The following is a 230686-nucleotide window of genomic DNA, read 5'->3' as shown; positions in this document are numbered from 1 at the left end:
GCTTCAAAATGGTAAGCTAAAAGGTTTTGGTGCTTCGATCGGTGGAACTTTCCTTGATGGACGTCAAACAGATACTTGGAGTCCAGGAGTTGTAAAACTTCCGACTTACTTTAAACTAGACGGTGGATTATCTTATGAAACCGGTAAATTTAAAGTGACTGCAAACGTGTTTAATATTTTAGACAGATATCTTTATAGCGGTTCGTACTACAGCTGGTTAAGTGCTTACTACTGGCAGACAGAAGCGCCAAGAAACTTTAGAGTTGGTGTTACTTATAAATTCTAAATCGATTTGTTTTAGTTGAAAAATTACAAATCACACAAAAAAGCATCTGACGATTATGTTGGATGCTTTTTTTTGAGTTGCTAAAGTAATGTACTGAGTTTACCTGCGTAAATTTAAATGCTTAACTAATAAAAAAAAACACTTTTTGTAAGAATGTTTTTAAATGATAGATAAAATTGATTTTACATAAAAGTATGTATGTATTTGGTAAGTTATTTCATTCAGAAAAAAAAAGATGCAAATTATCTGAAAATAATTTGCATCTTTTTTTTCTTATTAAATAATTAAAAATCAAATATTTAGTTTAATATAATGAAAAAAAAATAAATTACAATAAAATAATTGCTAAAATTTGACTTTGAGGTGTTAAAGTTTTGGCGTACATTTGCATCGTATGAATTTCCTAAATACTAGGCATCGGAAAGTTCATATTAATCCAAAGTATAACAAATAAATATTATCATTATGAAAACCAAAAATCATTTTCAAGACCGTGGCGACTCCGTAAGATGTCGTGATCATTTAATAAATTTAATAATATGTGTAAAAACAGAAAAAAGAAGTCCGCCCAAAAAGCGAAGAAAGCTAATAACCAAAAAGCTTTAGGTACTCAAAACAAAGTAGTATCAAATTCCTTGTCTTCCAATACATGGATTACTCTATTTAGTTCGCTAATTAGATTTATACCAAAAGAATCCGTTTATAGTGCTTGCCACACATTGATGGATTTTCTAAGTAGTATAATCAATTGACTTTTGATTGTCATTAAATAATCAGACTTGAAGCCTCATTTGTGTTCCTAGGCACATTTGAGGTTTTCTTGTTTTTATAAGAACATTGCAAATGTACAAAACATACTTTGATATTCGTATAAATTATACGAAAAAAAAGCGCTTTTTTTAACGGATATCCGTAAAATCAGGACTTCGCGAGGTATTGTTGATTGAAATTATGGATATAAAGATAAGGTTTTTATACGATTTTTCCAATTTGGAAGTAATATTTTGGCCTTAAAAACGCGAGTTATTATAACGTTTATACATTGTTTTATTTTTATAGGAATTTATTAGTTATTTTGTATAAATGATAAGAATTGGCGCAAATTAAGGACGAGAAAGTCTTTAATATTTGTTCTATATTTTCATTCAGTTTAAGCTAGATGCTATTCAATTTTAAAAAAAAATCTTTGCGTCTTAGCTCCCGATAGCTATCGGGAATTACGAGATTAATAATTTATCCCTTCTTAATTAAAGGAATCAATTTTGTGCCAATCAATTCAATCGCATTCATTAATTGTTTATGCGTTAATCCAGCATTATCCATTTGGAAGGTAAATCGATCTACGCCTCCAAGTGCTTCACTATGACGAAGAATTTTCTCTGCAGCTCTTTCCGGACCTCCGACAATTAAAACGCCTAGATCATCAATTAATCCATCAAATTTGCCTTTTGTTACTGGTGGCCAGCCTCTTTCGAATCCTAATTTAGTCCATAATTCGGCATAACCAGGATAGTATTCTTCAATTGCTTTTTCTGTTGTAGTGCCAACATATCCAGGCGAATGCAAACCGACTTTTAATTCATTTGGTTTATAACCCGCAGCTTTTCCTGTTTCACGATATAAATCAACTAAAGGTTTAAAACGATGTGTTTGTCCGCCAATAACAGCAACCATTAACGGAAGCCCAAGTGATCCAGCTCTTATAAAAGATTCGGGAGTACCGCCAACTCCAAGCCAAATAGGCAATTTCTCTTGTATTGCTCTCGGATAAACTGGTAAATTATTTATGGCAGGACGAAATTTTCCTTCCCAGTTTACAAACTCGTTGTCACGAATCTGCAAAAGCAAGTCTAGTTTTTCGCTGAAAAGCTTATCATAATCATTCAGATTAAATCCAAAAAGGGGATAAGCCTCAATAGAAGAACCGCGACCAACCACAATTTCGGCTCTTCCTTTCGAAATTAAATCTAAAGTCGCAAAACTTTGATAAACCCTAACAGGATCTGCAGCGCTTAAAACCGAAACAGCACTTGCCAGTCGGATATTTTTTGTTCTTGCAGCAGCTGCACTCAAAATAACAACCGTAGCAGAATCTAAAAACTCTTTTTTATGATGTTCTCCAATTCCGAAAACATCTAGACCAGCCTGATCTGCAAATTCAATTCGCTGCAGTAGCTGTTCCATAGCATCAACACTGCTCAGAGTATTGTTATCGCCATACATTGCCGAAGCAAAACTGTCTATTCCTATTTCCATATTTTTAAATTTCAATATTTAAATTCCAAATTCTACAATCTTAAATCTACAATCTACAATTTTTTTAATGTGAGAAACCAAAAGATATACTGATAATGATAATCAAGATTACAATTAATGTAATGCCAACGTATAAGTAATCTTTTTCCAATAAAAATGAAAATAACGAAAGCAATACACGTAAAACAGGTGTCATAAACAAGAAAATAATTCCTGTAAATATTAACGATTCTCCGTTTCCTTGAATTGCTCCGTTGTAAATTGCGGCGATTACTTCAAAAATATTTCGGTCGTTTTCTTTAAAAACAGAATAATCCTCAATCTGATTTCCGTTATGAATCAAATAAACAATTCCGCCAATGAAAGCTACCGATAACGAAATCCAAACTCCGTAACGAAGCAAGTTTCCTATAATTGTCTGAAAATCTTTTTCTCCAAATTTTTCTTCCTGTACCATATTAGATTTTTCCATTTAGTCCGTTATAAATCATATTGATTGCCAAAACAAAAATCAAGCAGGCAAAAAATATTCTCAATTTCTTCGGATTTGTTCGTACCAATATTTTGGCTCCAGCCATAGCTCCAAACAAAACTCCAATTACAACTGGCATACAGATTCCAGGTTCAATATATCCTTTCTGAATATAAATTACAGAACTTGCCATTGCCGTAACACCCATCATAAAATTACTGGTTGTGGTAGAAACTTTAAAAGGAACACGCATAATATTGTCCATTGCAATTACTTTAAAAGCACCAGAACCAATTCCGAGCAGTCCAGACATCATTCCGGCAACACCCATCATACTAAAACCGCCAATTACATTTTTGGTTCCGTATTTTACAACTTCACCGTCGTGAGTAGGATAAGTTCCGTCCAATTTTAGCTTTTTAGCCAGCGGACTAGATTCTAAAACAATATGTTCTTCTTTTTTTCGAAGCGAATTAATAGCAGAGAAAATCAGCGTTAAACCAAACAAAACGGCTATAAAAGAAGTTGGGGCAATAGTCGAAAGCAAGGCTCCGCAAACGGCTCCAATTGTAGTGGCGATTTCGAGAAAAATTCCCATTCGCATGTTGGTGATTCCTTCTTTTACATAAGCTGCAGCAGAACCCGAAGAAGTGGCGATAACAGAGACTAAAGCAGCTCCAATGGCATAATGAATATCGACACCGAGAATAATGGTGAGAAGCGGAATGATGATAATTCCTCCGCCCAAGCCTGATAATGAACCGATAAAACCAGCTAAAAAAGCTCCTAGAATCATTATAAGCGTAAAGGTAAGTATTGTCATTTAAGATATGTTTTTGTATTTGCTAATTTACGAATACAAATTTGTTAGAAACAGCTTTATGACCTTAAATATACCTTAAAAATTTTTTAGTATACAGTTTTCAGTCGCAGTCGCAGTGTTAAGTTTTTTAGTTTTCGGTCTCAGTTAGCTTTAGAGTCGAGAAGTTTTGTCAAAGTTTCAAACTTTTACAAAGACACCTGTTCTTACCGCAAAGACCGCAAACTGAGACTGTGACTGAGACTAAAAACTGCGACTGAAAACTAAAAAAAAGGTATATTTGAAATGATAATGATTACCAAAAAAAAGCAGTCTTGAAGAATAAAATCCTCACTTATTCCTTAACGCATCATAAGAGTTTGTTTTCTAATGCAGATCAGAAAGAGTATTTCTATATCCAGACAAGCGAGCATCCTTATATCAGCGAACCTTACCGTGCAGAAAGTTATGCAATTGAATTTCTGAGAAAAGGAAGCATAATCATGCAGACGGGACTCGAAAAAAAAGTCGTTCACGCACCAGCTCTTATTACTTTGGGACCATCAGTAATAAGAAGTTTTTCTAAAAATGATGACGAAATTTTAATTGATATTATATTTTTTAAGCCGCATTTTTTTCTCGAAAATCAGACAAATGTGTTTTTTCTTGCCCAATATGATTTCTTTGAAAATCATCATAGTCATTTGTCACAACTTGCCAAAACAGATGAAAATAAATTTGAACGCATTTTTAATTTAATTAAAGAAGCATCAGAAAACAGATCTAAGAATCAAGCTTCTATTTTGAGAAGTTATCTGTATATTTTAATTTTTGAAATTGACGCTATTCAGGAAGAAAAGAGCATTACAGAAACGCACAATTCTTTATTCGAACAGTTTAAAGAACTGCTATTTAAGGACTTTTTGAATTTTAGAACGGTACAGCATTATGCTGATAAACTAAATGTAAGCCGAAAATATTTGTCTGAAGTCATTAAAAAACACAGCGGTAAGACTGCGAGTGACTGGATTAGCGAAATGGTGATTCTGGAAGCCAAAGTTTTATTGCAGCATAAAAAAATGTCCATCAATCAGATAAGCGATTTACTCCATTTTACTGATCAATCTGTTTTTGGAAGATTCTTTAAAAACTACGAAGGAATTTCGCCTTTAGAATATCGGAAAAAACAAAACGATTAAAATAAGGTTTCCGACATTTTGCACAATTTTGAAGCCGTATCGCTCTTTTTTCAGACCTATAATCGGTACAACTTTGCTCTTTTATTAAAAAGGAAAAGAAATGAGTAAAATTGCAAAATTTGTTGTCATCATTAACGATAATGTCTCTTGGATGGAAGACAAAGCCGTTCAGTTTTATACCAATTTATTTAGGGAAAAAGATTTGGGAGAAAAATATGCAGAGCAGCATCTTTCTCAAAAAGAATTGTTTCGAATTCAGAATGATTTTTCGATCGAAATTCTAATGGCATATCTTGGTGAAGCACCACAATCTTATTTAAAATTGGATTCGTCGAGAATATTAAACGAAAATCTAGGAGCGTCAAAAGCAATTAATCTAAGTGAGATTATTTATTTTGATGAAGAAGATTTAAAAGCGCTTATTAAACGTTCAGAAGAAATTGCTTACCAGCGAAAACACGATCTAATCTGGGTGAAAACTTTTGCCGCAGATACTGCTTTAATTGACATATTACGATCATTAAATTACGAAGAATTTGATTTGGAAGAAAGTAGGGAAGATCAATTTCCAAAACGAATTTATTTCCGAAAAAAGATTTGAATTGATTTTTTTGGTTGATAGTTGATAGTTGATAGTTGATAGTTGATAGTTGATAGTTGATAGTTGATAGTTTTTGGTTGATAGTTTTTGGTTGATAGTGAAAAATTTTTAACCCATCAACTATCAACCAAAAACCATCAACCTAAAAAACTATATTCTATTGTCAACAGCGTAAGACGTTTTTCCAATATTAGCCAATAGTAAAGCTGCCGCACAACTTGTCCAAACAGAATAATCAAGAGGCGCTTTTACAGAAACGGAAACCGACATGGCAAAAGCAAAAAAGAACATTAAAATGGTAGTTCCTAAAGCGGCAAGTCTAGTTTTAAAACCAAATAATAGTAGAAGACTCAGTAAAACTTCAAAGAAAGTGGCAACTCCTGCCAGAATTTCTGCTGTGGCTTTGTTGGCAAAAGAATTTAGGGTTTGTGTGTAGATAACAAAGTTTTCCCAATTTCCCCAGGCGACTGCGTTAGATCCCGGTGCGCCCCAAACTCCAAATCGGTCTGCTACGGCCGAAAGCATTGTGATTCCTAAAACTATTCTTAAAATTAAACCTGCTTCTAATATTGTGATGTTTTTCATTCTATAATTAATTTTTGATTTGAAGATGTTCCAGGTTCTTCTTAACCAAAGTTTTGTTTCCAACTACTTTAAAACCAAGCTTTAAATACAGTTTTTTAGCACTCGGATTGTCCTCTTCAACCAGCAGACCTAAAACCTCTTTATTTTTATGAACGTATTTATCAATCAAAAATTGCAATAATTGAGAACCAATTCCTTTTCCCTGATATTTCGGATTCACGCCTAAAGAATCAATATAATATTCTCCAGCACGGGTTTCTAACTCTGGATCAAAGTCAGGATTGTAGTTTTTTCGAACGTATTCGATTATCGGTGCGCGCAATTCTTCGATGTCTGCACCGTTATAAATATTTACTGCACCAATGATTTCGTTATTCTCTTCTGCCACAAAACAGTTTTGATAAGAATACTGATTGTTATCACTTTCGACAAAATGCTGCAGAAAATCTTTCGCTACAGCGTAATCTTCCTTTGCAATAAATTTATAGATAATGTCTTCCATTGCTAATAATAATATAGGAGCAATATATTTTGAGTCTGATTTTTCGGCTTTTCTGATATTCATAGTGTAGTATTTTTAGCAAATTTAAGGCTTTAAAATTATTTTACGCTCCCGATAGCTATCGGGATTAAAAAGATATAAGCAGAATTGGCAGATTTTGAAAATGAAAAAAAACTATATCTCTATGCGCTTATTTTTTTCTCGCAGATTTTACAGATTGAGCAGATTTGAAATTAAAAAATCTGCTCAATCTGTAAAATCTGCGAGAGGATAAAAAGAATATTTCATGTGCGTTAAAAAAATTTGCCGAATATATACAAATATACACTCAATATATACCAATTAAGAGATTTCAACTCGTCTTATATTTGTAGTATAGTTTTAATTTAAATATTAAAAAGAAATGAAAGCAGTAGGATTTAAAACATCATTACCCATAGAAAACCCAGAAAGTTTTATCGAATTTGAAGCCGTAAAACCAATTCCAGGGCCACACGATTTATTAGTTAAAATTGATGCGATTTCAGTAAATCCAGTCGATTTTAAAATTCGCCAGAATAGCGCAAAAGATACGGTTCTTGAAACTCCAAAAATTATTGGCTGGGATGCTGTCGGAATTGTTCAGGCTGTCGGACAAGATGTTACTTTGTTTGAAGTTGGAGATCCTGTATATTATGCAGGAGATATTACCAAACAGGGGAGCAATGCCGAATATCAGATTATTGACGAAAGAATTGTGGGCCGAAAACCTAAATCGTTAAGCATCGAAGAAGCAGCTGTAATTCCGTTAACCGCTTTAACTGCTTGGGAAATTTTATTTGACAGAATCAGAATTACGGCAGATAAGGATAAAGGAAAATCGATTCTGATTATTGGCGGAGCAGGAGGAGTAGGCTCGATTGCCATTCAATTGGCTAAGAAAATAGCGGGTTTAACTGTTATTGCAACAGCGTCGCGTCCAGAAACAATTGCGTGGTGCAAACAGCAAGGAGCAGATTTTGTGGTAGATCATAAAGATTTAATTTCTTCTGTTCGAGATGCTGGTTTTGAGTATGTTGACTTTATTTTAGATTTTGTAGATACCAATGCTTATTGGGATACCATGGTCGAATTGATAAAACCTCAAGGACATATTGCCTCCATCACAGGTAGCAGCGATCCAGTTGCATTAACCAAATTAAAGAGCAAAAGCGTGTCTTTTTCTTGGGAATTGATGTACACCCGATCTATGTACCAAACTGAAGATATGGTAGAACAGCATAATATCTTAAATATCGTGGCAGATTTGTTGGATGATGGCATTTTGAAAACAACTTTAAATGCAACCTTAAATGGACTTTCAGCTGAAAATCTTAAGAAAGCGCACGAACTTTTGGAGTCTGGACGAACAATTGGAAAGATTGCTATCAAATTTTAAAGCTAAAATGAGCTTTGTGATAGCCTAAAAACGGTTATTTGGAATTGTTTTAAATAATATTGTTTTTAAATAGGAAATTTTTGTATTTTAGTCGGCTTACAAACCCAATTGATATAAATTTTTAACCTAAACAAAATTATTTATGATTTCAAAAAATACAGACCTTGGATTATTGCTATTGCGTTTAAGTACTGGTGGATTAATGCTCTTTCACGGTGTTTCTAAACTGATTCACGGAATTTCGTTCCTTGTAGAAAATATGGGCGCATTTGGCTATGCTGTTTACATTGGCGAAGTTTTAGCTCCAATTGCTATTTTATTAGGATTTAGAACTAGAATTGCTGCTGTTCTTTTGGCAATAACTTGTATCGTGGCAGTTGCAACAGCACATGCTCAGGAGATTTTCTCTATCAGCGATCATGGAGGTTATGCTTTAGAATTATTAGGGCTTTATTTGTTTGGTGCTCTAGCATTGTTCTTTACAGGAGCTGGTAAATATGCCGTTTCTAAAACCAATACATGGGATTAATTTTCTCAAAGTAAAAGGTTTCTATATAGAAAAGCTCTGAATTTTTGATTTAGAGCTTTTTTTATGGTTATTCTTTTAATTATGCTATTTTTGTGTTCATACTATCCCAATAATTATCAAAATAGCAATGAAGTTCTTATTCTCCTTTATCCTCTTTATTTTTTCTTTTGCAATTAATGCTCAATCTCTAAATGGTATTGTAAATGGTTCTGATGGAAAAGCATCATCAGAAGTTTTAATTCGAAATCTAAATTCTAAAACACACGCTCATAGTGATGCAAACGGAAAATTTACCTTAGAATCTGTGCAGGTAAATGATAGTTTGGTTATTACCAAAAAGGGATTCTCTACTCAAAAAATTAAACTTGCCTCATTAGATTTTCTTTCTATTCAATTGGAAGAAAAGCCATTTTTATTGGAAGAAGTTAAAATCAGTAATAATTTAAAATACCTGAACACGATTTCTAAAATCGATTTTGAAATTCAGCCTATTTCAAATTCTCAGGATTTATTGCGTAAGGTTCCAGGACTTTTCATAGGTCAGCATGCTGGTGGAGGAAAAGCAGAACAGATTTTTTTAAGAGGTTTTGACTGTGATCATGGAACCGATATCAATATTACCGTTGACGGAATGCCAGTAAATATGGTTTCGCACGCACATGGACAAGGTTATTCTGATTTGCATTTTGTAATTCCGGAAACGGTTGATAATATTGATTTTGATAAAGGTGCTTATTTTGCAGATAAAGGCGATTTTACCACTGCAGGATATGTTGGTTTTAATACCAAAAATGCATTGCAAAATAGCTCTATTTCTTTTGAGGGCGGACAGTTTGATACTTTCCGTACTGTTGCCATGTTTAATTTATTGAATAAAGAAAACCAGTCGGCTTATTTTGCGGGAGAATACATGATGACCGATGGATATTTTGATGCTCCTCAGAACTTTAATCGAATAAATTTGTTTGGAAAATACAATGCTAAAATGGAAAATGGGGATCGTTTGGCTATCTCAGTTTCGCATTTTAAAAGCCAATGGGATGCTAGCGGACAGATTCCAGATCGCGCTGTAAATGATGGAACCATTTCGCATTTCGGAGCAATCGATCCAAATGAAGGTGGAAATACCGATAGAACCAATTTCAATTTGCAGTATGATGCGAAAATTGACGAAAATACGCATATTAAAAGCAGTGCTTATTTAAGCAAATATGATTTTGAACTATATTCTAATTTTACTTTTTTCTTAAATGATCCTGTAAACGGAGATCAGATTAAACAGAAAGAAAATAGAACCATTGTTGGTTTTCAGTCAGAATACGATCAGAAATTAAACAATCAATGGCGTTTTAAATTGGGCGCTGGACTTCGAAATGATAATAATAAAGATGTAGAATTATCGCATACTTTAAACAGAAAAACAGTTTTAGAGTATTTGAGTTTAGGAACTGTAAATCAGACCAATTTATTTACGTATTCAAGTCTTGATTTTACATCTGGAAAATGGCTGGTAAACGGAGGTTTGCGTTTAGATTATTTCAAATTTGGTTACGAAGATCAATTGGCGGCAACCTACACGAATCAGACACAGACAAAAGCAATTGTGAGTCCGAAACTGAACTTTTTGTATACTCAAAATGATAAATTAAACTATTTCCTGAAATTAGGAAAAGGATTTCATAGCAATGATACGCGTGTAGTAGTGGCGCAAAAAGGGGAAAAAATTCTTCCAGAAACCTACGGAGCAGATTTAGGAATCAACTGGAAACCATTTCCCCGTATGATTATTAATTCGGCAATTTGGTATTTGTATTTGGCGCAGGAATTTGTTTATGTTGGAGACGAAGCGGTTGTTGAACCAAGCGGAAAAACAGAAAGAAAAGGTTTCGATTTTGGTTTCAGGTATCAATTGACCAATTGGTTGTTCTGGAATACCGATTACACGTATACGCACGCAAGAGCGATAGATGAGCCTAAAGGAAACGATTATCTGCCATTGGCGCCAAAAAATACTTTAATGAACGGAATTTCGGTTAAAGATTTAAAAGGTTTCTCAGGAAGTATAAGAACTCGTTTCTTAGGAGACAGACCAGCAAATGAAGACAATTCGGTTGTGGCAAAAGGGTATTGTATTACCGATTTCTCTGTAAATTATCAGATTAAGAAAGTTTCGATTGGCGTAAACATCGACAATATTTTCAATACCAAATGGAAAGAAACACAATTCTTAACTGAATCAAGATTGGCAAATGAAACCGATCCTGTAGAAGAAATTCATTTTACAGCAGGAACGCCGTTTAATGCACGTTTGATTTTGAAATATATGTGGTAGAAATTAGTCAATGTGTCAATTAGAAAATGTGCCAATTAGATAATGAGAGTAATTATCTAATTGGCACATTTTCTAATTATCAAATTCTATTATCGTCTAAAATGACATTTTCACCGAGCAGATCATGTGTTCTACCGATCACAATTTTAATTGATATACTCCCGATATACTTTTGATTCAAATTAAAACCTTAAAAATCAAAATTATGTCATTATTTACGCCTCTTCTTTGGATTTTGTTAATCGCTCCGCTTATTGTTATTGCGTATTTCAAATCGGAAAAACCAAACTTAAAGTATTTAGTATTTTTCATTTTATATTTCCTTGCCGATGTGTTTTTACAGGCTTCCGGGAAACAATTAATAGATCTTGATTTTCTAAACTTAAATTTCAATTGGGCAGGAAAAGTTCTGAGTTTAATTTTAGGTTTGGTTATTATCTTTTCGGTTTCAAAAGAAGAAAGAATCAAAATCGGATTTACTTCTAAAACCAATTCGCCAGCAAGCTTGAAATTTGGATTACTAGTTTTCTTTGGATTTACTTTGTTTGATATAATTTTTAAGCTCATTTTATTTCCAAAGGGAAATGCTTTTAATCTAGAAACCTTCCTTTTTCAAGCGACAATGCCTGGTTTAACGGAGGAAATCCTTTTTAGAGGAATCTCTTTATGGCTTTTAGACAAAGCTTTTGTGCCAAAATGGAACTATCGAGGCATTAGATTTGGCTGGGCGTTTGTTATTGTAACGGTTTTATTTGGAGTTTCTCACGGAGCGATTCTGGATCAAGATTTACATCTGAAATTTGATATTATTACAATGGTCTACTTAACATTAATTTCTTCTTTGAGTGTTGGTATTTTAAGACAGTTTTCAGGAAATCTTATTTATTCTATTCTAGGTCATAACACGATTAATTTGATCAATGCGGTTATTAGAATTTTATAAAACCTGCCAAATTAAAGTTATATTTGAAACTGCTTTACAAACCTATTACATGCCAAATACCACATCGACTTCGGGATATTTTTTAGATAAAATTGCTTCAATGAATTTTGATCGCTTTTTTACCAGAAGAAATCGAATTTTACTGCACGTTTTCATGTGGTTAGGTTTTTCCATTTTGCTTTTTTTGAGCTATGTAATTGGCTATAAATTAGTCTATTTTGATGCTGTTTTGCTAACAATAAGAATGGCATTAGTAAATATGATTGTATTTTATATGCTGTTTTATTTACTATTGCCAAAAATATTCTCAGGAAGCAAAACTCGAATTATAATACTGTTGCTATTGGTTTTTCCAGTTTCAATATTTGTCTGGATGGCGTCAACGTATTTTATTTCATTGATTTATTATGCTTTAGGTCTTGAAATTACTTTTGGAGAACTGAAAGGCGTCATTAAAATGAGTGCAAATCAAACTTTTCTGGAAGCGGTTTCTCCAAAAAGAATGCTTTCGCAAACCATAATTATTATTTCATTGCTTTCACCTTTTTGTTTTGCTAAAATATTGGTCGAAATCACGAAATTGTATAACACGAAATTCCAAATTGAAAGAGAAAAAACAGCTTTGGAAATTCAGAATATTCAAATTGAAAAAGACTTTCTAAAAGCGCAGTTAAATCCGCATTTTTTATTTAATACCTTGAATAATCTTTACGGACTAACGGTTAGAAAAGACCATCTGGCTCCAGAATTAATCTTGAATCTTTCTGATATTATGAGCTATACCCTCTATGAATCGAATACCGAAATTGTCCGTTTGGAAAAAGAATTGGATTTTATCAAAAATTATATCGCTTTAGAAAAAATGCGTTATGCCGATGATACCAATATTCACGTTACTATTGACGGACAAACTGCAGGACTTTTTGTTGCGCCACTTCTAACATTTACCTTCATAGAAAATGCTTTTAAATATGGTTTAAAAAGTAAAAATGCCTTTATAAAACTCGACATTAAGATTGAAAACAATACTTTTTGGTTCAGCTTAGAGAACGATTCGGAAGAAAGGGAAAATGATTCTGATTTTGGCGGAATAGGAGTAGAGAATGCCCGTAAACGTTTAGAATTGCTATATCCCGATCAATATAAATTAGAAATTGAAAGACTGCAAAATTCGTTTAAAGTCGATTTAAAAATAGTTTTAAGAAAATAATGGAAAAACTAAAATGCATTGTTGTTGACGACGAGCCAATTGCAAGAGATATTATCGAATCTTTTATTGCTGAAATTCCGTTTTTGGAACTAAAAGAGTCGTTTGCAGAAGCTTCTAAAGCTTTATTATTTCTACAGGAAAATGAAATTGATATTGTTTTCAGCGACATCGAAATGCCTAAATTTAATGGTTTAGAATTGGCGCAGTCGCTTACGAATGCGCCAGTTATTATTTTCATCACAGCACATCGCAATTTTGCTCTAGAAGGATTTGAAACCGGAGCAGCCGATTATCTCTTAAAACCCGTTCGTTTTGATCGTTTCCTGAAAGCGGTAAATCGTGCCAAAGAATATCTTTCGCTAAAGAAAACAACTTCGGTTCATCAAATCAATTCCGATCGAATTTTTATCAAATCGGAAGGAAAACTGATTAAGATTCTTTTGAGTGAAATTCTTTATGTAGAAGCCCAAGGTGATTATCTGAAATTCGTCATAAATGGCGGATCGTACACAACTTTAGGAACTTTAAAGTCAATGGAGGTAGTGCTGAAATTACCGATGTTCTTTCGTGTACAGCGTTCTTTTATTTTAAATTTGGAAGCTGTGAGAAGCCTCAACGGAAATGTGGTGGAATTGATTGATGGGAAAACTATTTCTGTTGCTTTGAATAAAAAAGAAGAATTGTATCAACTGTTAGGTATTAAATAATATGCCAATGAGTCAATTAGATAATTAGATAATGAGAGTAATTGACTAATTATCTAATTGACACAATATCTAATCATCTATTCGCATTGATATAATCTGTTGGCGACATATTAAAATGTTTTTGGAAATTTCGACCAAAGCTCGTTTGCGATTTGTAGCCTACCATTTCTGCGATTTCGTACATTTTGTAGTTTTCATTTAATAATAACTCCGCGGCTCTTTTTAATCGTACAATATTAATTAATTCGTTCGGACTCAGGTTTGTGATGTCTTTAATTTTTCGGTATAAAGTCGAACGGCTCATGTTCATGATTTCGGCAAGCGATTCTACACTCAAATCCTGATCGGTAATATTTTTAAGAATTTCGTCGTCGAGTTTTTTCAAGAACTTTTCGTCTGTTTTATTGTGAGCAATGCTTTTAATGTGCGAAAGGGGAGAACTCGCATAATAATTCATAATCTGTCTACGGTTTTCAATCAAGTTGTTTGCTTGAACTTTCAGATAATCCATAGAAAAAGGTTTTGCTACGTAAGCATCTGCACCAACTTCAAGTCCGTCGATTTGAGATTTTAGCGAATTTTTGGCAGTCAATAGAATCACAGGAATATGACTCGTTTCCAGATTGGTTTTAATCTTTTTACACATCGTAATTCCGTCCATAACGGGCATTGTGACATCTGAAATAACAAGTTGAATGTTTTCGTTATGAATGATTTTGAGTGCTTCTTCGCCATTTTCTGCTTTTAAAACAGTATAAGTTCCAGCCAATTCTGTGGTAATAAAGCTCAAAAGATCTTCGTTGTCTTCTACTACCAAGACCTGCGCTTTTTCGTTTTTAATTTCAACGACTTCTTTTGGCGTTTCATTTTCTGTCTGTTCTTTCTCTGCATCGGCATAAAGGATAAACTCTTCTTCCTGATGTAACGGAACAACCAATTCGAAGATATTGTAATTAGCATCTTCAATTAGTTCTAAACTTCCGTTATGCAATTGCGCCAAAGAATGTGCTAGCGAAAGTCCAATTCCAGTTCCTGAAGCCGTACTGCTATCATCAACCCTAAAAAATGGTTCGAAAATCTTATCTTTTAAATGAATCGGAATGATGTTTCCGTCATTTTTTACAATCAAATGCAGTTTCTTTTCATCTCTAAATAAAGAAATGGAAACCTTTTTGTTTGAATATTTAATAGCGTTGTTGATCAAATTGCTGAGAATCTTTTTAAAAGCTTCTTTATCGACAAAAGCATGAATGTCTTTTTCGCCCAATTCCAAGTCAAATTCCAATCCGCGTTCTTCAATTAATTGGCTGAATCTCAAATGAAAATTTCGAACCATCGAAGAAACATTCGCTTCGACGAAAGTCAATTTCAAACCTCCAATTTCCGATTTTCTAAAATCAAGCAATTCATTTACCAGTTTTAATAAGCGCGAAGTATTTTTTTTCATAATCGAAAGATGCTGAGGCACTTCTTCCGATTCGTATTTCATTCCTAAAAGCTTTTCTAGCGGACCTTTAATCAAAGTTAGAGGCGTTCTGATTTCGTGCGCTACATTGGTAAAAAAGTCAATTTTTGCCTGATAGATTTCTTTTTCTTTTTCGTCGTTTAGATGCTTTATTTTGCGGTTATTCTTAATCTGAGTCAGATTTTGAGAATAACGGATAATGTAATAAAATCCAGCACAGCACAATATAAAATACAAGATATAAGCATAAGTGCTGGCGTAAAACGGAGGCAGAATGGTAATTTTAAGTTTTATTTCTTTACTCCAAACCCCAAAACTATTCAATGATTTTACTTTAAAAACATAATCTCCTGGTGCCAGTTCGGTAAAGAAAACTTTGTTGTTTCTTCCTAAATAAACCCAATCATTATTGACGTTTTCGAGCTGAAACCAATATTCTGTCAATTCTGGCGCCGTATAATTTAAGGAAGCAAATTCCAGATTAAAGGTTGACTGATTGTTGTTGAGCTCCAATTCGTCCACAAACGAGATAGATTGCGAAATAGGAGAGTCGGGACTGTTAACCTCAATATCTTTATTGTTGATTTGTAGATTGGTAATGTAAATAAAAGGCGTGTATTTGTTTTTGCTAAAGTGCTTCGGATTAAAACTGATCATTCCGTTTAGGTTTCCAAAATACATATCGCCGTTTGCATCTTTAAAAGCCGAATTGTAATTGAACTGATCGCTCAGTAATCCGTTTGCGGTGGTAAAAATCTTGATGGTTTTATGATCTGGACCAAATTTCACTAAACCTTTAGAAGTTGTCAGCCAGAGATTTTTAGAATCGTCTTCCAAAATAGAATAGAAAACATTGCTCGGCATTCCGTTTTTGGTTGTGAATTTGGTAAAAGTATGATTCTGTCTGTTTACGAGATTCAATCCGTTTTCGGTGGCAATCCAAAGATTCTTAAAACTGTCTTCAAAAATGGCGTTGATAGTATTGTTGCTTATTCCATTCGGATTTTTATAATCATAGGTAAAAACCTCTTTTTTCTTAGTTTTCGGATTATAAAATAACAATCCGTCACGGTAACTTCCTGCCCAAAGATTGCCATCACTGTCTTCCTTCATATTGGTATAATGATACGTTTCTGGAAAGAACTTTAGTATTTCAAAATTATCGGCTTGTTCGTTGTAGCGGTAAAGTCCAGATGTTGTTACGACAATTAGCTCCTTGTTTTTCATTTCGTAGAAAGAAAAGATAAAATTGCTATGTAGTCCGCTTCGTCCATCATTTGCGCTGTAATGTTTTAAAACTGCACCAGAATTTCTATCCAAAACATCCAAACCATGCTCAAAAGTTCCCACCCAAATTTTGTCTTTTCGAGGCATTAGAGCATGAATATTATAATAGGAAACAGGATAAGATGTAAATTTTTGTGTTTTCGGATTAAAACGATTCACGCCAGCATCTTCGGTTCCGATCCATAAATCGCCATGATCGTCCTTATGAATTTCTCGAACTGCGCTTCCGCTAATGGAGTTTTGATTGTTCTGCGGAAAGTACTTTTTAAACTGTGTATATTGTTTTTGATGGTAATTGACACCGCCAAAATAAGTTCCAATCCAGATTCCGTTTTCTTTATCGATAGTAATAGAGTAGGCCGCATTGTCTGAAATCGCATACGGATCGTTGTAATTTTTCTTCAGATTTACAGCCGTTTTGGTTTTCAGATTATACACATAAACACACGATTCGCTCGCAATCCAAAGTTCGTCGTTTCCTTTTTTTCTGAATTGACGCACGAAAACCGGTTCTTTAATTCCAAATTTAAGTTCGCTTGTTGTTTTATCTTTTCTATTATATAGGAGTACACCGTGATCGAGTGTACCAATTACAATGTTTTCGCGATCAACAGCATAAATAACAGTGATTCTAAAATTGGCTTTATCAGCAGGTGGATTTAGAGTAATATTTTCGAAAGAAAGGTTTTCTTCAGAATAATGATAGATTTTATTTAAAGAAGAAGCCCAGATTTCACCTTTATAATCCTTTGTTATCGAAGTAGTAATAAAATATTTGTTCGGATTAAAAGTGGTCGTTTCTTTCTTTTTTGGTGCATACTTATACAATATGTTGCCCGAAACAAACCAAATGTTGTCTTTTTGATCGTGATTGATGTCATTGATACGATCATTTATGGCTTCGTTCAAAATCGTAAAGTTGTCCAGCTTTTTATCGTAATGATACAAACCTTTGTCCGTTCCAACCCAAATCGTGCCGTTGTGTTCATGCAGGGATTGTATATAATTGCTTCCTAAACTATGTATAGGGTCTCCATTGCTTCTGTAGGTTTTAAAACGATAGCCGTCAAAACGATTTAGACCATCTTTGGTTCCAAACCACATAAAACCATCATTATCTTGAATGGAGGTTAAAACGGTATTGTTGGAAAGTCCTTCTTCAACCTGAAAATGTTTAAAATAATAATCTTGCGCATTCGAAAAATTTATCGAAAAAAAGCTGAAACATAAAAAAAGAAAGAATTTACGCATAGGTCTATTTATAAGGCTTAAATCAATATTTCTGCATATCGTCTCAATATTCTACAAAATGTTGCATCTGAATGAAAACGGACTGTTTTTAATACAATTTGAATCATTTGAGAGAGATATTGACACAAATGAAGCATTTTATTTTGAATAAAAAGCGCCTAATTTGAATTTTCAAATAAACGATATTGATAAAATTTTAAGGTTAAAAATATACTATCAATAAAATAAAGTTTGAAAAATCTAACCATTAATAATTTTGAAACAAAATGAACAATTTATTACAAGTAAAGGATATTAGTTCTTTTTTTGCCCGTATTCCAGACGGATAAAAAAGAGCAATATTTCATTAAACCAAACCACAAAAAGAAATAAAACTATCTAAAATGCAAAAATCAATGAAAACAAAGTTCACTCACTTTTTAACGAAGAGATATTACCTCTTGGTTTTCTTTAGTTTATTACTGCAGTCCGCTTTTGCCCAGCAAATAAATGTTACAGGAAAAGTGACTACCGCAACTGGCGAATCGGTTCCTTTTGCGAATGTTTTAATAAAAGGATCCCAAAATGGTGCCGTTACAGACTTTGACGGGAGCTATAAAATTACCGCCAGTGGAAATCAGACACTAGTTTTTAGTTCGCAAGGCTACAAAACAATCGAAATTGCAATCAACAACAAAACTTCTTTAAATGTTACCATGGAAGAAGATGCCATGAAATTGGACGAGATAGTTGTTGTAGGTTATGGATCGCAACAGAAAAAAGACCTTACAGGAGCTGTTGCATTGGTTAAACCAGAAGAAATTCAGAAAAGACAAGTTACAACAGTTGCAGACGGACTTCAGGGCTTGGTTACGGGAGTTAAAGTTCGTGGTGGCGGACGCCCAGGACAAGAAGCCAATGTTGAAATTCGCGGACTTAAAAACCTTCAAAATACAAACCCATTATACGTAATTGATGGTTTGGTAACTTCTGCCAACAGAGACTTTAACCCAAATGATATCGAATCGATTCAGGTTTTAAAAGATGCTTCTGCAGCAGCAATCTATGGTTCTAGAGCGGCAAATGGTGTTATTATCATTACGACTAAAAAAGGTAAAAAAGGGCCGCTTCAGGTTGAAGTATCAGCAAAAAGCAGCTTTACGTCTATGCCTCGTTATGATTTAATGGGAACCGAAGAGTTTGCTAAATACAACAATATGGCGTATGACAATGCTGGACTTCCGAGACAAAACTTAAACATGGCTGTAAATACAGATTGGCAAGATGCTGTTTTTAAAACGGGAATGATGCAAGATTATAATGCTAGTTTTTCTGGAGGAGGCGAGAATTCTTCATTCTTTATGTCTGGAAATTATTTTGGAAATCAAGGTACTGTTATCGGAACTGATTTTGACAGAATTTCATTCCGTGTGAATTCAAGCGGTACAAAAGGAATTTTTAGCATTGGAGAAAATTTAGCCATTAGTAATTCTAAAACAGATGAAATGTCTGGAAATCCAATTATTGATGTATACAGAATGACACCTACAATTCCGCTTTATGACGCTTCTAACCCAGGTGGATACGGTTACGGAAAACAAGGAGTTGCCGATACTTTTGGAACAAACCCTTTGGCCTTGGCTGATTTTTCTAACACAACAAACGAAAACTTTAGAATTAGAGGTAACATTTGGTCCGAATTAAAATTTGTGCCTTGGTTGAAATACCGTTTCAATTTTGGTTATGAAACAAGTTTTGATTCTTATAAATACATGAGAAAAAAAGGAAGCTGGACTTTAAACCAGCCTCAAGATCCTTCTCAGACAGACCAAAACAAAGGAAGATCAGAAACTTTATTGTTCGAAAATACATTGACTTTCAAGAAAGAATTTGGAAAGCATGATATCACGGTTTTAGTCGGTCAGACGTATCAAAAAGACAATTACAATCAGATTTACGGAACGAAAAGAAATCTTCCGATGAATTCTGGAACTGGAGAATATTATGAAGTTTTAAACCAAGGAGATTCGCCAGTTGTTGGAGGTTTTATTAATGAAGCGGCTTTAACGTCGTATTTAGGAAGACTAGAATACAATTATGATAATCGTTATTTATTTAATGCCGTAATCAGACGTGACGGATCTTCAAGATTCAGCGATGGCAATAAATGGGGCAATTTCCCATCTATTTCTGCGGGATGGAGAATAAGCAACGAATCTTTCTTTAAATCAGAATTCATTAAAGATTTAAAATTAAGAGCAAGTTATGGAGAATTAGGATCTGGAAATATTGGAAATTACGAGTACAAAAGCTTCGTAAATAATTTTGGACAAATTGTATTAGGAAAAGACCAGACTTTATATCCTTCTGCAACTCAAGTAAAATTATCAAATTCTGAATTGCGTTGGGAAAAACTAAAACAAACCAACTTCGGATTGGATTTAGGAGTTTTAAATAATGATTTGCGTTTTACGGCAGATTATTTTATTGCTCGTACTGAAGATGTATTATTTGGTTTCCCAATTTTATTGACTACAGGAAACGACGGAGGAAACCCAATTTCTAACGCTGCAACTGTAGAAAATAAAGGTTTTGAATTGGAATTGGCTTATAGCAAAAAAATCAATGATTTCTCATTTAATGCTTCTGTCAACTTTACCAAAATAAACAACAAATTGGTTTCATTGGGTAACGGACAAAATGAAAACTACTCAGGAAATACCGTAACAAGAGCGGGTTTGCCAGTAGGAATGTGGTATGTATTGCAAACAGATGGATTATTCCAAAATCAGCAAGAAATTAATAATTACAAAAATGCTGACGGAAAAGTAATCATGCCAAATGCTGTTCCTGGAGATATTCGTTTTAAGGATAACAATGGAGACGGACAAATTACGAATGAAGATAAAACAATCGTTGGGAGTCCGTGGCCAGAATTTGAAATGGGTTTAAACGCTGGAGCTGAATATAAAGGCTTTGATTTTTCTATGAACTGGATTGCTTCTCATGGAGCTACTGTTTATGATGGATTTAGAAGTGTTGTAGATCGTTTTGATGACAATAGTAACTACAGAAGAGGCATTCAGCCTTGGACACCTGAAAATCCAAATACCGATTTTCCTAGAATTACAAAAGGTTCAACTTTAAATTCAAGAGGAGATACAGATCGTTTCTTAGAAAATGGTGATTTTATCAGATTGAAATATATCGGATTTGGATATAGCTTTCCGCAAAGTGTCTTAAAAGATTCAGGTATTTCGAGAGCAAGATTAACATTATCTGCACAGAATATTATTACGATTACTAAGTATAAAGGATTGGATCCTGAGTTTACCAACAGTAATATTTTTGAAAGAGGTGTAGATAATGGGGCATTCCCAAATCTTAGAACATATTCTTTGGGTGTAGAGTTTAGCTTTTAATTAAAAAAACAGCGTAATGAAAAAAATAATAATTATAACAGCAGCTTTTCTAGGTCTTGTTTTTACCGCTTGTGAAAACGAATTGGACTTGAATAGCCCAAATGATATTACAGTAGACCAATATTGGAAAACTGAAAGTGATGCACAAGCCGGTGTAAACTCTATTTATGCCATGTTTTATAAAGATGGTTTGTGGGCAAGATGGATTTATTTCCGTCTGGATTTAACTTCTGACGAAGGTTATAGCGTGAGTCCGTGGACAGAATTGGCAGATTGGACTAGATTCAATTATATCAATTATAATTTTTGGGAAGGAAATGCCGTAACGTGGAGAGATACTTACAAAGCTATTTTTAGATGTAATCAGGTTTTGGCTAATGTTCCGAATATCACTTTTCAGAACGAAGATGATAAAAAGAAAATTATCGCGCAGGCTAAATTCTTTAGAGCATTACACTACTATTATGCAGGTGTAATTTGGGAAGATGTGCCGTTGGTTTTAGATCCGTCTACGCCAGCAGATTTGCCAAAACAAGTAAAGGTAGACGAAATCTGGGCTCAAGTAGAAAAAGATTTGAATGAAGCTTTTGAAGATTTGCCAAGAGATTGGTCAGCTGACCAATTAGGAAGACCAGATAAAGGTGCCGCAAAGGCCTTTCTTGCCAAAGTATATATGCAACAGCACAAATGGAATGAAGCAAAAGGAGCTCTTGAATTTTTAATTTCTGGAGCAGGAGCGAAGTACAGTTTGGTATCTAACTACAGAGATAATTTTACGGATACAAATGAAAATAATGCCGAATCTGTTTTTGAAATTCAGTTTGGAGACCAAAGAAAAGGAGGAACTGATGAAGCGCAAAATGCTGCAGTTTCTAGTAACCGTTCTCAGTTTTTTGCGCCAAGAGGAATTGGATGGTCTGACGGACAAGCGCGTATTTGGTTAGTGGATGCTTTTAAACAGGAAAACAATAAAGACGGAAAATTGGATGAAAGGTTAAGATGGACTTTATTCTACCCTCAGTTATTAGCTGATTTCGGAGACAAAACATACGGAAGAAACTGGGAATGGAACAATAACGAAGCTTGGTTTAGAAAAGGAAGCCGCGATTATTACAGAAACAACGAAGATTACTACAACCAAGTAAACTACAGATTGGTTCGTTATGCTGATATTTTATTGCGCTACGCGGAAGTTTTAAACGAATTAGGAAATACTGCTCAAGCGTATCAGTATGTTGATTTAGTAAGAACTCGTGCAAATATGAATGCATTGGCAACAGCACATCCAGAAATTGGAAACGATCACGACAAATTCCTAGAACGTTTGAAAATGGAAAGAGTTTTGGAATTGTGTGGCGAAAGCGTTCGTTGGGAAGATCTAAAACGTTGGGGAGATTTAAATTCTCAAGCTTCTGTTGATAAAATTGCGCTTCGTGATCCAGATTTTAAAAACTTTACAGTTGGAAAAAATCACAGAATGCCAATTCCGCAAAGCGATGTAGATAATAATCCAAATCTAGAGCAGAACTCTGGATATTAAAACTGATTTTTTGAGGGGATCAGATGTAAAAGTCTGGTTCCCTTATCATAAAGAACGATTGTTCAAAAAAATAAAATTGAAATGAAGAAAGTAAAATTGTGTCTGACATTTATGTTAGCAGGACTCGTATTGCTTAGCTGCAACAATAAAAAAAATAATCCTGAAGAAAAGAAAAGCGAAGTCGCCTCAATAGAAAAAAGAGAAATCTGGACAAAAGATCAGGCCAATAAATGGTACGCAGAACAGCCTTGGTTAGTTGGGGCAAATTATTCTCCTAGCACAGCTATAAATCAGTTAGAGATGTGGCAGGAAGATACTTTTGATCCAAAACGAATTGATCAGGAATTGGGCTGGGCCGAAGGTCTTGGTATGAATGTAATGCGCGTGTATCTGCACGATTTATTGCATCAGCAAGATGCAGAAGGACTTTACAAACGCATGGATCAGTTTTTAGAAATTGCTGATAAACACCACATAAAAACCCTTTTTGTTTTGTTTGATTCTTGTTGGGATCCGTTTCCAGCTTTAGGAAAACAGCGTGCTCCAAAACCGCATACGCATAATTCAGGTTGGGTGCAGGCTCCGGGACAAAAGGCGCTTCAGGATAAAACACAATATCCGCGTTTAGAGAAATATGTAAAAGAAACGGTTTCTCATTTTAAAGATGACAAACGTATTTTAGGTTGGGATGTTTGGAACGAACCAGATAACATGACAGGACCATCTTACGAAAAAGTAGAAATTAAAAATAAAGTCGATTTGATTTTACCGCTTTTAAAAGATGTTTTTGTGTGGGCAAGAGAGAGCAATCCTTCTCAGCCACTGACTTCTGGAGTTTGGGTAGGAGATTGGAGCGACGAAGCGAAAATGAAACCAATGCATAAAATGCAGATCGAGCAGTCTGATATTGTTTCTTTCCACAATTACAACACGCCTCAGGATTTCGAAAAAGTAATCAAGCAATTACAGCGTTACGGAAAACCATTAATCTGTACAGAATATATGGCAAGACCAAACGGAAGCACTTTTGAAGGATTTCTTCCAATAGCTAGAAAATACAACATAGGAATGATCAATTGGGGATTTGTAGACGGAAAAACACAAACGAAATACGCTTGGGACAGTTGGACAAAAACATACACAGCAGAACCAAAATTATGGTTTCACGATGTATTACACACAGACGGAACACCATATATTAAAGCCGAAACCGATTTGATTAAGAAAATGACATCTGAAGCTAATAAGAAGAATTAGATAATTAGATAATGTGTCAATTTGGTAATTAGATAATTCTTGAAATGTGTTAATTGACTAATTTTCTAATTGACACATTATCTCATTTTCTAATTATCACATTAAAAAATAGCTTATGAAAACAACAAAGAACTTATTTTTTCTAATGATGATTCTGGTTGGATTTTCCGCGAAAGCGCAACAGCCAGATCCTCCTGGACAGGTAAAAGGAAGCGAAAAACCAAAAAACGAAGCCTATCTTTTTGCGCACATGACGCATAACGATTACGGCAGATTGTACTATTCTGTTAGTTTGGACGGACTTCATTGGGAAAATCTAAATAACGGAAAACGCGTTTTTGAAGATTATAAGGGACATCCCGATATCTGCAAAGGCCCAGACGGGAAATATTACATTGCAGGAAATACAGGAGACGATGCTAAAAGCATTAATATCTGGGTTTCGGATGATTTAATCACTTGGAAAAAACATTCTGATTATACTCCAGATTTAAAAAGCACGCCAGATTATTCTAACGCTTTACAGCGAATTGGTGCTCCGAAATTATATTATGACGAACCTTCTCAAAAGTTCATCATGACTTGGCACACGCCACATTTGGAAGGAACTAAAGAAGATGGAGAACGTTATTGGGCAAGTCAGCGTACATTGTATGTTTTGTCTAAAGATTTAAAAACTTTCGAAGGAACACCAAAACGTTTATTCGATTGGGATATGGGAACAATTGATGTTTTTATTCGTAAAGTTGGCGATTCTTACTACGCCGTGATTAAAGACGAGACGTATCCAACTTTGTATTGGACAACCGGAAAAACGATCCGAATTGCCAAATCAAAAAATCTTTTAGGACCTTATTCTTTGCCCCAGCAATCTATCAGTCCAAACTTTAGAGAAGCGCCAATGTTAATTCCTTCTCCAGATGACAAAATATGGTACATGTATTACGAACAATATCCAGGTGTTTCCTACGGATTATCGATTGCAGATAACCTTAACGGACCTTGGTTTCAAGCCTCAGGCTACACTTTTTTCTCAGATTGGGACAAATACAGTCTCCCAGAAAAAGTACGCCACGGCTGCATGATTACAATCTCTAAAAAAGAATACGACAGTTTGGTGAAGAAATTCGGAATTGTGAAAGATGTTAGAAGTAAAAAGTAAAAAGTAAAAAGTAAAAAGTAAAAAGTTGAGAAGTAAAAACTCAGTCCAACATTTTACATTTTCACATCTCACATTTCACCAATTAAAAAAATGGTTAGTTAAGTTAGTTTAGTTCAGTAATTATCGGGCTTATGTGGAGATGAGCCCGGTAATTCATTTTGATTTAGAAGAAAATCATGGCATTCATTAAATGCCTAAAAATATAAAACATGAAAAGAAAAAGTATCCTTTTTTTAGCCTTGTTATCCATGTTTGCTGCTAATGCGCAATGGAAACCACAAGGTGATAAAATCAAGACCAAATGGGCAGAGCAGGTTGATCCGAAGAAAACTTTACCCGAATATCCCCGTCCGATTATGGAGCGCGGCCAATGGAAAAATTTGAATGGTTTGTGGAATTATAGCATTCAAGAGTTTGGAAAAGCCGCGCCTTCAAAATATGACGGGCAGATTCTGGTTCCGTTTGCAGCCGAATCGAGTTTGTCTGGCGTGATGAAAGAAGTTGGTGCTAAAAATGAACTTTGGTACGAAACTCAATTTTCGATTGAATCGGGCTGGAACGGAAAAAATATCCTTTTGCATTTCGGAGCTGTCGATTGGAAAACAGAAGTTTTTGTGAATGATGTAAAAGTGGGTTCGCATACGGGAGGTTATACGCCGTTTTCGTTTGACATTACGCCATTCATCCAAAAAGGGAAAAATCAAAAGCTAGTTGTAAAAGTTTGGGATCCTTCCAACGATGGGCCTCAACCAAGAGGAAAACAAGTTAAGAATCCAGAAGGAATTTGGTACACGCCTGTTACTGGAATCTGGCAAACGGTTTGGATTGAGCCTGTAAATGCTAAAAACATTGCAGCATTAAAAACAACGCCAAATATTGATCAAAATACGATTAGTATAAAAGCTGAGGCAAATGGAGCAGAAAAAGGCGATTTAGTTGAAATTTTTGTTTTCGATAACGGAAAAGAGATTGCTAAAGAAAAAGCGGTTGTGGGCGAAAGTAATGATATTGTTTTGAATAATCCGAAATTGTGGTCGCCTGAAAGTCCGTTTTTGTATCAGACTAAAATTCGCTTAATCAGCAAAAACAAAGTGGTTGATGAGGTGAAAGGTTATTTTGCAATGCGAAAAATCTCGTCTAAACGCGATGAAAACGGAATCGTGAGAATGCAGTTAAATAACAAAGATTATTTTCAATTCGGACCTCTTGATCAAGGCTGGTGGCCAGACGGATTGTATACAGCGCCAACTGATGAAGCTTTGAAATATGATATTATTAAAACCAAAGAACTAGGTTTTAATATGATTCGTAAACACGTAAAAGTTGAGCCGGAGCGCTGGTATACGCATTGCGATCAGTTAGGGATTTTGGTTTGGCAAGATATGCCAAGCGGAGATGATCAGCCAGTTTGGCAAAATAGAAAGTATTTTGAAGGAACAGAATTACAGCGTTCAGCAAAATCGGAAGAAATTTACAGAAAAGAGTGGCGCGAAATTATGGATCATCTGTATTCTTATCCAAGTATTGTGGTTTGGGTTCCGTTTAACGAAGCTTGGGGACAATTTAAAACTGTTGAAATTACAGAATGGACAAAAAATCATGATGCAACGCGTCTGATTAATTCTGCAAGTGGAGGAAATCACTTTCAAACGGGAGATATTTTAGATTTACACAATTATCCTGGTCCAGATATGTATTTGTACGATGCCAGAAGAGTTACGGTCTTGGGAGAGTATGGCGGAATCGGTCTTCCGTTAGAAGGACATCTTTGGAGAGCAAATGACAACTGGGGTTACATCAAATTTAAAAATGAGGCAGAAGTTACCGCCGAATACAAAAAGTACGCGGAAACGCTTCGAAAATACGTTAAAACGGGATTCTCGGCTGCAGTCTATAATCAAACAACCGATGTTGAAGGCGAAGTAAACGGTTTTATGACCTACGATAGAAAAGTGGATAAAATGGATTTTAAAGCTGTGAACAAAATTAACACGGAGGTTATCAATGCTTTGAATTAGAATTACATTTATTTCTCCCGCAGATTTGGCAGATTACGCTGATAAAAAAATCTGTAAAATCTGCGTGAGAAAATTCAAAGACTAACAAAAAACTAAAAATGAAAAAATATCTAATCCTTTTCCTGTTCACAACGATAAGTTTCGCACAGCAAAAAACATTCACTAATCCAATCCTTCCATCGGGAGCAGATCCTTACAGCACGTATTACAAAGGCTATTATTACTATACGAACACACTTGGAAACAAATTGGTTTTGTGGAAAACAAAAGATCTTTCGGATATTAAAAATGCAGAAAGCAAAGTGATTTGGATACCGCCGAAAAACACCGATTATTCGGCAGAAATCTGGGCGCCTGAGTTTCATATTATCAACGGAAAATGGTATTGCTATTTTGCGGCAGATAATGGCGATAACAACAATCACAGGATGTATGTTTTAGAAAATAAATCTTCAGATCCGTTTAAAGGGAAATTTGAGTTTAAAGGCAAAATCGCTGCAAAAACCGATAAATGGGCAATTGACGGAAATGTTTTTGAATATAAAAAACAGCTGTACATGATTTGGGCAGGCTGGGAAGGAGACAAAAACGGTCAGCAGAATATTTACATTGCCAAAATGAAAAATCCGTTAGAGATTGATGGCGATCGCGTTATGATTTCTGCACCAACAAACGATTGGGAAACGCACGGAGCTTTGCATGATGAGGTGAATCCGCCACAGGTAAATGTGAACGAAGGGCCACAGTTTTTAGAAAGAAACGGAAAAATCTTTATTGTGTTTTCTGCAAGCGGCTGTTGGACCGATTTCTATGCTTTAGGATTGTTAACCTTTACGGGCACAGATAATTTGCTAGATGCAAATGCTTGGAAGAAATCTCCTGAGCCTATTTTCAAACAATCAGAAAAAAACAAAGTTTACGCGCCGGGACATAATTCATTCTTTAAATCTCCTGACGGAAAGGAAGACTGGATTTTGTATCATGCCAATTCAAACCCAGGAGAGGGATGCGGTAACAAAAGATCGCCAAGAATGCAAAAAATAGAATGGGACGCCAACGGTTTTCCAGTTTTGGGCGAACCAGTTAGTGAAGGAATGCCATTGGCTATTCCGTCAAATTAAAATCATTTCAAAAAAGATAAAAATGAAAAATATTCAAATTGCTGCAGTTTTGTTGCTTGTACTTTTCCAATTTAACTGTAAAGACAATAAAAAAGAAAATACAGCTTCAAAAGAAAACTTAGAAACCAAATCAGATTCTATAAAAACGGTTTTAGAGACTAAAAACTTCGATACGATAATCGATGGTAAAAAAGTCAGTTTGTATTGGATCGAAAATAAAGATATAAAAGCTGCTTTTACCAACTATGGCGGGCGATTAGTAGGTTTATGGGTTAAGGATAAAAACGGAAAACCAACCGATGTCGTAGTCGGAATGAATAGCGTAAAAGGCTTTAAGAATTCAACTGAACCTTATTTTGGTGCTACAATCGGAAGAGTTGGCAACAGAGTTGCATTAGGCAAATTTACGCTCGAAGGAAAACACTATCAGATTCCGCTTAATAACGGGAAAAATGCGTTACACGGTGGTGTAAAAGGGTTTCAAGACGTTGTTTGGAATGCTGAAAAGACAAATGAGAATACGCTGGTTTTTACGTATGCTTCGCCAGATGGAGAACAAGGTTTTCCTGGAAATTTAAACGTAAAAGTAACTTATTCTATTACAGATGATCATACGGTAAAAATGGAATATGAAGCTACAACGGATAAAACTACGATTGTCAATTTAACCAATCACGCCTTTTTCAATTTGAATGGAGAAGGAAGCGGAACAATTTTAAATCATGAATTACAGATTTACGGAGATAAATTTACACCAGTTGATGAAGGTTTGATTCCGACTGGAGAATTGAAATCGGTAAAAAATACACCTTTCGATTTTACATCAAAACATAAAATTGGCGAAAGAATAGAAACCAAAGACGAACAGCTGAAATTCGGAAAAGGTTATGACCATAATTATGTGCTTAATGGGGCTAAAAAAGACGGATTTATGCATGCGGCAACGATTAAAGGTGATGTTTCAGGTATTACTTTAGATATTTATACAGAAGAGCTTGGACTACAATTTTATAGCGGAAACTTCATGCAAAGCAAAAATACCTTTAAATCAGGCGCTAAAGATGATTTTAGGACTGCTTTCGCCTTAGAAACACAGCACTTTCCAGATGCGCCAAATCAGCCAAAATTCCCTCAAATAACTTTAAAGGCAGGAGAGAAGTATCATACGGTTTCTTTATATCAATTTTCGGCAAAATAGTAATGAGTTTTGAGCTGGAAATTAGGAGTTGAAAAGCGTTATGCGAAAGACTTTTTTGTGAAAAATAAAAAGGAGTTTTTTGAAGCGAAATAACGGATTTTTATCAAAATTAGCTTCATAGAGGTTTTCTATAGTGTTGTTTTAACTAATTGATTTTTAGTTTTTAAATTGATTTAATTAAATAAAAAGTTTAACAATGAAAATAAAAAAGTATTTTACGCTTTTAAGTCTGTTTTGTGCCTTTATTTGTTGTTCTCAAGATAAAGAAACGGTTAAAAAAACGACTTCAAAAGAGCAACCAATCTTGTTGGCAGATCCAACCATTTTTTACGAAAATGGAGTTTATTATTTATATGGAACGACGACAGGAGATTTTCCTAATGGAGAAGGTTTTCAAGTATACACTTCTTCCGATTTGAAAAAATGGAAAGGTCCTGTTGGAGCGCAAAATGGATTGGCATTAAAAAAGGGAGACGCTTATGGAACGAAAGGTTTTTGGGCACCGCAAGTTTTTAAAAACAACAATAAGTTTTATATGATTTATACTGCCGATGAGAATATTGCCATTGCAAGCAGCGATAGTCCGCTTGGGCCATTTAAAAACGATTCTAAGGCTTCAATGTTTAATTCGGGCAAACAGATTGATCCTTTCTTTTTTGTTGATCAGGACGGCAAAAAATACCTTTATCAGGTGCGTTTGACTAATGGAAACCGAATTTTTGTAGCTGAATTGAATGATGATTTCTCTGGAATAAAAGAAGAAACGCTTAAAGAATGTATCTCTGGTGTTCTTCCGTGGGAAAACAGCCAGAATGTTTCATGGCCGGTTACAGAAGGTCCGACAGTTTTAAAGCACAATAACCTGTATTATATGATTTATTCTGCAAACGATTTTAGAAATCCCGATTACGCAGTGGGTTATGCGACAGCTACAAGTCCAATGGGGCCTTGGGAAAAAGCAGCTGAAAGTCCGATAATCAGCAGAAAAGATGTTGGTGTAAATGGAGTAGGTCACGGTGATGTTTTCTATGATAAAAACGGAAAAATGAAGTATGTGCTGCATACGCATTTTAGCAATAGCGGTGTTTCTCCAAGAAAAGCGGCAATAATCGATATTGATTTTGAAGGAAATAAAATCAAAGCAGATGCGAAAAGTTTTGTTTTGCTAACAGAATAAAACTTGTGATTTTAGAGTTGATAACGTGGGCTGACTTGTTTTTAAGTCAGCCTTTTTTTAACATTTTAACCTGCTTTTAACACAGATGCCATTTTAATATTGTCTATTTCAGTTCAGATTCGTACATTGTTAAAAATTACAGACATGACTAAAAAAATAGAAGATTTAATTCCGCATCGTGCTCCCTTTCTCTTTGTAGATGAAATTATTTCTTATACAACAGACACAATCATTGGTTTAAAGACATTTACAGATAAAGATGCCTGGCTTCAGGGCAGTTTTCCCGATTTTAATTTTGTTCCGGGAACTATTTTGATCGAAGCTATGGCGCAATGTGGTGGTGCAGGAATAAAGCTTTTAGGAATCGCAGATGGCGTTTTTGGCTTAGTAAGCTTAGATAAAGTGGAATTTTTTGGCGGTGTTGAATTCAATAAACTCGTTAAATTTGTTGTAAAAAACATTCGTACAAGCGAAAAAATCATAAAACAATCTGGTGAAGCTTTTGATGAAGATAAATTGATTATGAAAGGCGAATGGATGTGTGTGAAGCTTCAGTAATGTGGTATAGAAGAGAGAAGTAAGAAGAGAGATGAAAGAAGCAAGATTATAGAAGTAAGACTATAGAAGTAAGAAGCTAGATATAGAATATCTAGTGGATGTATCGAAAAGAGGTTTTTTAAAGCTTCGGAGAAGCGAAATATTTATAGCTTGGGATAAAATTTTAAAGTAAAAAGCTCCGGAGGAGCGACATATTTCTTAGCTAGATATGTCGCTCCTCCGGAGCTTTTTCTATTTTTCTTACCGTAATTCTATAAATATTTCACCCCGCTGGGGTGTTGCAAATATTTTTTTTACATTTTTGTTATGATGAATTCGCTTCGGCGATTGACTTGATGTTGCGCTTCTGTACACGGAACGCCGTTAGAACAATTATTGATTAGCTGAGTTTCTCCGTAGCCTATTGCGCTTTCGATTCTTTCGGGAGCAACTCCTTGAGAAATGAGATAGTCTCTTGTGGCTTTTGCTCTTCTGTCCGACAATTCTAAATTGTATTGATCATTGGCACGAGAGTCGGTGTGCGATTCAATTTTTATAACAATTGAGTTATACTGATGCATTAAGAGAACTATTTTATTTAATTCTATTTCAGCATCATAGCGAATATCTGATTTGTTTAAATCAAAGAAAATAATTCCGATTTTTATTTTCAGGACCCCGTTTTCCCTAGCAATTAAAGCAGGATCCAAACCTACAAGAGCTTCTGTTTTTCCAGAGCTGTTTGCGGTAACAATTGCCTTGTTATTGGCGTTATAATTGTCTTTTGTAACCTCAATTGTGTAAGGAGTATTACAATTTACATTGTTATTAAAATCATATTTTCCGTCGAGCTGAGAAACGGTTTCTGCCACTTTTATCCCGTTTGCGTTTTTCAGTGTTACCATAGCACCTGCAATTCTGTTGTTTGAAATAGCATCGAAAACATAACCGCTTATGGCTTGGTTGCACGATCTTTCAAAAGAGTAAATATCATCATCGCCTTTTCCTGTTTTTCTATTTGAGCACACAAAACCCTTGTTAGTTGCTTCGTTAACGATATATCCAAAATCATCTCTATTGCTGTTTAAAGGCGCTCCGAGATTGGCTGGTGTGTCAAAAGCACCATTATTTATTCGGCTTTCAAATACGTCTAAACCTCCTAATCCTAAAAATCCGTCAGAAGAAAAATACAATGCTTGATCGGTAATGTATGGGAACATTTCACGTCCCGTCGTATTTATTTTTTCGCCTAAATTTTTGGGTTCCGAGAATTGATTATTGCCCAAAATATCCACTACAAAAATATCGGTAGAACCAATTGTTCCTGGCATATCTGAAACGAAATAAAGCTTTTTACCATCTTTGCTTACTGAAGGATGTCCAACTGAGTAATTGTCGCTGTTAAAAGGCAATTCTTTAATGTCAGTCCATTGTGTGGTGCCATTTTGGTTTTCTACAGCCGTTGCGGAGTAGATTTTTAGGTTATTAATGCCTTTGCTGTCACGTTTCAGCTTACCGTTATAGTTGTTTCGGGTAAAGTAAATTGTTTTTTCGTCTGGAGAAAAGGCAATGCAGGCTTCATGATATTTGGTGGTGATGTCTTTTCCGAAACGTTCTTTGAAAGTGACACTAGATTGCGTTTCGCTTATTTTTCCCAGTTGCATATTCAGATAAGGCTGATCGTTCCAGCCGTATTTATCTGTTTTCCAATACGAAGAGTCAGCAGTAGTGGAATACACTAAATCGCCTTTGTAATACATTGGTCCAAAATCGGAATTAGCAGTATTTATGTCTAAATTCTCCAGTATAAAAGAAGGTTTTATATTTTCGATATCTTCTAGAGTGACATTTTTAAGCGAAAAGTTCTTCGCTCTGGCATCGGTCGATTTTTGTTTTTCGGCGAAGCTTTTCATCCATTTTTTTGCCAGTTCGTAATTCTGAATTCCTTGCAGTGATTGTGCATAACGGAATAGATATTCGGCGGAAACTTCATTAGGATATTCATTAATCAGTTTTCCGTACCATTTTGAAGCACTGGACATTTTTGTATTGAAATAATAAGCGTCTCCAAGTCGCTGAAGTGTTTCTTTGGAAGCATCTCCATTGTTGATGGAAAGTTCATACGATTTTGCGGCTTCAACATAATACATCTTATCAAAAAGAGCATCGGCAGTTTTGTTTTTGGTTTGCGAATGAATCAGCTGTAAAACCAATAATGCGAGTATAGTAATTGTTCTTTTCATAGACTATCCGTATTAAAAGAATCTTGGTGATTTTAGTCCTTTTTTGCGTGAAACCAGTTCAAAACGAAGCATAATTTCGTGCGTACCGCTGTTGTAATTCTGCAAAGCGGTTGTAGTATAATCGTAAGCATAACCTGCCATAATCATTGGTGTGATTTGTATTCCAACAAGACCGCTCACAGAATCTGATGTACGATAGGAAACACCGAGTGTAAGAGCATTGTTGAACATAAAATTGGCAGATATATCGGCAATCATTGGAGCGCCAGCCACATATTTTAAGAAAAGAGCAGGTTTGAATTTGGTATGTGCCGAAAGGTCAAAAACATAACCTCCAATAAGATAAACGTGTATTCTCTGATTGACCAAATCTTCGCTGATATCATCGTAAGTATAACGTTCGCGGGTCATAAAATTCGGAATGGAAAGTCCGATATAATCTCTCTCTCCATGCCAATACAATCCAGCACCGATAACAGGAAGGAATTTGTTGGTAATGTTTTCACGAAATTGTACATCGGGATCTTTATAACTTCCTTTAGACCAGTCGATATTGATGACACGTCCGCCTCCTTTTACTCCAAAAGAAAGTTTATGATTTTCTCCAGATTTAATGGTATAAGAGAAATTGGCATCTAGATATTGCTCATCTGTTGGTCCGATTTCTTCGTTTACGATTGAAATTCCAAGACCTACATTTTTTCCGACTGGTGTATCCAAAGAAAAACTTTGGGTGTCTGGAGCACCTTGAATACCAACCCACTGCGTTCTGTAGATTCCTGTTATAGCTAAATGCCCCAACGAACCGGCATAAGCAGAGTTTACGGTGAGTGTGTTGTACATATACTGCGTGTATTGTGGGTCTTGCTGCGCAAAGGCTCCATATACCGAGAATAGAGTTATTATCGCGAAAACCTTTTTTATATTTTTAATCATAGCCAATTTTATTTTGGTTAATCCTATTCTTAAATTTTCTTTTTCTGGATGGTTTTATTTTAGGTAAACCCATCCAGAGGTTTTTTTAGATCCGTCTCCTAAATCAAGGATATAGAAATAGGTGCCTTCAGGAAGCGTTTTGGCAGAACCATCTGCTTTTCCGTCCCAAGTATTTTTATATCCTTTTTGGTAGTAAACCAAATTACCCCAGCGGTTAAAGATTTCGAGCTGATTATTTGGATATCTTTCAATACAATCAATGTAGAAGAAATCGTTTTGGCCGTCGTCATTTGGTGAAAACTCATTGTAGATTTTCAGACAGTTTGGCGAAACGGTAGCGCTATCCTGATTGTTTGCTGAATTGGTGTCTATCTGATCTAGTTTAACCAAATGAGCATTATTCAAATAATCATTAAAATCAACCACTTTAACAGTTAGTGTTAATGTTTGAGGAGTTCCTTTATTAATTGTTGGAATGCTCCAGATGCCTGTTTTCGAATCGTAAGTTCCAGAAGTTACCGCTGAGTTTACTAATAAATATCCTTTAGGCAATGCATCTTGAACCTCTACATTTGTTGCAGTTAAATTGCCTAAATTTTCTGCTGTTATGGTAAAGACTACTTGGCTATCCATCGGAACATCTGTTTTATCGACTTCTTTATTGATGGCTACGTCGGTAGAAGGAATGTTGATAGATTCAGAATCTTCATCATCTTCGCTTTGGTCTCCGTTATCATTATTTGGTGTCGAATCTGGATCAAATTGATTGCTGGCAGTTACTTGAGCGATATTAACATAATCAACGCTTTCAAGTCCCAACGGATTCGCTACAGTTGCTTCATAGGTTAACGTAATACCTCCCACAGGAACAGTTAGGTCAACCCATTTGATCGCATTCTTACTGAAAATACCTCCATTATTGATATTCGATATATTCTTGAATCCAAGCGGTATCAAGTCTTCAACAGCAACTCCGGTAGCGGTGCTCGGACCTTCATTGTTAAGCTGCAGGGTGAATGTAACTACCTCGTTTACATTTGCGTTTTTGTTGCTGGCTGTTTTCTCCAGACTTAAATCGGCAACTGCAACTTTGATTTGCAAACTATCATAATCGTCTTCTGTTGTCACTCCATTGTTTGGAGTAGAATCAGGATCAGGAAGATTGCTGGCAATAACCTCGGTTATATTGGTATATTCGCCTGCTATACCTTTCGGCTTATTTACTGTTGTATAAATATCTAGTGACTGATCGGTTCCAGTTGGAATGTTTCCGACATTCCAAACTCCAGTAACATAGTTGTATAAACCACTTGTAGGACTACTAGTCTGATAGGTAAATCCAGGTGGCAGCAAGTCTTTGACTCTTACACCAGAAGCATCTGCCGGACCATCATTGGTAACAGTGACAGTGAAAATAACTGTTGAACCAACATCATGAACCGCATCCTGATTAAGAGCTGTTTTCTTAATAGATAAATCTGCCATTACAATTACTGGCGTAACAGCAATACTATCATAATCATCTTCCGTTATAACTCCATTGCCAGGCGTACTATCTGGATCAAATTGATCTGCAGTCATAATTTCGGCTGTATTTAAGTATTCATCTGGAGTGCCTGTCGGACTTTTTACAAAAACATTTAAAAGCAAAGTATGGCTATTTCCAGCAAGTATGACTCCAGGAGTCCATATGCCTGTTGTAGGGTTGTAAGCTCCAGAAGTTGAATTATAGAAAATATAATCATATCCAGAAGGCAATACATCTTTTATAGTAACGCCTGTAGAATTGCTAGGTCCTGAGTTGGTTACCGTAATAGAGAATGAAATTTGCGATCCTACAGCAGGGTTAAGTATGTTGTTGATTACTTTTTTCTCAATAGAAAGATCGGCAACTGCAGGAACAGGAGTTAATAATAATGAACTCATATCGTCTTCACCGCTCACATTATTATTTGGTGTCGAATCTGGATCCAATTCATTAGAAGCATAAACTTCTGCAATATTTTGGTAAACACCAGTGGTATTTACTTTTGCACCTATTAGTAAAGATTCTGAACTTCCATTTGGTATAGTTCCAACATCCCAGATTCCAGTAGAATTATGATATTGTCCTGCTGTTGAGGCGTATACCACATAATCGTAACCGCTTGGTAGCATATCTATTACTTTAACACCTGTTGCGTTTTGCGGTCCGCTGTTTGTCACTGTTATCTCAAAAGTAACAGTTGCACCAAATATTGGACTTAAGTTACCGCCTACGATCGCTTTTGTAAGTGATAAATCGGCCATTGGAACAACAGGGACTGTTGCGACTTCGGCATAATCATCTTCTGTCTTGATTCCGTTGTTTGGAGTAGAATCTGGGTCGGGAAGACTGCTGGCGGTTACTTCTGTTGTATTTAAATAATTGCCAGAAGCATTTACTATAGCTGTTAACTGAAGTGTTTGAGAATCTCCACTGGCCAAAGATCCAATGTTCCATTTTCCGGTTGCACTCGTATAAGTCCCTTTTGTCGCTGTAAAATTGCTAAAAGTGTAACCAGAAGGCAGTAAATCGGTTACTTCAACTCCTGTTGCATTTTGAGGTCCCTGATTAGTTATGATTATTTCAAAAGTTACAGGAGTTCCAATTAATGGTGTTGGATTATTTACTGTTTTAGTTAAAGATAAATCTGCTGCTTGTCCTAAAGGAGAAGTGGTAGCTGTACCGTAATCATTTTCAGTAGGAACACCATTGCCAGGAGTAGAATTAGGATCTGGAAGACTGCTAGCTGTTACTTCAGCCACATTTGTATAATTTCCTGTAGCATTTACTATAGCGGTTATACGTAATACTTGCGAGTCTCCGTTTAAGAATGTACCAATTGTCCATTTTCCAGTTGTGGGATTGTAAGTTCCTTTTGTAGCACTGTAATTGGCAAAAGTATAGCCAGAAGGCAATAAATCGGTAACTTCAACGCCAGTCGTATTTTGAGGCCCATTATTAGTTGCAATTACTTCAAATATAACCGGTGAACCTACTAATGGAACTGTATTGTTAACTGTTTTAGTTAAAGATAAATCTGCCGCTTGTGCGTTTGGAGTAACTGTTGCCGTTGCATAATCGTCTTCTGTAGTAACTCCATTGTTTGGTGTTGAGTCAGGATCGGGAAGCGCGCTTGCGGTTACTTCGGCAACGTTTACATAATTTCCTGTCGGATTTACTAATGCCAAGATTTGTAAAGTTTCGGATTTTCCGTTGATTAAATTGCCAACGGTCCATAATCCAGTCGTTGGATTATAGGTTCCTGTAGAAATTGTGAAATTCGAGTAAGTATAGCCACTTGGAAGTAAATCGGTAACCGTCACGCCCGAAGTATCTTGAGGCCCGTTATTGGTTACAATCACTTCAAAAGTAACTAAAGAACCTACTAGCGGATTACTATTGCTTACTGTTTTGGTCAATGATAAATCTGCAGATTGTGCTGTTGGATTAATAGTGGCTGTAGCATAATCATTTTCAGTAGGAACACCATTGTTTGGAGTAGAATTAGGATCAGGAAGAGTTGCTGCAGTTACTTCGGCAATATTAAGATAATCACCAGAAGCATTTACTATGGCTGTAATTTGCAGTGTTTCAGATTCTCCATTAGCTAAATTACCAACTGTCCAAAGACCTGTTGTTGAATTATAAGTTCCTCTAGAAAGAGTGAAACCACTATATGTATATCCTGAAGGCAACAAGTCGGTTATTTGAACTCCCGTATTATCCTGTGGTCCATTATTGGTAACAACAACTGCAAAAGTTACTGGTGAGCCAGCTACAGGCGTAGTATTGTTTACCGTTTTAGTTAAGGATAAATCAGATGATTGCGTTACAGGCGTTGTTGATACTTCAGCATAATCATCTTCTGTCGTAACTCCATTATTTGGAGTTGAATCAGGATCAGGCTGATTACTTGCTGTAATTTCGGAAGTATTTGTGTAGTTTCCTGCAGCATTTACTACCGCTGTTATTTGTAAAGTATGAGTAACACCAATTGCGACATTTCCAACAGTCCATATTCCTGTTGCCGAGTCGTAGCTTCCAGCCGTTGCACTATAAGAAGCGTAAGTATATCCAGAAGGCAGTAAATCGGTAACTGCAACGCCATCAGCGGCTTGTGGTCCAGCATTGCTTATTTGAAGGCTGAAAGTTATCTGAGAACCTACAAGTGGGGCAGTGTTATTTACTGTTTTAGTTAATGATAAATCGGCCGATACTGGTACCGGAACTGTTGTTGCTTCGGCATAGTCATCTTCCGTCGTAACACCATTATTTGGAGTTGAATCAGGATCTGGCTGACTGCTTGCTGTAATTTCTGCACTATTAGTATAATTTCCAGAAGCATTTACTATAGCTGTTATCTGTAAAGTGTAAGAATCTGAAATAGGCATGTTTCCAACTGTCCATAGACCTGTCGTCGGATTATAACTTCCTGTTGTTGCGCTATACGATACGTAGGTATATCCAGAAGGAAGTAAATCGGTAACAGTAACTCCATTGGCTTCCTGCGGACCAGAATTAGTTACCTGAATACTGAAAGTTACTTGCGAACCAACAAGCGGAGCAGCATTATTTACGGTTTTAGTTAAAGATAAATCTGCTGATGTAGGAATAGGAACTGTTGTAGCTTCGGCATAATCATCTTCTGTAGTAACTCCATTGTTTGGTGTGGAGTCTGGATCTGGAAGATTTGCAGCGGTTATTTCAGCTTTGTTGGTATAATCGCCGCTCGGATTTACTTTTGCCACAATTTGAAGCGTTTCTGCATCGCCCGTTACCAAATTACCAACATTCCATATTCCTGTAGCGGTGTCATAAGTTCCTGTAGAAACGGTAAATCCAGTAAAAGTATATCCTGACGGTAGTACATCTGTTACTTGTATGCCAAGATTATCTTGTGGGCCATTATTGGTTACAACCACTTCAAAAGTAACTAGAGAACCCACTAACGGTGTAGCATTATTAACCATCTTAGCCAAAGATAAATCTGAAGACTGTTGGATAGGAGTAGTAGTCGCCGTTCCGTAATCGTCTTCTGTCGGTACTCCGTTATTTGGAGTTGAGTCTGGATCAGGAGTATCACTATTGGTAACTTCTGCAATATTAGTATAATCTCCCGTTGAGTTGACTATTGCATTTATCTGTAAGGTTTCGGACTCACTGTTCTTTAATATATCCAGAGTCCATAAACCAGTTGTGCTGTCATAAGTTCCGCTTGTTGCATTAAAAGTGGCAAAAGTATAACCTGAAGGCAGTAAATCGGTTACTTGGACTTGAGCGGCGTCTTGTGGACCGCTGTTTTTAGTGATAATAGTAAATGTTACAAGAGAACCAACCAGAGGAGTAGTGTTACTTACCGTTTTAGTCAATGATAAATCTGCAGATGGAGGTATAGGAGTTAATACCACATTATCTTCATCATCTTCACTTTGATCTCCATCGTCATTATTTGGTGTACTGTCAGGATCAGGAAGATCACTGGCAGTAACTTGTGTTATATTTTTATAATCTCCTGTTGGCAATACTTTTGCATCAAGAATAAGTGATTCAGTAACACCAGTATCAACTGTACCAACATCCCAAATTCCAGTGGTGCTGTCGTATGTTCCGGCAGACGAACTATAATTTACGTATTGAAAGCCAGAAGGCAATAAATCTGTTACTTGCACTCCAGTTGCATTATTTGGACCGTCATTTTTTATTTTAAGTTCAAATGAAACTTGGCTTCCAACTACAGGACTTGTATTACCTGTAACTACATTTTTGGTTAAAGATAAGTCGGCAGAAGGCCCGATAAAAGTTATTTCAGCATCATCTTGATCATCTTCAGATGGAACATTATTATTTGGCACACTATCGGGATCAGGTAAATCGCTAGCTGTAATTTGTGCAACATTTAGATAATTTCCTAAAGGATTAACAAACGCATTAAAAGTCAGATTGACATTAGAGTTTGCAGGTATTAACAGATTTTTCCATTCAAGTGTTGCTGTCGCAACCTGATAGGTTCCGCCAGCAGATACTGATCCTGGAATAAGTGTGTATCCCACAGGAATAACATCTTTTACTGCAACTCCAGTCGCGTTTCCAGGTCCTCTGTTAAGCACATTAATTGTAAAAGTTATTTGATCTCCAGCTGCGGCAGAAGTTGGAGTTACCGTTTTAGTAAGTTCTAAGTCAGCTTGTTTTAAAGAAACTGTAGCGCTGGCCATGTCATCTTCAGGTAATCCGTTTCCTGGGGTACTATCGGGATCGAATTGATGTGCGGTCTGAATTTCTGCCGTATTAAAATAATCGCTCATTGATGTCACAACATTTACCTTTGCTGTGATTTGCAAGGCAAGAGAGTTTCCATTATTCAGATTGCCAACATTCCAAATTCCAGTGGTATTATTGTATTTTCCACCTCCATTATCGCTTACATACGTATATCCAGGTGGCAGATTGTCTGAAACTGTAATTCCAGTAGCATTATTAGGACCACTATTGGTAACTCTAATTGTAAACACGACGTTATCGTTTATACTTACAGTAGCAGGTGAAACGGTTTTCTGTAATGATAAATCGGCCACATCTAGAACTACTGTTGCGCTATCCTGATCATCTTCTGCAGGATTTTGATTGTTAGGTGTGCTATCAGGATCGAATTGATCTGATGCGACAACTTCTGCAGTATTAACATAAGATCCTCCGCCCAGAATTGTGGCTTTAAAAGATAAACTTAAAATACTGCCACTCGGAATTGTTATACCACTCCAAGTAATGGTATTGTCTCCAACATTGTATACTCCTCCCGAAGTAACCGTTCCAGCAACAAGTGCAAAACCGAACGGAATGAAATCACGTATGGAAACATTAGTTGCGGTAGCGGACCCACCTAGTGCGTTATTATTGAAAACGTTGATATTGAAAGTAACTACATCGCCAATACTTCCTGTTGTTGGTGTTACTGTTTTAGTTAATTCAAGATCAGCAATCGATAAAATGGTTAGGTTCATAGTGTCTGATGAAACGGCACAATTACCATTACTTACGGTCCATTGCAAAGTATATATTCCAGGAACAGTTCCCGTAATGGCTGTCGTAGGTGAGGTTGGATCCATAAAACCTACCGTACTTGGTCCTGAAACCTGAGTCCATTCTCCAGTACCAACTGTTGGAGGAGTTGCATTCATATTTACTGCTGTAAATTGAGGAACTCTTTGATTTGGACCTGCTTCTGCAGTGGATGGATTTGCATAAATTGTAACTTGAACAGTATCTTCAGAAATACATCCGGTTGTGGTTATTGTCCATTTAAATATGTATGTCCCAGGAATTAAAGTTAACATCAGCGAGTTTGGATTATTTGGAGCTGATATTGTAGCCGTATTAGGTCCAGAAACTTGAGTCCAAAGTCCAGTGCCAATAAGTGGAGTATTCGCAGCCATAGTTGCTGTAGTAACATTACACATTTCTTGATCAGGACCTGCATTGGCTACGGTTGGTGGATTATCGTTAAAAGTAATATTGACTGTGTCTGAGGTTGGCTGACATAACGAAGGGTTGGTAAAAGGACCGTTTGTAACTGTCCAAGTTAAGACATAAGTCCCTAAAACATTAATATTGGATAATGTAGTAACTGGACTGTTTGGATTATCAATTACAGCAGCTCCTCCCGGAGGCTGAGAAGCAAATGTCCATGTACCAATACCTACCGTAGGTGGTACAGCTGCAGTTTTGTAAGTAGTCTGACAAGCTACTGTGTCATCAGGGCCAGCATTTGCACCACTTGGAGGTGCATTCATGACGATTCTCACAATATCAGACAATGTTCTACAAGAAGGGCTTTCAAAAACCCATTCCAAAATATATAAACCTGGCACTGTTAAACCTGTAACTGTTGTCAGTGGAGCAGTAGGAGTTGTGATTACAGCTACACTTCCAGCAGGTTGAGATGCAAAACGCCATTCGAAGGTAGCAACGTCTGGTGGAGGTATGTTTCCTTGTAAAGTTGCGGTTCCGTTAACATCAGAAATACATAATGTTTGATCTGGACCTGCATTTGGTGGTATACTCGCTCCGCTGAATATTTCAACATTTACAGAATCAGAGGATCCTGGACAAGTTGATCCGTTAGGAAAATTGGCACTAGATGTGGTGTAGGTAAAAACGTAGCTAGTCCCAGGAACAACAGTAGCATTTGCAATATAACTGTTAGGTGGAGATTGGGATATATGAACATCTGCTGGATTTCCAGAAGTGCTAGTAAGTGTCCAGGTTCCAGTTGAATTTTTATTTCCTGTTAGCTGAATGCTGGTAACATCGCAATAAGTTTGATCAGGTCCTGCATCTGCCGCTGGAGTAACCACTACAACCATATCATCAAAAGTTCCTTGGCATAAGAAAATACTTTTTGCAGTTATAGTCCATCTAAAGGTATAAGTTCCCGCTACAAGCCCGTTAATTACAGTGTTTGGATTAGTCGGATCAACAATATTGGGCTGGTTTGGTGCGCCAGTTAATACAGACCATTGTCCAGTTTCAAAAAAGCTGTCATAAGCGCTTCCAGCCATTGTAACGCTTGTACTAGCGCAAATATTTTGATCTGGCCCCGCAATAGCTTGGTGAGGCGGAATACCTATTGTTAAATTAACGTCGTCGAATGCCTGACCGCAGACCGCAGCATCTACTGTCCATCTAAAAATATAATAACCACTATAGGTAAAAGTAAAAACCGCATTCGGGTCATGAATATCACTTATAGTATAGTCTCCAACACCAGAAATTCTTGTCCAAGTTCCAACTGCTCCACTGCTGGTTGTAGCGGCCATTGTAATGGTAGATGCACAGATTTCTTGATCAGGACCAGCATTTGCCGCAGGAGGAGTATTGGCAATTGTAACCGAAACATCACTTTTATTGGGTGTGCAAAGTCTTGTTATGGTTTCTATAGACCAGGTAAAAACGTAGGTTCCGTTTCCTGGAACAGTTACCAATGTATTTGGATCACTAGTATCCGCAAAAACAACTCCTGCAGATGGTGTTACCGACCAAAGTCCTATTTCAAAAAAACCGGGAGTATTACCGCTAAGATTAAAAGAAGTTGTTCCAGAAGGATAACAGGCATCTGGACCAGCATCTGAAGTTGATGATGCAGTAGAATTATTAGTAATGATTAGCACGGTATCTGAAACAGATGAACTACAAGATGGACCGGGATGAAGATAAGAAACGGTCCACTGTAATTCATATAGTGTTGAATTTAATGTAAAGCCTTTGGCTATCGCATTTGGATCATTAATATTAGAAAATGTAATAGGATCTGGTCCCGAAATTTGGCTCCATGTGCCTATTTCTCCACTTTGTACAGGTGCCGCTGCAAGTTGAACTTGAGAATTGGCACAGACAACCTGATCCGGTCCTGCATTTGGAGTTCCTAAGTTAGTATCGGATACGTAAATAGTTACTGTGGCAACTGAAAAACCACAGGTTGCACCGCCTCCTTTGGTTATGTATTGAAAAACATAAGTTCCAGGAACAAGTCCAGTTACCTGAGTATCTGTGGCAAAATTATCTGCAATTATAGCCTGATTTGGTCCGCTAAGCTGGCTCCAAAAATGCATGCCTTCGCCAGTTACAACTCCAGAAAGCATTGTACTGGTATCACCGCAAGGCAAACTTACATCAGATCCTGCATTAGATGGAGTAGGATCACCAGAAACTAGAATATTTAGAGTATCAAAACCATAATCGCAACCAGCAAGAATTGATCCGTTTTGGCTTCTAATAAATTCGACAGTATATTCTCCAGGTGTAGTAAGCGTTAAAGTCAAAGAATTCCCGGCATCTTGTAATGCAGTAGGAAAAGGAGCGAGCGGAGAAGTGTCTGGTCCTGTCACAATTCGATATTGATTTACTCCAGTTCCTGTAACAGTAAGTGGTATTGTAAACACAGTTGCATTACAGCTTCCAACCATATCATCACCATTATTGGCAACAATAGTTCTTGTTGCTCCGTTATACTCGACATGATAATCTTTAGTAAAAACGCAACCTGTATTGTTATTGGTAAGTGTATATCTAAACGTATATGGATCACCAGCATCAGATATATTTGTAACTAATGTAGTAGGGTTTGTTGGGGAAACAATCACAGCACCAGAATCTCCGGCTATTTGTGTCCATTGAACAGTCTCGCCAGCATATAATGGAGTTTGTGCTACTAATGTTACTTGATTAATATTGTTGTCGCAAAAGAAAATATTTTCATCGCCACCAGGAAGAGTCGTAACATCTTGTGTCGCAGCAGGAACATTAATTACCACCGTATCATTGCCAGAAGCACAAGGACCAGTTACAGTCCATCGAAAAGTGTAAGTTCCCTGAACGAGATTTGAAACTCCTGTATTATTAGCGCTAGGATTGGCAATTGTTGGCGTATTGGGACCGCTTACAAAAGTCCATTGTCCATTTTGTCCATTAAGTCCGCAACCGCCATAAGTTGCATCAAGATTGGTGCTTTGTGTAGTGGTATAACAATTGCTGAGTGTTTGATCTGGTCCTGCTGAAACTGGTTTTACACCTCCATAATTGGTTACGGTTATTTGAGAAGTAGTTCTACAGCGCTGTCCTGGAGCATATTCAGGACCTTCAATAACCCATTGAAGAGTTGTAACACCACAGCTTGTTGTAGGTAAAGTTATAGTTGAGGTTGGCAGGTTAGGAAAATTAATTACGACTCCGGCATTATTAGCCCCGACGATTTCCCAATGACCTGTTTCGCCTGTATTTTGAGGCGCATTTGCTGTAATAGATAAATTTCCAGAACTATTTGGACAGCTTGTTATATTGCTTCCTGCAATTGCAGTAGTAATAGGCTTAACATTTACCACTTTATCCTGATAGGCTGTAATTCCATCTGCACAGGTTGCGCTATATCTAAAAATGTAAGTATTTCCTCCTGTATAGCCAGAAACAGTTGTGCTTGGACTTGTTGGTGAATTGATGGTTACTGCTGGACCAGAAATTTGAGTCCATTTGACTGTGCCAATAATGGGGCTCGGATTATTTCCGGTTAAAACCATTGCATCAGTGGCGCAAATGGTTATATTCAATACTCCGGCGTTTACAGTACAGTTTTGTGCATTTGATTGAAAAGTGAGAAAGATTAATAATGCAGCAAAAGCTAGTTTTTTTGATAAAATGCAAGTTCTCCAAGAAAAATAAAATTGTGCCATAAGCAATCAGGAATGAAAAGGCAGCACAGCAAATTTATAACTACCTTAAATTAATAAATTGATTTTGAGCATTAATCGTAGTTAAGATTTAGAATATATTTTGGGGTTACTTCAAATTTAAAGAAAGATAGTTATGATTTTTTTTTTTGTATGTTGCAGATTATAAAATGAAACATAAAAAATAGGTTTTGAAACAATAAACTGCTTTATAATAGCGTCAGTAAGCGTTTACTGTAATAGTGGACTTAGTCTTATTTTTACAAAAAAGTTTGAGTAGAGTGAAATATTTTAATCAAATTTAGTTTTTAAACTATCAAAAAAGACTTAGAAAAGAGATGAAGAATGTGATATGATATAAATAAGAAAGGGCTGCCTTTTTAAGACAGCCCTTCGTTTTAATCTTTTCCTGAAAATTAAAAAGCTTCACCAATTCTAAAATAAACTCCCCAATCTCCTTTACCAACCGCACCGTCTAAACCAACATTGAATTTTGATTTTTTGAATGGATTGTATCGATATCCAACACCACCACCAGGATACATTTTCCAATCAAAGCTTGGAGTGTCCGAACCATAAATAGTGGCAATACCAAAAAAGCCAACCAATCCCATTTTCTGTCCAAAGTTGTATCGGTATTCGCCTTGAATATCCATTAATCCTGCACCTCTATATTTTCCTTCAGAATAACCGCGAATATCTGTTCCTCCAATTGTGCTTTGCTGTTCAAAAGCGACATTTCCAAGTCCAAATTTGCCAAAAGCACGAACTGCGATGACATCTTTTTTATCTCTAGTTGGAATATATCTATTGGCTTGAAAGGATATTCTGTTAGATGCCAGATCATTGTCTAAAAAATCGGGATAAGTAGACCAGTCCAATTTAATTTTATATCCTGTTGTTGGATAATAAACGGCATCTCTAGTATCATATAATAAGTTTACAACTAAGGCATTACTATGTGAAACCGACGATGGAGAAATATTATCTTGATATACTGTGTTGTAATGGGAATAGGTATACGATAGACCTCCATAAAATTTCCCAACAATTTTCCGCTGTCCACCAATGCCTAAAATAGTTGTTTTGGTTCCATAATCATAAAAATCAGGCTGATCTACATCATCAACATAAAATTGAGAATTCTGATTTCCTGTAAAAAAGAAAAGTTTGAAACGCCATTTGTCTTCTTTTAAATACCATCTATTAAAGAAAGCCAAAACATAAGATTTATTGGTCGTATAAATGGCCGACATTCCAGACAATGATTTAGGAGAAATAGTATCGTTGTGATTGACTTTATACATCGCCATTGGAATAACCCCAAACATAAAATCAAGATTTCTGTTATAACTCAAATATGGCATTACCCTTAATTCAATTTTCTTTTCTTTAGGTTTTTCGGTAACAGAATCTTTAATTTTTTGACCGAAACAAGAAGATATAAAAGCTGTAAAAAAGAATAGGAGTAGAAGATGCCTCATTGTATAAATTTGTTTGGTGAAACTTATATTGGCGTATAATTACTTAAAATTACGCTTTTCCGATACTTGTAAATTTAAGTAAAAAATGTAAGTGTTTGAAATAAAAATAATTAAGTTTTGTTCTGTCGGTTAAATATTACAAGCAATCTTTCCAGAGCATCTTTAGAATGCAGCTGTTTGCCATTATTTAAAGTATCCTCTAAAGCCTTTGCCGCTCTTTTTAGCATTCGTTTTTCAAAGTATGAAATAGCAGTTTTTATATCAGAAAATGGATTACTGGTTAAAGATTCTGCCAATTCCAAAGCATCAAGCATGGCCAAATTGGCACCTTTTCCCGCAAAAGGAGGCATTCTATGCGCTGCATCTCCAATCATGGTGATGTTTTCTTTTGTTTGCCAAGATTGATCTTGCGGGAAATAGTATTGCGGGCGAGGTGTAAAATACAGATCATTACTTTTAAAAAGTTCATGCCATTCTGTGCTCCAATCCTGGTAAACTTCTTTAAACCACTCAAAAATTTTCTGATTGTCTTTAAAATCCAAATCATTTTCGATGATCCAATTTTCAGGAATCTTGCTGCTAAGTAAAAACATTAATGAACCGTCTCCTTTTGTACCGTACATAATGGTTTGTTCCTTTCCGAGGGCAAGAACTTTTCCGCCTTTGGAAAACTCAAAAAGATTTGGAGCATTTTCTCTTGCATTATAAATAGTACCTTCAATCATCGTGATTCCCGAATAAATGGGCTTTTCTATGCTTATATAAGGACGTACTTTAGAATTTGCACCATCTGCGGCAATAACCAGATCGGCATAAACAGTTGTTCCGTTTTTGAAATATAGTCTCCAGCCTTCATTTTCTTTTTCCATAGAAATAAATTGACTGTCCCAAACAATGCTTTCGGGTAGGAGAGAATTCAATAAAATATTGCGAAGAACCGAACGATCTATTTCTGGACGCGGTTTTGAAATGGCTTGAAGCGAATCTTGATTGCTTTCTGAGTTTGTATGAGAAACGCCTTTCTGAATAGCATGTTCGTCAAATTTTAATTCAAAATTCTGATTCACAATTCGAGCTTTGCTGGCATTCGGGCGAATGTTTTGATAGAATTCAGTCAATAAATTAGCTTCCTTCATGGCTTTTAAACCCGAATCCTCGTGTAAGTCTAAAGGAGAACCTTGAACACGTACTTCTGAGTTGAGGTCTCTTTCGTAAACTTCAACATTAATATTTTGCAGCTGTAAAAGACGGGCTAAAATTAAACCGCCCATTCCGCCGCCAATAATAGCGACTTTCTTATTTTTAAGTAACATAGTTTTCTATTTAAAATCTATGTTGCAAAATTATTGTGATGAAAGAGCTGATAATAGTATAAATCGGTCGTTTTTGTTTTGAAAAAGTTCCTTTGGAAGTGAGCCCGATATTTTCTTAACTTCTTTAATAAAATGAGTCTGATCAGAAAAATTCTCTTCAGGAAACAATTTCCCTTTTGCAATATGCTCCAATGAAGCGCGAAAACGAAGAATCGAACAATACCCTTTCAACGAAATTCCAAAATACTGATTAAAATACCTATTAATCTGACGGCTGCTCCAGTTAGATTGTTCCGATAATTCTTTTACAGTCATTGCTCCATGAGTTTCATAAATAAGGTGGAATAGCTTTTGCTTTCGGCTATCAACTTCCTTTATTAATAAGGAGTTGATTTTTGAAGCAGCTTTTTCGCAGAACAATTCAAAATTTTCCAGATCACTTTCTTCGAAATCCCAAAAGCCAGACTCCAGTATTTTTCCAGAATTTATAAGATCTGCAATGCTTTCATGAAAAATATATTCGGCTGCAAGAAGTTTAAAACTAATAACAAACGTTAAGCTGTTAGCAGGAATTATTCCTTTTTCATATTGCTGCGTTCCTAAACCCAGAAGTCTGATTTGAAAAGGATTTTCAGCTGTTTTTATAAGTGATAAATCAATTCGTCCGTCGGGAAGGCCAATTGTTTCCAGTGTTTCACCCGATTTATTTTCCATACACCAAAAACTATCCACAAAATCTGAAAGGTTTTTGTTGGGTTTGATGTATTGATAGGATAAATCGTGATGCATTTTATCAAATTTTAAAGTGAAATTAAACAAAATGTACTTTATTTCTATTAAAAGTATCGCTCATAGAAAGCTTATAAGAGACTTTGTAATTTGATAAAAAGTGTGATAAAAAACTTAACATTGGGTAAGTTGTTGTTTTTTAGTATCTTAGAGGTGGTTTTTTCTTGCAATGAAAAACTTAACATTGGCGAATGTCTTTTTCAATCTATCTTTGTTTATTATTTTTTGATGTTAATTTAATGATTTAATAACATTAAAAATTAGTTTAATTAAAAATAAATTTAATCAATTTCTTAAAATTAACAGAATAATGGCAAAAGAAATACTTGTTGATGAAATCAATCAGGAGGCAGAAGCTGTTTCGGTTATTTCAAATGACGAAATCGAGCAAAAAGAGGCTCCAGTTCTAGAATCTGCTGAAACTCCGGAAGTAAAACCAAAACCTAAAAGAGCTCCAAAAAAAGTAGCAGAAAAAGAGGATAATGCAGTTGAGGAAATAGTGCAAGAATCATCACAAATAGAAGAAATTTCATCTGAGGCTGAAGAAGAAACATCTGAAGAAAACGAAAATCAGCCAAAATCTAAAAAGAGTAAAAAAATGAAAGAAAAAGAAAAGGAAAAAGAGAAAAAAGAGAAAAAGAAAAAAGCTGTTGCTAAGAAAAAAGAAAAAGCAAAAGACAAAAAGAAAGAGAAAGCTAAAAAAGCAAAACTAAAAGCTAAAGCTAAAAAGAAAGCAAAAGCTAAAAAAGCTAAAGAAAAAGCTAAAGCAAAAAAGATCGCTAAAAACAAAGCAAAAAGATCTAAAGCGAAAAAGAATAAAAAGAAATAATAATTGTGAATTGTGAATGGTTAATTGTAAATTTTTCCAAAGCAATTGTAACAATAGAATTATAGAGCCACAGATTACAGGATTAGCGCTGATTTAAAATCATTTTAATCTTGTAATCTGTGGCTTTTTTATTCAAAAGTTTTTTCATCTCACATCTCACGTTTCACATTTCACATTTCACATCTCACCATCATTCAGCTTTTGCTTTTTTTTCTGCATGGCAAGTTTATCTATTTTCTGAAGAAATTCGGGGTCAAATTCGGAGTAAGCTCTTAATCGATATTTCTCATCTCTAATTCTCATTACCAGACGTATTTTCTGAACCATCAGCCAGATTGGTTCGTATCTTTTATGTCCAAGTAAATATTGAATTTTAAGAATTGACATTTTTCTGTGCGAAAGCGTCATCAATTCAATGCAGATCATCCAATATCGAATAGGAAGATTAGAATTTTCCATTACAGTTCCAGAACGAAGACTAGTGCGGCTGCCGCATTTTCGGCATTGAAATTTTAAATCATTTTGTCTGAAAGAATGTACGTCATGTCCGCATTTCCTGCATAAAAGACCATTTTCTAAACGTTTGTTTTTGAGCTCTTCAATACAGGTTGCTTCATCAGAATATTTTTCGAAATAAGCGCGTAATTCCATTTATACAGTTCCTTGTTAACATTTCGAAATATAGATTATTTTAACAGAACCGAATAACAATTTATATAAAAATAGAAAGGTTTTTTGTGATTTCTTGAATAGGTGTATTTCTAGAAAAAGATTGTTTCTATTTTAGAAGAGCCTCAGTTAGGCGATATATTTATGGAAGGAAATAGCGTAAAGAATATAAAGCTCCAGAGGAGCGACAGATTTTAAAATAGGTCTAAAAAATAAAAAGGAACATTCAAGAGCTGAATATTCCTTTTTATCAGGGGCAAAATTGTGTTATAATTTAGCTGCGATTTCTTTTTTATACTTATTAAGGATAGATTTTGTCATACCTAAATTAGCTTTAGTTGAGTCTACCGCTAAGTAAATAAAATATTCCTGATTATCAGAAACATCAATAATGTGAATTTGAGAACTTAAGGTGATCATGATATTATCAATAACCTGACCCTTTAATCCTAGAGCTTTAATAGCATTCATTTTTGCTTTAACTACTTCAAGGTTGTATGCAGATGCCAATTCTGGATCAAAATCTGCGACAACAGACTGAGAATAATAGGACATACCGCTCGCGATTTCAGCTACCGAAACGGCAATAAAACCTGGGACGTTCTTTTTTAGGTCTTCCCCAAATTGCGTTAAAAAATCAGACATAATGTTAGAATTTTAAATGTTGTAAATAAGATTGAATTGTTTTGGATAAAAGCAAAATTAGGGATACAATATTATTTAATTATCCGTATTGCGTACCTTTTTTTATACAATAATTAAAAAATAATATTAGCGTTCTAAAACCCGTTTTTTATTCTTGCAAACTGAGTTTGTTTTTGTTTTGAAAATGAAATATTTAAACTGAAAATGCTTCTGAAAAAGCACGGTCGTGCCATTCCAAAAGCATTTTTATTTAAGCAAAAATTAATTTTTTACTTGATTTCTGTTATAAATTCTTCTTGAGCAGTTCTTACTTTTTTAAGATTTACCAACCAGTCATTTGCATCATCTCTATAACCAAGAGGTAAAATTAAAACGCTTTTTAGACCAAGTTCGCCTAAACCTAAAAGTTTATCTACTTCAGCAGGAATAAATCCTTCCATTGGAGTTGAATCTACTTGCTGTTCGGCAGCAGCAGCAATTGCAATACCAAACGAAATATAAGCTTGTTTTGCAGCATGGTTAGCATGCCATTCTTGTCCAAGAGGTTCGTACATTCCCCAAAGTCTTTGTTTGTACTCGTCCATTGCATCAGCAGGAATTCCTCTTTCAGCAATTGTTTTGTCAAATACAGCAGAAATTTTCTCTAAATTATAACCATCCCATGCAGCCCAAACCAAAACGTGAGAAGCATCAGTAACTTGGCTTTGGTCGAAACTTACCGCTCTAAGTTTTTCTTTAACTTCTTGGTTTGTAATAACAAAGATTTTATAAGGCTGTAAACCAGAAGAAGAAGGAGCTAGCTTTGCAGCTTCAAGAATATAATCTACTTTTTCTTGCGGAACCGCTTGTCCGTTCATTTTTTTTGTAGCGTAACGCCACTTTAGTGCATCTATTAAGGCCATTTTTTTTAATTGATTAAAATTGTATTCAAATGTAAAAAAACTTAAGTGTATTTTTGTCATCTGATTACCAAAAGTAACTGTAACATCGAGGTAACTTACTAATAGAACATGATAAAAGAACCAATACACGATAAAAAATCTTGCAATCAGCATATTATGGCAGTACACGACGCCATGTATATTTTAAACGGAAGATGGAAAATTTCTATTATAGCATCGTTATGCTTCAATACATTGAGGTTTACCGACTTATTAAGAGAAGTGGAAGGCATTTCTGGAAAAATGCTTAGCAGGGAATTAAAAAATCTAGAAGAAAATCAATTGGTTACAAGAACTGTTCTAAATACACAGCCCGTTACAGTTGAGTATAAGTTAACAGAATATGGACATACTTTAAAAGAAGTGATAGATTCTCTAGCAAAGTGGGGACACAACCATAGAAAGAAAATTACAGGAAAAGATTAGTCTTTGTCTTTTAGTTCAATTGCTTTTTGAAAAAAGCTTTGGCGCGTCAAATTATCTTCTGCTTCTTCAATTGCTCGAAGAAGGTTATTTTGAGGATTGGTAATTTCGTTTAAAGCTTTGGCCATAATCGTCCAAACCGGTTGCATTTTAGAAACCAATTCTTTTCCTTTTACAGTTAAGATAATCAATCTTTTGCGTTCGTCTTGTTTGTCTTTTTTAGAACTGATAAGTTTTTCTTTTTCTAATTCCTTTAATAAACTGATGGTTGAAGGATGGCTATAACCAATTTCGCTGGCAATTTCGACCACACTCAGCATTTCTTTTATATGCAAGGTGTAGATTACGGGGAACCATTTCGGTTCAAAATCTATATTGAAATAACTATAAATCTGTGCACCGTCTTTGCGCAATTGTTCGCTCAAGCGCTGCAAGCGAGTTGATATGGCCAAAATGCCAATTTCGTCAATTATATTCATTGCTATGGATTTAATTTTAAATGACAAAAAACATTATCAGGTTTCATTAACGGAAAATCTACCGGAAGCGTTTCCTTTGGTATAGTAACAAAATTGTTCCTTTCGTAAAAACGCAATGCTGCCTGCAAAATAGTAACCGTTCCTAAATATAAGTCTTTAATTCCGTTTTCTTCACTGTATTTTACTAACTGTTCTAATAACTGTTGGGCAATATTAAATTCTTTTCCTCTAAACTCTTTTTTTACAAACATTTTTCTGATGGCTCCAGCTTTGGCATTAAACTTTACCAAAGCAATCGTTCCAACAAGTTTTTCGTCTATAAACGCACCCAGAAAAATCCCGCCTGGCTTATAGTAAAAGTTTGCAATATCCTGTAAATCGGGCTGATCTTCTAGAGTAATAGGAACATTAAATTCCTTTTGCTGAATGTTTAAGATTAAATCTACGATCTGGTTTTCGTACTCATTTTGTATTGGCTGAATCTGCATGGTATTTCAAAAATTAAATAACAGTACAAAACTACGTAGTTGACTACATATATGCAAGAAAAAAACTGCCGAACTTAGCAGTTTTAAGTGTTTTTTATGATTTATTACAATTTTTTATTTCTGATTTTATTCTTTAACTAATACAATAACAGCTTTATATCCCGTTCCAACATTCCATTCGCTTGACGAAATAACCTGGCCTTTATCATCATAAACCTTGAATTCGGCTGTATTTGGAGAAGCAAAACCTTCGTTTAAAGCTTCGATATCAATTTTATTAATTCCTTTTTCCAAATTGATTTTGACGCTTTTAAAATCTCCGTTTAAAAAGACTTCAGGCTCAATAACTTTATCGTTCAAATATACTTTTATTTTATCGCCGTCTACAAAAGCGGCATCACGGTACATTATAGTAGAAGTTACTGCAGTTGTGTTGAAATTGCCTAAGAATTGATTTCTTCTATAAAATATCCCTTCAACATTAGCTTCTGGCTTATAAAGATTTGTGTTTTTAAATAATTCGTCTGGATTAACCTGTAATGGTGCAGGCTTTTCTATAGGCGCTGGCGGATTTTCTTTCGGAGCAGCTTCTGCTGGCGGAATAACTTCTTTTACTGGAGATTTTTTTGCCGGAATCGATTTGAATTTATTATCAAGTTCTTGAGCAAAACTATGCAGTGAAAAGGAAGCAAAGGCAATTATAAAAAATATTTTTTTCATGTTTTTATACTATTAATCTTGTGTGGTATTGATTAAAAAAATTAGATGCATCATAATCTTTTATATATAAACATTTTATGAAACCAAATATTGCATCGTTAAGATTTTTTTGTCGAAAAATTAACTTCTTTGCGAGTAAAAATCTAATATTTTCTGCTGAAACTGACTTATCTTTATGTTCTCTTGAAGTTTTGAAGATTCTATCTTTTAAAAGATTCTCTTCAAACAATAAAATCAAATATCATGGAATGGAAAAATGTTCTGACCGATTTATTTAAAACGGATTATCCGATAATACAAGCGCCAATGTTAGGCGTTACAACTCCAGAAATGGTTGCGGCTGCAAGTAACGCTGGAGTTTTGGGATCATTGGCATTAGGTGATCTTCCCGCAGAAAAATGTATTGAATTAATTAGGACTACAAAGAAATTAACCAATAAACCTTTTGCCGTAAATATTTTTGTCCATACAATAGATCCAATTACACCAAAATTGGAAGCTGATTATGCTAAAACGAAAAATCATTTGGAAAAGTTTGCTGAGAAAACAGGAATTAAAGCCGATTTTCCAAATATAAACGAAATCAAACTCACTGATTATCACAATCAGATTGAAGCTATAGTATTGGAAAACTGCAATATCGTGAGTTTTACTTTTGGAAATTTGGATAACGAAAGTATTTTGACTTTAAAAGAAAATAAAGTGCTTTTAATTGGAACCTGTACGTCGGTTCAAGAGGCTATTGCATTAGAAAATAACGGTATTGATATTATTTGTGTACAAGGTATTGAAGCAGGAGGCCATCGCGGAAGTTTTATAGAAGAAACCATTCCGCAGATTGGAGGATTATCACTACTTTCGCAAGTAACCGAAACGGTAAATACCCCCGTTATTTATGCTGGTGGAATTTATAACGCAAAAACGTTGCTAGCATCTAAAACTTTAGGCGCAGATGGTTTCCAGATTGGAAGTTTGCTTTTAGGATCTGCTGAAAGTGCCTTGCAGGATTTTGAAAAGCACCGTCTTAGAAATTTAAAAGAAAATGAAATTGTATTAACCAAAAGTTTTACAGGAAGATACGCGCGCGGTATTCGAAATGCTTTTATAAAAGAAATTGAAAATTCTGAATTTGTGTTGCCGTATCCGTATCAAAATAAGCTGACTGCGGAGTTGAGAAAAACAGCAAAACTGGAACAAAAGACTGATTTTGTTAGTATTTGGGCGGGACAGTCAATTGGCAGTTATAGTGAAGTTTCCACTGAAATTATCATCCGAAACTTAATAGAAGAAACAGAAAGCTTTGTCTGAAATTTTAGTTTAGAAATGATTCAAAATCGTACTATTTGTCATTTCGACGAAGGAGAAATCTTCACGAGAAACTCGACAAAGATTTGTGACTTTTTTTAAATTATTTAAAGAATGAAAAATAATTAATTGGAGTTCTTTTTGTATCTATTTTATTTGTAAGTTATTGAATAATAATATTTTGTATATTAGTTGTTCAATTAAATAAGCCCAAATATGAATAGGTTAAGTTTTATCTTTTTCCTTTTTGCATTCAGTGCTTTTGCTCAGGGAAATAAAATCGATTCGGTTATTAAAAAACAAATTGAAGAGTACAATTCTTCATTTGCCAGCGCTTTTATAAAAGGAAGTAGGGGCGATTTGGTAAATGCTTATACCGATCAAACCATATTTATGCCAGAGCATAGTAGACAGCGAGTGGGCAGAAAAGCGATTGAAGATTTTTACAAGCAATGGCTGACTCAGGCAAAAATTGCTTCTTTCGAGAGAAAAATTCTGGAATTGCAAGATTTTGGAAACTATATTCTGGAAATTGGAACTTTTGATGAAACCTTAAATCTAACCGAACAAAATCCGTTCTCATATATTGGAAAATATGCGGTTTTATGGAAAAAACCTTCGCAAAGAAGTCTTCCTTTAACAATTGCTACTGAAATATGGGGCTCTACAAGTTATTTTGATGACAAAAATATTCCTGATATTAACGACAGTTCTGTTCCAAAAACGGAAGAATATAGTGTGTCAGACAAATTAGCATCAGAGATTAAAGAACAAAATAAGGCTATTAAAGATTTTGTTCAAAATAGGCAAGGAGCAGAACATGCCAAAATGTTTATGCCAGATGCCATGTACCTGACATATTATACTCCGATTCTTTCTGGTGAAAAGGAAATTACAGACTATTTTACCGAACATGAAAAACCAGGAACTTTAAGTATTGATAAGATTTCGATTCTAACTTCTGGAATTATCTATGCTAGAACAGCAATTATAGAGTTTGGTTTTTATAGTGTAGATTGGCATGACGGCGAAAATCACGGAAATGTAAAAGGTAAAAGCATGAACGTTTGGAAAAAAAATAATGATGGAGCACTACTGCTTTTTCGCCAAATCGTAAATCATGATTAACTTTTTAGTTTTTTCATGATATGGTTTATTTCTTCTATTTATTATTAAATGCTAGTAATTTTATATAATTTTGAATCCATCTTTATGATTTTTATACACGATGGGTCGATTACTTTGCATATTTTTTATTTTCACTACTTTTTATATTTATCCGCAATCTTCAACAAAAGAATGGATTGATAGTCTAAATATTACTGACAGCCACGAGAAAAAGGTTGACTTAGCCCTAAAAATCGCTTCCAAACTTAAGGATACTGATTGGGACAGAGCCATAAAATATATAGAGCTTGCTGAAACAGAGGCAAAAAAAGTAGACAAAGCCGATTTAGCTTTGGCTAAAGTTTATTTATCTGCAGGAGGAATTTATAGTTCAAAAGATGTCTTTGATATTACCTTACAATATTATTTAAAGGCTTATGAAATTTATAAAAGCAATAATATTGAAGATGAAATTGTTCAGGTAGAAAATAGTCTTGCTATTATTTATGGAAAAACCAATAACCAAGAAAAAGCGCTTAAATATTTCCTGAATGTATATCGTTATGAGAAAGCTAAGAATAAGCCAGATAAACTAGTAAAAATCTTAAACAATATTGGTACAGCTTATCTCGGTAAAAGTTTAGATTCTTCGTTGCATTATTATCATAAAGCCGATGCAATTGCAAAAAAACTGAAAAACTATACCTTAACGGTTTATGTATACACCAATTTGGCTAGGGCTTATAGTTTAAAAAAAGATAAAAAAAATGCTGATTTATATTTTGAAAAAGCTTTTTCATTAATAGATACTCCTATCGATAATTCATTAAAAGCCTTTGTTTTCGAATCGTTTTCTGAATATAAATTGCAAGAAAAAAAACTAGATGAAGTCATTCTAAACGCAAAAAAGTCGTTAGAATATTCCAAAGAAAATCTATTTGGTTTTTCGAGCATGCGTTTGAACAAAATGCTTTATGATGCCTATTTGAGTAAAGGAGATTATAAAAATGCAGTGTATTATTTTCAACAATACAATAAAATAAGCGACAGCATTAATATCGAACAAAAAGCGGTAAATCTGGAGAGGCTTAAACTAGAGCAAGATTATAAAGTAAGAAGCCAGATAAGAACATTGGTAGAAGAGAAAACAAGATTTAAGTATTATGTAGTTGGGTTAATATTGATTGTCGGAATCTTGGTTCTCATTATTTTACTGATTAAATATCGCAATAAACACATCAAAAACCAGCTCGAACAAGAGAAATTAAGAGCAAAGCAGCAGGAGCTCAACCAAAGTCTAGAGGCTAAAAATATGGTTTTGGTTGGAAAAGCTATGGCTGAAATTCACCGTACTGATAATATTAATGAAATCTTGACCGATCTTAAAATGATCAAACTCAAAACGCCTAACAAAGAATTGCAGCAGGCAATTGATATTGTTTTAAAGCGTCTGGAGAAAGATTTGAATACAGATATCTGGAAAGAATTTGAAATCAGTTTCGAGCAGGTTCATAAATCTTTCTTTGATAAACTAACTATCGATTACCCAAGTCTTACCCCAAAAGAGCGTCGACTTTGCGCACTGCTTTATTTAGATTTAACTACAAAAGAAATTTCTCAAATTACAGGACAATCGTTTAAATCGATAGAAAATGCGCGAACCAGATTGCGTAAAAAGTTCGATTTAACCAACGAAAAAGTTAATCTTTCCACTTATTTAAACAGTTTTAAGGCAGAATCCATTTAAAATAATTTTTACTGTAACTAATTGGTATAGTTTATTTTATTTTAAAATGAGTGCTTAATAAGTGCTCCTTTTTTACCCGTGAGTGTTTTTGCATTAGTCCTTTTTTTTTGAGCAAAGAATCCCCATTCTATTTTTACCAGACGATTGCAATAAATACGTTTGATGAATACCACAAAAAAAGAAGAACCTAATAAAAGTTTAGAAGAACTTTTAGAAGAAACCAAAACTAAGAAGAGCGCTCTCTTAAAAATTCTACAAAAAATAACAAAAACAAATTCTAAGAATCAACCGCCAAATTGATTCTAAGGAAATTGCCTATGTGGTTTTCTGTAAAAGCTTTTGCGCTATTAACTCGAAGCCTTAATACTAATTTTAAATTAAAAAGAATGAACCAGATTTACCCTAAACCGAGGTATTTGTTTCTTTTGTTAGGTTTACTGACCTATTCTGCTGGAATGGCTCAGTCTCCTTTGCCAAAGAACAAAACCGCAAATGTGCAGACGACATTAGGATCGTCTGGCGCAAATCAGAAAAATGATCAAGTTTTTAAGAAAGCTTCTGATCCAACCCTCAATCAAGAAGATAATGTTAATCCTTTTTTAACTCAGAAAAGTGTAAATGGCATAACACTTTCGCAGGAAGAAAGTGACGCTGTCAATAAAAGAATGAAGGAAAGCCAAAAGCTTTTGAGTTCAAATCAGAGTTCAGCAACGGCTAGAACTATTCAGGTTGCTTCAGATAGCACTAAAGTGAGATCTTTTGCCAAATCTTCTAATTTGACATTACGAAACGTGTTTGAAGTTAGGAAAGAAGATTTTGAACTGTCGAATGCAGACAAAATGCAGTTGAAATCGGTTTCAGAAAAACATGGCAGAAAGCTGGCAACTTATCAGCAACTGCACAATTCTGTTCCTGTAGAAGGCGCAATTTACAAGGTTAGAGAAAATAAAACTAAAATTGATGCTTTTGGTGAAACTTCTAAAAAGCTTCCAACAAACAGCAATTACAAAGTAAGTGCTTCGCAAGGATTAGAGAATGCTTTAAGAGAGGTAAATGCAAAAGAATATGTTTGGCAGAGTAAAAAGCTTTCGCCATTAGTTCATAAAAAAATAAGCACAAAACCTCAAGGAGAATTAGTTTATGTAGGCCCAAATTTTTCTTCAGAATTAAAAGAATACTATTTGGCTTGGAAATTTGATGTTTTTGCTACAAATCCACAGTCAAGCCAGACAATTTATGTAGATGCAAATACTGGAAAAATCATTCTAAAAATTGATTTAAACAGAGATCTTCGTTTGTCTTCTGCATCTGTTGCTGATGGAAGAGCAGCTATCGGTAAAGGAAAAGCGAGATTTTCTGGAGATGTTACTTTTGGAACCACTCAATATAGGGAAGGTTATAAGTTGGAAACTTTAGAAGGAAAATATAAAGTGCCTATTTATACTTTAAACATGAATCATGCCGAGCACGCATCTGATGAAGTGCTTACAGAATATATCGATGAAGATAATAACTGGAATGATTTATATAATAAAGATCACGATGAAGTAGCAATAGATATTCATTGGGGGTTACAAAAGACTTTGAACTATTACGAAGAAAAATTTGATCGCAATAGTGTTGATAATGAAGGAATGACCATTTTTGGACTAGCGCATTTAGGAACCAATGTTCAAAATGCTTCTTGGACAGGTGGATGGGCACAGTTTGGTGATGGAGATAAGCAGCCTTTTGTAAGTTTAGCAATTACAGGTCACGAAATGACACATGCTGTAACGCAGTTTTCTGCTGGATTGATTTATCAGGGAGAATCTGGAGCGATGAACGAATCTTTCAGTGATATTTTTGGAATTTCGATTGAGCTTTATGCTGGAAAAGATTCTAAAAATGATATCTGGATGCTGGGTGATGAATTGTACAAACACGGAAGTTTAAGAAGCATGTCTAACCCAAAAGCAGCTGGACAGCCTGATACTTATGCAGGTGAATTTTGGACTAATCCAGCAAACATCCAAGACGACAATGGTGGAGTGCATCAAAATAGCGGAATCACCAATTATTGGTATTATCTTCTAGTTGAAGGTGGCAATGGAGTTAATGATTTAAATAATAGCTATAGTGTAAAAGCAATTGGTCTTGAGAAAGCAGAAAAAATTGCTTATGCTACGCTTACCGAATATTTATCGCCGTCTTCGAACTTTATGGCAATGCGTCAGGCAAGTTTATTGGCAACTGAAGATTTATATGGATTAGGTTCTGAAGAATACAAACAAGTTACAAATGCTTGGTATGCAATTGGCGTAGGACCTGCGTATGGAGATAAACAAGTGCTTTTGGTTTCTTATGAAAATCCATCTGTTCCTTGCGGTCCTTTAAAAGGAGAAGAACCTTTTTATGTGAAAATTAAAAATACAGGAAGCACTGTCATTAAAGCAGATGAAAATTTAAACTTCAAATTGAGAGCAATGGCAAGCGCTCTAGGAAGAATGATTACTTTTTATACTTATGATGGTACAACTGCTTTTGGAAAAGATTTAAAACCAGGTGAAGAAGCTACGCTTGCTTTAAAAAGTAAAATTCCGTACCAAACAGGAGGAGCAATAAATTATGTAGAAGTAAAAATAGATTTAAATCCGATCGCAGAATTTGGAGCAAAAGAAGGATATACCTTTATTTCACAAGTAGTTGTTCCAACGGCTCAAAAAGATTACGATCTTAAAGCGACCGCATTAAGCATGCCTTACTATACTGGAGATGCGCTTTCTTCAAGTTATCAGTCATCAATTACAATTTTTAATTTAGGTTGCGCAGCTATTCCAGCAGGAACTGTGCTAAAAGTAGGATATGCTGATACAGCTCCTGGAAGTACAACCGTTTGGAAAGACGTTACTTTAGCCGCAGATTTCAAAGGAAATTCAGAAATGACAATTGCTTTTGATAGTACTTTCGATTTATCTGGACTTGGCTTGCATACTTATGAAGGATATGTAACATTGGCTCAAGATCCAGTTACAACCAACAACAGTGTTTTGAATGCCGCTTACAGTGGTATTGTAACTCAGCTTCCTTACAGTGAAGGTTTTGAAAGAACACCTGGAGGATGGAATACAAGGTCATTAAATGATGTAAATCAAAAGTTTGTGTTTCAAAACTATCCAGGATCTTTTAGAGATATAAAATCACAATACAATTGGGCAACAGTAGACTTTAGATCAAATGAAAGAATGGCTCTTAATTCTGATTTTGTATTAGAATCTCCAATATTTGACTTTACGAATGTAGCTTCGCCGTACATTGAATTCGATTTGTATTATTTGTTCCATGCTGGATATGACGGATTAATTGTTGAATATTCAGAGGATAAAGGTAAAAACTGGAAAAAAGTAGAAAATATTAATTATCCGCAAACTGTGCATTATGATGAATATGAATCATTTGGTGGACCATGGTTTACAGGAGTAAATACGGTTCTTAAAAAAGATCCTTATCAAATGCGTTTAAACGACTTGGCAGGAAAAAAAGTAGCAGTTCGTTTTCGTATCAAAACAGACGATTATAATGATGGTTTCTTAGGAGGGTTTGTTGACAATATTAAAGTGAGCGATGCGCCTTACGATTTGGCATTGTTATCATCAAAACTAGAAGCAGGAAAATGTACTGTAGATAATAATAATGTAACAATAGTTAGTAAAATCAGTAACAATTTTCCAACAACAAGTCAGCGTGTAAATGTTACAACTAAAATTCTAGATGCGGCTAAAAATGAAGTTTTCTCTAAAACAGAATTAACAACTTTAAACTTTACAAAATTTAAGGATACTATTAGTTTTTCTACTCCAAATATTAGTTTAAAGACTGTTGGAACGCATACTATTTCGGTTTCTGTTTTCCCAGAAGATATGACTAAGGATGTAAAACAAGGTAATAATGCTTTGACCTTTACGTATGATAATTGGAATAATGAAGACTTAAAAGTTTCTGTTCTTCCTTATAAAATGGACTTTGAAGACGATAGTAAATACAAGGGCTGGAGAACGTATGAAAATAATGGTTCTGCAGGATGGAATCACGGTGTGCGTGCAGATTTAGGTTCTCCGGGCTGGTTTATTGATGATCATACGAAGTTCATGGCGAGTAACGATGATAAATGTAATTGTGATGAAGGAAATGATATGTTGGTTTCGCCTGTATTTGACTTAACAAATTACAAAACAGCACACTTAACTTTTGACGGCTTTGGTGATGGTCAGCACCTTTCAGATGGATATGTAAAAGTAAGTACTGATGGTGGTGAAACTTGGAAAGAAGTATTCCACATGCCTTATTATGGAGCTTGGTGGGAATATGGTGTAGATTTGACTGAGTATGCAGGAAAATCTTGTGTAATGGTAGCATTTGTACATAATGATAATGGATATTTTGCAAATGGTTTTGCAGTAGATAACATTGAAATTAAAGAAACAAAATCGAATGTAAGGCTGTCAAATCTAAGTGTTGCAGAAAATGTATACGAAGATTCAGCTTCACACGAATTTGTAGTAAGCGCTAGAAATTCAGCTTATAAACCAATTAATAAAGTTACAGTTGAGTATCAGATTTCTCAAAACGGAACTGCCATTGGAGCACCAGTTTCTTTAGAAAAAAATGATGAAATATTAGTGGGTCAGACCATTACCTATAAAATTGATGGTTTACCGAAATTGGCTGCAGGAAATTATGAAATTGCTTTAAAAGCATTTACGGCAGATGAACCAAAAGATCAGGCTCAGGTGGTAAAAGGTTCTTTCCAAGTTGCTGCAAACGCTCCAGAATTAAGTGTTGAAACTTTTTCAAATCTGCCAGCTGGTTCATTATTGGGACAAAAAGGATTTGTTTCAAGCCAAAGCGATGATAATTATCCTTGGAGAGCTGTAACTACTCCTGATAATGTGAACTTAACTGTTCCTAAAAAAGATCATACTGGGGATACAGCAAAAACATTGCTTTATAGCCAGTTAGAAGGATTGTCTTATTATGGCGAATTAATTTCACCAATGTATAAATTGTCTGAAAAAGCTTCTGCCGTAGAGTTTTATTATGCAATGCAGAGTAATGCAAATGATATTTTCTTAGTAGACATCAAAGTTGCCGGTGGAGAATGGACAGAACTTTGGAGAAGAAATAAAGAAGGCATGTATGCAGATGCAGATTGGAAACGAGCATCATTGAATATCAGTAAATACAAAGGTAAATCGGTAATGTTCCGTTTTAGACATGCAAAAGCGGCAGGGTATTCTTATATGGTTTTAGACGATTTAAAAATCTTCAACGAAGAGATTACAGACGTTGCTATGCAGATTTTATCGCCAAAAGATGTTTGCGGAAGTCAAGAGTATAAAGTTAGATTGACTAATGAAGGTCAGGTTGCAATCAAAGAAAATACAGTTCAGGTAGAAATACAATATGTAAATACTTCTGAAACTATTTCAGAAACAGTAGAAGCAGGAATTCCTGTTGGAGAGAGTATCGAATATATCTTCAAAAAACAGCCAAAATTAGACGATATGGGAGATTCGCATGTGTTTAATTTTACAGCCAAATTGGAAGGTGATATTGTTGATCAAAATAATACTATCGAAAACTATTACTACCAAGGGGTTTCTGGTGATTTCAAATTATTTGATAATGCTTTGATTCACGGTTATGCAGGTAAAAGTGTTTACATTAATGCTCAAACCAATTTACTGATTAAAGAGCTTGATGCAGTTTCATACAAATGGAATACTGGAGAAACAACGAGCGATATTGAAGTGACTAAACCGGGCGATTATATTGTTACGGCGGTTCTTGAAAACGGATGTACGATAACAGAAAAAGTAACAGTAACATTTGACACTTTCGACTCTGATCTTCCAAGCGGTGATGTATGCGGACCTGAAGTAGTTTTAAATCCAGGGAATTATGCTGCTTATGAATGGTTTGATGGTTCTACAGATCCGACTTTCACTACAACAGAAAGCGGTGAATATTACGTAACGGTTTACAACGAACATGGATTAGGTAAAATTTTCATTACAACGATCAATGTTCTTGAGAATACAGTTCCAGAAATTCAGGCATTAGAAGGAAACAAAATAACTGCTTCTGCTGATGCGGCTGGTTACCAATGGTATTTGAACGGAAAACCTTTGCCAAATGCAACCGAAAAAATGGTTTCTACAATTTGGGAAGGAAGCTATAGTCTTCAAGTAACTAATGCACATGGCTGTACAAGTATGTCGGCTCCAATTGATTCTAAAGGTCTTCTTATTGGAAAACTGACAAACTCTTTCAGAGTGTTTCCAAATCCAGCGGCAGACAATGTAAATATCTTCTTGGCTGAAAAAGCAGAAGGTCAAGCAGAGATGAAAATTTATTCTATGGAAGGTAATGCAGTTTGGAGTAAAACCTATTCTGCTGTTCCGTCAAGCGTAAATGTAAGTCAGCTTACAACCGGAGTTTATATTCTAGATTGTACTGTACAAGGTAAAAAGTACACGGCTAAGATTATTAAAAAGTAACAAATTACAGATAGAAACGGCAGTTCTCGCGTAGAACTGCCCTTCTAAAAAACAAATACATACGATGAAAAAATCAAAGCTGATAATTTGTGCACTAATGATGTGTGCAGGTGCAATGGCTCAAACCGAAAAGGTTAAACTGGGCGTAAAAGCAGGATTAAATGTTGCGAGCCTTACATTTGATGAAAATGAATTGAACTCATCTGCAAAAACAGGATTTACTGCCGGTTTAATGGCAGAGATTCCGTTGGCAAAAAACTTCGCAGTACAGCCAGAATTATTGTACAGCCAGCAGGGAATGAAATTATCTTATTCAGATCCAGACGTTCAGAATTCGCATTACAAAAGTACTATTGCCTTAAACTATTTAAACATTCCCGTAATGTTGAAGTATTATGTTGTAAAAGGTTTGAGCTTGCAAGCAGGACCACAAGTTGGAATTTTACTTAAAGCAAACAACAAATATCAGGACAACTTTTTGGGTTATGAGAATAGCGAAAAAATGAATTTGTCAGACTATTCAAATGGAGTAGATGCTTCTGTAAATTTCGGATTGGGTTACCAGTTTAAGGATAAATTTTATGCAGATGCAAGATATAATTTGTCTTATACCAATGTGTTTAAAGACGTAACAGCAAACACCAATTATATTATAAACAGCGATATGAAGAATAAAGTTTTTCAAATAACAATCGGTTATTTTTTTAATTAGAGTTAGTAACCTTCATCACTGTTAAAAACCACTCTTTTTTAAGAGTGGTTTTTTGTTTTTTGTAAAAAATCAAATTCTAACTTGCAGACACCATACCTGAGTTATATCTTTACCCTCAGATTTTGGTCTGCTTTTTCAAACCGAAAAAGCAGTTAAAAGGGAATCAGGTGCAAATCCTGAACAGACCCGCTACTGTAAGTTCTACACAAAGTCTTTAAACATTACCAATGCCATTGTTCCGTTTTGAGGGATGAGAAGGCCGTTTAAAGATAGAATAAGTCAGGAGACCTGCCACGATCACATAGTTTAAAACTTTCGTGGTATGAAGTTGATGACAAGAAATAACCTGCTATTGCATAGCGGGATTACTACTGTTATATAATTACGGCATCACGCAAAGTTTATTTAATTAAATCGTGATGTATAATTTTAGAAAAACGCTTCTTGCAACTTTTGTTTTATTGATTCCTTTTTTGCTTCATTCCCAAGCAGTGACCGATAGTTCGCGGGTTTTGAAAGAAGTTATTCTAAAAGGAAAGCCTTATCAGGAAGTTATTCCTGTTCAAAGCCTTTCGGGTGTTCTGCTCGAAAATCTTTCCAGTCATAATGTTGCCGATGCGCTTCGTTATTTTGCGGGAACACAAATCAAAGATTATGGAGGTGTTGGTGGACTCAAAACAGTTGATGTTCGTAATATGGGAACGCATCATGTTGGTGTTTTTTATGACGGAATTCAGCTGGGAAATGCACAAAACGGCGTAACCGATCTAGGAAAGTATTCGCTTGACGATATGGAATCGCTTACGATGTACAATGGCCAGAAAAGCGAAATTTTCCAGTCAGCAAAAGACTTTGCAGCTGCTTCTACCATTTATTTGCGAACCAAACGTCCTGTTTTTATTGGCAATAAAAAAACGAATCTACTGGTTCGTTACAAAACAATGTCCATTAATTATCATGATCCTTCTTTTAGATGGGAACAAAAGCTGAGCGATAAAGTAAGTTTAAGCGTAAGTTCTGAATACATCAAATCAAACGGACAGTATAAATTTAGATACAAAAGAAAAAACCAAGACGGAAGCATTGCCTACGATACCACAGCTACTCGATGGAACAGCGATATAGAAGCATTCCGATTTGAATCTGGTTTGTATGGAAAAATAAACAAGGGAACGTGGGATGCTAAAGTATATTATTATGATTCTGAACGTGGTGCACCGGGAGCAATTGTAGAAAACAAGTTTAAAGACGGTTTCAGACAATTTGATAAGAACTTTTTCGGACAGTCTTCTTTAACTAAAGATGTTTCAGAAAAATATAAATTCCAGATAAAAGGAAAATTCGCTTACGATTATACCCATTATATTGCACGAGATACGACTAATGTTTTAGGCGAAACCGTAACCGAAGGAGCACAATCTGATGACAGTTATTTTCAACAGGAAGCTTATTTCTCTGCAGTCAATATGTACAGCATTTTACCCACTTGGGATGTTTCGCTGTCGACCGATTTTCAATACAATAAACTAAATGCGACAAGAAGAGGAATCCAAACACAATTCTCTTTTCCACAACGTTATACAGCGCTTGTTTCTCTAGCAACTTCGTATCGATATGAAGGTTTTAAAGTTTTAGGAAATGTATTAGGAACCCGTGTCATTGAGGAAGTAGAATACAATGCCAAAGCTCCCAATAAAACTGAATTTACGCCCGCTATATTTCTAGGCTACACGCCTTTTAAAAAATATGATTTCAATTTAAGAGCATTTGCCAAACGTATTTTCAGAATGCCAACTTTCAACGATTTGTATTATACCATGATTGGTTCGAGCACTTTGAGGCCAGAATATATGAATCAGTACGATGTTGGTTTTACGTATAATTTCCCGGTAAGGGAAAGTTTTTTCGACAAATTTTCTTTTCAGGCAGATGCTTATTATACCAATACAAAAGACAAAATTGTTGCGGCTCCGACTGGAAATTTATTTCGTTGGATGATGACTAATATCGGACAAGTAAAAGGAAAAGGAATCGAAACGGTTCTCAATATGGGAACTCATTTTAATAAGTTAAAATTAGATGCCAACTTAACCTATACGTATTCTCAAAGTCAGGATTTTACAAAAATTGTCGGTTTAGAAATGTCTTCTTACGGAGATCAGATTCCGTACACGCCTTGGCATAGCGGATCTGGGATTTTGAATGCCAATTATGAATCTTGGAACTTCAATTACAGCTTCATTTATGTCGGAAAGCGTTACAACGGAAATGTCAATAATATTAAAGTAAACGAAGTACAGCCGTGGTACACACACGATTTGGCGGTTCAGAAATCTTTCGCATTTAAAAATTACAAATTAAACGGAACGATTGAAATCAACAACGCTTTTAATCAGCAATATGAAGTGATTTACAATTACCCGATGCCAGGGCGAACATTCAAATTTATAATCAGTTTTGAGTTATGAAAAAGAGCTTTTTAAAAATACTATTTGTTTTAGCCGTAACGGTTTTGATGATTTCCTGCCGTGAAGATGAAACTGTATTTCTTTCTTCCGATACTGCCGTTGCCGCACCCAGAAGTGACGGAAATATTGAAGGTTTCTATCTTTTAAACGAAGGAAATATGGGAATGAATCGTGCGAGTCTGGATGTTTTTAATTACCGAACAGGAAATTATACCACAGATGTATATTCAGAACGAAACCCTAGTGTCGTAAAAGAATTGGGAGATGTTGGAAACGATATTAAAATCTACGGGAATAAGGTTTATGCAGTTATAAATTGCTCCAACAAAGTGGAGGTTTTAGAAAAGTGGACGGCAAAACGCATCAAAAAAATAGACATTCCGAATTGTCGTTATATGGCTTTTTATAAAGACAAAGCCTATGTGAGTTCTTATTCGGGACCAGTTGCCATTAATCCGAATGCAGAAATCGGTTTTGTGGCCGAAATTGATACCACTTCATTAGAATTAAAGAGAAAAGTAACCGTTGGTTATCAGCCTGAACAAATGGTTGTTCATAACGGAAAATTGTATGTCGCAAATTCTGGCGGTTACAGAGTTCCAAATTACGATAGAACTGTTTCGGTTATTGATCTGGCGACTTTCACAGAAATCAAAAAAATAGATGTGGGCATTAATTTGTACAGCATGCAGATTGACAGCCGCGGTGATATTTACGTCAGTTCGCGAGGCGATTACTACAACACGCCATCTAATCTTTTTGTGATTGATACACAGACAGACGAAAAGAAAATGCAGCTCGATATTCCTGTTTCTGGAACCTGTCTCGTTGACGATTTGTTGTATTACTACAGCGTTTCTTGGAGTTACTTATCAGGCAGTAATAAAGTGAGTTATGGGATTTTGGATACTAAAACCAAAAAAGTAATTACCAATCAGATTATCACTGATGGAACCGACAAAAAAATCATGATTCCGTATGGACTTCAGGTTAATCCTGAAACCAAAGAAATCTACATTACCGATGCGCAAAACTACGTTGTAACAGGCTATATCTACTGTTTTACGCCAGATGGAAAACTAAAATGGAAAACAACCGCAGGAAATATTCCCGCTCATATTGCTTTTATAACTAAAAATTAAAAAATGATGAATAAAGCTTTTTTTAAAATCGCTCTGTTTTTAATTCTTTTCGTAGGATTTGTTTCTTGCGATAAGGATAATGACAATGAAGAAAATCTGCTTCCAGCAGAAGTGCTGAAGGAAAACTACACAATTGATCGTTTTAAAGTTCTGAATATTGCAACAGATCTTCCAAGTACGGCAAAACTGACTTGGAGCATTAAAGATTCGATTATCTCAGAAAATGCCGATTTGGATTTTATAAGTCCGTTTCAAAAAAGTTATCCATTGACTTTAAAAGTTGAAGTAAATGGAGAAACCAAGATTTATAACGCATCCATAAATGTGATAAAAGAAACAGGAACATACAGTAAATATATTTCTAATGTATTTGATTTTCGTCCCGCAGTTGGACAATTCACAAACGAAATTCCACTATATACATCAGGAAATACAGAAGCCAGCATAATTTCTGCAGCGAAAAAAGCAATTGTGGGTTCCAACACCACAATGATTTCGCTAGGTGGTTTTGGCGGTTATGTGGTTTTTGGTTTCGATCACACCATTCCGAACATGAACGGACGAGATTTTAAAGTTTTAGGAAATGCTTTTTGGGGAAATGAAGCCAACGAAGCGCGTGCAGGATCTTGTGAACCCGGAATTATTATGGTGGCTTACGACAAGAATAAAAATGGAAAACCAGACGAAGACGAATGGTATGAAATTGCTGGAAGCGAATACTTTAAAAATACGACTACAAAAAATTACTCGATTACTTATTTCAAACCAGATCCAAACAAATTGCCAGCTGCAGGAAACGAGTTTTGGCAGGTTAACACCGAATATATCAAATGGCAGGACAATGCTGGAAATTCAGCTTATAAATCACAAAATGTGTTTCATGACCAAAGTTATTACCCGCTCTGGATTGTCGATACGTCTTATACTTTAAAAGGAACGCGAATAGCCGATAATTTCTACGATCAAAGTGGCGAAGGTTCATATTGGGTAGGCAAATCTTTTGAATTTGGTTATGCCGATAATGCACCAAATAATGATGAAGCTTCGAATATTGATATTTCTTGGGCAGTCGATAAAAACGGAAAATACGTAAAACTTCCTGGAATAGATTTCGTAAAAATATACACTGCAATCAATCAGGAAGCAGGCTGGCTTGGCGAAGTTTCTACAGAAGTTTCAGGCGCTTACGATTTACATCTTAACTAATACAACACTTTAAAATCAATACAATTATGAAGAAAAACTACTTTATAGTAATAATGCTATTTTTTGCATTTCTAACCCACGCACAAATAAAAGTGCAAGGCGTTCCTAGAAATGACATCAAATTAAAAACAGCGACGCAACAGCAACTAACAGCAAAAAGTGCCAATGCAACCACTTTTGATGATATTCAGTTTTGGGTTGGTAGCGGTGCCAATAAAGCAGCATTTGCCGTGCAATGGAATGACGGAAAAAATGCAGACGCACTAATCTGGGGATTTAAATGGGATGGAAATGCAACTGGCGAAGATATGATGAAAGCCATTGCCAAAGCTGACCCTCGTTTTTATACTCTTTTATTGCAGGGAACACAATTTGGAACTGCAATTGGAGGATTCGGTTTCGATTTGGATGGAACCAACACAATCGGATTGTACAAAAGCGGAAACCTAACCTATCCTTATTATCCTGTAAGTGGTATTGTAAATACAACCGTTTATGATTTTGACGAATATACACCAATTGATGCATCAGATCACTGGCAGTCTGGCTGGACGGCTAAAGGATACTGGTCTTATTGGGTAAGAGATGATGTGAATAACGGTTTTGATTATTCTGGTTTAGGCGCATCGAGCCGAGTTTTACAAGATGGTTCTTGGGACGTCTGGAATTTTAATGTTTCGTTTGCAGAAGAACCAATTGCAGCATTTACTCCTGTCACACCGTATTCGAATGCCGTAGATTTTACAAAAGGGTATTTCATGGTAAACGAAGAATGGTTTGGCCACACCAATGGATCTGTAAATTTTGTCACCAATGACGGGAAAATTAATTATAGAGTGTATAGTGATGTAAATGAAAATAAAGCTTTTGGTGCTACAACGCAATACGGAACTATTTATGGAGATAAATTTTATTTTGTTTCTAAACAGGCTAAAGATGGAGGTGATACACAATATACTCCTGGCGGAAGACTAGTTGTTGCCGATGCTTTAACGATGAAAACCCTTGCAGAGTTTGATAATATTGGAGGAGGAGACGGTCGTTCTTTTGTTGGAGTTGATGAAAAAACGGGATATATAGGCGCTTCAAATGGAGTTTTTACTTTTGATATTGCCAATATGAAAGTGGGAACTCTCATTGCAGGAACAGGAGGAGGAAGTCAGTATGCGGGGCAGATTGGAAACATGATTCGTACTTCTCAATATGTATTTGCAGTAAAACAAAATGGTGGAATTTTGGTCATTGATCCTAAAACAAATAGTGTCGTAAAAACGATTACAGGCGCGTTTCATTCTGTTACACAATCTAAAGACGGTAGCATCTGGGGAATCCAGAATAAGAAAATAATTAATATTGATCCGTTGACTTTTGCAACTATTGAATATGCCATACCAACCACTCAATATTTAGGCTCTTGGGGAGCATGGAATGCTGGTAGTTTTACGTATAGCAATAAAGAAAATGCTTTGTATTGGATGAATTCTGTTAACGCATTTACTTCGGGCGTTCAAATTATAAAGTTTGATGTGGCAACCAAAAAATTCAATGAAAGTTTTGCTACACTTCCGGGACAAACGGGAAGCTTTAAACAAATTCCTTATGGAGCAGCGTTGAGAATCGATCCTGTTTCAGATCAGATTATTGTAAACACAACAGAAAGCGGTTTTGGAGCACATTACCAAAAAAACTGGATTCATACTTTTGACAATACAGGAAAATTGATCGATACAAAAACGTTAAACGATTATTACTGGTTTCCTGCCATGACGGTATTTCCAGATAATGCAGCACCAGTTGTAAATGCAATTCTGCCATCGCAACTTTCAACAGGAAGTCCAACAATCATTGATTTAAAAACAGTAGTTTCAGATGAAGACAATTTATCTGCAGCGATTGTAAAAACGATAAAATCAAACAGTAATGAAACTATTGTTTCAGCAGAAATTAATACAAACGAAGAACTGATTTTAACACCAAAAATAGGAGGAACTGCGACAATTGTAATCAGTTTTAACTCAAATGGTAAAATAGTCGAAAAATCGATTTTGGTTGATACAGCGGTTTTAGGCAGAGATGAATTCACGAAAGTGCAATTATCAATTTATCCAAATCCAGTTTCAGATTATCTAAATATCAGTACTGAAGATGAAATTACAGATGTTGTGATTTATGATGTTAATGGAAGAACGATCAATACCAGATTAAATAACAATCAAATTGACGTAAGTAATTTTGCCAAAGGATTTTACATCATCAATATTGCAACCGATAAAGCGAAGTATACACAGAAATTTATTAAAAGATAAAATTCTAAAATTAAATAACTTAAGGCTGTCACTTTGGAGACAGCCTTTTTTTTGGGGAACAAAATGCTTCGGAGAAGCAAAATATTTATAGCAAATAAAATAACGAGAGAAAAAGCTCCAGAGGAGCGACATATTGGTAGACGTTTTTTTCAATGAAAAGATCATTATATTTACAATACAAAATTCCGAACATTATGAAAGCATTGGTAATTGGAGCCACAGGCGCAACAGGAAAAGAGCTGGTTGATCTTCTTTTAAAAGATAATAATTATACGGCAGTTTCAATTTTTGTGAGACGTTCAACAGGAAAATCACATCCAAAATTGACCGAGCATATAGTTGATTTTTCGAATATAAATTCATTTCAAAGCGCCATTACTGGAGATGTGCTTTTCTCTTGTTTAGGAACTACTTTGAAAGATGCGGGGTCCAAAGAAAAACAATGGAAAATCGACTACGATATTCCTGCTGAATTCGCAGCTGCTACAAAACAAAATGGAGTTAATTCTTTGGTTTTAGTTTCTTCTTATGGAGCATCAGCAAAAAGCAACGTATATTATTCTATGATGAAAGGAAAATTAGAAGACCATCTTCAAGAGCTTCATTTTCCGCAATATATTATTTTCAGACCTGGGCCTTTAATTCGAGAAAATACAGATCGTTTAGGCGAAAAAATTTCAGTCAAAGTCATAAAATTCTTTAATGCAATTGGGCTTTTCAAAAATCTGAAACCAATTACAACCGCATTTTTAGCCAAAAAACTAGTAAAAGCGCCTAAGGTACTTTCAACAGGAACAACAATATTAGAATTGGATCGAATTCTGCAGCTTTAACTTGTAATCTTTTTATAGCATCGAGAATGAATTCGGTATCTTTTTAAATAAGAATTCTTGCTAATTAAGGGTTTTAGACGAATTTGCCTTACCTTTATACCTTTACCACGCCAAAGAAATGAATAAAGATTACCCCATTCCAGAAAACGAACTACAGCGTTTAGCAGCCCTTAAACGTTATAACATACTAGATACGCTTCCAGACAATGCTTTTGACGATGCTACAAAGCTTGTTTCTTATATCTGCGGCGTACCAATAGCCCATATTTCTTTTATCGATGAAGACAGGCAATGGTTTAAATCGGAGATTGGAATTGGAGTTTCGGAAGTGCCCCGTGAAATCACTTTCTGCAATTACACTATTTTAGATACAGAAATTGTAGAAATTAATGATACACATGTCAACGATAGATTCAAAGACGATCCAAATGTTACGGGAGGTTTCAATGTGAGATTCTACGCTGGTGTACCACTTACAACGCCAGACGGTTATAATATTGGAACATTGTGCGCTATTGATCATGTAGCAAAAGAACTGAATGAGAATCAGCGTAATGCACTTTCTATTATTGCAAAACATGTTATTGCACAGCTGGAATTAAGCACAAAAAACAATCAGTTATATACACAGAGAAAAATTGCCGAACGTGCCGTTTTGGCGAGAGATAGTTTTTTGGCTAATATGAGCCACGAAATTAGAACGCCATTAAACGCCATTATCGGATTTACAGATTTACTTGCGCAGACCGAACTAGATGATACACAGCGAGATTATATTGCAAGTGTACAAATTGCAGGCGAAAATCTGCTTCTGATTGTAAATGATATTCTAGATCTTTCAAAAATTGAATCAGGAAATTTACCTATAGAATCTGAGCCATTTAATCTAAAGAAAACACTTAAACATGTTTATAGTTTACTCAAAGTAAAAGCACAGAAAGACGTTGAGTTTAATCTTTTTCTTGATGCCGAATTGCCAGATTTGGTTGTTGGCGATCAAGGAAGATTAAATCAGATCTTGGTAAACCTTATCGGTAATGCGCTTAAGTTTACAAATGAAGGAGAAGTAACCGTCTCGGTAAAGAAAATAGAGGAAACGGAAGACAGTTACTCGTTTAAGTTTTCTATAAAAGATACCGGAATCGGAATCCCAAAAGATAAACTCGAAACTATTTTTGAACGTTTTACACAAGGCGAAGAAAGTACTACAAGAACATTTGGCGGTACCGGACTTGGACTGAATATTGTAAAACAGTTAGTAGAGCTTCAGAAAGGAGAAGTTCACGTAAAAAGTACTCTAAATCGTGGTTCAGAGTTTTTCTTTACCCTTTCGTACAAAAAATCAAACTTTGAAGAAACAACGGTAAAAACGGTTTCTAAAAATGATTTAGGAAATCTTAAAATATTGCTTTGCGAAGACAATGTTTTAAACCAAAAGCTTGCAAAAAGCGTAATTAATAATTTTGGCTTCGATTTGGATATTGCACAAAACGGTGAAGAAGGCATTGAACTTTTGTCTCAAAATAACTATGATTTGGTTTTAATGGATTTGCAGATGCCTGTAAAAGATGGCTACCAAACCACAGAATATATCAGGAATGAAATGAATTCCAGCATACCAATTATTGCCATGACAGCACATTCTCTAGTAGGAGAGCAGGAGCGATGCTACAAAGTGGGAATGAATGCTTATGTACCAAAGCCTTTTAAACAGTCGATACTTTTAAAAGCCATAAAAACGGTAATGACACCAGACAGTGATGCACATCATAAAAGAATTATTGATTTGTCTTTTTTGGATGATATGTCTGGAGGCGATCCCGAATTTAGGCAAGATATGATAGGTCTTTTTATTGAAAAGATTCCAAGTCAGTCGGCACAGTTAGAAGAAGCCTTTAAAAATACCGATTACGACAGCGTAAAAAAATTGGCGCATAATATGAAATCAAGCATGGATATTTTTATGCTGCAAGATTTAAGTAATTGTTTGTCGATTATCGAAGAAGAAGCGTCATCTGGCGAATTTACTGCCGAAACATTAGATAAAGTGAATATTTTTCATTGCGGAATTGAAGAAGTCGTTAAAATTTTGAAAGAGCTATGATATAAAAGAAATATGCAGTAGCTTTATAATAAAGATGTTTAAATTTTGAATATCCCCCAGATAAAAAAATAAAAAATGAGAATTATTGTAGCCGAAGATAATGATATCCTACGCAAATCGTTATCTTTTTTCTTAGAGTCTAAAGGATTTAGTGTTGACCAGTTTTCTGACGGAAAAGAGGCGCTTGAAGCGATCGAAAAAGAAAACTATGATTTAATATTGACTGATATAAACATGCCGGGTGTTAGCGGAATGGAAATTACGCAGCACGTACGAGAAAACCTTAAATCTGATATTCCTGTAATTATATTGACTTCTTCGGGCGTTGAGCAAACTGAGCTCGATTCTTTTGATATCGGAGCAAATGAATTTATTGCTAAACCAGTAAGTCCGGCAGTACTTTTAGTGAGAATTAATAAATTACTAAAAACCCGAATCTGATGAAGTTTATTTATTATTCTATTTTCCTGCTTTTTATTTCTTCTGTTGCAATTGCGCAAGAAATCAATATAGACGAAGCTTTAGCTAATGTGAAGCGCGAGGTCGAAAAAGAAAATTTTGATAAAGCCTTATCGATTATTGAGCCTCTGCGTGCCAAATATCCTGAAAATGAAGATATACAGACATACGCAGGACGTATCTATAGTTGGAAAAAAGAATATAAAACTGCCATAAAGATTTTGTCTCCAATGGCAGACAGAAACAATCCAAATCCTGAAGCTTTGCAAGCACTTCTAAATGTTTATTTCTGGACCGAAGATTACGAAAAATGCATTTCTTACTGTGATAAATATCTGGCTATTGATCCAAAATCTATTGATGTTTTAAAGATTAAAGCCACTTGTCTGGAGAAACTAAATCGCGATCAGGAAGCTTTAGATTTAATCGAAAAAGCATCTTATATTGATAATAGTACTCAAGCTTTTAGCGGAATACGCACACTTATTGGACGTAAAGTCAAAAATACAGTTTCGGCTTCCTATTTAAATATCTCAACTTCAGATTCTGGACAGCAGCCATTTCATTATGGATATGTAGAGTATTCGCATAAATTCAGCAAATCGGCAATCGTAGGAAGAGCAAATATTGGAAATATTGGCAATGAAACTCAAATGTTGTTTGAAACCGATTTCTATCAGACCTTTTCAAACAAAAGCTATTTGTATGCAAATGCTGGCGTATCAACAGGAGAAACAATATTTCCTGTAGCCAAAGCAGGTTTAGAATATTATTTTAAGCCACAGAAAAAGTTTGATTTTTCGCTTGGAGGACGATTCATGCATTTTGATACAGACGATATTACGCTGCTAACAGGACAAGTTGCCTATCACGCCGGAATTTACAGTTTTGCTTATAGACCTTATTACGATATTTCGAACGAATTGTTTTCTCATGTTTTGAGTGTTCAGCGAGTAAATGAAGAAAAAGAGCGCTTAATAAGATTGGAATTGCAATACGGAAATGTTCCTTATCTCTATTTATACAATAATTTTACGCAACCGCTAAAAGCATATCGTGTTGGAATTCAGTATCAGCATCGTTTTGGCGATTCGTTTTTTGTGCGTCCGATTTTCCTTTACGAATACGAAGAATATATTCCAGGAGAATATAGAAACAAGTTTAATGTCCAGTTAATTGTAACGAAACGTTTTTAATATGACAGAAATCTGGAATCTATATAAAAACGGCCAATGGGAAGTGCCTTTTCTTACCTTTTCTATTTATCTGTTCGTTGCGGCTTCACTTGTTCTATATCTCGTTATTGTGGCCAGCAGAAACAGTAAAATTAAAAAGGAAAGACTTAGTAAAGAATACAGTGTTATAATAGATAAAATATTGTCGGCCGTTATTTTTGAAGATGTTCCTTTTTCAAAAATTAAAGGAGACGAGAATTTTCAAATGCTTTTTGATACACCTTTTTTTCGAGAAGTTTTGACAGAATCTCTTATCAATCTGCATAAAAACTACGAAGGTGTTTATGCTCAAAAACTAGAGCAGTTTTATAAAGATTCCCACTTGATAAAAGTTTCTTTTCGAAAACTTAAAAGCCTAAAATGGGAAGTAAAATGTAAAGGGATTACCGAATTGGCAGAATTTAATATTAAAGAAGCATTTGTTCCAATTGTATCCTGTTCTAAAGCCAGAAAAAAAACACTAAAGATTGTTGCTCTAAGTGCCGCTATCAAACTTGAAGGAGGACGGAGCATAAAATATTTAGTAAAGCATTCAGACCCTATAGACGATTGGATGCAGCTGAATATTATTGGAGCTTTCAAAAAACATGATATTGGCGATACGGAAGGAGTTGAGCATTTATTAGAATCGCAAAACACAACAGTAATTGCACTTGGTTTAAAACTTATAAAAGAACTTAAGCTAACACAGAAGCTTCCTTATGTGGCTCATTTGGCAGAACATACTTCAAACACTGTAATTAAATACAAAGCCCAGAGTCTTTTGCAGACATTAACGGTATAATTGAACAAGAAATGACTTTTTTTAATACAGAAATAACGTGGTTTTTAGAGGCATATATACTCTTTATTCTCGGTTACGCCATACTTATCATGTCTTCGTACCTAATCTTGGCTTATCTTTCTACAAAAGAGCTGAGAAAGTATCTTAAAAGAAACAGTTTTGTCGATTATGATGTTTTGTTGACTAGTGAATTTGCTCCTCATCTTTCGCTAATTGCTCCGGCTTACAATGAAGGTCTTACGATTGAAGAGAATGTAAAATCGCTGCTTTCGCTGAATTACAATAATTATCAGGTTATTGTGGTTAATGATGGAAGTAAAGACAATTCAATGGAAATCTTGACTAAAACCTACGATCTTGTTTTGACTGATTTGGAATTTCATCCGAAAATTGAAACCAAAAAAATCAGAGGAATTTATACTTCAAGAAATGCGGCTTTCAAAAAACTGATTGTCGTTGATAAAGAAAATGGAGGTAAAGCCGATGCCTTAAACGTCGGACTAAATATTGCGCAAAATCCGTATGTTGTTTGTATTGATGTCGATTGTATTCTCGATAAAGATTCGCTTTTAAAACTCGCAAAACCATTTTTAGAATCGTACGGAAAACGTATTATTGCAACTGGAGGAGTAGTTCGAATTGCCAACCAATGTATCATTAAAAACGGACGTTTGGTCGAAGTAAATGTTCCAGATGTAATGCTATCGAGAATTCAGGTTTTAGAATATCTTAGAGCTTTTCTATTAGGAAGAATGGCTTGGGGGAAACTAGATGGATTATTGCTGATAAGCGGTGCCTTTGGAGCTTTTGATAAAGAAATTGCTATACTTTCTGGTGGTTACAGTACCAAAACGGTCGGAGAAGATATGGAGCTCATTGTAAGAATGCGCCGCTTTATGTTGGATAATAAACTGCCTTATTCGGTAAGTTATATTCCAGATCCGTTGTGTTGGACCGAAGCGCCTGAAGATTTCAATATATTTAAAAAACAGCGTTCTCGTTGGATGCGAGGAACGATAGAAACATTGAGCATTCATCGTGGAATGTTCTTAAATCCAAAATACAAATTATTAGGAATGTTAAGCGTTCCATATTGGACTTTGTTTGAATTTCTGGCTCCTGCAATAGAGTTTATTGGTTTGGTTATCACTGCAGTGTTTATAATATTAGGTTTGCTAAACTGGTATTTTTTCTTTTTACTGCTGCTTTTTGTATATACCTTTGCAGTGTTCTTTTCGGTGATTGCTTTGTACAGCGAAGAAAAAACCTATCATAAATATCCCAAACAAACCGATTTTTTTAAGTTGCTAATGGCGGCTTTTATAGAACCGTTTTACTTTCATCCGCTTACGGTTTATGCAGCGTTAATTGGTTATAAGGAAAAAATTATGGGAACCAAAGGCTGGGGCGAAATGACCAGAAAAGGATTTACCAAGAAATAATGAAAATGACAAAGAAGATTTTAATAGTAGATGATCATTTGGTGGTGCGAAACGGAGTTGCTATGATTTTGGAAAGGCAATTTGAAGATGTTGCCATTTCTAATGCTGAAAATTTCTTTGAAGCGATTACACTTTTAAAAAATCTGCCTTTTGATTTAGTTATCTTAGATATTAATATTCCGGGAGGAAAAAATACCGATATGATAACCGACATTAGAGCGATTCAGCCCGATGTCAAAATATTGGTTTTCTCGGCTCATGAAGAAGAACAATATGCTTTAAAATACCTTTCTTCTGGTGCCAACGGTTATGTAGATAAACTATGCAGTGAAGAAAAAATCATGTTTGCTATTACTTCCATTTTTGAGTCTGGGACTTATATTTCTTCAGAACTGGTTAGCAAATTAGTCAATATTAAAACAAGCAAAAAAACTTTAAATCCGTTAGAAGGGTTGTCTAAAAGAGAGCTTCAAATTACAGCCCTTTTAGTGGAGGGAAATGGCAATTTAGAAATTTCAAATAAACTCAACATTCATATGTCTACTGTGAGTACCTACAAAGCAAGAGTTTTTGAAAAACTAAAAGTCAATAATCTAGTAGAACTCATTAAGTTATATAATACTTTCAAAAGTTAGTTGTATTCGACCATAATCTCGATCGTAGTTCCTTTATCAATATCACTAATAATATTGATGTTTCCCTCGATAAGAATAAGAAGCTCAATAATCATATGAAGTCCGAGATGATAATTTTTTGAAATCGGATTTTTATAAAAATTGTGATAATAATCAATAAGCTCTTTGCTCATTCCTTTACCATTATCTATAATTTTTAAGATTAGAAGAGCCTTTTTGGTTGTACATAAAAGCTCAATTTTTCCATTTTTGGTATTTTTTATGGCGTTATCAATTAAATTATGAATGATAATCGAAAGTGCTGTTTTGTTTGTTCGTACGTGAAAATCTTTTTCTACATTATTAAAAATGGAAATGTTTTCTGCTTCGGCAATTTTTTCAAAAATCTGAATTCGTTCCTCAATCAATTCATACAAAGAATAACTTTCATTTTCCAGTTTTTTTCCTTCAATAAAAATAGAAGAATATTTGATAAGATTTTCTACATATTCGTATAATTGAGAGGTAGAAGTCTGCAAAGTTCCCAATTGCTGTTTAAGTTTCTGATCTTCTTGAATGGTATTGTTTTCAGAAAGATGTTTAATAGAAGAAGACAAGAATTTCAGCGGGCTTTTGATATCATGGCTCATGCTTTTAACCAACATTTCGTGCTGTTTAATTTTTTGTTTTAAGTTGTTTTCTGCTTTTTCTAGTTTTTTAACGGTAGAAGCTAATTTTTTTGTTTTTTTAGCAATTACTTCTTCCAGCTGTCTTCTTTTCATTCTTTGGTAATACAATCGTATATGCCAAAGTGAAATTACAAAACCGGCGGCAAGAAAACAGCAAAGAACAGCAAACCAAATGGTCTGATAAAATTTTGCAGGTACAACAAGAATGACAGTTTTATAAGCATAATTGGCATCAAAACCAGATAAACTCCTAAAGGTAAGCGTATAAGTTCCAGGTGGCAATGTCGTAAAAGAAATTGATTTATCGGCTTTCAATCGTTCCCAGCGATCACTTCCAATTCTGTCCATTTTTGCTTCGATGGCTACATTTTTTGGATTTCCGTAATAAGGATACGAAACCAAAAAACTTACGCGTTGAAAATTGTTTTTTAAGACAATAGTATCTTTCGGAGTAATTATTTTCTGGTCGAGAACAACTCTGTCAATAAAAAGGTCTTTGCCAGGAAGTAAAGGAGATACTTTATACGGATTAAAAAAAACAATTCCATTCATAGATGGAAAAACAATATCATTGTTTTTTAGAAAATTCCCGCAAGGTTGGCAGCCGCCGTTAAATTCATTAATCAGAAAACCGTCTGCTTTATTGTATTGATGGTAATATATAACCGTATTTTTATTTTTGTAATGGTGTAGCAACGCTTTTCTAGAAACCTGAAAAAGTCCTTTGTTGGTTGATATCCAGAAAAATTCGTTTTTGTCTTCAATAATACAATGAGCAGAATTAAGATAATGCTCTTCGTCTGTTGGAAAAGAATACAGTTTCTGGTTTTCATAAAGAAAGAAGCCTTTTTCATATGTTGTAAGCCATACTTTTTGCTTGCTGTCTATAAAAACGCTTCGAATGTTTATGTTTTTAGTGTTTTTTGCAAAATGTAGTTTTTTAGTTTTTAAATCATACAAAAACAGTCCGTTATCTCCAGCCAAATACAAAATATTGTTTTGCTGAACGATATAGTTGATGTTGTTTTTAAAAACGGCTTCAAGCTTTACAATTCCGTTTTTTATAGCATACAATTTAGGTTTATGAAACTCGTCTATTCCTAAAGAGACCCAAATGGTATTGCTATTATCTTTAAATATGGTTTTCGGATTTTGATCAAAAGGGTAGGTGACATATTTTTTGTATCCCGATTTTTTTAGATAGCAAAGTACTTTCATGGCTCGGCTGATCCATATATTTTTTTCATCGTCGAGAGCAATATTTAGCCGTTCATCCAAAAAAACACTTTTAGGAAAAGGAATGCTGTCAATCACTTTTTTGTCGTTTATAATCAATCCTTCAGAAGTGATTACGGTACTATCGCTAAAAGTTTGCGCAGCGTAGTAAACTTCGGTTCTCTCTTTACTTTTTTTTATGGTTTTAAAAGTAGGAAAAGAAATAATGCACAATCCGTTTGTGCCGCTTCCTAAGTACAGTTTTTTATTTTTCGGATCAAAATAAACTGCGATAATATTGCTTGTTTCAAAATCTTTGTATTCGACAATTAATTGAGCAGTTAATTGGTCATTTTGATTTTTTAACTGATAAATTTTATTCTTTACAGATAGAAAAACCTGACCTGTTGTGATGTTCCAGAATAACTTACGATTCTTAGTTGGTATTATATTCAGCTTTCCTGAAGATTCAGCTTTTTGAGAAAAACAATGATAATAGCCGTTATCGGTTAGGTAAAAAAGAGAATTGCTGATTGCGAAAAAATTAAAAATATTATCGTTTTTAAAAGGAGTTTTAGAAATGCTTTTCATTTTAGAATCGCATAATTCAATGGTTTGGTTGTCTATAAAGAATATATTTCCATTAGATAATCTGATATAATAAGGCTCATGCTGATTAATAGAATAGTTGGATGGAAGACCATCATGAAAGAAGAAATGCCTTCCGTTTCGCACCAAACTAGATTTTGGAGCATCTTTTTTAAGTATCTGGACTTTGGCATTTTTAATGAAGACAAGTTCTTTTTTGCTTTCATTATAACTTGTGAGACTGTCTTTTTCAATGCTTCCAAAAATATCGGTAAAACGAGTATGTTCTAAAGAGGTATTGGAAGAATTAAAAACAAGAAAATTATTTCCATCATAACGAACAATACCATTTTCGGTAGTCATCCATATAAAATTGTGTTTGCCTTGAACTATTGCTTTTATACTATTCTGTTGCAGTTCATTATTATCCGCAGTATACCATCTCGCCAAGTAGTTTTCTTGGCAGATCATTTTAGTTGTAGTAAGCAACAGCAGAAAACAACAGTAACGTAAAATATGAACCGCTATTTTTGGCATCTGACTAAAATTATAAGACAAACTTAGCAAACATAAATCAGAAATCACGGTTTGTAGTTTTAAATCTACAACGTTGTAGATTTATTGAGACAGACAAGACAAGCTTTCTAATAGTCTATAAGACTATATTTGTCTTATAAGGTTAAAGGCAAAGTTTAGAAGTATGAAAATAGGAGTAATAGGTTTATGTAGTTTTACAATGGATTTTGTGAGCCGTGCAGTCGAGGCAGGACATCAAGTATTATTGAGTTCGACCCGCGAAAATAGCCAGTTTAAAGATATAGCTAAAACCTTAGGAAAGAATGTAAAATTGGTAAGTAAAGACGAAGCCGCAAAAGCCAGTATTTTAATACTCTTTATTCCACGTGAAGATGTTGGATTATTCCTGACAGACTTGCCAGACATGAATGAGAAAGTGCTAATACATTCCAGCAATCCAATTTTTAGTTTAGAATGTCTGGAGCCAAATGCAAAATCATCATCTGAAATAATTGCATCACTTTTGCCAGAAGCTCATGTGATTAGGGTGCTTAATATAGTGAATCCAGAAGTGCTTTCGATGGTAAACCAAGAGCAAAATGGCAATGAAATATTTTATACAGGATTGAATAAACAGGCAAAAAATAAAGCCAAAATATTTTTTAAAAGCCTAAATCTTACTGGGATCGATTTTGAAGAATTGTACCAACTTCCAATGCATTCTTGTTTCATGAGTTAAAAAAGAAATATTACGATACCAGCTTTGAATAATTAGAATTGTTCAAACCCCCGAAATGTTCCCAGAAAAGCTAACTTTCTGGGACATTTCTTTTTGGATTTTTTTAATTTTTAATCTAAATCTGTTTTTAAGACAGCTCCAGTACTAGCATTAGTTACTAACGCTCTGTATTGTGAAAGCCATTTTGAGTTTAATGGTTTTTTTAATGGTTTAAAAGCTGCTCTTCTTGTTGCGATTTCTTCATCACTTAAATTAACAGACAAAATATACTGATCTACATCAATGTGAATTTCGTCTCCGTCTTTTACCAAACCAATCATACCGCCCTCAGCAGCTTCTGGAGAAACGTGTCCGATTGAAGCTCCTCTGGTTGCACCGCTAAATCTTCCGTCAGTAATTAAAGCTACAGAACTTCCAAGTCCCATTCCCATAATTAAACTCGTAGGAGAAAGCATTTCTTGCATTCCAGGTCCGCCTTTTGGCCCTTCGTAACGAATAACCACTACATTTCCGGCTTTCACTTTTCCCATCATAATTCCTGCAATCGCTTCGGCTTGACCGTCAAAACAGACTGCGCTACCAGTAAATACGCGATCTCCAGTTAATCCTGCAGTTTTAATAACTGCACCTTGCTCAGCAAGATTTCCGTATAAAATGGCCAATCCGCCAACTCTACTGTACGGATTATCGATAGTATGAATAATTGTAGTATCTTTAATTTCGGCATTAGCAATTTTTTCCAATAAAGTTTCACCACTAATCGTAAGATTATCAATTAAAACGCCTGAACCTCTTTTGTTTATTTCCTTCATAACCGCATTTACACCACCAGCTCTGTTGATATCTTCCATATGAACCGTGCTTAAACTTGGTGAAATCTTAGCAATATGCGCCACATTTCCAGAAATGGTATTAATGTCTTTTAATTTAAAATCAACATTAGCTTCGTTCGCAATTGCAAGCATATGAAGAACAGTATTTGTACTTCCGCCCATTGCCATATCGACAGCAAAAGCGTTGCGAACGGCATTTTCGTTTAAGATATTTTTCAGTTTGAATTTTTCAATAGCCTGCTGATCTTTTGCAATATCACAGATTCTTCTTGCTGCTTCGCGGTACAATTGTTCACGTTCTGGAGTTTGAGCTAGAATAGTACCGTTTCCAGGAAGTGCAATTCCCATTGCTTCCATCAAAGTATTCATAGAATTTGCGGTAAACATTCCAGAACAGCTTCCACCGCTTGGACAGGCATTACATTCAATATCATATAATTCTTCGTCAGAGATTTTTCCTGCTTCGTGTTTTCCGACTGCTTCAAAAGCTGTAGCTAAGTCAATTGCCGTTCCATTTTTAGTATAACCTTTAGACATTGGGCCTCCGCTTACAAAAATGGTTGGAACATCTACACGTAAAGCACCCATGATCATTCCGGGAACAATTTTATCACAATTTGGAATTGCAATCATCGCATCCAGTTTATGCGCATTCATTACACTTTCTATAGAGTTGGCGATAATTTCACGGCTCGGAAGCGAGTATAACATTCCGTCATGTCCCATTGCAATTCCGTCATCGATTCCGATTGTATTAAACTCAAACGGAACACAGCCATTGGCACGAATTTCTTCTTTGATAATTTCAGAGACTTTGTTTAGGAAAAAATGTCCTGGAATGATTTCGATAAACGAATTTGCCACTCCAATAAATGGTTTGCTGAAATCTTCATTTTTCAAGCCCGTAGCTCGCAATAAGGATCTGTGAGGAGTTCGCTGAACACCTTTTTTTACTTCATCACTTCTCATGATAGAAAATGTTTTTTAATGTTGTTTTTTGTTTTTTTTGATAGTTAACAGATTATAATTAAATCTGTGATTTTATTCTGCTTAATGTTTCTGGCGAAATATTAAGGTATGCCGCAAGATTGGCATTGGACAATCTCTGAATGAGTTCGGGGTTGTTTTTAAGAAGATTTCTATACCGTTCAGCTGCATTTTGTGTCAATAGGCTGCTAAGTTTAGAAGTAATCACCGTAAGACCATATTCGAGAATATAGATGTACATTTTATCCCATTGCGGAATGGTGTTGCGAAGATGAAAAAAATCTTCATAAGAAATAGCCAAAAGCTCTGAAGCCTCAACCGCTTCAATGTATTCAGTGCTTGGTTCTCTAGAAATAAAACTGACAATCGAAGTTAGAAATGTACCTTCAAAAGCCATAAAACGTGTAGTTATATTATGATCTTCTGTGCTGTAATACAATCGCAGACAGCCTTTTTTTATAAAAAATATTTTATTCGCAACGGTTCCGCTTTTAAGTAACTGCTCATTCTTCTTTACTTGTATTAATTTAAAGCAGGATAAAATGGTGTTAAGTTCATCATTTTCCAATTGTAATCTACTCTGAATTAAAGCCTCAAGTTCACTCATCATTTCTCAAAAATTAATCATTATCAAAAGTAAAGTTAATCAAGGAAAAAAACATTGACGAATGTCAAAATCGGTTTAAGAATGAATATAAATAACTTTGCGTCTTTGCGACTTTGCGAGCAATTTTTCAAAGAATGGAAAAAGATACTTAAAATATAATCTAGCAAAGTCGCTAAGACGTAAAGTTTTAAAGTTTTAATCTGCTCAAATCTGCAGAATCTGCGTGAAACAAAAACAAATCTGTAATTTAGTAAAATGAAAATCGAACTGAAACAATCTTCTTTTCTTGAAAAGGCAATCAACGAACCGTATTACAACATTTTAATGTTTGATGGAGAAGCGGCTTTTTCTGTTGATTTAACTGATTACGAATGTAAAGGAAAATGTCTTTTGTTTTTAACACCGTATCAGTTATTGCAATGGAAAAATTCGACAGCACCTTTCCTAAATATTCTCAGTTTTCATGGAGATTTTTACTGTATTGAATACCATAAAAAAGAAGTGGCTTGCAACGGAATTTTATTCAATGATATTTATAGCGAACCTTTTGTAGCTGTTTCCGATTTTATTTACGAGGAAATCACGAGCATTATGGAAAGAATGAAAAGGGTAGAAGACTCAGAAATGGATTATGATAATTCGATTCTAAAGTCTTATCTGCAGGTTATTCTAGCCTTGAGCAGTAAAGAAAAACAGCTCAAAATGTCACCAAAGATTCAGGAATCTATTGGAAACGCTGACATTTTGAAGTTTCAGCATTTGTTGGATTCTCATTTTTTAGAGGCAAAAGAAGTCGCTTTTTATGCCTCAAAATACAACTTGAGCGTCAATACTTTCAGTAAAAGAATCAAAAAACATTTCGGGAAATCGCCTTCTCAGCTTATTCAAGATCGCATTGTTTTGGAAGCTAAGAAATTGTTGCATTTGACAACCAAAACAATAAAAGAAATTGCAGACGATCTTAATTTTGAAGACGAATTTTATTTCAGCCGATATTTCAAGAAAAGTGTGGGCATTTCGCCTAAAGAATTCAGAAAAGAAGTTGGCATTTCTATCGTGGCAAAATAGTCCATGAAAACTCCTTTACGTCCATTTTTATCCAGATAAGCATAAAGTAATTTTGATTTGTATTTAAAACAGAATCAAAATGGAAAAATTTATACGATTTATTGCGGGTGGACAAAATAACTTTATTCACTTTTTAAGAATTGCCATATTTGTTGTAATGGCATGGATTGGCGGATTAAAAGCCTTTAAATATGAAGCTGACGGAATTGTTCCGCTGGTTGCGAATAGTCCGTTTATGAGTTTCTTTTATAAAGATGCTAATCAACAGGTTGTAAATGATGAAGGTAAAACAGTAAAAGTGTACACACTTTACAAAAACGTTGAAGGTAAAACTGTTGAGAAAAACATCAAATGGCACGAAGCCAACGGAACTTATATTTTTTCTTACGGACTAGGAACTGTTATTGTCACAATTGGTTTGTTGGTTCTTTTGGGAATCTGGTTTCCTAAAATGGGCTTTTTGGGCGGACTTCTGACATTCGGAATGGCGTTTGTAACTTTATCATTTTTAATCACAACGCCAGAAGTTTACGTTCCGAATTTGGGTGGAGATTTTCCAACACCAGAATTTGGGTTTCCGTATCTTTCTGTAGGAGACCGTTTGGTTCTCAAAGATATTATCATGATGAGTGGCGGATTGATCGTAGCTTCAGACAGTGCAAAGAAAATTTTAAAACGATTTTACGCTTAATCGAAAATAAAAAATGCTGCGCAAGGGCTCAGACTTGCACAGCTTTTTACAAAAACTCAAAACTAACTTATTCGTATTTTAAATATTTCAGCACATCGACTTTTGTTGCTTGATACGCTTTTGCTAAAACAATGCATAGCGTTAAAAACAATAAAAGCAAAAAGGAAAGTAGAAACGGCAGCATCGGAATTTCGATTCTAAAGGCAAAATTATTCAGCCATTTCTGCAATAAAACATAGGCAGGAAATACAGCAATAAGGAAACCTATTGCACAATACACTACATATTGTTTAGACAGTTCTTTCAATAAGATATTAGTCTCTGCGCCCAAAGTTTTTCGAATCGCAATTTCTTTCATTCTTCTTTGAATGGAATAAGATGCCAGAGCAAAAAGTCCAAAAAGGGCAATAAGAATCACAATAACATTGAGCAGAGAAAACAAATTTTTCTGCTTTACATAAGACTCGTAAGTTCGGGCATATTCTTTATCGGCAAAATCATATTGAAATGGATATTCGGTATCGACTTTTGTTTTCCAAAATTTTTCAATTGCAGCAATACTACTTTGAATCTGATCTGCTTTTAATTTTACATAGATTCGATTCATTTCATCGGCCATATCTAGAGATTTTATATGATAAAAAGTAATCGGTGGAACATCGACTTCTGGACTTAAAAGATTAAAATCTTTTACCACGCCAATAATCCTCATTTTCTGATTTCCAATTTTGATCTCTTTGCCAATAGGATCTTTTATCTGCATTAAACTCAATGATTTTTCATTAACTAAAACAGAATTTATAGTGTCTGAAGCTATGTTTGGACTAAGATTTCTGCCTTTTATTACTTTTATATTTAGCAGATTTAGCATATCATAATCAAGTCCAATTGCTTTTTGTTTGAAAAGCACATCTCGATACCAAATTGGCCATTGTGAATCATCTTCTCCATCAAAAGAAAGAAGACCAGTTGAAACTTTTTCAACGCCTTTAATTTTTGAAAGTTCCTGTTTTATAGTGTTATATCTTTCAAAAATATTCTTTCCAACATTTTCTCCCTGATAATAGGAAGACGGAAGATTTAACGAAATGGCCATAACCTGATCGCCTTTAAAACCAAGATCTTTATTGTTTAGATATTTAATTTGCTGATAGACCACTACAGAACCAATAATAAAAAAGGAAGCAATGGCAAATTGAAAAATCAGCATTCCATTTCTGATCCAAACGCCGCTTTTACTTCGAGCATAATTGCCTCTTAAAACTTTTAAAGTCTCAAAATTAGCAACATATAAAGCTGGAAATATTCCTGCAAATACAATGGTTATGAGAAAAACTAGTATCAACTGGAGATAAAATTGACTTTCGATTATCCTTAAGTTTTTCTCTAAAAAAGAATTGTAATAAGGAAGAGCAATTTCTACAATCATTAACGCTAATAAAACCGAAAAAGCAGTCATCAAAACGGTTTCAAAAATGAATTGCCAAACAATCTGTTTTTTGGAAGCGCCCAATATTTTACGAACTCCAACTTCTTTGGCTCTTTTAATCGAATTTGCTGTTGCCAAATTGATATAATTGACAATAGACAGAATAAGAATTAAAACCGATAAGCAAGCCATAATTACCAGAAACTGATAATTTCCTCTTCCCTCAGGATATCCATCAATAACAGAATGCAGTCTGGCAGATGAAAGCGGTTCCATCAAAACTTTGAAACTTCCCATTTTCTTGACCATTTCGGCAGGTGTAAAACCCGCTTGTTTGGCAGTTCTTACAATAACCTCGTCATAAAATACTTTATCAAGCATTTTTCTGGTCGATTCTACTTTTGATGGATCTTTTAGTTTTACCAATACTTTTAAAACAAATAGGCCAGGGTTTTTGTCAGGATCTGCCAAGTCTTTCATGCGGTTTATCACTATGTTTGGTGCGATCGATGAATTTCCTGGAATGCGATAAACACCTGAAATTGTAAACGTAGCATCCAAACATTTGATTTGTTTGCCTATTGGGTTTTTATTTCCAAAAAAGCGTTCTGCAAGTTTCTCTGAAATGGCAATACTGTTTTCGTCTTTTATAGCCGATTTGGCATTTCCATAAATAAATTCAAACGGAAAAAGAGAAAAGAAATCTTTTTCGGCATTTACGATTTTATCTACAAATTCCTTTTGGCCATTGTAAACCACTTTGTCTTTTTGATACCATTCATCTGCATAAACAACAGCTTCTACGTTGGGGTCATTTTCTAAATGAGGTTTTAAACGTACAGGATTATTTGCAGTTACAGGCATATCGCTCAATTGCGCTAAAACCTGATAAACTTTATCTTTTTCTGGATTCCAAGCATTGTAGCTGTGTTCGTCGTTCCAATAAAGAAGCGCGAAAATTAAACCCGAAATTCCTATTGATAATCCGAGAATATTGAGAGCAGTAAAAAGCTTACTGTGTTTGATTTGATAGATAAATATATTGATCCAGTTTTTTAGCATTTTGTTGGTGTTTTTTTGGTTTTGGAGTTAGTTTACTCGTATTTTAAATATTTTAAAACATTTACTTTGGTCACTTGGTAGGCTTTTGCTAAAACAATGGTCAGCGTTAAAAACAACAGTGATACAAAAGCAACTAAAAATGGCAAAAACGGAATATCAATTCGAGAAGCAAAGTTTTCTAACCATTTCTGCATCAATAAATAAGCAGGAACAATTCCGATTAAGAAACCAATTACGCAGAAAAGGACGTACTGTTTAGATAATTCTTTTAGCAAAATATTGGTTTCCGCACCGAGTGTTTTTCTAATGGCGATTTCGCGCAATCTTCTTTCCATAGAAAAAGAAGCCAAAGCAAATAATCCAAAAACAGCAATTAATATTACGACCACATTCAGTAAAGCAAACAAGTTTCTTTGATCTTGATATTTTTTATAAGTTCGAGCAAAGTTTTTATCTACAAAACCATATTCAAACGGATATTCCTGATCGACTTTAGTTTTCCAGAATTTTTCAATTGAAGCAATCGTTTCTGGCATTCCGTCAGGTGATATTTTAACCGTAATAAACTGTAAATAATTTTCCATCCAGGAAACAGATTTAATGTGAAAGAAAATCATAGGCGCCACGTTATATTCCATTCCGATATAATGAAAATCTTTAACGATGCCAACAACTTTATATTTTTGACCGCCGAAAGTAATTTCTTTGTTTATAGGATCTTTTACCATAAGAGTTTTTGCAGCAGTTTCATTCAATAATGCACTTGTAATACTATCTGTTGCCAGTTTGCTGCTTAAATCTCTTCCTTTAACTATTTTAATTCCTAGTAAATTTAATTGGCCAAAGTCAAGTCCCAATTGCTGTGTAATAACTTCTTTATTAGATTTATAATGAAGCCCTTGCCAAGAATTGAGATTGCTTCCAATGGAAAAAACTCCAGTAGAAACAGCTTCAACACCTTTAATTTTTGAAAGTTCCTGTTTTATAGTTTTATATCTTTCATACTGAATTTTATCTTTTACAGGTCTAAAAGCAATGTCCATAACCTGTGCACCATCAAAACCTAAATCTTTGGAAATCATGTAATTTACCTGTTTATGAACAATAAAAGATCCGATGATAAAAAGAGTAGCAATAGAGAATTGTAAAACAAGCATTCCGTTACGAATCCAGACACCGTTTTTACTTCTTGAAAAATTGCCTTTTAAGACTTTCAGTGTTTCAAAATTTGCAATGTAAACAGCAGGAAAAACGCCCGAAACGATAATTACAAAGAAGAAAATTAAAATAAGTTGGAAGTAAAATTGATTTCCAATTAGCATTAAGTCTTTGTTTAAAAAAGCATTATAGAAAGGAAGCGAAAGCTCTACGATTACCATTGCCAGTAAAACTGAGAACAAGGTAATAAGTGTGGTTTCAAAAACAAACTGCGTAACAATTTGCGATTTCGTAGCACCGACTATCTTGCGAACACCAACTTCTTTGGCTCGCTTTACTGCATTTGCAGTAGCCATATTAATGTAGTTTACAACCGAAAGTATTAAAATTAAGATGGATAAACCCATTACAATTTTTAGAAATTGCAAATTGGCATTCTGTTCAGGAAATGCATAATTTCCTTGACGAAGCCTTGCTTTTGAAAGAGGAAGAAGCCTTGATTTTATAGGATCTCCATATTGTTTTATAAACTGTTCAATAGATAATCCCTCAGCTTTTGCCTGTTTTTTGTAGTTGTCTTCAAGAAATATTTTGTCTAATTTTTGAATAACTGCTGTAGTGTCGATTGGCTTTTTGAGCTTTAACATTAATCCGTAACTGAAACCCCAGTTATCTTTGTTTTGTTCTAATTCCTCTTCTACAACAGGAGTAATTACCGAAGGCATTACTGATGATTTTTCAGGCATTTTATATACACCGCGAACAACAAAAATTCGATCTGCGTATTTGACCTGTTTTCCCATTGGGTTTTCATTCTTAAAAATGCGCGCAGCAGTTTCTTTAGAAAGAACCATGCTGTTGCGGTCGCTAAAAGCTGTCTTAGCATTACCTTGAATAAATTCAAAAGGGAAGAAAGAAAAGAAACTCCTTTCGGCTGAAAAGATTTTGTCAACCAATTCGATTTTTCCATTATACTGAATAGTTTCCGTGGTATAGTTTACTCTGAAATAACAGTATTTATCCAAGTATGAAGTAGTTGCATTAAGCATTCTACCTGGAATTGGAGAATTTGTTGTCCAGATATTTCCACCTCCAAAATCATTCATTGCAATAAAAATTTTATCTTTCTCAGGATTCCATTGATCGTAAGAATGTTCGTCGTTCCAGTATAGAATTGCAAAGATTAAACCTGCAATTCCTATACTCAAGCCCAATATATTTAGGGCTGTAAAGAATTTGTTGTTCTTTATATGATAAACAAATATGTTTGTCCAATTCTTCAACATGACTTTAGCAGTTAGAATTAACTAAAACATCAACATTTCTATGATTTACTTTTTCAGAAAGGATTTCGCCATCTTTCATTAAAATTGTTCTTTGCGAGAAAGAAGCATCGTAATCTGAGTGTGTTACCATTAAGATTGTCGATCCGCTGGCATGAAGATCGGTCAACAATTCCATTACTTCATTTCCGTTTCTGCTGTCTAGGTTTCCTGTTGGCTCATCGGCTAGAATAATTTTCGGATTATTGATTAAAGCTCTTGCTACGGCTACACGCTGCTGCTGTCCGCCTGAAAGCTGTTGCGGAAAATGCTTCAATCTATGAGCGATTCCCAAAATTTTCGCCATCTCATTTACTCGCGATTTTCTTTCGGCAGAAGGAACATTGTTATAAATTAAAGGCAGTTCGATGTTATCAAAAACCGATAATTCGTCAATTAAATTGAAGTTCTGGAAGATGAATCCGATGTTTTCTTTTCTGGCTTGCGCTCTAGACTTTTCTTTTAAGCCAACCATTTCCTGATCCAAAAGCTGGTAACTTCCGCTAGAAGCGCTATCCAGAAGTCCAATGATGTTCAATAAAGTCGATTTTCCGCTTCCAGACGGTCCCATAATCGATACAAAATCGCCTTGATTGATGGTCAGCGAAACGTCACTTAATGCTTTGGTTTCTAATTCCTCAGTTCTAAATACTTTTGAAAGTTTTGTAATGGTAATCATAATTTGACTGTTTTAATTTTTGATTGATTTTCTTTTAAAATTTTTATGCCCTTTGGAAATGATAGAAACAAGTCTGAAAATTAAGATAAATTATTTTTAATTTATCGCTATTTATTTTGTTATTTGTACTTCCGAAAGAGGTTAATTATTAATGATTTACAAGTTTTAATGTGATTTTCGTGCCAGTAAATTAAACCTTGTAAATACCTTGTTTTTAAGGGATTATTTTTCTGAATAAATTTAAACTGTCCATAAGTGGACACCTTTCGTCCAAAACTGAACAATAATGAAAAAGACCAACGCATCTATTTTAATCATCGACGATCAGGAAGACATTCTTTTTGCATCAAAAGTCTACTTGAAAAAGTATTTTGAAAACATTTATACGCTAAATAATCCGAAAAACATTGTCGAATTATTGGCAAAAAATGCCATTGATGTCGTCCTTTTGGATATGAATTACAGATTAGGATTTGAAGATGGGAGAGAAGGTTTGTATTTATTGAAAGAAATAAAAACGCTTTCGCCTAAAACGGTGGTAATTTTAATGACCGCTTTCGGAAAAGTAGAAACAGCTGTTGAAGGCTTAAAATCGGGTGCTTTTGATTATATTCTGAAACCTTGGGAAAATAAAAAGCTTTTAGAATCGGTAAAACAAGCTGTAGATAAAGCTCGAAAAGAACAGAAGAAAAACAAAGAAGTAGAAGTAAAAGAAGAATTCTTTGTTGGCAGTTCTGAGATTATAAAAAAGGCATATTCTTTAGCAGATAAAGTCGCAAAAACTGATGCCAATGTTTTGATTTTGGGTGAAAACGGAACAGGAAAATTTGTTCTAGCGCATCATATTCATACCCAATCAGAAAGAAAAAGCCAGCCATTTATTGCAGTTGATTTGGGCTCTTTGAATTCGAATATTTTCGAAAGCGAATTGTTTGGTTATGCCAAAGGTGCTTTTACCGATGCCAAAACCGATACAGCGGGACGTTTTGAAATGGCGCAGAACGGAACCATTTTTTTGGATGAAATAGGAAATGTACCGCTTCATCTACAATCAAAACTTTTGCAAGTTATTCAGACCAAAACCGTAACAAGATTAGGAGAAACTAAAGCAAGACCTTTAAACGTTAGAATTATTACAGCAACAAACTTGAACTTAAAACTAGAAGTTGCCGATAAAAACTTCCGAGAAGACTTGTATTATCGCATCAATACAATGGAAATTGTTTTGCCTCCACTAAGAGAACGTCATGAAGATAAGATTCCGCTTGCCGAATATCTTTTGGATAAAATGATTGAAAAATACGGCCGTGACGAAATCACTTTTGATAAAAAAGTCTTAGAACAAATTGAAAAACACGCTTGGAACGGAAACATCCGCGAAATGGAGAATAAGATTGAACGTGCTGTTATTCTTTGTGAAAATAACACCATAACTGTTTCTGATCTTGATTTAGAAACGATAACACCTTACGAGGAAAACTCAGATGATATTCAGCTTTCTTCTGTTGAAAAAGCAACGGTTGAAAAAGCACTGCTTAAAAACAACAACAATATCAGTAAAACTGCCGAAGAATTGGGTTTGTCAAGAGGTGCATTGTACAGACGTTTGGAGAAATTTAATATCAATATCGACTAATTATGCTAAGGACTTTACAAACTTATAAACTCCTTTTTCTGCGATTAATTTTTATTGTAATCGGAATCGAATTGTCGCTGTATTTCTTTAGAATTGGTTTGCTTTTTACGGGAGTTTTTGGTCTCTGCATGGTTTTTCTACTAGGAAGGGAAATGTATTTTTATGTTAGAAATATGGTTTTGATTTATAATAAAACCATCTCTTCGATATTGCAAGATGATTTTAGTTCCGATTTCTCAAAACATAAATTCAATAGTACATATAACGAGCTTTTTACCTTATATGAAACTTTAAAAAGTAAACAAAACGAGCAAGTTACTAGAGATATTATTTACCGTTCGATTTTAAACAATATAGAATCGGGTGTAATTATTTTGCAGAAACAAGAAAGCGATTGGAGTATTTTTTTGATGAATGATTATTTCTCGAGTCACTTTAATGTTCCGAAAGTTTCAAAATGGAAATATCTTAAAAATCAGCTGCCCTCTTTGTGCGAAATTATCGAAGAAGATGATTTTCATGAAATTAAAACTTCAATCGAACTTAGTATAAACGAACAAAGCAAACAGACGTTTGTTTTGCAGGCTTCACGAACCGAAATTTTTGGGCAGGATTATTTTATTGTTCTATTAGATTCCATTCAGAATGTAGTAGAAAAGAAAGAAAAAGATGCGTGGATTAATTTGATGAAAGTGATTTCGCATGAATTGCTAAATTCCATCACGCCAATTCGTTCGATTTGCCAGAATTTAGAAGATTTAGTAGAACAAGATTCGCTTTCGACAGAAGATTTAGAAGATATCAAACACAGCGTACATACAATGCTGAGACGAAGTGATCATTTGCAAAAATTTGTAGAAGGTTATAGAAAATTGGCAATGCTTCCTTCGCCTAAAAAAGAAAAAACTTCACTGCAGCACATAACTGAAAACTGTATTCAGGTTATGAATCCGTTGTTTAGGAAAAATAATATTGAAGTTACCAATTCCGTTACTCAAAATTATCTAATAAATATAGATTCGCAGCAGATAGAGCAGGTATTAATTAATTTATTGACCAATTCGATTAATGCTTTAGAAAATAGCAATACGAAACAAATTTCGATTTCGGCGGAAGCCAAAAATAATCGCATTTTTATAAAGGTTTCAGATTCTGGAAAAGGAATTGAAAAAGAAATTGAGGACAAAATATTTCTTCCGTTTTTCACCACCCGCACGGAAGGAGCGGGAATTGGATTGACTTTATCTAAAAATATTATTGAAGCACACGGCGGTTATATTTCGCATAAAAACGAAAATGGAAAAACGACTTTTGAGATTTCTTTGATTGAGGATTGATAGATATAATCTAAAGTTAGTTTGCGCATTTTTGTCATTTCGACGAAGGAGAAATCTCCGTTTGAAGCTCGACAAAGATTGGAGAAATTCGGCACGGAGTTTCTAGTGTGATTCCTCGTTCCTCGGAATGACAAACAATGGCGGAACTTTGACAAAGTTTATGCTGATCTACTTAAAAAACAGTTTAGATTTTTTCACGCAGATTCAGCAGATTTAAAAAGATTTATTAAAATAAAAATCTGCGTTGATCTGCTTAAATCTTTTTAAATCTGCATGAAATATTTTAAAATATTAGTTTTTTCTAATCAACAGCTTTAATTTTTCGCTTTTAAAATTGACTTCAGAAATAATTGTAGCAGAAAAAATCAAAGTTCCGCCTAAAAGTAAACGCCATGAAAGGTTTTCACCTAAAATGAAAAAGGCTCCAATTGCCCCAAAAACAGGCTCAAACAAATAAATAACCGCTACACGTTCTGCCGATAAATAACGCTGCGAAATGTTTGAAACCGTATACATAAAAGCGGTAGAAAACAAAGCACAGTAAATTACGCCCATCCAAAACGTATTATTTTGAGGCAACCATTCTGATGAACTGTCTGTTAACGCTATAAAAAATGTAAAAAGCGCACAAAATGCAAACATTGGTACAATAGAATACAAAAGGTTTTTGGTGGCCGAATGTTTTTCGACAGCAATCAAATAAACTGCAAAAGCAAAGGCTCCTGCAATGGTAAATAAATCCCCGAAATTTATGGTAAATTTATCCTGAATGGCAATAATAAATAACCCAGTTAAAGCCGTCAAAGCGGCAATCCAGATTTTTAGTGAAGCGTTGGTTTTATAAATCGCTAGTTTTAATAACGGAATAATAATTACGGTTAATCCTGCAATAAAAGAGCATTGTGAAGCATCTGTATATTTAAGTCCAACTGTTTGAAGCTGAATGCCTAAAAACATGGGTACAGCAAGCAAAAAGCCTGTTTTAATAGCTTCTCGATTAATATCTTTGACATATTTCCAAAAAATAATACTCAATACCACAACTGCCAGCAGGAAACGATAAAATAAAAATACGTTTAGCGAATAGTGGCCAATTGCCATTTTGGTAACGGAATAGGATACTCCCCAAAATGCAGTGCCAAGAATTAATAAAAACAATAAAAGCTGTCTTCTTTCCATTTTAAATCAATACTTTTTTCATCATTAAATCGGTTTGCTCGTCGTCTCCTAATCTAAAAATATGCGTGTCAAATTGTACAAAACCATTTTTAGTGTAGAAACTTACAGCTCTAAAATTCTTTTCCCAAACACCCAACCACATGTACGTAGCTTTTATTTCTTGGGCAATTTCTTCTGCTTGAGCGTATAGTGCCTGCGCGACTTTTTTACCATGAAATTCCTTTGCTACATAAATACGTTCTATTTCTAAGGCATTTAAATCTTCTTTTTCGGTTTGTGCATCAGCTGTATTCAATTTTAAGTAACCGACTATTTTTTCATCTAAAACAGCTAAATAGAAATAAGAGGAAGAATTGTTTAATTCTGCTGTCAGTTTTGCTGTAGCGAAGCTTTCGTCCAGATATTTTTTCATGTTTTCTTCGCTGTTGACATCGGCAAAGGTTTCAGAAAAAGTTTGTCTGCCAATGGATTGCAATTTTAAAGCATCTTCAGCTGTGGCTTTGGTTATTTTTAGCGTATTCATTTTTTATTTCTCTAATGCATTAAATGCTGTGTTTTGTTTTTGATAAATGCGTAAATTGCATCAATGGATTTACAGCAGATTAAATATTTTTTGGCTCTTTCGCGAGAACTTCATTTCTGGAACACCGCCGGAAAGATGAATATTACACAATCAGCACTTAGCCGTCAAATTCAGTCTCTTGAAAATCAGCTTGGCGTGCAGCTGTTTGAGCGTAATAAACGCAACGTTAAACTTACTGCTGCTGGCCAGTTCTTAAAAGAAAAATGGGAGGTTGAATTGAGTAAACTAGAGTTTATTCATCAATCTGCCCGTCAGATTCAGCTAGGAGAGAGCGGTACCATTACCATTTCTCATCCCGATTCTATTTCGGCTTCTCTTATGCCCGAAATTTTGTCGCGTATTTCAGAAGCTTTCCCAAAACTAAAAATCAAACTGGTTCAGGTGCTGTACGAGAATCAGCAGGATTTTCTGCGAAATTATAAAATAGATCTGGCGATTACCAGAGATATCAATAATTCAAAAGATATTCAATCTCAAAAAATCTATACCGATCACTTAGCAGTTGTTGTTCCAGAAGATCATCCATATCAAACGCCAGAGGATTTTACTAAAGAAACCCTTGCTTCTCAAAAGTTTATTTTGCCAACCAATGACGAAGGCAGCAGTTACAGCGACCTTATTCAGAGATTATTCAATTCTTTGGAAAACGCGCCAGAAGCTTATCTTCAGTCTGAATTTGGTTCTTCTATAATCGCTTTGGTTCGTAAGGGACTCGGAATCGCCATTTTACCCGATTCGTATGTCTTTCATGAAATCCCTGGAATCCGATTTATAAAATTGCCTTTAGAAACCGATCTTTATGTCAATTGGAGAACCGAAGATCATAATCCCGTGTTGGCCAATGTTCTGAAATTGATTATTCCGTAAATCGTTAAGCTCTCAGCATTCCAATATGCGGAATTCCGTCTTCATCATACACTTCTCCTTGTTCTACAAATCCTAAAGATTGATAGAATTTGGATAAATGGTATTGTGCACTAATTCTAATTGGACCTTTTCCGAATTTCTCTTCGCAACCTGCAATTGAAGCTTCCATTAGTTTTACTCCTAAACCTAATCCGCGATGCGATTTTGCAATTACAACTCTTCCTATTGAAACCTCGTCATACGATACTCCTTTAGGAAGTAAACGCGTCACACCTGCCAATTCGTTATCGACGTAATACAATAAATGAAAACCTTTTTGGTCTTTATTGTCTAAATCGAGATAAGGGCAGTTTTGTTCGACTACAAAAACGTCGCTTCTTAACCGAAGCATATTGTACATTTCGTGATTGGTTAATTCGTCAAAAGATTTAATGGAATGGCTGAATGTCATTTTTTATTTTAGGCTTTAATTTTTTTGCAAAGATAAAGGAGTGAATAATGATTAAAAATGCTATTTTTCTATCATGTGATGCTGGAATTGCATTAGTTGTTTCAAGGATTAACTTTGTCAAAGTTTTAAACTTTGACAAAGTTCTGCTAACAGCTTGTCATTCTGAGGAACGAGGAATCACACTAGAAACCCCACGCAGAATGCCTACAATCTTTGTCGAATTCCGCGTGTGATTCCTCCTCCGTCGGAATGACAAGATTGGGGTAATTTCTATGTGTTTAAAACAAAAAAACTTTGTCAAAGTTTGAAACTTTGACAAAGTTGTATCCAATTCGTATAATATATTTTTAGTGAGAAACCGCCTTTAACCCAACAATAGAACCAACCAATGTCGCTAAGAAAAACAATCTCCAGAACGCTGCAGGTTCTTTAAAAACAAAAATACCAACTAACACAGTTCCCACAGCTCCAATTCCTGTCCAAACAGCATAAGCCGTTCCTAGCGGAAGGGTTTCTGTAGCTTTCATTAATAAAAGCATACTTACAGTTAATGAAATAAAGAAACCAATATACCAATAGTACATTTCAGTTCCAGTAGTTGCTTTTGCTTTTCCAAGACATGATGCGAAGGCTACTTCAAATAGACCCGCGATGATTAAAATAATCCAGTTCATATAGTTAAAATTTTGTGATGCAAAGTTCTTTTATGGAAATCAGAAAAAAATTAACAAATGATAAAAAATGAAGTTATTTTAATCTGTTTTGCTGAACAATTAAAATCTAATTTGATCTGCTAAAATCTTTTGTAATCTGCGTGAAATACTTTTGTGTATGATTTTTTCACGCAGATTTACACAGATTAAAGCAGATTTAAATATAATTAATTGGATAGAATTGAAAAAAAAATCTAAACAGGTTATTTTATTTCTGCACGTATTCTGCTTAAACTGACTTGTGTAATTCCTAAATAGGAAGCAATATGTCCTAGTTGAACTCTTTGCAATAATTCGGGATGGTCTTTCATTAATTCTAAATAACGTTCAGATGCATTTTTGAATTGTTTAGAGATCAAACGTTCTTCGGTCTTAATTAATTCTTTTTCAGCAAATTTTCGTCCCCAATTGGCGATGTGAACATCTTCATTAAAGAGTTTTCTTAGATTTTCCGTTTTGAGTTCGTACAATTCGCAGTCTTCCAAAAGCTCGATGGTTTCATATCCAGGCTGATCTTCCACATAACTTTTCATCGAAATAATGGTTTCACCTTCTTTTCCAAACCAAAACGTAACTTCATTATCTCTTTCTACATAAGCTCTCACCAATCCTTTCTTTATAAAATAAATATTCGATTCTACTTTATTGGCTTTTAGCAAAATATGCCCTTTAGCAAAAGCAATTTCGGTGACATTGTTTTGCAAAGCAAGCTTAGATTGCTCAGGAAGTTCGTGTATGTAATCGAGAATTTTGGAAATATCCATCAACGGAATTTTAGTATTTTGGAATAAAGGTAAAAAGTAAACGGTAAAATGAGTGTTGGTTTTATAAAAAAAAATCCCGTTTCAAAATAGAAACGGGACTTAAAAACAACCTCTGCGATGAGCTATTATAAACAGAAGCCATTTTTGACCAACATATAAACTAATTTATTCCTCCGCCTAAAGCTTTGTACAGCAATACTTGTGAGTTTGCATTTCGAAGTTGGATATCAACAAAATCCAATTCGGCTTGCAATTTATTTTTTTGCGCATTGATGATTTCCAGATAATTGGCATAACCGCTCAAATACAAATCGTTTGAGACATTTACGGCAATTTCTAGATGATCAATTTCGTTTAATTTATATTTTAAAACATCTTCATAAGCTTCATTTCTGTGCAATAAAGCACTTAACTCATTGAAAGCTGTTGTAACAGCATTTTGATATTGAAGAAATGAGATTTCCTGTCTTCTATTCGAAACATAAAATTCCTGCTTGATCTGTCCTTTATTGAAAACTGGAGCTGTTAAACCGCCCAATAATTGCCAGGCAAAAGAACCAGCATCAAAGAAAGTATTGAACGAGAATGAGTTGAAACCCGCGTATCCGCCTAGATTTACTGTTGGAAAAAAGGCAGCGCGAGCCGATTTAGCATCTGCGTTACTTGCTAATAATTCGAAGTAAGCTTCAGACACATCTGGTCTTTTATGAATGATAGAATCTACGCTTATTTTTTGGTTTAAAACTTCTAAATGTCCAGCCAAAAAGTCGTTGCTTCGGTCAACTTTTCCGCCGTATTCTCCTAAAAGTGTCAATAAAGCTTTCTCAGTTTGATCGATGCTTAATTTTAATTCTGAAGCTTCGGCATGAATGTTATTGTTTTGTGCATTAAATTGTTGTACTGCCAATTCTGTAGCTTTACCAACAGATCTTTGTGCCGATACAATATCAAGAGCTCTTTCCTGTGTTTTCAAGTTATTATCGTAAATCGCAGCTTGTTTGTCTAAAGCAATCAGTTTGAAATACAAGTCGGCAACATCACTTAAAAGACGCGTTTGTAATAATCGCATTCCCTGCTGAGAAGCAAAAAATCGCTGTTGCGCTGCTTTTTTGCGATTGCTCAGTTTTCCCCAGATATCCGCTTCCCAAGAAACTTTCGCGCCTAAAAATAAGTTTGGAGTTACATTTTCGTTGATTCTTTGTTTTTCAGTAATATTTTGAGAAAAGTTAGTATCAAAGTTACCAACTCCATCCATCGTATATTTTCCGTAATGTGTTCCAGAAGCATCGGCAACAAAATCTAAAGAGGGAAGAAGCGCCAGTTTTGCCACTTTTAAATGCGAATTGGCAATCAGGATTCTTTCCTGCATGATTAAATAATCAGGATTCTTGGCAATGGCTTTCTTTAATAAAGCTTCTAGTTTTGGATCTTTAAAAAAGGTTTCTGTTTTTAATGGAATAAAAGTCTCACTTGATGCTTCTTTTCTTTGTGCATCAAAATTTTCTGGAAGCTTTGCAGCGTCTAGTTTGGTGCTAACTTTTGGTGCAGAACAAGCTGTCAAAAGTAAAATTCCGGTTATTACAACGGCACTTTTGGTTGTCCTTAGAAACTGCACATCAGCATTTTTATATTGATTTAATATCTCTTTCATTGTTTAATTTTTATTCATTCGTTTTTCCAATTTCGCAAACAGTATGTAAAGTCCAGGAATGATTAAAAGACCAAACACTGTTCCGATTAACATTCCTCCCGCAGCTGCTGTTCCGATTGAACGGTTACCAATTGCACCCGCACCAGAAGCGATACACAACGGAATCAATCCTGAAATAAAAGCAAAAGAGGTCATCAAAATAGGACGGAAACGAAGTCTTGCTCCTTCAATTGCTGCTTCGACAATATCTCGTCCGAGCTTATTTTGTGCCATCGCAAACTCAACAATCAGAATGGCGTTCTTGGCGAGCAGACCGATCAGCATGACGAGTGCTACTTGGGCATAGATGTTATTATCGAGTCCAACCATTACAAGTGCAATATAAGAACCGAAAACTCCAACTGGTAAACTCAACAATACTGGGAACGGAAGCAATAAACTTTCGTACTGCGCAGCAAGCAATAAGTATACAAAAAGTATACAAAGCGCAAAAATGTAGATGGTTTGGTTTCCTGATAAAATCTCTTCACGCGTCATACCAGACCATTCCAATTCGAAACGGCTTGGGAGTTTTTCTGCAGCAATTTTTTCAACAGCGGCAATGGCATCTCCAGAGCTGTAACCTTCAGCAGGTTCACCGTTAATCATAGCCGACATGTACATGTTGTAACGCGTTAAAACCTCAGGACCGTAAACTCTTTCTAATTTGATGAAAGTAGAAAACGGAACCATTTCGCCTGCTTCATTCTTCAAGTACATATCCAAAATACTTTCTGGATTTTGACGGAATTGCGGACTTGCCTGAACCATTACTTTATACATTTGAGAGAAACGAATAAAATTGGTTGCGTAAAACGAACCTAACATGGTTTGTAAAGTCGACATGGCATTGTCTACCGAAATTCCTTTTTTGGCAGCCAAATCGTAATCAATATGAATTAAATACTGCGGGAAAGTGGCATCAAAACTCGAGAAAGAGTTCTGAATCTCTGGCGAAGCATTTAGTTCTTTGATAAATTCTTTGGTTACTTTATCGGTATTGGTAATACTTCCTCCAGATTTATCCAGTAAACGAAGCTCAAAACCACTCGTATTACCAAAACCAGGAACGGTTGGCGGTGCAAAAATCTCGATTTGCGCGTCGGTAATATTTTTGGTTTTTTCTGTAAGTTCCGCCATAAATTCGGTTACCGAAATATCACGTTCGCTCCAGTCTTTTAGGTTAATCATTCCCATTCCGTACGAAGCTCCAGCGATTTCGGTTACAATACTGTATCCCGCAAGAGTCGTTACGTTGTCAACACCTTTAATTCCTTGTGCAATTTTAGTTACTTCGTCTAGAGCTTTTTCAGTACGTTCTACTGTTGCTCCTTGTGGCGTTGTAACACTTACGTAAACCATTCCCTGATCTTCAGTTGGTATAAATCCAGATGCTAAGAATTTTGTTGTCCCCCATGTTAAAATGCAGAACAATACCAATAATCCAATAGTTACAGTGCTGCGATCAGCAAATTTTACTAATACTTTGATGTATTTTGAAGTAATATTATCAAACCAATGGTTGAATCTGTGGAAGAAACGATCTAAAAGCGATTTTTTCTCTTTGTTAGGATCATGCGCTTTTAGCATAATCGCACAAAGGGCAGGAGTAAGGGTAAGTGCGTTAATACCAGAAATTACGATACTTATTGCCATTGTCAATGAGAACTGCCTGTAGAAAACTCCGACTGGACCGCTCAAGAATGCAACTGGAATAAACACGGCTGCCATTACAATCGTAATTGCAATAACAGCTCCGGTAATTTCTTTCATCGCGCTAATGGTAGCTTCCATTGGTGACATATGCTCTTCGGAGATTTTTACGTGAACGGCTTCGACGACGACAATCGCGTTATCGACCACGATTCCGATCGAAAGTACTAAAGCGAAAAGCGTTAATAAGTTGATCGAGAATCCCATCATCGACATAAAGGTAAACGAACCAATAAGTGCCACAGGAACTGCCAATACTGGAATTAAAGTCGATCTCCAATCTTGAAGGAAAAGGAAAACTACAAATGCTACCAAAAGAAAGGCTTCAATCAAAGTTCTCAATACTTCATGAATCGAAGCGTCAAGGAAACGCGAAACGTCGTAAGCAATATTAAATTCCATTCCAGGAGGAAAAGAAGAACCTTTCAGTTCGGTCATTTTTTCTTTTACGCTGGCAATAACTTCAGACGCATTAGAACCTGGACGCTGTTTTAACATGATTGATGCCGAAGGTTTTCCATCTGTTTTAGAAACCATTCCGTAACTCATCGCGCCAAATTCAATTTTCGAAATGTCTTTCAATCTTAAAATAGTTCCGTCTGAATTGGCTCTTAACGGAATTTCCTCATATTGTTTTGGTTCGAAGAATTTTCCGCCGTACTTAATTACGTATTGCAGCTGATTGTTCATTTGTCCTGAACCTTCACCCACTTTACCTGGAGCGGCAGAAATGTTTTGTTTTTGAAGTGAAGCAATAACTTCATTTGCCGAAATATTGTACGAAAGCATCTTTTCTGGATCTAACCAAACACGCATCGAATATTCTTTCTGACCCATGATTTCGGCACGTCCGACACCATCAATACGCTTTAATTCCTGAAGAATATTAATATCGGTAAAGTTGAAGATAAACTGCTCGTCCTGAGTTTTGTCGGTACTCGTAATGTTCAAGTACATCAACATACTGTTTACCTCTTTTTCGGTGGTAACCCCGGCGCGAATTACCTCTTCTGGAAGTTCATCCAAAATCGTGGTAACCCTGTTCTGCACATTTACGGCAGCTAGATCGGGATCAGTTCCTACTTCAAAGAAAACCTGAATTAAGGTTAAACCATCGTTGGAAGTTACGGTTGACATATATGTCATTCCAGGAACTCCATTTATGGCTCTTTCTAACGGAAGGGCGACGGCATTGGCCGAAACCTCTGCATTTGCTCCTGTATATTTTGCTGTAACGGTTACAGACGGTGGTACAATATCTGGGAATTGGGTAATAGGAAGCTGAAACAACGCCAGCAATCCCAGAAGGACTATCATAACCGAGATGATTAATGACAATATTTTCCTCCTGATAAATAACTCTATCATTTTAAATGTTTTAGATAAATAATTAAATAACTGTTTTTACAGATTGATAATCTACATTTGTTTCATGTTGATTTTATCGCCGTCTCTCAATGATTGTGTGCCTTCTTGTACAATCAGGTCATCGCTTTTTAGACCATCATTTAAGATATACACATCATCTAGAGTCGTTTCAATGGTAACATTCGTCATTTTAACTACTCCATCTTTGTTCACGCGGAAAACGTATTGTTTGTCTTGGATAGAAAAAACAGCTTTCTGCGGAATTAAAATTGCATTGGTTTTTGGCTCAGAAATAATCAGTTTGCCAGAAGTTCCGTGTTTGATAAATCCTTGCGGATTGTGAAATTTTGCTTTGTATTGAATAGAACCTGTTTGTCTGTCGATATCTCCATCGGCAGTTCTTAATTCTCCTTTTTGATCGTAAACTTGTCCGTTTGGTAACACCAATTTGATATCGCCTTGTGTGTTTAAGGTTTTGTCTTCCATCATTTGGAAATAGGTATTCTCAGGAATTGAGAAATAGGCGTACACATCGTCTAATTGAGAAACGGTTGTTAGTAATGAACCATTTTCTACTAAACTTCCTTCCTTAAACGGAATACGGTCAACTGTTCCGTCAAATGGCGCGCGGATTGTGGTAAAGCTAATCTGTTGGTTGATTGCTTTTCTTTCTGCAGCAGCATGAGCCAATTTTGCAGAAGCGGCATCATTTTTTGCTTTAGATAATTCTAATTCTTTATCTGCAATTACTTTTTTATTGAAAAGAGTTTGCGCCTGTTCTAGTTCTACAGTTGCAATTCTTAAATCGGCTTTTGCACTTTTGTAAACGGCTTCGGCTTTTAGCAATTGGATCTGAAGTTCAACATCGCTTATTTTAAAAAGGATTTGCCCTTTTTTTACTTTTTGTCCTTCACTAACATATACTTTGTCTAGTAGACCTGGAATACGAACGTGAATTTCTACATTGTTTTTAGCATGTACATCGGCAACAAATTTGCTCGAAACTATGGTGTCTTTTAGAGTTACCTTATAAACGGGAACTGTTTTTATGTTGTTTGAATCTTTTTTTGCTTTATCACCGCACGAGACTAAAACGAATAAAGCCAAGGTGCATAAAAGGAATGGATTTTTATAAATGCTCATCATTAGGTTTAAATTTTTGAATAAATAGATGTGCTCCCTTGATACTAAAATATCGGGAGTCTGAATTTGGATTTTATTTTCGATAAAAATCGAAACAGAAAATAAAAATGGATTAGGATGCTTCTCTTTTAGAAAAGTACCGTTTAGAGGTGTTTTTATAGCAATAACAGCTCAATCACATACGTAAATGAGGGATTGTTCCAGAATACTAGAATATAAAAACAACGAAATACATCAGTCTAGAATAACTGGTACAAATGTAAGTGGGGATGTCTTTCAATATGGTATATTGAAGCGATACCATAGATTAAGCTTTCTTTATAAAGCTTGAAGTTGACTAAATTGCTGAAATATGGAGCTTTGATCGTACTTTGTTCTAAAGTAGTCGCTCTGCATTTCATTTTCTTTTTGAGCTTATAATGAACTTCTAGATTTTTAGAAGAAGAAAAGTCAGAAGAAAAAATCTGCGTGTCGTCTGCCGCAACGCTATCTAAAGTAATACAGTTGCTGAAAGTATAAATTGGCGAATACGTTTCGGTGCCTCTGAAAAAACAAAGCAGCGAAAGTAAAACGATATATATGAACTTAGTGGGTTTCATACAACTACAGCAGGAATTACAATTTTGTTTCTTAGAAAGTGGGTTAATTATTCTCTAAAGTGCGCCAAATATAGTAATTTGAAAAGCAAGGTTTCTTAAAATTTTTCTAAAAACCATGAGATTTAAAAATTTGATAATAATTGGGGGTGGTTTTTAGGGGTTTGGTTTTTTAGTGTGTTACTTATTAAAAAGTTAGTATTGATTAGATTTTGAGAATTCTGTAAAATAGTAAACTTCTTTATTGTTATTTCTTAAAAGAATTAATGATTTAAGTGGAAACAGTGCAAGTGTCTTTCTGACTTCGCACTGTTTTTTAGCATTCTTACAAAAAGAGAAATTAAAATTAGATTCTTTTTTGGCTTATGAAGAAGCTATTGTCACTTCAGTTTATATTCTATAAAAATGTTCCAAAATGAGGAAAGCCGTAAAGTTGTTTTGTATTTATTTTATTAGTTTGTTTAGGATAATTATTTTTGATTTATTTGTAGGAAAAAAGCTTTTTTTGTTAAGATATATTTGAAGATAGTTATAAAATTATAAGTAAAATTAATTTGATTGAAAGAGACTATGAAAAAAAAAGTTTTTTTTGTTAAGATATATTTGAAGATAGTTATAAAATTATAAGTAAAATTAATTTGATTGAAAGAGACTATGAAAAAAAAAGTTTTTTTAGCATTTATTATATTCACTGCGTTCAAGAGTGTTTCACAAAACAAAATAGAATTAGTAGGAAACGTGGGAATAGGAACATTAGCTCCACAAAGTAAACTTCACGTAAATAATGGTGATAATTCATACGGAACAATTTTGGCAACAAGCAGTGAATCAGAGTTTTCCTTATATGCTAAATCTTTATATACACAGCCTGTTTACTCAGAAGCTTTTAGATTAGGATTAAAGCATAATAATACTGAAGAAAACGGCTTTATCTCATTCTATCGAGGAAACTCTACGAGGGGTGGTTTTTTAGGGTTTTCGACAAATGGTTTTGAAAGATTGAAAATTGATGTGAATGGAAATGTAGGTATTGGGACAAGTTTACCAAAACAAAAGGTAACAATTGTTGGAGATCAAATTGCAAGAGATCAAGGAGGTCCTGTAAACGGACAAAACTCAACAGCTCTTTTAAGGCTTCAATCTTCTCCAGGTGGAGCAGGAGAAGTATTAGATTTTGGAATGAATATAAAAAGTTATGGATGGATACAGCCACAAGATTTTAATGATCCGAATGCTTTTTATGATTTAATTCTAAATGCTAAAGGAGGTAACGTAGGTATTGGAACAATAAATCCCAATTCGAAATTAGCAGTAAACGGCACAATCCATTCCAAAGAAGTAAAAGTAGATATGAAAGACTGGTCAGATTTTGTATTTAAAAAAGAGTATAATCTGCCGACTCTTGAAGAAGTAGAAAAACATATTGCTGAAAAAGGACACTTAAAAAATATTCCAAAAGAAGAAGAGGTGTTGAAAAACGGAATTAATCTGGGAGAAATGAATGCTAAGCTTTTGCAGAAGATTGAAGAATTGACACTTTATATAATTGAAATAAAGAAAGAAAATACTCTTTTAAAAAATAATCAGATTGAATTTCAAAATACAATTTTAGAATTGATTAATACTAAGCAAAAATGAAAATGATCATATTAATTTTTGGAGTATTTATATATACTTCTATTTCTAATGCGCAAGCAGCGGCGACAATAACTATCAATGATACCAGATCAGTGAATGACGCGCCTAATTTTTCGAGTTATTCCATCAGAGCAGATTTTAAAGAAAGAAGTATTATTGGTTTGCCAGGAAGCGGTTTTTATTCAACAAGTTTAACTTTTTCACCATGGGGAAGTACTGAGAATAGTGGGGATAAAAATCATCAATTGAATTTTAATAATGACGGTATTTTTTACAGAAATGCTTATCCGTTAGATTCACAATGGGGAGGATGGGGACAATTATTAATGACAGATGCAAATGGTAATACGAGAATTGGCAGTATGATTGTAAAAAAAAATCCTGGTACAAATGACTCTCATATTTATTTTGGAGATCTTGTTGCGGTCTCGGGACAGCCTTCCTCAAAAATTTGTTTTGGAGGATATGGAATCCAGAATGCTGGATTTGTATGGATTCCTAACAGCTCATTAGATAAAGGGAAATTATTATTAAGTTTTGGAGGTTCAGATGGGGTAATTGGGAATGAAGCAAAAGTGACTTTTCAGTCTAATGGCCATGTTGGTATAGGTACGACAAATCCAAAGAATGAACTTGATGTTAAAGGAACCATACATTCCCAAGAAGTAAAAGTAGACATGAAAGACTGGTCAGATTTTGTATTTAAAAAAGAGTATAATCTGCCGACTCTTGAAGAAGTCGAAAAGCATATTGCAGAGAAAGGTCATTTAGAGAATATTCCAAATGAAGAAGAGGTTTTGAGAAATGGAATTAATCTGGGGGAAATGAATGCTAAGCTTTTGCAGAAGATTGAGGAATTGACTTTGTATATGATTGAGATGAAGAAGGAAAATGTTGAGATGAAAAATAGATTAATAAAACTTGAAAGTAAATAGAGTTATGATAAAAAAAATATTTCCAGTAATACTTATACAATTTTTTATAACCAGTATTGATGCACAGATCGCAAGTAGCTTAGATGTAATAGATACTAGAGCAGTAAATGATATGCCGAATTTTTCATCACATAGTTTAAGAGCAGATTTTAAACAAAGAAGTGTTGTTGGAGTTCCAGGCGATGGGTTTTGGTCAACAAGTATAACTTTATCGCCATGGACGGATCTGGATAATTCTGGTGATAAAAATCATCAGTTAAATTTTAATAATGGCGGTATTTTTTATAGAACTGCATTTCCTAGAGATACAAAATGGGGTGGATGGAAAAAATTTGTGATAACAGACGAAAACGGAAATGTTGGTATAGGTAATTCGGATCCGTTAGCGAAGTTAGATGTTAGTGGAGATTTAGTATTGCGTAATTATGAAAACTATGGGGGAAAAGGTAATAAAATTATTTTTACAGCTTATGGAAATGACTTGCAAGGTCCACAAATACGAAGCTATTTAAGTTTTGCATCGGGTACAAATTCGCGTATGGGATTAATCTTAAGTTCTTATTCTAAAGGCTATAAAGACGAACTTTTTCTTATAGATGGGAATGTTGGAATTGGTAAAGAGAATCCATCAAATAAGTTAGACGTAAACGGCACAATTCATTCCAAAGAAGTCAAAATAGATATGTCTGGCTGGGACTGGCCCGACTTTGTATTTAAAAAAGAATACAATTTACCAACATTAGAAGAAGTAGAAAAACATATAGTAGAAAAAGGCCATTTAGAGAATATTCCAAGTGAAGAAGAGGTGTTGACAAACGGGATTAATCTTGGAGAAATGAATGCTAAGCTTTTGCAGAAAATTGAAGAATTGACTTTGTATATGATTGAGCAAAATAAATCAATTGAAAGTTTGAAACAGGAGTTAAAAAATATTAAATCTAAAGAAAAATAATTTATTATGAAGAAATTTTACATTCTAGTTTTCCTTCTAATTGCAATTACTGCTGTTTCCCAAATTAATTCACCTAATGGAAATAACATTTTTGAGTATGATGGCGCAGCTGACGTTACTTTTAAGTACCCATTAAGGGGATCTGGTGGAAGAGCTTTTGTTCATTATCCTAACAATATATTAAGTTTAAACTATAACGAAGATTTTACTGGAGGAACATTGATTGGGAAAAGTGTGTTTTTTAAAGATAATGGCAATTCATACATATCTTCAGGAAATTTCGGAATTGGAACAAGTGGTCCAAATGCTAGACTTTATGTTAATGAGGGAGATATTGTAATTAATAAAAATGGGAGTGGTATTTTAAGAGGAGATAATTATAATTACGGTTCGGGAGGTGCAATTAAAGTGAGTTCATCAAATACTATTTCTGACCAATATATTCAGTTAGGAAGAGCTTTAACGGGTACAGGTGAGTTTTTTCCACATTTGACTGTTATGTCAAATAGTGGAAATGTTGGAATTGGAGTTTTTAACCCAACTCAAAAATTAGAAGTATCTGGAGGTGCTCTGTTTCAGGGAGTGCTAGCTAGTACTATTTCGGATAATGGAGGAGGTAAAATAGAACTACGAAATCCATCTAAAGCTTTAAATGGAATTGCTAGTACTTGGGCAATTTACAATATGACCGGAGTTTATGGAAACAGCCTTCAATTCTGGGCTTATGATAATTTAGGCTGTGGTAATGGATTATGCAATAATCGTTTTACAATTATGGATAATGGCAATGTTGGTATTGGACAAACAAATCCAAGTAATAAACTTGATGTAAACGGTACAATACACTCCAGAGAAGTAAAAGTAGACATGAAGGATTGGTCAGATTTTGTATTTAAAAAAGAGTATAATCTGCCGACTCTTGAAGAAGTAGAAAAACATATTGCTGAAAAAGGACACTTAAAAAATATTCCAAATGAAGAGGAGGTTTTGAAAAACGGTATTAATCTAGGAGAAATGAATGCTAAGCTTTTGCAGAAGATTGAGGAATTAACTCTTTATATTATAGAAATTAAAAAAGAGAATCAAAGGCAGAACGAAAAGCAGAACGAGGAAATAGAAAATCTTAAAGGAATAATAAAACTTAAAGACAAGTAAAGTGATAAAAATACAATTTATACTATTACATATATTAGTGGCTGTTACCATTCAAGCACAAAGTTTAAATCCTACTTCTGAGATATCTGCACCAGGTTATGCTGATGCGTTCAAAGGTGGATATACATTTTCGTATGCAACATCTGGGACTCCTTGGAATGGAGCGCTAATAAGTTTTGGCGGTTTTCAATACAATAATTACGATTGTCAAATTAGTTCAGATTATGGACCAAATGGGGGTAATCATATATCGTATAGAACTAAAAATGGAGATAATAATACATGGAATTCTTGGAATGAATTAGCAACACGCGGAGAAAATATTTTTGCAGGGAAACAAATTATCAATGGAGTTGTTGGTATAGGAACAGAAGCACCAAATAGTCTTACTATTTTGGATGTAAATGGAAGAGCTATGGTAAGATCACTATTTTATGTCAATGATATTATGGGAGGTGATGGAGGTGATATAAGAATTGGACCAAATACAGGTAATCCCTCTTCTACAATTTTTCTGGTTGGAGGTGTAGATGCTTCAGAAGTAATGAGGGTTAATTATAATAAAAATGTTGGTATTGGAATAGTTGATCCTAAAAATAAATTAGATGTAAACGGCACAATTCATTCCAAAGAAGTAAAAGTAGACATGACAGGCTGGTCAGATTTTGTATTCAAAAAAGAATATAATTTGCCAACATTGGAAGAAGTTGAAAAGCATATTGCTGAAAAGGGACATTTAGAAAATATTCCAAGTGAAGAGGAAGTGCTAAAAAGTGGAATCAATCTTGGAGAAATGAATGCTAAGCTTTTGCAGAAGATGGAAGAAATGACTTTATATATGATTGAACAAAATAAACGTATAAATAAAATAGAAAAAGAGAATCAAGATTTAAAAAGTAAAATAGATTCAATAGATAGATGATTAAAACATTTAAAGTATGAAAAATATTCTAATAATAATAGTATTCATTACACAAACCAACTTTGCACAAAGTATTTTTCCTGTTGATGGTGGGAATGTTGGGATTGGAACAACTTCACCAACTCAAAAATTAGATGTAAGAGGAAATGGTTTATTTAACGGTATTATCTTGAGTTCTATCTCAGATGTTATAGGTGGTCAGATTCAATTAAAAAATCTATCTAAGGTTTCTACTGGCGAAGCAAGTACTTGGACAATTTATAATATGACAGGAGGATATGGAAATAGTTTGCAATTCTGGGCTTATGATGATTTAGGCTGTGGCGGTGGGCTTTGCGCTAATCGTTTTACTATTATGGATAATGGTAATGTTGGTATTGGAGCAGCTACTCCATATGCTCAGTTGACATTAAACAAAGTTTCAGGAATTCTTGGTGATCCACAAAATTTAATATTATATAATGATAGTAGTAATAGTGTTAGATATGGTTTTGGAGTTAATGGGGCTGCAGGAGGAATGGATTTTTGTGCAAATCAGGCGGCTGCAAGAACTGCATTTAGATGGTATGGAGGGGCAGATGCATCTACTCCAAATCAATTAATGGCTTTATTGGGGAATGGAAATTTAGGAATTGGAACCAGAGATCCTCAAAATAAACTTGACGTTAATGGCACAATCCATTCTAAAGAAGTAAAAGTAGATATGACAGGCTGGTCAGATTTTGTATTTAAAAAAGAATACAATCTGCCAACGTTAGAACAAGTTGAAAAACATATTGCAGAAAAAGGACATTTAGAGAACATTCCAAGTGAAGAAGAGGTTTTAAAAAACGGAATTAATCTTGGGGAAATGGACGCTAAGCTTTTGCAGAAGATTGAGGAATTGACTCTTTATATGATTGAAATGAAAAAAGAAAACCAAGTCTTGAAGAATGCAGTTGAAAAACAAAATAAAGAAATAGAGCTATTAAAGTTAAAAAGACAATAATCAAGAATGAAACTAAAATTAGTCATAATAACAATCTTTATCAATACTTTTTTTTCTTATTCTCAGCAAATAGGAAATGGATATGCAACACACTTAGTAGATTTTACGACTCCTTTATTTTCCGGAGTATATGGAGGTCCAAATTCTATTGGAAAAGCACCAGATAATAGCCATGATTGGCAGCATTTATTTGTCATAAGGCACGCAAATTCTGAAAATAATTATCAATTACAATTATCTTCTACCTATAGTGAGAATGATAAATTGTTTTTTAGGAAAATAGATAATTCAACAAACTCAAAATGGTATGAATTAGCAACAAGAGGAGTAAATACTTTTACAGGAAATCAAACTGTCGTAGGAATTATGCAATTATGGGATACAAATGAAAGCCGACCAAATGGACAAAATGTTGAAAGTAAATCAGTTTTAAAGTTTTCGCGATCTGGAACTAATGGTTACAGCTGGAATGAACATGCAGAATTCAGAATTGGTCACGGAGGAATAGGAACTACTGGAAGTAAACTAGAACTATTTATTAATGGTAATGAAAATACAACCTCGATACCAGATCAGCAAGTGATGACATGGAATTATAATGGAAATGTCGGTATTGGACAAACAAATCCTAAAAACAAACTCGATGTCAATGGCACAATCCATTCCAAAGAAGTAAAAGTAGATATGACAGGCTGGTCAGATTTTGTATTTAAAAAAGAATACAATCTGCCAACGTTAGAACAAGTTGAAAAACATATTGTAGAAAAAGGACATTTAGAGAACATTCCAAGTGAAGAAGAGGTTCTTAAAAACGGAATTAACCTTGGAGAAATGAATGCTAAGCTTTTACAGAAGATTGAGGAATTGACTTTGTACATGATTGAAATGAAAAAAGAAAATGAAAAGAAAGTAAAGGAAATAGAAATTATTAAAAAAGAAAATGATGGGCTTAAATTAGGTTTAGAAAATTTGTCTAAAATTGTGCAAAAAATAAAATAATTATAATGAATAGAAAATTAACGCTTATAGCATTACTAATTTTTACATCGTTTGTAAAGGCACAAATATATATGCCAATAGAGCAAGGATCATCAGGGAATAATAATGTAGGAATTGGAAATTCGAATCCAAACGCTATGTTGACAGTGGGAGGTGGCGCACCTCTATTTTTAAATCAGGGCGCTAGCAGCACTACACCTTTTTTAGCAGTTTTGAATTCAGCGTATCCAACTGATGCCAGATATGGCTGGGCATTTTATGATAACTCTACAAATGGGAATTTAGATATTTTTAGAAGAAATGGAACCTCGCAAGGAATACAATTCATGAGTTTTAATAGAAATACTGGAGATGTCGCTATTGGGGAAAGTAGCCCTCTGTTTCTTAATCACGGGTCTAGTAATTCTACACCTTTTTTAGCAGTTTTGAATTCAGTAAATCCAACTGATGCCAAGTATGGTTGGGCATTTTATGATAATTCCACAAATGGAAATTTAGATATTTTTAGAAGAAATGGCACCTCACAAGGAATAAAACTCATGAGTTTTAATAGAAATACAGGAGATGTTGCTATTGGAGAAAGTACTCCTTTATATCTTAATCACGGAGCTAGTAATTCTACACCCTTTTTAGCAGTTTTGAATTCAGTAAATCCAACTGATGCCAAATACGGTTGGGCATTTTACGATAATCCAATAAATGGGAATTTAGATATATTTAGAAGAAATGGAACAAGTCAGGGAATACAATTGATGAGTTTTGATAGGAATTCAGGTGACGTTTCTATTGGTACGAGTAATTCAAATGGAAATAAGCTAGCAGTTAGAGGTACTATTGGTTGTGAAGAAATTGTAGTGAAATCTGCTAGTACTTGGAATTGGCCAGACTATGTTTTCTCAAAAGACTATAAATTAAAATCATTACAGGAAGTTAAAGAATATGTTGAAGAGAATCATCATTTGCCTGAAATTCCTTCAGCTCAAGAAATAGAAAAAAAAGGTTTCATGCTGGCAGAGATGAACATGAATTTATTGAAGAAAATAGAAGAACTGACACTTTATATGATCGATCAAGAGAAAAAAACAGAACAATTAAAATCAATTATTTTGAAGCAAAATGAAATTATTCTAAACCAAAGTAAGCGCTTAGAAAAGCTTGAAAATAAATTATAAAGATAAAAATCACTCCACAATACTAGAAGAATCCTTAATCTCAAAGTCAGCATATTGCCAAGCATCATCAAAATAGGTTTTAATTTTTAAAGTCTCTTTTTCTTTTTTCTGTAGTCTTAGAGAATTATAAAGTCCGATTAAGGCGAAGCCGTTTTTTGGGAGCGTTTGCAAATCTTGTTTGTAGATTTTTTCAGCTTCGGCGTATTTTCCAGCTTTAAGCAAAACTGAGCCTAAATAATGTCTAACGGAGAAAAACCAATCTGGTGGTTCGTTGTAGTTTAATTGATCTTCGATTGCTATTGCTTTGTTTAAAAGAGAAATCGCTTTATCTAAATTATTCTTTTTGGCTTCAACTCCTGCTGAAAGAACGTTGGCAGCAATCTGAACAAGATCATAAGTGGTATTGATATTCCAAATGGTAACCTCTTTTAAGGTTTTATCTTTTGCTAATTGGTTCAGAGAAGCAAGCTGTTTTTCGGCATTGGCGATATCATTTTTCCCAAGATAAGCCATTCCTCTTGCATAATGCCAAATGGCGTTTGGATATACGAGATCCTTTTCAGGTTTCGGAATCTCCATAATTTTATCCCACATCGAAAATTTTACAGCTATGTAATACGGAATGCTATAATAATGCTGTAAAGTTCCCCAACCGGCTTCACGCATGATTTTAGGAGACATATGCTGCTGTAATATCTGTGCCGATTCCCAAGCCAATTTTGAATTTCCTTCTAAAGCCGCTGTAGCCACCAAGAAATGATAATTGTGTGGATAATAGGCAAGAGGATAAGCACCTTGTGCATTACAGGCAGTAGAATACAAACTATCAATTCGAACAGCCTCAATATTAGAAAGTGTGCCTTCATGATAATTTCCTGTGCGAATGTAAATATGAGATGGCATGTGCACCAAATGTCCCGATCCTGGAACTAAAGTTTCTAGTAATTTAGCACTTTTAAGTCCGTTTTCTGGATGTGCTGAAGCTTCAACCGCATGAACCAAAAAATGATGCGCACCTGGATGTTTCGGATTTTTTTTAATCAGTTCGTTTAAAACAGCGAGTATTTCTGGAGTCCATTTTTTAGGTATTCCGGTGTCTTTTTCATACAAATCCCATGGATGGAGATTCATTTGAGATTCCGCGTAAAGCGCACCAATATCTGGATCTAAAGGAAACTGCGTATATACTTTTTTCATCGCTTTGGCATACGCAATGTCGAGCGGTTTTCTATCAGCAGGAGGATTTTTAGCATAACGCGTTAATAATGCATCAATTATAGCCATTTCTTTGGGAGAACATTTCGCAGAAAGCTTTTTAGCTTTTTGAGCCGCATCATAAGCACGCTGAAAATTATCTTCTTCCATTCCGGCATTGTAATTCGGACCTAAAACATAAGCAAATCCCCAATATGCCATAGCACAATTCGGGTCTAAACGCGAAGCTTCATAAAATGACCTTGCTGCTTCGGCGTGATTAAATCCGTACGCCAACATCATTCCCTGATTGAAGTATTCGTGCGCTTCGGGATTATTGGTTGTAATTTTAAAGTTCACACCATCAAGACCTTTAAATTTTGGTGCTTTTTTGTTTTGGGTGTACCAATCTTTATCGTTCGTTTTCGGAATATAACATCCTTGAGAAGCTTTAACTGATTTGGGTTCGGTGTTTTTTTCTTTACAGGAAATAAAAAGAAGAAAAACAGCCATTAAAAAGTAATTATATTTCATTGCAAAATGGATTTGAAATTATATAATCAGTGTAAAAGCTCGAAAGAATAAAAATGATGCTTATAGTATAATAGTTTGATACGGAGAGTATTAAACAAAATTAAATAAAAAAGAAATAGGTTTTGTAAATATTTGTTTTTCAGTGTTTTGCGGTCGGTTTTTGAATTGCTTTAAGCATATAGTTCTCTCGCAGATTTAGCAGATTCAGCAGATTTTTTTAATTATAATATCTGCCAAATCTGCAAGATCTGCGAGAGAAAAAAAACAAAAAAATTAAGGTCTACACTTTTCAGCATAGACCTTAAATTATATGGGAATAAATAATTTATTAGTTTGTTCCGGCAGCAACTTTATCCACCAAAAACAATAATTCACCAGAAATTGGTTTAATCAATTGCATTGGATATAATGTTGGATTGTATTCGCCCGTCGTAACTTCTTTCAAAGCATGAACTTTCTTTTCTCCAAAAGCCACTACTACAATCTTTTCTGCTTTATTGATTATTGGAGCCGTAAGCGTGATGCGATACATTTTTTGTGGAGCCAAATAATAAGCGTCAACCCATTTGGTTTGCTCTTCTAGAACCGCTTCACCAGGGAAAAGAGAAGCCGTATGTCCGTCATCTCCCATACCTAAGAGAATCAAGTCAAATTTACCTTCTTCACCTAAAACTGTTCTAATTGACTTTTCGTATTCAGCAGCATATTCTTCTGGTGTAACTCCGTCTTTGTACATTTCAAAAATGTTCTCTTGCGGAATAGGAACGTGGCTCAATAAAGTGGAGTAAGACATTTTAGCATTGCTCAAATCATCGTTAAGCGGAACCCATCTTTCGTCACCCCAAAAAATATAAACTTTACTCCAGTCTATTTTGTTTTTGTAAGCATTAGAAGCTAATAATTTGTAAATCCCAGCAGGAGAAGAACCCCCTGTAAGTACAGCTGTAAATTGGCCATTTGCAGCTATTGCTTTTTGCGCCGATTCTACAAAAAGATCTGCTGCTGTAGTATTAATTTCTTCTGTGTTATTATAAATCTGTATCATTTAAAACTTCTTCTTTTGTTTGTGTATTCGGAATCCATTTGTGGCCTTGACGTGCTAACAATTCATCAGCTTCTTCAGGTCCCCAGCTTCCTGCTTTGTAATTTGGGAAATTTTTTGGAGGCGTTGTTTTCCAAACTTGCTGAATCGTTTCAATTGCATCCCAAGCTTCTTCCACCTGATCCCAACGCATAAATAGGGTAGGATCTCCCAATAATGCATCTGCAATTAAGGTTTCATAAGCTTCTGGCGACATTGTAGAACAAGAAAAATAATCAAAAACCATTTCTGCAGGTCTTAAAGACATCGATAAGCCTGGTTTTTTGGTCATAAACTGCAGTTTAATGTCCATTGAAGGTTGAATGTTGATAATCAATCGGTTTGGTGTCATACCTTCTTTTCCGTATGAGAATGAAGAATGTGGCACTGGTTTAAACTGAATAATGATCGAAGACTGTTTTTCTTCCATTCTTTTTCCTGAACGCAAGTAGAACGGAATTCCCTGCCATCTCCAGTTGTCCAAATAGATTTTCATTGCTACATAAGTTTCTGTATTAGAATCTGGCGCAATGCCTTTATCTTGACGGTAACCTGGAACAGGAACTCCTTTTATTTCTCCAGCATCATACTGACCTCTTACAATATAATGATCGACTTCTTCTGGTTTAATACGACGAATTGACTTTAAAACATCTGCTTTTCGATTACGAATGTCATCAGCATTTAAAGAAGCAGGCGCTTCCATAGCCGTCATACATAAAATCTGAAACAAGTGATTCTGAATCATGTCTTTCAATGCACCAACACCTTCGTAGAATCCACCGCGTTCTTCAACGCCAACTTCTTCTGCAACGGTAATTTGCACAAAATCAATGAAATTACGGCTCCATAAAGGCTCAAACATTGAGTTTCCAAAACGGAAAGCCAAAATATTCTGAACCGTTTCTTTTCCTAAATAATGATCGATTCTGTAAATCTGCTCTTCTTTGAAAGTCTGCGAAAGCATTTCATTCAACTCAATTGCAGAGGCTTTATCGTAACCAAATGGTTTTTCGATAATAATACGATCTTGTTTCGGATTTGCAGCAAGTCCGATTTTCTTGATGTTGCTTGAAATCGTTGAAATGAAAGAAGGCGTAATCGAAAGATAGAAAAGACGATTAGAACGTTCACCAAAGGCAAGGTCAAAATTGTTTATTTTTTCATTTAATCCAATGTACGACTCTTCTTTATCGATATCAAGACTGTGGTAAGAGATGTGCGAAAGAAATTTTTCTGTTTCTGGATCATCAATTCCTTTTCTTCTTGAGAATAGATTTAGATTTTCTGCTACATAAGCTCGAAAATCTTCATTGGTTTTTTCAGCTCTTCCAAGAGCAATAATCTGAAACTTTTCAGACATACGTCCGTCAAGATACAGATTTTGAAAAGCGGGGAATAGCTTTCTCTTTGCTAGATCTCCAGTTCCACCAAAAATAACAATGATTGTTGGATTCTTTAGTTTATTTTTAGTCATTGTGTAGTTTAGTTGTGTTGTTTTTTTAGTTGTCTTATTCAGCCCATTGGGTATGGAAAACACCTTCTTTGTCGATACGTTCGTAAGTGTGTGCTCCAAAGAAATCACGTTGTGCCTGAATTAAGTTTGTTGGCAGATTTGCAGATCTGTAAGCATCATAATAAGCCAGCGAATTCATTAATCCTGAAACAGGTAATCCTTTTTGAACTGCAAACTGAATTACAGCACGCATTCCTGCTTGATTTTCGGTTAGTTTTGAAGCAATTCCATTATCCAAAAGTAAGTTTGGTAAATCTGATTTTGCAACATAAGCTTTTCTAAAATCTTCTAAAATGGTAGCACGAATGATACATCCGCCGCGCCAGATTTTAGCAACTGTTTCTAAATTTAAGCCGTAGTTGTATTCTTTAGAAGCCGTGTGTAGCTGTGCTAAACCTTGAGCGTAAGTTACTACGATAGAAAAGAACAAAGCTGATTTTAAAGATGCAATTGCTTCGCTTTGAGAAACATTCTTTTCACCAGCGTTCCAAACTAATTTTGTAGCCGCTTCAATTCTTTCTGGTTTAGTTTTAGACATATCGCGCATGTTAACCGCTGCGTCGATTGTCGGAACTGGAACTTGTAAGTCCATTGCATTTTGCGAAGTCCATTTTCCTGTTCCTTTAGATCTTGCCCAATCCGAAATTTTATTGATTAAAAGACCTCCGTCTGTATCTTCTTGTTTTAGGATTTTTCCAGTGATTTCAATCAGGTACGATCTCAAATCATCAGTCTGGTTCCATTCTTCAAAAGTTTTCTGAATCGTTTCGTCGTCTAAGTTATAACCTCTTTTCATTAAGTCATAAATCTCAGAAATCAACTGCATAATTCCGTATTCAATTCCGTTGTGAACCATTTTTACATAGTTTCCAGCAGAACCATTTCCTAAATATTCTACGCAAGGTTCGCCATCTACTTTTGCTGCAATTGCTTCAAAAATAGGACGTAATCTTTCATACGCTTTCTGATCTCCTCCTGGCATCATAGCAGGACCGAAACGAGCACCTTTTTCACCGCCCGAAATTCCCATTCCGAAGAAGTGGATTCCTTTTTCAGACAATTCGATAAATCTTCTGTCAGTATCAGTAAAATAAGTGTTTCCACCATCAATAATAATGTCTCCTTTATCTAAGTGAGGCAATAAACTTGCAATAGCGCTGTCTACTGGTTTTCCAGCAGGAACCAATAACATAATCGCTCTTGGCTGCTGAATAAGCTCTACAAAATGTTTTACATCTGTCGTCGCTTCAATAGTGTGATTAGCATCGGCTTCTTGTTGAAGAGAATTGACTTTTTCGGTGTCTAAGTCTAAACCTGCAGCCGCAAAGTTATGGCTGGCGATATTTAAAAGTAAGTTACGACCCATTACGCCGAGTCCTACAATTCCAAAATCAAATTTGCTCATAGTTTTCAATTAACTAAATTATTAGAAGAAATGTTTTTGCAGCAAAAAGTAAGAGAAAGTATGGTAATTCTTTTTCATTCAATGTTTTGCAGCAAAACAATGGTTATTTTAATCTTACATTTCAAAATGTAGAGCGCTAAGTTAGAGAAAAATGCTGAAAAATAAGGGGTAAAATCGTTCACTTTTGGTCTTTATTGTGATACTTTTTATGTGTAAAAATTACGCTTATTAAGACTATTTTTCAACTAAATCGTTGTAATACTGCTAATGTCAATTGTGAACTACTTTTATTGGAAGCCGTTTACTGTTCGTAAGAAAAAAGAAGTAAAAAAATATAAAAATGTTTATTGAAAATATAGGAATTGAGGTAATTTTGGAAACCCAATCACTGGATCCAAGATTTAATTCATTAAAGTATTATATCCTTTTTATGCCAAGAAACATAAAGTTTGTTTTTACAGCCATCTTTTTAACCCTTACTTCGGGTATCTTTTTTAAAGCAAATGCACAATCGGTACTAGAAAATGAAATTTCTATTCAGGCAGATAAGAAGCCATTAGGCAGTGTTTTGGATTTAGTGGAAGAGAAAGGAAATTTTAGATTTGCTTATTATGGCAAACTAGCTGTAAAAGATAGCGTCGTTAGCATTCATACCGATAATAATACCATAAAAGGAGTTCTAGATCAGTTGTTAGGTGCCAAATATGAATTTAAAGAATCGCCAGGATTTGTTATTGTTCGTTATGCGCCTTTAGAACTTGCTTTAGTGTTAGAAAAAAACACTGTTATGAGTGACGGACAGCAAATTGTTATTGGTTATATTGTAGATACACAAACCAATAATCGTATTGAAAATGTGAGTGTATTAGAGAAGAATGCACTAGTGTCTACATTAACCAATAAAGATGGTTTTTTTGAACTTCGATTAAAAAATGCACCTCAAGCTATAGAACTTACAGCGGTTAAGGAGAATTATAAAACGGTAACGATGGTATTTCTTTCTGAAATTAAAATTCAGATGGGAGACAAAAAAAATAAAACAGATTATATTGATGGAGATTTCTCTGCAATTGAAAGATCAGGAATTGGCCGTTTCTTTATTTCTTCCAAACAAAAAATACAAGCGCTCAATCTAGGAGGATTTATTTCTAAGGTTCCTTTGCAGGCTTCTTTAATTCCGAGTATCAGCACTCGAGGAATGCTGAATACGCAGATTGTCAATAATTTTTCGCTAAATATATTAGGAGGTTATAATGCTGGAGTTCGCGGACTTGAAATGGCAGGACTTTACAACATTAATCGTATGAATGTTGATGCGCTTCAAATAGCCGGAATATTTAATACTGTTGGTGGATCTGTTAACGGAGTTCAGTTAGCCGGAATCTATAATAATGTTTTTGGCAATTTAAGAGGATTGCAAGTAAGCGGTATTCATAATAGTGTAAAAGGTTCGCAAGTCGGTTTGCAAATGGGCGGTATCTACAACAATGTATATAAAGATTCTAAAGGACTTCAAATTGCAGGAATTGGGAATACAGTAAAGGGTTCTCAAAACGGATTACAGCTTTCGGGAATTTACAATATTGGAAAAGATACCGTGCGAGGCGCTCAAATTACAGGTCTTTTTAATTATGCCAAAGAATTAAATGGAGTACAATTTGGATTAGTCAATATAACAGATTCACCGTATGGTTATAGTTTTGGTCTGTTAAACTTTAAAAAAGGCGGATATAAAAAAATCAGCATAACAAGCAACGAAATTTCAGATATAAATCTTGCTGTAAAAACAGGAGATCATAAAATGTATACCATTTTAATGGCGGGAAGAAGCGATAGAAACGATGAAGAAAAACTATTCTCTTTTGGAATCGGATTAGGAAAGAACATTCCGTTAGGGAAACGTTTCACTTTTAATCCCGAATTTAGCACACAGTATCTTTATTTAGGAAATTGGGACATTTATAATTCGTTATCTAAATTTGATTCTTCCTTTTCTTTTCAATTGTGTAAAGGCGTAGCGATATCTGCAGGACCGTCTTTAAATTTTTATTGGTCTGAGAAACAAGATAAAAACGGAAACGTAAATACTTCTACATTCGTTCAGGATCGTACGAAACGCTACACTATAATCAACAATAATAGCAAAGATATTCTCGGATGGATAGGATGGAGTTTTGGATTGACGTTGTTTTAAAAAATGATAAAAAGCCTGTAAACATTAATTTTACAGGCTTTTTTTAAGCTATGTGTTTAAATCCCATTTTTTAAGGATAAATCATCAAAAACATATAAGCAAACAAATTGACTAAAAGTACAACGCCGTAAACGATATTCGATTTTCCTTTGCTAAGAGAAAGCATTACGGTAAAAACAGACAGCGCCAAAAGGACAATAGATTTAATATCAAGCCCTAAAACAATAGGAATTCCCAATAAGATACAAACTAACGCAACAGTTGGGATAGTTAAACCAATACTGGCAAGTGCAGAACCTAAAGCAAGGTTTAAACTCGTTTGCAATCTGTTCTTTTTGGCTGCAATTATCGCTGCGATCGCTTCTGGCAATAAAATGATGATGGCGATTATAACCCCAACCAAAGATTTTGGAAGATTGTGACTTATAATTATAGTTTCAATAGTAGGCGAGAGGGTTTTGGCTAGTAAAACCACAATTCCTAAACTCACTAGTAGAAAAAATAGGCTAGTGTAAAATGTTTTGTTATTAATTTCAATTGGATGTGTTTTAGATTCGTCTTCGTTTGTAGTATTGGTTAGAAAATATTGGCGATATCCTTTGGTTTGCGCAAACAAAAAAGAACCGTAAATAATCAGACAGGCAATCGAAGCAAAAATAAGCTGAGGCGTTGAATAATAAGAACCGTGGACACTTTCTGTAAATGTTGGAAACACTAAAGTGAATACAATAATCGAAATAAGCGAAACCAAACCAATGGTTACCGAAGAAGGAGAGAAATTCTGTTCGTAATGTTTGATGCTTCCAATAAGAAGACACAAGCCTATAATTCCATTTAAGATAAGCATTGTGGCAGCATAAACCGTATCTCTGGCCAAAGAAGCTGCCTCTGAACCTTCAGAAAGCATTAAAGAAACAATAATAGAAACTTCAATTACAGTGATCGAAATAGCCAAAATAATCGTACCATATGGTTCTCCAACACGTTCTGCAATAATTTCTGAATGATGTACAGCCGACATCACACTTAGAATAAGCAGAATACTTGCAACGATTTGAAAAATAGTGCTGTTTTCTATCAGTCCGCTAAATAGGAGCGCCCATGATAGAATAGGAATTATAATGGTCCACTGTAATAATTGTTTCATTTTTTGTAGTTTTTAGAATATAGGACAAAAGAACAGGCGTTCGCCTTTTTTGTAAGATAGAACTTTTATAGCTAAAAATGATTAAAAACTACATTTTTAAGCGCTTTTTAAGTTTATTTGAGCGTTTTTTGACTCAAAAAACAGATTTTGACCAAATAAAATTACAACTTTATTTAAGAATTTTTGAATGATTTCTTTGGTTTCGATTTTCCTAAGCTGTTTAAACTTTGTCAAAGTTTCGAACTTTGACAAAGTTGGCTTCGTGTTTAAACAATTTTATCGATTCTCTATTTTTTCTCTCGCAGATTCAGCTGATAAATCAGATTTTTTTTATTTGTATAATCTGCAAAATCTGCGAGAGAATATTTTAAGAATTTCGAATAATCTCCTTTCGATGCGATTTTCCCCATTTGATCATTTCTTCGATTACAGGACCAAAAGATTTGCAATAAGGCGTCGATTCATATTTGACCTGAATCTCAGCATCGCGATCTTCGGTTCTTTTAATCAGCATGTTCAATTCCATTTCTTTGAGTTCTCGCGAAAGCATGCGTGTCGTAATTCCCGGAATACTGCGTTCAATTTCTCTGAAACGATGATTTCCGTTGCAGATCGAATTGATGATCGGCAAACGCCATTTTCCGCCCAAAACATGCAACGTGTCCTGAAGCGCCTGTACTTCTTCTTTCTGGTTTCTTTCCATTTTGCTTAATTTTTATCAAAGTTTTTCCCCCACGACTCGACCGAAGGGACAGACGAAGTAATTCACGAAGTTTTTCTTTTCAAAGTTTTTCCTCACGAATTATATTGATATTCAATCAATACAATTCGTATAATTAATCACATTTTTAGGCATAGATTATAAAAATAAATTCGTGCATTCGTGGCTATAATTTTTTCCATTGAAGAATCAAATTAATTAGTTTGGTATACTCCATGATAGTGGTTACAAAGTTATACCAATTTGAATTTAAATTTGCTAAATAATTTTTAAATAATCAAAAAGATGGAAAATCTAAAAAATAAAACAGCCGTTATAACAGGCGGAAACAGCGGAATAGGGTATGCAACAGCCAAACAATTAAAAGAGCAAGGCGCAAACGTAATTATTACAGGAAGAAGAAAAGAAGCCATAGAAAAAGCAGCTTTAGAACTAGGCGTTACGGCCATTACAGCAGACCAATCGAATATTTCGGATATCGAAAAACTGGCTGAAAAGGTAAAAGCCGATTTCGGTTCGGTTGATATTTTGTTTATCAATGCGGGAATCGCGGGTTTAGGAACAATTGAACAAACTACAGAAGAATTGTACGACAATATTATGAATGTAAATCTAAAAGGTGCTTTTTTCACTTTAAGCAAATTTATTCCGATTCTGAAAGACGGTGCTTCGGTGGTATTTCTTTCTTCGAATACTGCGAGTATGCCAGGTCCGGGATCTTCAGTTTATTCGGCGAGTAAAACCGCTTTGAATTCGTTTATGAGATCGGCGGCTTTAGAATTAGCGCCAAGAAAGATTCGTGTAAATTCGGTTAGCCCAGGACCAACCAAAACCAAAGTCATGAACAAAGTAGGCTTAGACGAAGCCACTGTAAAAGGGATTATGGATGTCGTAGTAGAAAAAGTCCCGCTAAAACAAATGGGAAGGGCGGAAGATGTCGCTAAAATGGTTTCGCATTTGAGTAGTGAGGCTGCGATTTTTATGACTGGAGCGGATGTTATTATGGATGGTGGGATGAGTTTGGGGTGATATTGGTTCTTTGAATTTGATGAAGATCAATAAAAAAACACTAAAAAGTTGATCAAATATCAGCCGAGCGTAATTTGTAAATAATTATAATAATGAGCTCGATTCATTCGAGCTCATTATAATTTATATTTGTCTAAAACTATTTACCTATAAGATATTATTTCTTCGATTAACATTCTATTATCTTTATCACTTATGCGATTTAATCTTTCATTTAATAAAGTTCTAGCTCTTAACATAGTCATTTGTCTATCATCCCAGCCAAAAAAATCAATTGTGTTATTACCTAATACAGAAGAATTTATTCTATCAAAATAAATTTTATCAGTATCTTGATATAATATTTCTGCATCTGGATTATGTATTAAAGGATGCACTATATTAAATGTACAGAGTTTATAATTATTATTTATTGGCGCAACCACTGTTATTTTTTGCCCTTTTCGGACAGAAGAATTGCAATATGTACATGAATAAAATAGATTTATTGTATTAAAAGTAAATTGAGGGAAATTAGATTTATTTACAAAATGATCTATTTGATTTCCAGTACCTAATAAAAGTCTTTCACAATAGACACAATATGGGTTGTGATGAAATAATAGTTTCCTTGAAATCTCATTTTTTACAGATTTATTAATTTCCGACCAAGTTTTAACTGTAAATTCTCCTTTTTCTCTTTTTAACTTTTTAATCAATTTTTTTGATTTTTTAGACAGAGATATTCGATTGATTATATTAAGCATTTTTAATATATTTTTGAGCTTTTTCAATTATTATATTTAATGGATCTCCTTCACTGATTACTATTGAAGAAAATTTTTGGAGAATTTTTTTTATTTCATTATAATCATTTGAATTGTTATTAATAAGGGATATCATTTTATTTAAATCATATTCTAAAAATGTATTTCTTGTTGATCTAACATTAAAAACACTATACAGTACTTCTTCAGCAGACCAGCAAAATGTATCTGCAAGTAAAAGTTTGGCCTGTATATCGCCAGTTTCATTATCCCTGTTAAGAGCAGTTATAGAAGAACTTTGCCCCTCTAAATCAGACACTATAAAATGAGAATGAGAAGTTAAAATGAAATGGCAGCTTTGGTATTTTGAGAATACTTTTTTTAAGAATGAAATGTATTGCATTTGCCAATTTGGATGTAGGCTAATTTCAGGTTCATCAATAAGAATTAAACAATTATTTTCTATTTTAGAAAATATCCCAATCATTGAAATTATTAAATGAAATTCTCCAGAACTAATGTCACTTAAAGAAAGTACCGAATTATTTTTATTAATAATTATTCCATCAATATTAATTATATCTAAATACTCCAATTGACGAATAATTTCAAATTCTTCTTCACTCAAATTATTATCAAACAAATCTATCGATAAGATTTTTGAAGTTGAACGAGCTTTATGTATTAGCTTATTTTTTGCTACATGATTAAGGTATTCGACAGTATCTGAAATTTTTTTATCATTATTTCGGAAATTGTTATTATAGTGCGGAATACTCCATAAAGGATTGTTTTGATTTCGTTTAGAGTAACTAAAATCATCATGCCACCATTCTTCAAAATATCTTTTAAAATTTGTTTCAATTAATTCACCCGAAAAAAAAAGCTTATTAATTTTTGTACTATAGTTTATTTTTAAGCTTTTTTCAAAACCTAAGAACTCTAATAGTTCTTTTAGGTTATTTTTGAAATCAATGTTACTTGAGCTAGCATTAAATAAATATTTAATAGTTTTTCGTGATGATGATTTTGTACTAGATGTCGAGCTTGTACTTCTAGCTCCTAAATATTGATAAAAATCTTCCGGTTTACTATTTTTAAACAAAAAACGATCAGTTTGCAATATAGAATTTACTATTACATATTTTGGAAACTCTAATTTTTGGAAAGGGATTTTATACTGGTCAAATTTTTTGTTTACAAAAAAGCTATTTTCTATGGTAAATGGACGATTCATATAATACTCATAACTTCTAATTTTTGTTCTGCCATTTGTAATTATAAAACTTGAAATAATTTCATAGTTATTTCCTTCGAGGAAATATCTAAGTTGAAAACTATACGGAAGATTAATTTTTCTGATTTCAGAAGTTTTAAAAATATTAAACTGCATTAATATGTCTGAAATAGTTCTAAGAATAAAACTTTTACCTGTTCCATTTGGACCAATAATAACGGAAGTATATGGTTTTAAATTATTGTTTAATTCTTCAATATCAGAAAGGAATAATTCAATTTCTCCTAATTGAGGATGATCTGTTAACTTTAAATATTCTATTCTAAACATTCTTTTTTAAGATTTTAAATAATTATGTAACTTTTTAGTATTCTTCAGAAAGTTCTTTCGTAGATAGATCAAATGTTTGGAAATAAATTGGAAAATTAAGTTTAGATCTTAAATTTCGAATATATATTTTTGCATCTTCTAAATCTCCAAGTTTTTGAGAAATAACAATTAACTTACTTGCATTGTTATTTTCTGTCCAAAAACAATATTCAAATAATTGACCAATTGCTTCTCTAATAGATGTGCGTGTTGAATTATATGCTTTAATTTCATAAAATATATATTCAGTACCGCTTTTAACTACCATATCAATTCTATTGTTTCCATATCCAGCCTGATGTTCTGTACTGACATTTTCAGATCCGTATTGTTCTTTTAGTTTCATTTTTAAACCGTTGCAAATTGCTTGATGAACATGTGTAACTTCAATTGCTTTTGGTAGTCTATCATAAGTAGAAGAGCTAACTGTACTATCAAGACTATCAGGATTTTCATTTGTTTCTTTATCAGAATTGAAGACAAAATTTTTAGTTATCTTTTTTGGAATTAAATCATCAGTGAAATTTGCGAAAGTATATCGAGATTGTTCATAAATTTTATTTTCTCGTGGTAATTCAAAATATTCACTATTAAACTTAATGTCAAGAGGTGAAAATCGTATATTAAACAAATCAACGCCATTATAGTTAGAAAAACCATTTGCATTTGCTCCACAATTAGATATTTGAGATTCCATTTCTTGATACCATTTCCTTTCAATATAATCAAGTTTAATTTTTTCAGCTTGACTATTATCGATCACTTCTACATTATTAATTTCTCCTATCCAAAATCTTTTTTTACTAATATTGTCAATCGTATATAACCAAACATTATAATTATTACCAATATAGGCTTGTTGTTGTTTCCTAATCGGTTCCAAAAAGCCATAATGATAACCGTCTATTAATTTACTGGTATCAAATAACCACTCTTCATGGCCATAACCAAATTGACCTTCATGAGTATCTACATTCTTACTTTTTCCTTCTGGACCTGATGGCTTTACCCATCCATTTTTATTCCATGTCAATCTAGCAATTCTCTTTTCAATTTTATTTTTTCCAAATTCTATTTTTTCATATGCAATAATTAAGTGGTCAAATGAAGTAAGGACAATATGGATGTCAGAGATATTTATTTCATCTAATTCTTTATTGATAAATTTGCCGATGAATATGAAATTTTCGGCTTGAAACATTAATTCATCGATTGGTTTGACATTATCAAAATACTCACCGAATTTCCCATTCGAATAATACCACATTGAATATCCTTCAAAATAAGTTGGGTTATCTAAAACGAAATTATTAAAACGTTCAATCTTAGGTCTAAATTCTGCCTTTGCATCATGTAATGTTTTGTCTTCTTTTAAAGAAAAAGCAAGACCGTGTCTAAAAACTGAATTCCCTTTAATCCAATCTTGTGCAATATTAAATTGAAATTCCTTTCTTCCGCCTGAATGAAAAGCATAGTTTTCTTTATCTTTTACTGATCTTTCAGAAAATATATGCCATGTATTTGGAGTAATTTTTAAATTTTTGGATCTTATTGTTTGTAATTTTGAAACAGGTCTTTTTTCTTGTAAAGCTATATTACTTATCTTATATGCAATATCTTTTATTGTCATTGTGAAATGTTGTTTCTACTGAAAAATACGACGAATACTAATAACCAGCATCTGCAAGTACGCCATCTAGGTCAGGCATATCGTCATAAGTTTTTCCATTTATAAGTCTTCCAGTTTTCTTTTTATTTGCTCCACCCCATTGTTTAAAGAAAAATCGAACGTCAGCTTTTTTACATTGCTCCATAATATCAAGAGCCCAGTCGGCTTCCATTATTCTAGATTTTGGACCACTTTCACCTCCAACAATTACCCAATCAATCTTTTTAAGATTTAAGTTAGGAAGTGGACCAATCAAGGGTTCGCATGAAAGAAATTTTACGCGAGCTTTTGTTTTTCTTAAATAATCAATTCTATTAATTACTTTATTGTCTTCCACAGAAACTCCCATCCATACATTATGAGGCCATTTACCCTTTAAAACGTTTTTATCAAAATCTAATAAACGTTCAGCACGTTTAGTTAAAATTTGATATACATGTTCTGTATTTTTCATAACTTCAAAAACCTTTAATATAAATTCATTGGAAATTTCTTCATGAAATAAATCGCTCATTGAGTTTACAAAAACGACTTTTCTTTTTTTCCATTTATATGGTTCATTTAATGAATCAGGATGCTCAGTTATTTTAAAAATATTTTCATATTTTTCTACTCCCATCGCATGTAAACGTTTAGCCATTCTTTCTGCATAACAGTTTTTACAACCTTGAGATATTTTATCACATCCAGTTGTTGGGTTCCAAGTTAGTTCTGTCCATTCTATACTAGATTCTGCCATGATTTAATTTTTTAGACTTAAATAAAGTTTTACAGGTTGATCTCTTTTATATTCTTTGTATCCTAAATAAAATGATGATTTTCTCCCAGCGGAACCATCAGGATTATTAGTTACTAAACTTTTATCATCTTGCCACTTTTTCAATATTTGATTTGTATGAGTAGTTAAATGACCATTTCTAAGTGTAAATTCATAGACTTCCTTATTGTTTTTCTTTTGCCCTTTTAGAAATGTGCACAAAGCATCTTCGAATTTCTTTGTATTTGGTTCTTTTTCAATGCAAGAAAACAAATCGTCAGAAGAAGCATTATATTTCCAGCCTCTTCCATCTTCTTCATCTAATTTCCATTTTGCATCTAACATTCTGTCAAAACCATAAATATGACTAGTGAAAAAGAATAAACAGAAAAATTGATTTTTCTCTCTACTAATTACAAAGGTATCAACAAAAAATGAGCTGCCTAAGTATTTCTTAAAAGCCTCTTTTAGATTATCGATAAATTCTAATCCTGTTTTACTTTCAGGCCATTCATTTTCAGGTACTATTTCTGTAATAAAGTCATATAAACTTTCAGGTGTTCCATTTTCACTAAAGCGAAACATAAAATGAGTAGGTAAAAATAAAAGAACTTCTGATTTGCCATTTTCTAATAATGATTTTATGTCACTAATTCTTATTTCTTTATAACCGTATGGATCTATGAATATAAAAGCTTTTTCATTTTTTTTGATGCTTTTTATTCTATTGCTTATCTCAGGGCATAAAACTTGATAATCTTTATTGTCGAAATTAATAAAACCAATTTCGGGATAATGTAATTTATGTTTCTCAATATTACTTTTTAAAGTATTTATTTTTGAAATATCTATATCATTGAATAAGCAATGAAATTTTCCAGACTGTCCATTTCTGTTTTTTGAAGCATAAAAAGCATTTTTAATGGCTTCTAATACAATTATAGGGCTTCCTTTTCCTCCATTTGAATAAATGCCTTCGGCGCAAAATAGATCATAATAGTGAATATCGCCAATAAATTTTGAATTATTAAGAATGTTAAAATACCTTTGAAGATAAGTCTGTAATAGTTTTACTTTGACTTCGGAATGTTCATACATCGTTGTTTGGGATTCTTTCTTTGCCATAATTCACAATAATTAAGATTTAATGCTTGGTTGATAATTAATAAGTTGAAAAACAAAGGTTGTGGATTTAGTAATGTTTTTATTACGGAAAACCATAATTGTAAAAAACATTTCAGCAAGAATAACAATAATCCAAATTCAAGACAATAAGTATTTATACGGTATTTTCAAAAAAAAACAAAACCCTCAATCTTCTTTCAAAGACCAAGGGTTTTAATTTTCTCAAAAAAGCACAAACCTTTTTACTCCAAATCCAGATAAGGATCTAAAATTTCGGCTAGTTCATTGAGCCAATAGAAGCTGTCTCCAAGTTTGGCAGCGTTTAACTGAATGTTTTCTTGATCGTTTAGAACGCCCAATGCGAGGGTTAAATTTACCTGTCTTATAGCTCTCGCCATATCGAGTGGGTCAATTCTGTCGTTGAAGAAATTCATTAGACCGATTTCGGCTTCTTTTGAAAGGGTTTTGGTACTCATAATCTTAACTTTTAGGGAAATATAAAACCCGCGCAGGTTAGGTGTCCTACGCAGTTAAGAACGCGTTGCAGTTGTTTCCAATACCGCCACCATACCACACGGGCAAACTTTTTTTCTATAATCATGTCTTAACTTTTAGGACTGCAAATATATTAAAAAAGAAGTTGGTTTAATAGTATTAAAAGTAGTAAAATTCTTAAATATTTATTTTCCTGATAGCGCACATTTTCCAACCGTGCCCGTAACAATAACACACAACACAAATTATCAAGACAGAAGCTATAAAGAATCATACAGCTTTTATTTTGTATTTAAAATAGAGAACCAAACCGATCTTTGAGTGCACGGATTGTAAATCCGCATCGGGTATGTTTCTTTTAGTAAGAAAAATATAAGTTCCTTTTATTTTAACGCAACTTTTCCATATATGGATTTTCTACGACCTCTAGGATATATTTATTAACTTCTATTATTGTTAACACTTTGGATTTAATTTGATTGCCAGTAATTTTTCCTGTTTTTAAAAATCTTTCAAAAAGTAAATAATATAAACCGATGAAGATTCCAAACAGAAATACTAACAAAAAATTTAATAGGCTAACCTCGTTTTTCTGAATTTTAATATATTCGTCTATTTGTGCAGCGGTTATGTTTGGATATTCATCTAGTCTTGCCGCTAAATATTCTGAGTTACGATCAGCGGCTATCTTTTCAATTGTTTCTATATTGCGATTGTGAATAAAAATAAATTCTCTTCCCGAATTTATATTATTCACATTGTCTCCAAAACTATTAATAAGTAAAATCGATTTTTTCAGTATGTTAAGTTCTCTCTCTGTAATCATTGTTTTATATTAATATCTTTTGCAGGCATGAACATCATGCTCACAAGCACATTATTATTTTAATCTACTAGCACGAAAAGGTTATCAAACTAGAGTTTAACTATTTTGTTAATTATTAGTCTTTGAAGTTTACTTACCGGGACCACCTATTCCAGCTTTATTCCATATTTCTTCATCTAAAAAATCGCCATTTTTATCATATTTTCTAATTTCCGTAGTGTGGGGAGTTTCAATTGTTATTATTTTCTCACCATTTGCTGTAATCCTCACTATTTCAATATTATCTCCACAATAATAAACATCACTGTCGTGAATTAAACTATTCTTAGAATCATATAAAGTAGCTTTGTCTACAAAGCCATCTGTAACTATGTATTTAATCGTATATGTTTCACCACGCTTCATAAACTTTTCATCAAGTTTTCCGTCAATTTTGCCAGCTTTATTTATTGAAAATTTTGTAAAAAAATCGTCATATTTAATTATGTAATTTCCTTCTTTTAATATTGTGTCTCGAGCGAGATCATAACGGTTTTTATATTTACTAGCCAGAACAGAAAACTTATAAGTTACTGAGTTAAGTCTAACTTGAAAATTCTCTTTATTTAAGGGTGCGAAATCAATATCTTTTTGTTGAGAGAAAACGAACTGTTGTGTTAAAAACACAAATACAATTATAAATTTCATATTTTTTAGTCTTTAATTTATTTTGCAAAAAAAAATAGGTTACTATAATTTTGCCGAATTGTTGTTAATTCTGCTTAGTAGCATGATAAATTTTAGGTAGCCTTTTACCAATTGATTTTTTTTGAAGTATAAAAATTCTCATCCTTATCTCTCATTGCCTTAAAATCAATTGAATCTTGAACTTTATTTAAACTATTTATTATATCCTTGTTTTCAATTCTAAATTTATCATACGTTACTAATTTTACAGTGTCACCAATTTTTAAATGATCAATTGACTTATTAATTTTATACTTTTTAAGTAAATTATTAGCTTCAACTTTAGAAATTAGACGATTTCTTTCTTTAATGATTATATCGATAAACTCGTCCTTTGGAATTTCATCAAAATTTAAATTATAAATTAGTTTTAATTTGTTTTTTTTATTGCAAACCTGATAATCAGTAATGTCATCTAGAACAACTTTCCCATTTGCACGATAACGCCAAACTATGTAACCCACATTCGAAGAATTTATAATAATTCTAAATTCAGTAGGAATACTTAAAACTACGCTGTCTTTCATTGAAGGATTTTTCAAACTTGGTATAAGTGTTACCATTTCTTTTGAATCTATTTGTTTGATTTCTATAGGTTTTTTAGTTTGACAAGAGACTAATAATACCAAGAGAATTAAAAGTGAAAATCTATGTCTTGTTTTCATAGTTCTGTTTATTAGTTTATAAAAATAGTATCTACGTATGTTAAATATTTATGGGTGTTTTCATCTTCTTTTGTGTAATGCAATAAGGTGAATATAAATTTACTTTTGTCGTAATTACTTTCTATATAATGTTTCTCTTTTAAATCGGTCAACTCTTTTAAAGTTTTGATTTCACCCTTTAATAATTTATCTAATATTTTTTGGTCAATTTCTAAACACTTATAATCTCCATATCTATCTGTATTAAACATTTCAGAACGCGCTAACTCATAAATACCTCGAATTCCTATGTCTTTTGCTTTTTCAACATCATGTACTACTATATTATCCCAAACTTTTTCAATAGGTTTACTGATGCTTGGATAAACCACCGCATTTAAAAAGTCCAAAGGAACGAACATCGTGGTGAGGGTTTCCATTTTTCCATCCATTCCAAATTTGACTATATCTATACTATTTATAAAGAAGTTCAATTTTTCAGCATTTTTTAATATTGCATTACGTACCCCAACCTGTTTAAAATAATCCAATTGGCTTATGCCCTTAGTAGTTATAAGTTTTCCTTCTTTTTTATAACCAAAATTGGCCGCTTGGGTAATTTCATACAATTCACCGCCATTGTCAAATACAGGTTTAGTGTAGATTCTACGACTGTATTCTAACTTGCCCATATTATTTACAAGATGTCCTTTTTTAAGTTGTTTTATTGCAATAGAAAATCTAAGTTTATCACTATACTTAACCATTTCCTCTCGCAATTCGAACATCGCATTGTTTTTTATATTCTCACAAATCTTGTCCATTACATTCTCAAGTTCTTTTGATGGCTCTTCGGTGGCTACTATTCCTGCTGAGAACACTATTATCTCTCCGTCTGCGGATCTGATTTCGGGAAAACCATACCCTTCATAAGCTGGTTTTATAAACAAAGTTGTTTTAGAAGGATATACATCTAGTATATTGTTTTTAGATTTCCAATAAGTGTTATGATATTTCCATGTCCAATAAAATTCAAGGCATCCATTTATGCTTGCTTTTTCATCTTTTTTAATATCAATTTGCCATTTTGGGTTCAAGTATAGTTCTATTGTTATTCTGTGCTGTCCATTTACTTCTCTAACCATTGCCGTTTTGAAAACGCTTTTCCCATCAAATTTTCCATCATCAAAAATGGTCAGATCATTAAAAGGGTTGTCTTTATCCCAAAGCTGAAAGGTTATGCTTGTTCCAACAGGAATGCTTTCACTTACATTTAACTGAAAATAAACTGTTTCTTCCAAATAGGCTTTTGGCCAATTAGCATCTTGTTCAGGTATGTTACTTATTCCTTCATAATCAGGACTCCACCAGCCTGAAAAAGCTTTTTGAGGTTCTTTTGTAATGGGTCTTGCTTCAGGTTCGCCATAGGTATATTCAGGCGCATTATATTCAATGCGCCCATTTGAGTTTATTTCTATTTCGTTGGCAAATTCTTTTGTAGTTCCTCTTACTATGTAAGTTGCATTACCGCCAACACGTCTTGTTTTGGTCATTTCTTGAATTTGTTATATCCTGTCAATTTAATTTTGTCTTGTATCTTCTGAACTATTGTTTTTTATAGTTGTATCTGAATGAAATTCATGTCCATTTTCACTTTGATTAATGCTTTTTCCAGAAACTATGTAATTTTTGTCCTTTTTGATATCTGAATTTAAATCACCCTCAATATTTTCATCATGATTACCACCCACATAAAACATACTATTGCCAGTAACATTTGTGTGCAACATTCCGCCAACCATTGTAGATTTATCTACTGTAGCATTTTCAGAAATATTTACTCCTGCATTTGTCGTAACACTCTCAGAAGCATTTATAATTAGATTTTTACAGTTAAGGGTTAGTGTTTCAGGCACAGTGATCGTTGTACTTTTAGTTTCTTCATTCATATTTAGCTCATTCCCACTCGGGTCAGAGAGTATGATGCACACTTTTTCAATAAATTTGAAAAGCTGTCCAAAAGGGAGTTTCCAGCCTTTAATTCGGTTTTTGTCATCAAAGAAATCGGGCATTTCTTTTCCGTTGTAATAGGTTCCAGAAACATACGGGCGTTCTGCATTGCCGCCTTCAAAACTTACCTGAACTTCTTCGCCAATTTCGGGTCTAAAATATAGCCCTTTTCCAGAGCCAGAGTAAGGCTGTACTACACGCATCCAATCGCTTTTAGTTGCCCAGCCATTCCAGAAGAAATCCACTTTTATGCGTCCCATTTTTTCGGGATCGTTATTATCAATTACTATTGCGGGTTGGCTTTCGGCGGGAGCAAATGCATTTACGTCTGTGTAGTGTGGCGCTGCAACATCGGCAGGAATTGCTTTAAATTTGCAGGTGTAATTTCCGTTTACTTCAGAGCAATGTATAATTTCAATTGCCAGTAAATGATGTTCTACGTTTTTGTTTTCAATAGAAAAAGTCTGTCCCAAGCCTATTGGCAAATAGGAGGTACCGCTGTAGAATATGCTGTTGGCATCGCGTCCTGCGGTTTGCATTTTCACCATTTCATCAATTTCTTCTTTATTTTGAGCGTTGCTGGTGTACGCGCCGTTTTCGAGCCCTGGTCTTACTATGTAAGGCTGTTTAAAGACGGCTAGCGTGGCAAATCGGTCTCGGCTTCCTTCGGAGGTTTTTTCTGCACCATTTTTTATATTAGAAGCATTTTTGTAGTCATAACTGCTGAACGAAGTTTTATGAGAAACTAAATTGGCTTCAATGCTAAAGTTATGCAGCGAAGATTCGTTTATAAGTTTTATTTCGGTGTTTTTAATCTGACCAAATTGCATGCGCATTCCGTCAAAATAAAACCATTGGGCATAACGTGCAGAAAGGCGTTTAAGGAAATCAAAGCTTGTTTCGTTGTACTGAGTCTTAAAGCTGAATTCTTTTGTATAAGTAGGCACAATGGCTTCTCTCTGATAGAATTCTCCCGAACTTTCTTCTGCAAAAATTTCGAGCCCAATCTGCTGAAGGTTTTTCTCGCGAAAGATTCTGGATTTTGGCATATCATCAAGAGCAATAGTGTGGCTTGTTCCTGTTACGTGCAGTCCAGCTGGGCTTCCATTTAGATCGACAGAACCTAATTTTGTAATTCGTCCTTTAGACATCAGTCGGATGCCTTTTACTTTAAAGGTAAAAATGACTTCGCTGCCAATATAATTGCTAAATGCCTTTTCCTGATCTTGTGGGGCAATAATAGGTTTTCCTGTGTATTGCCAAAAGAAAGAAAAATGATGATGGTCTGCCATTTTTTGAGAAAGCTCAAGATTGTAGTAGATAACATTTTGGGTAAAGCCTTCTATGGTAATATGTACCTGTTCGGAGAATTTTGACATTTTTTAGAAATTTAAATAAGGTAATGATTGGTTAAATTGAAATCTATTTTTTAAAGAACTTGGTATTGCCAAAAACCGATTCTTTGGCGGTCAGTTCTATTGATATGAGCATTGTTATTTGCTCAAACTCTTACATTCTTCTTTGTTGATTTGTGGTTTGTTAGAAAGCTCATTCTGATTGTTTTAAGGTTAATTTGATGCAATAGTTTTGCGATCCTTTATTTTGATATAGAGGAGAATAGTTGGATTTCTAAAATGTAGTTGGATTTACTGCTGGTATATTCGCAGTATTTTTAGTGTAGTATTATGGTAAATATAGCTAGGGAGAAATAATAACAAGAGCCCCTAAAAGACAAAAAAGTAATAGAATGGGGTATTTTGCTATTTCAATTTCCCAAAAACTTCCTTTTGAAAATGAGTGTCCTAGCCCTGATAGTAGCGGCATCCTTTTTCTTGCTTCTTTAGCAAGGAAAAGATATAGCGGATAGCAGGAATTAGCTCCTAATCGATATCAATGCTTCAATTTAGCTCAATTTATGGGTTCAGATTAAAATTTTGGTTCTATAAAAGAAGGATCATTTAGGCACTTATTTGGTTTCAAATTATAATCTGAAACAAAGTAAGCGGCTGATTTGTAGTTTTATTTATTCGGTGAATTTAATTTTATAGGAAAGAATTTTATACGACGATCGAGAAAATAAATTTTCAATGAATAATCTAACTTTTAAATTTATGAGAAATGCTTTTCTAATAATTGGAGTTTGTTTGAGTGCAATTTTGTTCTCCTGCAAAAAAGATAAAAATACGGAGCAGTCAAGTTCTGAAACAGGAAAGTCTGAAACTGCCGACTCGACATTAATTGCAGATCGAGGTTGGCCTCGCGAAGCCGAAAATAACGGGACAAAACTGGTTTATTATCAGCCTCAGGTAGACGACTGGAAAGATTTTAAAGAACTTACAGCTCGAGTGGCTTTTTCGCTGACTCCAAAAGACGGAAAACAGGTTTTGGGCGTGGCTTCTTTGAAAGCGGAAACTTTGGTAGACAAAGATAACCGAAGCGCTTTTATAAAAAATATTCAAGTAACTGATGTGCGATTTCCTGCTTTGGACGAAAAGAAAGTTCCTGAAATGGAAAAGCTGTTTAAAGAAACGTTGCCTCAGAGCGGAGATCCTATTTCGGTAGATCGTATTTTGGCAGATTTAAGTCATACCAAAAGTCCGCCAAAAGGAATTGCGGCTAAAAACGATCCTCCTGCGATTTTTTACAGTACGAGTCCGTCGATTTTGCTTATCGTGCAAGGCGAACCGGTTTTGGTGCCTGTAGAAAAAACGGATATTCAATATGTGGTAAATACCAATTGGGATTTGTTTTTTGATAAAACAACAAAAGATTATTATTTATTGGTGGAGAATATTTGGCTGACTTCGAAAAATGTCGCGGGCAAATGGACCAAAACAACCAAATTGCCTTCGGGTTTAAGTAATCTGCCTTCGGGTCAGAATTTTGATGATGTTAAGAAAATGATTCCGCCTCCGTCTTCTGGCGGAGCTCCAGAGGTTTTCTACAGCAATAAACCTGCTGAGTTGATTGCGATAAACGGAAGTCCGAAATTCGTTAAAATTCCAGGAACTAAATTGTTATATATTGACAATACTGAGAATGATGTTTTTGCCGATGAAAACAAAGGTCAGTATTATGTACTATTGTCTGGAAGATGGTTTAAGTCTAAAGAACTAACTGGACCGTGGAGCTATGCTAGTAACAGTCTTCCTGCAGATTTTGCTAAAATTCCGAAAGATTCTCCACGTGCTAATGTATTGTCATCTGTGCCAGGAACGCAGGAAGCGAATGATGCTGTGATGTTATCGCAAGTTCCGACAACGGCTATTTTAAAGAAATCGGATGCTGAGGCAAAAGTAAAAGTATCGTATGATGGCGGAACACCACAATTTAAACCAATTGACGGAACTAAAATGCAATACGCAAGCAACACGCAGGAGAAGATTATAAAAGTGGGCGATTTGTATTATTTGTGTTTTCAGGCGGTTTGGTTTATGTCGACTAGTCCAAACGGACCTTGGAAAACATGCGATTCTGTTCCGAAAGAAATTTATACAATTCCGCCAAGTTCGCCAGTATATAATGTTACGTATGTAACGCAAACGACAACCGATACAACGGTAGAAAGTAGCGCAACAGCGGGTTATTTGGGTGCTTTTATTATTGGAGCAACATTTGGCGCTATTTTGACTTATGGCACAGGATGGTATTATCCGCCTTATATGTATTACGGTGGACTGTATCCAATTTATCGTCCGTGGCCTTATGCCTACGGAGGAGGAGCAGTCTACAATCCGTGGACGGGTGGTTATGCCGCCGGAAGACGCGTTTACGGACCTTATGGTGCAGCTGGAACTTCGGCTTGGTATAATCCTGCAACGGGAAGATACGGTCGTTCTGCAAGTGTGCAAGGCTGGTATGGCGGACGCACGGCTGCAAGTACATACAATCCGTGGACGGGAAATTATGCGAGAACAAATCAAGGGCATAATGCATATGCACAATGGGGACATTCGGCTGCGACAAACGGGAATCAGTGGGCGCAGACAGGACATATTACTACACGACGCGGAACAGCAATTGGTTATGAAACTTCTGGCGGAAATAAAGGCGTAATTACACACAGAAGAGGTGGAGGAACTACAATTCATACCAATAATAATCTCTATGCTGGTCACGATGGACATGTTTATAAAAGAGATGCCAACGGAAACTGGAGCCATTATAATAACGGAAACGGTGGCTGGACGCAAGCGGGAACTTTAGGTTCATCCAAAAAAACAGGCGAAGGGATTCAGAATAGAGAGAATAAAGGACTTGGAGCGAATGGAGCGGGAGAACGAATTCAGCGTGACAGACCTAATGATGGACTTGGAGCAAATGGTGCAGGTGAAAGAATTCAACGTGATAATTTGCCAAAAGCTGGTCAGAATCTAGGAGGCGAAACCCGAATGGGAGACGGAATTCAGAGAGATAATTTCCCAAAAGCAAATCAAACGCTCGGACAGCCCAATAAACCGCTTGGAGAGCCAGGACGTCCTGACATTACAAACGATCTTGATCGTTCGGCTATGTCAAGAGATCGCGGTGAAATGCAAACCAGAAATTTCCAAAATATCCAAAGAAGCGGAGGTGGATTTAATGGCGGTGGCTTCGGCGGTGGTGGTTTCAGAGGCGGCGGAGGCGGCTTTAGAGGAAGAAGATAAAAGTGAAGGTTAATTTTAATTCAGAAAATCAGGACGGCGGTAAAATGCTAATCCTGATTTTTTTTTTGCTCATTTTGCCACAAAGGCGCTAGGGCACTAAGTTTTCTTTTTAAAATTTTGTGAATTTTTATTTTATTCAAAAGATTTATTTCACGCTCCCGATAGCTATCGGGATTAAATAATTTAAGCAGATAAAGGCAAATTGTTTTCTAAAATCTCAAAAATTAAATCTGCTAAAATCTGCTGGATCTGCGTGAAACAAAAATCCTTTTTAATCCTTTTAATCTGTGGCAAAAAATAAAGACAAAACTTTGCGATTTCACGTCTTTGCGAGATTAAAAAGACTTGGCTCCCGATAGCTATCGGGATTGCGGTTAAACCTCAAACATTTCACATCTTACAAATCACAACTCACGTGCTGTCCAGTTCACCGTAGAGTTTGTCCGTTTCACCTATTTTCTCATTTCGTAAAAAGGGTTATCGAAATACTTTTGACAAAGAAATTAACGAAAACAAATAATTTAAATCAGAAGTTATGGAAACGAAAAAACAAAAAACATGGGTTATAATCGCAATTATTGTTTTAGGAATTATTGCCTTTTTAGTTCCGAATCAGATTGCGGCACAAGGAGTAAAACGCGTCGATTTGCAAAAACATGATCTAAGTACTCCAGGAAAAGAAATGGTTCAGGCACGAATCGATTTTGAAGGACATTCTGCTTTCGGGAAACATTCTCATCCTGGCGAAGAAGTGATTTATGTGGTTGAAGGTTCGCTGGAATATCAGATTGAAGACGAAAAGCCAGTGACACTAAAAGCAGGCGAAGTACTTTTTATTCCGGCAGGCGTAGTGCATTCGGCTAAAAATAATACAAATGCTAAAGCATCAGAACTGGCGACTTACATTGTAGAAAAAGGGAAACCGATACTTGTAATGAAAAAATAGTTCCAAGTTTAAGGTTTCAGGTTGAAATGCGTATAGTTTTTAACGCAAAGATCACAAAGGATTTTCGCAGAGTACACGAAGTTTTGTTTAAGGAGAATGTCAATAGACATTAAGTTCGCAAAGCTTTGTGTTGAAAGTTTAGCCACAGATTAAATTGATTTTCACAGATTTTAATCATTATAATCCTTTATCCCGATAGTTATCGGGAGTGGCAAAAAATAGCAAAGTTTGGTAGATAAATCTTTGTGAACTTAAAAGAAACTTAGTTTCAACTCAAAAAACTTTGTGTACTCTGCGAAAATCCTTTGGGCTCTCTGCGATACAAAAACAAGGCTTGTCCATTTCACCCTCAACTTTGTCCAGTTCACCTTTTTTTGCCTTTTAAAACAAGCATTGTCAAAATACCTTTGATGAAGAAATTAACTGATAATCAACTAATCAAAAAATAAAAATTATGAAAACACTATCAAAAATTCTAATCGCTATTCTTTTTATGAATGTTGCTTTAACTCAAGCACAAACTTCAAAACAAAAAGCAATTGAAGTAAACAGTTCTTTAGGAACTTTAAAACAAATCAATGCTGGATTATTAAACGTAGGTTATACCGAAGCAGGTCCGTCAAACGGAACACCAGTAATTTTGCTTCACGGGTGGCCTTACGATATTCACAGTTACAACGAAGTCGTTCCGATTTTGGTTGCAAAAGGATACCACGTTTTCACACCATATTTACGCGGATTCGGGACAACGACTTTCCTCTCAAAAGAGACTTTCAGAAACGGTCAACAGGCAGCTTTAGCAAGTGATATTATCGCTTTTATGGATGCACTAAAAATTGACAAAACTGTAATTGGCGGTTTCGACTGGGGCGCTAGAACGGCGGTTGTAGTATCGGCACTTTGGCCAGAACGCGTAAAAGGTTTGGTTTCGGTAAGTGGTTATTTGGTGGTAAATCTAGAAGCAAACTTAAAACCGCTTCCTCCAACAGCTGAGTTAGGATGGTGGTACCAATATTATTTCGCAACCGAAAGAGGAAGACAAGGTTACACTCAAAATACCTATGATTTTAATAAACTAATATGGAAAATCGCTTCTCCGTTATGGAATTTTGACAAAGCAACTTACGATCAAACGGCTCAATCTTTTGATAATCCAGATCACGTAGCAATTGTGATTCACAATTACAGATGGAGACAGTCTCTAGAAGCAGGTGAAGCGAAATACGATAATTTAGAAAAACGTTTGGCAGCAAAACCAGAAATTAAAGTTCCAACGATTACAATAGGAAGTGATTTTGATGGCGCTTTCGCGGATGGAAAAGCGTACGCAAACAAATTCACCGGAAAATACGAACACAGAATTTTAAAAGGAATCGGACACAACGTTCCGCAAGAAGATCCAAAGGCATTTGCACAAGCGATAATTGACGTATCTAAATAATGGTGAATTGTAAATGGTGAATTATTCTCGCACATTTCACTTTTACATTCCACAAAACAATAGCATTGAGCATATAAAAATTTACAATTAATAATTCGCAATTAACAATTAATAACATGGAAACAAAAGTTTTATACACAGGAAAAACACACACAACAGGCGGTAGAGAAGGAGCTTCTCAAAGTTCAGACGAACAATTGAATATCAAATTAAGCGCTCCGGGATCTTCACGTCCGGGAACAAATCCGGAGCAGTTGTTTGCTGCGGGATGGTCAGCTTGTTTTATTGGAGCTTTGGGAATTGCGGCTTCTAAACTTGGCGTTAGACTTCCAGCAGAAACCGCTGTAGATGCCGAAGTCGATTTGTGCGTAACTGAAGGGGAATATTCGCTTCAAGCAAGATTAAATATAAGTCTTCCTGGAATTGATACTTCGACAGCAGAAGCTTTGGCGGCGCAAGCGCATCAGACTTGTCCCTATTCTAAAGCAACAAGAGGAAATATAAACGTTGAGATTAATATTCTATAATAGTTTTAAGTTATGAATTATGAGTTGATTCGAAAACTCTACTCTTAACAAACCTGACAGGTTTTTAAAACCTGTCAGGTTTAATAAATACAATTATGAAAAAGATAAAATTATTAAGTAGCTTTTTAATGCTGTTTTTTTTAATTGGAAACAGCGTTTTTAGTCAAAACAATTCAAAAGGTTTTGCACTTTTAGAATTATACACTTCAGAAGGCTGTTCGAGTTGTCCGCCAGCAGATGAATTGCTGGGTAAAATTCAGAATGAATACCGTGATAAAAACGTTTATGTATTAGGGTATCATGTAGATTATTGGGACAAGCAAGGTTGGAAAGATATTTTCAGCAATGCCGATTTCACCAAAAGACAATACGATTATGCTCAATTTCTAGGAAAAGAACCAATCTACACGCCTCAAGTAATCATTAACGGAAAAACTGATTATATAGGTTCTCAGGAAACGAGTCTGCGAAACGGAATTAAATCGGCACTTTCTAAACCAGTTTCAGCAAGTTTAAATTTAGAGGTAAGTCAAAATGAAAATTTAATTTCTGTAAATTATAATGTCGAAGGCACTTCAAAAAACAGCCGTTTATTGCTTGCAGTTATTCAGAAAGAAGCCAAAAGCAATGTAAAAAGAGGCGAGAATGCTAATCGAGTTTTATCGCATTATCAAATTGTTCGTAATCTGCAATCTGTAGATTTAAATAAAAACAAAAAAGGAACGGCATCTGTTCGTCTTCCTAAAAATTATAATGGACAGGATTTCGAAATAATCGGGTTTATTCAGGATATGAATTCAGGCGCTATTTTGGGAGTTAAGAAGGCTTAGATTAATTCTCTCGCAGATTTTGGAGATTAAGCAGATAAAAATAAATCCGCTAGATCAGCTAAATCTGCGAGAGAAATTCACCGATTCAAAGAACCTAGTTTTTTACTCCTAGTTTTTCCACACAGTTTGTCATCCCGAGGAACGAGGGATCTCCACAAGAAACTCCGCAAACAAAATCGACAATCTTTGTAGAGCTACTTGCGGGGATCCCTCGTTCCTCGGGATGACAAAAATGAGAATATAAAGTTTTGCGAGATTAAAATTTATCTGCACTTGTCTCCTAAAATCCTATAAAATCTGCGTGAAATCTTTTTCAAATAAACTTATCTTTGATCATAACAAACCAATTACAATATGGAAAAAACAAAACGTTTTCAGGTTTCACTCAAAGTCATTTGGGGAAGTTCAATTGCATTGGCAGTTATGGCTTCGATACCTAAATTATTTGATGCCGATTCGACACCTGGAGATCTTATTATAAATTCTTCAATTACACTCCTGTTTTCCCTTTTTATATGGTATTACAACATTTATAGTTTGCCAAAGTTTTCTGCTAATCATGCCAATAAAAGTCTCTTTAATTGGAAACTTTTACTAAGTGTTATTCTGGGGATTGTCTTAATGGTAATTCTGGTAATCGCGCATCAAGAACTGTTTCAGGTTTCAAAAATGGATGCGCCAATTATGTTCGAACTTCGCGGAGTTTTGATCAACTTGATTGTGTATATGTTCTTGCATTTGCTTTTTCAAAATTATCAAACACAGCAAATGGGAGTTGAGCTAGAACGTACAAAAGCCGTAAACCTTGGTGCTCAATACGAATTATTGAAACAGCAGGTAAATCCGCATTTTTTGTTTAATAGTTTGAATACGCTAAAATCTATGGTCGATATCCAAGATCCGCAGAGTTCTGATTTTATCTTGAAATTATCTGATTTTTATCGTTTTACACTAGAAAGCCGAAAAATGGATTTGATTCCGCTTCGCGAAGAACTACAGATTTTAGATTCATATGTCTACCTGCTAAAAGCACGTTTTGAAGACGGATTTGTCTTAGAAAACGAAATTGATTCCAAACAGTACGATTCGGCAATTCCGCCTTTCACATTGCAATTATTGATTGAAAATTGCATCAAACACAATGTCGTTTCTTTAGAAAAACCTTTAAAAATAAGACTTTATACAGAAAACGAGTTTTTGGTAGTTGAAAATAAAATTCAGCTCAAAAGAGGCGCCGTGTCTACAGGTGTTGGTTTAGATAATATCAACCAGCGTTTTATGCACCTGATTCATAAAGAAATTGAAATTAACAAAGACGAAACTACCTTTAAAGTAAAAATACCACTTAATTATGACTATCATAATAATTGAAGATGAAGTAAAAACAGCCAAAGCACTTGGTCAATTAATTCTGAGCATTAGACCCGATGTTCAGATTTTGTCTTATATACAAAGCATTGACGGCGCAGTAGATTATCTTTTAGAAAACGATCAGCCAGATCTTATTTTTATGGATATTCAGCTGGCAGACGGTCAGTGTTTTGAGATTTTTAAGAATGTTGAGGTTTTGTCGCCTGTAATTTTCTGCACTGCTTTTGATGATTATGCGATCGAAGCTTTCAAATCAAACGGAATTGATTATGTTTTGAAACCTTTTTCGAGAGATAGTATTTCACAAGCTTTAAAGAAAGCGGGAGAACTGAAAAACTTCTTTCAGAGAAACAAAAAAGTCATGCCCGATTTTGATTATTTGTTGACTAGAACTGGTGAAAATAAAGGGAAAAGCAGCTTTTTAGTTTTCAAAAACAATAAATATCAAACCGTTTTAACCGAGAATATTGCGTTTTTCTTTATCAAAAATGAAACGCCGACAATTATGACTTTAGATAAAAATGAATATCCGTTAACACAGTCGTTAGATGAGATTCATAAGCTTTTATCGCCAATTCAGTTCTTTAGAATCAACAGACAGTATTTGGTTAATTTCTCGGCCATTCGCGAAGCAGAACATTATTTTTCGCGTAAAATAATCGTGAAATTAAGTGTTCCGACAGAAGAAAAAATATTGGTAGGAAAAGAAAAAGCAACTGCATTTTTAAGTTGGTTAGAAAACCGATAAAACCAATTAATTTATCTTTTCTCAGACAAACTAATTGGCTTGATTTTACAATCCAGGAAACATAAAACAGCTTATGAAAAACAAAGCTGAAAGTATAAAACAGAGAATTAGAATGATCTTTTTCATTGGAAAGAATTAGGTTTAAATAAAAATTTTAAGAGGCTGTTTTAGCATCTCTTTTTTGTTAGCTTCAGAGAAGCGAAATATTTATAGCAAAGAATAGTGTTGTCATTATAAAGCTCCATAGGAGCGACATTTTTTTACAAGCTAATATATTCCGCTCCGCTGGAGCTTTTATTCAATAGTCTTAATCGAATTCTATAAATATTTTGCTCCTCTGGAGCACTTTTGTAAAATAATTTCTACTTCCTTACAAGTTTTCTGAAGATGGAGTATAAGTTGCTGTATACAGTTTTCTGTACATAACATATGTTACGCTTACCATTACAAAGGCAATAATCGCATCTGTCGCAGCGCCAAAACCTAAGACCGCAATTTTTGAAAAGAAAGCAAAGATGATATCGAAAAATACGCCTGCGAAAACCCATTCTTTCAATCGTAATAATTTGTTCGGAATTAAAAGTGTAATGACTCCAGCTACTTTAAAAACGCCAAGGATATAAATAAAATGTGCTGGATAACCCAATTGTTGTGTGATTCCCCAAACCAATGGATTGTTTGTTAATTCGAAGAAACCGCTTGCGCCAAACCATAAAGAAGTTAACACTGCGCCTGTCCAATAGATAATTTTTGTTGTTTTTGAGTTCATGATTTTGATATTTAAAGTTATTTAACGGTACAAATGTGCGTTGAAAGCCTTAAAAACGAAATCGGAATTTTGGTGAAACGGACAAACTTTAGGGCGAACTGGACGGGGAGCGAGTTGGTGTTTTTTAACGCAAAGTTCGCTAAGGTTTTTTTTATATAAATGCTGGTGAATTTAAGTTCGCAAAGGTCCTACTAGATGTAATGCTTGTGCTTAAACTTAATTTTGCAGAGTTGCAAAGTTTTTTTGTCTCTCGCAGATTTGGCAGATTCAGCTGATTTTTTTTTCATATTAAAAATATAATCTGCTGAATCTGCCAAATCTGCGAGAGAAGAATCCTTTTAATCATATTAATTGTGGCTTTAAAAATATAATTCTTTATAGCTTCGCTCCCGATAGCTTTCGGGATTGCGAGCAATTTGCATCAGTTTTATAGATGCAGCTTTGCGATCTTTACGTTTTTACAAATTCCAACGGGTAAAAAACCTTGCGTGCTTCGCGGTTAAATCACACCTGCATTTTATCGTTTTTAAAGTAAGAAACAAAAAAGGAAAGCCTATTTTTTCAGGAATGATATTTTACGGTTGGGTCGTGAAAATTGATTATTCAGTTATATAAAAAAGGTCTAAAGCATATAATTGAGCAATTTTGCAGAAAGCTTAATCTTATTTTTATGATTTCACCTCTTACTATAATCGCCGCAACAAATTTTTCTGATATTGCAAATAACGCCGTTGCCTACGCAGCTGGACTAGCAAAAGCTACTGGCGCAAAATTGGTTTTGTTTAATTCGTTTTCTTTAAGTGTACATAGTGCCAACTCACATATAACTGCAGATGCAATGCAAAAGCAGATTGACAGAGCTATTTCTAAGCTTGAGAATGCAGCCAAAGAAATAGCCGATTCGTATCAAATTGAAACTGCTTCAATTTGTACTTATTCTTTTTTGGAAGATGAACTTCCGATAATTATCAAAGAAACAAATGCAGATGTTGTGGTAATGGGAATGGCAGAACGTTCTTTTGAGCAGGAATTATTGGGTAATTCAACTACAACAGCGATTAAAAGTTTGCTTATTCCAGTTTTAGCTGTTCCAGAAAATGCACGTTTCTTAGATATCAAAAAGGTATTATACGCTTGTGATAGCTTAAGTTTTTCGGCTATTAAAAAGTTTAGCTGGATCAAAAATGCTCTTGGAGATTTTGGCGCGGAAATTGAGTTCTTTAGCGTAGACGATAAATTAGACGATTTGAAAGAAGAACAGCACAGAATTTTAATGAATTCAAATATCGAAAAAGAATTTGAAGACGTAAAATACATGTATAAAACGGTAAGATCGAATGCCGTTATTAACGAAATTAGAAAAGAAATTAAAAATTATGAGGCCGATTTGCTGATTATGGTGCCTCAAAAGTATGGTTTCTGGGATTCTTTAGTCCACAGAAGCAAAACTAGGATTCTGGCAGCAGGTCTTGATATCCCATTATTGTCGTTTCCGAATTATTAAAGATTGATTTGATTTAAAAATAATGATATAAAAATTACAAGGTTTTTTTGAGGAAATTTTATCAAAATAAATTTTAACAGATTTTTTTTGATTTTAGGGATTCTATAATTTTGAGGGTTGATTGCCGAATTTCAAAAGTATATTTTAACATTTAAGGCAGTTTTGTTAATTATTCTTAATTGTCTGCTTGTTTCAGATATTTTTAAATTAATTTTGTGGCACTCTAAAAACTTAATGCAGATAGGTTTTTTTATCAGTATGGCAACAGCTAAAAATGGGGAATTATCTGCAAACTGAAATCGCATTGTATGATTTTAAAAATAAAATAAATTAAAGGTTCTGTACCGAGTACGACCGAGAGAACGCTTTGTATAGGTTTTTAATTTATTTTAATTGGATTTTGTATAATGTTTTTAGTTTGTTAGGATTTTTTTTAAAACATTATTTCTCAGAAAAAGTTATTACCATCAGATTTAATTAGCTTTTAAGGAATACTGGTGCAGTTTCCTGCGATGGCTCAAAAAGATTTTATTCCTAAATATGAGCTGTCAAAAAGAAGAAAAAGGTATAAGCATTGGGTTCTAAGAGTACAAAGCTTAAAAAAAACAAAAAACAATGAGCGCAGTAATTACAGCTATAGGTGGTTACGTACCATCATCAATTCTGACCAACAAGAAAATTTCAGAAACAGTTGATACATCGGAGGAATGGATCATTAAAAGAACTGGAATTAGAGAACGTAGAATCGCAGACGACGATACAGCAACATCTGATCTTGCCGCAGCGGCGATTGAAAATCTTATCGAAAATTATAATGTAGATCGCGAAGAAATAGAAGCTTTATTAGTAGCTACAGCAACTCCAGATCACATTTTGGCGCCAACAGCAAGTATTGTTTGCGATAAAAGCGGACTTACAAATGCTTTTGGAATTGACATGAATGCAGCTTGCAGCGGATTTTTGTATGCACTAGAAATGGGAGCAAACATGATCGAAAGCGGTCGCTACAAAAAGCTAATCATCGTTGGAGCAGACAAAATGAGCTCTATCGTAGATTATGAAGATCGTAATACTTGTATTCTTTTCGGAGATGGAGCAGGAGCAGTTTTATTAGAAAAAACAGAATCTGATGCAGGTTTAATGAAAACGATTCTTAAAACAGACGGAAGCGGTGTTTCTTCTTTGGCTGTACCAGCTGGAGGTTCTAGAAATCCAACTTCTATGCAAAGTCTTTTGCACAGAACACACTATTTAAAACAAGACGGAGCTTTTGTATTTAAAAGAGCGGTGGCTGCAATGAGCCAAGTTTCGCAAGATGCTTTGGCAAAAAATGAACTAGAAGCAGACCAAATTGACTGGGTAGTTCCACACCAAGCTAATTTGAGAATTATTACTGCTGTAGGCGAAAGTTTAGGAATTGATTTTGAAAAAGTAAAAGTAAATATTGATCGTTACGGAAATACAACATCTGCAACAGTTCCGTTGTGTTTGTGGGATTTCAAAGACGATTTTAAAGAAGGACAGAATGTATTGATAACTACTTTTGGAGCAGGATTTTCATGGGGAGCAACTTGCTTGAAATGGGGTGTTATGCGTGAAAGAAAATCAGTTGAAACTATTACAGCCATCAATAAGGCAGAAGGTGTTTTAGTAGAGCACTAATAAGTAGGATTTTTCAATTTTTACAAGTTGGGTGAATTAATGGGTAGAAAGAACCAAAATAAAAAATCGAGCAAGAATTTTTTCTATAAATACTACAGGGTTATAGTAATTCCAGCCGTTTTTTTGGTCTATCTTTCGTCTTATTATTTCTTGAATCCGTATAGAAATTTTGAAGAGGAAGGTTTGCTCGACTTAGATCAGACCTTCGATATCTTCATTATTTTATTGTATTGTGCCATACTTACAGAACTTACTTTGTTTGTTGGCCGAAAATTAAACTATTACATAAGTTGGGAACAAAATCCAGCTTTTAGGGCTATTGCCCAATTTATCTGCTTAATTGCAGGAAATATACTTTTAAATTACTTTTTTTCATGTCTTTGGGATTATTTATATCCATGTACAGCTTTAGAAGTAAATGATTTGGTTATCATTTGGCAGTCTAAAATTATGGCCGCCATTATTTCGCTTTTCATAAGTGCTATTCATACCGGAATATTTTTGCTGAACAGATGGCGTTTAAATGCTATAGAAACGGCTGAATTAAAAGTTAAAGCGTCAGAATTGCAAGAAGCAGTAACGCGCTCGAAATTAGAATCTTTAAAAATGCAGTTAGATCCGCATTTTGTGTTCAATAATTTCAGCACATTGACAGAGCTGATTTATGAAGATCAGAAAGAAGCGGCTTCGTTTTTAGAAAATATAACGAGAGTATATCGTTATATGATTTCGAATTCTAATAAAGATACTATCACCGTAAAAGAAGAATTAGAATTTCTTAATGCTTATTTTTATTTACTAAAGAAAAGACTCGGAGATAAAATCGATTTGAAAATTGAGGTTGATTCTCCTTCTTTAGCACTTCATTTACCGCCTTTAACCTTGCAGTTGTTGGTGGAAAATGCTGTAAAACATAATATGGCAACATTGGCCAATCCGCTTACTATTACTGTTTTTTCTGATTCTGGGGATATTATTGTTCGTAATAACTTGCAGCGAACTGCTGGAAAAAGTTTGGTTTCAACAGGAATAGGAAATAAAAACATCGAATTTCGTTATAAAATTTTATCCGAAAGAATGCCGATTTTTAATGAATCAAGCAGCTATTATGAGGTACGTCTGCCATTAATTTAAAAGTTATGAAAATTTTAATTGTAGAAGATGAAAGCATTAACGCCAGCCGTTTAAAAAGACTGCTTGAAGAACTGGAACCCAATTGTGAAATTTTAGGCATTATTGATACAGTTGTAGATACTGTAGCTTGGTTAAAGTCAAATCCAGCTCCCGATTTAATCACGATGGATATTCGTCTCGCGGACGGATTAAGTTTTGCAATTTTTGACGAAATCAATATTACTTGTCCAGTCATTTTTACTACCGCTTATGACGAATATGCAATTCGTGCTTTTAAGGTTAACAGCATCGATTATTTGATGAAACCTATCGAAAAAAACGAATTGGAATTTGCCTTATCTAAATTTAAATCCTTAAATAAAAACGAAAGCAATGTTAGCAATATTGCTGGAATTCTAAAAGAACTGATTCAGAAACCAGTTTTCAGAATGCGCTTTTTAGTAACGTATCGCGACGGTTATAAAAGCGTAGATGTTTCAGATATCGACTTTATATATTCTGAATTCAAAACCAGTAATTTATTCCTTAAATCGGGTGTCATTATCTCGATTCCACAAACCATGGAAGAGCTAGAGCAGGAACTAGATCCGAATCTCTTTTTCCGTGCCAACCGTCAATTTTTCATTCGTGCCGAAAGCATCAAATCTATTGCGAACTACTTCAACGCAAAACTCAAAATTCAACTAAAACTAGATCCCGAACGCGAGGTGATTATTAGTCGTGAGAAAACTCCTTTCTTTAAGCAGTGGATGGATCGCTGATTTTAAGGTGCTAAGGTTCTGAGATGCTGAGATTCTAAGGTTTTTAGGTGCAAAGGTTCATAGAGACAAAGGTTCAAAGGTTCTTCTTTTCTTCAAAAAGTGTGATTTACATCCAATTTGTCATCCTGACGAAGGAAGGATCACACTAGAAACTCAACAAAGATTGTCCGTCATACTTTGCGTAATTCCGTGTGCGATCCTTCCTTCGTCAGGATGACAAAGAATGCATCAAAATCTGTTCAATCAGCAAGAAATAATCCTTTTTAATCCTTTAATCTGTGGCAAAAAAAAATCGTGCCTCAACATCTTTGTAGTAAAAATTCGAGAAATTGTATCCACAGTATTTCATAAAACAATTTTAATTAGAGAAAATTCGTGAATTCGTGGCAGAAAAAACTTCGCGCCATAGCGCCTTTGCGGCATAACAAAACCTATCCGTTTCAGTATCAAAATATGTCGTTTGGGTAAATTTCTTCCTTAAAAAAACGGTTTTACGCTGTTATTTTGCTGCCAAATTTGAGGTAATTCATTTAAAAATGAAAAGTAAAATGACAAAACAGTTTTTTAAAAATAATAAAGCAATTGGCAGGATTGCAATTTTATTGATAACCATTTCTCTTGCATCATGCGGAAAAAGCGGAGAGGCACAAATGGCTCCTCCAAAGCCAGAAGTAGACTTTCTTCAGACCAATTCGGTTACAGGAGAAGTAGAAAAGAAATATCCAGGAACAGTCGAAGGTACTGTAAACGTTGATATAAAAGCTCAGGTATCAGGTTATTTGGAAGCTATTTATGTGAAAGAAGGAGACTATGTAACCAAGGGGCAATCTCTTTTTAAAATTAAAGGCGATGTTTACGCAGAGCAGGTAAATAACAGCCGTGCAGCTTACAAAAGCGCTTTGGCTAATCAGGCGAATGCGAAATTGGAAGTAGAGAAAATCAAACCTTTAGTTGAAGGAAAAGTTTTCTCAGATATGCAGTTAAAAACAGCACAAGCCAATTACGAAGCCGCAACAGCACAAGTAGCACAGGCAAAAGCCGCTTTAGGGTCATCTCAGTTAAATGCCGATTTCTCTTTGATTAAAGCTCCTGTAAGCGGTTATATTAGCCGTATTCCAAACCGTATCGGAAACTTGGTTACACCAAATGATGCCGTTCCATTAACGACACTTTCAGAGATTAATAGCGTATTTGTATATTTTTCTTTGACAGAAGCAGATTATTTGGCTTTTTCAAAAGATGCAAAAAGCAATCAAACCGTGAGTTTAATTATGGCCGATGACAGTAAGTACGATCAAAAAGGAAAACTGGAAGTTGCCAGCGGGAACATCGATCGTGCAACAGGAACAATTGCTTTAAAAGCCATATTTCCAAACCCTAAAAAAGAATTGCGTTCTGGAGGTTCGGCAAGAATTGTCTTAAACAAAAGTTTGTCATCTGTGATTACAGTTCCGATGGCGAGTGTAAAAGATATTCAAGATAAATTCTTTGTTTTTGTTCTAAAAGAGGGTAACAAAGTAGCCATGGTTCCAATTGAAATCGCAGGAAGCGCTGGAGCAGATTATTTTGTAAAATCTGGTTTGAAAGCTGGAGATAAAGTGGCACTTAATAATATCGATGTCCTTTATGATGGTATGGAAGTCGTTCCAAAAATCGCTGCTAAAAACACCAGCAGTAAATAATTTTTCATTCAATAAAATAACATTTCCATGTTAAAGAAAATAATAGACAGGCCAGTATTGGCCACAGTTATCTCTATTGTACTGGTTATACTGGGGATTATAGGTCTTACCAGATTATCGGTAACGCGATTTCCAGATATTTCGCCACCAACAGTTATGGTAAGTGGTTCGTATCCGGGAGGAAACAGTGAAACCGTTATTCGTTCGGTAGTAACGCCTTTAGAAGAGCAGATTAACGGAGTTGAAAATATGCAGTATATTAAATCTACTGCAAGTAATGATGGATCTTTCTCGATCAGTGTCATTTTCAAACAAGGTGTAGATCCAGATCAAGCTGCTGTAAACGTGCAAAACAGAGTGCAGCAGGCAACTCCAAAACTGCCTCAGGAAGTTATCCGTATGGGATTAACGACTTCGAAACAGCAAAATAGTATGATTGTTATTTTCAACTTGTATACAGATGATAATAGCAAATACGACGAGTTGTTTCTGCAGAATTATGCCAATATCAACTTAGTACCTCAAATGAAACGTGTTCCTGGAGTAGGGCAGGTTCAGATTTTTGGGGTAAAAGATTATTCGATGCGAATCTGGCTTGATCCTCGTAAAATGGCCAATGCAGGTTTGGTTCCGTCAGATGTTACTCAAGCTATTGCGGAGCAGAGTTTAGAATCGGCTCCCGGAAAATTGGGAGAAGAATCTTCAGCGGCATTAGAATACGTAATACGTTACAAAGGGAAAAAGAACAAACCAGAACAATATGAAAATATTGTGGTTAAGAATGTGGGAAGTAATGTTCTAAGACTTAAAGATGTAGCGAGAGTAGAATTTGGCTCGATTTCGTACAGCGGTGATAATAAATCGAATAGTAAAAATGCTGTTACGATGGCGATTTTACAAACTTCGGGTTCAAACGCCAATGACATCGAAATCGGAATCAACAAAGAAGTAGAACGATTGTCTAAATCTTTTCCTCCGGGTATTAAATACGTAAACGTAATGAGTACCAAAGAGAGATTAGATGAAGCAACTGGACAAGTAAAATCAACCTTGCTAGAAGCCTTTATTCTGGTATTTATTGTAGTGTTTATTTTCCTTCAGGATTTTCGCTCGACGATTATTCCGGCTATTGCGGTTCCAGTTGCGATTGTGGGAACGTTTTTCTTCCTGCTGGTTTTCGGATTTACGATTAACATCTTGACGCTTTTTGCATTGGTATTGGCGATTGGAATTGTGGTCGATGATGCGATTGTGGTTGTCGAAGCCGTTCACAGTAAAATGGAAGAAGATGAAGGAATTTCAGCCAAAGAAGCGACACATAGCGCCATGGCAGAAATTACGGGAGCGGTTATTTCGATTACTCTGGTTATGTCAGCGGTATTTATTCCGATTGGATTTATGACAGGATCTTCAGGAATTTTCTATAAACAATTTGCTTATACATTGGCGATTGCGATTATCATTTCTGCTGTAAATGCTTTGACGCTTACACCAGCATTATGTGCGCTTTTGCTAAAAAATCATGGACATAAGCATGGAGATAATAATGAGCATAAAACAAGTTTCAAAGATCGTTTTTTCGTTGGATTCAATACAAGCTTCAACAATTTAACGGGAAGATATATCAAAGGAGTTCGTTTCTTAATTGGAAGAAAATGGCTTGCTGCAGGAGTAGTTACAGGAATTACTGTCATTGCGGTATATACCATGATGTCTACGCCAAAAAGTTTTGTGCCTCTTGAAGATGATGGTTTTATGGTATACAGTTTATCAATGCCGCCAGGAACGGCTTTAGATCGTACAACAGCTGTAATTCAGATATTAGAGAAAGAATTGGCTCCGATAGAAGCGATTGATGTTAATACGAGTATTACAGGATTCAATATTTTGAGTAATAGTGCCAGTCCTGCCTATGGATTAGGTTTTATTAAACTGAAACCAAAGAAAGACAGGGGAGCAGTTAAGGATATTGAAGAAATTATGAATATCGTAAGCGGAAAACTGGCAAAGATTAAAGAAGGTCAGATTATGGTTTTCAGAATGCCTCCGGTAGAAGGTTTTGGTGTAACGAGTGGTGCTGAGATTGTGTTACAGGATAGAATGGCGAGAAGCCCAGAAACTTTAAAAGCCATGTCTGATAAAGTAATCGCAGAGATTATGAAACAGCCTGGAGTGCAATATGCTTACACGACTTTTAGGGCCGATTATCCGCAGTTGGAATTGGAAGTTGACGAAGATAAAGCGCGTCAAATGGGAGTAAATATCAAGGAACTCTTAGGAAATATTCAAACGTATTTTGCAGGAGATCAATCAGCTGACTTTTCGAGATTTGGTAAATTTTACCGTGTGAATGTAAAAGCCGACGGTATTTTTAGAATGGATGAAGATGCGTTTAATGAAATTTTTGTGAGAAATGCTCAAATGCAGATGGTTCCAGTAGAATCAATTGTGAAGTTCCATAAAGTATACGGTCCAGAATCAGTAAACCGTTACAACCTTTATAATTCGGTAAACATTACAGCGATGGCATTACCTGGTTATAGTAACGGACAAATTATGGGAAATCTGGAAAAAGTTTTAGATAAATTACCATCTGACTATACTTACGAATGGACTGGTTTAAGTCTTGAGGAAAAAGCAGGAGGAAGCCAGACAGTTGCCATTTTTGGGTTGTGTCTATTGTTTGTATTCTTCCTGCTTGCTGCTCAATACGAAAGTTATTTATTGCCTCTTGCGGTATTGCTTTCTATTCCGACAGGAATTTTAGGAGCTTTCGCCGGAATTAAAGCGGTTGGTTTAGACAACAATATTTACGTGCAGGTCGGATTAATAATGCTTGTCGGACTTTTGGCTAAAAATGCCATTTTGATTGTCGAATTTGCTTTACAAAGACGTTTGGCTGGATTAACGATAGTTGAAGCCGCAATTGAAGGATCAAGATCGAGGTTGCGACCAATTATCATGACTTCGCTGGCTTTTATTGCAGGTATGATTCCGTTGATGTTTGCATCAGGAGGAACTGCAGTTGGTAACCGATCTATCAGTGTGAGTGCTGCTGTCGGAATGTTTAGCGGTGTTGTACTGGGCGTTTTCGTGATTCCGTTGCTTTTCATTGTATTCCAATATTTACAAGAAAAAGTATCAAGAAAAAAGATCGCGACTCAAGTTCAAACGATAAAAGAATAATAATGAAAACACTATATAAAATCGGAATTGTTTTATTTACCGGAGCGATTATGACGTCGTGCGTGGTAGGAAAAAAATATTCCCGTACAGATTTAAATGCTCCAGAAAAATACCGCGAGGAAATCGCGGTAACTGGAGATACGGTTTTACTTCCGTGGAAAAACTATTACAAAGATCCTCTTTTGGTTGCTTTGATTGAAAAGGCTTTGGTTAAAAATAATGAAGTTATCATTGCCATGAAAAGCATGGAACAGCTTGACCTGAACTATAAACAAGCCAAATTGTCTCTAATGCCAACGCTTGATTTTGATGCAGGTGCAAGCCGTGCTTATCCGTCAAAAAACTCTTTGAATGGATCTTTGAGCCAGCAGTTTATTGGTAAAGATTATATGGATGATTACAGTGCTAATCTTCGTCTTTCTTGGGAAGTAGATATTTGGGGAAAAGCAGCAATGCAGAAAAGAGATGCAAAAGCAGCTTATTTTGCTCAAAAAGAAAATCTTTCGGCATTAAAAACCCGAATTATTGTTCAGGTAGCGCAATCTTATTATAATTTGTTAGGTTTAGACGAACAATTGAAAATTGCAGAGAAAAACATCGAATTGAGTACCAATACTTTGAATATGATGCAATTACAGTATAAATCAGGTTCAATTAGTTCTTTGGCGGTAAATCAGACAGAAGCTCAGAAGAAAACAGCTGAATTATTGGTGCCTTTAGCGAAAGCGAATATTGCGGTTCAAGAAAATGCTTTGCAGATTTTGTGCGGAGAATATCCAGACAAGATTGAAAGAGCAGGAAACATTGATGCAGCAGAAGTTGCTGTGGTTTTTCCAGCAGGAATTCCTGCTTCGCTTTTGAGCAGAAGACCAGACGTAAAAGCCAGCGAATATGCCGTGATGTCTGCTAACGCTAAAACAGGATTGGCAAAAGCAACTATGTATCCAACTTTAAGTTTGAATCCGTCAATTGGTGTTAATTCGTTTGAATTCGAAAACTGGTTTAATTTTCCAGGTTCTGTCACCAAAACGATTGCAGCCAATTTAGCGCAACCAATTTTTAGAAAAAAAGCATTGCGAACGGCTTACGAAGTGGCTGTTATTGAGCAAGAAAAAGCGGTTGTACAATTCAAGCAGTCTTTTATAACAGCAGTTGGAGAAGTAAGCGATGCTATGTCTCGATTAAAATATGCCGATGAACGTATGATTTTAGCGAAAGATAAAGCAGAGTCTCTAGACAAAGCAACTTCTGATGCTTCTTTGCTTTATAAAAGTGGAATGGCAAATTACCTTGAAGTAATCGCGGCTCAGAACAGTTCGCTTCAAAACGAATTGGATCTGGTAACAATAAAACTCGAAAAGCTGAATGCAGCAATTAACCTGTACCGTGCTTTAGGCGGCGGAGTAGAGTAACACTTAATTTTTGATGATTCACCATTTCTATTAGCAATTATAGAGGTGGTGAATTTCTTTTTGAATTGAATTTACTGATTTATGGACAAAATTACTTTTACCCGATCAGAACTTTATGGTTTGGTTTGGAAATTTCCGATTCCACAGATTGCAAAACATTATGAAGTTTCCAGTATGGGAATTAAAAATGCGTGCGAAAAAATGAAGATTCCGCTACCAAAAAGCAGACATTGGGTTGGGCCAGAATATAAGAGAAAAATCATCCCGCAGTTACCGTTAGATTTTGACGGAAATAATGAGATTGCTATTTTTAAAAAGACGTACGAAATGCAACTTAGAGTTCCTTCTAAATCTACACCTTTACTTGATTTAACTCAAAGCATAAAAAATGACTCTCAAGCTCCTTTGACTATTGATGTAAAGCTCGATAAGTCAATTGATATTATCACCACGACTAAAGAGTATTGGGAAAGTAAAATTTTAAATGATGACGTTCTAGCCGATAAATTGGAGATTTTGGATTTGAGCGTTTCTGTCGAAAACCTGAATCGTGCCTTGCTGTTTATGAATGCTTTTATAAAACTGGTTCGATACCGTGGGCACGAATTTAGAAAAGGTCTCGACGGATTAGATACTGTGGTTTTTAAAAACGGAATTGAAATAAAAGTTGATTTAAGAGAAGCACAAAAAAGACTAATCAAAAATGGTTTAAGAGAAACTTGGGGTTACTTTTTTACAGGCGATTTTATTTTTAGAATTTCAAGAGGATCAAATAAAAAAGAATGGCGTGATGGAAAAATTAAACTTGAAAATAATCTTGCATTGATTATGGCTAAACTAGAATTAATGGCTGCAGAAGATTAGATAAATGGGGTAATAATATGTCGCTCCTCTGGAGCTTTATGTTGTAAACGGCTATACTTTGCTATAAATATTTCGCTTCTCCGAAGCTTGCAGAAAGAGATTGCCTCAAAAAAGCAATAGGATGAATGAAAGAAAGCCCCAGCGGGGTAAAATATTTATAGAATTTCAATAAGACATATGAAGAAAGCTCCAGAGGAGCGGTATATTTTTTAACCTAACTATATATCGTTCCTTTAAGGCATACACATAAAAAAAGCCGTCCAAATTAGGACAGCTTTTTCAAATAGTTGTGTTACGGTTTAAAACAAACCGGCTTAGTTTTTAAATTAATTGATTTTAACCAAGTGAGCTTCGATAGCAGCTCTTTGAGGTTCGTATTGAGCAGGAAGTTTTAAATTCTGACCTAATTCTTCTAAGCTTTCGTCTACAGTAAATCCAGGATTATCAGTTGCAATTTCGAACAAAACGCCTCCTGGTTCTCTGAAATATAAAGAGTGAAAATACTGTCTGTCAATTTGTGGTGTAATAGACAATCCGTAATCTTCGATTTTTTCTCTGAATTTCATCAAAATTTCATCATTTGGAACACGGAATGCTACGTGATGAACAGTTCCGTTTGCATTTAAACCACGTTTTTCCTCTGGCAATTCTACCAAGTCAACAATGGCAGCGCTTTCTACAGCATCTGTTGCGTAACGGTAGCGATTTACTTCCTGATCGATTAATTTGTAACCGAATATATCTGTTAAGATTGCAGCAGTTGCTTTGATGTTATTTAAAGTCAAAGTAATGTTATGAAAACCTTTTGTAGCTACATCTGCTTTTACTTCGTCAGTTTCCCAAGCTTTTCTGTTATCGTCTGTTTTAGATTCGATTAACTCTAATTTTAGTCCGTCTGGATCAAGGAAAGTCAGATATTTTTCTCCGAACTTTTCAGCTGGTTTATTGTAAATTACATTGTATTTTTCAAAACGTTTCTGCCAAAAATCCAAACTTCCTTTTGGAACAGAATAACCAATTTCGGTTGCCATTCCAGACCCTTTTCTTCCTTGTTGGATTCCTTCTCCCCAAGGGAAAAAAGTTAAAATAGTTCCAGCGCTTCCTACTTCGTCACCAAAGTAAAAATGGTACGTTCCAGGATCGTCAAAGTTTACTGTTTTTTTGATGAATCTTAATCCTAAAACTTTTGAATAAAAGTCAAAATTACGTTTAGCGTCGCCTGCAATAGCAGTAATATGATGTAAGCCTAATATTTTATTTTCCATGGTATTTGTTATATTAAATTGTTGTTTGATTTTCTTTTACAAATTTACGTCCGTTATGCTTCTGCATCGATTAACCTAGATTAAGAAATGAAATACGATACAGTTTTAAATTTTTCAAAGAACAACCAAATCCTATTCCATTTGATTAAACGCTTTGTTTTCAAGGTTTTTATGAAAAAATCAATTTGATATTACACGATATATCGTGATTTTAAAAATGGGGAATGTATATTTAGAGAATCAATAAAAAAAGAAAATTTTTAAGATTGATATTTTTCACGCTCCCGATAGCAATCGGGATAAAAAGATTTGAGCAGATTTAAATTAATTTATTAGTTTATTTTAGAAAAAAACTTTGCGACTCTGCGTCTTTGCGAGATTCCTTTTTATTATTCTTTAAAAGAAAACTTTGTGTCTTCGCGTCTTCGTGGCAAAAAAAATCCATTGAATCCTTTTTCCCGACAGCGATTGGGAGAGGTGCTTTTTAAAATTACAATTTTATAAATATTGATTTTCGAAGCTTTGTTTCAATATTTTTAGTTTTATGCCCTTTTCCAGTAGTGTCTTCAACCAATAAAATTGAACCAGTTGGGAATGTTCTTTTTTCTCCCAGTGAAGTTTCGATTTCTACGCCTCCTTCCAGTAAAACAATATACTGGCGGTCTGGCGCATTATGAAAATCGTAATCGTAAGATTGACTTACTTCTCTAAAAACAATAGATTGGACAGGCTCATCCTCAGATAAAAATCCGATATCGCCATTGTTTTTCAGCGGAACTTGAAAATCTTCAAAATGACTTTCTCCGTTTGAATCGCTGTAAACACGAGTTATGGTAATCATTATTTTTTATTAAAAATCAATGCGTTAGCACAATCTACTTCATCTTTACTGATGGTATGTCCCATATTTGGGTAGATTTTTTTAGTAACATCGGCACCCATTTTTGTCATAAGCGCTTCGGTATCATTAACTCTTTCTACAGGAACGTGAAAATCAGGATCACTTGTACCAATAAAAACTGGCGTATTTTCAAAGTTTCCAGAATAATGATTTTCATATACTTTGTCGCCAATTAATCCGCCGGTAAAAGCTACAATTCCGCCATATTTTGCAGCGTTTTTGGTTGCAAATTCCAAAGCAAGACAAGCTCCTTGAGAAAAGCCTAAGAAATAAATATTCTCTTTCTCAATTCCGTTTTGCTGAATCGCGACAACAACCTGATGAATTGCTTCTAAAGATTTGGAAAAAGAAGGTTCATTTTCGTTTAGTGGCGCTAAAAACGAATACGGATACCAAGTTCTGTTTTCTGCCTCAGGTGCAACCAGAGCAAAATCTTCAACCTTAAGATGTTTTGCAATCGAAAGAATATCATGTGCGCTTGCACCACGTCCATGAATCATAATTAAAGCTTTTTTCGCTTCATTTAAAGGAACACCGTCTGTTAATATTTCTGTATTCATAGTTTTTAATCTTTACTTTTTAGTCTAGAGATTGGAGTCTTTCGTCTTTATTCTTTCATCTTTTTTACTTCTTCCAAATATCAGCATACTCATCTGGATGTCTTTTAAATTGTGCGTGAACATACGGACAAAGTGGTAAAACTTTCAAATTATTTGCGCGAACATAAGAAACCATTTCTTCTAAAAGCTTCTTAGCATATCCTTTTCCTTCAGCTTCAGGTTCAACTCCAGTATGATAAACCGTTAGTAAATCAGGTTTAATACTTACCGTCATTTCGCCTAATTTTTTATCATCAACATAAAGATTAAAAGCGCCATGTTTTTTTTCGTCTAATTCTAATTTTATTGTTTCCATATATTTTTGATTCAATTTTTTGAGAGAAAATTATTTAGTTGAATTTAAGAAAATTAAACTGTCTATAAAAATAGTTCTACAGACAGTTTAATTAAGTCTTTCTGTATCTATTTATTTTATAAAATTAAGAATATCATTATTGATGGTTTCTGCTTCTGTCGTTGGCATACCGTGCGGAAAGCCAGGATATGAAATCAATTTTCCGTTTTTCAACAATTTGGCCGCTCTAGGCGCTTGATTGTAAGGAACAATCTGATCATCTTCTCCATGCAGAACTAGAACAGGAATATCTAAACTCTTTAAATCTTCGGTAAAATCAGATTCAGAGAATGCTTTAATTCCTTCGTAATGAGACAAAACAGAACCCATCATTCCTTGACGCCACCAGTTTTGTTTGATGCCTTCCTGAACGGTTTGTCCTTCGCGGTTCCATCCGTAAAACGGAATCGGGAAATCGTAGAAAAATTGTGCTCTGTTAAATCCAGTTCCATTTCTAATTTCATCAAAAACAGATAATGGCACACCTTCAGGGTTCGATTCGCTATGTATCATAATTGGAGTTACAGCACTAATAATTACAGCTTTTGCAACACGACCTTTTCCGTATTTTGCAGCATAGCGAATTACTTCACCACCTCCAGTTGAATGTCCAACGTGAATCGCATCTTTTAGATCTAAAGCTTCAGTCAATTCAGCGATGTCTGATGCATAAGTTTCCATGTTGTTTCCTTCAGAAGCTTGACCAGAACGGCCATGTCCGCGGCGATCGTGTGCAATAACTCTATATCCTTTTTGAAGAAAAAACATCATTTGTGCATCCCAATCGTCACTTGACAAAGGCCATCCGTGGTGAAAAACAATTGGTTGACCTTTTCCCCAATCTTTGTAATAAATCTGTGTTCCGTCTTTTACTGTAAATGTGCTCATAATTTTTTGATTTTAAGATTAATTTGTTTTATAATTTTAAGTATAAATTTGTTATTGGTTTAAAATTTAAACTCGTAACTTGTTTTTTGTTTTATTTTGTTTGATTATGGTACAAATGTATTACAGAATAAAATCTGCATCTATTAATCTAGATTAAGAACTGAAAGTTTTAAGTTGATAAGCACTGTTAAATTAATGAATTTTTGATATAATTTGTTGATTTTTAGGTTTTTATAAAATTACGTTTTTTAGTTTCTTTATTTGGAAAGAATTTCATTTTAGTATAAAAAAAATGCTAAACGGAATTGTTTAGCATTTTAGCAGTTAATCTTGTTGAAATGATTTTAGACTTCCATCATCATTAAATTCTATCGAATAGCGTTCTCGGCTTCCGCTTATAGATGACGGATGCCAACTTATTTTATTATCCCAAATAGAAATATAAACACTTGTGGTAGGTTGTGCGCCTTCAACTTCCTTTGTTTTTTCATTATAAACCTGAGCCACTTTTGCCGCATTTATAAAACTGATTTTATTTAAAGAAACCAAACGTCCTTTAACATCATCACGAACAGAAAGCTGAACTGGTTTTGGTCCAGACCATTTTTCATCATTAAATTCATAAATGTCTACATATTTTGGATTTTCGGGATGTTGCAGCATCGCATTTATTCTTCCATCATTGTAAAAGTATAAGATCGAGTAAATAAAGATTTCTTTTCCATTGTATTGAGGAAGGTTTTTCAGTTGTTCTTCTGCTTTTTTTAATATTTCGATATTAGTCAATAGATTAATTTCCTTTTTTTCGTTTTGCAAAGGCGTGGAAGTGACGTTTTCGGATTTTTTATTTACGATTGTATCATTAGGTTTTAAAGTTTCATCTATACTTTTTGAGATCTTTTCACAGCTTAAAAATAAAGTGCAAAACAGCATCGAAATAACTATCTTTTTCATTTGCTATATTTTGTTTAAATCATTTGCAAAAGCAATTTGGTTTGGATTTTCGGGATTATAAAAAATATCAATAAATTGTTTTTTGGTCATTTCTAAATCTAAAATTCCAATAACTTTTTTCAAACTATTTTGATGCACTAGATTTTTTGTGTCTTTATATTCTAACTCAAAACGCATCATTGGTTGTTCGTTAATATATGTTCCTGTTTGGCTTACCTTAATTAATTTGGCTTGAGTTTTTATTCCTTTAAATTTGAGTGCAAGCGAATTTTGATCTATGCCAGTTAGTTTTTTAAATATAAATTGAACCAAAACGCGATAGAACAATAGTACTAACGGAATGATTACTAACGGATGTCCAAAAGACATAAAACGCCAACCCATGCCATGACTTTCGGTTTGATAGGAAAAGAAATAATAGCCTACAACGATAAACGTAAAAAATAGCCAACCTAAAATTCTAATTGTTAAATTCCCGATACTTAGAGTTGGAGTAGCAGATGAAATCACAAAATAAGGAGGTTTTTTCATATGCTTGTCTAGTAATAAACTGATATGTTTTCCAGCTTCGAAACGTTTTTCACTGGGTTTGGTGTCTGTAATATCGGTATTATGAATGATTTCGGTATTTGCAAGATTTTTAAAACACAGTTTGAGTTGGTAATTGTCAAATTTAGAATTGAATTTAGAACTTTTCTTCGAACTAATTATTTCAGCTTCGCGACGTAATCCGTTTAATTTTATTTTTTCCAGATTATTTTTATTGACAAAAACCTGAATGATCCATTTATATAAATAACCAATTAAAAGGATCAGCCAGAGAATTACAGACAATAAAACAACGCCTAAAGCCCAATAAGGATCTTTGGTCTTTAAATCGTTGATATCTAAATCGCTATTGATTGCATAATACAAAATCATTGGAAAAGCAATTGCAAAAAAGAGCATGTAGAGTACCCAAAAGGTAATGGCTAAGTTTTTTTTCATTCGCTGTAAATTGGGGTTATTTAGAAGCTATATTAGAATTAAAATGTCTTAAAAAAACGACAATACTCAAATTTAGATAAAATATAGAAAATATCAAGGTTGTTTATGTTAAAGAAATTTTTTACGAAATCAAGAAATGATTCAGAAATAAAAACAACGTCTTCTTTAAATGAAATAAAAATTGCATTTCGTTAAAATAAATACAAAATAGTGTGTACTTTTGCCAGCAAACTATTGAACAAGCACTTGAAAAGGTTAATCATCATAGCACTTTCTATTTTAATTCTCTCGCCATCTTTTGGCAGCTTGTTCGTTTATGCTTCTTTTAAAATCAACCAGAAAGAAATTGCTAAAACGATTTGCGTTCAGCGTAAACAAGCATTTAACAGTTGTAACGGTCGTTGTGAACTTCAAAAAAGCATTAAAAAATACTCAGATAACGAACGAAAAATGCAAGACAGCCTAAAAGATAAATTAGAGCTTGTATATGTTCAAAATACTGCTGAAATCAATTTTAGCACAATTCCTGTTATCGAATCTAAAGATAATTCTTCCATTTTATTTGATAAGAAACCAATCGGGGCTTCTAATCTTACTTTTCATCCTCCGCTCCATACAGTGTAGAGGTCAATCTTTTTTAAGTCCTATATTCTCTCGAATTCCAATTTTTTATAATTGAAATTTTGAATGTCTTATTGCTTGCTTACGCGGATTTTAAATCCAAATTTGAGTAACAAATCACATAGTTTATTCTTTTAAAACGATATTGATCTTCTTTTGTAATTGAAGAGAATAACAATATTCTAACTTCATTTACTTTCGCCATTTTCTTGGCTTTTTCACTAGCATTTCGGAATTTTTGATATTCAAAAATTTATAGCTTTATGCTAAATTTTAAACGTTTTTTTATAACATCATCAAATGAAATCTTTTAATTTTTGGATTATCGCAGTATTGTTTGCGATTAGTTCCTGTACAATTGATAAAACAGATTACGAAGCTGAAACCGGTTCTGAAGTTCCTGAAAACTATATTTTTAAAGAAGCTGTTTCCTTTACCAGCGGTAACTATAAAATCACTATAGATGCCTTAAACGGAACATTTTATAAAGGATATAATGAACTTCACTTAAAAATTGTGAATACTCAGAACAATCAAGAACTGACTTCTTCTGCTGTAACTTTTCTACCCATATTAAGCAACGCTGACGGAAGCAAAAGTTCATGTCCGCATGAGTATAATATGGTGTACGACGCTACTAATAAATATTATAGCGGTTATTCTGTTTTTACTGGCGAAAGTTCTACAACTGCTAGCTGGAAATTGTACATCAGTTTTACGGCAGATAATCAAAAGCAGGAGATCAATAAAGATGTAGTAGTTGAAAAACAAACCAATAAGAATCTTAACATGACTGCTTTTGCAGGAAATGATGGCGAACAATATATAATTGCGCTTGTTTCACCACAAAAGCCTACAGTTTCAGAGAATCCGCTTGTGGCCGGAGTTTACAAATACAACAAACCAACAACTCCTGCGGGAACTTTTCCAGATCCTACGCAGTTTTCTTATTCAGAAGTTGCTGGATATACTTTAAAGTTAGATCCGAGAATGCCTGAACCTTCTATGGGGAATCATTCTTCGCCAAATAACAAGGATTTGGTTCAGGAAAATGATGGTTTGTATCATGGTGTTGTTAATTATACCATGACTGGTAACTGGACCTTGAATTTAATTATGATGAATCAAAACGGACTAATCATAAAAGGAACCGTAGTTTCAACGGATCACACGCCAGGAGTAGAAGGTGTGAAAAGCGAACTATATATTGATACTTTATTCTAATTACATGAAATATATTATAATGCTGCTTTTTTTGGGATTGTCGGTAACAGCACAAAATCAGCATGCACATCACGACAGCATTAAAAACTTAGAAGAAGTAACTGTAAAAAATGCCACAAAAAAGAAAATAGAAACCGAGATGAAAATGGCAGTTTCTGTTGATGAATTTCTATCATCATCGGATAATATCAGTTTTATAAAGCGTGGAGCTTATGCTTGGGAACCTTTATTGAACAATATGAGCACCGAACGTTCTACGGTTACTATTGACGGAATGCACGTTTTTGGCGCTTGTACTGATAAAATGGACCCGATTACGTCTTATGTAGAGAGCAATAATCTAGCGGCAATTGATATTAAATCGGGACAGGAAGGAAGTCTTCATGGTGCAACGATTGCAGGAAGCATCGATTTAAAACGAAAAAGTACGCCGTTTGGTCTTCAAAAGAAATGGAATGGTGTTTATCAAACAGGATTTGAGTTTAATAATAAGCAGTTTTTCAATTTGGGGAATATATCTTATTCAGGAACTAAGTTTGTGGCAGACGGAAGTATTTCGTACCGAACAGCCGATAATTATCATGATGGAAATAACGATGAAGTAAAGCATTCGCAATACAATAAATTCAATACTTCATTGGGATTGGCGTATAAAACAAGCGATTTGTCTTCGTTACGATTAGACGCGATTTTTGATGTGGCAAAAGATGTAGGTTATCCTGCTTTGCCAATGGATTTGTGGCTTTCGCGCGCACTGATTACTTCGGCTTCTTATAAGCAATTGTTTGAAGAAGGTTTGGTTAGGGTAGTGGACACAAAAGTATATTTTAATGCCATTGAACATTATATGGATGATACAACGCGACCAGAAAATTTAGTTCATATGGATATGCCGGGCTGGAGCACAACTTACGGATTGGTTTCTAAAGCCAATTTGAAAAGGAATAATTATTCGTCTGAAATTCAGTTGAATGCTTATGATAATTTGTCGATTGCAGAAATGCGCATGTATCCGCAAGATAGAAGTGAGAGAACAATGTTTGCTTACAGCTGGCCTTGGGTAACGACTCGTTTTGCTGGACTTTCAATGAATAATTCTTGGGAACTTTCGGAGAAAAGCACGGTAAATCTGGGAGGTTCTTTGGGAGTAAATTACAATTATTCTAAATATATAGAGTTCAACTGGATTTTTCATCCTGGAGCGCCTCAGGAAAAAACGAGATTTCTGCCAAGTTTAAATGCTAGTTACCAATTAAATATAGATCAGTTTAATTTCTCTGTAGGAACGGGTTATGGCCATAGAGCGCCTTCTGTTTCTGAAGGTTACGGATATTACATTTATAATAGTTTTGACCGTTATGATTATATTGGAGATCCGAATTTGAAAAATGAAATTTCGTATGAAGGAAATGCAAGCGCAGGTTTTAAAAACGAAAGATTAAGCATTCAAGGAAAAATTAATTACTTCTACATTGATAATTATATTATTGGTAAAATCCTGAGTTTAGGAAGTCCGATGAATTATCAATCGGTTGGGGTAAAAGGATATACATCTTTAGATTATGCAACACTTTTGAATATGTCTGCGAATGTGAGTTATGATATTTTGGAACATCTTCACTGGAAAGGAACGCTTACTTATGCCCGTGGAATGGATAATAAAGGAGGAAATCTACCTTTTATTCGTCCGTTAAGTTATGTGACTTCATTGCATTATATGTATAAAAATTTCGGAATCCAGACTTCTGTAAATGGCGATTTTGAACAGATTAACTATAGTCCGGAATATGGTGAAGATTTAACGGCAGCTTATGCAATTTGGAATATTTCTGCCAATTATTCTTTTACAATCAATAAAGTTAGAAGCACAGTACAGATTGGCGCAGAGAATTTATTAAACAAATACTACAGCACATATGCCGATTGGGGAAATATCCCGAGAATGGGACGTAATATTTTCACATCTTTAAAATTGAATTTCTAGTAAATAAAAATGAAAAAAGTTTTTAGTATCACAATGACAATTCTGTTCCTGCTGGTTTCATTCCAGCAGGCGCTTATCATTGTGCACTTTAAACTGAATCAAAATGCTATAGAAAAAGAGTTTTGTGTCAATAAAGCCAAGCCAGAATTACAATGTCATGGTAAATGCCATTTAAAGAAAGAGCTTCAGGAAACGGAAAAAAATACAGATTTAGAATTGAGAAGTATCAGCAAGAAGATTGATATCGCTTTAATTTCCAATATCGAATTTGCTGTTTCTGTTCCAAAAGTTATACATTCTAAAAAAGTTACTCTTTATAAAGAAACCGATCAGACAGAACCTTGTCTCGAAATTTTTGTGCCACCGCCTATTTTGTAATTACCCCTTGTCAATTATAAAAATAGAATACCTTACAAAAATTTAAAATCATATAATGGAAACTTTAAAAAAATACCTTTTATTATCAGCAGCTGCTTTGGCATTTGCATCTTGTTCAAACGATGATAGCACTCCTGCAGCAAACAATCTAACGCTAGAATTTAATAATACTTTCAAAGACAAGACAATTGTTTTAGGAGATGCGACTTCAGCTTCTGCAACTACAAATACTTCTGCAGCAGGGCAAATTCATCACTTTTCTGAAGTAAAATATGTGATCAGTAACATTCGTCTTATAAAAGATGACGGAAGTGAAGTGCCTTACAATGTAAATGATTTAGATAAAGGTGCAACGGTTATCGATCAGGCAAAAGCAGCTTCTTTGAGTTATGTTTTGAATAATGTGCCATCTGCAACATATAAGCAGATTAAATTTGGTTTAGGAATCAAGACAGAACAAAATACTTTAGACCAAACAAGATTTCCTAAATTTTATGCAGCAGCTGGAGCCAATGATACAGCAATGATGTGGGAATGGGGAACAGGATATCGTTTTACAAAAGTAGAAGGTTTTTATGATACTGATAATAAAACGATGTCTATTCACACAGGAAGCACTGTTGCTGGAACTGAAGGTGCTTATACACAGGGTGTAAATGCTTATAGAGATGTTACATTAAGCCTTACAACAAATGCAGTGGTTGGAAGTAAAGCTCCAAAAATCAAAATTAAAGCTGATTTTGATAAATTATTGAGCGGAAAAATCAATACAATTACATTATCAACAGGAACTGGTATGAGTGACAATGCTACTCCAAATGTGCATACTGCAGCTCAAATGGTAAAATTTGTGGATAATTTAGGAGGAAACGGAACAAACGATATTTCAGGAATGTTTTCTGTAACTAGTGTAGAAAACTAAGTTAACTCTTTGATAGAAATCTAATTTAATCTGCTTAAATCTTTTAAAATCTGCGTGAAATATTTTTGCGCATAGATTTTTTCACGCAGATTTAAAGAGGATTGAGGCAGATCTAGGCAGATTAAATTAGTCTGTTGATAATTATATGAGCCGTCTGAAATTAAAAGACGGCTCTATTTTAAAACTCATTAAAATGAAAAAAATATTTGGCTTCATTATAACCGTAATCTTTTTCACTTCTTGTAGCAGTAGTGATTCTGATGAGACTTATTTTGATAATCCTGAGCTTTCATTACATATTCCCACAGATTTTCCAGAAGTAAACAATTATGTGAGTTTGAACAAGCCTACAAAATATGGAGCTGAATTGGGCGAAAAGCTTTTTTCTGATAAAAGATTTAGCGCAGACAATACAATTTCATGTTCAAGCTGTCATATTCAAGGAAATGCTTTTGCAGATCATAATGCACGAGCAATTGGTATTGAAGGAAGAGTCGGACTGAGAAATGCACCACCACTTCAGAATTTAATGTTTTTAAAGTTCTTTAATTGGGATGGAAGCAGACTCCAGTTGGAAACACAACCTTTAGTTCCTATTATTACACACGAAGAAATGGATTCTTCGATTCTAGAAGTGATCGGAAAAATTAAAGACGATGCTTCTTATAAAGACTTATTTAAAAAAGCTTTTGGAGATCAGGAAATTACAGCTGATAGAATTTATAAAAGTATTGCTCAGTTTGAATACACTTTAATTTCTGCTAATAGCAAATACGATAAAGTAAAACGAAAAGAAGGTCAGACGTTTACAGAAAGTGAAGCGGCGGGTTATGCGACATTTCAGCAAAAATGTGCTAGCTGTCATAGTACGGAATTGTTTACAGACCAGAGTTTTAGAAATATTGGATTTCCGCTAAATACAGATTCTAATGAGGCAGGAAGAGGAAGGGTAACAGGAATTCCATCTGATTTTATGAGTTTTAGAGTTACGAGTTTACGTAATGTTGAATATACGGCACCTTATGGAAGTTTTGGACAGTTCGCGACTTTAAAATCTGTTTTGGATTATTTTGACAATGGTGTTTTGGAAGCAGAGAATCTAGATCCGATTTTTAAAAATAATGGTAACAGAATTCCGCTTACAGAATTGGAAAAAGAAAACCTTATTGCGTTCATGAAAACCTTGAGCGACAAAGATTTTACAGGGAAGTAATCTCGAAAGACTTGATTTTACTGGTATTTGGCATTTCTTTTATAAAAAAGAAGAAATGTTTATAATATGTTGATAAATAATACGTTGCGGATAGTGTTAAAATCTGATTTCGATAGATTAAATGTTTTAAATTTAGTAACTGAATGATAGTTAATTATTTAAAAGTATTTGAATATGGAAAGAGCTATAAAATTACAGGTTCGCAAAGAACTTGACGGGAAGCAGCAGGTCAACATAATTAAGCTGAAAGGCAGTTTAATCACCAAAGGCTACACAGAAATTATCCATATTAGCGATAAGGACGATGAATTTTACATTAATTCGTTTGCAACCAAAACAGAAGCAAGCAATGAAGTAAAAGAATTTATTTTAGATTTTATAAACAAAGAAAATTTAAGCAATACAATTAGTGTTCTAGCATAATTTGATAGAATGTACAATAGAATGTACAATTGTAGTGCTTAATATCGCAGATTTAAACTGCACTTGTAAAACTTGTATTTTGATCCAGATAAATAGGCTTATCTTGTTTAGCATCATCTGGTTTCTCGTCCCAATCTCCCCAATCTCCTACATAAGTTTTACGGAATATTAATTCGTTATTATCACCATTACAAACCAAAGTTCGGTCTGTACAGGTTTCATTGTTTGGACTGAAATTTATTTGTAAATCTTTCATGACGTAATTATTATAATTGTTTGTAAATGAGATTATAAAAGTAGAAATAACCAATCATAATTAATTATAAAATAATATTAAATTATTGTTTAATTTGCATGTATGTGATTGAAAACTAACTTGATAAAAACAGCTGTCTCAAAAAGACAGCTGTTTTTTGTAAGCTTCAGAGAAGCGAAATATTTATAGTCAAAAATGTTTTTTGCAATAAAAATAGCTCCGGAGGAGCGACATATTTTTTTTCATAATCGGAATATATGTCGCTCCTCCGGAGCTATTCTTTATTTGTCTTATTGAATTCTATAAATATTTTACCCCGCTGGAGTTTGCTGATAGAATAATTTTATCAATATCCTGTTAACTCAAAATGATTATGCTTTTGAGACAGCCTTTTTTACATTTATTTTTTTCTGTTTTTCTCTCTATTAAGACACCTTCCTCGCGGTTCATCGCCTTCTTGAAGTATGATTTCAGAATGTAAAAACTGAGCGGCATCTGCAGAACCTTGTACTTTTGCGGCACTACGTTCTAGCATTTCGGCTTCAAATTCGTTTAGTACACATGCTCTCAATCCTCTTTCTTTCCATTTCGATTTAGCGTTACAGCCTTTCGAAATTTTTCTAGCCAGTTTTAAAGCATCGAGTAAAGCTTGATTGGCACCTTGTCCCTTAAACGGACTCATCGGATGCGCCGCATCGCCAATTAAAGTAACATTTTTATTTTTTTCTAGTAACTCCGAATTCAATAATTCACGATCATAAACAGGATATCCAGAAATTAAATTTTCCTGCGTTGCTTCTAGAATTTGAGGAATAGGAGTGTGCCATTGCGTTCTTTTGCGAGCTTCTTCTTTGAGTGCTTTAGGTCCTTTTGCACTTAATTCTTTGGCTTCTTCTTCAGACATCGGAAAACTAAGCTGCCACATTACAGAATCTACAGTATATGGCATTATATAAATGCGTTCGTTTCCGTTGGCCGTCTGAAATATTGTTGCACCGTCTAATAAATCACTTGAAACTCCTTCGAGAGCACTTAAAGGACAAATTCCTAAGATAACAATGCAATCCAAATAACGAAGCGGTGTACTATCGTCTCCAATTGTTAGTTTTCTAACAGCGCTTCTAATGCCATCTGCACCTACAACAAGATCAGCTTTTGCCGTTTTTATTTCTCCGTTTACCTGAAAATTAAGTTTGACACCATCTTCAGATTCATTAAAATCTACTAATTGACGTCCCCATTGAACATTGTTATTTCCTCCAAGCTGTTCCAAAAGTGCCAATCGCAGCGATTGTCTTGCGATATGTATGTTGGTACGTTTTGTAGGCGTTTTAATGGCGGTTTCCAGCCATTTTCTAGTTCCCCATTCGCCCAATATTTTGCCTTCAGTATTGTGTACAATATGTTTTGTTGAAATTACGCCATTCAAAGAAGTAATTCCTAATCCTTTCATGGCTTTACTGGCTTGCTGTAAAGTAAGTCCGTAGCCCTGAGATCTCGCATTGAAGTCGCTGTCTCTTTCATAAATTGTGAAAGGAATTCCGCGATGTAAACATGCAACGGCCAAAGCGACACCGCCTATACCCGCACCAATAATGGCGACATGTGGTTTTGCAAGATCAGGTTCAAGATACTTCTCAGATTGAATTAATCCAGATCCCGAACAATTTTGGCACAAATGCAAGTGAGCTTTAGGACGAATGGGGGCAACACCGCTTTGTGTACTCTCAAATACAGCCAATTCCGTCTGATAACGTCGTTGTGCTTTTTTAGTGAGTCCGCGATTTATTTTGCCCTGTCCTTGGCATTCATGACATATAGTCCACATAATCTGTTGTAGCTTATTTTAAAGGTGTAAAAATAACTAAATGATGTCAGAATAAATCGCTAATCTTTATAAGGTAAGATTTTCAGTGCTTTATAGGATTATTTTATAATTTTTAAAAATGATTATATAAGTCAAACCATTGTATTTGAGGTAATTTTAATAATCATTTAAAAACGAAGAATTATGGAAAAGAATAATCAAACCCAGAAAAATCCGAATCCTAAACAACAGGGAGGAGGAGATCATCGAAATGACACGAGAAAACATCAATATAAAGAACATGACGAAGTTTTGACAAATGATGAAAATTATGATGTTGACACGAAAAAGTTTAAAGGTGAAGAACCTGAACTCGATGATAAGTTGAATAATGAAGAAAAAAAATAATATGAAAACGTCTCAAGTTTTATTTGAGGCGTTTTCTTTTGGTTATAAATTCATTTGTTGCCTTTAAACGACTTTTTTTAAGAGATAAAAGAGAAGAAGTAAAAAATATGACTTGATTTTTATAGATTTGTAATAATCTAATACAATACTATCCCATAATAGGGAAGCAATTATATAATACAACGCATGAAATCGGTTACTTCAGTTTTTTTACTTTTAATGTTTGTCTGTACAAGTTCATACTCACAATTGAGCTCTGATAAAATATTCGAGAGTTTTAAACAAGGGGAACGCACCAATTGTTCATCTATAGCATTTATTAAAGCGTCTTTAAACATTTATGGTCTAGATAACTTGTTTGTGAGCGAAAAGTTAAACGACGATTTATATAAAATCACACTAAAAAATAACGCAACATTTAATCTGAATAGCAGTGAAATAAATAAAGCCAAAGAATCTGCAGGCTTTGTTTATATTAAAGACAATTGCGATAGCGAAAAAATTACCGATTATGCAGAGCTGACTTATGCGGTAATGGCAAAATACAAACAGATTATAGATAAAGAATCTACTTTTGATAAAGCGCTCGAAGATTTAGAAGATGGGACAGTGTATACTCCAACAATTTATAAATATCTCGGATTTGCATTAGGCAAACAGATTCAAAAATTAAAAAAAGAATCAGGAACAGACTATTGCGGTGTTGTGGCTTGGTCAAAAGTGCATGCTGTTTTTGTCTGCGGAGAATTTATGGACTATTATGGAAACAAAAAGAGCTTATGGATAAAATATCCGAGCCGTTTCAGAATAATTAAGTCGTAAAACAGTAAAATAACTTTTGGAAAAATGTGCTGAAATAGCCAAAATTCTTGCTTTGGCTGTACTATTTTCCCTATCGCAACGTCACAATTATAATTTTATTGTGAAAAAGAAATTATAAAAGTTGCATTTTAACATAATTTATATATTTTTGTTTTTATTCAAGAACCAAATCTATTAAGAAAATGAAGAGCAAGATTATTTTATTATGTGTCCTTTTCTTCTTGACGACTGCTGCCGTTTCTGCACAGGCAAAAAATGCACCAAGAAGTATCATTAGTACAACAGCCTTAATCCGTAAATACCATGACCAAAAAGAATTAAGTGGTATGCAAAAAGGAGAACTTTTAGAATTGTACATTGAACGTATTAAAGTTCTTGTAAAAACACTTCCTTACATTGCTTTGGTTACTAAACCTGGTGTAACAATGGCAGATTTAGGTATTCCGGACACTAGTGAGAATAAAAAAATCTTAGATGGACAGGCAGAAGGCACAAATGTTTTCTTAGATACTACAGTAGATTTCCAAAGAAAAATGATGCCTTATTCTGATAAAGGAAATCTTATCGCTGCAATATTGTTTTATGAAACTACATTGAAATCATTGCACGAGTTTAACGAATTATAATATTTCAATACCAAAATATAGAAAGCTCCAAGGTCTTATGATCTTGGAGCTTTTTTTTTTGCATTTAACTTTACAAAAAATGCAATTAAAAGTAATTTTTAAGTTTCAGATTAGTATAATTCTTATAAAATCATAAAAAGCTACATTTTGTATAACTATTTTATTTTTAGGTTTTTAAGGTGTTTTGTTGACGGGAGTTAACATTTTTTTTGCAAAAAGTTTAATTAAAATTTGGGAACTAAAATTTTTAACATACTTTTGTTCTATCAAATTAGTAGAGTTTAAAATTTAGTTAGAAATACAGAGATTAAAACCTTATCATTTCATTTTCAGAAATATAAAAGCATAAGACGTTTACACCTTATGCATCACTACGGTTAAAATTCCTCTTTTTAAATTCATTATAGATTTTTAATAACACTACCCTGAACAAGGGTAAAAATTGTATAGGCCAAATAAAATAATAATCTAAAAAAAGTAAAAATGAAAAAACGAATGTGCTGCAGATAAAAAAAGAAACCATTTCTGTTGCAGCAGAAATGGTTGGAGTTTAAAGAAATTGTCATCTCTACAAGGAAAGCATGGATAGTAAAAATCTATTCACAGCTCGCCTTATTATTAAACTAAAACAAAGTAATGAAAATAAAATTAAAAAGATATGCTTGGCTATGTATTTTATTGATTTCCATAGGAGTTAAAGCTCAAGATACTCAGCCTTTGATTCAATCTAAACTGGAAGGAACCGTAGTCGATGCCGTTACAAAAGAGCCAATTATTGGGGCTTCAGTAACTATTAAAGGAACTACACACGGTGTTATCACAGATACAGATGGAAAATTTTTCTTCCAAACAGGACAAAAATTCCCTTATACGCTTTTAATTAGTTATTTAGGATATAAAAAAGAAGAAGTTGTAGTCAACAAAAACGCGATTGTTATTGATCTTGCCGAAGAACAGAATGCATTGTCTGAAGTAGTGGTTACGGCACTTGGAATTTCAAAAGAAAAGAAATCTTTAGGATACACGACTCAAGCTGTTAAAGGAAAAGAATTGGCAACTACAAAAGAAACCAACTTTTTGAATGCTCTTTCAGGTAAAGTGGCGGGTGTGCGTATTACCAATTCGCAAGGAGATATGGGATCTTCACGTATTATTATTCGTGGAGAAACTTCTATCGCAGGAAATAACCAGCCGCTTTTTGTGGTAGATGGAGTTCCTGTAGATAACTCACAATTGAATTTTGGTGGAGCTACACGTGATTTTAGAAATGCAATTGCCGATTTGAATCCGCAGGACATTGAAACTTTGACTGTTTTAAAAGGACCAAATGCTGCTGCTCTTTACGGATCGCGTGCTGCGCATGGTGTAGTGCTTATTACGACAAAATCTGGAAAAGGCCAAAAATCAGGATATGGAGTTACTTTTAATACTGGTATAACCGTTTCTCAAGTCGCTACGTTACCTTCTTTCCAGAATAGTTTCGGACAAGGTTCTAATGGAAGATTTAGCTACGTAGACGGAAAAGGAGGAGGAGTTAATGATGGTGTTGATGAAAGCTGGGGACCACGATTGGATGGCCGTCTTATTCCGCAGTTTTATTCTAAAGGTGAAGCAGTTCCTTTTGTGGCGCACCCAAATAATGTGAAGGACTTCTTTAACACAGGACTTACTTATGATAATAGTGTTTCTATTGCAAAATCGAATGAAAAATCGGATTTCCGTTTAGGTGTAAACAACCAAAAACAGCTTGGAACTGTACCGAACAGTGAAATAAACAAAACAAACTTTACCATTAATACCAACTATCAGATTTCTGAAAATGTAAAAGTTGGGGTTAATGCGAATTATATTGTAACAAATTCTCCACAATTGCCTGGTGGTCCAAATGGTGGACGTGCGGCAGGTGTAATGCTTCAGTTTCTTTGGTTCGGACGTCAGGTTGACATCAATGAATTGGATAAAGACTGGAACACTAACTGGAATAACAGTTACTACAGCAATCCGTATTGGAATGCGTATTACAATACAACAAGCCAGCAACGTAACCGTATAATTGGAGATATTCACTTAGATGCGAAATTGGCAGAAGGACTTAACTTCAAATTCCGTACAGGAGTTGATTATTATAATGACCGAAGAAAATATACTATCAAGTATGGTACAAACGGAACTCCTTTCGGATCGTATGCAGAAGATGCTTACACTGTAAATGAGCAAAATACTGAGGGTATATTTCAATATACAAAACAGCTTAATGATGATTTTACTGTAGATGCACTTGCTGGATTCAACATTCGTAATCATAGCGATGCCAACAACTATCAGAAAGCGCCACGTTTAGCGGTTCCAGACTTATATACTTTAACCAACTCGAGAGATCCGTTAACGTCATCAAATTCATTATCTAGATTGAGAGTTTACAGTGCTTATGCTTCTGCTCAGTTTGGTTTTAGAAATTATGCTTTCTTGAACGTTACGGCACGTAATGATTGGTCTTCTACTTTACCAAGCAGCAACCGATCTTATTTCTACCCATCTTTTAACGGAAGTGTAGTCTTAACCGATGCATTAAACATTAAGAGTAGTACGCTTGATTTCTTAAAAGTGAGAGGTGGATGGTCTGAAGTAGGTAACGATGCAGATCCGTACCAATTGGCTACAGTTTATAATTTCCAAACAGCTTTTGACGGAAATCCGATCCAGACTTCTTCGCAAAAGAAATTAAATGAAAACTTAAAACCAGAAACAACTCGTTCTACAGAGGTAGGTCTTGAAGCTTCTTTCTGGAAAAACAGACTTCATTTTGATGTAGCGTATTATAATACGAATAGTTTTGACCAGATTTTAGAAATAAAAACGACAGCCGCGAGTGGTTATACTTCACAGTTAATCAATGCAGGTAAAATTAACAATCAAGGTATAGAAGTGCAGTTGGACGGAAATCCAGTTCAAACAGAAAACTTCAAATGGAATGTGGCTTTAAATTATTCTAAAAATAAGAGTAAAGTAGAAATTCTAGATTACGCAGGAGATATTAAAAACTATACTATTGGTTCTTCTGGAGGTGTTGATGTTTTGGCATCTGTAGGACAAGCTTACGGAGCGCTTTACGGAACAGCGTATGAGCGTGATGCAAGTGGTAACATTGTGGTAGGAGCAAACGGTCTTCCAAAAGCAGATCCGACAAAAAGAGTTTTAGGACATTATACGCCAGATTATTTAGCAGGTCTTACAAATACTTTGACATACAAGAATCTTGAACTTTCATTCCTTGTTGATGCTAGTGTTGGTGGAGAACTTTTCTCTGGAACAAATAGAACAGGAAACTATACAGGAGTTTTAGCGCAGACTCTTCCAGGGCGTGGTGCTGAAAACGGCGGATTAAGCTATTACTATCCAGGAAACAATACGGCTAATCCGAAAACTCTTGTAACAGGCGGAGCTGCTCCAAGCGGTGTAACAGTTTATGATGACGGAATGATTTTCGGAGGTGTATTTGCAGACGGAACTCCAAACAATAAAGTGATTAGTGCACAAGAATATTACAAAGCTTCTTACAACATTAGCGAAGCGTATATCTACAGTTCAACTTTTGTAAAAATGAGAGAGATCAAGCTTACTTATAATTTTAATAAAAAGCTCATTAAAAAACTTGGATTAGAAGGAGCAAGCGTTACTGCTGCTGGCCGTAACTTATTCTTTATCTACAAAGATGCACCAAATATTGATCCTGAAACGGCTTTCAATACAGGAAATGCACAAGGATTAGAAAGTTTAGCGTTGCCAACAACCAGAAACTACAGTCTTAACCTTAATGTTAAATTTTAAAAACTCAGAATCATGCTAAAAAAACTATCATATACAATACTGTTTGCATTGGCACTGAGCTCTTGCAGTGATACTTTAGACGATATAAATAAAAACCCAAATGCAACTGAAACTCCGTTAGCGCCTTATTTGCTAACAGGAACTTTAAAACAAGGTGCCGATTTGTATTGGGGAGATGCAAATAACTTTAACTCGACTTTATTATTTGCACAGCATTGGGCAAAAATCCAATATACAGAACCAGATCGATACGATGTTTCGAATGCTTCTTTTACAACATTGTGGGATAAAGGATATTCGACTCTAATTACAGATTTGAATACCATTTTAAAATTTCCAGATGCGCAAGCTAACTCTAATTATAAAGGGATTGCTTTAACACTTCGTTCATGGACATTTTTATTGCTGACTGACGCTTACGGAAGCATTCCGTACAAAGAAGCGGGGCAAAAAGTTACTCCAGCGTACAATACTCAAAAAGAAGTGTACACAGGATTATTGGAAGATTTAAAAGAAGCACAATCGCTATTAAATCCTGCAAACGGAAGTGTTATTGGAGACTTGGCTTATAAAGGAGATATTTTGAAATGGAAAAAACTGGTTAACTCGCTTCGTTTGCGTATTGCTTTGAGAATTTCTGACAGAGAACCTGCTTTGGCCAAACAAACTGCTATTGACGCTACAAGTGATGCGGCAGGTTTAATAAGCAGTAATACCGAAACATTCCAGTTTGTTTATACCAGTTCGCCACAGCAAAACCCTGCTTCAGCTTGGTTTGAAACTAGAGATGATTTTCGTATCTCGAAAACTATGGTCGACCAATTATACGCATTATCAGATCCGCGTTTACCGGTTTTTGCACAATTGCCATCAGATGCAAGCGTAGGTAAATATGTTGGAGGAGCAAACGGATTATCCAATAGTGATGCAAACAGCCAAGGTTTTGCTAAAACATCAAAACCGGGAACTTATTTTCTTACATCGGCTTCACCAGCTGTAATTGCTTCTTATTCAGAAACTCTGTTTAATCTTGCAGAAGCGGCTGCACGCGGTTATATTTCTGGAGATGCAGAACAGTATTATAATAATGCGATTACGGCTTCTTTGAATCAGTTTGGAGTTACCAATGCAACAACTATTTCTAATTATCTGAATCAGGCAAGTGTAAAATACGATGCTTCAAATTATGCTAAATCGATTGGTACGCAAAAATGGATTGCTTTCTTCGGACAAGGTCTTGATGCTTTTACAGAATGGAGAAGATTGGATTATCCAGTGTTAACAGCTGGTCCAGCTACTGTTTTGGACGGAAAAATTCCTTCGCGTCTTTTCTATCCTGGTACAGAACAGTCATTAAACGGAGCTAGTTATCAAGCCGCTGTTACAGAACAAGGAAAAGATTTATTGACAACCAAATTATGGTTTGATGTGAAATAAATTCGAATTTTAATAAACAAAATTTCATCAAAAAAGCCCTGAGTCTTAATAGATTTAGGGCTTTTGGTTTTAGAAAACATTTATAACAGGTTTATTTTTGGGCATTAAAAATGGTCAATTAGAAAAACAAATAAATCTACTTTAATTAAAAAACAAAGACATGCTATTTTCCATAGATTAAAATAGCACTTGTAAAATAAAATCTTTATCTTTAACTAGTTAGTATATCGGTTTATATGTGTTTTTTACTGTTATACTTTTTGTAGCTGTTTAGGTTAAGGACCCCATATTTTCGTAAACAGTATATTCTAAATACATTCAAACAATTTCAGAATTTATCTGAATAATAAGTTTTTATCTCATTTCTATTTTATCCTGTTGTTTTTAGTTAAACAGCATAGAAGTCGCTAGTTAAAAGTAATTTCAATTAAAAGAATACTAAATAGATGCATATAAGACTACATTTTCTAAAACCTTTTATTTTGTTTTGCTTTTTGTTTGGTTTGGAAACAAAAGCGCAGACCACTTCTCTTGAAGAATGTTTTTCTTTAGCAAAGCAAAATAATATTACTATCAAACAAGCAAAATCTGCATTAAAAACAGGCGAATATAATCTGCAGGCCGAAAAGAAAGGCTATCTGCCAAAAGTAGATCTCTTATCGAGTTATTCCTATTTAAGCAGTCCGCTAACGATAAATTTGCAGACCGTTAGAGACGGAGTCGTTGAAGGTTCGTCTAAACAAAGTGTCAATACGGCAAACGAAATCTATCATGAAATTACAGGAGGCAATTTGTCTCAGGCTGCACAAGACCGTATTTATAATGCTTCAAAAACGGTTATTGGAGGTATTTATCCCGATTATAATCCGAGTTTAAGCAAGCAGTCTTATTTTGTTGCTGGAGTAGGTGTGCGTCAGCCTATTTTTCTAGGAAATAAAATAAATTCGAGTATAGATTTAGCTCAATCAGTTGCAAATTCGGCGGGAATTGGAGTAGAGATTGCGGGTAAAGAAGTCGATTTTTTAATTGCAATTCAGTATTTAAGAATATTGTACCTCAACTCTTTAATTAAAAAGCAGGAACAAATTGTAAGTGCTTTAGACAAAAATAGAAACTACGCCGAAGAATTGGTCAAAAATAAAATACTGCCTCCGTACCAACAAAACTGGACCAATGTGGTTTTAATTCAAGCGCAAAGTCAGTACAACAATATCAAGATGGAAAAACAAAATGCCCATCTTGAACTGAATAAACTAATGGGAGTTGATCTTGACACCACAATAGTGATTTCGGATACTTTAAGATATGCCGAAATCAACCTAGAAAAACCTATGAAAGAGTATTGGCTTACTAATCCAATTTACAGAATTGCAAACAACAAAATCTCTTATGCAGAAACTGCAGAAAAAATCAGTAAATCTATGGCTTTACCTAATGTTTTTGCGATAGGTAATTACAATTTATATCAGAAAGATTTGCCAGTTTCTATTCCCGATTGGTTCGTAGGTTTAGAATTGCAATGGACTTTGTATAACGGGCAAACCAATAAAAAGACTTTAGCAGCAAAACAGCTTATTGAAGAAGCCAAGTTAGGAGAGGAGAATTCCAGTCTAATGCTTCAAGTGCAATCAAGAGTGGCAAAGAATAAAATGAGTTCGCTGCAAAATGATGTTATGGCTATGGATGCGGCGAGAAAAGAAGCCAATACGACCAGCAGCTTAATTACCAAGAGAATGAACAATCAGCTTTCATCGCCAAAAGATGTAAATGATGCTTTGCTGGTAGAAACAGAAATAGAAAAAGGGTATTATACCGCTGTTTTAGGATACTACTTAGCATTAGCTGAATATTTTAATAGTTTAGGAAATCCAAGTCAAATAACGCAATTTATTAAATAGATGAAAGATATATTTAAAAACTACTGGGCGCTGATCATTCCAATCTTTGTAGTAATAGCAGGACTGATTTTTTTCTTAAAAGACAATAACAAAGAAGACAACAATTTCATAGGAATGGTTGATGCAACAAGTGTGGATGTTGCAGCCGAATTCCCAGGAAGATTAGATTCGTTGCTTGTAAAACAAGGCGATACTGTAAAAACAGGACAATTGCTGGCTGTACTTCGTTCTAACGAAATAAACGCCATAAAAGCGCAGGCATTATCGGCAATTGATGCTGCCAAAGGACAACAGGACCTACTTACACAAGGAGCAAGACCAGAATTGATAGAAGCGACTTCTAAACTTTACCAAATTAGTCAGGAGCAATATAAATTGTTTAGCACGACTTATGATCGTATGGAACGTCTGTATAATGAAGATGTAATATCAGGACAGGAAAAAGATGTTTTCTATTTTAAATTTCAAGCGGCTAAAAAGGAAATGGAAACCGCTCAGTTAAATCTTCAGATGTTAAAAAACGGAACTCGACCAGAATTACTAAAAACCGCAAATGCTATTGTAAAACAAGCGGAACAAGCCTATGAATTAACCAAAGCGCTTGGAGATAATACAAGAGTTTATGCTCCTGCAGATGGCGTAATTTCTAATTTGGTTACGCATCAGGGCGAAATTATTTCTATAGGATATCCGATTATGACCATAGAGAAGAAAAACTCCACTATAATTAAGTTTAATATCAGACAGGATAAATCAAATCTGCTTAAAGTTGGAAGCAAAACAGCGGTTAAAGTTCCGGGTTGCGAGCCAGAAACGTTTGATGCCGTTGTGCATTCTATTGCGCCAACATTAGAATTTGCCAATTGGGTTCCGTCCAAAGATAAAGGAGAATTCGAACTGAGAACTTTTACGATAGAAGTAAAACCGGAGAATCTTGCACAAATTAAAGGACTTCGTTCTGGTATGACTGCTTCTTTAATTCTTCCTCAATGATTTTGATGATAAATATAATTATTAGAGAATGGAAGCGCATTCTAAGTCTAAAGGTGTTTTATTTGGTAATGCTTGTAGTTCCTGTCGCTTTGTTTTTCTTCTATGCTCTTATTTACCAAAAGCAGGATGCAAAGAATTTAGCATTTGCAATTTGGGACGAAGATCAAAGTGCCATAAGCCGAGAGCTGATTTTTTTGTTAGAACAGAAAGAAACGCTGCAGATTACCAGAAGAGTAAGCAGTGAAGCCGAGGTTAAAAAATTGATTCAAGAAGGGAAAATATTGGGTGCCGTACATTTTCCTGCCAATCTGCAGAAGAATATCTACAGCCGACACCCGAGCAATGTGACTTTGTATACCAATGCCGCCGCGCTTGTTCCTGCTAAGTTAGTTTATAAGGCTGTCGCCGAAGTTGTAATTACAGGAAGTACAGGCGTAATTTTGCAGAAATTGGTAAAAACCGGAATGAAAGCTGATCAGGCAATGGCAATTGCAAATCCGATAAGTTTGAGAACCTATCAGCTTTATAACCCAACTTACAATTACCAAGAATATTTGGTTCCAGGATTGATAACTGTGGGAATGCAGATGATTTTGATTATTAGTTCTATGCTAGCTCTAAATTATGAATGGGTTACAGGAACGATGCAGGAACTTTACGATTCATCAAAAGGTTCTGTTGTTGCAGTAATTGTGGGAAAAACAATTGCGCATCTCAGCATCAGCTGGATTAATTTTCTCATTATTACAGGAATTATTTTTACTTTTTTCGATATTGGTGTTCCTGCAGCTACGGGAAAGTTTTTTGTACTATACACCATGCTTTCTTTGGCATGCATTGGTATCGGAATGTTTATATCGGCTTTGTTTAAAGACGTTATGCTTTCGGGAGATGTTGCTCTTTTTTATACTTCGCCCGCTTTTGTATTTAGCGGATTTACTTTTCCGAGATGGGCAATGCCTTGGTACGACCAGTATTATGCGCTTATTATGCCTTATACCGCTTTTTTAGACGGTTTTTTTAAGGTGTATTATATGAATTTGCCTTTGAGATATGCTCAAGGAGAAATGGCCAAACTCTTATTGTTTTGTCTGGTAATGTATCCGACAGCGATGTTGTTGTTTAAACGTCAATTTAATTCGATTAAAGATGAAAAAAAAACCGCAACAATCGCTGATTAGTCTTTTCCTAAGAGAAGCTTCGCAAGTAGTAAAGGACCATAGTTTGCTACTTACACTTCTTATTGCTCCTTTGCTTTATGCCTTTTTTTACGGAAGTATTTATATCAATAAAGAAGAATTTGATGTAAAATTGGCCGTTGTTGATGATGACGGCTCGAGATTATCGCGTTTGCTGCAGCAAAATATAGACGATTCTCCAATAGTAGAATTGATTCATTTTTCGAATTTGGAACAGGCAAAAGAACAGATGTATCAAGGAAATTGTCAAGGATATTTTTATATTCCAGAAGGAACAGAAGCCAATTTATTGAGTTTAAAACAAAGCAATGTGGTATTGGCAATCAATGCTGCGAGATTTCTTCCGTCGAGTGATTTGTTATTGAATGTACAGCAGATATGTCTGACCGTTGGAGCAGGAGTGAGGCTTCAGTACTATCAGAAAAAAGAAGGTATGAGCACTACTATTGCCATGGAAAATGTGATGCCTGTAAATTTAGATTATCGCCCTTTATTTAACGAAAGATCCAGTTATGGCGCCTTTTTATTGCCCGGATTACTGGCCTTGATTTTACAGCAGACCTTGTTAATTGGTTTGTGCGAAAGCGTCGCCGGCGAGCGTCAGCGTTCTCGATTAAGTGAATGGCTGGGTTCTGGCATTTCTAATGGTATTTGGGGAAAAGGATTATTCTATTTAATACTTTTTTCTTCGTATGGTTTTTTCTTTTTAAATGTAAATTACAAACTGCTTAATTTACCCATGAGAGGCAGCGGGTTCGAATTAAGTTTATTACTGCTTTTGTTTATCGTTACTTTAATTCCAATGGCTCAGTTTATTGGTTCGCTTTTCAAATCGCAATTGCTTTGTCTGCAGATGATGGCTTTCTCCACTTATCCGATTTTCTTGATTACAGGATACAGCTGGCCGTTTGAATCGCTTCCGCTAGCATTGCAGTGGCTGTCTAATCTTTTGCCTACAACGCCATTTATTGTTTTGTATACCGCTATTGTACAATCGGGTGCCAGTTTATGGGACAATCCTTCTGTTTTACTGCATCTTATTCTGCTTTTTGCTTTTTATAGTACAATCTGTTTTATTCGCTTAAGATATTTGAAAAAGAGTTATGAGTTATGAGTTAAGTGTGTTGCGAATCATTATGCATATATTTAAAGCATAGCCCGTGGTTTCAACCACGGGGACACGGGTGAAATGTTTATAAACCAGTTATTAATTTGAATTGGCTACAGCTTTAGCTGGAGTTTAAATAAAGAGAATCAAAATGGCTTCAGCCAAACATACGCGATTTGGCTAAAGCCTTGTTATTACAATCATTAAATACCTCCAGCTGAAGCTGGAGTCTATTCATAAAAAAGCTCAACTTAAAGAGTTTTGAATTGCGAATGATTCTTAAATCTAATTAATCTGCTCAATCTGCGAGAGAAAAAATAAACTAGTTTGTAAAGCCTATTTAAATCTTCAGAAAAACAAATAAAAAAAGCTGGAATAAATCGCATTTTACGATTTGCTCCAGCTTTTGAATTGATTTAGTTACTTGAATTTTTATAACACGACTAACGGAGAAATTACACCAAGCATAATTTTTCCAGTATTGTTATTAGATTGTCCCAAGCTTGCTTTCGAATAATCACTGTAATCGTACCATCGAGCTACATAAGTGGCAAAAAACTTCAAGTTAAAGTTTTTGATTGGATAAAACTCTACTGTTGGAATAACGCCCCAAGCGGTACGAATTCGGTTTGAACTCACATTTGGATCAGGAATTTCTTTCCATGAAGCCTTGCTTACCATTCCGATTACCGTAAGTTTCCACTGTTCATTTAGAGAATATACAGTTCTAAGCCAATGTTCAATATAATATACATTTTCTGCTGCATGATCTAAAACAGTGTCTGGAATAATATTGCTCACAACTCCTGTTCGATCCAGATCTTCACTGCTCCATTTGAAATCATATTGAAAAAGCCATTTTTTAGTTCTAAACTGATTACCTAATGCTGTATAATACATATTTACAGGTTTTCCATTTTTTGTGGCTTCCTGAAAAATACTGAAACTGTAAATGGTTTTAAACTTTCCATCTAAAAAGCTTCCGTTCCAGTTTCCTACATATGCAGCAGGAAATTTTGCCTCTTCAACATTGGGTACATTTTGATACAGTTCAGAGAAAGTTTTTGTTCTCGAATTTAAAATCTGTCCAGAAAAAACATGATTCGCATTTAGTTTCCAGTTTACCTGAACCCCAGTTAAAAAGTTATCTGAATTATCGACAATATCATTATACTGATAGATATCAATCGGATTCATATCAAACTCATAACCACCCCAGTTTGCTGTCATTTTTCCGATAGCAATACTGGTTCTGTTGGATATGTTATACCCAATAAAAGCCAAGTCTGTAGAACTGCTGATGTTGTCTGTAGATTGAGGTTCGGTTTCTTTAGTATATCGGTCTCTAAACCTAAAAAATACTTTGTCCTTATAGACTTTCCCTTTTACTTCCAATCTAAACTGGTTTACTTCAAATTTACTGCCAGTATATTTTCCGTCGTCGACATAGGTATTAAAGCCTAATTGAGTATTAAAAATTAAATCAACATTATTGAGCAAATCAACTTTGGTCGCTTTTATCAATGGTGTTTTATGATTTAAGATGGTATCAGTCTGTTTTTCCTGCTGTGCATAAGCGCCAGCTACCAGAAAAACGCCCAAAATTATTGAAGTTAAGATACGCATAGTTTACAATTTCAATTGGGTTAATACTCAAAGAAGTATTCTTGGAGTTTTTTACTGTCAGTAGTTTGTGTAAGTCCCAACATTAGTAGAATCCTCGCTTTTTGCGGAATTAAATCATCTGCGACTATAGTACCAAGCTTTTGATCATCGGTTTCGTCAAATAAAGTAACTCTTCCAGATGGTACTCTAGAAGCTCTCGCTACTGCAATACCTTTTTTAACGGCACTTGCTACAGCATCAGAGTTTACTTTGTTTAGATTTCCGTTACCCAAACCACCAGTTACAATTCCTTTTACTCCAGAAGCCACATAAGCATTTAGTGCAGTTGCAGGAGCATCAGCATACAATTCTACTACAGCCACATCTGGTAAAGTGGTTAAACCTGTAATATCAAAAGGAGTGCTTTTGTTGGTTTTTCTTATCGGACTTTCGTATAAAGAAACTTTTCCATCGTAAACCTGTCCAATTGGACCGCTGTTTGGAGCAGTAAAAGCATTTAAGTGTGTTGTGCTGGTTTTTACAGCGTTTCTTCCCGTTAGAATATATTCATTAAAAACCAATAAAACACCGCTATGTGCTGCTTGTTTCGAAGCTGCTAAAGTTACTGCATCATATAAATTTTTAGGTCCGTCAGCGCTAATGGCTGTTGCAGGACGCATAGAACCTGTAATAATAACAGGTTTGTCATATCTTACAGTAAGCGATAAAAAATAAGCTGTTTCTTCCTGCGTATCGGTTCCGTGAGTAATTACGATTCCGTCAGCTTCGTTATTTTTATAAATCTCGTTGATTCGTTTATTCAGCTTAATCCAAATGTCTACCGTCATATCCTGACTTCCTACATTTGAGATTTGTTCTCCAGAAATCTCTGCAATTTTGTCAATTCCTGGAACCGCCGCGATTAAATCTTTAATTGGTAATTGTCCCGCAGTATAAGCAGAACGATCTGCTGAAGCTCCTTGTCCTGCAATTGTTCCTCCGGTTGCAAGTATCTTGATTCTAGGTAATTTTTGAGCATAAATACCTGTTACTAATAAAACCGATAATAATAATGTAAATAAATTTTTCATAGATCAGATGTGTTTAATTTAACTTTTATTATTTTGTTGAGTTCTCCCAGCTGGTTACATATTCCATTAAAATTTTACGGATGTTTTTTCCAAGAATTAAGTAGCTATCGGTTGGAAGATTGGCAAGAGAAACTCTAATACTCCATTCAGGTCCGGCAAAACCACCACCATTTAAAAGTACAATTGCTGTTTTTTCTGCTAAACGGAATAAAACATCAACAGGTTCAAAGTTCTTTTTCAGCCAATTCGCAAAATCATCTCCGTAAAAATGTTTTGCAGCTACCATAACATCAATTTCAGAATAATATCCTGCACGCATTGGATCTTCAAGAATTGGAACTTCTAGTCCTTCCCATAATAAGCTAAGACGTTTTTGGATAATAGATTGCGTAAGCGTTTTATAAACATCTTGAGTATCTAATAAACAAAATGCAGAGAAAAGCATCATTTGAAATTGCTGAGGTAACGATAGTCCTGCTGTGTGGTTTAAAGCCACTTGACGGCTATCGGCAACAAGTCTGTCAATAAACTTGATTTTTTCTGGCTGTAATGTCAGAGAAGAATAACGATCGTGCAGTTCTTTTTTGTGAGCAGGACTTAAATTGGCAATTTTTTTATCGAAAATATTGTCCTGATGAATGGCAATTGTTCCAAGTCTCCAGCCTGTACAGCCAAAATATTTTGAGAATGAATATACTGTGATGGTATTTTGTGGAATAATAGCCATTAATGATCTAAAATTATTTACAAATGTGCCATAAACATCATCTGTAATCACCATCAATCCAGGATTATGATTTTTTACAATATCAGCAATATAATTGAGTGTATCAGTACTCATTGCAGAAGATGGCGGATTGCTCGGATTTACCACAAAAGCAACTTTAACCGCTGGATCTTTAAGCTTGTCTAATTCAGAATTTGGATATTGCCAAGTATGAAAACCGTTTTCACCAACTCCGCTTGCTTCTACATAAACAACATCAAATTTGTAACGGTCTAATTCTGGAATTTCAATATAAGGGGTAAAAGTAGGAGTAAGCAAGGCTATTTTATCACCACGTTCGGTAAGGTGATTTTGCATAAGCGAATCAAAAATATAACACATTGCGGCAGTTCCGCCTTCAACGGCAAAAATATCAAACTTGCCTTTGTCATTTCCTGCGCCACACATTTCTTGCACCAAATAGTCATGAACAATAATTTCTATCTGACTTAGCATACGATCAGGAACAGGATAGTTAAATCCGATTACAGCTTCTATCCATTCACGAATCCACGCATCACCATCAAACTCATGTTTGTCTATACCATAATGATATGTTTTGCCTAAAAGCGATGCAGCAGGACTATCTTTGTGTTTAGCCAAAAATGCTTCAAAACGAGAAGCCACGCCGCTTTTGTTTTGTACAATTCCTGCGAGAATACCTTGTTCTTCCATAACATTACGACATTCTTCTAATGCAAATTGTCCGAATAGGAAAAAAGCCTCTCTCGGAACTGTCGCAATCCAGTTTGGGTTTCCTCTTCCCGCATTAAGCGTTATCGCTGTCGATTTAAGCGCGCTTTCTTCTGCCAGATGAATTAATTCGTTTTTAATTTCAAATGGACTGAGGGTCTGAAGTGTTTTTTCTACCTCTCTTGATGTTTTTATTTTTGAAATATCAATTGCCATAACTAAAATGTTTAGAGATTATATAAAAAATTCGACTAACTCATGATTAAAATAATGACGACGCCCCATATAATGAGCAGCGTATTCCCGACGGCATAGGTCACAGTGTAACCCAATGCAGGGGTTTTGCTTTTTACAGCATCTTGTAAAGCTCCCAAGGCCGCTGTAGTAGTTCTTGCTCCAGCAGCGCATCCTAATGTTATAATAGGATGGAATTTGAAAATATATCTTCCGATAAAAAGCGCTAGGATTAACGGAATAGCGGTTGCGGCTGCACCGGCAATGAAAAGTCCCCAGCCAGCTTCTTGAAAACCTACAATGAAACTTGGTCCCGCTGTAATACCCACAACGGCTATAAAAATGTTCAAACCAACATTATTCATAATCCACAAGGCAGGTTCTGGAATTCGGCCAAAAGTAGGATGCTGACCTCTTAGCCACCCGAAGAAAAGTCCAGATATTAAGGCACCTCCACTAGTACTAAGACTTATAGGAACTCCGCCAACTTTAATCGTCAGAGCGCCAAGCAATCCTCCCAATACAATTCCTAAACCTACAAAAGCCATATCTGTAGTATTTGTAGGGCGGTCAGGATATCCAATATGTGTTGCTACTTGATCTACGTCACGTTTAATGCCAATCAGTTCAATCATATCTCCTTTTTGAAGAACAGTATTAGGTAATATAGGCATCTGAATCCCTGATCGTTTTAGAGATCTTACCACAACACCATGCATATATTTTAAATGACGTAAATCGGCAATGGTTTTGTTTATGACTTCTTTTTTTACAATTAATATGCTTAAAACTTCTACTGGAAAATTAAGAAGCTCGATATCCAGAACTTCTTTTTCATTCACCGCAACATAGTTCATCATGTATTCTCTTCTTCCGCCAAGAGCAACAACATCATTTTCTTTAATTACAAATTCTGGAGTAGCATCTATAATTTCTTTTCCTCTTCGAATTCGTTGTATAAATAAACGTCTGTTGTTTCTTTCCAACTCGTTTTCAACTTCTGCAACTGTTTTGTTATTGGCATAAGAGTGACCAGAAATTTGATAAGCATTATAAATTACACGATCATAAGCAGAGGCAATACTTGGATCATCTCCTATGGCATCTCCTCCAAGTTGAATCTCAAGTTCTTTTGCTTTTTCTACTAAGTTTCCACCTAATAATTTTGGTCCAATAGAAGCCAATAACCAAGCAGAACCTGCCGTTCCGAAAATATAAGTTACAGCGTACGCGACTGGAATTTTATTAATTAAAGCCGTTTTTTGATCAGCCGGAAGATTTAGCTGATTGATCGTGTCTGATGCAACACCAATAACCGCAGATATGGTTTGAGAACCCGCAAGCATACCAGAGGTTAATCCCATATCGTAGCCCATAATTTTACCTATTAGGTACGGACATATCAAACACAAAACACAGACAACCGCAGCATAAAGCATTTGAGGGAGTCCATCTTTTTTTAAACCTCCAAAAAATTGAGGTCCAACGCTATATCCTACAGCGAAAAGAAACATGAGAAAAAAGACCGATTTTACATTGGGAGAAATCACAATGTCTAATTGTCCGACTAAGACTCCCACAAGCAAAACACTAGTAACTGTTCCTAAAGAAAAGCTTCCTATTTTAAATTTTCCGATAAAATAGCCTAATGATAGTGTGAGAAAAACTGCCAGTTCGGGATAATCTTTTAATGTAGTAATAATCCAATCCATAATTATTTGTTTTTAGTTTAGATATATCAATAATTGATTATGAAAATCGAGGAGTAGGAAAAGATCTGGGAGAGAGGCGTTTAAGAACGAATTGTTTAGGTCTTTCAAAAATATACCATAAAGTGAGAATAATTGCATAAAAGTAGAGGTGGACATGTTCCAAGTTATAATTTGAAACAAGAAAACTTGAAACTTAACATTTTGAATATGAGTTAATTTGTGTTGAGCTACTTAGGTTTTTACGGATTTTGGGAAATAAGTATGAAGTTTAGAAAATTATACTAAAGAGAAAATTTTTAAATCGATCAGCGTTTTTCTAGAATTAAAATTCAAAAATGAGCGATTAAGAAAACTGTATTCTCGTTGCATATTATAATTTGCAACCAGTTAAAAAAATCTTGCTTTCCTATAAATTGTACTTTTCTCTATCAAAAAGCCTCTTAATTCCTGAAGTTATCAGAAGGGTAGAATTATTAAAATTATTTCTGCTAGAGCTTTTTTGCCCAGATTTCAAACAAACTACATTTAATTAAAATCTTAAACCATGAAAAAAAATGCCTTAGAATTTATTTTTGCAGGTTTGTTGTGTTTCACTTTTATAGGATGCATAAACGCACAAACCAAAAAGAAGCCTAATATCATTATGGTAATTTCTGATGATACTGGCTGGGGAGATTTAGGAGTTTACGGTGGCGGAGTCGGACGTGGAATGCCAACACCAAACTTGGACCGAATGGCCAAAGAGGGAATGCAGTTTTGGTCTTTTTACGGACAGCCAAGCTGTACTCCAGGAAGAGCTGCAATGCTAACAGGACGTATTCCAAATCGAAGTGGGATGACGACTGTTGCTTTTCAGGGGCAAGGAGGCGGATTGCCAAAAGAAGAATGGACATTGGCTTCGGTACTTAAAAAAGCCAATTATAAAACCTATTTTTCAGGAAAATGGCACCTTGGAGAAGCAGACTATTCTATGCCAATAGCCCACGGTTTTGATAAAATGCAGAATGTAGTGCTTTATCATTTAAATGCTTATACGTATGCTTTTCAATCTTGGAATCCAGAGATGTCTCCAGAAATGTTAGCGTTTTTTAAAAAAGTAACCACTGGTATACTTGAAGGTGAAGCAGGCGGAAAAGCGCGTGAAGTAAGCAAAGTAACTGAAGATAATATTGCCGAGCTAGATATGATGATGGTAGAGAATAATTTGAAACAACTCGATGAGTATGGAAAAAGCAAAGACCCTTTCTTTATGTGTATCAACTTTGCTAAAAACCATCAGCCTAATCTTCCTTCCAAAGAATTTGTTGGCAAATCGCCAGGTAAGAGCAAATATTCTGATGCGGTTGTAGAGATGGATTACAATGTAGGGCGTATCATGGATAAGATTCGTTCTTTAGGTATTGCTGATAATACTATCGTTATATACACAGTAGATAATGGTGCTTGGCAAGATGTGCATCCTGATTCTGGATATACTCCTTTTAGAGGTACAAAAGGAACCGATAGAGAAGGAGGTAGCCGTGTACCTGCAATTGCTTGGTGGCCGGGACAAATTGAAGCAGGAAGCCAAAGCCATGATATTGTAGGCGGACTAGATCTTATGGCAACATTTGCAAGTCTTGCAGGTGTAGAACTTCCTAAAAAAGATAGAGCAGGTGTTGATATTGTATTTGACAGTTATGATATGTCTAATGTATTATTTAAAAAAGGAACACCACTTCGCGACAAATGGTTTTATTTTACTGAAGCAGAATTATCTCCAGGAGCTGTGCGTATTGGAAAATTCAAAGCAGTATTTAATACTCGAGGAGATAATGGTGCTATTGCCGGAAGTGATGCACCTGGACAGCAGCTTGGTTGGAGGGGAGATGAAAGCTATGTAGCGACAGTTCCTGCAATTTATAATTTATGGCAAGATCCTCAAGAGCGATACGATCTATTTATGAACAGCTGGACAGAGAAAACATGGACAGCTATCATTTTTAATCAAGCTATTGCCGATTTGATGAAAACATACGCTAAAATACCTCCAAGAGCGCCTCAGAGTGAAACTTTTACTGGAGAAATGCAGATAGAACGTTATAGAACAATCGAACAAGTGAAAAAAATGATGAATGAAAAGAAAGTTGATCTTCCGCCTTTAAGTGTCGATACTAAGTAATAACTAAAAAGGTAGATAGGCAAATCGTCTATTTTAAAAGTTTATATAATGAGCAAAACCATGTCCTTTTCAAGAAAAAGACATGGTTTTCTTTTTCTTCTCAGTTATGCGTATATTTGAGAGAATAAAAAAATAGTAGCCATTATGAAGAAAATAGGATTTTTATCATTTGGGCATTGGTCTAATCATCCATCATACAAGACTCGTACAGCAGCAGATACCTTGTTGCAGTCTATCGATTTGGCAGTTGCAGCTGAAGAAATAGGAATAGATGGCGCTTATTTTCGTGTGCATCATTTTGCGCAGCAGTTAGCTTCACCTTTTCCTCTACTTTCGGCGGTTGGTGCTAAGACGAACAAAATAGAGATTGGAACAGGTGTAATCGATATGAGGTATGAAAACCCGATGTATATGGTTGAAGATGCTGGAGCTGCCGATTTGATATCGGAAGGACGTTTACAACTAGGAATAAGCAGAGGATCGCCAGAACAAGTTATTGATGGTTGGCGTTACTTTGGCTACGAACCGGATGCAGGTGAAACTGATGCCGATATGGGCCGTAAGAAAGCTTTAGAATTTTTGGATAAATTGAGTGGAGAAGGATTTGCAGAACCTAATCCATACCCGATGTTTCCGAATCCACCAGGATTGTTGCGTATTGAACCACATTCTGAAGGATTGAGAGAACGAATCTGGTGGGGAGCAGCCTCAAATGCAACAGCAATCTGGGCAGCCGAAAACGGAATGCATCTTCAAAGTTCTACGCTTAAATATGACGAAAATGGCAAGCCGTTTCATGTTCAGCAGGCAGAACAGATAAGATTATACAAAGAAGCTTGGAAAAAAGCAGGACATCAGCGTGAAGCGAGAGTTTCTGTAAGCCGTTCGATTTTTGCATTGGTCAACGATCAGGATAGGTATTACTTTAGTGGACAAGCTAAGGGCAATGATAGTTTCGGATATATCGAGCAAGATAAAAGAGCAATCTTTGGTAAAAGCTATACGGCTGAACCTGATAAATTGATCGAAGAATTAGCCCAAGACGAAGCGATTCAAGAAGCAGATACATTGTTGTTGACTATTCCAAACACTTTAGGTGTTGATTATAACATACATATTTTATCGTCTATTTTAGAACACGTTGCGCCTGCATTGGGTTGGCGATAATTTTAAAATAATATACACAGAAAAACCTCAAATAGTACTATTTGAGGCTTTTTTTTCCAATGAAATATTCCTTAACGCAATAAAAAAATCATTCCGTAGGAATGTCTGGTCGGTAGAAATTTGAATTGCGTTGGTACGTTCCATGGGAACGTCTGATTAATGATCAAACATATTGTTTCCGCTGAGCAGGTGTCCCTAAGGGACACTATGCATAACAATATCATTTTCTTTTCTACCGATCAAATATTCCTAGCGGAATATTGAATATTAGAACGGGGAAATTTTATTTTTCATTTTGGAATGCTCCCCTTATTTTTTGGCGATGAGATATTCCTAATAGAATATTAGATATTGGAACTGAGGGAATTTAATTCTCATTTTGGAATGCTCATCTTATCATTTTGATAGGTATTTGTGTCATGATAAAAAATGAATTTTCTTCAAATTACTGATAATTAAGGTGTTGTTTTTGTTTTTAATGTTTTGGCATGTGCTTTGTTTTTGCTGATGAAAATTAGAACCAAAAAACAATAACATGAAAACAGATAAAACGCGAAGCAAAAAAATTACAAAAGAATATGTATCCAATAAATCAAGGGAAAATAAAGACCAGTTTATTAATGTAATGGTTTTTAGCATTGTCTTTTTTATAGCTGTTTTTCTGCTAGCTCAAATGGTGTAAACTACGCATATGAATTTTACACTTTTGACTATTATTAATAAATGAAATACAGCAGAAATGAAAATTATAAATCCCATAATCAATCCAAATATAAACCTGACAAAAAAGAGCTTTTTCTCTATTTTGCCCCCAAATAATAAAGCAGTTTCATCTGATCAAGAGGTTGAATCTCCAATCGATTTTATAATTGAAAAAGCCAGATCAATCCATACTTTTTGGATCAAGCAAATTTACGAAGTTACATTATCATCTGCCATAGCCCGCGGAACAGGTATTTCAGGTCGTTCACCAGAATTTCTAGAAAAGAAAATGAATACAGGAGAAGCCGTTATTGCATTTGCTTCAGATGGAAGATGGGCGGGTTTTTCTTTTATTTCTTCTTATGAAAATGGTCAGTATGTTTCAAACTCTGGTCTTATTGTAGCGCCCGAATTTCGCCATACCGGTCTTGCTAGAAAAATTAAAGACAAAATATTTGAACTCAGCCGCGAAAAGTATCCCACGGCCAAGATATTCAGTTTAACTTCTGGTCTTGCAGTAATGAAAATGAACCACGAATTAGGATTTCAACCCGTTACTTTCTCAGAATTAACATCAGATAACACGTTTTGGGAGAACTGTAAATCCTGCGTGAACTGTTCTATTTTAATGAGCAAAGAAAGAAAAAACTGTTTGTGCACCGCCATGCTTTATGATCCTGACGAAGAAAAGAAAGCTGGATAAATAACACTTATATTAATTTCTATTGGCATCATTTGCTTGTCTGATTGATTTTGGATCGGTCAGATTAAAACGATAAACAAAACTCAGACGATATCTCGCCGCATTCGGAATACTATTTTCCTTAACAACATAATCTGTTCCTGTTGTAATGCTTTTGTTCTGACGAAGGTTAAAAGCATTGCTGACATCAAAAACTATTGTGGCTTTATCCTTTAGCAAAAGTTTACTAAATCCGAAATCAATTGATTGTAAAGCTTCAGTTGTAGTTTGCGCATTACGTTTTGCACCTCGAAAGTTATAACGGCCTTGAAAACTAAACTTTGCAGGAAGTTTGATCTGGGTGCTCAAACGTCCTGTGAAGCTTTCGCTGCTATAGTCAAGATTTTCATCTTTATAATTTCCTTTTTGTTTAAAACGGTAAAAGTTCATCTCAGCATTAATCTGTAGCCATTTTAACGGATTGTATAAAGTGGATAGTTCGATTCCGCTTCGTATTTCATAATCAATATTAATGGGCGTGGTGATAAAAATATCGTTTTGACGATACGTAAAATCCTGAATATATCCCTTTTCATATTGATAATAAATAGAAGGATTCAGAGTAAAGGTTTTCCAAGTTTTAAGGAACGCCATTTCAAATGTATCTGTATAAGAAGGATTCAAATCGGGGTTTCCAACGTATTGTGCATTTAAATCTGTGACTTCATTAAAAGGATATAAATCATATAAATACGGACGTCTAATGCGTTTGCTATAATTTAACTGCAAAGTCGAAGCATCAAATTTATAGCTTAGATTGGCAGTCGGGAACAGCTTGTTATAGTTTTTTTTATCGTTATAAGCGTTTTCTGCATCTTTGATAGATATATCGGTAAACTCAGTTCTCAGACCCAACATATAATTAAACTTTTTGATTTTGTCGCTAAATTGGGCATAAGCGCCCGTTATAGTTTCGCTGTAATCTAGATTATTATCAATATTCTGATAAACCACCCAATCATTATGCTGCTGTTCTTCTGCCAAATAATCGCTAGAAACTTTTCTGATTTCAGTTTTTATTCCAAATTCTAAAACCGAAACGCTGTCAATAGGCTGTACAAAATCAGTCTTGGCAAGAAAATCTTTGCTGTTTCCTACTGAACTTGTTCTAATACCTGGATAAACCAAAGGATTTGGCTGTAAACGCTGCGTAGAAAGATCCCATTTTTTATCACTGTTCCACCAGTCATATTGAACATCAACAGTCCATTTTTTTTCTTTTTGTTTGAAAGTTCGGGTATAATTAAATTCAAATTGGCTGTAATCTCGTTTTTCTAAAGATTTTCCATGTCTTGTCAAAATACTGTCTGACACTGTATTCCCAAGATCACTATCATAATTATACATTAAGTTGGTTTTGTCATTGTCATGAGTGGCATTCTTTAAAAAAGCGGCAGTTATTGTCTGATGTTCATTAATAAAATAATCGGCACCCATGTAGAGCAACTTGCCATCATCATGTCGGTCTTCATTCTGCACACGATTCATGTAATTAGGGGAGGTATTCATATCCGTCACTTGATTAGTGGTATACAAACCAACATAATCGCTCGAGCGAATACTGAAATTCGAAAAAATATTGATTTTATCCGATTTATAGTTGATGCTCGGATTAAGACGACTGTCATTTGGTGAACCAGCTACGAGACGTACCTGACCACTAAATCCGCTTTTTTTGTTTTTCTTTAAAATGATATTGATAATTCCCGCAGAACCTGCAGCATCATATCGGGAGGATGGATTCGTAATAACTTCAATTCGCTCAATTTGATCGGCGGCAATTTGGTCAAGCGCATTGTTCTGAGTAAGTCCCGATTGTCGGCCATTAATCAATATAAGAACATTGCTGTTACCACGAAGACTTACTGCTCCAGACGGACTTACCGCGACCGAAGGAACACCATTTAAAACATCATGCGCAGAACCATTTTGCGAGAGTACATCTTTACCAACTTCAAAGACTTTTTTGTCTAATTTTAAACTGATATTCGATTTTTGACCATTAATTTCCACTGCTTTTAATTGTACAGCATCGGTAATTAAATGGATTGTTCCTAAATCAATATTTGGTTTTCCAGATGTGATATTTATGGGCTGACTATAATTTTGATATCCTGTAAAGCTAAAGAAGATTGTTAATTGTCCCGTCGAGGTTAATTCTAAACTGAATAATCCATTTTCATCGGTTATTCCAGTCATTATTGTTTTTGAAGCATTGTCCTGTATGGTTACTGCAACATAAGGCAAAACTTCTTTTGTTGTATGGTCCTGAACTTTACCAGAAATAGAAGTTTGTTGTCCTATTCCTAAAAGGGGACTAAAAAGAATTAAAGTTTTGATTATTAATTGTTTCATGATTGATTGATTTTGATTGATTTTTCAGTACAAGATTACTTTATAAAATAGAATGCTGCTTTTTAAAACATGCGAACGGCTCTATGAGCTTTTAAAATGCATTTCTCAAATCGATATTTATTTTATCTTTATCTTATGTATAAATCTGTCTTTTTTACTGTTTTATGCCTTCTGCTGCTTACGTCGTGTAAGCACTATAGAGAGTACATTACATCCGACGTGACCTACATGGTTGATTATGATCATAAACAGCATGATTGGGATAATTCCAACTTTAAATTTCAAATAGACCTTGAGATTGAAAAACGTCAACATAAAAACGAACCTTTAGGACTTCAGGTTAATGCTTTTGGTGCTTTTGATGTGTATTGGGACGGAGTTTTGGTGGGAAGAAATGGACAGATGGCAAAAGATGGCCGTGCTGAGGTGCCAGGAACAGAAACAACTTATTATCAAATACCAAAGAAACTGTCTTACGGAAGAAAACACACTGTTACCTTAATCGGTACGCAATCGTACTTTCGTGATGCAGAGCGTGAAATTCATGTGAAACTCGAAAGCTATTTACGGCTTCATCGAGCACCGCTTGTTGTACTATCTTTTATGAATATTATGGCTGGCGCTTTCCTCATTGCATCGGTTTACTATTTTTTTCTTTATATCAACAGTGCCAAAAAAGAATTAACGGTTCTACTTTTCGGAATAATCTGCCTGCTTTTCTTTTTTCTGTTAATTCTAGAATACGTAAAATTTTATGTAGATATTCCATATAATCATTATTATACCCGCTTAAAAATTATTGGTTGGCTGACTTTAGCTATTTCATTGCTCATACCTTGGTATTTTATGCTGCAGTTTGAGTTTAAAGGGAAAAAACTGTTTTTATTTCTTTTATTACTCACTCTTTTAGGAGTTTATATTGGCTACTACGGTCATTATGATACTTCTGCAGCTTATTTTACTATTACGGCTCGTATTTTTTCGTTGGTGATCGCAATCGATGCGGCAATCCGAAAAGTAAAAGGAGGTCTTATTGTTGTCGCAGGTTTACTAGCAGGCGTGGCGGTTAATTATTTTATGTTTTACGATTTTGGATTGTTTATCGCTTTTACCATTTTGGTATTATGCATGCTTTATCTACATACAATACGGACAAAAGCAATAGAGGAAGCTCATAATGCATCCTTGATGCTCTCTTCAAGATTACAATTAGAATTAATCAAGAAAAATATTCAGCCGCATTTTCTCCGCAATACGTTAACTTCATTAATTGATTGGATTGAAGAATCTCCAAAAAAAGGAGTTGTTTTTATTCGTGCTCTTGCAGAAGAGTTTGATATTATGAATGATATTGCCGAAGACACTCTAATTCCCATCAGAAAGGAAATTGATTTGTGTCGAAGGCATTTGGAAGTAATGTCTTTTCGTAAAGAAATTTGTTATGAATGGAAAGAAAACGGAATTGACGAGAACGAAACCATTCCGCCAGCAATTTTTCATACCATTATAGAAAACGGAATTACGCACAGCCTTCCTCCAAAACAAGGATGTATTATTTTCTCTCTAAGTTTTATCAAAGAAAAACATTTTAAACAATATACTTTGTTGACGTTTGCTCAAAATCGGCATACTAAAAAAGAGCGTCGAATGGGAACTGGATTTAAATATATCGAAGCAAGATTAACAGAGAGTTATGGCACCAATTGGTCTTTTGATTCTCATGCAGTAGAAAAAGGCTGGGAAACAACGATTAAAATTTCCAATTAAAAATGAAAATACTAATAATTGAAGACGAAGCCCGTATTGCAAAACGGATAGAAAGAATGACACGTGAATTCTTTGATAAGGACGTGCAAATTCTTCTTGCAGATTCTCTCGAGAATGGATTAGTCACAATTGAACAGCATTCAATTGATTTGCTTTTATTAGACTTAAACCTAAATGGAGAAGATGGGTTCGAAATTCTGCAGACTTTCGTTGCTGGTCCATTTCAGACCATTATCATTTCGGCTTATACAGATAAAGCAATAACGGCTTTCAATTATGGCGTGTTAGATTTTGTTCCCAAGCCTTTTGATCAAAACAGATTAAATCAGGCTTTTACGCGTTTTACAACTCAAGGAAAACAATCAGATGGAGATGTTCGTTTTTTGGCAGTCAGAAAAGGAAAAACATTTCGACTTGTTCCAATTAATGAAATTTTATACATCAAAGGAGCAGGAATTTATACCGAACTACACTTATCAAACAATAAAATAGAGCTGCACGATAAATCGCTGGAAGCCTTAGAAAAATTGCTTCCAGAAACATTTGAAAGAATCCATAAATCCTATATTCTCTGTTGGGAACAAGCAGAGAAAATTGTCGTTGAAACAGGAGGCAAGTACAGTATGCAGTTAAAGAACGGTGATTTATTGCCAATAGGCCGTTCTAAGTATAAAGAGATTAAAAGTAAATTGATATGAGAAACAAAAAAAGTAATGCAAAAAAAGCATTAACAAATAAAAAAATAGCATTTTTATGCATAACATTTATATCTAGCTTTATCCTCTGAAAACAGCATTCAATACTTTCTTATTTACAAATTGCCAAATAATGATTACAACCAAACGACTTATAATAAAACCTTATAAACTAGAAGATTCTGAGAACTTTTTTAATATTTTGTCTAGTAACAAAGAACATTTGTTTGATTACTTTGCTAACATGATAAAATTGAATGATAGTTTGGAGTCGACCAAAAAGTATTTCGAGCAGAAAGATTTGGATTGGAAAGAGAATAAAAGTTATGCCTATGGAATATTTAAAAAAGAAAGCAAGGAACTTATAGGACATATATCTGTCAGAGAAATCGATTGGAAAATACCTAAAGGTGAACTTGCCTATTTTATTTTTAAGCAACACAATGGCAATAATTATGCTACCGAAGCATTGACTGCGTTTAAGAGCTGGTGTTTTGCCTCAAAGAAATTTAATAGACTTTTTATGAAAATTGCTGAAGAAAATACAGCAAGCATTAAAGTTGCAGAACGTTCAGGATTTGTGTACGAAGGACTTTTAAAGAAAGATTACAGAAAGAGAGAACAAGATTTAATAGACATGAATATATACGGATATACAGAAGATTTGACACTCGAAAGAACTAATTCTCAGAATGCAGATTTTTCAAAATTGATTGTAGAATTGGATGCCAATTTAGCAAGTAGAAATGGTGAGATGCAGGAATACTTTAATCAATTTAATAAATTGGACAGTATCAAGCATGTTATTATTGCGTATGTCAATGGTACTGCAGTGGGTTGCGGAGCTATAAAACAATTTGATGCAGAATCTGTTGAGGTAAAACGTATGTTTGTTTCTGAAGAATTTAGAGGAAGAAGCATTGCCAGTAAAATTTTGAATGAACTTGAAAACTGGGCAAAAGAATTGGGTTATGTATCTACCGTTTTGGAAACCAGTAATGTGCAGGTCGAAGCAGTGAGACTATATACTAAAAGTGGTTACGCAGTTACTGAAAATTATGGACAATATGCTGGCATCGAAACTAGTATTTGTTTTAGAAAAGAATTAGAATTTTAAGTAAAAACAACTTCGATGTTTTTATTAGCAAATAATAAAAAGCATCGAAGTTGTATATTTAATTTTTTCCGGCCCAAATTGTTTTAAAGTCTATACATTATAGAGCATCCCAAGATGCGCTTGGATAATAAATAGAACTTGTTACCGGAGCTGTCCAATAATCTTGACTTCCGCCACGGAAAGTGTGTAGACTTACAGCATTTACATTTCGCTTAGAATCGTTCGTTACCCAGCGAATTTTTTCGTTCAATATCTCTGTTCCATTTACGTAATATTTAACGTATCCGTCTGTATTAGAACCTGTATTCAACTTCACAGATATTTGACAATTATATGTCACACCTTCTTGAATATAGTATTTTTTACCAAAGTCATTTCCATATTGTCCTGGTTGATCTCTGTAATACACATAAGGCTGAAGGTAAGCACCGCTTCCTTTTGCACTGTTAGATCCACTAGGGCAGTACCACATAAATCTAGCACTTCCGCCATTTCCGTCCCATGCTGCATCACCTCCTGTATTTTGGTCACCAATTAAGATTCCATATCCACATTTTCCGCCTCGGCTCCAGTAGAATCCGTTGTTAAATTTCATTTGGAACCAAACAGTATAAACACCTGTAGACCAAACGCCGTATGACGTGCATAAACCGCCAGGACAAGATAATGTATTGGTTTGTAATGTAATGGTTCTTGCTCCGGCTGTTCCTTTAGCTGTTGTACTGCCTTCAAGCGGTGCATTAGCAGAGATGGTATCTTTGTTAGCAAGCTGCTGTGCTTCTTTTTTAGCAATTTGTTTTCCATTTAAATCTTCTTGTTCCTTTTCACAGGAATTAAGTACCAATGCTGTAATAAATAGCACGCTGGTTAATTTTAAAAAATTCTTCATTTTTTAGTTTTAAGGTTAGTAAACGATTAATAGTTAGTAATAATAGATAGTAGATTGCGGTATTTGGGAACCGAAAGTGTAAAATTGAAGAATATAAATTTTAAGAAGGGGTAATAAAGTACGTTTTTACGTACACAGAAATACAAAGGGTATTTTTCTTATGTTTTTGGGAGAATTCTTAGCTTTATTTTCTTTCGAAAAGCCTCGTCGAATTAAAGAGTTTGTTGCAAATAGCTGTAGTCTAAAATTTTATACGAATGAAAAGATTCTTTTTATTAAATTTATGTAGTTAATATCTCATAATAAAAAAAGTTCTTTTTTAAGAGAAATCTTTTTTTGGAAAACGATCTTAGTTATAAGGATTTTAAATACGAAAAATATCGGTAAATAGATTTTGTCTATTTTGAAAGTAGTATTTACAATCCACAGCCCTAATTTTCTCTTTCATTAGTTTGTAATTTAGTAAAAAATAAAATATTTCAACTATGGATAATCAATCAAATGACATCAGCAAATGCCCTTTTCATAACGGGAGCATGGATAAGCAAGCAGCTTCAGGAACGAAGAATCGTGACTGGTGGCCTCAACAGTTAAAGTTAAATATCCTGAGACAAAATTCAGTATTGTCAAATCCGCTGAATACGGATTTTAATTATGCAGAAGCGTTTAAAAGCCTAGATCTTGAAGCTGTAAAGAAAGATTTACATGCTCTTATGACTGATTCACAAGATTGGTGGCCTGCCGATTTTGGTCACTATGGCGGACTTTTCATTAGAATGGCTTGGCATAGCGCGGGAACTTACAGAGTGCATGACGGGAGAGGAGGAGCTGGAGCAGGACAACAGCGATTTGCACCTCTTAATAGCTGGCCTGATAATGTGAGCCTTGATAAAGCAAGAAGACTGCTTTGGCCAATAAAACAAAAGTATGGACAAAAAATTTCATGGGCCGATTTGCTAATCTTAACAGGAAATGTTGCTTTGGAGTCAATGGGCTTTAAAACATTTGGTTTTGCAGGAGGACGTGCCGATGTATGGGAAGCAGACGAATCTGTGTACTGGGGATCTGAAACTACTTGGCTTGGTGGCGATGAACGTTATAAAGATGGTTCAGAAGGTGTTCCAAAAGATCATGGTGTGGTTTCATCAGATGATGATGCAGATGGAAATATTCACAGTAGAAATCTTGAAAAACCTCTTGCAGCAGTGCAGATGGGACTTATATATGTAAACCCAGAAGGGCCAGACGGAAATCCTGATCCGATTGCAGCAGCCAAAGATATACGAGATACTTTTGGACGTATGGCAATGAATGATGAAGAAACGGTAGCACTAATCGCTGGCGGACATACTTTTGGTAAAACTCATGGAGCTGCTTCATCTGATCACGTAGGTAAAGAACCAGAAGCTGCAGGCTTGGAATTGCAAGGTTTAGGATGGAAAAACAGTTATGGTTCAGGAAAAGGTCCAGATGCAATTACGAGCGGACTTGAAGTGACTTGGACAAAAACGCCAACACAATGGAGCAACAACTTCTTTGAAAATTTATTTGGTTTTGAATGGGAACTTTCTAAAAGTCCAGCAGGTGCGCATCAATGGGTCGCAAAAAATGCTGAAGCAATTATTCCAGATGCTTTTGATCCTAATAAAAAGCATTTGCCAACAATGCTTACAACCGATTTATCGCTAAGACTAGACCCAGCTTACGAGAAAATATCACGTCGATTTTTTGAAAATCCTGATGAATTTGCAGATGCTTTCGCTCGCGCATGGTTTAAACTGACACACCGTGATATGGGGCCAAGAGCTCTTTATCTTGGATCTGAAGTGCCTGCAGAAGAATTGCTATGGCAAGATCCTATTCCAGAAGTAAATCATACACTAATTAATGATCAAGATGTAGCTCAGCTGAAAGAGAAAATATTAAATTCTGGTTTAAGTATTTCTCAGTTAGTTTCAACAGCTTGGGCTTCTGCATCTACATTTAGAGGATCAGATAAACGAGGCGGTGCAAACGGTGGACGCATAAGACTTGCACCACAAAAAGACTGGGAAGTAAATAATCCTGCGGCATTAAAAGTGGTTTTAGATAAATTAGAAGCTATTCAAAAAGAATTTAATGACGCGCAAAATGGAAAAAAAGTTTCATTAGCCGATTTAATTGTTTTGGGAGGTTCTGCAGCTGTTGAAAAAGCGGCTAAAGATGCTGGAGCTTCAGTTTCTGTTCCTTTTTCTCCAGGACGTATGGATGCTTCTGCCGAGCAGACAGACGTTGAATCTTTTGGCTATCTTGAACCGAAAGCGGACGGTTTTAGAAATTATAGAAAAACAAAATCATCTGTTCTAACAGAAGAACTTCTTATAGATAAAGCAAATTTATTGAATCTTACAGCACCAGAATTAACAGTGCTTTTAGGAGGACTTCGCGTTTTAGATATCAACGCGGACGGAAGTAAAAATGGTGTTTTTACTACTCGACCAGGTCGCTTGACAAACGATTTCTTTGTAAATCTGCTAGATATGAATACCCAATGGCAATCGGTTTCTAATGATCAGGAACTTTATGCAGGAAATGATAGAGGCACCGGACAGCCTAAATGGATTGGAACACGTGCTGATCTTGTTTTTGGTTCAAACTCAGAATTAAGAGCAATTGCAGAAGTATATGCAGCTTCTGATGCACATGAGAAATTTGTTCATGATTTTATTGCCGTATGGACTAAAGTGATGAATCTAGATCGATTCGACTTAAAGGCTTAATACAGTAGAAGCAATAAGTTAATAATAAGAACTGCCCCTGATAGCTAAACACTATTTAGGGGCAGTTTTTTTTGAGATGAATTTTTTCAAATAAGAATTACATTATTGTTTTATAAGCTTAATGGTTTTTGTATTCGTTCCATTGCATATTTCGGCAAGATATATTCCTGCACTAAAGTTATTTTTTAGTATTATGGCCGACGTGTAATTTGATTTGACAGTATCTATTTTTCTTCCCAATATATCGAACAGATTAATATAAATAGCCTGTGTTTCATCTCCTCCAATGATGTTTATCTGAAATTCAGTTTTTGTTGGATTTGGCGATGCATTAACTATAAAATCATCTATTTGATGTTCTGAAATTTTTGTTGCAGTATTTTTTAAAGACAAAGTAGCTTCGCATGAGCCTAGATGACAGCCATGTGCTAAATGTGCTGACACAGCATTGGTAGAAATGCAAAGACTTTTATTGTTCGTATGGCATATTAGTACTTTTTTTGCACCACAGCTAATATCGATTACTTTTATTTGTTTTGTTATGGTAATATAACAGCCTTTTGCATCAGTAATAGTTACGCTGTAATCGTGAACTCCCGGTGTTGACGGATTAATAGAAATAGCATCTGTTGTAGCTCCGTTACTCCACAAATAAGTAAAAGGTGCTGTTCCATTTGTAGGCGTTGCGTTCAATGTTAAAGAAGAAGGGCCATATCCTAAGTAAATAATATTAGCGTCTCCTCCCGGATTTACAGCATATACATCTGGAATGAGAGCCGCAATCATATTATTGATGGTTACTGTTGAGGTGTTAGTACTATTATTTCCTGCGTTATCAGTAACGGTCCATGTTATAACGGATGTTCCTACGTTAAAATTTCCACTTGCATCTAATCCATTTCCGTTTCTTGTAGTTGCACCTGTAATTGTATAAGTAACGGTATCAATTGTACAATTATCGGTAGCAGTTGCTGAAGGGATATTGTAATTTCCGCTTGATTCATAACAAAGAACAACAGAAGCAACTGAGTTTACAGTTGGTTTTTGTGCATCCGTAACCGTCACCGTTTGCGAGGTTGTGGCGGTATTGCCATTTTCATCGGTAGCAGTCCATATTACAGTTGTTGTACCATTTGGAAATAATGCTGGTGCGTTATTGGTAATACCTGTTACAGCACAATTATCGGTTACTATTGGTTGAGTTAACAGTAATGTCGCACCACACTGATTTTCGTCATTTGAGAGCGTTATGGGTGCAGGTATTGCAAAAACAGGCTTTTCTGTATCATTAATCGTAATAGTAAAAGAAGTCGAACTATTATTGCATCCATCGGCTGCTGTCCACGTAACAGTTGTAATTCCTTTATTAAAAACTTTATTGGCTAATGTAGTATTACCAGTAGCAGAGGTTGCTCCAGTAAGCAAATAGCTGTAAGCAACGTTACTGCAGTTGTTTAATGCGGTGATGTCAAATTCATTGGCTTGTGCTGTATAGGTAGGCAAACCCGTATTAGTGTTAGTAATAATATTTGACATTTCAGGCAGATAGAGTACTGGTTTAACTTGACCGTTGAATGAAAAGTCATCAATACCCACTAAAGAAGTTCCAGAGGTTCTGTTTGATCCGTACCAGTATAAACGCAATGTAATCGGGGTTTTGATATTGGTCAAAGGGCTTAAGTCATAAGTAAGCAAAGTTGCAGCAGTTCCAGTGAAGGTTTGAGGTGCCGTAATATCACTTGTAAAACCGTCTATGCTGGATCTTATAACAAATGTGCTAGGATCAGAAGCGTTTCCTTTTCTAGCCGTAAATTGAAGATTAGAAAAATCTATTTTATAGCCATTTTTAGGTTGAAGTTTGAACTCAAAATACTGATCAGGATTAAGTGAAGTAGCAGGATCTGAAGCATTTGTTTTGCTGGTCCAGCCATTTAGTAAAACACGACCACTAATTACGCCTGCTGTATTGAGGCCACCGATAGTGCCATAATAAAAATTTGGTGCCGCATTTTCGTCACTGATTATATTAGGATTTGTGGTGTTTCCTGCCGTAATAGGCGCGATAAATTCAACATTATTTCCAGTGAATGTGTTTCCCCAGATTTGTACAGGCGCACTAGTATTATTCAGCTCAAAAATTTTGATGTCATCATGATAAATAATTCGTGTCATAACATTAGGAGGATCAGATGTAATAGACTGTCCGGGACGATACAAGCCCCATTTCAAATATCCAGAAGGATTAGCTTCAGGAACATCCTGATTGAAAGTTTTAAAGTTGCTTACCTGCCACGCTAAAGTATATTCTGTCTGACCCGGTAACCTGTAATAAACCTTATAATAACCCGTATTATCGGTTGTCATTTTTGCATCAATCCTAAAATCAATCCATTGATTGATGTAAGGACGAAAATCATCTATGATAGACGGTTCAATATTGTCGTTAGGTATACGGAAGGTAATGCTATTGCGTTTTGCGCTTAAGTACCATGCAGGATTTTCTCCTCCACTTTGTTTGCCTTGAAAAATAATATCGCCATTTTGGGCCATTCCCGCAGTATAAGATTCCCAATCTTTCAGTTGCAAACTCACTTCAAAACGACGTTCATCTCCAGGATAATATTTTCCATCTGCAAACATTTGAGCTGTAGCTGCCTCGCTTCGCCAATGGTTATCAGAAAAATATCCCGAATCTCCAATGGTTACGCGATGAGCTATAGCATAATTGCCAGTTCGGCCAGGACTTACTAAATATTCCGCATCACTAGCAGTGGCGTGTGTTGTAGTCAAGTTTGAAATTCCAGAGTTTACTGTACCACTTTCATAGTCAACAGTAACAAGGGTATCGGTAATCGTTGCAGGAGGTGTGGGTGGTGTTGCAATTAAAGAGTTAGAATACACGATATCATCAACATATAGTATAGGCGCCGATGATCCTGCTCCCACATTCAGCAAATTCATACTGTTAATATTAGAGCCTTGCGGAAGAAAACCAGTTCCAGGGTCAGCATTGGTAAGTACTTTAGTATTATCGATCCAGATGTCAAAAGTTCCTGCAGCAAGGTTATGAGTAGTTAAGTTAGACGCACTTCCAGTTGTATAGGAAGTTTCAGCATTGCTATTGTTCATAAAAAATTTCAGAACATAAACCTGACTTTTATTTATTGTAACCTGCGAAAGTCCTGCTGTTGTATAGTTTGGACTTGTCGTAGACGAAAGCCAATCAAGGCTTATTGCGGTGGGAGTAGGAGACAGTCTTAAGGCGGCAAATGTTTGCGGTAAACTTATTCCGCTACCGTTGGTAAAATTGCTGCCATTGCCAAAATAGATTAAGAATCTGCCATTAGTTCCTGATGTAATGTTGATCTTGCATTCAAACGCAGCAACGGCTGTAGCTGTAAAAGGACCCAAACCAAATTTTGCGCCCGATACGGTTGTACCACCATTCATTTTAAGTTCGGCTCCCGAACCTCCTGCCAAATTAGAAGAAGTGAGTTCAACAATACCTTCAGTAGTAGACGAAGCTCTTACACTAGCAGTACCTCCACCAGCCGTTGGTGAAGGCAAATAAGTTGAACTATAAGCAGTAGATGTGTATGGCATCGAGGCGGTAATGCCAAAGTTGTATTCCCAATTGGAATTTTGTGCTTTACTTTCTAATAAAGAAAATACACAAAGTAAAACAAGTAAACTTTTTTTCATAATAAAGCGGTTTTGGTTGAGTTAGTAAATCAGCGATTTTTGGCTAGATTGTATTTTCAAGCCAAAGAAAAGCTTGTTGTTTTTATAGAAAATATGTTTTAATGTTCGTTCTTAATTCGATAAAGCTGTTTTTGTAAGTTCAATTTTTGATTCAGTGCTGTATAGAAATTCATCAGTGCTATATTTTTAAAACAAAAAATAAGGTTTCTTAATTTGATGAATGTTTGATGTAGCTAAGTTAAATGCGGTGATGAAAATGATATTTCAAATTCGATTATAAATGTTTTGAATTTGTGTAAACGTCTATTCTTATCAAGTGAATTTTTCATTTGACAGAAGTTGTCTTGGTTCATTATAAAATGAGACTGGTGCATCAATCAAAACAGATTAATGCACCAGCTATAGAAATTATTCGTTTGAAGGTTTTCCAATAGTAGCTAGAATTCCGCCATCAACGTAAACTACGTGTCCGTTTACAAAATCACTAGCTTTTGAGCTTAAAAATATTGCTGCGCCTTGTAAATCTTCAGGATCTCCCCAGCGTCCAGCAGGAGTTCTTCCCATAATAAACTCGTTAAACGGATGGCCGTTTACACGAATTGGTGCGGTCTGACTTGTAGCAAAATAACCAGGGCCAATTCCATTAGTTTGAATGTTGAATTTAGCCCATTCTGTCGCCATGTTTTTAGTTAGCATTTTCAAACCTCCTTTTGCCGATGCGTACGCACTTACAGAATCTCTTCCCAGTTCGCTCATCATAGAACACATATTAATGATTTTTCCGCCACCACGATTGATCATTCCTTTAACCACATTCTTAGAAACAATAAAAGGACCCGTTAAATCTACTTTTATAACCGCTTCAAAATCGGCAACTTCCATTTCGATAATTGGAGTTCTTTTGATAATTCCAGCGTTATTGATTAGAATATCGATTGGACCAACTTCAGCTTCAATTTTGTTGATTGCTGCTATTACGGCGTTTTCGTCAGTCACATCAAATAAATAGCCATATGCCTCAATTCCTTCTGCTTTATATTCTGCAATTGCACTGTCTACAGCTTCTTGCGAAGAATGATCGTTTACCACAATTTTTGCGCCTGCATGTCCAAGACCTTTCGCCATTGCCATTCCTAATCCGTGAACTCCTCCTGTAATTAGCGCTGTTTTCCCTGTTAAATCAAATAAGTTAATTGACATTTTTTTGTTTTTTGGTTAATAGTATTCTTAATTATTTTTTTGTTTTTGATGCTTCTTTCACATTTACAATCAAAGGATTTTGAAGTTCCTGATTGAAATGATCCAAATAATCCTGCCATTGTTTAGAATTGGTTATTTGCCCTGCTTTATCCCAAGCAGCTCCAGAATAATAAACAATAGGTTCGTTATTTCTTACTGAAGTTAGGGTAAGCAATTGTTCTTTATCTATCCACATTTTTTGGGCAGGAGTGCTCAATATTGCACCGACAGCTGTAGTTCCTTCTTTTTCAAAAGTGGGTTCCCAATAACTCATAATTCCCTGTTGTTCGTTTAAGCCAATTATGCCTTGCTTATCACGTCTTATAATCCCAACCACAACAGGTAAAGGGTTTTTATCGTCAAAAGTGTATACGTTTTCAATGCGATTTAATTGCGATCCGGCATCAATAGATATGGTTTTTGTAGCCTTCACTTTAATTCCGCCAGCATTCCAGCTGTCATAAATCAATTGAAAAGTCGTGCGAAGCGGACCATTATCCAATATTTTCCATTGGTGATAATTTCCAGAATAACGAATAGTATCTTTTACAAAAGGAGCCATGTTTCCTGCACCCAAAGTATAGCCAACATGATAGTAATCAAGTCCGTCCCCGTGATCGATATGATAATCATTGCGTTTATAACGGTCATTTAAAACCAATTTAGAAGTATTTTTTACCCATACGTCAAAACCATAAGCGTCGCCTTCTGTTTTTTCTAAAGCTTTGCCATATGCGCGAAAAGCGATTTTATCATTTTCCCAAGCAAAATCGTCCAATCTTTCAGGGACAAATCGAGCAAAAGTTTTAGAAGCGAATTTTTCTGGTTTTCCCTTTTGAATGAAAAGCTGCAACGAACTCTTTGCTTTAAGATTTATTTGAACCAATACATTCTGAATGGCAGATTGTCCTTTGTGCTCTAATTGAAATGGAATTTGCTTTTTTGTTTTAGGATCAATGATTAAAAAATCGGCAGTATCAATCTGCGGATAGAAGAGAAGAATGTCTTTCCATTTTATGGCTGTCACCGTTTCTTTTCTGTCTAGAGCAGAATGGTTTGTAATGGTAATGCTAGCCTTGTTTTGAGCAATTAATGCAGAAGGTAAAGCACAAAACAGTAAGATAAAGTGTGAAAATTTCATGAGATTTGTTTTGAATATTTTTTGAATGAATAGGTTCAGTTAAGGCATAGATTGGGCTGTCCGACTTGTGATTTTTTTGTCAGATACTTTTTTATGAATTTTTAAAAGTTGATTTTAAACCTTGTTGAGGTTTTTAAAAGCTATGATGAACTAAGGAAATTTTGCATTTATAGAGTTAGTTATGTTGTTGTAAGTTATTCTTTTGTGTTTTCTAATCGGGCTAAATATTCGCTTGGCATACAGCCATAATGCTGTTTAAATGCTGTCGAGAAATAAGAGGGCGAATTAAAACCGCACATGTAGGTTATTTGAGCAATTGTATATCGTTTGCTTTGCATTAATTCTACAGCTTTCTTAAAACGGATTCGTTTAATAAAATCCATTGCTGATTCGCCCGTAATTGCTTTTAATTTGATATAAAGATTCGAGCGGCTCATTCCGATTTCACGGCTGAAATGATCTACCGTAAATTCAGAATCTGCCAAATGATCTTCGACAATTCTAATAGCTTCTTTTAAAAATTCTTCATCTAAAGTATTGAATGCAATGTTCTCTGGAACCATTTCTTTTCCAACAGAATAGTATTCTTTTAATCGTTTACGAGAACGCAATAAATTGGTGATTTTTGCAGCCAATAATGGCGTCGAAAATGGTTTTGTAATATAATCATCGGCACCCATCTCAAGACCTTTTATCTGCTGGCTGGTTTCATTTCGCGCCGTTAAAAGCATCAGCGGAATATGCGATGTATTAATGTTCTGTTTTACACGTTTGCAAAAATGCAAACCATCCAGTTCGGGCATCATTACATCGCTAATAATTAAATCAAAAGGATTAATTTCTAATAAATCTAATGCCATCTGACCATTGTACGCAACCGTTACATCGTAGGTTTTACTAAAATAATCCTGCAGATAATCTAGAATTTCCTTGTTATCATCTACAATCAGTAATTTCACTGGCTGATTGCTGTCTATTGCTTCATTTTCTTCTTCTATTGTATTTTCATTATCCAATTCATTATCAGTAACAATAGACAAATCGTATAATGATTCTTCTATTTGCTGATCGTTTTTGTAAACCTGATCCAAAATCGGAATGGCAACTGTAAAGGTGCTTCCTTGTTCTTCGGCACTTTCAGCGATAATTTCGCCATGATGCAATTCGACCAAACGTTTTGTAAAAGCCAAACCAACACCAGAGCCCAAATTCATTTCGCGGTTGTTTACTTGATAAAAACGATCAAAGACTTTAGATAAATTCTCCGCACTAATTCCGACTCCCGTGTCAGCGACTTTTATTTGTACCGTATCGTTTTTCTTCAATAATTCCACATGAATACTTTGTCTTTCTTTGGTGTATTTAAAAGCATTAGACAAGAGATTGAACAAAATTTTCTCCATCGCATCTTTATCAAAAAGAAATATAAGCTGCGGTTCGGCGGAGTGGAAAGTATAATGAATGGTGTTTTTTTCTGAAAGCGGTTTAAATGATTCAAAAATTTCTTGTGTAAAACGAACAATATCACTTTTGCCCACTTTTAGCGGACGCGTTCCCATTTCTGTTTTTCTAAACTCAAACAGCTGATCGACCAAATTGTAAAGACGTTTGGCATTAATGAACATTAATTCATGTTTCTTTTTGGTGATTTTATCTGCAAAAGGCATTTTTAATAATTCTTCTAAAGGTGCTAAAATCAAGGTTAAAGGCGTTCTTAATTCATGTGATACATTAGTAAAGAAGTCCATTTTGATTTGGTTGATATAACTCACTCTTTCCTTCTCAATTCTTTCCAATTTTAGCTGCTGTTCGGCTTGAATTCTTTCTTTAATGATTTTAAAACCGATATAAACTGCTGTACCAATAATAACCAACAATAACAATGAAAACCATATCGTTTTGTACCAAGGCGGAAGTATTACAATTTGCAAACTTCTAACAGCACTCATTTCACCATTTGGACCAACAGCTTTTATCTGAAAATTATATTTTCCTGCAGATAAATTGCTGTAGCTTACCTTCAATTCATCTGTTCTTTGCCAGTCTTTATCAACGCCTTCCAGTTTGTAGAAATAGTATGTTCTATTGGAAGAAATATAATTGAACGTATTAAAAAAGATGCTGAATTGCTTGTATTCTGGTCCGATTTCCAATTCTTTAACTTGATCAATATGCTGTTCCAAAATATCAGTTTCATCGCCTACAGCAACGGTTTTATTGAGAACTTCTAGAGCTGTAAAACTCAACTTTAAAGGAAGTGGACTTTGTTTTACCATAGACGGGTAGAAGTACGAAATTCCTTTTATACCGCCAAAAAGCAACATTCCGTCTTTAGCCTTGCAGAAGGCATAATCGTTAAATTGCTTGTTCTGTAAACCATCACTTTCGTCAAAAGTCTGCACAGAGCCTTTGTCTGGATTAAACTTAATTAATCCCGTGTTGGTAGAAATCCATAAGTTGTCTTCGTCTGGAATTATGCCGTAAATCGTTTCTTTGAAGAAATCTTTTCTAGCTTTAAAACTAATAAACGATTCCTGCGTTTCATCGTATAATCGCAAGCCTTCTCGCGTTCCAATCCAGATTCTGTGTTTTTGATCTTCGGTAATGCAGTTTACAATATCATCGCTTAATTTTCCGTGGCCAATAGTGCCAAATAATTGTGTTTCTGGATAAAAAAGCGTTACGCCGTTGGTAGTGCCAATCCAGATTCGTTTTCTGCTGTCTTCAAACAGAAAAGTAATATCGTCAGAAGCGGGTCTTTTTCCAGCTTTATCCAAATGAATATGGGTAAATGTTTTGGTTTCGGGATGAAAATGATCCAATCCAGATCGTGTTCCAACCCAAATTCTGTCTTTAGAATCTTTCAGTAAACTATAGACCAAATCTCCTGATATACTGTTCGGATTGTTTTCGTCGTGGCGAAAGCGCTGCACCAAACCCGTATTCGGATTCAAAATATTCAATCCGCCGTTATGCGTTCCCACCAAAACATTTCCGTTATTGTCAAATTCAATGGCTTTAATATTGTTCGAACTTAAACTGTTCGGATTGTTTTCGCTATTGGAATAATAACTGATGGTATTGGCATTTTTGTTCCAGTAATTCAATCCTTTATCGTTGCTTCCAATCCAGAAATTGCCTTTAGTATCTTGTTTGATAACGCCAATAACTTCATCGTTTAAAGATGGTTTTCCTGAGTTTTGGCTTAAAAGATTAAACTTAATATCGTTTTTATGATAATAGTTCAAACCTCCGTAATAGGTTCCCAACCAGATTCCGTTTTGTTTGTCTCTAAAAATACATCGAACCGAATTCTGACTGATGGTATAAGGCTGTGAAATTTGGTGTGAATAATTGTTGAATGAGTTGTTTTTAAGATTATAAATACTCAAACCTTTAAACGTTCCAAACCATAAATTTCCTTCGGTATCTTTATTAATGCATCTAATGTTATTATCGGCAATGCTGTTGTTTCCGGCATGATGAAGGAGAGAAGTAAGGACTTTGTTCTGTGCATTGTATTCAATTACACCTTCGCCTTCTGTAGCGATCCATAATTTTTTTCCTTCGATAAAAACATCATTAATATAAGGTTTTTTTGAAGTCAGATTTATTTTTGAAAGTTGATGAGATTGTGAATTCAACTGAAAAAGGCCAACATCTGTACCCAATAAAATCTGTTTTTGCCAAATGCCGATGTATGCGATTTTTTTGATTTCATGCGAAGAAGCATTAAACTTTACCGGAACAAAATTCTTTTCATTTGGAGAAAGCACAAAAACATCTCCTGCAATAGAAGAAGCCCAGATTCTATGCTGATTGTCTTCGGTAATGGCAGAAATGTACCATTCGCCAATATTTCGCGGAAGCGGATAATTGATAAAACTATCCGTATTGTAATTGTAAACACTAATGCCTTGATTGCCGCCAACCCATAATTGTCCTTTATGATCGGTAAACAAACTTCGAATGTAATACGATTGCAGGCTGTTTTTAACGTCTTTTATTGGGCGATATACTTTAAAACCTTTACTATCATAACGATTTAATCCGTCTTGTGTTCCAATCCAGACAAAACCCAAGGTATCCTGCTGAATGGCAAAAACAGAACTTTGCGACAAGCCTTTATCGACCGAAATGGTTCGGAAATAGCGGTCTTGCACTTGGGCATAACTTTTCGCACTGAAAAGAGTTATGTAGAAAAACGTAAAAAGGATAATCGTTTTCTTCATAAAGGTTTGAATTATAATTTGTTGTTTGTTTTTACTGAATGTTTAAATTTAAACAAAAAGCAAACACTTTTTATTCTTAATTTTTGTCATATTTAGCGACATCTGGCAATTCGTCTATCGCTTCTTGTCGAATTACTTTAGCATGATCAATTTCAAGCAATAAAGAACTTCCATCGATGTTTGGCATGTATTTTTTTCCTTCAAATTGAATTGGCAGATTTCCATAACTAAACATCGATTTTACTGCGTTTCCTGAAATTTGTAATGCTGCCGGTTTTTCTCCGTTTAATTGTGCTTTTATATTCCAATCTCCCACTTGTAAAGCTGTAATTCCATCTTTGTTAGATAGTGTTTTATTGACTTCTGTTTTCCCATCTTTAATTTGGATGATGGTTAAGAATCTAAATTTTTGTTTTGGCTGAGAGGTAACTCCTGCATGCCATTGATCTTTAAAATCTTTAATTTCTCCTTCGTCATTGGTCACTTTATTCCAGTTTACAGCAGCTTCAAAAAATTGATTGTGTACAGCCATTTTTAATGGACTTTCAGCATAAACATTGGCTGTAACATTTCCTAAATCTGTTGTGACTGCAAATTGCTGCTGATTTGAGTTTTCTGAATTTTGACCTTCAATTGTGTAATAAGGGCAATGAAACTGAGTTGTCCATTTTATTGGAGTTTTCGCTTCTAATTCATCATACAAAACAATATATCCGCCTTCTAATTGCAGCATATGTCTTCTGTACAAGGTTACGCCAGATTCTCCGTAACCGTTTTCTTTGCTCGGAACTACTTTGATCTGTTGAAATCTATTCAACCAAAATTCACTTTTAATTTCGCCATACGCATTGCTGGCATCTCCTAAAGCATATTGAATGCGTTTTCCAGCAATCGCTCTCGGAATCCATCCGTAACCTTCTTCACCAATTTTCTGATTTAAACTGTCAGCTAAAATGGTGTTGTACGCTTTTGTAGATCGATAATCGAGAAGATTGTGTTTGTCACTGAAATTGCTGTAATAACCCGTTCCTCCAAAAATTACTTTTCCTTTATAATTGATGGTAAAGGCATTTTGCGAAGCGTGCCCATGTCCAGAAGAACCAAACGGACTGCTGAACAAATAACTGCTTAGCGTTTTATCGGCGTTTGCTAAATCTTCGTGCATTGCGACAATACCTACATCTCCAAATTTGCGTGTTTTTGGTAAAACAGAAGGTGAGGAAGCAGGCAGATTTCGGTTAGGTTTATAATTTAAAAGTCTGAAAAGAAGATAATCGTCTGTACCGTGATAATATGAAGGATAATCTCTTTTTATTCCGTCAACATACCAATTTAAATACGGATTGTCCATTTTATAAGTAAGCGCATCTGCAAACCAAGCTTCGCCTTTTACTATATACGGAATATTCTCCCACATATCACCAATAGCAGTGCTTGCCGATTTATTAGGATGTGTATAAAGCATATAATAAGGCAGATTCTGCATCCAAGGCAGTTTGAAATAATCGACTCCGCTAAAATCACCAAACATTTGAGACAGATAAATAATCGATTTAAAGTTGACTCTAAAATAGCCGTTTCCTTCATGCCAGCCGCCATCTGTTGTGCCTAATACAGGAAAACGTGCCGACCAGACTTCATACAAATACGTAAGCCATTCTTTTGCTTCAGGAACATCATTTATAACCGCAACAGTTGCAATAGTAAGATTTCGCATGGTAATCTGCCAAACGTGATTGTCGCTTACGTGCAATTCAAAGCGATTAGGCAAATGATCGTAAACTCTTTTGGCTCTCAGTTTAATGATGTTTTTAAAAAGTTCTTTTTCCTGTGGAGATAAAAACTCATAACCTGCATCATAAAACCATCCTAAAGCTTCGAGTACAGCACCTCCTGTAAAGTCATCGCCTGTTGCTAGTCCGTCAGGATTCATGTTGGCAATGTTTATCGCTCTGCGTTTCGCATCCAAAATAAAACGCTCGTCTTTAGTAAGCTGATAGGCAATGCATAAATTGCGAACAGGAGTTCCAACAGCATCTCCAAAACCATGATACATTCGCTCAATAATGATCTTTTTCTCTAAAGGATTTTTGCCCGTTGTATCAATAACACGTTGTGGTTTCTCAGTTGGAAGCGGCGCCAGCATCAATTTTTCCGCGAAAGCGATAAACTTTTTCGCCTCGGGATTATTCAAGTTGTTGCGATAAAAATCGTCGCCAATAGTACGAATATCCCACAAAACTGGATGTGCTCCTTCATTTCGTTTTAAAACTTCGGTTACTGGCGGAGAAACTTTTTCGTTTGCATATTTTGCATCAATTACAAAATCGTAAGTGGGTGACCATGTCCATTGATTACTGCTTTTTAGGGCATAAGCATATTTCCAATACCATTTTCCAGCATTTAATGCTTGATGCAGAGGATAAACTGCCCAACGCTGTTCGGCGCTAGCAATTACATTTTTGGTAAAGTTTTTATCGCTGGCAAGCATCACTTTATAGCGTACGTTGCCAATATTTGGATCTTCTTTAACATCACTGCCGCTTTCCATTGGTTTCACCATTTCTTTGCCATTAGTTCCAGGCCAGAGAAGAGCGGGAGCGTTTGTTGGAACCGTTACACCATTTACAGGATACGGCCATTCGCGTACTCTGGAGTGCAGTTTTTCGGCGGTTAACTTTATGACAGCCTGCTGTTTCTGACTGAAAACAGAGAAGGCTGCCAAAAGTAACACTATTGTATATGTTTTTTTATTGATCATTTGTTTGGTGTTGAATGATTTATAATCCAGATTGAAACGAATCGCCGTTCTTTTTGCACCATTCTTTTAAATAACGGCGCATGTTAAGCAGTTCTTTTTTATACGTTTTGTTTACGGCTAGATTTGTTATTTCGCCTGGATCTGTAATTAGGTTGAATAGTTGTTCTTTTAAATCACCTTTGTTGTAAACGATATACTTAAAATCTTTAGAAATTACCGCACGTCCGCTAATTCCTAAAAGTTCTTCGTTATCGGCAAAATCGGTTTCTATAACCAAAGTATCGCGAAGTTTTAGAGCTGGATTTGCTATTTTTTTACTTAAATCAACTCCTTTTAAATCAGAAGGTTTTGAAACTCCTGTAAAACCGCAGATGGTTGGAATAATGTCTGTTCCGTTGCAAACCAACATTTCGTCTGTACTTGGTTTCCATTCTCCAATTTTGGAAATAATAAACGGAATTTTAGCTGATTCTTCATATAAAATCTGTTTCTGATTCCAGCTGTGCCCAGCATAGCCATCGCCATGATCGGCTGTAAAGACAATGATTGTATTTTTTTCGATTCCATATTTTTTTAGCGAAGCCAAAACCATTTCAATATAACTATCTACTTTTTCAATTAGTCTATTGTACGCCCAACGATATTGACGCCATTGATCGGCTGTCCAGTTTACCGATGGATAAGTTCTAAAGCTTACTTTTTGCTGTTCGCGTACTATTTTGGGTTCATATTCTGGAATTTTCCAATTGGCAGGAAGTGGCGGACATTGATCTGGAGATGGAGCATTTTCTAAAACATCCATTTTAAGATCTTCTCCGCGTGCCCATTCGCAAATGTCATGCGGATTTAAAAAAGAGGCTACAAGTAAAAAAGGCGTATTTTTATTTTCTTTAATAAATCGTGCACAGAAAGAAGGCGTCGCTGCATCGTTATAATCCTGAAAATTGGTGTTTTCTATATATTCAAAACCATGCTGACTTTTTTTGGAAGTAGGAACGGGAAGATGCCATTTTCCAACATAACCTGTTTTATATCCTCCGTTTTGGAAAATTTTTCCCATCATCAATAAATCATCTGGCCATTGTCCGTCTTTTTCTGGGGCATTTCCAATAAAACCAGTTTCATAAGGCATTTTACCGCTCATAATGGCAGAACGTGATGGCGAACACAAGGGCTGTGCACAATAGGCTTTGGTAAAACGAACTCCATTTTGAGCCAGTTTATCCATCGCAGGCGTATGCAGGTTTGAGTTTCCTGCGTTGCTCATCGCATCAGCGGTTTGCTGATCGGTCATAATGATTAAAATGTTCGGACGATCAGCATTTTGTGCATGATTTAGTAATGGAATATTTAAAATTCCTAAGAGGCACAGAACGAATATGTTTTTTTGAAATTTCATCTCTATTTTACTAGTGGATTCTTTTTATTTTAATGTTTTAAATCTAAAAACGAAAATACCAATCCTTGTTTATTTATAGTTTTGAATTTGTTCAAAATGCTATTAGATTTAGCTAAAAACAACGCTTTTTCGTCTAAAATCAGCTTTCTTTAATAACAGTTAATGCAGAACCGAAGCTCTGCATTAACATTAAACATGAATGGTTTCTAAAATAGTAAGCACTTAGTATTTGGGATTTTGACGTGTGATACTTTTATTGACATCGGTTTCATTTTGTGGAAAGGGATATAATTCGTGTTTTCCAGTAACAAAATTGGTAATAGAAGGATAAAAGTAGGTTGAACGTATTTGTTTTACGGCTGCACTTGTTTCTGCTAGTTTATCTGCTAGAATTCCCCATCTGATCAAATCGGCTCTACGCATTCCTTCAAAAGAAAGTTCCCAAGCTCTTTCTTGCTGTAAGGCTTTAAAAAAAGCATCTTTGTCAAGTCCGGTTGGCAGGTTTATTTCGGCGGTTGTTGGTTTAGGCAATAATCTCGCTGTTGCTGTTGCTCCAGAACCTTTTCCGTCTGTACTGGTTATGGTTACTGTAGGAACAGAAGTATAACCATCTCCAGAACGAAGCATTCCGATAGTATTTACACCTCCGCTGGCAAGGTTAATTACCGCTGCTGAAGCATCTGTACCTCCACCGCCTGTAATTTGAATAACCACATTTGCTGCATTGGTATATCCGGTTCCTTTTGTTTTTAAGTCAATTGCAATTCGGCTTCCTTGAATATCAGCGCCAAAAGCTCTTTTTCGAACTTGGTTTATAGCTTCGTAAGCAAGTGCATTTGGACCTTCGTTTAATTCATTTTCTACTTCTGCACGCATTAAAAGTAAGTCAGAATAACGCATAATTACCCAATTAATGTGCGTGTAGACTCTTTCTGCTGTTGCATTAGTCATAAATTCTCTGTTCCATTTTGAAACGGTCCATCTTTCGTCCTGATTGGTAGTCAAAAGCGGAATTTTATTGCCCAAATTATTAATCTGATAAGTGGCAATTGAGAAATCTCTTCTTTGGTCTGCAGCATTATAACTGTTGTAAAAAGGTTTCGGAACTAAACATCGAGCAATATTTGAAGGATAAACGCCGCTTGCAGTCGTGGGACCATTAAAATTACCAACCCATGAAGCGTTTCCAATATTTCCTGATGCGTTATAGAAGGCAACTTGAAAAATATTCTCGGTTGGTTCTAAAACATGCTGGCATTGGTTTTTAAATACTTTGGAATAAGACGGATTTAATTTATACGGATTTTGCGCCATTACATCATTGATTTCCTTTTGGGCAATTTTATAATAGTCTTTATAGTTTGTTGGTCGTTTTATAACGCCGTCTGCGCCTAAAGAATATCCTCCCGCAAATAAAGCTACTCTGGCAAGCATAGATTTTGCACCCCATTTATTGATGCGTTCGTCTGTTGGCATCTGGTCTGGCAGAAGTAAAGCAGCTTCCTGCATGTCTTTTATAACCTGAGTGTATATTTCCTGACGATCTACTAAAGCTCCGCTAAGTTTATCTCCTGACTGTGAACTTTTTGTTTTAAATGGCACATCTCCCCATAAACGCACCAGTTCTGAATAGTAAAATCCGCGAAGGAATTTAGCTTCGCCAAGAAAACGGTTTAATTGCTGTTTTTGAGTTTCTGTTCCGTTAGTATACAATTCCATTTGTGGAATCCTTTCGATCACCACATTTGCTCTGTCAATTCCTTCGTACAATTTACTCCAAGCCAGATAAAAAGTATTAGTTTGCGAAATGCCTTGATAATGTGCAATTGTTCGCCAGTCATCGGCACCAATTCCCGACATTTGTTCAATATCGGTATCAGCATCAAAAATTAGCGAAATGTTCCATCCATAACTATCCATAGAAGACATCGCTTCGTAAACTCCGAGCGTTGCCATATTGGCTTCGTTTACATCAGAAAAAAAGTTGGCTGTGGTAAAGTAAGAGTAAGGAGTAACGTCTAAATCTTTGTCACAGGAATTAAGAGGCAATAGGAGACAGGCTACACCTGCTATAACCATTGCTTTGCGTGAAAATATATTGTGTTTCATCTTTTTAAACTTTAAATTATAATGAAATATTTAATCCTGTAACAAAGGATTTACTTCTAGGATAAGCACTAAAATCGACTCCCCTGGTAATGGCATTGTTAAGAACATTTACCTCAGGATCATAACCAGAATATTTAGTAAATACATATAAGTTATAAGCCGTAAAATAGATTCTTAGGTTTGAGATTTTAGATTTCTTAAGCCAGTCTTTTGGCAATGTATAACCTAAGCTGATATTGTTAATTCTTAAGAAAGAACCATCTTCGATAATATCGCTGTACAAACGTCCAGTAGTATTACCATTAAAAGCTGGATACTTTTTGCCCACATTTAAAGCTGTTAATTCATCTGGATCGGTAACGCGTTGTCCAGCGTTATTAATTGTAGTCCATCGATCAGCGTAGATGGCAAAAGTATTTAAGTTGTCTAGGTTAAGCCTTGAATTGTTTAATACATTGGCATTGTAAATATCATTACCCACCGTAAAATCAAGGAAAATACTCAAATCAATTCCTTTGTAGCTGAAAGTATTGTTTAGACCACCAGTATATTTTGGATTTGCATTTCCGATAATCGTTCTGTCCAAATCGTTTATTACGCCATCAGGTTTTCCGTCAGGGCCACTTATGTCTTTAAATTTGATAAATCCTGGCTGTACCACAATATTATCGCTCGGAACACCCGATTTTAAAGTATACACTTTTGTGGTTGCATTGTAATCAAAATCGCTAACCTGATACAAACCATCATTTACATAACCGTACATGGTTCCAACTGGCTGTCCGACTTTCAGAATATAATCGTTTTTGTCTGTGTAACTGTTTGTAATTAATGAAGTTTCGCCTTCGCTTAATGCCAATACTTTTGTTTTATTGAAAGCAATATTAAAAGTAGTATTCCAGATAAAATTATCGTTTTTAACATTTATCGTATTCAGCGTAAACTCTAAACCGCGATTAGAAGTTGCTCCAATATTTTGAAACTGCTTTTTAAAGCCAGAACTAGCTGGTACACGAGTGTTATAAAGCAAATCTTTCGACTTATTCTCATACAATTCAGTCGTTAACGAGATTCTTTGTTTAAAAAATCCTAAATCAAGACCAATATTAGTCGATTTGGTCGCTTCCCATTTTAAGAACGGATTAGGAAGGTTGTTTTGAAAAGCGGTAATATTAGTCTGGTTGTTTAACGGATAAGAACCAGAATTAAAAATTCCTAAAGCAGCATAATTAGCAATTCTGTTATTTCCTGCTTCACCATAGCTTAAACGAAGTTTTAAGTCTGAAAACACAGGAAGTTTTTGCATAAAAGGTTCTTCAATAACTCTCCAAGCAACTGATGCGGAAGGGAAGTAGCCCCATTGGTTTTCGGTTCCAAATTTTGAAGATCCATCTGCTCTTAAACTAGCTGCGAATAAGTATTTGTTTTTGAATGAATAATTGGCTTTTCCGAAGAAAGAAAGCAATTTATCATCTTCTGCAAAAGTTGTCGGGATTCCGGCAATAGTTCCAAGCTGTAATTTATCCCAGCTTAAATTTACATTAGGAAAAGCAGAAGCGGTTGCTGTAACACCTTCTGTATAATTGTAGATGTATTCTTGTCCAAGAGTAGCGTCAAATTTATGGTTTTTGTTGAAAGTATTGCTATACGTTAAAACGTTGTTGTAGTTTAAACGAGTTCCAATATTATGCGTTACGCCTCCATTTGCACCACCAGCTCTAATAGCCTGAATACCTCTCGAGTCGTTAAAAAATTTGCTTTTATTGCTGTTGTCTGTATAACTTGCCAATCCGCGGTAGATCAAGTTTGGCGTAATATTATATTGCAGCTGCAAGCTCATGTTAATCGATCTGTTGATGGCTTCTCTTTTCTGGCTGTCAATTGTAATAAGCGGACTTTGGAATGTTGGTGAATCTTGATTGTCCAACGGATCAACTACTAAAGTTTTTAGATCTTCATCAGATCCATTTTTTCCGATAGTCGGTCTGTATTGCAATAAATTCTGCAGCATGCTCAATCTCGCATTTCCGCCATCAGCAGTAGAAAGTCCTGTAATTTTTTGATTCGAATAGTTTACAATTGCATTTACAGAGAATTTTTTGCTGATGTTATTGATTACGTTCAATTTTACGATGTTTTTTACAGAACCCGTTCCAAGCATAATTCCTTCATCATCATTTACTGAGTAAAAAGCATTGTATTTAGTATCATTTTCACCTCCGCTAATGCTAATTTTATGATACTGATTTACAACAGCGTTTCCAAAAACTTCATCTTGCCAGTTAATTCCTTTTCTGTTTTTGTATAAACCTTCTAGTTCATCATAAGTTCCATAAGCGCCTACAAACTTCTGCATTCTAGCATCATCTGTAGCAGCTTCATACATTAATTTGGTATAGTCATACGGATTCATTACCTCAAGCTTTTTAGCAATGGTTTTTATTCCGCCATAAGTATCGTAGCTTATAGTCAGTTTTCCGCCTTTAGCTTTTTTAGTCGTTACCAAAACAACGCCATTTGCACCTTGCGCACCATAAATAGAAGTCGACGCGGCATCTTTTAAAACATCAATAGATTCGATATCCATTGGATCTAAAAAGCCTAATCCGCCCGTTTGTGCTACTCCGTCAACAACATACAAAGGTTCGTTGCTCTGTGTAATAGATGTTCCACCTCTAATTTTTAATGAAGGTTCAGATCCTGGAGTTCCGTCAGACATAGTTACCTGCATACCTGCAATTCGACCTTGCAATGCCTGTGCTACGTTCTGTACAGGAACCTTGGCCAGTTCCTGACCTTTTACAGAAGAAATAGCGCCAGTAAGATCTTTTCTGGTTTTTGTTCCATATCCCACAACCACAACCTCGTCAAGATTGTTGGTATCATCAAGAAGTTTAGTATTGATTTCTGTTCTGTTTTTAACTTGCTCTTCTTTTGTTTTGGTACCAATAAAAGAAAACACAAGCGTGGCATTTGGTTTTACCTTAATTTGATAATCCCCATCCATTGAAGTTAGGGTAGCATTCTTAGTTCCTTTTTCTGTAACAGTTGCTCCTGGCATTGGCAGATTTTGGGCATCGGTTACTATACCTTTTACGGTTATTTTGTCCTGCCCGTACATCATCTTACATGTGGTTAGCAGTAAGAATAAAAATATAATCCTTTTCATAATTTTTCTTTATAAGAGGAATAAGTACTGAGTAAAATTCCTGTTGATGTTATTTCAGTTGGTTTTAGGTTTTGTTAAAAAATCACCACAATATTTTTTGGAGAGCTGTTGTGGAGAAAATCATAACAATTAAATAACTTGAAAAAAGGGCAACGGAATTTTAGGTTTAGGAAAGAGATTTAAATTTTGTAAAGGCCTGGTCATTTTTTTTGGATTAGTCATGTTTTTTTGATTTTTAATTGAAACAAATATAGAAATCGGGTTTTCATGACAGTTTTGAATGCGTCCAAAATACTATTGAATTTGATTAATACAATGTTTAAAGTCCTTTAAAATCAGGGTTTAATTTGAGTTTAGTGGTATTTTGCTAAATTAATTTTTGGTGCAAAGCTAGCAATTACGAGCAATCTCTAAATCGTTTGCGTAAAATTTATACGTTAAGCGAAAGGAAGTAAAATGTTACGTAAAATTATCTTTACAAATTCAAATTCGAGCCGAAGATTTATTTGAACAAAAGAGTTTCAGATTAACCTTATTAATTGAAAAAATTAAAATAACAAAGAATAGAAAAAATGTTTTTTATAAAGATTTGAGGGGTATAAAAAACAAATTCGGTATTCATAATAATATTTAATATTCCGTAGGAATATCTCGTCGGTAGAAAAAAATAGCGTTGTTGAGCATAGTGTCCTGTAGGGACACCTGTTTTTTTTGGAATAAATAAAATGTCTGATGGCTAATCAAACGTTCCTACGGAACGTACAATCGTGATTTATATTTAATTCTACCGACGAGACATTCCTACGGAATGAATTTTTTGAATAAAAAAGCGCCTAAAATTTACTTTTAGGCGCTTTTAAGAAGTGTAATTGTAATGTTTAGTTTAGTCGAGTTTTAATCTCGCTTTTTTTGCCATCAATTAGAATGTTTAAACTAATGATTCCTTTTTCAAAATCATTGTCTTTGTTGGGCTGAATTTTGATGTCTGGAGCTTTGTCTACAAAAGGATAAACGATGCTGATAAATTGTTCTGTTTTTGCATCATTTTTAGCTTTTTCAAAAACAAACGCAGGTCTAGAAAGTTCTTTAGCATAAGCATAGGAAACTTTCCCAGTTTCTTCGTTTAAAGCAATTTTATCAGCATTTAAAGATTGAATTAAAAGGTTGTTTCCATCTTCATAAGTGGTATAAACTCTGTTGTTTACTTTATCAAAAACAGGTTTGCTATCTTCTTTTAACTGAAAATGAACGCCCAATTTACCAGTTGCTTTTCCGATTGCTTTATCGATTATTAGAAAGTATTTATTATCAATAAACAAAACACTGCGCTGATGATTCAAGTCGGTATAACTTGGATTGTTATACGTTAAAATATCTAGGTTTTTCGTAGTTTGCCACTTGTTTTGTTCTGCTTTAGTAATCACCATGTTCTGATCGTCTAATGTCAAAGTGCTATGGACTTTGGTCTGACGAAACCAATTTCTTTTTTTAGTAACTTCTTCGTCACCGCTATAAATGTAGCAGCCTGTGTCTGGGGTAAAATTTCTTCCTTTTATCCAAAGTTCAAAAGTTCCGTTATCTGGCTGTGCGTGGAATTCTGCTGGAGGTCCTGCTTTTACAATCATTACAGTCGATT

The 230686-nt window shown here is 34.9% G+C and carries 165 protein-coding genes, 1 pseudogene and 1 riboswitch (2 of these 167 cut by a window edge); of the genes and pseudogenes, 91 read left to right on the top strand and 75 right to left on the bottom strand.

Annotated elements, in window-relative coordinates:
- On the top strand, positions 1 to 286 hold the end of the coding sequence (locus LPB248_RS01715) for a TonB-dependent receptor (RefSeq protein WP_177209885.1). The gene continues 2150 nt to the left of window position 1, outside the view; the window shows 286 of its 2436 coding nt (coding positions 2151-2436); its start codon lies beyond the left edge, outside the window; its stop codon occupies positions 284 to 286.
- A 1233-nt stretch (positions 287 to 1519) separates the two neighbouring features.
- On the opposite strand, the gene LPB248_RS01710 is transcribed toward LPB248_RS01715, so the two are convergent.
- From LPB248_RS01710 to LPB248_RS01700, 3 genes are all read right to left on the bottom strand, one after another.
- Entirely contained in the window at positions 1520 to 2542 is a 1023-nt protein-coding gene (locus tag LPB248_RS01710) for an LLM class flavin-dependent oxidoreductase (RefSeq protein WP_177209884.1), read from the bottom strand.
- 64 nt (positions 2543 to 2606) lie between these two features.
- Entirely contained in the window at positions 2607 to 3014 is a 408-nt protein-coding gene (locus LPB248_RS01705; RefSeq protein ID WP_177209883.1) for a DUF1634 domain-containing protein, read from the bottom strand.
- Complete coding sequence (locus LPB248_RS01700; protein ID WP_111376937.1) at positions 3001 to 3837, bottom strand: sulfite exporter TauE/SafE family protein; 837 nt, start codon at positions 3835 to 3837, stop codon at positions 3001 to 3003. The genes LPB248_RS01705 and LPB248_RS01700 overlap by 14 nt, the downstream gene beginning before the upstream one ends.
- Positions 3838 to 4148: 311 nt before the next feature.
- Here LPB248_RS01700 and LPB248_RS01695 point away from each other — a divergent pair, with 311 nt between their 5' ends.
- Together LPB248_RS01695 and LPB248_RS01690 are read left to right on the top strand one after the other, a co-directional pair.
- Positions 4149 to 5012, top strand: a complete 864-nt coding sequence (locus LPB248_RS01695) for a helix-turn-helix domain-containing protein (RefSeq protein ID WP_177209882.1) — start codon at positions 4149 to 4151, stop codon at positions 5010 to 5012.
- A 100-nt stretch (positions 5013 to 5112) separates the two neighbouring features.
- The gene (locus LPB248_RS01690) at positions 5113 to 5613 is read left to right on the top strand and encodes a hypothetical protein (protein ID WP_177209881.1); all 501 of its coding nucleotides are present in this window, start codon (positions 5113 to 5115) and stop codon (positions 5611 to 5613) included.
- A gap of 150 nt (positions 5614 to 5763) precedes the next feature.
- On the opposite strand, the gene LPB248_RS01685 is transcribed toward LPB248_RS01690, so the two are convergent.
- Together LPB248_RS01685 and LPB248_RS01680 are read right to left on the bottom strand one after the other, a co-directional pair.
- Positions 5764 to 6198 carry a DoxX family membrane protein gene (locus LPB248_RS01685; RefSeq protein WP_177209880.1) on the bottom strand — a complete coding sequence of 145 codons (435 nt, stop codon included), beginning with the start codon at positions 6196 to 6198 and terminating at the stop codon, positions 5764 to 5766.
- Positions 6199 to 6205: 7 nt separating this feature from the next.
- Positions 6206 to 6763: a GNAT family N-acetyltransferase gene (locus LPB248_RS01680; protein ID WP_177209879.1), complete on the bottom strand. Its 558-nt coding sequence runs from the start codon at positions 6761 to 6763 to the stop codon at positions 6206 to 6208.
- A gap of 340 nt (positions 6764 to 7103) precedes the next feature.
- Here LPB248_RS01680 and LPB248_RS01675 point away from each other — a divergent pair, with 340 nt between their 5' ends.
- From LPB248_RS01675 to LPB248_RS01650, 6 genes are all read left to right on the top strand, one after another.
- Positions 7104 to 8117 carry a zinc-binding alcohol dehydrogenase family protein gene (locus LPB248_RS01675; RefSeq protein ID WP_177209878.1) on the top strand — a complete coding sequence of 338 codons (1014 nt, stop codon included), beginning with the start codon at positions 7104 to 7106 and terminating at the stop codon, positions 8115 to 8117.
- Between the two features lie 142 nt (positions 8118 to 8259).
- Positions 8260 to 8646 (top strand): DoxX family protein, encoded by a 387-nt coding sequence (locus LPB248_RS01670; protein ID WP_177209877.1) that lies wholly within the window; start codon positions 8260 to 8262, stop codon positions 8644 to 8646.
- A gap of 127 nt (positions 8647 to 8773) precedes the next feature.
- On the top strand, positions 8774 to 10978 hold the full coding sequence (locus LPB248_RS01665) for a TonB-dependent receptor (protein ID WP_177209876.1): 2205 nt from the start codon (positions 8774 to 8776) through the stop codon (positions 10976 to 10978).
- Between the two features lie 205 nt (positions 10979 to 11183).
- Positions 11184 to 11921 carry a type II CAAX prenyl endopeptidase Rce1 family protein gene (locus LPB248_RS01660; RefSeq protein ID WP_177209875.1) on the top strand — a complete coding sequence of 246 codons (738 nt, stop codon included), beginning with the start codon at positions 11184 to 11186 and terminating at the stop codon, positions 11919 to 11921.
- 49 nt (positions 11922 to 11970) lie between these two features.
- Positions 11971 to 13131 carry a sensor histidine kinase gene (locus tag LPB248_RS01655; protein ID WP_177209874.1) on the top strand — a complete coding sequence of 387 codons (1161 nt, stop codon included), beginning with the start codon at positions 11971 to 11973 and terminating at the stop codon, positions 13129 to 13131.
- Positions 13131 to 13838 (top strand): LytR/AlgR family response regulator transcription factor, encoded by a 708-nt coding sequence (locus LPB248_RS01650; RefSeq protein WP_177209873.1) that lies wholly within the window; start codon positions 13131 to 13133, stop codon positions 13836 to 13838. Before LPB248_RS01655 ends, LPB248_RS01650 begins: the two co-directional genes overlap by 1 nt.
- Positions 13839 to 13911: 73 nt before the next feature.
- Here LPB248_RS01650 and LPB248_RS01645 read toward each other — a convergent pair whose 3' ends face one another.
- On the bottom strand, positions 13912 to 17841 hold the full coding sequence (locus LPB248_RS01645; RefSeq protein WP_177209872.1) for a hybrid sensor histidine kinase/response regulator transcription factor: 3930 nt from the start codon (positions 17839 to 17841) through the stop codon (positions 13912 to 13914).
- Positions 17842 to 18236: 395 nt separating this feature from the next.
- Between LPB248_RS01645 and LPB248_RS01640 the strand changes: the two genes are divergently transcribed.
- From LPB248_RS01640 to LPB248_RS01600, 9 genes are all read left to right on the top strand, one after another.
- Complete coding sequence (locus LPB248_RS01640) at positions 18237 to 21242, top strand: SusC/RagA family TonB-linked outer membrane protein (protein WP_255462990.1); 3006 nt, start codon at positions 18237 to 18239, stop codon at positions 21240 to 21242.
- Between the two features lie 16 nt (positions 21243 to 21258).
- Positions 21259 to 22782, top strand: coding sequence for a RagB/SusD family nutrient uptake outer membrane protein (locus LPB248_RS01635; protein WP_177209870.1), 1524 nt, complete (start codon positions 21259 to 21261; stop codon positions 22780 to 22782).
- An 81-nt stretch (positions 22783 to 22863) separates the two neighbouring features.
- Positions 22864 to 24039, top strand: a complete 1176-nt coding sequence (locus tag LPB248_RS01630) for a cellulase family glycosylhydrolase (RefSeq protein WP_177209869.1) — start codon at positions 22864 to 22866, stop codon at positions 24037 to 24039.
- A 115-nt stretch (positions 24040 to 24154) separates the two neighbouring features.
- Positions 24155 to 25201 carry a glycoside hydrolase family 43 protein gene (locus LPB248_RS01625; protein WP_177209868.1) on the top strand — a complete coding sequence of 349 codons (1047 nt, stop codon included), beginning with the start codon at positions 24155 to 24157 and terminating at the stop codon, positions 25199 to 25201.
- A 209-nt stretch (positions 25202 to 25410) separates the two neighbouring features.
- Positions 25411 to 27219 (top strand): glycoside hydrolase family 2 protein, encoded by a 1809-nt coding sequence (locus LPB248_RS01620; protein WP_177209867.1) that lies wholly within the window; start codon positions 25411 to 25413, stop codon positions 27217 to 27219.
- 98 nt (positions 27220 to 27317) lie between these two features.
- Entirely contained in the window at positions 27318 to 28340 is a 1023-nt protein-coding gene (locus LPB248_RS01615) for a family 43 glycosylhydrolase (protein WP_177209866.1), read from the top strand.
- Positions 28341 to 28362: 22 nt separating this feature from the next.
- Positions 28363 to 29538: an aldose epimerase family protein gene (locus LPB248_RS01610; RefSeq protein WP_177209865.1), complete on the top strand. Its 1176-nt coding sequence runs from the start codon at positions 28363 to 28365 to the stop codon at positions 29536 to 29538.
- Positions 29539 to 29734: 196 nt separating this feature from the next.
- Positions 29735 to 30715, top strand: coding sequence for a glycoside hydrolase family 43 protein (locus LPB248_RS01605; protein ID WP_177209864.1), 981 nt, complete (start codon positions 29735 to 29737; stop codon positions 30713 to 30715).
- A 144-nt stretch (positions 30716 to 30859) separates the two neighbouring features.
- Positions 30860 to 31273 carry a 3-hydroxyacyl-ACP dehydratase FabZ family protein gene (locus LPB248_RS01600; protein WP_177209863.1) on the top strand — a complete coding sequence of 138 codons (414 nt, stop codon included), beginning with the start codon at positions 30860 to 30862 and terminating at the stop codon, positions 31271 to 31273.
- Between the two features lie 293 nt (positions 31274 to 31566).
- Here LPB248_RS01600 and LPB248_RS01595 read toward each other — a convergent pair whose 3' ends face one another.
- The 6 genes from LPB248_RS01595 to LPB248_RS01570 form a co-directional block, all read right to left on the bottom strand.
- Positions 31567 to 33495, bottom strand: a complete 1929-nt coding sequence (locus LPB248_RS01595; RefSeq protein ID WP_177209862.1) for an OmpA family protein — start codon at positions 33493 to 33495, stop codon at positions 31567 to 31569.
- 12 nt (positions 33496 to 33507) lie between these two features.
- Positions 33508 to 34431: a type IX secretion system membrane protein PorP/SprF gene (locus LPB248_RS01590; protein ID WP_177209861.1), complete on the bottom strand. Its 924-nt coding sequence runs from the start codon at positions 34429 to 34431 to the stop codon at positions 33508 to 33510.
- Between the two features lie 54 nt (positions 34432 to 34485).
- Positions 34486 to 45675 (bottom strand): PKD domain-containing protein, encoded by an 11190-nt coding sequence (locus LPB248_RS01585; RefSeq protein ID WP_177209860.1) that lies wholly within the window; start codon positions 45673 to 45675, stop codon positions 34486 to 34488.
- A gap of 413 nt (positions 45676 to 46088) precedes the next feature.
- Entirely contained in the window at positions 46089 to 47156 is a 1068-nt protein-coding gene (locus LPB248_RS01580; RefSeq protein ID WP_177209859.1) for a BamA/TamA family outer membrane protein, read from the bottom strand.
- Positions 47157 to 47266: 110 nt separating this feature from the next.
- On the bottom strand, positions 47267 to 48469 hold the full coding sequence (locus tag LPB248_RS01575) for an FAD-dependent oxidoreductase (RefSeq protein ID WP_177209858.1): 1203 nt from the start codon (positions 48467 to 48469) through the stop codon (positions 47267 to 47269).
- A 30-nt stretch (positions 48470 to 48499) separates the two neighbouring features.
- A complete protein-coding gene (locus LPB248_RS01570; RefSeq protein ID WP_177209857.1) occupies positions 48500 to 49258 on the bottom strand; it encodes a helix-turn-helix domain-containing protein in 759 nt (252 codons plus the stop codon).
- Between the two features lie 310 nt (positions 49259 to 49568).
- Here LPB248_RS01570 and LPB248_RS01565 point away from each other — a divergent pair, with 310 nt between their 5' ends.
- On the top strand, positions 49569 to 50087 hold the full coding sequence (locus LPB248_RS01565; RefSeq protein WP_177209856.1) for a hypothetical protein: 519 nt from the start codon (positions 49569 to 49571) through the stop codon (positions 50085 to 50087).
- Between the two features lie 192 nt (positions 50088 to 50279).
- Here the strand turns inward: LPB248_RS01565 and LPB248_RS01560 are convergent.
- From LPB248_RS01560 to LPB248_RS01550, 3 genes and pseudogenes are all read right to left on the bottom strand, one after another.
- Positions 50280 to 50738: pseudogene (locus LPB248_RS01560) on the bottom strand (transposase); the annotation flags it as partial.
- A gap of 285 nt (positions 50739 to 51023) precedes the next feature.
- Positions 51024 to 51401, bottom strand: coding sequence for a hypothetical protein (locus tag LPB248_RS01555; protein ID WP_177209854.1), 378 nt, complete (start codon positions 51399 to 51401; stop codon positions 51024 to 51026).
- Between the two features lie 269 nt (positions 51402 to 51670).
- Entirely contained in the window at positions 51671 to 52303 is a 633-nt protein-coding gene (locus LPB248_RS01550; protein WP_177209853.1) for a nitroreductase family protein, read from the bottom strand.
- 108 nt (positions 52304 to 52411) lie between these two features.
- On the opposite strand from LPB248_RS01550, the gene LPB248_RS01545 reads away from it, so the two are divergent.
- The gene (locus tag LPB248_RS01545; protein WP_255462989.1) at positions 52412 to 52768 is read left to right on the top strand and encodes a winged helix-turn-helix transcriptional regulator; all 357 of its coding nucleotides are present in this window, start codon (positions 52412 to 52414) and stop codon (positions 52766 to 52768) included.
- Here LPB248_RS01545 and LPB248_RS01540 read toward each other — a convergent pair.
- From LPB248_RS01540 to LPB248_RS01530, 3 genes are all read right to left on the bottom strand, one after another.
- Positions 52765 to 53244: a MarR family winged helix-turn-helix transcriptional regulator gene (locus LPB248_RS01540; protein WP_177209852.1), complete on the bottom strand. Its 480-nt coding sequence runs from the start codon at positions 53242 to 53244 to the stop codon at positions 52765 to 52767. The two genes, LPB248_RS01545 and LPB248_RS01540, sit on opposite strands and share 4 nt — an antisense overlap.
- Positions 53245 to 53246: 2 nt before the next feature.
- Complete coding sequence (locus tag LPB248_RS01535; RefSeq protein WP_177209851.1) at positions 53247 to 53732, bottom strand: GNAT family N-acetyltransferase; 486 nt, start codon at positions 53730 to 53732, stop codon at positions 53247 to 53249.
- Between the two features lie 126 nt (positions 53733 to 53858).
- Positions 53859 to 54452 carry a hypothetical protein gene (locus tag LPB248_RS01530; RefSeq protein ID WP_177209850.1) on the bottom strand — a complete coding sequence of 198 codons (594 nt, stop codon included), beginning with the start codon at positions 54450 to 54452 and terminating at the stop codon, positions 53859 to 53861.
- 228 nt (positions 54453 to 54680) lie between these two features.
- Here LPB248_RS01530 and LPB248_RS01525 point away from each other — a divergent pair, with 228 nt between their 5' ends.
- The 16 genes from LPB248_RS01525 (at position 54681) to LPB248_RS01450 (ending at position 80476) form a co-directional block, all read left to right on the top strand.
- Positions 54681 to 55760 carry an NAD(P)H-dependent flavin oxidoreductase gene (locus LPB248_RS01525; protein WP_255463051.1) on the top strand — a complete coding sequence of 360 codons (1080 nt, stop codon included), beginning with the start codon at positions 54681 to 54683 and terminating at the stop codon, positions 55758 to 55760.
- A 213-nt stretch (positions 55761 to 55973) separates the two neighbouring features.
- Complete coding sequence (locus tag LPB248_RS01520) at positions 55974 to 56885, top strand: YybH family protein (protein WP_177209848.1); 912 nt, start codon at positions 55974 to 55976, stop codon at positions 56883 to 56885.
- A 100-nt stretch (positions 56886 to 56985) separates the two neighbouring features.
- Positions 56986 to 58611 (top strand): tetratricopeptide repeat protein, encoded by a 1626-nt coding sequence (locus LPB248_RS01515; protein WP_177209847.1) that lies wholly within the window; start codon positions 56986 to 56988, stop codon positions 58609 to 58611.
- A gap of 386 nt (positions 58612 to 58997) precedes the next feature.
- Positions 58998 to 65150, top strand: coding sequence for a M4 family metallopeptidase (locus tag LPB248_RS01510; protein WP_177209846.1), 6153 nt, complete (start codon positions 58998 to 59000; stop codon positions 65148 to 65150).
- A gap of 64 nt (positions 65151 to 65214) precedes the next feature.
- A complete protein-coding gene (locus tag LPB248_RS01505; RefSeq protein ID WP_177209845.1) occupies positions 65215 to 65862 on the top strand; it encodes a porin family protein in 648 nt (215 codons plus the stop codon).
- A 106-nt stretch (positions 65863 to 65968) separates the two neighbouring features.
- A riboswitch (cobalamin riboswitch) is annotated at positions 65969 to 66173 on the top strand.
- Between the two features lie 108 nt (positions 66174 to 66281).
- On the top strand, positions 66282 to 68330 hold the full coding sequence (locus LPB248_RS01500; RefSeq protein ID WP_177209844.1) for a TonB-dependent receptor: 2049 nt from the start codon (positions 66282 to 66284) through the stop codon (positions 68328 to 68330).
- The gene (locus LPB248_RS01495; protein WP_177209843.1) at positions 68327 to 69472 is read left to right on the top strand and encodes a DUF5074 domain-containing protein; all 1146 of its coding nucleotides are present in this window, start codon (positions 68327 to 68329) and stop codon (positions 69470 to 69472) included. The genes LPB248_RS01500 and LPB248_RS01495 overlap by 4 nt, the downstream gene beginning before the upstream one ends.
- A gap of 6 nt (positions 69473 to 69478) precedes the next feature.
- Positions 69479 to 70678, top strand: coding sequence for a cell surface protein (locus LPB248_RS01490; protein WP_177212491.1), 1200 nt, complete (start codon positions 69479 to 69481; stop codon positions 70676 to 70678).
- A gap of 26 nt (positions 70679 to 70704) precedes the next feature.
- Positions 70705 to 72984, top strand: a complete 2280-nt coding sequence (locus LPB248_RS01485; protein ID WP_177209842.1) for a DUF5074 domain-containing protein — start codon at positions 70705 to 70707, stop codon at positions 72982 to 72984.
- Positions 72985 to 73136: 152 nt separating this feature from the next.
- Positions 73137 to 73817 carry an NAD(P)H-binding protein gene (locus LPB248_RS01480; protein ID WP_255462988.1) on the top strand — a complete coding sequence of 227 codons (681 nt, stop codon included), beginning with the start codon at positions 73137 to 73139 and terminating at the stop codon, positions 73815 to 73817.
- 118 nt (positions 73818 to 73935) lie between these two features.
- Positions 73936 to 75921, top strand: a complete 1986-nt coding sequence (locus LPB248_RS01475) for a GAF domain-containing hybrid sensor histidine kinase/response regulator (protein WP_177209841.1) — start codon at positions 73936 to 73938, stop codon at positions 75919 to 75921.
- A gap of 75 nt (positions 75922 to 75996) precedes the next feature.
- Positions 75997 to 76362 carry a response regulator transcription factor gene (locus tag LPB248_RS01470; protein WP_177209840.1) on the top strand — a complete coding sequence of 122 codons (366 nt, stop codon included), beginning with the start codon at positions 75997 to 75999 and terminating at the stop codon, positions 76360 to 76362.
- Positions 76362 to 77576 (top strand): YaiO family outer membrane beta-barrel protein, encoded by a 1215-nt coding sequence (locus LPB248_RS01465; RefSeq protein ID WP_177209839.1) that lies wholly within the window; start codon positions 76362 to 76364, stop codon positions 77574 to 77576. Before LPB248_RS01470 ends, LPB248_RS01465 begins: the two co-directional genes overlap by 1 nt.
- A 1-nt stretch (position 77577) precedes the next feature.
- On the top strand, positions 77578 to 78399 hold the full coding sequence (locus LPB248_RS01460) for a hypothetical protein (protein WP_177209838.1): 822 nt from the start codon (positions 77578 to 77580) through the stop codon (positions 78397 to 78399).
- Between the two features lie 11 nt (positions 78400 to 78410).
- Complete coding sequence (locus LPB248_RS01455) at positions 78411 to 79841, top strand: glycosyltransferase family 2 protein (RefSeq protein ID WP_177209837.1); 1431 nt, start codon at positions 78411 to 78413, stop codon at positions 79839 to 79841.
- Between the two features lie 5 nt (positions 79842 to 79846).
- A complete protein-coding gene (locus LPB248_RS01450; protein WP_177209836.1) occupies positions 79847 to 80476 on the top strand; it encodes a response regulator in 630 nt (209 codons plus the stop codon).
- Here the strand turns inward: LPB248_RS01450 and LPB248_RS01445 are convergent.
- Positions 80473 to 83484, bottom strand: a complete 3012-nt coding sequence (locus tag LPB248_RS01445) for an ATP-binding protein (RefSeq protein ID WP_177209835.1) — start codon at positions 83482 to 83484, stop codon at positions 80473 to 80475. The genes LPB248_RS01450 and LPB248_RS01445 overlap by 4 nt on opposite strands.
- A gap of 163 nt (positions 83485 to 83647) precedes the next feature.
- Here LPB248_RS01445 and LPB248_RS01440 point away from each other — a divergent pair, with 163 nt between their 5' ends.
- A complete protein-coding gene (locus LPB248_RS01440; RefSeq protein ID WP_177209834.1) occupies positions 83648 to 84202 on the top strand; it encodes an NAD(P)-binding domain-containing protein in 555 nt (184 codons plus the stop codon).
- Between the two features lie 110 nt (positions 84203 to 84312).
- On the opposite strand, the gene ilvD is transcribed toward LPB248_RS01440, so the two are convergent.
- Together ilvD and LPB248_RS01430 are read right to left on the bottom strand one after the other, a co-directional pair.
- Positions 84313 to 86004 (bottom strand): dihydroxy-acid dehydratase, encoded by a 1692-nt coding sequence (ilvD, locus tag LPB248_RS01435; protein ID WP_177209833.1) that lies wholly within the window; start codon positions 86002 to 86004, stop codon positions 84313 to 84315.
- A 58-nt stretch (positions 86005 to 86062) separates the two neighbouring features.
- Complete coding sequence (locus tag LPB248_RS01430) at positions 86063 to 86632, bottom strand: Crp/Fnr family transcriptional regulator (protein WP_177209832.1); 570 nt, start codon at positions 86630 to 86632, stop codon at positions 86063 to 86065.
- 252 nt (positions 86633 to 86884) lie between these two features.
- Between LPB248_RS01430 and LPB248_RS01425 the strand changes: the two genes are divergently transcribed.
- Positions 86885 to 87697, top strand: a complete 813-nt coding sequence (locus LPB248_RS01425; protein WP_177209831.1) for a helix-turn-helix domain-containing protein — start codon at positions 86885 to 86887, stop codon at positions 87695 to 87697.
- A 79-nt stretch (positions 87698 to 87776) separates the two neighbouring features.
- Positions 87777 to 88388: a DUF417 family protein gene (locus LPB248_RS01420; RefSeq protein WP_177209830.1), complete on the top strand. Its 612-nt coding sequence runs from the start codon at positions 87777 to 87779 to the stop codon at positions 88386 to 88388.
- Between the two features lie 67 nt (positions 88389 to 88455).
- On the opposite strand, the gene LPB248_RS01415 is transcribed toward LPB248_RS01420, so the two are convergent.
- Genes LPB248_RS01415 through LPB248_RS01405 form a run of 3 tightly spaced genes read right to left on the bottom strand, consistent with a single transcriptional unit; the run spans position 88456 to position 94038 of the window.
- Entirely contained in the window at positions 88456 to 90879 is a 2424-nt protein-coding gene (locus LPB248_RS01415) for an ABC transporter permease (protein WP_177209829.1), read from the bottom strand.
- Between the two features lie 32 nt (positions 90880 to 90911).
- Positions 90912 to 93323: an ABC transporter permease gene (locus LPB248_RS01410; protein ID WP_177209828.1), complete on the bottom strand. Its 2412-nt coding sequence runs from the start codon at positions 93321 to 93323 to the stop codon at positions 90912 to 90914.
- Between the two features lie 4 nt (positions 93324 to 93327).
- On the bottom strand, positions 93328 to 94038 hold the full coding sequence (locus tag LPB248_RS01405) for an ABC transporter ATP-binding protein (RefSeq protein ID WP_177209827.1): 711 nt from the start codon (positions 94036 to 94038) through the stop codon (positions 93328 to 93330).
- Between the two features lie 286 nt (positions 94039 to 94324).
- Between LPB248_RS01405 and LPB248_RS01400 the strand changes: the two genes are divergently transcribed.
- Together LPB248_RS01400 and LPB248_RS01395 are read left to right on the top strand one after the other, a co-directional pair.
- Positions 94325 to 95674, top strand: a complete 1350-nt coding sequence (locus LPB248_RS01400; RefSeq protein ID WP_177209826.1) for a sigma-54-dependent transcriptional regulator — start codon at positions 94325 to 94327, stop codon at positions 95672 to 95674.
- A gap of 2 nt (positions 95675 to 95676) precedes the next feature.
- Positions 95677 to 97011, top strand: a complete 1335-nt coding sequence (locus tag LPB248_RS01395) for a sensor histidine kinase (protein ID WP_177209825.1) — start codon at positions 95677 to 95679, stop codon at positions 97009 to 97011.
- A 291-nt stretch (positions 97012 to 97302) separates the two neighbouring features.
- Here the strand turns inward: LPB248_RS01395 and LPB248_RS01390 are convergent, their stop codons facing one another.
- Together LPB248_RS01390 and LPB248_RS01385 are read right to left on the bottom strand one after the other, a co-directional pair.
- Positions 97303 to 98190: a DMT family transporter gene (locus LPB248_RS01390; protein WP_177209824.1), complete on the bottom strand. Its 888-nt coding sequence runs from the start codon at positions 98188 to 98190 to the stop codon at positions 97303 to 97305.
- A gap of 1 nt (position 98191) precedes the next feature.
- A complete protein-coding gene (locus LPB248_RS01385; protein WP_177209823.1) occupies positions 98192 to 98713 on the bottom strand; it encodes a GNAT family N-acetyltransferase in 522 nt (173 codons plus the stop codon).
- Between the two features lie 63 nt (positions 98714 to 98776).
- Here LPB248_RS01385 and LPB248_RS01380 point away from each other — a divergent pair, with 63 nt between their 5' ends.
- Positions 98777 to 99640, top strand: coding sequence for a LysR family transcriptional regulator (locus LPB248_RS01380; protein WP_177209822.1), 864 nt, complete (start codon positions 98777 to 98779; stop codon positions 99638 to 99640).
- A gap of 4 nt (positions 99641 to 99644) precedes the next feature.
- On the opposite strand, the gene LPB248_RS01375 is transcribed toward LPB248_RS01380, so the two are convergent.
- The 7 genes from LPB248_RS01375 to LPB248_RS01345 all read right to left on the bottom strand — a co-directional run bounded on the left by LPB248_RS01375 (position 99645) and on the right by LPB248_RS01345 (position 108081).
- Positions 99645 to 100091, bottom strand: a complete 447-nt coding sequence (locus LPB248_RS01375) for a GNAT family N-acetyltransferase (protein WP_177209821.1) — start codon at positions 100089 to 100091, stop codon at positions 99645 to 99647.
- 347 nt (positions 100092 to 100438) lie between these two features.
- Entirely contained in the window at positions 100439 to 100765 is a 327-nt protein-coding gene (locus LPB248_RS01370; RefSeq protein ID WP_026728926.1) for a DMT family transporter, read from the bottom strand.
- A 242-nt stretch (positions 100766 to 101007) separates the two neighbouring features.
- Positions 101008 to 101568 (bottom strand): Crp/Fnr family transcriptional regulator, encoded by a 561-nt coding sequence (locus tag LPB248_RS01365; RefSeq protein ID WP_177209820.1) that lies wholly within the window; start codon positions 101566 to 101568, stop codon positions 101008 to 101010.
- A 160-nt stretch (positions 101569 to 101728) separates the two neighbouring features.
- Complete coding sequence (locus LPB248_RS01360) at positions 101729 to 103219, bottom strand: TolC family protein (RefSeq protein WP_177209819.1); 1491 nt, start codon at positions 103217 to 103219, stop codon at positions 101729 to 101731.
- 3 nt (positions 103220 to 103222) lie between these two features.
- Positions 103223 to 106339, bottom strand: a complete 3117-nt coding sequence (locus LPB248_RS01355) for an efflux RND transporter permease subunit (protein WP_177209818.1) — start codon at positions 106337 to 106339, stop codon at positions 103223 to 103225.
- Positions 106340 to 106390: 51 nt separating this feature from the next.
- Positions 106391 to 107485, bottom strand: a complete 1095-nt coding sequence (locus LPB248_RS01350; RefSeq protein WP_255462987.1) for an efflux RND transporter periplasmic adaptor subunit — start codon at positions 107483 to 107485, stop codon at positions 106391 to 106393.
- Positions 107486 to 107721: 236 nt separating this feature from the next.
- Positions 107722 to 108081 (bottom strand): hypothetical protein, encoded by a 360-nt coding sequence (locus tag LPB248_RS01345; RefSeq protein WP_177209817.1) that lies wholly within the window; start codon positions 108079 to 108081, stop codon positions 107722 to 107724.
- Positions 108082 to 108732: 651 nt separating this feature from the next.
- On the opposite strand from LPB248_RS01345, the gene LPB248_RS01340 reads away from it, so the two are divergent.
- From LPB248_RS01340 to LPB248_RS01305, 8 genes are all read left to right on the top strand, one after another.
- Positions 108733 to 109716 carry a hypothetical protein gene (locus tag LPB248_RS01340; RefSeq protein WP_177209816.1) on the top strand — a complete coding sequence of 328 codons (984 nt, stop codon included), beginning with the start codon at positions 108733 to 108735 and terminating at the stop codon, positions 109714 to 109716.
- Complete coding sequence (locus LPB248_RS01335; RefSeq protein ID WP_255462986.1) at positions 109713 to 110651, top strand: hypothetical protein; 939 nt, start codon at positions 109713 to 109715, stop codon at positions 110649 to 110651. The genes LPB248_RS01340 and LPB248_RS01335 overlap by 4 nt, the downstream gene beginning before the upstream one ends.
- A gap of 4 nt (positions 110652 to 110655) precedes the next feature.
- Positions 110656 to 111603: a tail fiber protein gene (locus tag LPB248_RS01330; RefSeq protein ID WP_255462985.1), complete on the top strand. Its 948-nt coding sequence runs from the start codon at positions 110656 to 110658 to the stop codon at positions 111601 to 111603.
- A 6-nt stretch (positions 111604 to 111609) separates the two neighbouring features.
- A complete protein-coding gene (locus tag LPB248_RS01325; protein WP_177209815.1) occupies positions 111610 to 112758 on the top strand; it encodes a hypothetical protein in 1149 nt (382 codons plus the stop codon).
- A gap of 37 nt (positions 112759 to 112795) precedes the next feature.
- Positions 112796 to 113680: a hypothetical protein gene (locus LPB248_RS01320; protein WP_177209814.1), complete on the top strand. Its 885-nt coding sequence runs from the start codon at positions 112796 to 112798 to the stop codon at positions 113678 to 113680.
- A gap of 16 nt (positions 113681 to 113696) precedes the next feature.
- Positions 113697 to 114668, top strand: a complete 972-nt coding sequence (locus tag LPB248_RS01315) for a TMF family protein (RefSeq protein WP_177209813.1) — start codon at positions 113697 to 113699, stop codon at positions 114666 to 114668.
- A 6-nt stretch (positions 114669 to 114674) separates the two neighbouring features.
- On the top strand, positions 114675 to 115667 hold the full coding sequence (locus LPB248_RS17040) for a hypothetical protein (RefSeq protein WP_255462984.1): 993 nt from the start codon (positions 114675 to 114677) through the stop codon (positions 115665 to 115667).
- A 71-nt stretch (positions 115668 to 115738) separates the two neighbouring features.
- On the top strand, positions 115739 to 116839 hold the full coding sequence (locus tag LPB248_RS01305) for a hypothetical protein (protein ID WP_177209812.1): 1101 nt from the start codon (positions 115739 to 115741) through the stop codon (positions 116837 to 116839).
- A 9-nt stretch (positions 116840 to 116848) separates the two neighbouring features.
- Here LPB248_RS01305 and LPB248_RS01300 read toward each other — a convergent pair whose 3' ends face one another.
- From LPB248_RS01300 to gndA, 4 genes are all read right to left on the bottom strand, one after another.
- Positions 116849 to 118567 (bottom strand): tetratricopeptide repeat protein, encoded by a 1719-nt coding sequence (locus tag LPB248_RS01300; protein ID WP_177209811.1) that lies wholly within the window; start codon positions 118565 to 118567, stop codon positions 116849 to 116851.
- Between the two features lie 328 nt (positions 118568 to 118895).
- Positions 118896 to 119612: a 6-phosphogluconolactonase gene (gene pgl / locus LPB248_RS01295; protein WP_177209810.1), complete on the bottom strand. Its 717-nt coding sequence runs from the start codon at positions 119610 to 119612 to the stop codon at positions 118896 to 118898.
- Positions 119596 to 121125: a glucose-6-phosphate dehydrogenase gene (zwf, locus tag LPB248_RS01290; RefSeq protein ID WP_177209809.1), complete on the bottom strand. Its 1530-nt coding sequence runs from the start codon at positions 121123 to 121125 to the stop codon at positions 119596 to 119598. The genes pgl and zwf overlap by 17 nt, the downstream gene beginning before the upstream one ends.
- 34 nt (positions 121126 to 121159) lie before the next feature.
- Positions 121160 to 122569, bottom strand: a complete 1410-nt coding sequence (gene gndA / locus LPB248_RS01285) for an NADP-dependent phosphogluconate dehydrogenase (protein WP_177209808.1) — start codon at positions 122567 to 122569, stop codon at positions 121160 to 121162.
- A 340-nt stretch (positions 122570 to 122909) separates the two neighbouring features.
- Between gndA and LPB248_RS01280 the strand changes: the two genes are divergently transcribed.
- Positions 122910 to 124763, top strand: coding sequence for a carboxypeptidase-like regulatory domain-containing protein (locus tag LPB248_RS01280; RefSeq protein WP_255462983.1), 1854 nt, complete (start codon positions 122910 to 122912; stop codon positions 124761 to 124763).
- Between the two features lie 70 nt (positions 124764 to 124833).
- Here the strand turns inward: LPB248_RS01280 and LPB248_RS01275 are convergent, their stop codons facing one another.
- Both LPB248_RS01275 and LPB248_RS01270 read right to left on the bottom strand, forming a co-directional pair.
- Positions 124834 to 125910 (bottom strand): calcium:proton antiporter, encoded by a 1077-nt coding sequence (locus LPB248_RS01275; RefSeq protein WP_177209807.1) that lies wholly within the window; start codon positions 125908 to 125910, stop codon positions 124834 to 124836.
- A 367-nt stretch (positions 125911 to 126277) separates the two neighbouring features.
- On the bottom strand, positions 126278 to 126613 hold the full coding sequence (locus tag LPB248_RS01270) for a winged helix-turn-helix transcriptional regulator (RefSeq protein ID WP_177209806.1): 336 nt from the start codon (positions 126611 to 126613) through the stop codon (positions 126278 to 126280).
- A gap of 303 nt (positions 126614 to 126916) precedes the next feature.
- Here LPB248_RS01270 and LPB248_RS01265 point away from each other — a divergent pair, with 303 nt between their 5' ends.
- Positions 126917 to 127660 carry an SDR family oxidoreductase gene (locus LPB248_RS01265; protein ID WP_177209805.1) on the top strand — a complete coding sequence of 248 codons (744 nt, stop codon included), beginning with the start codon at positions 126917 to 126919 and terminating at the stop codon, positions 127658 to 127660.
- A gap of 143 nt (positions 127661 to 127803) precedes the next feature.
- Here LPB248_RS01265 and LPB248_RS01260 read toward each other — a convergent pair whose 3' ends face one another.
- From LPB248_RS01260 to LPB248_RS01210, 11 genes are all read right to left on the bottom strand, one after another.
- Complete coding sequence (locus tag LPB248_RS01260; protein WP_177209804.1) at positions 127804 to 128406, bottom strand: hypothetical protein; 603 nt, start codon at positions 128404 to 128406, stop codon at positions 127804 to 127806.
- A complete protein-coding gene (locus LPB248_RS01255; RefSeq protein WP_177209803.1) occupies positions 128399 to 129973 on the bottom strand; it encodes an AAA family ATPase in 1575 nt (524 codons plus the stop codon). The genes LPB248_RS01260 and LPB248_RS01255 overlap by 8 nt, the downstream gene beginning before the upstream one ends.
- A gap of 34 nt (positions 129974 to 130007) precedes the next feature.
- On the bottom strand, positions 130008 to 131642 hold the full coding sequence (locus LPB248_RS01250) for a hypothetical protein (RefSeq protein ID WP_177209802.1): 1635 nt from the start codon (positions 131640 to 131642) through the stop codon (positions 130008 to 130010).
- A gap of 37 nt (positions 131643 to 131679) precedes the next feature.
- Positions 131680 to 132420, bottom strand: a complete 741-nt coding sequence (locus LPB248_RS01245; protein WP_177209801.1) for a DUF5131 family protein — start codon at positions 132418 to 132420, stop codon at positions 131680 to 131682.
- Between the two features lie 3 nt (positions 132421 to 132423).
- The gene (tcmP, locus tag LPB248_RS01240; RefSeq protein WP_177209800.1) at positions 132424 to 133563 is read right to left on the bottom strand and encodes a three-Cys-motif partner protein TcmP; all 1140 of its coding nucleotides are present in this window, start codon (positions 133561 to 133563) and stop codon (positions 132424 to 132426) included.
- Positions 133564 to 133805: 242 nt separating this feature from the next.
- Positions 133806 to 134039 (bottom strand): hypothetical protein, encoded by a 234-nt coding sequence (locus tag LPB248_RS01235; protein WP_095931884.1) that lies wholly within the window; start codon positions 134037 to 134039, stop codon positions 133806 to 133808.
- A gap of 407 nt (positions 134040 to 134446) precedes the next feature.
- Entirely contained in the window at positions 134447 to 134884 is a 438-nt protein-coding gene (locus LPB248_RS01230; RefSeq protein ID WP_177209799.1) for a hypothetical protein, read from the bottom strand.
- A gap of 129 nt (positions 134885 to 135013) precedes the next feature.
- Positions 135014 to 135571 carry a hypothetical protein gene (locus LPB248_RS01225; protein ID WP_177209798.1) on the bottom strand — a complete coding sequence of 186 codons (558 nt, stop codon included), beginning with the start codon at positions 135569 to 135571 and terminating at the stop codon, positions 135014 to 135016.
- Positions 135572 to 135675: 104 nt separating this feature from the next.
- A complete protein-coding gene (locus LPB248_RS01220) occupies positions 135676 to 136275 on the bottom strand; it encodes a hypothetical protein (protein ID WP_177209797.1) in 600 nt (199 codons plus the stop codon).
- Between the two features lie 11 nt (positions 136276 to 136286).
- Positions 136287 to 137807, bottom strand: a complete 1521-nt coding sequence (locus tag LPB248_RS01215; protein WP_177209796.1) for a hypothetical protein — start codon at positions 137805 to 137807, stop codon at positions 136287 to 136289.
- Between the two features lie 27 nt (positions 137808 to 137834).
- The gene (locus tag LPB248_RS01210; RefSeq protein ID WP_177209795.1) at positions 137835 to 139643 is read right to left on the bottom strand and encodes a type VI secretion system Vgr family protein; all 1809 of its coding nucleotides are present in this window, start codon (positions 139641 to 139643) and stop codon (positions 137835 to 137837) included.
- Between the two features lie 732 nt (positions 139644 to 140375).
- On the opposite strand from LPB248_RS01210, the gene LPB248_RS01205 reads away from it, so the two are divergent.
- From LPB248_RS01205 to LPB248_RS01175, 7 genes are all read left to right on the top strand, one after another.
- The gene (locus LPB248_RS01205; protein ID WP_255462982.1) at positions 140376 to 142910 is read left to right on the top strand and encodes a hypothetical protein; all 2535 of its coding nucleotides are present in this window, start codon (positions 140376 to 140378) and stop codon (positions 142908 to 142910) included.
- 535 nt (positions 142911 to 143445) lie between these two features.
- On the top strand, positions 143446 to 143856 hold the full coding sequence (locus LPB248_RS01200) for a cupin domain-containing protein (RefSeq protein WP_177209793.1): 411 nt from the start codon (positions 143446 to 143448) through the stop codon (positions 143854 to 143856).
- A 454-nt stretch (positions 143857 to 144310) separates the two neighbouring features.
- The gene (locus LPB248_RS01195) at positions 144311 to 145297 is read left to right on the top strand and encodes an alpha/beta fold hydrolase (protein WP_177209792.1); all 987 of its coding nucleotides are present in this window, start codon (positions 144311 to 144313) and stop codon (positions 145295 to 145297) included.
- A gap of 116 nt (positions 145298 to 145413) precedes the next feature.
- Positions 145414 to 145824 carry an organic hydroperoxide resistance protein gene (locus LPB248_RS01190; RefSeq protein WP_177209791.1) on the top strand — a complete coding sequence of 137 codons (411 nt, stop codon included), beginning with the start codon at positions 145414 to 145416 and terminating at the stop codon, positions 145822 to 145824.
- Positions 145825 to 145919: 95 nt separating this feature from the next.
- Positions 145920 to 146654 carry a DUF1223 domain-containing protein gene (locus LPB248_RS01185; protein ID WP_177209790.1) on the top strand — a complete coding sequence of 245 codons (735 nt, stop codon included), beginning with the start codon at positions 145920 to 145922 and terminating at the stop codon, positions 146652 to 146654.
- Between the two features lie 354 nt (positions 146655 to 147008).
- Entirely contained in the window at positions 147009 to 148025 is a 1017-nt protein-coding gene (locus LPB248_RS01180) for a sensor histidine kinase (protein WP_177209789.1), read from the top strand.
- Entirely contained in the window at positions 148006 to 148773 is a 768-nt protein-coding gene (locus LPB248_RS01175; protein ID WP_177209788.1) for a LytR/AlgR family response regulator transcription factor, read from the top strand. Before LPB248_RS01180 ends, LPB248_RS01175 begins: the two co-directional genes overlap by 20 nt.
- 370 nt (positions 148774 to 149143) lie before the next feature.
- On the opposite strand, the gene LPB248_RS01170 is transcribed toward LPB248_RS01175, so the two are convergent.
- On the bottom strand, positions 149144 to 149542 hold the full coding sequence (locus LPB248_RS01170; protein ID WP_177209787.1) for a DoxX family protein: 399 nt from the start codon (positions 149540 to 149542) through the stop codon (positions 149144 to 149146).
- Between the two features lie 670 nt (positions 149543 to 150212).
- On the opposite strand from LPB248_RS01170, the gene LPB248_RS01165 reads away from it, so the two are divergent.
- From LPB248_RS01165 to LPB248_RS01130, 8 genes are all read left to right on the top strand, one after another.
- Positions 150213 to 151046 (top strand): universal stress protein, encoded by an 834-nt coding sequence (locus LPB248_RS01165; RefSeq protein WP_177209786.1) that lies wholly within the window; start codon positions 150213 to 150215, stop codon positions 151044 to 151046.
- A 615-nt stretch (positions 151047 to 151661) separates the two neighbouring features.
- Positions 151662 to 152708: a beta-ketoacyl-ACP synthase III gene (locus LPB248_RS01160; protein WP_177209785.1), complete on the top strand. Its 1047-nt coding sequence runs from the start codon at positions 151662 to 151664 to the stop codon at positions 152706 to 152708.
- 39 nt (positions 152709 to 152747) lie between these two features.
- Positions 152748 to 153842 carry a sensor histidine kinase gene (locus LPB248_RS01155; RefSeq protein WP_177209784.1) on the top strand — a complete coding sequence of 365 codons (1095 nt, stop codon included), beginning with the start codon at positions 152748 to 152750 and terminating at the stop codon, positions 153840 to 153842.
- Positions 153843 to 153847: 5 nt separating this feature from the next.
- On the top strand, positions 153848 to 154603 hold the full coding sequence (locus LPB248_RS01150) for a LytR/AlgR family response regulator transcription factor (protein WP_177209783.1): 756 nt from the start codon (positions 153848 to 153850) through the stop codon (positions 154601 to 154603).
- Between the two features lie 548 nt (positions 154604 to 155151).
- Positions 155152 to 156285, top strand: coding sequence for an efflux RND transporter periplasmic adaptor subunit (locus tag LPB248_RS01145; protein ID WP_177209782.1), 1134 nt, complete (start codon positions 155152 to 155154; stop codon positions 156283 to 156285).
- A 27-nt stretch (positions 156286 to 156312) separates the two neighbouring features.
- A complete protein-coding gene (locus LPB248_RS01140) occupies positions 156313 to 159471 on the top strand; it encodes an efflux RND transporter permease subunit (protein WP_177209781.1) in 3159 nt (1052 codons plus the stop codon).
- Positions 159472 to 159473: 2 nt separating this feature from the next.
- The gene (locus tag LPB248_RS01135) at positions 159474 to 160883 is read left to right on the top strand and encodes an efflux transporter outer membrane subunit (RefSeq protein WP_177209780.1); all 1410 of its coding nucleotides are present in this window, start codon (positions 159474 to 159476) and stop codon (positions 160881 to 160883) included.
- An 81-nt stretch (positions 160884 to 160964) separates the two neighbouring features.
- Positions 160965 to 161747, top strand: a complete 783-nt coding sequence (locus tag LPB248_RS01130; protein WP_177209779.1) for a hypothetical protein — start codon at positions 160965 to 160967, stop codon at positions 161745 to 161747.
- Between the two features lie 326 nt (positions 161748 to 162073).
- On the opposite strand, the gene LPB248_RS01125 is transcribed toward LPB248_RS01130, so the two are convergent.
- The 7 genes from LPB248_RS01125 to LPB248_RS01095 form a co-directional block, all read right to left on the bottom strand.
- Positions 162074 to 163012: a ring-cleaving dioxygenase gene (locus tag LPB248_RS01125; protein ID WP_177209778.1), complete on the bottom strand. Its 939-nt coding sequence runs from the start codon at positions 163010 to 163012 to the stop codon at positions 162074 to 162076.
- A gap of 490 nt (positions 163013 to 163502) precedes the next feature.
- Complete coding sequence (locus tag LPB248_RS01120) at positions 163503 to 163853, bottom strand: hypothetical protein (protein WP_177209777.1); 351 nt, start codon at positions 163851 to 163853, stop codon at positions 163503 to 163505.
- Positions 163853 to 164473: an alpha/beta hydrolase gene (locus tag LPB248_RS01115; protein WP_177209776.1), complete on the bottom strand. Its 621-nt coding sequence runs from the start codon at positions 164471 to 164473 to the stop codon at positions 163853 to 163855. Before LPB248_RS01115 ends, LPB248_RS01120 begins: the two co-directional genes overlap by 1 nt.
- Positions 164474 to 164537: 64 nt before the next feature.
- Positions 164538 to 164828: a GNAT family N-acetyltransferase gene (locus LPB248_RS01110; RefSeq protein WP_177209775.1), complete on the bottom strand. Its 291-nt coding sequence runs from the start codon at positions 164826 to 164828 to the stop codon at positions 164538 to 164540.
- Positions 164829 to 164939: 111 nt separating this feature from the next.
- Positions 164940 to 165755: an alpha/beta fold hydrolase gene (locus tag LPB248_RS01105; RefSeq protein WP_177209774.1), complete on the bottom strand. Its 816-nt coding sequence runs from the start codon at positions 165753 to 165755 to the stop codon at positions 164940 to 164942.
- 324 nt (positions 165756 to 166079) lie between these two features.
- Complete coding sequence (locus LPB248_RS01100) at positions 166080 to 166709, bottom strand: hypothetical protein (protein ID WP_177209773.1); 630 nt, start codon at positions 166707 to 166709, stop codon at positions 166080 to 166082.
- Positions 166710 to 166712: 3 nt separating this feature from the next.
- On the bottom strand, positions 166713 to 167696 hold the full coding sequence (locus tag LPB248_RS01095) for a hypothetical protein (protein ID WP_177209772.1): 984 nt from the start codon (positions 167694 to 167696) through the stop codon (positions 166713 to 166715).
- A 246-nt stretch (positions 167697 to 167942) separates the two neighbouring features.
- Between LPB248_RS01095 and LPB248_RS01090 the strand changes: the two genes are divergently transcribed.
- The 7 genes from LPB248_RS01090 (at position 167943) to LPB248_RS01060 (ending at position 174461) form a co-directional block, all read left to right on the top strand.
- Positions 167943 to 168320: a hypothetical protein gene (locus tag LPB248_RS01090; RefSeq protein ID WP_255462981.1), complete on the top strand. Its 378-nt coding sequence runs from the start codon at positions 167943 to 167945 to the stop codon at positions 168318 to 168320.
- A 297-nt stretch (positions 168321 to 168617) separates the two neighbouring features.
- A complete protein-coding gene (locus LPB248_RS01085; protein WP_177209771.1) occupies positions 168618 to 169541 on the top strand; it encodes a hypothetical protein in 924 nt (307 codons plus the stop codon).
- Positions 169542 to 169545: 4 nt separating this feature from the next.
- Complete coding sequence (locus LPB248_RS01080; protein WP_177209770.1) at positions 169546 to 171525, top strand: TonB-dependent receptor plug domain-containing protein; 1980 nt, start codon at positions 169546 to 169548, stop codon at positions 171523 to 171525.
- A gap of 9 nt (positions 171526 to 171534) precedes the next feature.
- Entirely contained in the window at positions 171535 to 171903 is a 369-nt protein-coding gene (locus tag LPB248_RS01075; RefSeq protein WP_177209769.1) for a hypothetical protein, read from the top strand.
- A gap of 55 nt (positions 171904 to 171958) precedes the next feature.
- Positions 171959 to 172825, top strand: a complete 867-nt coding sequence (locus LPB248_RS01070) for an MbnP family protein (protein WP_177209768.1) — start codon at positions 171959 to 171961, stop codon at positions 172823 to 172825.
- A 193-nt stretch (positions 172826 to 173018) separates the two neighbouring features.
- Positions 173019 to 174038 carry a cytochrome-c peroxidase gene (locus LPB248_RS01065; protein ID WP_177209767.1) on the top strand — a complete coding sequence of 340 codons (1020 nt, stop codon included), beginning with the start codon at positions 173019 to 173021 and terminating at the stop codon, positions 174036 to 174038.
- Positions 174039 to 174212: 174 nt separating this feature from the next.
- On the top strand, positions 174213 to 174461 hold the full coding sequence (locus tag LPB248_RS01060) for a hypothetical protein (protein ID WP_177209766.1): 249 nt from the start codon (positions 174213 to 174215) through the stop codon (positions 174459 to 174461).
- A gap of 52 nt (positions 174462 to 174513) precedes the next feature.
- Here LPB248_RS01060 and LPB248_RS01055 read toward each other — a convergent pair whose 3' ends face one another.
- Both LPB248_RS01055 and LPB248_RS01050 read right to left on the bottom strand, forming a co-directional pair.
- Positions 174514 to 174717 carry a hypothetical protein gene (locus LPB248_RS01055; RefSeq protein WP_177209765.1) on the bottom strand — a complete coding sequence of 68 codons (204 nt, stop codon included), beginning with the start codon at positions 174715 to 174717 and terminating at the stop codon, positions 174514 to 174516.
- A 400-nt stretch (positions 174718 to 175117) separates the two neighbouring features.
- A complete protein-coding gene (locus tag LPB248_RS01050; RefSeq protein WP_177209764.1) occupies positions 175118 to 176545 on the bottom strand; it encodes an FAD-dependent oxidoreductase in 1428 nt (475 codons plus the stop codon).
- A gap of 183 nt (positions 176546 to 176728) precedes the next feature.
- Between LPB248_RS01050 and LPB248_RS01045 the strand changes: the two genes are divergently transcribed.
- The 9 genes from LPB248_RS01045 (at position 176729) to LPB248_RS01005 (ending at position 188849) form a co-directional block, all read left to right on the top strand.
- Positions 176729 to 176932: a hypothetical protein gene (locus tag LPB248_RS01045; RefSeq protein ID WP_177209763.1), complete on the top strand. Its 204-nt coding sequence runs from the start codon at positions 176729 to 176731 to the stop codon at positions 176930 to 176932.
- 186 nt (positions 176933 to 177118) lie between these two features.
- Complete coding sequence (locus LPB248_RS01040) at positions 177119 to 177754, top strand: hypothetical protein (RefSeq protein WP_177209762.1); 636 nt, start codon at positions 177119 to 177121, stop codon at positions 177752 to 177754.
- 182 nt (positions 177755 to 177936) lie between these two features.
- On the top strand, positions 177937 to 178380 hold the full coding sequence (locus tag LPB248_RS01035; protein ID WP_177209761.1) for a hypothetical protein: 444 nt from the start codon (positions 177937 to 177939) through the stop codon (positions 178378 to 178380).
- 636 nt (positions 178381 to 179016) lie between these two features.
- Complete coding sequence (locus tag LPB248_RS01030) at positions 179017 to 182208, top strand: SusC/RagA family TonB-linked outer membrane protein (protein WP_177209760.1); 3192 nt, start codon at positions 179017 to 179019, stop codon at positions 182206 to 182208.
- Positions 182209 to 182220: 12 nt separating this feature from the next.
- Positions 182221 to 183645, top strand: a complete 1425-nt coding sequence (locus LPB248_RS01025) for a SusD/RagB family nutrient-binding outer membrane lipoprotein (protein ID WP_177209759.1) — start codon at positions 182221 to 182223, stop codon at positions 183643 to 183645.
- 446 nt (positions 183646 to 184091) lie between these two features.
- Positions 184092 to 185543 (top strand): TolC family protein, encoded by a 1452-nt coding sequence (locus LPB248_RS01020; protein ID WP_177209758.1) that lies wholly within the window; start codon positions 184092 to 184094, stop codon positions 185541 to 185543.
- On the top strand, positions 185544 to 186536 hold the full coding sequence (locus LPB248_RS01015) for an HlyD family secretion protein (RefSeq protein WP_177209757.1): 993 nt from the start codon (positions 185544 to 185546) through the stop codon (positions 186534 to 186536).
- Between the two features lie 5 nt (positions 186537 to 186541).
- Positions 186542 to 187717, top strand: coding sequence for an ABC transporter permease (locus LPB248_RS01010; RefSeq protein WP_255462980.1), 1176 nt, complete (start codon positions 186542 to 186544; stop codon positions 187715 to 187717).
- The gene (locus LPB248_RS01005; protein ID WP_177209755.1) at positions 187686 to 188849 is read left to right on the top strand and encodes an ABC transporter permease; all 1164 of its coding nucleotides are present in this window, start codon (positions 187686 to 187688) and stop codon (positions 188847 to 188849) included. Before LPB248_RS01010 ends, LPB248_RS01005 begins: the two co-directional genes overlap by 32 nt.
- A gap of 426 nt (positions 188850 to 189275) precedes the next feature.
- On the opposite strand, the gene LPB248_RS01000 is transcribed toward LPB248_RS01005, so the two are convergent.
- Genes LPB248_RS01000 through aspT form a run of 4 tightly spaced genes read right to left on the bottom strand, consistent with a single transcriptional unit; the run spans position 189276 to position 194944 of the window.
- The gene (locus LPB248_RS01000) at positions 189276 to 190469 is read right to left on the bottom strand and encodes a porin (protein WP_177209754.1); all 1194 of its coding nucleotides are present in this window, start codon (positions 190467 to 190469) and stop codon (positions 189276 to 189278) included.
- A 20-nt stretch (positions 190470 to 190489) separates the two neighbouring features.
- Positions 190490 to 191539, bottom strand: coding sequence for a type II asparaginase (locus LPB248_RS00995; protein WP_177209753.1), 1050 nt, complete (start codon positions 191537 to 191539; stop codon positions 190490 to 190492).
- 28 nt (positions 191540 to 191567) lie between these two features.
- The gene (gene aspD / locus LPB248_RS00990) at positions 191568 to 193214 is read right to left on the bottom strand and encodes an aspartate 4-decarboxylase (RefSeq protein ID WP_177209752.1); all 1647 of its coding nucleotides are present in this window, start codon (positions 193212 to 193214) and stop codon (positions 191568 to 191570) included.
- 35 nt (positions 193215 to 193249) lie between these two features.
- Positions 193250 to 194944 carry an aspartate-alanine antiporter gene (aspT, locus tag LPB248_RS00985; RefSeq protein WP_177209751.1) on the bottom strand — a complete coding sequence of 565 codons (1695 nt, stop codon included), beginning with the start codon at positions 194942 to 194944 and terminating at the stop codon, positions 193250 to 193252.
- Positions 194945 to 195488: 544 nt separating this feature from the next.
- Between aspT and LPB248_RS00980 the strand changes: the two genes are divergently transcribed.
- The 4 genes from LPB248_RS00980 (at position 195489) to LPB248_RS00965 (ending at position 199677) form a co-directional block, all read left to right on the top strand.
- Positions 195489 to 197105: an arylsulfatase gene (locus LPB248_RS00980; RefSeq protein WP_177209750.1), complete on the top strand. Its 1617-nt coding sequence runs from the start codon at positions 195489 to 195491 to the stop codon at positions 197103 to 197105.
- A 144-nt stretch (positions 197106 to 197249) separates the two neighbouring features.
- On the top strand, positions 197250 to 198272 hold the full coding sequence (locus LPB248_RS00975; RefSeq protein WP_177209749.1) for an LLM class flavin-dependent oxidoreductase: 1023 nt from the start codon (positions 197250 to 197252) through the stop codon (positions 198270 to 198272).
- Between the two features lie 535 nt (positions 198273 to 198807).
- Entirely contained in the window at positions 198808 to 198954 is a 147-nt protein-coding gene (locus LPB248_RS00970) for a hypothetical protein (RefSeq protein ID WP_177209748.1), read from the top strand.
- 57 nt (positions 198955 to 199011) lie between these two features.
- A complete protein-coding gene (locus tag LPB248_RS00965) occupies positions 199012 to 199677 on the top strand; it encodes a GNAT family N-acetyltransferase (protein ID WP_255462979.1) in 666 nt (221 codons plus the stop codon).
- 12 nt (positions 199678 to 199689) lie between these two features.
- Here LPB248_RS00965 and LPB248_RS00960 read toward each other — a convergent pair whose 3' ends face one another.
- Positions 199690 to 202071 carry an outer membrane beta-barrel protein gene (locus LPB248_RS00960; RefSeq protein WP_177209747.1) on the bottom strand — a complete coding sequence of 794 codons (2382 nt, stop codon included), beginning with the start codon at positions 202069 to 202071 and terminating at the stop codon, positions 199690 to 199692.
- A 228-nt stretch (positions 202072 to 202299) separates the two neighbouring features.
- Between LPB248_RS00960 and LPB248_RS00955 the strand changes: the two genes are divergently transcribed.
- The 3 genes from LPB248_RS00955 (at position 202300) to LPB248_RS17115 (ending at position 205650) form a co-directional block, all read left to right on the top strand.
- The gene (locus tag LPB248_RS00955; RefSeq protein WP_255463060.1) at positions 202300 to 203838 is read left to right on the top strand and encodes a histidine kinase; all 1539 of its coding nucleotides are present in this window, start codon (positions 202300 to 202302) and stop codon (positions 203836 to 203838) included.
- A 2-nt stretch (positions 203839 to 203840) separates the two neighbouring features.
- Complete coding sequence (locus LPB248_RS00950) at positions 203841 to 204536, top strand: LytR/AlgR family response regulator transcription factor (protein ID WP_177209745.1); 696 nt, start codon at positions 203841 to 203843, stop codon at positions 204534 to 204536.
- Between the two features lie 130 nt (positions 204537 to 204666).
- Positions 204667 to 205650, top strand: coding sequence for a GNAT family N-acetyltransferase (locus LPB248_RS17115; protein ID WP_177209744.1), 984 nt, complete (start codon positions 204667 to 204669; stop codon positions 205648 to 205650).
- 97 nt (positions 205651 to 205747) lie between these two features.
- Here LPB248_RS17115 and LPB248_RS00940 read toward each other — a convergent pair whose 3' ends face one another.
- Positions 205748 to 206539, bottom strand: a complete 792-nt coding sequence (locus tag LPB248_RS00940; RefSeq protein WP_177209743.1) for a polysaccharide lyase — start codon at positions 206537 to 206539, stop codon at positions 205748 to 205750.
- Positions 206540 to 207024: 485 nt separating this feature from the next.
- Between LPB248_RS00940 and katG the strand changes: the two genes are divergently transcribed.
- Complete coding sequence (katG, locus tag LPB248_RS00935) at positions 207025 to 209298, top strand: catalase/peroxidase HPI (RefSeq protein ID WP_177209742.1); 2274 nt, start codon at positions 207025 to 207027, stop codon at positions 209296 to 209298.
- Positions 209299 to 209400: 102 nt separating this feature from the next.
- Here the strand turns inward: katG and LPB248_RS00930 are convergent, their stop codons facing one another.
- The 9 genes from LPB248_RS00930 to hepC form a co-directional block, all read right to left on the bottom strand.
- Complete coding sequence (locus tag LPB248_RS00930; protein ID WP_177209741.1) at positions 209401 to 213000, bottom strand: heparin lyase I family protein; 3600 nt, start codon at positions 212998 to 213000, stop codon at positions 209401 to 209403.
- A gap of 408 nt (positions 213001 to 213408) precedes the next feature.
- Positions 213409 to 214200 carry a gluconate 5-dehydrogenase gene (locus tag LPB248_RS00925; protein ID WP_177209740.1) on the bottom strand — a complete coding sequence of 264 codons (792 nt, stop codon included), beginning with the start codon at positions 214198 to 214200 and terminating at the stop codon, positions 213409 to 213411.
- A gap of 31 nt (positions 214201 to 214231) precedes the next feature.
- A complete protein-coding gene (locus LPB248_RS00920; RefSeq protein WP_177209739.1) occupies positions 214232 to 215380 on the bottom strand; it encodes a DUF4861 family protein in 1149 nt (382 codons plus the stop codon).
- 194 nt (positions 215381 to 215574) lie between these two features.
- Entirely contained in the window at positions 215575 to 219612 is a 4038-nt protein-coding gene (locus tag LPB248_RS00915) for a two-component regulator propeller domain-containing protein (RefSeq protein WP_177209738.1), read from the bottom strand.
- A gap of 76 nt (positions 219613 to 219688) precedes the next feature.
- Positions 219689 to 222373 carry a DUF4962 domain-containing protein gene (locus LPB248_RS00910; protein WP_177209737.1) on the bottom strand — a complete coding sequence of 895 codons (2685 nt, stop codon included), beginning with the start codon at positions 222371 to 222373 and terminating at the stop codon, positions 219689 to 219691.
- Between the two features lie 19 nt (positions 222374 to 222392).
- A complete protein-coding gene (locus LPB248_RS00905; protein WP_177209736.1) occupies positions 222393 to 223772 on the bottom strand; it encodes a sulfatase in 1380 nt (459 codons plus the stop codon).
- A 222-nt stretch (positions 223773 to 223994) separates the two neighbouring features.
- The gene (locus LPB248_RS00900; RefSeq protein WP_177209735.1) at positions 223995 to 225881 is read right to left on the bottom strand and encodes a RagB/SusD family nutrient uptake outer membrane protein; all 1887 of its coding nucleotides are present in this window, start codon (positions 225879 to 225881) and stop codon (positions 223995 to 223997) included.
- 16 nt (positions 225882 to 225897) lie between these two features.
- A complete protein-coding gene (locus LPB248_RS00895) occupies positions 225898 to 229050 on the bottom strand; it encodes a SusC/RagA family TonB-linked outer membrane protein (protein WP_177209734.1) in 3153 nt (1050 codons plus the stop codon).
- 878 nt (positions 229051 to 229928) lie between these two features.
- On the bottom strand, positions 229929 to 230686 hold the 3' portion of the coding sequence (gene hepC, locus LPB248_RS00890) for a heparin-sulfate lyase HepC (RefSeq protein WP_218279847.1). The gene runs 1189 nt beyond the window's last position; the window shows 758 of its 1947 coding nt (coding positions 1190-1947); its start codon lies beyond the right edge, outside the window; it ends in the stop codon at positions 229929 to 229931.

The sequence above is a fragment of the Flavobacterium sp. LPB0248 genome, assembly GCF_013388355.1.
GTDB lineage: Bacteria > Bacteroidota > Bacteroidia > Flavobacteriales > Flavobacteriaceae > Flavobacterium.
This window is presented reverse-complemented; position numbering and strand designations above follow the sequence as displayed.

Coding starts and splice junctions, on each gene's coding strand:
- LPB248_RS01520 (WP_177209848.1), top strand. CDS start 55,974: ATGAATAGGTTAAGTTTTATCTTTTTCCTTTTTGCATTCAGTGCTTTT.
- LPB248_RS01505 (WP_177209845.1), top strand. CDS start 65,215: ATGAAAAAATCAAAGCTGATAATTTGTGCACTAATGATGTGTGCAGGT.
- LPB248_RS01220 (WP_177209797.1), bottom strand. CDS start 136,275: ATGAAAACAAGACATAGATTTTCACTTTTAATTCTCTTGGTATTATTA.
- LPB248_RS01150 (WP_177209783.1), top strand. CDS start 153,848: ATGAAAATTTTAATTGTAGAAGATGAAAGCATTAACGCCAGCCGTTTA.
- LPB248_RS01230 (WP_177209799.1), bottom strand. CDS start 134,884: ATGATTACAGAGAGAGAACTTAACATACTGAAAAAATCGATTTTACTT.
- LPB248_RS00930 (WP_177209741.1), bottom strand. CDS start 213,000: ATGAAAAAAAGTTTACTTGTTTTACTTTGTGTATTTTCTTTATTAGAA.
- LPB248_RS01260 (WP_177209804.1), bottom strand. CDS start 128,406: ATGCTTAATATAATCAATCGAATATCTCTGTCTAAAAAATCAAAAAAA.
- LPB248_RS01565 (WP_177209856.1), top strand. CDS start 49,569: ATGGCAAAAGAAATACTTGTTGATGAAATCAATCAGGAGGCAGAAGCT.
- LPB248_RS01280 (WP_255462983.1), top strand. CDS start 122,910: ATGTTTATTGAAAATATAGGAATTGAGGTAATTTTGGAAACCCAATCA.
- LPB248_RS01485 (WP_177209842.1), top strand. CDS start 70,705: ATGAAGAAAAACTACTTTATAGTAATAATGCTATTTTTTGCATTTCTA.
- LPB248_RS01140 (WP_177209781.1), top strand. CDS start 156,313: ATGTTAAAGAAAATAATAGACAGGCCAGTATTGGCCACAGTTATCTCT.
- LPB248_RS01590 (WP_177209861.1), bottom strand. CDS start 34,431: ATGATTAAAAATATAAAAAAGGTTTTCGCGATAATAACTCTATTCTCG.
- LPB248_RS01165 (WP_177209786.1), top strand. CDS start 150,213: ATGATTTCACCTCTTACTATAATCGCCGCAACAAATTTTTCTGATATT.
- LPB248_RS01595 (WP_177209862.1), bottom strand. CDS start 33,495: ATGAAAAGAACAATTACTATACTCGCATTATTGGTTTTACAGCTGATT.
- LPB248_RS01200 (WP_177209793.1), top strand. CDS start 143,446: ATGGAAACGAAAAAACAAAAAACATGGGTTATAATCGCAATTATTGTT.
- LPB248_RS01000 (WP_177209754.1), bottom strand. CDS start 190,469: ATGCGTATCTTAACTTCAATAATTTTGGGCGTTTTTCTGGTAGCTGGC.
- LPB248_RS01100 (WP_177209773.1), bottom strand. CDS start 166,709: ATGAAAAAGATAGTTATTTCGATGCTGTTTTGCACTTTATTTTTAAGC.
- LPB248_RS01245 (WP_177209801.1), bottom strand. CDS start 132,420: ATGGCAGAATCTAGTATAGAATGGACAGAACTAACTTGGAACCCAACA.
- LPB248_RS01015 (WP_177209757.1), top strand. CDS start 185,544: ATGAAAGATATATTTAAAAACTACTGGGCGCTGATCATTCCAATCTTT.
- LPB248_RS01460 (WP_177209838.1), top strand. CDS start 77,578: ATGACAGAAATCTGGAATCTATATAAAAACGGCCAATGGGAAGTGCCT.
- LPB248_RS01620 (WP_177209867.1), top strand. CDS start 25,411: ATGAAAAGAAAAAGTATCCTTTTTTTAGCCTTGTTATCCATGTTTGCT.
- LPB248_RS01615 (WP_177209866.1), top strand. CDS start 27,318: ATGAAAAAATATCTAATCCTTTTCCTGTTCACAACGATAAGTTTCGCA.
- LPB248_RS00940 (WP_177209743.1), bottom strand. CDS start 206,539: ATGAAGAATTTTTTAAAATTAACCAGCGTGCTATTTATTACAGCATTG.
- LPB248_RS01255 (WP_177209803.1), bottom strand. CDS start 129,973: ATGTTTAGAATAGAATATTTAAAGTTAACAGATCATCCTCAATTAGGA.
- aspT (WP_177209751.1), bottom strand. CDS start 194,944: ATGGATTGGATTATTACTACATTAAAAGATTATCCCGAACTGGCAGTT.
- LPB248_RS01530 (WP_177209850.1), bottom strand. CDS start 54,452: ATGAAAAAAATATTTTTTATAATTGCCTTTGCTTCCTTTTCACTGCAT.
- LPB248_RS01545 (WP_255462989.1), top strand. CDS start 52,412: ATGATAAAAGAACCAATACACGATAAAAAATCTTGCAATCAGCATATT.
- LPB248_RS01550 (WP_177209853.1), bottom strand. CDS start 52,303: ATGGCCTTAATAGATGCACTAAAGTGGCGTTACGCTACAAAAAAAATG.
- LPB248_RS01540 (WP_177209852.1), bottom strand. CDS start 53,244: ATGAATATAATTGACGAAATTGGCATTTTGGCCATATCAACTCGCTTG.
- gndA (WP_177209808.1), bottom strand. CDS start 122,569: ATGAGCAAATTTGATTTTGGAATTGTAGGACTCGGCGTAATGGGTCGT.
- LPB248_RS01250 (WP_177209802.1), bottom strand. CDS start 131,642: ATGACAATAAAAGATATTGCATATAAGATAAGTAATATAGCTTTACAA.
- LPB248_RS01555 (WP_177209854.1), bottom strand. CDS start 51,401: ATGTCTGATTTTTTAACGCAATTTGGGGAAGACCTAAAAAAGAACGTC.
- LPB248_RS01115 (WP_177209776.1), bottom strand. CDS start 164,473: ATGAATACAGAAATATTAACAGACGGTGTTCCTTTAAATGAAGCGAAA.
- LPB248_RS01390 (WP_177209824.1), bottom strand. CDS start 98,190: ATGGAAAGAAGACAGCTTTTATTGTTTTTATTAATTCTTGGCACTGCA.
- LPB248_RS01670 (WP_177209877.1), top strand. CDS start 8,260: ATGATTTCAAAAAATACAGACCTTGGATTATTGCTATTGCGTTTAAGT.
- LPB248_RS01410 (WP_177209828.1), bottom strand. CDS start 93,323: ATGTTGAAGAATTGGACAAACATATTTGTTTATCATATAAAGAACAAC.
- LPB248_RS01650 (WP_177209873.1), top strand. CDS start 13,131: ATGGAAAAACTAAAATGCATTGTTGTTGACGACGAGCCAATTGCAAGA.
- LPB248_RS01125 (WP_177209778.1), bottom strand. CDS start 163,012: ATGGAAAATAAAATATTAGGCTTACATCATATTACTGCTATTGCAGGC.
- LPB248_RS01270 (WP_177209806.1), bottom strand. CDS start 126,613: ATGGAAAGAAACCAGAAAGAAGAAGTACAGGCGCTTCAGGACACGTTG.
- LPB248_RS01535 (WP_177209851.1), bottom strand. CDS start 53,732: ATGCAGATTCAGCCAATACAAAATGAGTACGAAAACCAGATCGTAGAT.
- LPB248_RS01010 (WP_255462980.1), top strand. CDS start 186,542: ATGATAAATATAATTATTAGAGAATGGAAGCGCATTCTAAGTCTAAAG.
- LPB248_RS01030 (WP_177209760.1), top strand. CDS start 179,017: ATGAAAATAAAATTAAAAAGATATGCTTGGCTATGTATTTTATTGATT.
- LPB248_RS01570 (WP_177209857.1), bottom strand. CDS start 49,258: ATGCATCACGATTTATCCTATCAATACATCAAACCCAACAAAAACCTT.
- LPB248_RS01440 (WP_177209834.1), top strand. CDS start 83,648: ATGAAAATAGGAGTAATAGGTTTATGTAGTTTTACAATGGATTTTGTG.
- LPB248_RS01665 (WP_177209876.1), top strand. CDS start 8,774: ATGAAGTTCTTATTCTCCTTTATCCTCTTTATTTTTTCTTTTGCAATT.
- LPB248_RS01510 (WP_177209846.1), top strand. CDS start 58,998: ATGAACCAGATTTACCCTAAACCGAGGTATTTGTTTCTTTTGTTAGGT.
- LPB248_RS01085 (WP_177209771.1), top strand. CDS start 168,618: ATGAAATCTTTTAATTTTTGGATTATCGCAGTATTGTTTGCGATTAGT.
- LPB248_RS00970 (WP_177209748.1), top strand. CDS start 198,808: ATGAAAACAGATAAAACGCGAAGCAAAAAAATTACAAAAGAATATGTA.
- LPB248_RS01365 (WP_177209820.1), bottom strand. CDS start 101,568: ATGGATATTTCCAAAATTCTCGATTACATACACGAACTTCCTGAGCAA.
- LPB248_RS01095 (WP_177209772.1), bottom strand. CDS start 167,696: ATGAAAAAAAACTTAGCCATTACCTTTTGGGTACTCTACATGCTCTTT.
- LPB248_RS01705 (WP_177209883.1), bottom strand. CDS start 3,014: ATGGAAAAATCTAATATGGTACAGGAAGAAAAATTTGGAGAAAAAGAT.
- LPB248_RS01645 (WP_177209872.1), bottom strand. CDS start 17,841: ATGCGTAAATTCTTTCTTTTTTTATGTTTCAGCTTTTTTTCGATAAAT.
- LPB248_RS01185 (WP_177209790.1), top strand. CDS start 145,920: ATGAAAAAGATAAAATTATTAAGTAGCTTTTTAATGCTGTTTTTTTTA.
- LPB248_RS01360 (WP_177209819.1), bottom strand. CDS start 103,219: ATGAAAGAGATATTAAATCAATATAAAAATGCTGATGTGCAGTTTCTA.
- LPB248_RS00925 (WP_177209740.1), bottom strand. CDS start 214,200: ATGTCAATTAACTTATTTGATTTAACAGGGAAAACAGCGCTAATTACA.
- LPB248_RS01395 (WP_177209825.1), top strand. CDS start 95,677: ATGCTAAGGACTTTACAAACTTATAAACTCCTTTTTCTGCGATTAATT.
- LPB248_RS01265 (WP_177209805.1), top strand. CDS start 126,917: ATGGAAAATCTAAAAAATAAAACAGCCGTTATAACAGGCGGAAACAGC.
- LPB248_RS00900 (WP_177209735.1), bottom strand. CDS start 225,881: ATGAAACACAATATATTTTCACGCAAAGCAATGGTTATAGCAGGTGTA.
- LPB248_RS01405 (WP_177209827.1), bottom strand. CDS start 94,038: ATGATTACCATTACAAAACTTTCAAAAGTATTTAGAACTGAGGAATTA.
- LPB248_RS01050 (WP_177209764.1), bottom strand. CDS start 176,545: ATGTGGACTATATGTCATGAATGCCAAGGACAGGGCAAAATAAATCGC.
- LPB248_RS00955 (WP_255463060.1), top strand. CDS start 202,300: ATGGTTGATTATGATCATAAACAGCATGATTGGGATAATTCCAACTTT.
- tcmP (WP_177209800.1), bottom strand. CDS start 133,563: ATGGCAAAGAAAGAATCCCAAACAACGATGTATGAACATTCCGAAGTC.
- LPB248_RS17040 (WP_255462984.1), top strand. CDS start 114,675: ATGAAACTAAAATTAGTCATAATAACAATCTTTATCAATACTTTTTTT.
- LPB248_RS01385 (WP_177209823.1), bottom strand. CDS start 98,713: ATGAATACGCTAAAAATAACCAAAGCCACAGCTGAAGATGCTTTAAAA.
- LPB248_RS01035 (WP_177209761.1), top strand. CDS start 177,937: ATGAAGAGCAAGATTATTTTATTATGTGTCCTTTTCTTCTTGACGACT.
- ilvD (WP_177209833.1), bottom strand. CDS start 86,004: ATGAGAAGTGATGAAGTAAAAAAAGGTGTTCAGCGAACTCCTCACAGA.
- LPB248_RS01130 (WP_177209779.1), top strand. CDS start 160,965: ATGGACAAAATTACTTTTACCCGATCAGAACTTTATGGTTTGGTTTGG.
- LPB248_RS01515 (WP_177209847.1), top strand. CDS start 56,986: ATGGGTCGATTACTTTGCATATTTTTTATTTTCACTACTTTTTATATT.
- LPB248_RS00975 (WP_177209749.1), top strand. CDS start 197,250: ATGAAGAAAATAGGATTTTTATCATTTGGGCATTGGTCTAATCATCCA.
- LPB248_RS01205 (WP_255462982.1), top strand. CDS start 140,376: ATGAGAAATGCTTTTCTAATAATTGGAGTTTGTTTGAGTGCAATTTTG.
- LPB248_RS01215 (WP_177209796.1), bottom strand. CDS start 137,807: ATGACCAAAACAAGACGTGTTGGCGGTAATGCAACTTACATAGTAAGA.
- LPB248_RS01345 (WP_177209817.1), bottom strand. CDS start 108,081: ATGAAACCCACTAAGTTCATATATATCGTTTTACTTTCGCTGCTTTGT.
- LPB248_RS01375 (WP_177209821.1), bottom strand. CDS start 100,091: ATGACATTCAGCCATTCCATTAAATCTTTTGACGAATTAACCAATCAC.
- LPB248_RS01580 (WP_177209859.1), bottom strand. CDS start 47,156: ATGAGGCATCTTCTACTCCTATTCTTTTTTACAGCTTTTATATCTTCT.
- LPB248_RS01575 (WP_177209858.1), bottom strand. CDS start 48,469: ATGTTACTTAAAAATAAGAAAGTCGCTATTATTGGCGGCGGAATGGGC.
- LPB248_RS01190 (WP_177209791.1), top strand. CDS start 145,414: ATGGAAACAAAAGTTTTATACACAGGAAAAACACACACAACAGGCGGT.
- LPB248_RS01070 (WP_177209768.1), top strand. CDS start 171,959: ATGGAAACTTTAAAAAAATACCTTTTATTATCAGCAGCTGCTTTGGCA.
- LPB248_RS01110 (WP_177209775.1), bottom strand. CDS start 164,828: ATGGAAACAATAAAATTAGAATTAGACGAAAAAAAACATGGCGCTTTT.
- LPB248_RS01040 (WP_177209762.1), top strand. CDS start 177,119: ATGAAATCGGTTACTTCAGTTTTTTTACTTTTAATGTTTGTCTGTACA.
- LPB248_RS01175 (WP_177209788.1), top strand. CDS start 148,006: ATGACTATCATAATAATTGAAGATGAAGTAAAAACAGCCAAAGCACTT.
- LPB248_RS01675 (WP_177209878.1), top strand. CDS start 7,104: ATGAAAGCAGTAGGATTTAAAACATCATTACCCATAGAAAACCCAGAA.
- LPB248_RS01340 (WP_177209816.1), top strand. CDS start 108,733: ATGAAAAAAAAAGTTTTTTTAGCATTTATTATATTCACTGCGTTCAAG.
- LPB248_RS00965 (WP_255462979.1), top strand. CDS start 199,012: ATGAAAATTATAAATCCCATAATCAATCCAAATATAAACCTGACAAAA.
- LPB248_RS01370 (WP_026728926.1), bottom strand. CDS start 100,765: ATGAACTGGATTATTTTAATCATCGCGGGTCTATTTGAAGTAGCCTTC.
- aspD (WP_177209752.1), bottom strand. CDS start 193,214: ATGGCAATTGATATTTCAAAAATAAAAACATCAAGAGAGGTAGAAAAA.
- LPB248_RS01660 (WP_177209875.1), top strand. CDS start 11,184: ATGTCATTATTTACGCCTCTTCTTTGGATTTTGTTAATCGCTCCGCTT.
- LPB248_RS01425 (WP_177209831.1), top strand. CDS start 86,885: ATGAAAATCGAACTGAAACAATCTTCTTTTCTTGAAAAGGCAATCAAC.
- katG (WP_177209742.1), top strand. CDS start 207,025: ATGGATAATCAATCAAATGACATCAGCAAATGCCCTTTTCATAACGGG.
- LPB248_RS01225 (WP_177209798.1), bottom strand. CDS start 135,571: ATGAAATTTATAATTGTATTTGTGTTTTTAACACAACAGTTCGTTTTC.
- LPB248_RS01045 (WP_177209763.1), top strand. CDS start 176,729: ATGGAAAAGAATAATCAAACCCAGAAAAATCCGAATCCTAAACAACAG.
- LPB248_RS01445 (WP_177209835.1), bottom strand. CDS start 83,484: ATGCCAAAAATAGCGGTTCATATTTTACGTTACTGTTGTTTTCTGCTG.
- LPB248_RS01420 (WP_177209830.1), top strand. CDS start 87,777: ATGGAAAAATTTATACGATTTATTGCGGGTGGACAAAATAACTTTATT.
- LPB248_RS01355 (WP_177209818.1), bottom strand. CDS start 106,339: ATGATAGAGTTATTTATCAGGAGGAAAATATTGTCATTAATCATCTCG.
- LPB248_RS01275 (WP_177209807.1), bottom strand. CDS start 125,910: ATGAAACAATTATTACAGTGGACCATTATAATTCCTATTCTATCATGG.
- LPB248_RS01105 (WP_177209774.1), bottom strand. CDS start 165,755: ATGAGCACATTTACAGTAAAAGACGGAACACAGATTTATTACAAAGAT.
- LPB248_RS01080 (WP_177209770.1), top strand. CDS start 169,546: ATGAAATATATTATAATGCTGCTTTTTTTGGGATTGTCGGTAACAGCA.
- LPB248_RS01135 (WP_177209780.1), top strand. CDS start 159,474: ATGAAAACACTATATAAAATCGGAATTGTTTTATTTACCGGAGCGATT.
- LPB248_RS01145 (WP_177209782.1), top strand. CDS start 155,152: ATGACAAAACAGTTTTTTAAAAATAATAAAGCAATTGGCAGGATTGCA.
- LPB248_RS01065 (WP_177209767.1), top strand. CDS start 173,019: ATGAAAAAAATATTTGGCTTCATTATAACCGTAATCTTTTTCACTTCT.
- LPB248_RS01120 (WP_177209777.1), bottom strand. CDS start 163,853: ATGATTACCATAACTCGTGTTTACAGCGATTCAAACGGAGAAAGTCAT.
- LPB248_RS01700 (WP_111376937.1), bottom strand. CDS start 3,837: ATGACAATACTTACCTTTACGCTTATAATGATTCTAGGAGCTTTTTTA.
- LPB248_RS01300 (WP_177209811.1), bottom strand. CDS start 118,567: ATGAAATATAATTACTTTTTAATGGCTGTTTTTCTTCTTTTTATTTCC.
- LPB248_RS01500 (WP_177209844.1), top strand. CDS start 66,282: ATGTATAATTTTAGAAAAACGCTTCTTGCAACTTTTGTTTTATTGATT.
- LPB248_RS01005 (WP_177209755.1), top strand. CDS start 187,686: ATGAAAAAAAAACCGCAACAATCGCTGATTAGTCTTTTCCTAAGAGAA.
- LPB248_RS01655 (WP_177209874.1), top strand. CDS start 11,971: ATGCCAAATACCACATCGACTTCGGGATATTTTTTAGATAAAATTGCT.
- LPB248_RS00980 (WP_177209750.1), top strand. CDS start 195,489: ATGAAAAAAAATGCCTTAGAATTTATTTTTGCAGGTTTGTTGTGTTTC.
- LPB248_RS01235 (WP_095931884.1), bottom strand. CDS start 134,039: ATGAGTACCAAAACCCTTTCAAAAGAAGCCGAAATCGGTCTAATGAAT.
- LPB248_RS01455 (WP_177209837.1), top strand. CDS start 78,411: ATGACTTTTTTTAATACAGAAATAACGTGGTTTTTAGAGGCATATATA.
- LPB248_RS01635 (WP_177209870.1), top strand. CDS start 21,259: ATGAAAAAAATAATAATTATAACAGCAGCTTTTCTAGGTCTTGTTTTT.
- LPB248_RS01325 (WP_177209815.1), top strand. CDS start 111,610: ATGAAGAAATTTTACATTCTAGTTTTCCTTCTAATTGCAATTACTGCT.
- LPB248_RS00895 (WP_177209734.1), bottom strand. CDS start 229,050: ATGAAAAGGATTATATTTTTATTCTTACTGCTAACCACATGTAAGATG.
- LPB248_RS01060 (WP_177209766.1), top strand. CDS start 174,213: ATGGAAAGAGCTATAAAATTACAGGTTCGCAAAGAACTTGACGGGAAG.
- LPB248_RS01415 (WP_177209829.1), bottom strand. CDS start 90,879: ATGCTAAAAAACTGGATCAATATATTTATCTATCAAATCAAACACAGT.
- LPB248_RS01160 (WP_177209785.1), top strand. CDS start 151,662: ATGAGCGCAGTAATTACAGCTATAGGTGGTTACGTACCATCATCAATT.
- LPB248_RS00905 (WP_177209736.1), bottom strand. CDS start 223,772: ATGAAATTTCAAAAAAACATATTCGTTCTGTGCCTCTTAGGAATTTTA.
- LPB248_RS01640 (WP_255462990.1), top strand. CDS start 18,237: ATGAAAACAAAGTTCACTCACTTTTTAACGAAGAGATATTACCTCTTG.
- LPB248_RS01495 (WP_177209843.1), top strand. CDS start 68,327: ATGAAAAAGAGCTTTTTAAAAATACTATTTGTTTTAGCCGTAACGGTT.
- LPB248_RS01075 (WP_177209769.1), top strand. CDS start 171,535: ATGAAAAAAGTTTTTAGTATCACAATGACAATTCTGTTCCTGCTGGTT.
- LPB248_RS01170 (WP_177209787.1), bottom strand. CDS start 149,542: ATGAACTCAAAAACAACAAAAATTATCTATTGGACAGGCGCAGTGTTA.
- LPB248_RS01710 (WP_177209884.1), bottom strand. CDS start 2,542: ATGGAAATAGGAATAGACAGTTTTGCTTCGGCAATGTATGGCGATAAC.
- LPB248_RS01605 (WP_177209864.1), top strand. CDS start 29,735: ATGAAAATAAAAAAGTATTTTACGCTTTTAAGTCTGTTTTGTGCCTTT.
- LPB248_RS01470 (WP_177209840.1), top strand. CDS start 75,997: ATGAGAATTATTGTAGCCGAAGATAATGATATCCTACGCAAATCGTTA.
- LPB248_RS01335 (WP_255462986.1), top strand. CDS start 109,713: ATGAAAATGATCATATTAATTTTTGGAGTATTTATATATACTTCTATT.
- LPB248_RS01625 (WP_177209868.1), top strand. CDS start 24,155: ATGAAAACAACAAAGAACTTATTTTTTCTAATGATGATTCTGGTTGGA.
- LPB248_RS01430 (WP_177209832.1), bottom strand. CDS start 86,632: ATGATGAGTGAACTTGAGGCTTTAATTCAGAGTAGATTACAATTGGAA.
- LPB248_RS01025 (WP_177209759.1), top strand. CDS start 182,221: ATGCTAAAAAAACTATCATATACAATACTGTTTGCATTGGCACTGAGC.
- LPB248_RS00915 (WP_177209738.1), bottom strand. CDS start 219,612: ATGAAGAAAACGATTATCCTTTTTACGTTTTTCTACATAACTCTTTTC.
- LPB248_RS01600 (WP_177209863.1), top strand. CDS start 30,860: ATGACTAAAAAAATAGAAGATTTAATTCCGCATCGTGCTCCCTTTCTC.
- LPB248_RS01680 (WP_177209879.1), bottom strand. CDS start 6,763: ATGAATATCAGAAAAGCCGAAAAATCAGACTCAAAATATATTGCTCCT.
- LPB248_RS01350 (WP_255462987.1), bottom strand. CDS start 107,485: ATGATGAGCATTTATAAAAATCCATTCCTTTTATGCACCTTGGCTTTA.
- LPB248_RS01400 (WP_177209826.1), top strand. CDS start 94,325: ATGAAAAAGACCAACGCATCTATTTTAATCATCGACGATCAGGAAGAC.
- LPB248_RS01210 (WP_177209795.1), bottom strand. CDS start 139,643: ATGTCAAAATTCTCCGAACAGGTACATATTACCATAGAAGGCTTTACC.
- LPB248_RS01380 (WP_177209822.1), top strand. CDS start 98,777: ATGGATTTACAGCAGATTAAATATTTTTTGGCTCTTTCGCGAGAACTT.
- pgl (WP_177209810.1), bottom strand. CDS start 119,612: ATGATACAGATTTATAATAACACAGAAGAAATTAATACTACAGCAGCA.
- LPB248_RS01585 (WP_177209860.1), bottom strand. CDS start 45,675: ATGGCACAATTTTATTTTTCTTGGAGAACTTGCATTTTATCAAAAAAA.
- LPB248_RS01475 (WP_177209841.1), top strand. CDS start 73,936: ATGAATAAAGATTACCCCATTCCAGAAAACGAACTACAGCGTTTAGCA.
- LPB248_RS01630 (WP_177209869.1), top strand. CDS start 22,864: ATGAAGAAAGTAAAATTGTGTCTGACATTTATGTTAGCAGGACTCGTA.
- LPB248_RS01330 (WP_255462985.1), top strand. CDS start 110,656: ATGATAAAAAAAATATTTCCAGTAATACTTATACAATTTTTTATAACC.
- LPB248_RS01155 (WP_177209784.1), top strand. CDS start 152,748: ATGGGTAGAAAGAACCAAAATAAAAAATCGAGCAAGAATTTTTTCTAT.
- LPB248_RS00920 (WP_177209739.1), bottom strand. CDS start 215,380: ATGAAATTTTCACACTTTATCTTACTGTTTTGTGCTTTACCTTCTGCA.
- LPB248_RS01610 (WP_177209865.1), top strand. CDS start 28,363: ATGAAAAATATTCAAATTGCTGCAGTTTTGTTGCTTGTACTTTTCCAA.
- LPB248_RS00995 (WP_177209753.1), bottom strand. CDS start 191,539: ATGAAAAATTTATTTACATTATTATTATCGGTTTTATTAGTAACAGGT.
- LPB248_RS17115 (WP_177209744.1), top strand. CDS start 204,667: ATGATTACAACCAAACGACTTATAATAAAACCTTATAAACTAGAAGAT.
- LPB248_RS00910 (WP_177209737.1), bottom strand. CDS start 222,373: ATGATCAATAAAAAAACATATACAATAGTGTTACTTTTGGCAGCCTTC.
- LPB248_RS01480 (WP_255462988.1), top strand. CDS start 73,137: ATGAAAAGATCATTATATTTACAATACAAAATTCCGAACATTATGAAA.
- LPB248_RS00960 (WP_177209747.1), bottom strand. CDS start 202,071: ATGAAACAATTAATAATCAAAACTTTAATTCTTTTTAGTCCCCTTTTA.
- LPB248_RS01465 (WP_177209839.1), top strand. CDS start 76,362: ATGAAGTTTATTTATTATTCTATTTTCCTGCTTTTTATTTCTTCTGTT.
- LPB248_RS01690 (WP_177209881.1), top strand. CDS start 5,113: ATGAGTAAAATTGCAAAATTTGTTGTCATCATTAACGATAATGTCTCT.
- zwf (WP_177209809.1), bottom strand. CDS start 121,125: ATGACTAAAAATAAACTAAAGAATCCAACAATCATTGTTATTTTTGGT.
- LPB248_RS01685 (WP_177209880.1), bottom strand. CDS start 6,198: ATGAAAAACATCACAATATTAGAAGCAGGTTTAATTTTAAGAATAGTT.
- LPB248_RS01195 (WP_177209792.1), top strand. CDS start 144,311: ATGAAAACACTATCAAAAATTCTAATCGCTATTCTTTTTATGAATGTT.
- LPB248_RS01020 (WP_177209758.1), top strand. CDS start 184,092: ATGCATATAAGACTACATTTTCTAAAACCTTTTATTTTGTTTTGCTTT.
- LPB248_RS01305 (WP_177209812.1), top strand. CDS start 115,739: ATGCCAATAGAGCAAGGATCATCAGGGAATAATAATGTAGGAATTGGA.
- LPB248_RS01450 (WP_177209836.1), top strand. CDS start 79,847: ATGACAAAGAAGATTTTAATAGTAGATGATCATTTGGTGGTGCGAAAC.
- LPB248_RS01490 (WP_177212491.1), top strand. CDS start 69,479: ATGAATAAAGCTTTTTTTAAAATCGCTCTGTTTTTAATTCTTTTCGTA.
- LPB248_RS01180 (WP_177209789.1), top strand. CDS start 147,009: ATGGAAAAAACAAAACGTTTTCAGGTTTCACTCAAAGTCATTTGGGGA.
- LPB248_RS01055 (WP_177209765.1), bottom strand. CDS start 174,717: ATGAAAGATTTACAAATAAATTTCAGTCCAAACAATGAAACCTGTACA.
- LPB248_RS01315 (WP_177209813.1), top strand. CDS start 113,697: ATGAAAAATATTCTAATAATAATAGTATTCATTACACAAACCAACTTT.
- LPB248_RS00950 (WP_177209745.1), top strand. CDS start 203,841: ATGAAAATACTAATAATTGAAGACGAAGCCCGTATTGCAAAACGGATA.